Below are 230,686 nucleotides of genomic sequence, written 5' to 3' on the forward strand. Positions count from 1 at the left end.
TAAGAATTAGCGACATTTTCTTGCCAGAGGATGGAGACGGGCTTTAAGAAATGATGGTACAAAAAGGCTTGAATCTGATTGATGTCCAAAAGTCGTTCGATTCGTTCTAACACAACCGTTTTCGATACATAATCCGTTCGTGAGACCCCATTTTCATTTAAAAGGTAATCGACTTGATCATACAGTCGATTGATCACATAGATCACCGCAGCCTGTTGATTGTTTTCTGCAACGACCTGTTCTAAAAACCGCTGGAGACTTCGTTGCAATTCTTCATGATAGCCACTTTTCAGCGCTGTTAAAATCAAATTTTCTTGCGAAAGAGAATACTTCGGCAGCGGGCGCATGTTCTCTCCTTGAAGCACTTGATTTTCGGGAATCAACTGTTGCAGATGGATTTGCTTTTTGAGACGTTGGGCAACTTCAGGCAACTTGCGAATCTCAGTTTCTTGTTGCGAACTAACGATGGTGACATAACGGCAGACGATCAAATTGATTTGCTTGGTGACCATCGTGAAGTAATCTGTCAGTTGTTGCTCTTGATTGACCACAAAAACCAAAATCCGTCCTTCATTTGACGAAAAGATGGTTGATTCTGGGAAAAACATGGCTGTGACATCCGCTATAATGTTTTCTAACGCAAACAAAATGTGGGTTTCATCTTGTGAATTTGCTTGATTGCTTAATAGATCATTGAGTTGGAAATAAAACAAGCGATACCCTTGGTCACTTAAGCGCCAGTTTTTTTGCTGCAGTAATTGTTGCGATTCTTCCTCTGATAAATAGCCATAATACCCTTCCATCAAATGTTGGATCACTTGCCGCTTGAGCGAATCTTGAAAGCGTTCCGCCTGATTTTGTAGCAATCCTTTTTCCCGACTTAATTGTTCCCAACGGTCCACCAAAAACTCCAGATCGTTTTCTTTTTTCCATTGGGTATTACCAAAGAGCTGATCCATCGTTTTTTCAAAAGGTTGGTATTGTTTTTTTGCCAAAAAGAGACTCATGACTGCCACACAAGCAATAAAAAGAATACTTACGACGATCAGCACTCTAGCCAAATGAGTGACTGGCTCGGTAATCAATGCTAAGGGAACGACGGTATAAAACGTCCATATTTGGTTGAGTCGCGTACTGTTTACGGCGATCATGCTATAATCATTGCCATTGATCGATTCGACCCAGGTTCCTTGATGCTCCTCACTCAGCGGTTGGATAACATTCGCTAAGTTCTGATCGCCAATAAAACGAAAACTCTCATGATTAAAGGAAATCGCTGCGAGTCCATTTTCAATTTGGGTATCATAAAAATACTTTAACAATGATTGCTCGTCGATCGTTGCAACTAAAAAAATTTTAGGCTGATCTTCGCCTTGGCCATCAATGTTTTGTACAAAAATCAATTCATCCTCTTCTTCAATGATCTTCCACTGATACTGCCTACCATTATCGATCCGATAGCGTTCAAATGCTGTTTTGGTTTGCTCGAGCGTTAATTCATACGTGCCGCCACTTTCAATCCCAAAAGGCGTCTCGCCTAGTGAATAAATACCGATTCGATTGACATAATTGGAGCTATTTGTTAAGTAAAACAATTCTTCCGACAGCTGGATCAACGTCTGATAATTTGTCGTTTCCAGTAAATCTTCTTGGTAGCGCCTTTGAAACGATTGCCCCCAAACGCTTAAAGTCACTTCCAGCTGCGAGAACTGTTGGTTGATGTTACTAACGATTCCTTCGACTTGGCGATTATTTAGTTCTTGATACGATCGTTGTAATGGTCCGATCAAATAGGCATGCAAAAAGATTGCAACGGCTAATAGCGGCACGACGATCCATAGACTGGCTAGCTGCAGTTTTCGATGAAAACCGCCTGTTTTAAAGTACTTCATTCCCAAACACCCTTGTAATAGATTTTATGTAACAAATTGTCATGCGAAAAAACGCATGACAACCTATCCACAACTATTGAAGTGTATCATCCTTTGACGGATCCAATCAGCATTCCTTTGGCAAAATGTTTTTGCAAAAACGGATAGAAGATCAAAATTGGCAAAGTCGCCACAATGATGACTGCAAATTTGATTCCTTGTTCCGGCGGCACATAGTTGGGGTCCATACTTGCTAACGCATTGGCACCACTGGACGCCATCGTGATCTGTCTTAACAATAACTGAATCGGCCATTTTGCTGAATCGTTGATATAGAGCAATCCACTCATGAAGTCGTTCCAGATACCAACGGCGTAAAAAAGGGTGAAGGTCGCGATCACTGGTTTTGATAAAGGCAAAATGATTTTCCATAAGATCCCTAGTTCCGTACAGCCGTCCATCTTGGCGGATTCTTCCAATTCGATCGGCATTTCTTGGAAAAAGTTTTTGATGATCATTAAGTTGAAGGGATTGATCGCGATTGGCAAAATCAATGCCCAATAAGAATTGATCAGTCCTAAATTTTTAACCACGATAAACGTTGGGATCATCCCACCTGAAAAGAGCATTGCAAAAATCACGAGATTCAACAAGGTGTTCCGTCCTTTTAGGTGCTTGCGTGATAAAGGATAGGCAAAGGTGAAGGTACAGAAAAGCTGCACCAGCGTGCCAACGATGGTAACGCCGACCGTTACAAGCAAACTACGGATAAAGGTGTTGGTTGAAAAAATAAAGCGATAGGAGTCGAGACTGATCTCGCTTGGCCATAAGAAAAACGAGCGAGTGGTCAATTCTAACTCCGTAGCAAATGAACCGGCGATCACATAAATAAAAGGAATCACCATGAATAACCCAATTAATGCCAAAAATAGCGCATTAAAAATATCAAATATTTTCCCTGCTTTCGTATTGTGTAAAGTAGCCATCTTTTTCCTCCTTAGTATAAGCCGCTTTCGCCAAAGCGTTTCGCTAATTTATTGGTACAAAGTACGAGGATGATCCCAACGATCGATTTAAATAATCCGACGGCTGTTGAGTAACTGTAAGCGCCATTGGTAATCCCCATCATATACACATACGTATCAAAAACATCTGCTACTGTTCGGTTCAACTGATTGGTCATCAAGAAAATCTGATCAAACCCAGTAGACAAAATCGACCCGATCCGCATGATCAGCATAATGATGATCGTCGAACGAATCGCAGGTAAAGTAATGTGCCACACACGTCGGAAACGTCCTGCACCATCCATGATTGCGGCTTCGTATTGCTCCTGATCCACACCTGATAAGGCAGCTAAATAAATAATAGTCCCCCAACCGATCTCTTTCCAAATCGATTGCATCACGATCATGGGGCGGAACCATTGCGGGTCTGAGAGAAAGTCGATTTCAACGCCTGTCAACGAAGCGATAAATTGAGTGATCGCTCCATGATCGATGTTGAATAAGATATGCCAAAGACTAACGACGATCGTCCATGAAAGAAAATGTGGTACATAGACGAAGGTTTGAATGGTCCGCTGAAACAGCTTGTTGCGCAATTCATTCAGTAACAGTGCCAAAAAGATGGGTGCTGGAAACGAAAAGAAGATGTTTAAAAAGGCAATCATCAACGTGTTCCACAAGATCCGAAAGAAATCAGGATTATTGAAGAAATCCATAAAATTTTGTGTTCCGACCCATGGACTATCTGCGATTCCTAAAAAAGGCACATAATCTTTGAAAGCAATGATCAACCCATACATCGGTGCATAACGAAATACTGCAAAATAGATGATCCCGGGAATCGTCAAAATATAGAGCCATTTATTTTGTTTAAAATGGTTGAGAAAACTCCCCCATTGCTCTTTCGTTTTCGGCACTTTTTTTATTGTTGTTTCCATTCATTCTCCTCCTCTAATTCCGCTCCAATCAGTGCTAAACAACAAATCGTATTTAGTCCCCACTGTGACAACACATTGGTCGATACCCACGGCATTTCTTTTATTTTTTTCCACGTTGTCGCTGCTTCAATGGTCGCTTCGATCGGCAATGGAACACCCGATTTGTCATTATCAAGCAATAACTGCCAAGCCCTTTGACTGATTGCTCGATCGTTACGCACTCGCCCAGCAAAGGCCATCATCGTCGACGCAAACATTGGCCAGGCAAAATGAGGTTCCGTCAGTACCTCGTTTGACTCTTCTGCTTTTCTCTCAGGACTCAAGCTATAAAACCAGCCAAACTCCCCTAACATCTCTGTCCACTCGGGGTCTTCCAGCACTTGAGCAAGTTCTAACCAAACTTGCGGCGCCCCAAAGGAAATGACCATGTGATAGCCGCCAAAATTCCCTGTTCCCATATAAGACAAGGTTTTGTCTTGCGGATCAAATAACACTGTGGGACCAGACAAAAGGCGCTGGGGCATGGCTTTGATGCAGGTGATTCCTGTGCGAATTTTTTCAAGGTAAACAGGATCATTCGTCCGTTCCCATTGGGTAAACCAGTTCGAGACTAGCGCAGCCCAATCTGGTCCGATTCGGATCGGTATCCGCTTCGTTTCTCGTTCATAAAACTCGCGCATCGGTGGTAACGCATCAAAAGCATAGGTTTCATTGTCTTTGACTTGTTCCATGACCTCCCCAATACGTTCATCCGCTGTCAAATAGTAGTAGTAGCGATGCAGACCCGCCATTGAAATTCGAACTTCTTTGGCTTGGCAGCCCCAATGAACGACATTATGCCGAGACCCCAATCCTTTGTATTCACCAGCATGATACTGATCGACTTCTGAAGTATGTCTCGTCATGCTTTCAGCCAGATAGTAGACGCTTGGATCACCAGTCCGTAAAAAATCTAACCAAAGCCACATGTTAGGGACCAATTCAGTGTTTTGCCAAGCGTACCCACCAAGATCGTAGCGCCATTGGTGTCGAAACTGATCATAGGTATGCATGACATCACCATAGTTCCAATAGCCATACCAACCTCTTTGTTGGACTTCTGCTAAATAGAATTGCCGCATCTTAGCCAATTGTTGCTCCAGCAATTGTTTCGTTTTCGTTGATTCGTCTGGTAAACTGATCCTGCCAAAAACCTTCGTCTCTTGATAACGCTCTGGCAATGAAACGATCTGGGCAGGTTCTTGGTTTTCTTGAGCTAAGCCCAGCAACACTTCTTCTGACGGGGCTTCTTCATAAAGATCCAACCAACAACGCGTCGTATTTGCTACACCAACTGCCGTCGAACGAATCTCTTCCATTCCTTCGTATCCGCTAAGCATATGATCCCGTTTGGAATAGTGCTGAAAATCCATTGGCTTGGCATTCGGTGACCACTGCCACATCGTGATTTGGGTTGCTTTTTGGGTGATGCCTGCCACCTCGATCGCAGATGGTGCTTTTTCCCAAAATTTCTCCATGCTGCAAGCAACGCCGCCGGTTTCTCCCCCAGCGTAAAAGGTACCTGAATAATGCTCGCCATCCCCAATGGGCAACCAACAGTACCCAGCTTCGGTCTGTTTTTCTAATTCAAATGACCGATGATTGATTTGATTGACCCGAAAATTGTCCCAAATAGCATTTTCCACCGCATGAGACAGCATCGGCTCGTCCGCTGGGGTCAATGAAACGAGCTGTCCACTGGCTTGTTCTTGATAGGGAATGTTTTGCTGATAGTGTCGACGTGAAAGTAACAATTGCGCCGCTTCATGATACACAGCATCTGCAATAAATTTGACTTGTCGATTCCAATTTTCACCTGTCAACGCATAATCAAATGCTATCCCCATGCCTTCATAAGCAAGTGGTTTGATGATAATGACCGTATGAATGATTTCCAATTTGCTGATTTCGCGAAAGATGCGGAACCGTAAAATAAACTCTTGCACCACTTCTTGATCGATCTCGATGACGCCCGATACTTTGATAACGGCTTTCTCGGAACCATTTTCTTCCAACATCAAGTCCGTTACTTTGGACTGCACCTTTTTGTTTTGGTATTGCAGGATTGCGTGAAGATCTTGCAATTTTTTCTGCCCATTGACCGCTACCCAGTCCAATACATTTTTCCCTTCCCCATGTTTCGGGAAGAAGCCTTTGATCGTACCGTTGTCAAAATAAATACCGTTGTAAGCTTCCCTAGCAATCGCCTCTTTCTTCTGGACACGCTGTTTTCTTTGAAAAAGTAACTGCGTCGTTTCTGCCACCAGACCACTGTGTCCTGTCCATTTCACACTGCCATCTGGCCAGTAAGCCAGTACTTTCGTTTGCAGCGGCTCCTCACCCAGCAAAAACATTTCCTCACTTAGAACCTCAGGTTGTAAAGCCCCTTTTTCCCATGGATACCCAAAACTCAGCCCACGTTTTCCCTTAGGTTTATTTTTGAGCCATTTCAATGCCATGTTCGATTTCCTCCTCTTCCCTCTCTGCAGGTTGAACTGCATCGTTTTGTTGCTTTAGCTTTTGTTCATTTTCATCAAATAATTTCAAGTAAATCCCCATTGTGCCAATGATCCACATCCCAATACTTAAAAATGGCAGGAGACCGGGGAGAAAAAAGCTGATCGTACTACAAATCCCAAACCAAAGGACGCCTAAAAAGGTGCCAATAGGTTGAAAAAAAAGAAAGCGTAGCGAAGCGCCTAGGTACTTCTTCGTTGGGAGCACATAATATTCGTACATGCTAAGCAATGTATTGATCACAGCGATCGCGACGCATTGGCTAACGATTAATAGGATCAAGCCTGTTTGAGTCAATGCCGCTAAAAATCCTTGCTGGATCACCACCATGGGGCACAAATAAAAGAGAATGATCGGTAAGCCCAAGCGATTCGATCGCCAAAAGTTCCTGCGGTAATACCCAAAGAACGTTTGAAAAAAAGACGGCGATTCCTGTTTAAGGGTTTTCTTTGCTACGTGGAATCCTGCTTGTACGCTAGGCGCCAGTCCAAAGATGATCCCACCTACTAGTGCACCTATAATAACGGTTACATTTATCAGCAAACAATAAAAGACAAAATCTGCTGCTTGATATGCTTTCTGCCAATTCATCACCGTTCCTCCTCTAAGGAATATACCTTTAAGTCTTTATAGCGGGCCTTCATTGGCGCCATTTGCCGAAATCCGATCGCTCCTTTGGTTAATACGGGACCAAACTGTTCTTCATCAAGGTACCTTAACACCAATAATTCGTTGATCCAAAAGGAAATCGTTGCACCTACCTTATCGATTTTTAGGTGATAAAACCCTCGGGCATCTGCTACACTCGGAAGTGGGTCTGCGCCTTGGGCGACCAGATGAAACCCATGGCTTTTGCGCAAATTACACGTTTCAAACGCCCGTTCCTCCTCATACTTTCTTCGAAAATAAGAAAGGTGGTAAGCATTGATCCCACCAGAATGATACTCGGGATATGCCCCGGTTCGTTTGGGTACTCCAGAATCGAAGATCGAGCCACCCTTGCGATTGGCTGCTGCAAAAAAGAGCATACATAAACCTGGTTCAGCCAGTGGTTGAAACTGCCAGGTGATTCGTAGGTCCGCTGGAAATTGTTGAGGCAGCCATAAAACAAAATGTGGTTGTTTGTTTGATTCTTCAGAATACGTATTTGCCAGAATCATCCCGTCTTGGAAAGTAATTTTGGGCTCTCCTTCAGCAATAAAGTGTTGAATATCTGCTGCTTGATTCAGCGGATTTTCATAGATCAATTTCGCTACCATTTCTTCTTCTCCTTTTATGCGTATATGAGCTACTTTTCTCTTTTCATAGTAAACTTGACCTACATTTCTAACAATTGACTTTTTTTGAATTCCTTGATATCAAGCGTTATATTAGGTTTTTCACCTGTTTTTTTCCATTTTTTCTTTTCTGATTTCTTACTACCTGTCTCGTCTCACCTGAATAGTACTCCATTTTATTAGCTGAATAATTAGCTGAAAAAAATCATTGAAAAAGAAAAAGGTTGAGAGCAAGATCCACTCAACCTTCTTCGACTGTCGTTATTGTGCTTGATGAAGGGCATTCGTTTCTTCCATCAGCTGCGTGCCTCCTTGATTCTTCCAAAGTTCGATCGCAGCTTCCCATCCCGCTTCATCGATTTGTCCTGCAATAAATTGAACCCGTGCATCACTAATGATCTGATCAAGCTGTGCCCCTTTCGTTACATACGTATCTGTATTATAGGAGGCTGCTGGGTTAAAGACAGCGTGCTCTAAGTCAGCTTCCATCAGTGACAATCGTTTTTCATAGCTTTCAGTAGCCGCTTCTGTATCAGGTTTAGCAATATAGTACAGGGTATCTTCCGTTACATTCATCCCAATTTGTGAGTACCCTTTGACCGCATTGGCTAGCGCTTCAGCTTCTGATCCTTCTAGTGCGACGGACATTCCATCCACTACTTCGAAATTAATTCCTTCAATTCCGTTGTTCAGCAATACCTGTGCTTCTTTATCATTTAATTTATCAAGGAACGTCAACACCTCTTTTAGATGTTCCTCTGTCTGGACACTCGACTTAGGAATCGCCAAGAAACCAGAATAGCCATCTGTCGGTAACGCATTCATCGTACCGTTATTATCTTTTAAATTCCCTGTAAAGACGACGAGGTCTTCTTCTCCAGCTTGCAATAATTTATTACTGATTTGTGCTGCTCGTGAATACGTATCAATAATGATCCCACCACGTCCATTGATAAACGGCTCATCCCATTTATCTGCTGCCATAGTTGCAAAATCACGATTGACATAGCCTTGTTCCACCATATCTTTAACAAATTGCATTGATTCTAGGTATTCTGGTTGCATAAAGGATGGCTCTAAAGTGCCGTCTATTTCTTTCCAAGCATTTCCTGCCCCAAACCAAGTAGCTAACACATCGTAAGGACTATTTGAATTGATCGAGCCAGGCCATTGGGGAATAATCAAACCAAACGTATCATTTTCACCATTCCCATCGGGATCGTTCTCAGTAAATGCTTTGGCAACCTCATAGAGATCATCGATCGTTTCTGGTACCTCTAAGTTTAAGTTTTCTAACCAATCTTTCCGGATGATCACCGCCGTCCGCATCGCATCACGTTTCCGATAAATTCCGTACACTTTGCCATTCACAGAAGAATTACGCAAAACATCCTCGTTAGATTGAGAGAGATTAGGATAATCAGCTAAATAGTCGGTCAAATCCCAAAAAGCGCCATTTTCTGCTGACTTGATAAATCCTCCTGATTTTCCTTGAATGACCATCACTTCTGGAATATCATCTGAAGCTAACGTAATATTCATTTTATCCTCGTAGGATGTATTGGGTGCCCAGGTAATATCAATGTTTTTGCCAGTGTAAGCTTCTAATTGCTTCAAAATCTCGTTGTCACTTGCAGGTGGTTCAGTTTCAATGTACGGCGATAAAATCGAAATCGTATCATAATCTGTTGTGGAACCTGCTTCCTCCTTCCCACATGCCGACAAAAAGGCGACTGATAGTAACCCCAAACCAAGAATCGTACTTAATTTTTTCACTACTTTTCCTCCTTAGATTTTGTTGTTGAGCCCGATTAAATAAACCGCTTTCAATACCAAAAGCATAACGAAAAGCAGGATTTCCAGCAATTGACATTTTTTGTTAATCATTGATATATGGCTGGGTAGGGAGTTTTGCTCTACATTTGCAGGTATCGTAAATTATAGGAAAAAAGAATAGATAGTTCTTCGTGTTCTTAGTTCGCTCAATCAATTTAATTATCGCAGTTTTTCTGATTCCTATCATTCTTAAATTCTCATTGTAGAAAGGGTAGCCTAAGTACTGATGTTCTTATTCGTGAGAGATTTGGAAACACCTTATCATGAAAAAAAGACCAACTCATTGGTCTTCTTTGATAATTCATCAGTTTTGTAGTACTAAGCGGATCACCACTTATTCATATTTGACAGAAAGAGTACTACCGCTCATACACATCATTTTGATTCAAGGTCGGCGCTAACGCAGTGACGATCGTTTCCACCATCCTTAAGTTCTCAACCCCTGCAATCTTGCCGAACTCATCGGCATGGATGGAAAGATTTTTCAATGTTAGATTGCAGATCGGTTCTGCTGGGCTGGCCTCGATAAAGAAAGCTCGCACGCTTTGTTGTCCTATTTTAGTAGCTTGCACGTTTTCAATAGTAATGTCGCAGACCTTTGCTGAACCTACTGGAATAGCTGGTTGTGCCATCAATTTGTGCCAATAGTCGGGAATCTCTTCCGCATAATTAGCTGGCAGTTCTGGATAACTATAATCTGGGTACCAATTTGTTTGTAAGAGAAAAGGAAAGCCAACATCCTTCATCGTTAAATCCGAAGCAGTGACCTTGCGTATAAATCCACCTCGATTATTGGCGGATTTGATCCGAACCCCTGCGCCAGTTTGCTCAAAGACGACTTTTTGGATCGTGATATCTTCGATCCCACCAGAAGTTTCACTACCAATAGCAATTCCTGAACCATACCCTAATTGACAGTCTTTGATCGTGATTTTCCGACAGCTTCTTTGCTGGGCTAAGGCTTCTGCCCCCCGTCCCGCTTTAATCGAGATATTGTCATCGTTGCAGGAAATGTGAGCATTTTGAATGGTGACTTCTTCACAGGAATCAATATCGATGCCATCGGTACTAGGCCCTTTTCCATTGTCTATCGTGATGCCATCGATCAATATGTGGTGAGAATACGTGATTTGGGTATTCCAAAAACCCGACTGTACCGACGAAATATCTTTGATGGTTACTTGCTGACTTTCATAAACAAGGATATTTCGTGGCCGCTTGCAATCATAATCTGCTGCCCAGCGTAAGCCTCTCTTTGCGTAATCCGCCATCATCCCGCTGGCTTCATCTGTTCCCCAAAACGTTTGCCACCATGTTTCTCCACGACCATCAAGTTTTCCTTTTCCAGAGATCATGACATTTTCTGCGTGAAAAACATTGATCATCGCTGCAGGCCACTTCATATTGATCCCTGCGACCCGATTATCTACTTCGGGATAATCGGCCAGTTCTTGACTACCATACAGAATCGTATCCTCTGAGACAATCAAGTGCACATTGCTTTTTAAAAACAGTGCGCCGATTTGATAGGCGCCGGGTGGTGTAATCACTGTTCCCTGCACAGTTGATGCTTGGTCAATTTCTCGTTGCAATAATTGCGTGATGTCTTCCATTCTTGCTTACCTCCTACGTTTTTGTTTTAAGCTGTTGATAGGTTTGTCGATACCCATGATTGTAAAAATTGCGCATCGCCAACCTTTTTTCATCTATCATTTCGTTGGATAGAACTGAGTGCTTCTTACTGGCGCTGTCCATCAAATAAAGCGTTCCTCTTGGCACATCTCGTTGTCTTTTCCCATGTACTTTCTGGCGTCCTTTTTTCCTACATTCTTTACTATAGTCCCCTTAGCGGGAAAAGAAAGTCCTTTTTGATTTCTGGGGATCGTCTTTTTTTGCATCGTTCTTTCTTGTTAGAAAAATGCGCCTTTTTGTCTACAAAAGCAAAAAGGCGCAACCTGTCAAGGGAGGAAATAAGGTGCTTAACTAACTGTTTCTCATTGGGAAAACCAACGCAGATCATTTCCAAAAGATTGTTCTACGTGCGTTTCTTTTGCCCCATGATGGATAAGCTCGACTGTTTCTTGGCAACTTATTGCATCACTTATGGAGGCTCGATCAATGATCGCTGCTTCTTTAAAGCTGATCTCCTGACACTGTTCAAAAATCATTTTCTTTTGCCCTTTAGCTGATTCAAAGGCAACTGACTCAAAAGCAACGCGTTGGATCGGTGAAACCTGCTGTGCTTGTTCATCGACAAACCCTTTTAGCTCGACCAAAGGGTTCTGCCCTACGATACGGGTATTCTTGACCAAAATATCCGAAATGATCGGTAACTGTTGGGCTGCCTGACCATCGGCATTGTAAGCAACAGGATGAGCCATGAAACGATCCAATAGGCAATCAATGATTGTCACTTGACGAATATAGCCGCCACGATCATTCTGCGCTTTCAATTCTAGCCCATAAAGCGTATTGGTCAGTTGACAATCTCGAAAAGTGATATTTTCGACACCACCAGATTGCTCACTACCAATCGCGATGCCATGTCCCCCTCGAATAGCCAAATCAAACAGCCGAATATTTTTCGCTGGTCTATTGATTTGATTTCCTTCTGGATTTTTGCCAGATTTGATTGCGATACAATCATCACCCGTATCAAAAACGGTGTCAAAAATCAGCAAGTTTTGCGAAGAATCCGGATCCCATCCATCGCCATTGTCGATGCCTTTGGACTGAATAATCACCCCATGGGTCACAACGGTGTCACAGTAAATCATATGAACAGTCCAGCATGGTGGATCAATCAACGTCAGCTCTGTCAAATGGATGTTTTTGGCCTGCATCATACAGATCAAACGTCCCCTTACTCGTCTTCCAGGTTTTCCATCAGAAACATAGTCTGGATACTGTTCACGGTCTGCATAAGGTTTTCGCATCGCCAGTCCTAATGGATTCCCGCCACCAATGATCGTCCCTTTGCCACAAAGACGGACATTTTCACAAACGATACGCCCTCGATCGCCTTGATCGATATACCCAATGTTGATCAATGAACGAAAGCAAAACAATTCCCAGCCTTCATAACGGCTTAATGGTAAGCCCTCTTGATTCACGCTTCCTAAATACTCGTGAGGGGCAACCCGATACTTTTCTATGTCGAGGCTTGCTTGCAATGTGCCATCTACCTGAAAAATCATATTGCTTTTTAGCTCCAACGCACCAGAAAGGATCACCGCCCCTGTTGGGATCCAGACAGTGCCATTATTAGGGCAATCGTTGATCGCTTGCTGGAGAATGGTGGTACTATCTTCTTTGCCTTTGCTATCAGCATGGTAGGGTGCTTGCGTAACATCTATCACAACACTTTTTTTCTTTGTACGAAAGGTCGTCGTGACTGCGGTATTTGTAAGCAGGCACCCCTGATGATCGAGACAGATGATCGTTACTTGATACGTTTGATCGGCAGATAAGTTTGTCAACGTCCAATGCGTCTTGTTTGTTGGTCTTGTTTGGATCAAATCGTTTTCTAAAAACAATTGATAACCAAAAATAGCTTGGGCGTGCAGCGGCTTCTCCCAAATAAGGGTCGCTTGATGGGCACCGATCGTGCTTGGTACGACATGAAAATCAATTACTTGAAATGGTTCCATCGGTTTGTCCTTTCTTCAACGAATTCATTCAATAGAAAAAAGATATTCCAAAACAGCGAATATCTTTTTCCACACTTATTTAAGACCAGTCGTGCTGATGCCTTCAACAATGTATTTTTGGAAAATAAAGAAGATGATCAACACAGGTAGCAAGGAGACCACAGACATCGCGAACATCGCTCCCCAATTGGAGGTGCTGCTAGCATCCAGGAACTGCTTTAAGGCAATCGATACCGTGTAGTTTTGCGGACGTGTGAGGTACAGCATCGGTCCGATCAGTTCTTCCCATTTCCAATAGAAAGAGAAGATCGCAGCGTTTGCCAAGGAAGGCTTCATCAACGGTAGAATCACGCGGAAGAAAATACCGACCCGTCCACAGCCATCCATTTTTGCTGCTTCATCTAAATCTGTCGGGATCGCAGAGACGAATTGGACCATCATAAAAATAAAGAAGGCTTGTCCGAAGTATGAAGGAACGGTTACCGGACGAATCGAGTTAAGCCAGCCTAATTGATTAAACCAAAGATACTGAGGTACCATGATGATCTCTTGCGGCAGCATCATCGTGACCAAGATACAAGCAAACCAAAAGCCTTTTCCTTTGAAAGGAATTCGACCAAATCCATAAGAAATGACAGCCGAAGAGCAGACCGCCCCTACCATTGAAATCAACGCGATTTGCAACGAGTTGAAAATATAGCGAATGAAGGGAATCCCTGCGATTCCTTCAAAGCCTTTGGTAAAGTTTTCTAACGTCCAGCTTCGGGGGATCAACTCTGTTGCCGTTCGAAAAATGTCACTACTAGGTTTAAAGGCACTAAACAGCAGCCAGAAAATCGGATAAAGCATCAGTAATGCAGCAACTAAGATCACGGCATCAAAGAAATAATTTTGTTTTTGTTCACGCATCAATCAAACCTCCTCGTTTTCTTTAAACACCCAAAATTTCGATGTTGCGAATAACAGAATCGTAATCAACCCAACGATGACCAGTAAAATCCACGCTAAGGCTGAAGCATAGCCCATTTTGAAATCGGTAAAGGCTCGTTGATACATGTACAAGGAATAGACTAACGTGCCGTTACGGGGTGAACCCGTCCCATTCGAAATGATAAACGCAGGTGTAAACGTCAAAAAGGCCATGATCGTTTGATAGATCAGATTAAAAAAGATGATTGGCGTCAGGACTGGAACCGTGATATTGAAAAACTGTCTGATTTTTCCTGCCCCATCAATTTCCGCCGCTTCGTAATAATCTTTTGGAATATTTTTCAAACCGGATAAGAAAATCAACATCGACGAGCCAAATTGCCACGCTGCTAATAAAATCAAGGTCATCAACGCTAAGCCAGGACTTTTAAAGAAGTAGATCGGGTCTATGCCGATCGCCGCTAGCACGCCATTGATCAATCCTGAATCGCCAAAAAGATTCCGCCACATGATCGAGACCGCTACGCTCCCACCTAAAATCGAAGGGATATAAAATAATACCCGATAAGCGCCGCTTAATTTCGATGGGCGGTTGATCAGCATTGCCACTGCTAATGCGACGATCAACCGTAAAGGAACTGCCAACACAACATATTTCAGCGTAACAGTCAGTGACTGAACAAACTTGGGATCATTCGTAAAAATCGTTTTAAAGTTATTCCAGCCAACAAATTGCGCCTCTGTCAATAAATCATAGTCATGAAAAGACATAAAAAGAGAAATCCCCATCGGGACGATAATAAAAGCAAAAAAGCCAATGATGAAGGGTGAGATAAATAAGTAGCCTGTAACCATATTCTGTTTAGATTCTGGTAATCGATTAAACCAGCTTTTGAGTTTCCCAGGTTCTTTTGCCGTGGGTGATTTTGATTGTAGTTCCATAATTTTCACTTCCTACCTCCTATATTTGATTACGCTTACAAGTTGATTTTAACGAAGTGCTTCTTAAGAATGAATAGAAAAAAAAGCACAGAAATGTGAAAAACTAGAGGACCTATATTTTTTGCTTCCATTGTTTCTCCTAAAAAAACGCCTTTACTGAAAAAGTCAGTAAAGGCGCCGCAGCTATGCTTATTGATAGTTTTCTGCAAAAATTTCTTCGCAGCGTTGCGTAAAGGCATCATAGGTTTCTTCTGGTGTCATCGTGCCATAAGTGATCTCTGCGTACAGCTCTTTAAAGTACGTGTTGATTTCAGCAAACCCAATTGGTGGGATTGGGGATGGATCACCAACGATGTCTGCAATATCATCTAAGAAATCAGAGGACTCTTGCTCTTCTGGTGTCATGTCGGCATAAAGCAATTCTTTGATGGCATCATTAGAAGGAATTCCCCGCTCAGTACCGATGATCTTATTGGCTTCTTCACTATTCACTAAAAAGTCAACAAACTTCGCAGCTGCTTCTTTTGATTCAGAAGCATTCGCGATCGAATAAAAGAACCCTGGTCGATACGCCATCGCCCCGTTTTCTGAGTCGAATGGACGAGCCAAGTTGATTTCGACATCTTCTGCGGCGGAGGCCTTATAGGTCAAGTATTGATTGGACCAAGTCATCATATAGGCTGCTTTTCCTTGTGAAAACGGATATTGATCCATACTGTTGGCATTGCTAGTCACTTCTGCGGTTGGCATTGCTTTGGCTTCCGTAAGGTCCGCGATAGCCCCCATAAATTCAACCCAGTTTTCTTTGGTAAAACCGATCTCTGGTTTGCCGTCCGCATCGTATTGGTATAGATCTTCGCCTTTAGTACGTAAAAAGTATTGCAAAATCGTACTGTTGTCATTGTTATCATTCCAACCATAATCACCGGTTGCTTCAGCGATCGCTGCCGTACTTTCTACAAGGTCATCGAAGGTATAATTGCTAAAGTCGATCCCAGTGCCCCCTTGTTCTACCAATGATGGATTGTAGAGCATCGCCATCGTATTGACAGAAGTTGGTATGCCAAAAACTTTTCCATCTAACTCGCCAGTTGCTAAAATCGATTCTTTGATATCATCGGTTTGAATCTCATTGCCGATAAATTCCGACATATTTGCTAATTGATTTTTCGTTCCATATTGCGCAATGTACTGCACATCCATCTGGATCACATCAGGTAATTCTCCAGAAGCCGCTTTTGTTGCTAGTTTTTTCCAATGGTCATCCCAAGAACCATATTCATATTCAACTTTGATGTCAGGATTTTGTTTCTCAAATTCTTTGATCGATTCGATATACTTCTCGTGTCTGACTTCTGAGCCCCACCAGGTAAAGGAAATCGTCGTTTTCCCATCTGTATCAGCTTCTGAGCTTCCGCTACTATTTCCGTTGTTGCCACAAGCTGCTAAGGTCGCACCAAGAAACAACAAGCTCGCTGCTTTAAAAAAAGTTTTCTTCATTCTTCTACACTCCTTTTTGTTTGCGCTTACAAGGTGATTGTAATGGAAATCCTCGTTAATAAAAATGAAAAAACAAGAGCAAATATGTGAAAAACTAGACTGTCGTTTTTGCTGAAGGCTAAGCCTTCACGGGCAATAGCTAGAAAAAAATAGAAAAACAGATGAAAAATGTAAAAAAACAGACATGCTCTATTTTTTCCAATATACTATGCTATACTAGCGTTGAAAAGGCTTACTTTTCAAAAAACAAGGTAGGTGGAAACAATGAAAAAAATACAAACCGGACTGTTTCGTCTTTTTACGGTAACAGCTTATTTTGCTAAATTAAACCTTTTATGGCTTTTCTTTACCCTGTTAGGGTTGGGAATCTTTGGCTTCGGTCCTGCCACCGCTGTCACGATCAAATGTTTACATGATTTTCGTAAAACTGGCCATGACTATTCAGCTGTTGCCTTCTGGCAAGCCTACAAGCAAGCCTTTCGCACCTTTACCCTTTTTGGCATTGGACTATTAAGTACAGTACTCCTGTTATTGTTTAACTTACGGATCACTCATTTTTTCCCGACTGAAATGGCTTGGCTGCGTCCTGTCTATTTACTTTTAACGATTCTCCTCCTCTACACTGCATTCATCAGCTTTATGACCTATGCCAAAGCCGAACAACACGCTTGGAAACAGACCTTGTACGTTAGTATCTTTCTAGTCTTTCGCTACCCACTGCAAGGCCTTGCCTTGTTGTTTACCTGGTATTTATTGTTTCTCTTATTGACTGCCAAAACCTCTTTGTTACTCGTCTTTGGACTGGTGATTTTCTTGTTCTTCGCTGAATTTTTTCATGGTCAGATGATTGAAAAAACCAAACAATTGCAAGCAAAGCGAGGCAGTGTCCATGAAGTCCCAGAAGCTGATCAATCATTTTAAAAAGCAGCCTTTTGAGCGACAGTTACATTTTGTTTTTTTTGCGACGGTGGCAATTATCGTCTCATTGGCTGTTCTCCTGACCTTAGTTTGGCGACAAGTCTACATGGTGCAGCTGAAAGAAGCTGCGTATAAAGATGTCTCGATCATTTCAACAAATATCGCCAAACGTTTAACTGCCGTCGAAACCCTCTCTTTTCGCATTATCGATAGTGCACCGATCCAAAATGGCCTACAAAGGATCTTGGCACAAGATTCCTTACAATCCTTAGAGGCGATCGACCAAAAGAATGCCTTAAGTGCAGAAATCAACGCCCTCGTACGCAATGAATCAACGATTCAAAACGTCTATCTCTTTACCCCAACGAACGAAAACATGATCAACTTTCTAGCCGAGACCGACCATATCTTTAATGGCCAAACCATCAAAGATATGATCGAGACTTTGCCCGATAAGCCTGCCAAAGGGAGTTGGTTTTTTGCAAAAGACCTTTCTCAAGGTGTCTACCTGCGAAAAATCTATTCAACAGCCGATCTTTCTTTAACCTATATTGGTACGGTGATATTTCTAGTCAATACGTCCTTCTTTCGTAACGAGATCGAAAGTCTTCCTATTGTCTCTGAACAAAACCAATTTTTCATGGCGTATCAGAACCAATTTTATAGTACCGCAAATGACGAGCAAACCCTCGCTGCGGATCAAAATACCTTGCAGCAAAAAATGGAAACCTTCCAGCGATCGATCGGCTCCATGACGTTTGATAATCGCCAGTACTACTACGCAATGGATCGGAAGACGATGCCGAATATGACCTTCATTTATTTACTGCCTGAAAATCAAGTCTTAGCTGATCTTTATAAACTACAAGGCCTTTCCATCGCTGTGAGTTTGCCTTTTTTATGTTTGATTATTGTTGTGATTCGGAAAATAAGCAATCAGCTGACCCGCCCTTTAGCTGACTTGGCTTCGCAAATGGCAGTTCTGCGGAAAACGAAAAAACTGGCCTCTTTAAAGACCCTCGCTGTCCCAGAAAATAGTCAAGAAGAGATCATGGTCCTTTATGAAAGCTACAATACGATGATCGATGAATTAAATGCCTTGATCAAGGACAATTATGAAATGCGTATATTGTCCCAAGAAATCGAATTTAAAGGATTGCAAGCGCAATTAGATCCACATTTTCTCTACAATACGTTAGACTCGATCAACTGGATCGCCATTGAAAATCAGCAGTGGCAGATCTCAGAGATGGTCACCTCCCTTGCCTATTTGTTTCGAAAAAAAATCGATACCAAGTCTGACTTCACAACGCTACAAGATGAGTTAGATATCGTGCACGCCTATATCAATATTCAAAACGTTCGCTTCGGGAAACGGATCGAGTATATCGAAGTCATTTTGGTGAATGACTTGTCCTTTAAGATTCCTAAGTTACTGATTCAACCATTGATTGAAAATGTCTTTAAATACGCCGTCAATGATATGAAGGAAACGTGTCGCCTCGTCCTTACGATTGAACAACAAGCAACTTTTCTCCAAGTCAGTGTCTCTGACAATGGCCCTGGTTTTAAAGCCAACTTCTCGATTGAAAAAGAAGGCGGCATCGGATTGACCAATATTCAAAAACGATTGCAACTGCATTATGGTGATCAAGCGTCGTTAGCCATCGTCTCCTCGATTCCCTTCAAAAAGACGACGGTGCGCTTTGTGATCCCCTTTAAAAGGAGTGAGTAAAACATGAAAAACATCCTCGTTGTTGACGATGAACCCTTGATAGCAAATGGTGTGGCTAACCTCGTTGCTTCTTTTGATTTTCCATTAGTGGTCAAAGGAATTTATACAGACAGTGAAGAAGCCTTGGCATTTTGTCAGCAAAACACCATCGACATCGTGATTACCGACATCAATATGCCTAAAGTCAATGGACTTGCCTTGATCAAAAAATTAAAAGCCATCAATCCTGCGATTCAAATCATTATTTTGACAGGCTTTGGCAGCTTCTCCTTTGCCAAAGAAGCGATGGCTTTAGGAGTCAAATTTTTCCTTGAAAAACCTGTTTTTCCGAGCAAGCTTTCAGAAGCGTTGGCTGAGACGATCGAACGCTCTGAACGTCGCCAAATGGAATCTACCCTCTATTTAAAACAACAAATTGAGCAATACATCAATAGCTGCGGAGAAGAACCGCTGCCTGAATCATTCGTTTTTCCATTTTGTATGTACTTATTTGATTCGAAATTCTATCACGCCATCGCTAAGCGGATCGAAAGCTATGAGAACCATCACGAGTTGGTGATCGGTCATCAAAACAAAGTTGGCTATATCCTGAACTTCAGTACGGAAAATACCTTTAATCTCTTTTTTAAAACGAAGGTACAGGCTGCGCATCTAGGAAAAGGGATCGCTATCAATTGCTGGGTCGAAACTCCCGAAAAATTTTTACTCAGTTATCATTTAGGCAAGCGGAACTTGGATAAGGAGTTTTATTTTGATACATTTGAAGTCATCCAAGAAGCCCAAATCTCACAAGAAAATGTCTATGAAAATAGTCTCTACATGGAATACCGTGAAAAACTTTTGGCATTGATCGACAAAGGCGAACTGACTTTAGCCCAAGTTCTTACGGAAAACTTTTTTTCTACCTGCCGCATGGAGCTTTACCCTGTCCAACTATTGCGGCTGCAGGTCAACGATTTGTTATCGGCAATTTTTGAAAACCATCGCATCAAAAAAGACATTTACTTTGATGACTATTCCCCAAAGATCATGCTCTTGAATAATTGGCACGAACTCCAGTTTATGCTGCTTCACTGTATCGATTTGATGCGGGGCAGCTTAGATGATAGCGAGAACATGCAGCTGTCCCAAAAAGTCAACCTGATCATCGAAGAATATTATGACCATGAAGCATTGTCATTGAAATGGATCGCCGCCCATCTTTTGTACTTAAATCCTGAATACTTAGGAAAAACCTATTACAAAGAAACCGGGATTCGCTTCAATCAAAAATTAGCCGAATACCGCATCAAAAAAGCACAAGAACTGCTGAAGAAAAACTACAAAGTCTACGAAGTGGCAGCGATGACGGGCTTTAGCAATGCGCCTGAATATTTTGTTCAAACATTCAAAAAGATTACTGGTATGACACCAAAGAAATTTTTGAAGCAGCAAGAAAAAGCACTTCTCTCTTAACGTTTCTTCTATACGAAAGCATTGTTTTGCTATTTCAACAAAAGAGGTAGTCCGCTCACATTCGTGAGCGAACTACCTCTTTGACTAACCAGTGATTGATTTCAAACAACTGATGCGACCGTGTTCGTTTTAAGGAATGAACGTTTTTAACTAGCTTACAGCGTAAAGACTTCCCTTAACTCCTGTGTCACTGGCGAATCATCCGAATTTGTTTCCATGAGTTCTGCCATGTAATGCCACCATTTTTGGTTGATCTCGGTTGCCGCTAACTGCTGCCAGCGGGTTTCATCTTCAATCTCAAGGTAGCCAAACAACGCAAGGGTTTCTGGATCTAAGAAAATCTGGTAGCTTTTCGCCCCATGTGCTATGAGCTGCTCTTTTAGTTCTGGCCATAGTTCGCGATGCCGTTTTTCATATTCTGCTTCATAACCAGGATGTAACTTCATCCGAATCGCTTTTTTGATCATCTTTGTCTGCTCCTCTCTTTATTACGTAAGGTGTTCAAATTAACAAAATGAAACCAATAGTTCAGTAAATGCTAAGACTGTCAGTGATTGTCCGTAAGGCATCGCCGTAATCGCAATGTTTTTGTAGTACTCCAAGTCTTCTCCCATTCCAGTACCGATGGAAACATTTTGGACTTCTCCATCTTCTGCGACTTGTTCGATCAAACCGGCTAACGCTTTATAGGCAACATCTTCCCAAGCTTTGTCAATGTAACGCTTATGAACGGCTTTTAAAATCCCATAGGCAAAACCAGCCGTCGCAGAAGCCTCCACATACGAGCTAGGATCGTCTAACAAGGTGTGCCACAGGCCACTTTCATCTTGCATTTCTTGCAAGGCAGTTAGTTGGTCTAAGAGGGTATTGATCAAGAAGCTACGTAACGCATCTCCTTCTTGCAAGTCGAGAATGTCAATGATCTCAGGAATCGCAATGGTGATCCAGCAGTTGCCTCTTGCCCAAAGCGCTTGTGCATAATTGTGGCGTTCTTCAAAGGTCCAGCCGTGGAACCAAAGCCCAGTTTTTTTATCCACTAAGTATTTGATATGGATCATAAATTGTTGTTTTGCTTCTTCGATATAAGCCGGACGATTCAGCAACATGCCAATTTTCGCCAAAGGCAAAGCAGTCATCATCAAGGTATCGTCCCAAAGCTGGTTGCGATTTTCTGGTCCATAGGTCGCATGCTGCAGACCATTTTCGTCGGTTCGCGGCATATCATGCATGACCCATTCCGCCCATTGTTCAAGGTAAGGCAAGTAACGAGAATCTTTGGTGTCTTCATAAAGATACGCCATTGCCAAAAGCGGCGCCATCGTGTTGACATTTTTAGGTGGCGCGCCTTCTAACATCCGTTGCTCAAACCATTCTTCCACAACTTGGAGCGCTTTAGGATTTTTGGTGATTTGGTAGTTTTTATAAATACCGTATAGTCCCACCCCTTGCGGCCAGTTCCAAATCTCCCAGCTTTTATCATCAACGATCAAGCCGTCAAAGTCTATTAGAAATTCACCATTGTCATCCTTGATCGTCGTTAAATTTTCGATCATGCGATCAATTTTTTCTTCTACGACACGTTTTTCCACAAATAACTGTTCTAAAATCACCATTGGGTTCATCCTCTCATTTCTCTTTGATAGATTGATCGTAACACGCTTACATTTGCATAAAAATAGCAGTTATTGACACTTTACTATCTATTCTTGTATGATAAAATCAAACAAGCACGAAAGGAGCCAATCATGGAGAAGCAAAGTGCGGACACGATGATCAACGATCGTTTTGAGGCCTTTCATATCAAAGACATCGTAGAAGAAAACAATACCCTTTATCATTACCATAGTTTTTATGAGATTCACTGTACCTTAAAAGGATCAGCGGTCTTCTTTATCGATGGCGGAGAATTCCCTCTAGAACCTGGTACGATCATCTTGATTCCTCCAAACGTCTTGCATCGAATCGTCCATCAAACTTCTGATTTTTTCGAGCGAACCTACCTGTATATCAATCCTAGTTATCTCACTGCCCTCTCCACTACCCAAACAGATCTCACTGCCTGTTTTCGTAGCAACGGCGGCATCAATAGTCGTATTTTATCGATCGATGCCGACCAACTAGACCAGCTGTTGCGTCCTTTGCGCAAAAAAACGGATAGCAATTATGGCACCGACTTACTTTATCAAAATCATTTGATCGCGTTTTTGATTTCCATCAATACGATTGCCTATCAGGAAAAAGAACCGCTGTTTTTATCCGACTCACTCTATAAAAATAAAGACATTTTGGCTGCCATTACCTATATCAATCAGCATTTGACCACTGATCTCTCCTTAGAGACCGTCGCCAAAGCCCTTTTCATGAGTCCATACTCGCTTTCTCGGACCTTCAAAAAAGAAACTGGCGTCGCCTTTCATGCCTATGTCGTCAAGAAACGACTCTTAAAGAGCAAAGAAATTTTACGTAAAACCAGAAGCGCCACCGCCACCTTCGAAGCTTGCGGCTTCAACTCCTATACCCATTTTTTACGCTGCTTCAAACAAGAATTTCAGCTGACACCTAAAGAGTTTTTACAAGAAGAAGCCCAAAATCAGTTTGTCCGTTTTACACATTTTGCAGGAAAAAAATAGCAAGCAGATAAAAAGCGTCCACCATTGGCTCGTGTAAAAAAAGAGTTCCTGCTTCTCTATCCTGAAATTACATGACACAATACAAAAAGAATGACACATTTTCTCGTGTCATTCTTTTTGTATATTATAAAACTTCCCCATTTGAAGCGATCACTTTTTTATACCACTCAAAGGATTTTTTCTTGGTTCGTTTCAAGGTGCCATTGCCTTGATCGTCTCGATCCACGTAGATAAAGCCGTAGCGTTTACTCATTTGACCGGTGCTGGCTGCTACAAGATCAATACACCCCCAAGTAGTATAACCAAGTAGTTCCACGCCATCGATCGTCACTGCATCTTTGAAGGCTTGAATATGTTTTTTTAAATAGTCGATCCGATAATCGTCTGCGACAAACCCATTCTCATCAGGGGTATCGATCGCCCCTAACCCATTTTCTACGATAAACAACGGTTTTTGATAGCGATCATACAATTGATTCAATGAATTTCTCAGTCCTAACGGATCAATTTGCCACCCCCACTCAGTCGATGATAGATGTTCATTTTTAATTGATGGAAAGAGATTCCCTGTCGCTTGCGCATAGTCTTCTGGGTGGGCACTGACCGTTCGCGAACAGTAATAAGAAAAACTGACAAAATCAACAGGAGAAGCCGCTAAAATCGCCTCGTCCTCAGGTGTTATTTTGATCGTTAAGCCTTCTCGCTCAAATTTTTTCAAGGCATAATTGGGGTATTTGCCTCGGGCTTGCACATCGATAAAGAAATACCCTTCGCGATCACGATTGATTGCTTCTTGGTAATCTTCAGGTCGGCAAGTATAAGGATAATGACTGCCGCCAGCCAGCATACAACCAACTTGATTGGTCGGATCGATTTCATGAGCCTTTTGGGTTGCTAAGGCACTGGCGACTAACTGATGATGCGCTGCTTGGTATTTGATTTCTTGACGATTGTCCCCTTCTTTAAAGACGATCCCGCCACCTACAAAGGGCTGATGCAGCAAGATATTGATTTCATTGATCGTCAGCCAATATTTGACCAACCCGCGATAGCGCTGGAAGACGGTTTCCGCATAGGTCACATAGAAATCAATGAGTCGGCGATTTTTCCAGCCACCAAATTCCTTGATCAAATGCAGCGGAACATCGAAGTGGGCAATCGTGACCAATGGCTCGATTTGGTGTTTTCTCAATTCTTTGAAGATTTTCTCATAAAAAAGCAGGCCTTCTTCGTTGGGCTCTTCGTCATTGCCATTTGGAAAAATCCTTGACCAAGAAAGTGACATCCGATACACGTTAAAACCCATTTCGGCAAAAAGGGCAATATCTTCCATATAATGGTGGTACATATCAATGGCTGTTTGGGCTGGATAAAAAGAATCTTCCTGCCATTCCAACATTTCCAGTTCACCCGCAGCGACCTTTGCGCGATCAGGACCAGTTGGTAAGAGGTCGACATTTGATAAACCACGTCCTCCTGCTAATACGCCACCTTCTGCTTGATTGGCAGCCGTTGCACCACCCCATAAAAAATCATCTGACAATCCCATGTTATTTCCTCCTAGACTTTGACTACAAGTACTTCCTCTTCTTTAGCTACCAATCCTTCTTTCACAAGTTCGACTGCGGTATATTGTGGTGTATTGGTAACGATGATCGGTACTTGTGTGAGATATCCTGCAGCTTTTATCTGCTGTACATCGAACGTCAGCAATCGCTGCCCTTTTGTAACTTTTTGCTCTGCTTCTACTAACGCATCAAAATACTGACCATTTAGTTCCACTGTGTCTAAACCGACATGGATCAACAATTCAATTCCGGTGTCTGAAACCAAGCCAATCGCGTGTTTGGTAGGAAAAACAGCAGCGACTTTTCCATCAAAAGGCGCAATGACTTCACCGATGGGTTCATCGACCGCAAATCCTTTTCCGAGTGCTTCAGAAGCAAATGCGTCATCTTTGACTTGATTCAGTGGCATCACAGTTCCTGGTACAGGATTGATCAATTGGGTATCTTCTAAGACTACTGCTTTCATCTCCGGAACATCAATTGTCACTTTTGTTTCATATTTGAAACTTAAGGCATAGGTAACGACCGCACTCACCACAGCTGCAATCACCAATGCGATAATGATGTTCCAAAAATAGCGCATCGTATCATCACCGATATATAGTAAGACTGCTGGGAGACCAGACGAACCGGTCGCAAAGCGATGCGTATTGGTCAAGCCAGCATACAAACCACCAGAAGCCCCACCAATCATTGCCGCAACTAACGGATATTTTTTGGGCAAATTGATGCCATATAAAGCGGGTTCAGTAATCCCCATGTAGGCAGTGATCGCCCCTGATACCGCCAACTGCTTAGTCTTTTTCTCTTTCGTACGCAATGCGACAACTGCTACTGCGGTTGCTTGAGCAATGTTTGAGACCAATGCCCCTGGACCAAAAATACTGTCATACCCAAGTTCTGCCATTTGCATCACCCCTAAAGGAGCAATCCCATTGTGCAATCCAAACATCACCATGATTGGTAAAAAGCCCCCAATCAAAACCGCTGGTACCCAGCTAGCATGGACACTTAAGAAGGTAAAGAAAGTTGCCAAATAGCCACCCAAGATACTACCGATCGGTCCAAATAGCGAGAAGGCTAATGTACCCATTATCAAGAATGTTAGCATTGGAACAAAAACCAGTTCTACTGATTTTGGAATCACTTTGTTCAAAAACTTTTCGACATACGATTGGAAAAAAATCACGATCAGGATCGGAATGACTGATCCCGTATAGTTTGCTAATGTAAAAGGAATAACCCCAAAAAAGTGAACGGGTTCGCCTGCTGTGACCAACGCCCCCCAATTAGGATGCATCATCATAGCAGCCACTGAAGCCGCTAATATTGGATTGCAACGCAATTTTTGTGCCACGGTGAAGGCCAGGATCATTGGTAAGAAGAAGAAAACACCATCTGCAAAAAGATTCAGCATGTAATAGGTCTGCGAATCAGCCGTGATCACATCAAAGACGATCAATAAAGCCAAAACTGCCTTAACCATTCCGGCACCGGACAGTGCGGGAATAATTGGTTGAAACGTTCCTGCCACAAAATCGATCACTGCAGCTGCTGGTCCTTTTTTCTCCCCAGGTTCCGACGCCCCTGATGATTGAAGCGAAACCAATTTTGTGACTTCTTCATAGACATCTTTGACATGTGTTCCGATCACGACTTGATGTACTCCTGCGTTATTGATGTATTTGGCAACCCCATCGAGTGCCTCTAGTTCTCCTTGATCTATCCGCTTTTCTTCTTTGACTTTAAAGCGCAATCGTGTTTGACAATGATAGGCATCCGTGATATTTTCTTGTCCCCCCAGATACTGGACGATTTTTTTTGCTAATGATTGATAATTTTCACTCATACATTCCACCCCTAGATAAATTTCAAAGAAAATCTATGTTGTATGTGCTTACCGGTATAACATACTGTTCTTTCTGCCAGCAATGTACCATTTTTAGAGAGCGGTTCCAATCTTTTTTCTTAAAGACGAAATGGATTTCATCTTTTCATTAAATACCGCTCTTTTTTCGAAATTTATTCCATTAAAAGACCAAACATCGCCTTGACGAAGCCACTAGAAACAATGATATAATTTACTAGATGATTGTGTTACTTTTGATTTACTGCGATCATAATAGGCCTTTAAACATAATGGATCTACCAACCCAAAAAGAACACCCCGATGATCCCGCAACAACGGATCAAACCACTGCTTCTTCCCCCAACCATTGAAGCAATCCTTATTGAATCACCGATTTGATCTAGCCGGTTATGAACGGCTATTTTACGTTGGCTTTATAAAAAACAGGCGAAGGGAACGACGGAAAATGACAAATGCGAAACAAGCAATGCCTCCAAAAACGATTTTTTTTCATGAAGACGCTTTTCAAAAAACGGATCAAACGATCATTCGCTGGTTAGGAAACTCCGGTATTCTTCTAAACAGCCGTGGTACTTGTATCATGGTCGATCCGGTCTTAGAAGGATTTGACCTGCCGTTACTGATCGATCTGCCAATCAAACCGGCGGCAGTCCCTCACTTAGATGCGGTATTGATCACCCATTCAGATAATGATCACTACGGCATTCCGACGATTGAAAAATTAGTCCCGGTTACCGATAGCTTCCATGGACCCAAATATGTTGCCGAACTTATGCAAGAGCACTTTCAAGTTGCTGCCCAAGGACACGAAATCTATGATTCATTCACCGTTAAAAATTTGGAGATTTCTTTAACAAAGGCGTATCACCTTTGGCAAAATGAGACGACAAAATTTGACCGTGTCTTTCAAATTGAGGACTATTGCGGCTTTTGGATCGATACCCCGGATGGTTCCTTATGGATTCCTGGCGATTCTCGTCTTTTACCAGAACAATTAGAGATGCCTCAACCAGATGCGATCTTGTTCGACTTTAACGACAATGCTTGGCATATCGGCTTTGAGAACGCCGTGAAAATGGCAAATACCTATCCTCATGCTGACTTGATCCTCTCCCACTGGGGTACAGTGGATGCTCCGCATATCGATGCCTTCAATGGGGATCCTGAAGCTTTGTACGATCGGATCGTCAATCCAAAGCGGATTCGTCTTGTCGCTGCCGGTGAGCCGATCGAATTGAAATCAACCACTTCCAACAATGTACAATAGGGAAAAAGGACCACACCGTTTTTGGTGTGGTCCTTTTATTCTTCTGCCATCTCTTTAAACGTCGTTTTTCGGCTCGTCTCTAAAAAACGAGCATTGGTGATTTTCATTTGGATATTTTCCTGATAATCGAGGGAAAAAATCTTAGCAAACAAAACTGTCAAAAGGAATTGAATCGATTCTTCTGTGGAAAAATTTCCGATTTTAGAATACAGTTTTTCTCGGCTAGCAATCGTCAAGACGATCGTCGAATAGTCCCGCAAATAGTTATCTCCACCACTCGTAATACTGATAATCGGCACACCATTTTTCAACAATGTTTTCACATTTTTCATAGGATACGTTTCTGAATTATTACCAGAATAAGAGATAAGAATGGCACAATCCTGTGGGGTCAGCGTATTAGAAATCAAGCCCGCTTCGTCCGTATCCGCAAGAAAGGCTTTTTTATGGATCGTGTTTAAGTTGCGTTTAAACAGCTGTCCGAAATACGAATTTGGACTGCGCCCATAGATGACGATGGTTTGAGCTCCATTGATGAGCCGAGCGGCTTGATTCAGGTCTTTCACTGTCATAAGTGAAGCTGTTTCTTTAATCGTCTGTATGCGCAAGTTCGCCAAGTTTTCAATGATTTCTAATGTATCTGCCGCCTCACCAAAAGGAATGTTCACATCGATCGTTGCTGAGCCATCATCAAAATGAGCCAATTCGTGCATGAAGGCATATACAAATTCTTTCCAACCAGAAAAGCCAAAATATTTTGCAAAACGGACCAGCGTCGGCTTGGAAGTATGGGTCAGTTTTGCGATTTCTTCCATGCTATACTCACTAACTTTTTCTCGATTGCTTAATAAAAAGTCACCGATCGTTCGTCTCGCGTCATTTTGTTTAAACGCTGCTTCTTCAATTTTTTGAAAAAGATACATCTGGTTCTCCCCTCTGATTGACGCCGGCAGTTTGTCTAGTGCGCTCAACTCATCATTGTTTCTTTTTATTATAAGCGATGAGAAGGATGAAATGAAGACGGAAAACGAGGATCAAGCTAGCTTTCGCCTATCCTCGTTCAAAATACAGAAAGTATTTATTTCCCAAAAAAGCTAGGACACCAATCAAGCACAACAAGCCCCCTGATAGAATCATCTGCATCCCTGCTGTTTCACTGCCGCTGACTAGTATCAGCAAGCGTGATGCATAAGGGGCTAACGTGACCCCTAAATTGTAAGCAACGATCGAGACGACCGTGCCAAACTTAGCTTCCGCTTCACCACCAGTCGTCAGTAAGTGGGTGAAAAAAGGCATGATGCTGCGAAAGGCAAAGCCTAATAATAAAGAACAACCCAAGAGTAGCCCCACCGTCTGCAAGGGATAGGTCAAATAGATGCTGCTTCCTGCAAGCAATGCCGCAATGGGCAGCAACCAGCGATGTAAGCGACTGTATATCAAGCCAAAGGCATTGCCGGCGATAAATGCCCCCGTCGCAATGGCGGCAATCATGTTACTGCCTTCGGTAGCGTCCCCGATTCCTTTTTCCAACAACAACGGTGTGATCTGTAAATTGTAATTGATAAACAAGACAACGATTAGAAACAAGAGCACACCCAAAACGAATGATCGCTGTTTCCGTTCTTTTGAAACCGTGACGTTCGCCAATAACGTCTCATTAGTCACAGCCTGTGTTTCGTTGGGAATAAATAGCTGGACAAAGAAGAGACTGATCAGGGCAAAGCCATAAACCAAGAAGGACATTTCCCAACTAATCTTCACTAGCTGTCCTACGAGCAAAGTCATAAAGATACCACCTAAACCACCGACGGCACTTTCTAATCCAAGAGCTTTGGCTTTCTTTTGCGGCTCATTTTGAAACAGCAAACTAATCATTTGAATCGCCAAACGATTGAATAAGCCGATCCCGAAGCCAAGAATCCCTCGAGAAAGAAACAAGACGGGAAAGCTCCCCTGATACCATGCCGGCAGCGTGCCAAAAATCGCCACAATGACCAATCCGGTGACCATCGTGTATTTTTTGCCGATCCTTTTTTCGATCATGCTGGTAGTAAAAATCCCCAGTAAAAGAAACAGTGATGGAATCGTGGTCAGTAACCCAATGTAGACCGCATCAACTTCTGGAAAGCTTGCCGCAATCGCTGGGACATTGGCAGAAATCGCCGGTGCCGAATAGACGACCATTGCCACCGACAACAGTGCCAACAACTTCATAGAAAAAAATTTCATAATTACCCCTTTCCTTAAAAACACCTTTTCTTCCTTGTCTCTGAACCCAATAGCCCAAGATGAAAAAGTGATCCTTTCACTATCTTATTATTCGCTAAATTGTCCTCGTTGACCAATGCTTAACGCGCTTGGGCTTCATGCTTGAAAAGCATTGGTCTTCTGTATTTTGCTAGGTTTCTATGGCGATTGCTGAAACTCATTTATGTTTGTCTAAAAAAAGAAACCTTGCAGCATGTTTTCTGCTAGGTTTCCTTCTTTTCATAAATTGACTGTAACTACTCAGAACGCTTTAGTGAATTGATTTCTGTAACTGTTCCATAACGTCTTTCGTAATTGCCTCAGCAGTGATACCAAGTTCAGATAAAACGTCCGCTGCCCGGTAATTATCATAAAATTTCTTTTCTAAGCCATAGTTTTTGACGGCAATCTCACGATCACCAAGATAGCTGGCAATCATTTGTCCATAGCCGCCCTCTCGTATGCCGTCTTCCAACGTGACAACGAGTTTGTGCGATCGTGCCACAGCATCCAACAACTCTTTGTCGACCCCTGAAATAAACTTAGGGTTGATCACTGTTGGGGTAATTCCATGTTGCATTTTCAATTGTTCTGCGATCTCTTCTGCTAGCGCATAAAAGTTTCCAACACCGACGATGGCTACCTGCGTGCCAGCTTGAGTCACCTCATTTTTTTGATCGCTATAGTCAGTAGAGACTGCCACTGCCGTTTCGTTGACAGGTCCAACCGGTACCCGGATCGCAACTGGTGCGTTGGCTTGTTCCAGCGACCAATCCAACATTGCCAGATATTCTTCTTTAGAGGTTGGCGCAAGATAAATAAGGTTGGGAATATGTGCCAAAAAGGGGATATCAAAAATTCCCAAATGGCTCTCGTCATTCATGCCGTGAATCGATGCACCATATACCAAAATCGTTCCAGGCAGATGATTTAAGGCCAAATCATGGGAAATTTGATCAAAACTACGTTGCATAAAAGTAGAAAAAACGGCCCAGATAGGTTTCGCGCCATTTTTTGCTAACCCAGCAACCATCGATACCGCATGTTCTTCTGCAATACCCACATCTACAAATTGTTTACCTGCTTTTTCTCGTTGTTCTGGAGAAAAAAGCAGCATCGGTGTACCAGCGTTTACTGCCACAACTTTAGGATCTGTCGCCATTTTTTCTAATAAATAATCCGTCGTTAAGCTATTGTACGTTACTTGATTGCCGCCAGCAGAAATATATTCGCCGTTTTCTAAACTAAAGGGACCGCCTGCATGAAACTTTTCACGATTTTCTTCCGCAAACTTGAAGCCTTTGCCTTTGATCGTATGAATGTGTAATAAAACAGGATGATCAATGTCTTTCACTTTTTCAAATAAAGCGATCAAGGCAGCGAGATCATTTCCTTCATCCAAATAGTGGTACTCAAAACCAATCGCTTTGAACAGATTGTCTGCTGCTTGCCCCTTGGTTTCCCGCAATGCCCGCAAATTCTGGTACATCCCCCCATGGTTTTCTGCAATCGATTGGTCATTGTCGTTGAGGATCACGATGGTATTGGTGCCTAATTCCACGATATTGTTCAAGCCTTCAAACGCTAAACCGCCTGATAGAGAACCATCACCAATCACGGCAACGACGTTATACGTTTCATTTTTTAGATCACGTGCTTTCGCCACACCATTTGCCAACGAAACTGAGGTGGAGGTATGACCGACCGTAAAGAGATCGTGCTCGCTTTCTTTCGGATTCGTGTAACCAGAAACCGCATCATACTGCGCAGCATCAAGAAAGGCATGAGCGCGTCCCGTCAGCATTTTATGGATATAAGTCTGATGAGACACATCAAAAATCAGCTTATCGGTGGGGGAATCAAAGACTTTATGCAACGCGATCGTCATCTCAACCATCCCCAGATTGGGGCCATTATGCCCCCCATGGTGACTGATTTTTTCCAATAAAGCAGTTCGTGCTTCTACTACCAGTTCTTGAAGTTGCCCACTGGTCAATTCTTTTAACTCTTTGGGGCTTTTGATTTTTTCTAATAACATGTACGTACCTCCTGTAGAAATGTTTGAATGATTCGTGTGTTTACTCACAAGGAAAAAGACACGAAGTCGAAATGAGTAGATCGTTCTCTAGAATAAAAAAATGCGGCAATCGGAGCTAGACGCTCTTTTTAGAATTCCTGTTAAACCGAGAAATAGCAAGTTATCCTAAAGGGGAATCGTGATTTTTCTGAGTTTCAACAATCGCTGCTCATTTCTTCTATCTAAAAAGATACCACCTAGAGTTGACTTTAGGTCAAGCACTTTTTGTGAATTTATTCTATTTTGATCCTAACGTTACGGCACGCCGCCATAATGATACAAAAAAAGATAAAAAGCGCTTGCTTCTTATCTCGGGTTTTACTTGTTCAATGGTCATTCTTAAGAAACCTGAGTTTTTTCATTGACCGCTTATTCTTCTTTCTCTAAGCCAACAAGCACTCGCTGTTTACGGTTCGATTCTTCTGCAACAAAGTTTAAAACTGTTTTCAATTCGCTAGGCGTTGCCTTTTTCTGTAAGATCGAGAAGTTTCGATGATATTTTATCATGATTGTTTCTACTTTTTCTTTCTCAGTCATTGAGCTTCTCCTCCAATTCTTCCTTTGTGTATGTTACTGGCAAAGCGAACGATACATTGTCAACTGCCATCAACGTATGAGAATGGCGATTATGAAAATCTTTTATAAAAATATTACCGGTCACATTTTCTTTATACAATTCCTTGATTTTAATCAAGTTGTATCTTGATTGAAAAAAAGCATTTATAAAATGTGCTTTAGGAACAAAGCGTCCTTCTATTTTTTCACATTGCTTCGTATAATTCCAAGCAATAAAAGGATCTTGATAGATATAATAGATAAGCACATCATAATTCTTTTTTAAGCATCGCGCACTATTTTGATTAGCTTTTTTAGTGGGTAAAGCAAGAATCATTTATTGCGAGAAGTAAGATGGCAAAAATTTCTGTTAATGAACTATACGCAAAAAAAAAAGACTACATTCGTCATGCAGTCTATTTTCCAACTTTTTCTTTTTTTAGTGTTTTTCCCAGTGTTTTCCAAAAGATCGTTGTTGTGATTCGACATGTCCTCGATGGCCATATACAGGTATTTGATTCAATTGGTTTTCAATTGCTTGGAACTCGGTATCTGTAAGACGTACATCCCAAGCAGCTAGATTTTCCAAAATCCTACCTAGATTTTTGGATCCAGGAATCGGCACCGCATTCGGGTACTTGTGAAGCATCCACGCTAAAGAGATTTGGGCATTTGTTGCCTGCTTTTCTTTCGCGACTTCTGCTAGCATATTCAAAATCGGTTGATTGGCTATGAGGTTTTCTTTAGCCAGCTGAGGGACGAATTTGCGAACATCATCTCCTTCAAAAGGTGTATCTGGTGTGACTTTTCCTGATAAAAACCCACTAGCAATTGGTGAAAAAGGAACGACTGCAATCTCGTTTTCAAGACAATAAGGGAATATCTCTCGCTCACAATCACGCTCAACCATTGAATAGAGATTTTGCACAGCACCAACGGGGGTAATCCCATGTGCTTTAGCAAGTGTCTCCACGGAAACTTGTGAGAGTCCCCATTCTCTGATCATACCTTCTTTGATCAATCGTCCCATCACTTCAGCTATTTCTTCTAAAGAAAGCTGTTCATTGATTCGATGAAGATAATAGAGGTCAACATAGTCGGTGCGCAATTTTTCCATTGAAGCAATCAAATGGTTACGGATGGCTGTGTAAAGAGTTGTGCTTTCATTCACTTCTTTTTCATCGAGATGATACTTGGTGGCAAGGACAACTTTGTTTCGAAAAGGCGACAGTGCTTTGCCCACCAGCTCCTCATTATGTCCGGGATAAAACATTTCTTTTCCATAAGCCTCTGCTGTATCAAAAAATGTACAGCCAAATTCGTAAGCTTTACGAATGGATGCAATACTCTCTTTTTCTTCTGGCACCTTTCCATACCCGTGAGAAAAACCCATACACCCCATTCCGATCGGTGAGACTGCCAAACTTCTGATTTTTCTATTCTTCATATTACAATTCCCTCCTTCATCGATACTTTGTGCACTCGTTAAGCTAGCTAAACTTTAGCATCTTCGAGTCACTCGAAGTCAAGGAGTTTCTAACAATCATTTTCTTCCACCTTTTGTCTTTTTAAGGCACTCAAACAGGAAGCTACTTTTCTCCACAAAATTATCTGTGCTATAATATGCGGTATAAAAAGAAAATGATTTATAACAATTTTTTGATCCTTTTGCATGACTCCTTTAACTACAGCAAATTATGAAAGGCGTGACCATCATTTACTCTATCAAAGAAGCAGCCACGATCACTGAATTGTCTGAACACACGATTCGCTATTATACCGATATGGGTTTGGTTCCTAGTTTGATTAGGGACAAAAACAATAGACGGGTTTTTAACCAGACTTCCATCAATTGGTTAACTGGTATCAAGAATTTGCGCGAAACAGGTATGTCTTTAGAAGCCATCAAGCATTATATTTCGCTTTGCCTCCTCGGCGATTCGTCGATCGAGGAAAGAGCCGAGATCATTCAAGCGCAAAAAGAAAAAGCGCTCGTTAAACTTGCAGAAGCGCAAAAACGAGTCGCTTATTTAGAAAAGAAAAGCTATACCTATCAAGAGCTCATCAACCAGAAAACAGCTTCTAACGATCCATTGAATCCGGCAACTTGGGAGGAGGAAGCAGTGGTTGGGGATTAGACTCTGAAGAAAAACACTTCTCTTAGATCAGTAGTCCCCTTTTTTAAAATATGATTCTATTCATCCAACCAAATGTATTAAGTTATGATACTACGAGAAAATATAGCGATTATCGACCGCTAAAAATCACGTCTTTTTGATCTTATAAGCTAAAGATTTTCATACAACAAGCAGTTCTGTATAGTATTCCATTGTATTTTATGAATCGTTTTTCATTGCTAGCTAACAAATCATTATTCTACTCCGATTGCTTCAATTCTTGAACCGCTGCCGCCACATGCATTTGCATTACTGCCATGGCTTTTTCAATCGAGTCATCTACTTTGAACAACCCACTAGACCCTAAAATTAGTATATCTGCTCCAGCTGCTATCATTTTATGATACGTATTTTTATTACAGGATCCGTCAATTTGAATTTCAAATATCAGATTATTCTCTTTACGATAATCTTTTAATTTACGTACTTTATCTAGACTTTCTGAAATAAATGACTGTCCTGCAAAACCAGGATCCACTGTCATTACTGTCACAATATCAATCAAATGGAGATAATCTGTTATTAGATTCAGCGGGGTTTCAGGATTTAAAACGACCCCCATCTTCTTACCATGTTGTTTGATCGTCTGACTTAATCGAAAAGCATGACCGTTCAAAAATTCTGCATGAATACTAATCACTTCTACTCCTAAATCCAGCAATTGATCCACATACTCAATTGGATTTGTCACCATCAAATGCGCATCCAGTGGGATCTCGGTGTGATCCTTAAGCTGTTCAATAAACCACGGAGATAAGGTCATGTTGCTAACGTAATGACCATCCATAATATCAATATGATAGTAATCAACGGTCTGGTTCAAACAATTGATTTGTTCTTCAAATTTGCTGATATCCATACACATCAGCGAAGGAGATATTTTTACCATGTTCTGATCCTCTTTCCTGTTAATTAACCGATTGTCCCCCATCAACGACCACTTCAGATCCGGTCATAAAGTGCGACGCATCTGATGCCAGAAAAATGACCACATCTGCTACTTCATCAGCAGTACTGATTCGCTGATACAAAGGAATTCGACTGCCCATTTCTTCCATCGTTCGCTCGGTAGCCTCTGCCGCATGTTCAGCCATCTGAGTTTTGATGTAGGCCGGATGAACAGAGTTTGCTCGAATACCGCGAGGCGCGAATTCGATAGCCACCGCTTTAGTCAAAGCAGAAACGGCCCCCTTTGAAGCTGCATAGGCAATTCGATTCTTCGATCCTAAAAATGACGCGATCGAACTGGTATTAATGATACTGCTACCTTCGCCCAGTAATGGCGACATCGCCTTGATTCCTAAGAAAATACTCAATGCATTGACATCCATCGTTTTCTTCCATAGCTCTACACTGGTTTCTTCAATCGTTTCGATTTTGAAAATGCCGGCATTATTAAATAGCACGTCTACTTTACCGAATTTCTCTTTGATTTCAGTAACTGCTTTTTCCCAAGCGGCTTCTTCTGTCGCATCAAAGCAGAAGGCATGTATTTCCTGTTCTTTGAATTGATCTAATAGGGCTTGAACATTCTCTTGATTGTTATCATTAACCAAAACGATGAAATTCATGTCTAGTAATTTTTTGACTACCGCTGTGCCTAAACCACCAGCGGCCCCTGTAATAAAAGCAACTTTCTTTCCATTACTCATCTCTTTAGCTCCTTTTGAATTACTCTAACTGTGAAAACTAGAACGCGTAGTTATTCTAAATTCGCATGACGACTTTTCAGATCATCCATGGTCATCTGCTTTTCATTCATCAAACGTAAAGCTAATACATCATGGAAAATCAGCAATCCTTGTTCAAACACCGTTGTCATCGGTTGAATCGAGGTAAAGGTTTGATTGCTTTTTGAAGGACTATCAAATTTGACAATGTGATCAGCCAATTTTGCAATCGAACTATCCGGATTGGAGGTCAAATGTACGACTGTTGCGCCATACGATTTCGCTTTTTTAGCAATTTCCAAAGGTATCACTGATTCCCCTGAGCCGCTGCCTACAACTAAAAGATCCTTATCAGTAATCGGAGGTTCATTTAGATCACCAACCATGTGACAGCTGATTTCCAGATGCGTCAGTCTCTTAACCGCCGCCTCTAATGACAAACGTACTCGGCCAACACCGATAAAAAAGACTTCTCGAGCTTCCAATAATGCTTTTACATATTGATCAATTTCTTCTCTGGAAATTTTTTCTAATAAATGATCCAATTCTTCCAATACTGCTTGACTGTTCTCATAATAATTTTTCATTGACCATCAACACCTTATTGTAAAATTCTTTTTTCTCATGAATCATGTCAAACGCTCCGATCAGCTCTTCGATTGGAACTTTATGGGTCACTAACGGTTTCAAATTTAACTGCTTATTAGCGATTGCTTGAGCAGTCACTTGCCATTCATTTTTAGGGAAATGTTCATAGATACTGTTGAACATCCCGACGATCGTGCCTTCTTTTCGCATAAATTGGTCATACGTTTTTTGCTTAAGGACCATATCTGAATGAGGGTTTCCCAACAAGACCACTCGTCCAAAGGTACGAATGGATTGCGCACATTGATCAAAAGCTGCGCTAGAACCGGTGGCCTCGATCGCAATATCCGCCAATTTTCCGCCTAAAGTTTCTAAAATAAAGGCTTCCGCATCATTTTCCTGACTATTGCAGACATGTTCAAAGCCTAATTCTCGTGCGAAAGCCACTTTCGTTGGATCAATATCAATCAATAAGACTATTCCGGCGCCATTAATTTGAGCCCATTGCGCAACCATGACACCAATCGGCCCCGCCCCATAAATCACCACGTTATCGCCAATAGTTAATTCAGCTTTATTAATGACGTGCTGAGCCACAGTAGCTGGTTCGACCATTGCCCCTTCCTCATAGCTCACTTGATCCTCTAAAAGAACCAGATTGAACAAGGGAACCGCTAAGTATTCTTCAAAACCGCCATCTGTTCTTGAACCAAAATAATTGTAATTTTTACATTGGGCGTAATAGCCCGATTGACAATACTCACACTCATTACAAGGTAGAAGCGGAAAAACAGCGGCTTTCTTGCCTAAATAATCTGAACTGACATCATCAGCGACTTGTACGATTTCTCCAGAAAATTCATGCCCCAATACAGTTGGAAAATGGTATGAGCCTGTTACGAAAACCCGTGGAATATCCGATCCGCAGATACCACAGGCCATAACATGAATCAATACTTCTCCATTTTTAGGTATCGGTTTCTCTTTTTCTACTAATTCTAATTGACCGACTGCTTTTAGATCGACTGCCTTCATGAAGCGATTCCTCCCTTTTATTTCGGAATTCCTAAGATACCTAAATAAGATAATGAGATTCCTAAAACAAAGATAATCAAAATGATTAAATTGATATTTACTTTTTTACGTACTAACCAGTAAACTAACATCGTAATTGCTAAAGGGACTAGTCCTGGCATCAATGCATCAATCACCTGTTCCTGAATCCCTAACTCGACGCCTTTAATATTCAAAATCATCGGAATTTCAACATTTACTCGTGAAGCAGTCATGCAACCAACGACCATCAAACCGACCATACTAAAAATTTCAGTTAAGCGAGCGATGGTGCCTTCACGCAACATCGATAAAATAAAAGATTTCCCCTTTTGATACCCCAAGCGGTACATATTCCAACCAAAACCGATCAAACAAATCTTGTAGGCGATTTCAAAAAAGAGTGGTCCAACATAGCTGCCATCAATTGCCAATGAACAAGCAATACCTGCCAAGATTGGATAGACGATCCCTTGACTGACAGTATCACCGATTCCTGCGATTGGTCCCATCAAACCTGTACGTAAAGAATTGATCGTCTCGTCTGTAATATCCTCTGCACCATTTGCTCGTTGTTCTTCCATCGCTGCGGCAACTCCCGGAATCATTGTTCCAATGAACGAAGGTTCGGTATTATAAAACACAAAATATTTCTTAAGTTCTTGTACTTGACGCTCTTTATCATCAGGATAAAGTTTTCTAATAACTGGAACCATTGCATTAGCCTGTCCCAAAGCTTGCAGACGTTCATAATTATACGATGCCTCACTTGAATAAGTTAATGCCCAGTTTTTCAACAATTCTTTTCTAGTTAATTTTGCCTCCATTACGCTTGCTCCTTTCCAGTAGGTTTCATATCCAGAAACCCAGTATTATAGAATACAAAACCCAGTATTGCTGCAACCGCAGTTACTGCCATAACATCTAGATTCAAATAAACAGCTAAAATGAAGCCAAAGAAAAAGAATGGCATAATTTTTTTATTCCCCATAAAACTTATCAGCATTGCAATCCCTAGTGCTGGCATAATTGCCCCAACTACCTGCATTGCATTCACAAAAGAGTCTGGAATCATGTCTAACAGATTCCTCATAGGCTCTGCTCCATAGTAAACTAGTATAAAAGCTGGAACTCCTGTAACAAGTAAATTTAAAATTCCTGAAGGAACATAATTCATCATCCGCATTGCACGAATATTTCCATTATCCAAGAATTTTTCCGCCCTGTGGACCCAAAGTGCATTAATGGACATAGTTAATTGGAAGGTCAAAATTCCAAACAAACTAAATGGCACTGCAAAAGTTACCGCTAGACTTGGATCCGCTCCTGACAAAATAGTCATTGCTGTACCGAATACTGCTGCAACAGGCAAATTCCCTGGCATAGTTCCTCCAGCAGTAATCCATCCAAGATACGCCAAATTGATGTACGCTGCCGCTTGCATCCCTATCATAGGTTCTCCCATCGCTAATGCCACTAGAAAACCCGACCAAATTGGATAGAGCCATGATCTAGTGATTAGATGATTAGGCCACCAGTTACAAACCGTTGATATAATAGCAACTAATATTGCAGATAAAAGCATTTTTCTTCCTCCTTTTTCATAAAAAAATGTGTAAAAACAATTTATAGATACTTGGAAAGATCAGTTTCTTTTTGATCGGGAATAATATGAATCACCACAGGAATACCGCGATCAATTAATTTTTTGAAAGTTGTACGCTCTTCATCCGAAGCGGAAATATTCTTATACAGTACTCGTCGGTTTGCTTTGGCACCCATTCCGCCAACTACTAACTTATCAATCTCGATCCCTTTTTCTACAATTGCAGCAATAGTAGCTGGAGCTTTAACTAAAATAATCAATCGTTTCTTTTCTTTATCTTGTGCCTTTAAAAAAGATACAGCGTCCACTTGCCCTTTAACTACGATATCGATTCCCGCAGGTGCTGACATTTTTAAAATCTCACTCATAAAATCATCTTTGGCGACTTCATCATCAATAATCAGAATTTGATTTGCTCGTGTTTTTTTTACCCAGGCGGTCATTACTTGACCGTGAATCAAACGATCGTCAATTCTAGTCAATACGATTTCACTCATTTTTATTCTTCCTTCCCGTAATTTTCAAAAAGCTCCTTGATTCCCTGTTTTCCAACTATTTGAATATATTTAGCTAATTCAGCCAACGCCATTGTTTCTCTGCTGCATACCGCTTCAATTACCATCGGAAGATTTACGCCAGTAATTGATCGATAGTTCACCTTGTTTTTTAATACTTGATAATTTTGAGCGGTCACATTGTAGGGACTTGCACCAAAGATATCGCAAAATACGATAACTCCTTTTCCTTGATCCATTTTCAGCATTTTGGCAGCAACCTCTTCCTTGTACCCTTCGATACTTGTTTCGTGATATAAACCTAACGTATCGATATTTTCTGCCTCTCCTGTAATTAATTTCAATGCTGAAAGATAACCAGCGGCAAGTTCTCCATGAGTTAGTATCAATACACCGATCATTCTTTCACCTCCTTACCCACTTTTAAAGCAATAAGCGTGCCAATTTTATGAACAAACAAAAAAAGTATCAAATCAACGTTTCGATAATAAAACGCAATTGATACTTCTCAATGAGCAAATTATTTTATTAGTGTGCTGTCCAACTAAAAAAGTGTGCTGCTATCCTTTCCTATAGTGTGTTGGTTAGTAAACTAAATCGGTATTCACTTCAATCAATTCCATTAAATAGCTAATCTCACTATCCTCAACAATGATTGCATATCGATTTTCTAACGGCATCAATAAATCCTTTAGATATTGATACAACTCACGATTACTTTCTAGAATAACATCAATATCTTCTCTTAGAAATTGTTCTTTGCGTATCGCACGTTCAATCATATTACTGGTATGAAAAAGGAACTTGATCCAAAAGTCCTCAAAATGTTTAATTTGAAAGACCTTAGCTATTTTTTTTGCTTCAACTTCTAACAGGTCGTAAATCGTAGTACCATCTAAAAAGATCAAACTTTCTTCAAGAATACAAATAATTTTACTGCGGCGATCATCCGTAAACATCGTGCCTTTTTCTTCCATTGTCTTTTCTTGAAAGTCTTCTACACTATTCCCAATATAGGCACTTTGCTCAACAATATCTTCCGAAAGCTCGGTGATCGACATTTTCGGCAACAATGATTTTCTAGTTGCTTCAATAACCATTGGCGTCGTCACCATTTTAATTGTCTTCGTTGGAATTCCGGTCTTTTTGGTGATGATATCGCCAAACATGTTCAGCGAACCCATATCACTCAGAATCACGACGCCTTTTCCTTGGTCAACTTGTTTGATTAACTCAGTTGCTTTTTCCAGTGTATCGCCGACCGATTGAGACAAAGGCATATTCAAACCGACTGCATGATCAACATTCAGTAGTTGATTGGCCGTATTGGCTAAATCAGTAGCTGCACTTGTTCCGTGCATCAAAATCAAAACTCCGATTTTTTTCTCAGTGTACTTTTCATTCATGGCCTTCAAATACAACGAGATAAAGTACTTTTCACTCTCGGGCAACTGAACTTCAAGTTGATTAGAAATTTCGCGGCAGATCTGTTCAGCTACACCAATTTCTTTTTCCATTGCCAACTCATTAGGTTGTTTATGTTCTAAAAAGGAATTATCTCTAAAAGAATAGCCTTCTGTAATCTTTTCAATCAAGGTATCTAAATGCAACGCTAGACTTTTGATGTTACTTTCTTCTAAGTGATAACGTTCTCTCGAAGCGATACTTTTTAAAATATTGACCGTGACTTCATAATTCTTACGAGAAACAATTTTAAAAATTGCCTGTTGCTGATTCCCTTGTTTTTCTGCCAATTCTCGTGCTTTTCCATGGATAATTGACTTTAACGGTGACAAAGAACTTTTGCCATCTAAATATTTGTGATAGGTTTCTAGAACCTCATAAGAAACACTTTCTTCCTCATCTACTAGGAGAAACGGATCATCACCTGATTCTTCTTCAGGAGCAAAAATAAATTCATCAATTTGCAGAAATTTTAGTTTTTCTCTCAATTCACTGTTGGTCTCAGAAGAATGAGCATAATAAAATTGATCAATCAAATACGTCGAAAGATGTGACAATTTAACTTGAATGAGTTCAGAATTAATAGAAATACTATCAACTAATGCATTTGCACACAATAGTTGAATATCATTTTTCATTTGTCCAATATTCCCTACAGGATTATATTGGATAAAGAAACGAATGACATCTTCATTGACCTGTAGTTTTCGCTCGATTTTTTGCGCCTCTTGTTTAAAACAAAAATAAATCAACTTTATCTTTTCTGCCAAACCACGCTCTTTTACACTCGGCATAGAAATTTTCAAAGGAATCCTTCTTAAGAAGGTGGTTAAAATATTCCCTTCAAACTCCTCGGTCGTCGCACCAATAATCAATACTCGAACCTTTCTAGGGTTGGATGATTCTCCTAAACGATAATACTCTCCTCTATCCATAATTGAAAATAACATTTCTTGGCCTTCAGGTGGCAAACGATGGATTTCATCTAAGAAAAGAATGCCATTATTAGCAGCAGAAATTAATCCATCTTTATCTGAGTCAGCTCCTGTGAATGCATGTTTTACATGCCCGAATAAATGATCCAACAATAAATGTTGGTTATTGGAATAATCGGCACAGTTAAATATTACATATGGCGCATCTATCTGCAGCTTTCCAGCATGTTTAGCGTATTGATACATAAAACGAGCAAACGTCGTCTTTCCCGAGCCAGATGGTCCTGTTAGTATCGAATGTAAACCAAATGGCGGATAAAGTAAGGCGGCTTTCGCTTGCCTAATAGCATTTTCCAAAGAGCCATTATACCCAATCAATTCGGTGAAAGGATAGTCATTTAAGTGATCACTCGAATACTTATTTAATAGCTTTCTCATTTCCTCTAGTGTCATTCCCGTACCGATTTCATCTTTTTTCCCCACGCACCGTTCAATCAATTCCTTAGCAAGAAAACATACTGGTCGTCCAGAAAACTTCAAAACCTGCCCTTCTTCTGCTAATTTATTCAGATCACGACTTACATTGTAACGTGCTAATTTGAGTTCATCAGCGATGCTCGTCGCATCTATACTCAAACAACACTCCCCAGAAATAAATGACTCTGTTTGCTCGCATAAGAAAGCAAAAATACTATCCTTTCTCCCCATCTCCCTCTTCCCCCTTTGTTAGTGTCATTGTACACAGTTTGTGAAACGCTTTCAATAATGAAAATATGATTGATTCTTCATCGATCATTCCTCACTAGAATTCCCTTGTTCTACTTTGTTTCTATTATATTGTGGCAAGAGAGTGATACATATACGCTTATCCCGATAATATTCAAAAAAAATAACGCCTTAAAGACGTTATTTTACATTTTTTATACAATTTGAGTAAAACATGAAACATTAATTTTTCTGTCATACTAAACACAATGCTTATTTCCGATACATCTTCAATTCCAAGAACAAATCATTATAGATGCCCAGATACTCAGCACCTAAGTTTTCATAGACTTCGAGGTGTTCCATCAATTCATCGGATGGGTAGAATTGTTCGTCTTCGGTGATCTCGTCTGGCAGTAATGCCATGGCTGCTTGGTTTGGTGTGGAATAGCCGATGTATTCTGCGTTTTGTGCAGCGTTCTCGGGTTCCAGCATAAAGTTCAAGAATGCATAAGCGCCGGCTTCGTTTTGTGAGGTCTTAGGAATGACCATGTTATCGAACCACAGGTTGGAGCCTTCCGAAGGGATCACGTAATGAATGTGCTCATTTTCGTACATCATGTCGGCTGCTTCCCCAGAAAATGTAACCGCAACCGATGCTTCTTCATTGGCCATGTACATCTTGATTTCATCTGCGACGATGGCTTTGATGTTTGGAGTCATTGTCCGCAGCTTATTGAATGCCTCTTGCAGCTGATCGTCGTCTTTGCTGTTTAGAGAATAGCCTAAGCTGTCCAAACCTAATCCCATTACTTCACGCGCGCCATCGATCAGCATGATGCTATTTGCTAATTCGGGTTTCCAAAGATCGTCCCATTGGGTGATCTCACCTTCATCAAAGAATTTATCGTTATAGACGATCCCCAGTGTTCCCCAGAAATAAGGGATCGAATATTGATTGCCAGGATCAAAACTCAAGTCTAAAAAGCGAGGGTCGATATTGTCTAACCCTTTGATTTTACTGTGATCCAATGGTTTTAAAAGATTTTGTTCCATCATTTTCTCAATCATGTATTCACTCGGTATGGCGATGTCATAAGACGTACCGCCTTGTTGGATCTTCGTGAACATCGCTTCATTTGAATCAAAGGTTTCATAATTGACTTTGTAGCCTGTCTCTTCTTCAAACTTACTGATCAAATCAGGGTCGATGTAGTCGCCCCAGTTGTAGATGTTGACGACCTCAGCGCCTGCCATACCAGAGGAGCGTTCCAATTGACGGACACCAAAGAGCAAGATCAGGACGATCGCAACAATACCGATAATCAGAGATTGTAGTCGTTTCATCGCAGATTTGCCACCTCCACACGGCGGTTTTTACGCAACTTTTTCGCGCCGTTTTCTTTACTGATAAAGTAATAGCCTACCACCAGGATCATGGAGAATAAGAAGACAAGTGTGCTTAATGCATTGATTTCTAAACTGATTCCTTGACGTGCTCTAGAATAGATCTCTACCGATAAGGTACTAAAGCCATTGCCTGTCACAAAGAATGTCACGGCAAAATCATCGAGTGAATAAGTAAATGCCATGAAATAGCCGGCGATGATGCCCGGCGTCAAGAAAGGCAAAATGATATTTTTAATGACTTGAAAATTATTCGCGCCTAAATCACGGGCAGCATCGATCATTGAATCGTTCATCTCTTGCAGTTTCGGCAAGACCATCAAGACCACGATCGGGATACTAAAAGCGATATGCGAAAGCAATACGCTGAAAAAGCCTAAGCTAAACCCACGGAACAAGTTGCCGATCATCGTAAAGAAAATCAAGAAGCTGGCACCAATGATGACATCTGGTGAAACCAGCAAAATATTATTCAAACTCAACAATGCCGTTCTCGTTCGGCGTTTGCGGGTATAGTAGATGCCCATCGCACCAAATGTGCCGATGATCGTTGCCAGTAATGCTGATAAAAATGCCAGCATAAAGGTGTTCAACACGATGATCATCAAGCGGGTATCTTGAAAGACGGATTGGTAATGCTCAAAAGTGAAACCCGTAAAAGCATTCATGGTGCCTCCTTCATTGAAGGAATAGAAAATCAAATAAAAGATCGGCACGTACAAAAGAATAAAGACGACGATCAGATAAAGATTCGACCAGCGAAATTTTTTCATTTACGTTGCCCTCCTTTTTTCTTTTCTCCCGTAAACAACATCACGAGGAACATGGCGATGATCAAAATGACGCCGATGGTCGAACCCATGCCCCAGTTTTGGGTAACGAGAAAATGCTGCTCGATCGCTGTACCAAGCGTGATCACGCGATTGCCCCCAATCAAACGGGTCAACATGAAGAGGGAGAGCGACGGAATGAAGACGGCTTGGACGCCGCTTTTCACACCGTTTAACGACAGAGGGAAAATCACTCGTCGGAAAGTATCATAGCTGTTTGCCCCTAAATCGCGACTGGCACTGATCAAAGAGGGATTCATTTCTTCTAAGGCATTAAAAATCGGCATGATCATAAAGGGCAGTTCGATATAGACGGCAACCGTCAAAAAGCTGAAGTCGGTAAACAAAATCTGCTTTGGTCCAACACCCATGATTTCTAGGAAGTTGTTGACACTGCCATGAATGCCGAAAATCCCAATAAACGCATAGGCTTTTAACAATAAGTTGACCCACGTCGGTAAGATGATCAGCAGCAGCCACAAATCTTTGTGACGCAGCTTAGTTAAGAAATAGGCTGTCGGGTAGCTGATCACTAAGGTAATCAAGGTGATCAAAAAGGCATACCAAACCGAGTTTAAGGTCATGATCAAATATTTGCCAGAACCTAAGTAGCTTTGATAGTTGACCAGCGAAAAGTTGCCGTTCATATCAAAAAAGGATTGGTAGATGATCAATAAGACTGGTGCAATAACAAATAGCAATAACCAAAAGACATAGGGTATCGCATAAAAACGACGCATTTTCGTCATTAGCTTTCCCTCCTAATCTTCGTAGCTCTCTAAACGAGCATCAAAATCTTCTTCGGACTCATTGAAACGCATGACGTGGATATCTTCTGGTTCAAAGGAAAGCCCGATCTTGCTTCCTTCAGTAGCTTTTCTTGTAGAGTGAACCATCCATTCGTTGCCTTGTTCGTCATAACAAATGATCTCGTAATGCACGCCTCGGAACAATTGCGTGTCTACTTCAACGACCAGCTTGCCATTTTCCGCCGTCGTCAAATTCAAATCTTCTGGACGAATCACGATCTCAACGGCTTCATTCGGCCGCATCCCGCCATCGACACATTCAAATTGCTTGCCGACAAACTCCACTAAGTTGTCTTCGATCATCGTGCCTGTGACGATGTTGCTTTCACCGACAAAATCCGCCACGAAATGGTTGATTGGTTCATCGTAGATATCCACTGGTGTGCCGCTTTGGACGATCTTCCCTTTGTTCATAACGAAAATCTCATCACTCATGGCCAACGCTTCTTCTTGGTCATGGGTGACAAAAATAAAGGTGATGCCTAGTCGCTGCTGCAATTCCCGCAGCTCGTATTGCATGTCAGTTCGCAATTTCAAGTCCAATGCGGACAATGGTTCATCAAGAAGCAATACTTTGGGTTCATTGACGATCGCTCGTGCGATTGCGACCCGTTGGCGTTGACCTCCTGACATTTCGCTGATTTCACGATTCTCGTAACCAGGAAGTTGTACTAACCGTAACGCTTCTAAGACTTTTCTATTCACTTCATCTTTTGGTAATTTTTTGATTCGCAGACCAAATGCCACATTTTCAAAAACGTTCATATGTGGGAATAAGGCATAATCTTGAAAGACAGTATTCACTTGCCGTTGATTGGCAGGAACGTCATTGATTCTTTGTCCATCAAAATAAACGTCGCCTTCTGTTGCGTCCGAAAAACCCGCAATGATACGTAAAATAGTTGTTTTTCCACAACCTGAAGGACCTAACAATGTATAAAAGCGACCTTCTTCAATATCAAAACTCACTTTTTTCAAAACTGTTTCATCATCATCAAATCGCTTCACCACATTGTTGAATGAAATTATTGTTTTTCCCACACTCTTTCCTCCTGTACTATAAATAAGAATCCGTCACGACTACGAGCACACGGCTTTTTTTGCCGGCGATATTTTTTAATTGATGCGGCTCAGTCGCCTGATAATAAATCGATTGGCCTTTACGAGCCTTGTACTGCGTTTCTCCAAGTGTCAACGCCACACTGCCCTCTAAGACATAGATAAATGTTTCTGCTAACGATGGTTCAAAGGTCTTGTATTCGCCCGCTTTATCAAAAGTCAGCAAGACGGGCTCCATTTCTTTTTCATTGGAATCGGGAATCAGCCACTTCAATTCATAGCCATTTTCTTCATCATAATAGAGCGTGCTGTCTTCTTCGCGATAAACCACTTGATGCTGCGCATTTTCTTCTCGGAAAAATTCCTCTGGTGTCACGCCTAAAACTTCTAAGATCGTAAAAAAAGTTTCCATAGAAGGCGAACTCAAATCACGTTCCAACTGTGAGATATAGCCTTTCGTCAAATCGGTCCGCTCGCCTAATTCTTCTTGGGTCAAATTCTTTTGAACGCGCAAATTGCGCAGCTTCTCGCCAATCTCCATGTTCATTCCCCCTTTTATTGACACAACTGCAAGTAAAAAAAGTTTGCTATAAGTAAACTTCATGTTTAATTTCACTTTTTCTAGTATACAAATAATTGCAAAAAACACAAGCCTTTTTTCTTCATTTCTTTGAATTCTTTTCTTACTGATCAAAAAAAGGAGTGTCGCTAAACGCTTATGCTATAAAGGAAAGGATTGGCGATCCCGTCATTTTCGCTTTTCACAGGTTTAAAAGAACAACTTCTATTTTAACGAAGAAAAGGTAGATTTAATAATGATCTGTTTTTACTGATTTTTTGATAAGAAGCCCTGCCTTTTCTTGCTTCACTGGTTAAAAAAATAAAACTTATGGTATTATGAGTACAAACCATCAAAGGAGTGTCTGAAATGACGAATTTCTCTACCTTTCGTGTCATGAATGAACCAAATTTTACTGCTTCACTCACAACTGCAACCCTTGACGAGCTGCCAGCAGGCGATGTGCTTGTCCGTGTTGATTACTCAGATGTCAATTACAAAGATGCCTTGGCAGCAAAAGAAAATGGCGGCGTGATCCGCACGTATCCGATGACGCCGGGAATCGATTTAGCAGGGGAAGTCGTGGACAGTCAGTCTGCTGATTTTGCCCCAGGCGACCAAGTCTTAGTGACTGGTTATGGCTTAGGGGTTTCTCACCCAGGCGGTTACAGTCAATTTCAACGGGTCCCAGCCGAGTGGCTCGTGAAACGTTCTGCTGGTTTTTCAGCAAAAGACAGTATGACCTATGGCACGGCTGGGTTCACAGCAGCTTTAGCGGTGCAAGAATTAGAGCAGCTGCACTTAGCAAAAGACGCTGCTATTTTGGTGACAGGTGCGAGCGGTGGCGTTGGCAGTGTCAGCATTGCTTTATTGAAAAAACTGGGCTATACAAATATAGTGGCGCTATCTCGGAAAACCGATGCGCAGTGGTTGTTAGACCTAGGCGCAGCGAAAATCGTCAGTCCTGATGAAGTGGTACCCGAAAAGGTCAAACCATTAGCAAAACAATCGTTTGCAGCGGTCATCGATACTGTTGGCGGGCCATTGCTTGCGGCAGTGCTTCCGCAAATCGCTTATGGGGGCGGTGCCTTCTTATGCGGCAATGCTGGTGGGATCAAAATCGAAACGACTGTCTTACCCTTTATTTTGCGTGGGATTCGCGTAATTGGGATCGATTCAGTCAATGTTTCTCATGAGATCCGCACGGCATTATGGGAGAAATTAGCGGGTGAGTGGAATGTGATCGATCAGCTTTACACGAAAGCCATCACTTTGGAAGACTTACCAGAAACGTTGGCAGCTTTATTAGCTGGCACGCACCAGGGACGAACGATCGTTGAGGTGTCACAAGGGCAATGAGAATTTTGATTACGGCTGGCGGTACTTCCGAAAAAATCGATGATGTCCGTGCAATCACGAATCATTCCACGGGTTCACTTGGTCAAGCCATTGCCAAGGAATGGCTGCAGTCCCCTGAGGTGACCATCGATTACGTTACGACGAAAACTGCCAAGCAACCGCCTACCGATCCACGCGTTACCTGTCATTTCATTGAAGGGACCACGGACTTGTTGGCGCAATTGACCGATTTATTGACGACCCATTCGTATGCTGCCGTGATCCACAGTATGGCAGTTAGTGATTTTACCCCTGCTGCTCATTTTTCAGAAGCAGCCTTTTATGAAGCAATCAACGATGCCCTACCGACTTATGACAACCAGGTCACTCCGGCATTGATGGCACACGTGCTCGCACAATCTGAAGCAACGGCAGGCAAAGTTTCTTCCAATACTGATCATTTGTTTTTAGTGTTGAAGAAAACCCCGAAAGTGATCCAAACCATCAAAGCATTACAGCCGACAACCTTATTAGTCGGATTCAAATTATTAGTAGACGTAGCGGAAACAGAACTGTTCGCGGTCGCACGAAAAAGTTTACTGGCTAGCCAAGCGGACTATGTGTTGGCCAACGACTTGACGCAAATTTCAGGAAACCAGCATGTTGGCCACCTTTTGACACAAGAAGGACAAATCGGGACTGGTCGCACAAAAGCTGAGATCGCAACCTTGATCGTTGACACATTACGCAATGACCTGCGTGCTTAGCTAGATGTTTTTTTAGAAAAGGAGAAAGAATCATGAAACAAAAACACGTTCTGCTTGGCGTCAGCGGCAGTATCTCTGCATACAAAGCAGCCGATCTGACCAATGAATTGACCAAAAAGGGCTATGCAGTGGATGTCTTAATGACCCAAAATAGCACACAATTTATTACGCCTTTGACTCTACAGTCATTATCCAAACGCCCAATCCATGTGGATGTTATGCAAGAGCGCCAACCAGATCGGATCAACCATATTGAACTAGCCAAACAAGCCGATCTTTTCTTGCTCGCCCCAGCCAGTGCCAACAGTATTGGCAAGCTGGCGCATGGTTTAGCCGATGATTTGATCTCAACAGTTGCCTTAGCGTTGCCGTTATCCGTGCCCCGTTTGATTGCACCAGCCATGAATACCGTCATGTACGAAAACCCGATTGTTCAAAGAAATTTGGGGATTTTGAAAGAAGTCGGCTTCCAAGAGATTGAACCCCGTGAAGCGTTACTGGCTTGCGGTGATTTCGGCAGAGGCGCATTAGCAGCAACAGAAACGATTCTTGAAAAAGCATTGACTGCTTTGGAAGTACGGAGTGTCTAACAATGAAAAAAATATCAACTTTTGAACTTGTCTTAACAGCTTTCTTTTTAGGAATCTTGATTCTTTTAGCATCGGTTCCCTTTCTTGGGTTTATTCCCTTAGGACCAATCAATGCGACAACGATGCACATTCCTGTCATCATTGCTTCCATTGTATTGGGCCCTCGGATCGGCGGCTTTTTAGGCGGCGCCTTTGGGATCATCAGTATGGTGCGTTCGACGTGGATCATCACCCCACTTTCTTTTGTCTTCTCTCCTTTCGTACCGATTTATGGGAGTGATCAAGGAAGTTGGAAAGCGATCCTCGTAGCGCTGATTCCCCGTATTTTGATTGGTGTCGTTCCTTACTTTGTGTACAAAGGCTGTCAAAAAATCTGGAAAAACAAACAGCAAAGTCTTTCGCTACTAATTGCTGGTGTTGCCGGAGGCTTGACGAATACGATCCTGGTAATGAACTTGATCTACTTCTTGTTCCAGCAAGAATATGCAGAGGTTGTGGGAAAAGCCGGCAATGCTGTCTATGCAGCGATTTTGGGTGTGATCTTCGCCCAAGGCGTGCCTGAAGCCATTGTAGCGGGAATCGCCACGATGGCAGTTGGAAGCGTCCTTTTGCGCTTAGTCATGAACCGCAAAAAAAATCGTATCTAAAAAAATAGCGACCGCCCAAAGTTAGCTTTTTGGCTAACTTTGGCGGTCGCTTCCCTTTTGAGTGACTCATAGACTTCGCACTTGGAGTGCTTCGACAAGCTCTTGATACTGCTCTTGGGTCAAATACTCTTCATAAAATGTCAGATAATCATCGATATCTGCTTGGGTCAAATAAGGCAGCTCTTGCTTGATTTGCAGCAGCAGTTCTTCAAACTCCTCATCACTCAGCATATAAGAAGACCAATCATCGGCTTCATCATAGCTATCCCAGTACTCATCATCATAATCATTTTCATCCCCATCGTCATAGCTGTCATCCCAGCCATAATCATAGGGAGAAAACAATTCTTCTGGGTCGATCAATTCTTCCGCTGTGGGAATCGCAACCGCAGTATCACTTTTCTTCCCTGTAAAAGTCACCGTGGCTCCGATAGTGGTTTGCAGCTCATCTGCTTGCACGAAGTGAAAAGCCATTTTCTGCTGATTTGTTTTCGTATTGACGGTCATAGCTAAGTCAAACTGCTCGACTTCTTCCAGCAGCGCTTCTAATTCGGCGACTTGATTTTGATCGGCGCCGTGTTCTTGAGCATAGGTTGCATAATCTGCCAATTCTTCTTTGGTAAACGTGTGGCTGATCGTATCTCCATCTCTTTTGAAAGCATCCGGTTCAAAGGTTTTCAAATAGTCTGCAAATGTCTCATTATGAAAAAGACTGTTCATGGTAAAGAGGTTTTCAGGCGCTTTTTCTGCTTCGGTCGTCCCCTCGTCGTCCTCTGCAAAAGTTCCTTCGCCAAAGTAAGAATCTAAGGTTTCTTGATCGATGCGCAGGTATTTGCCCTCATATTCCCCAGCGTCTGGTTTTGTTCCATAACTGTCATCACCAAATGCGCTGATATACCCTTGCAGTGTTTCATAGATTTCAGCTGACACATATGCTTCTTGTTTTTCTGGATCGACGATCAGCTTGATCGGCAGCTCCTGCCCCCCAAAAGCGACTGCCAGGTTGAGTAAAATCGCTTTGGTTTCTTTGTCTTGGACGAAGTCCCCTTTAAATGACGAGCCGACTAACTGTGACATCAACATAGAGGCGTACCTATCGGCTTCTTGACCGTATTCGCTGCTGCTGCCTATCTCAAAGGTATCGATCGTCGCTTGGAATTCACCAGCATTCGTTGCTTGCTGATTCGTCAACTGTTCGGCAAACTGTTCTTGCGGTAATTTCGTACAACCGCCGAAAAGAAAGGCGAACCCAACAAACAAAATGACGCGTCCCCACTTTTTCATCCTGCTCACTCCTTTTCGTTTATTGTACCGAAGACTGCGAAAGCTTACAATCCTAAGCTCTTTTTATTAGCTCTCATGAAAAAAAGATTGCCCCTCGGGACAATCTTTTCGCTAATCTATTCTTCGCCGATGATTCGGACTTCTGTTTCTAAGGTGACATCAAAGGTTTCTTTGATGACTTGTTGGATATGAGCGATCAGTTCAACGTAATCCGTGGCTGTTGCTTGATCGACATTCACGATAAAGCCCGCATGTTTTTCCGAAATTTGGGCTCCGCCCCATTTCAATCCTTGTAAGCCTGCATCTTGGATCAGCTTGCCGGTAAAATGACCGACTGGACGTTTGAAGACACTCCCACAAGAGGGATATTCTAGCGGTTGCTTCAATTGCCGTAATTCTGTCAGTTCATCCATCCGCTTTTTGATTTGCTCTTGATCGCCTTTTGCTAAATCAAAGCGACTACTCAAAATGATCATCTTTTGCTCTTGTAATTTGCTATGACGATAAGCAAATTCCATTTCTTCCTTGGTAAAAGTCACGATTTGACCATTAGCCAGCAAAACGTCGCAGGACGCAAAGACATCTTGGATCTCGCCATCATAGGCACCAGCATTCATAAAGACGGCACCGCCGACACTGCCAGGAATCCCGCAGGCAAATTCAAAACCAGTCAACGATTCATGCAAAGCGACATAGGTGGTATCGATCAACTTTGCTCCAGCATCGACGATCAAAGAAGTGCCGTCCACCACGATTTGGTTCATTTCTGATAGCATGATCACCACGCCACGAATACCACCATCACGGACGATCAAGTTGCTGGCATTTCCTAAGACGATCCAAGGAATCGCTTGTTCTCGGCAATAATCAAGCAGCTGTTTAGCCTCTTCCGCTGTTTTGGGAAAAGCCAAAATGTCTGCCGGTCCACCAGTTTTTGTATACGTATAGTTCAATAAGGGTTCATCTTTTAATAAGGCAATTTCAGGGAATTGCGCAATCATCAAGTCTTTATTCACGAGAAGGTTTCCTTTCACAATAAACATCTCACTTATTTTAGCATGTTCAAGGAAAAGTTGCTACCTCTGGTGAATCAAAGAAGAGCTTAATGATCGAATGACCCATAAGCTTCTCTTTTCGAATGATCCGATTAATAAAGAGTCATCTTCAAAAAAAGTGTTTTATTATTTCAGATAATCGTTCTTTCATCTCCGTAGTGACTTTATCGACTACTTCTAAGTTGCTGCGATGCAAGAGATCCACACTGCGAATATGCTGACAAAGAATCGTCCCTTGAACTTTACTCTTTTGTGTTTCGGTAACTGTTTGAAACGCATTCGATCGAGCAAATTTTTCTTCTACATATTTTTTTGAGCTACTGATTGGCATCACTAAGACGGTATTGAAACTCTTGTTATAATAATCATTACTAACCACCACACAAGGTCTTTTTTTTGCCATTTCATTTCCTCTGGTGGGATTTAAGTCAATAAAAAGAATATCTCCTTGTCTTACCATTCAATATTCTCCTCACCTAAATCTTCTCCAAAAAACATCTCACCTGTATCAAATTTTCCAGTCTCTTCTACGATCGCTAATTCTTGTTTCCAAAAATCTTCAAAAGAAGGTGCTGCTTTCTCGCCTGTTACCTTGATCTCACCTTCTGGGGTAAATTCAAAAATGACCCGCTGATTCTCTTTTAAGCCTAACTTTTGCCGCACACTTTTTGGAATAGTTATTTGATTTTTCGAAGTCATTTTCGCTGAAACTTGCGCTTTGATCGTCATGTGAACTGCCCCCTTTTCAAAACGATTGTACCATAAAACGTAAGGAAAAGTAAGGATTCATTAATCCTTTTCGTACCACAAATGAATTTTCTCTAGCATCCAAATTTAATCCTCATTCTTCCTCCTTGTTTTCCTTATTCCGCTCACTTGCTTTGCGCTTCTGGCTTTTTTAGGTAAAATGGGAGGCGTAGTGGAAAATAAGGAGGAGTCTTAATGAAATTTATTTCTTGGAATGTCAATGGTTTACGGGCCATCGTTAAAAAAAATTTTTCTGAAGTGTTTGAAGCCCTCGATGCTGATTTCTTTTGTTTACAAGAAACAAAGCTGCAAGAAGGTCAGATTGAATTGGATTTACCAGGCTATCATCAATACTGGAATTATGCGGAGAAGAAAGGCTATTCTGGCACGGCGATTTTCGCAAAAGAACCTGCACTATCCGTCCGTTATGGATTAGGGATCGAAGAACATGATACGGAAGGTCGCGTCATCACGCTGGAGTATCCTGAATTTTTCTTGATTACTTGCTACACACCAAATTCCCAAAATGAATTGCGCCGCTTGGATTATCGCATGACTTGGGAAGATGCCTTTTTGGCTTACTTGACTGAATTGAAACAACAAAAGCCAGTGATTCTCTGTGGTGATTTGAATGTTGCCCATAAGAATATCGACATCAAAAACTGGAAAACCAATCAAAAAAGCGCCGGCTTTACGCCAGAAGAACGGGAAAAGTTTTCGACTCTATTGGCTGCTGGCTTTACCGATACGTTCCGTTATTTCTATCCAGATGCAGAAGGCATTTATTCTTGGTGGAGCTACCGTTTCAACGCTCGCAAAAACAATGCCGGCTGGCGCATCGATTACTTTGTCGTTTCGGATGACTTAAATGAGCGCTTGCTAGACGCCAAGATCCATACAGATATCATCGGCAGTGACCATTGTCCGGTGGAACTGGATCTCAAATAACCGTAAGAAAACTTCAGTTTTTCTTAACGTTTGTTCGCTTTTCATTCTTTGATTTTGTGCTAGAATGGCAATGAGGTGAGTCTGATGAATTTTATCGCAATGGACTTTGAAACAGCAAATTATCAAAAGCATAGTGCCTGTTCCCTTGCACTAGTCATGGTACAAGATAGCAAAATCGTGGGCGAATATTACACATTGATCCAACCGGAAACGGAATTTTTTTGGAAAAACATTCAAATTCATGGCATCCGTCCAGAAGATGTAAAAGAAGCGCCTAAGTTTCCTGACGTATGGAAACAAATCCAACAATATTATCAACTGAACAGTTTGATCGTTGCGCATAACGCTGGTTTTGATACTGGGGTTTTGGCAGGATGTCTTGATTATTATGGGTTGTCACAACCAAATTATCTTTCCTTATGTACGGTGCGAACGAGCCGCAAACTGTATCCAGAATTTACGAACCACAAATTAAACACGGTTTGTGAGCAATTACAGATTCCTTTACTAAACCACCATGATGCCTTGGAAGATAGTCGGGCATGTGCCCAAATCTTATTGCGTCAAGAAGAAGAATTTGGCATCGATCCATTAAAAAAATTAGTATTAGTCAAGTAAATAAGAACGTGCGTCCTAAAGTCAGCATTGCGCTAGACTTTAGAACGCACGTTTTCATTTAAGGAAGGATTCATTTCAGGTCAGATCGATCCAATAATGACAGATTACAGCGCCATCTTCAGGATCAATGACTTTTTCGGTTAATTTACCGCCGTTGTTTTCAATGACTTTGGCGGAGGTGCGATTGGCTTCTTCACAGGTTACTAACACGTTGTTCAAGCCAAATTGTTTGGCCTTTACCAATGACTGTGCCAGCATTGCCGAGCCGATGCCTTGCTTTCGATGATCTGGGTGCACCGAATACCCGATGTGTCCGCCAATTTGGCGCAAATACGCATTAAGTGTCAGACGCAGATTCAAGAGACCGACCACTTTTTGATCTTGGATAGCCAGATAGGTACGGGCGGGAACGAATCCTTCTGGTACCGTTTCTGCTGTTTTAAAATCCGCCAATCCCTCTAGCCAGTCTTTGGCTGTCGGACTTTCTACAAGTCCTGCCCCACCATGGATGACTTCTTGATTCTTCTCAAACGCTTGCCGATACGCTTCGATCTGATCGCAGTCTGCGATCGTCGGTTCCCGAAACTCCATTTCCTTCACTCCTTTTTTATGATTCAAAAAGACGTGCCATCATCAAGACGTCAACTTTTTGCCCCTCGCGGGTTTGCACCGCTTCTTTCATACAGCCTTCTGTTAAAAAACCAAATTTTTTATACAGATGGATCGCCCGTAGATTTCTCGCTTGAACGGTCAACTCGATGCGGGTCAATTCGCCAACTTCTACTACCCAGTCCAGTAATTCTTCAATCAGGAGCGAACCTAAGCCCAAGCCCCAATAGTCTTTTAAAATCGAGATACCGATCTCCCCGACATGGGCTAATTGCCACTCTTCATTGCCTTTGACTGATGCCATGGCGATCAACTGTTCTTGATCAAATGCCAGCAACAGCAAATAGTCCTCCCGTTCATAGATAGCATCCAGCTGTTCTGCCAATAGAGCTTCTGGCAACGCCAAGCCGCTTTCGTCCATTAAAAGAAAATCCGTTTCTTCTCCTAGCTGTTGACTGACTGCTAACACAGCTTTGGCATCAGCACCCGTGGCTTCTTTGATCTGTAATTGGATCTCACTCATGGGCTGCCTGCCATTTTGTTGTGATCCGTTGCAAAAAGGCGGTTGCTTTGGTGCCATATGCATGACATTTCACAAGACGTTTTTGTTCATCTGTATCATCTTTTTCCAAAATCAGTTCTAAATAATCCTCTGGCAGGGAGGCTTCTAAGAGATTGCCCCACTCGATCACACACAAGCCATCCCCTTCGAAATAATCATCCAGTCCTAAATCATCTGCACCGTATTCCACCCGATAGACATCCATATGGTACAGGGGCATCCGCCCATTGGTATATTCACGAATGATCGTATAGGTCGGACTTTTGATCAGTTGCTCGATTCCTAGCCCCAAGGCGATGCCTTTCGTCATGGTTGTTTTGCCAGCACCTAAGTCGCCCGTCAATACCAGATTATCCCCTGGCTCGGCTACCTCTCCAATGATTTTTGCAAATGCTGCGGTTGCTTCTAAGTCGTTAATGGTAAACATAGTCCCCATCCTTTGATCAATCTAATTTACTAGTTGCTAGTATAGCCTGTTTTTCAAGGAATTGTAAAGAAGGAGCTTAGGGAAAATTTCCCGACGATCACTGGATCGTTGATTCATACGGACGCCCCCTGCTTTGCTGCCCTCAACTTTCCAAAAGCAAAACAAAAAACTGACCCTCAAGGGATCAGTTTTTCATCAGTGCAGCGATTGGCTGCTTATTTTTCCATTAATGTTTGTGCCGCAGTAATGATTGATAATTTGTAGACATCTTCTTCATTTGAACCACGAGACAAATCAGAGATTGGTTTGTTCAATCCTTGTAAGATTGGTCCAATCGCTTCAAAGTTACCGAAACGTTGGGCGATCTTGTAGCCAATGTTTCCTGATTGTAAATCTGGGAAAACAAAGACGGTTGCTTTACCAGCTACTTCAGATTCAGGAGCTTTCAATTGCGCAACTGCTGAGATATACGCCGCATCGAATTGCAATTCTCCATCGATTTGGTATTCTGGTGCCAATTCTTTGGCGATTTTTGTTGCTTCAACGACTTTATCTACTTCTGGTGCTTTCGCAGAACCTTTCGTTGAGAAGCTTAACATAGCAACTTTTGGATCGATTTCAAATAATTCAGCGGTTTTCGCTGAGTCAACAGCGATTTCTGCTAATTCTTGTGCATTTGGGTTTACATTGATGGCACAGTCTGAGAACAAGTATTTTTCTTGGTCACGACCACGAACCATTAAGAAAGCACCACTTGTACGGCTCACACCTGGTTTTGTTTTGATGATTTGTAAAGCGGGTCTTACTGTATCACCCGTAGAATGGATCGCTCCGGAAACCATTCCTTCAGTAATGCCCATGTAAGTCAACATTGTTCCGAAATAATTGACATCTTTTAAGATTTCTTCTGCTTGTTCTTTCGTTGCCTTGCCGTTGCGGCGTTCCACAAAAGCTTCAACCATTTCATCCCAACGATCATAATTTTCAGGATCTAAAATTTCAAAGTTTGATACGTTGATTCCGCGAGCTTCTGCTGCTTTTTCGATTTCAACCGGGTTACCGATCAAAACGGGTTCAATTAATTCTTCTGAACGTAAACGGCTAGCAGCCCCTAGGATACGAGGATCTGTTGCTTCTGGAAAAACGATTTTGATATGACGACGCACGATTTTAAATTTTAAACTTTCGAATAATTCCACGGGTAAAGACCTCCAGTTTTTTTATACCCTTCCATTGTACAATAACTGCGAAAAAAAGAACAGATAAAAATCCTGTATTAGTCGATTATTTTAAATATCGTTACCTTTTTCACAAATCCACTCATTCTAAATAACACAGTTTTACAACTGTGTTATTTTTTCTGGCAACGCCCAGGAAATTGGTTCTTCCCCTAATGCCAGCAATGCTTGATTGATCTTAGAAAAAGGCTTCGAACCAAAGAATCCTCGATGCGCTGATAACGGACTTGGATGAGGCGCTGTTATAATAATATGCTTGCTGGTATCAAGCAAAGCGGCTTTCTTTTGAGCGGGTTTGCCCCAAAGCACAAAAATGACCGGTTCTTCTCGTTGATTCAATTTTTCAATAATCGTATCTGTCAGCTGCTCCCAGCCACGTCCATGATGTGAATAGGCTTGCCCTTCACGTACCGTCAATACGGTATTCAACAATAAGACCCCTTGTTGCGCCCATGGCACAAGATAGCCATGGGACACAGGTGCAATCCCTAAGTCATCGGCTAATTCCTTGTAAATATTGCGTAAGGAAGGCGGTATTTTGACCCCCGGCTGCACGGAAAACGACAGTCCGTGGGCTTGGTGAGGGCCATGATAAGGATCTTGACCTAAGATGACGACTTTTACGTCATGGTATGGCGTCAGTTTAAGTGCTTCATAAATATGATCCATCGCTGGATGGATCTTTTGCTGGGCATATTCTTGTTTCAAGAAAGCCCGTAGTTGTTGGTAATAGGGTTGCTCAAATGATTCTTGCAATTGTTCTTGCCAATCATTGTCCAATAGTCGTTTCATGGCGAATCTCCTTTGTTTTCTTCTAGGATAACAAATCCCTCCCCTTAGAAACAAGAATTACTCTTCGAAAGAAAAAAAATCCGTGATTTATGGTACACTATTTGTAGAAACGATTAAGAAAGGACGCTGACAATGATCAAATTAATTGCTTCTGATATGGATGGTACGCTTTTAAATGCCAGTATGCAGATTTCAGAAGAAAATATCCAAGCAATCAAATATGCCCAATCCAAAGGAATCGAATTTATGGTCGCAACTGGCCGTAACCGTAAAGAGGCATTGCCGCCGCTGCAAGAAGCCGGGATCGACTGTGCCATGATCACCTTGAATGGGGCCCAAGTCTATGACGAAGCGGGTAATTCATTATTTACTGTGCCGATCAGCCATGAACAAACTCGTTCGTTGATCGACCTACTAAAAGAAAACGACATCTATTTTGAGATCTCAACGAGCAATGGGATCTACTCGGAAAGTCAGACACGTCGGATCGAAAATTTTGCGATCCATACGGCAGAAGCAATGCCCCATCTCACTCATAAGATGGCGATTGCTATGACAGCAGCCCGTTTAGAATTTTTACCGATCAATTATGTCGATGATTTCAGTGAGTTGTTTTCGATCGAAGAATTAGAATTTTTGAAAGTGATCTGCTTCCACCAAGACGGTGCCCGGGTATTGGGTCCTATCACGAAAATCATCGATGGGTACGGCGATCTAGTGGTGACTTCTTCTGGACAAAACAATATTGAGATCAACCACCGAAACGCGCAAAAAGGAATCGCAGTGGCACATGTCGCCAAAGATCGAATGATCTCACTGGCGGAAGTGATGACGATCGGTGACAACTTAAATGACGTAAGTATGCTGCAACTGGCAGGCGTTAGTTTTGCAATGGGAAATGGCGAGTTAGAGGTAAAAGAAGCCGCGAAGTATTTGACGGACACCAATATTGAGGCTGGTGTCGGCAAAGCAATCGTTCGGGCAATTGATGAAAATCTTTAAACCACGCAGCTTTTTGGGGATACATGAGGAGGCGTAAGTATGTCAGAATTTTTCATCCAAGATAGGCAACTTAGCAGAGTCACACGAACCATTGTCAAAGATGAAACAGGCAAATCACTATTTTTGATGGTGGGACGTTGGGGAACCAAGGGCGATGCCCTCTCCCTTTACCGTTTAAATGGGCAAATGGTCGCTAGTATCAAACAAATCAGTTTTACTTTTGGTACACGCTTTGAGATCTACAAAGACTTTGAGAAAGTCGGTACACTGCAAAAAATCTTTAACTGGCCAGGTGATTTCTACTATATCCAACAGCTTCACTGGGCAGTCCACGGCGATATCTACAATCATCGCTATGGGATCCATCATTTCAATAAAAAGATTATGGAGATGAACAAAGCGACCTTGTTGACGGGGGATTATTATGTACTGGATGTTGTCGATGACCGGGATGCGCCGGTCTGCATCTGTATTGCGGCCGTCATGGATTACTGGCTGTACAATCGGCACCGCAAAAAAGACCATCCTCTTGAGCTTCGACTAACAAATGGAACCAGCTGAAAAATCAGCTGGTTCTTTTTTGCATATGGTCGTAAAGGTGGCCACTGATTTCTCTTTGGGCCACGACTTCAAAGCCGTGCTTTTCATAGAGCCGCTTCGCATGGGGATTTGCTCGGTCAACACTCAAGCCGATCACCTCATAGCCATCTCTAGAAGCAATTTTTGGCAATGCTTCTAATAAGGCTGAGCCGACACCTTTGCCCCGAAATTTCTCAGCCACACAAATGGTATCTAAGTACCATTCATTTGGTAAAGTCTCTTCATCGATAAACAGCTTCATGTCTTTACTCAAACCGTACTGTTCCAGCACTTTATCTAGAGGCTGATCGATCGTCGCCTCTTCTTTGTCTGGGTATCCAAAGGCGACCCCAGCAACTTCCCCGTCGATCTCATTGACTAGTGCACGGCGAAAGCCGTAACGATAATCGGGTTCTAGCATGGCATCTGCCAAGATCTCTAAGGTCTTGGCTTCTCCGATCTCTTTGACAAACGGCAATTCCATGTCCTTTAAAATGACTAAAACGAGTTCAGCCATGACAAAACGATCTTCTTCTTTTGCAAATCTTATCACGTTTTTTCCTCCTTGCTTCTATACATAGAATAACAATTCTTTTAAGAAAAACCAAGTTGAATCAAAAAAATGTCCTACCTGAAGTTCCCTCTATTTATTCATGCAATTCCAAAGGCAAGCCGTCTGGATCTTGGAAAAAGGTCATTTTCTTATTCGTAAAGGTATCAAAACGAATCGGTTCGCACACAATTCCTTTGGCGGCTAACTTTGCCACGACTGCTTCAATATTTTCCACCGCAAAGGCCAAATGCCGCAAGCCAGCTGCTTCGGGGAAACTTGGTCTTGCTGGTGGGTTTTCCACCACAAACAGTTCTATTTCTGATTCCCCAAAGCGCAGGTCGATTTTTACATCTTTCTTTTCTGGGCGCGCATGTTCACGAATCACTTCAAAGCCTAATTTCTCTACATAAAATTCTTTGGTCTGCTGGTAATCACTGGCGATGATCGCCACATGATGCATTTTTGAAAACATTATTGCCACTCCTTTGTATTGGATTCCTCTCTCAGTTTAATGCCTTTGGCTGCATTTTACTAGAAAAGACTGCCGAAGTTCTCCTCTTTTCATAAATGGTTTCTGTTATACTAGAAAGCGGAAGGTGATGAAAAAAATGAAACTACTTTATATTTCAATCTCTGGAAATACCCGTGCATTCGTCAACCGCTTGTTGGCCTATGCGGATCAGCAAGATACCCCGAGTACTTGGGAAGCCAAAGAAATTCATGACAATAGTATCTTTGAACAAGAAGACGAACCTTATGTGGTTTTTGTCCCTACCTATTTAGAAGGTGGAAATGGCGTCGATAACGGCGATCAGGAGATCCTCACAGAAACCATGCGGGAATACATTGACTATGAAAACAACGCCGCTCTTTGCTTGGGCGTGATCGGCAGCGGCAACAAAAACTTCAATTATCAATATTGCTTGACCGCAAAGCAATATGCGGAACAGTTTTCGATCCCGTTCTTAGCAGATTTCGAGCTACGAGGCACGACCCAAGATATTGAACGGATCTATGCTTGTTTGAAAGAAATCGATCCTGCCCACAGCAACACTTAGCTTTAGCCAGCATTCATTAGCCATTAGGAGGACTTTTGCATATGGAACCACAAACGATGGTCATTTTGATCATACTCGCCAGCATTCTCATCTTGACCGCACTAGATATCTGGAATCGATACAAAGTACGCCGTTACGTTCGGCTTGCTTGGGGAAAGCTTCCCCGCCAGCCCCGCTTTGATAAAGAAGCGAGTTTGAAAAAGGCTTGGCTGACTGAGAAGAAGTTTCACGATTTTGATAGTGAGGTCGATGACATCACTTGGTATGACTTGGATGGCTTTTCGTTGTTTGAGTCCATTAATCTGACGTTTTCCAGTGTCGGTTCAGAAGCGTTGTATCAGCAATTACGCAATTTTCACTTCAAGCCGGACAAACAGCTGACCAAATTGATCGACTTTTTTGCTGCTGACAGTGCCGCACGCGAACAATCCCAATATACGTTTGCTCGTTTAGGAAAACAAGATGATAATTTTTCGAAAGCTTACTTAGCCAATGAAGCGGCGCAATCCATCGGTTCTCTGCCTTTCTTTGTCTTTTTAGGTGTGCTGCCATTAGTCGGCATCTTGCTGCTCCTGCTGGGGTTTGTCCAAGGCATCCTGTTGACGTTGGTTAGTGTCGTTTTCAATACGATCTATTACTCCATCAAAAAAGCCAAGCTGGAAACAGAATTGAACAGCATGCGCTATTTGGTTCAAACGATTGCCTGTGGCAGTCAGATCGCTAAAATCAACACGCCCCTCCAAGATGAGATCAAACGATCCTTGGCACCATTAAAAAAGATCACTCGTTTCGCTTTTTCGTTTCGTGCCAAAAACGGCAGCGAAGGAGACATGTTGTTTGAATACATCAATATCATTTTTATGCTGCCGTTTATTTCCTACCAAACGGTCACTACTGCTCTAGCCAAACACCAACAAGCAGCCATCGATCTGTGGAATTTGCTGGGAAAATTGGAAGTCGCAGCCGCCATTTTAAATTTTCGCACGTATATGCCCATCACTTGCCTACCGACCTTCCAAACAAGCGGAGGTGTAGAAGCAACGGGTACGTATCATCCCCTTCTGAGTGAAGCAGTCATGAATGATGTCACTTGGAACCACAATACCCTTGTAACTGGCTCCAATGCCTCAGGCAAATCGACATATGTCAAAAGTGTCGCCATCAACTGTATTTTGGCACAAACCATCCAGACAGCAGTAGCTGAAACCTTTACGATGGTTCCTGGTCACGTCATTACCTCGATGGCTGTCGAAGATGATCTATTTGAAGGCGACAGCTATTTCGTGGCGGAGATCAAATCCATCAAACGCCTGCTAGATACCGTTGCCACGAAACAGCGCTGCTACTGTTTTGTTGATGAGATTTTAAAAGGAACCAATACGGTGGAACGAATCGCTTCTTCTGCTAGCATCATCCATTGGTTGCGAGCCTACCCATCATTAGCCTTTGTCGCTACCCATGATATTGAGCTGACTGAAATTTTGAAAAATGATTGCCGCAACATTCATTTTTCTGAACAAGTCACGGAAGATGACGGCATCTCCTTTGATTATAAGGTCAAATCCGGTCCTGCCTTGAGCCGCAACGCGATCGCCCTCTTAAAAGTCATGGGCTACCCTGAAATGATCGTTCAAGACGCCTATGCCGCCGCCAATGATTTTGATCAAAACCGGAAATGGCAGGAATTATAACTTCACACACAAAAAAGCGCCTTATCCCAGTGTCAGTCACAGGATAGGGCGCTATTTTATGTTTCATTTAGTCAAACAAACCAGTCGTTAAACTGTATTGCTCTCCTTGTAGCACATCGTATTGGATCAAACTATAGGCATCATAGATTTCTTGGGCTTCTTGATCCAACGCAAGAGTCGTCTGCCATTGTCCCTCTTGATAATATTGACCCAGTTCAAAAGCCGGCAACTCATCTTGCAAGGCCAACAACAACTGGTAAAACCCGCTGGTTGGTTGATCACTGGCTTCTAATAGGTTCGGTGCAAAATAAAAAGGACTTGTTACTGGTACATCTTCTGGTGCAAAATTCCCTTGCGAATCAACCATCAAAAACTCGGTTTCATGCAGGGCAGCCGTTTCATTTTGATCCTTGATCTCATCGGCATAAATGCCTGGTAAATGATCGCCCCAAAAGACGACCAGCGTTCGCCGATCCAGCTGCTCTAATTCAGCCACAAAGTTTTTCAACGCTGTACTGCTATAAGAGATATCCTGTAGGTAGTTTTCCAAGGAAGCCATATTGCCCGGACCGCTCGCTTGGTAATTCAGCGTATCGTATTTGCCAGCATAGGGCATATGGGTCTGCATCGTCACTAAATGGACAAATTGCGGTTGCTGATCGTTTTCCAACAATGCCAGCACTTCTTTGTAGGCCGCCTCATCAGAGATGTAAGGATTATTTTCGATTTTGTCGGTATAGGTCATCGTATCTTGATCGATAAACTGTTCAAACCCCATCACCCCATAGACATCCTTGCGTTTGTACATTGATGTATCGTAAGGATGGATCGCCGTTGCCGTATACCCTGATTGTTCCAAGAAAGAAACGAGGGATGGCAGTTGCGTCAATTTCGGCACCAGCATCGTGTAAGGCGTTGTCATTTGCGGATTCAATAGGCCCATGGCAAAACCAGTCAACGCTTCAAATTCGATGTTTGCCGTACCGCCCCCATAATTTTGCGAAAGCATTTTTCCACTGATGGTTTGATCGGCGACGTGGTAATAGTCTTTCAACGGATCGCCGGTGATCGACAGGCCATTTAAATGGCTCGGGTCGGAAAAGCTCTCACTCATCACATAAACGATATTTGGTGCTTCACTTTCACGGTCTTGGTTTTTCTCCGCCGCCTGTGCATTGTAGGTATCCGCAATCGCTTGGATCGCTTCTTTTGAATACCCCTCAGGCTTCGTCATGGCATCTACCCGCAAGTTGTACAAAAACCCACCGATAAATCCCGTATTGTAATAGTTCATTTTTTGTGAATACGGAATCCAAAGTGCGGTCTGATTGTAGGCTTTGCGTAGAAGGTTGTTGCTGTCGTTGAAGTGTGAAACATAGACTAAGCCCAGCGAGCATACGACCAGCACTGCCCCTCGCATTACTTGTAAACGCCGGTTTAATTTGCGGCTGCGATAGATACTCCAGCCGATCGCCCCGATCGCCGCCAGAGCGAAGAGGATGGCTAAGAAAAAGGCGCCATTGCCGATCATGGTTCGTAGAAGGTCGAATTGAGTGACCATCTTTAAATCATCAGGATAGATTGGTTCTTGGCGATAGACCATCTTCGTATGGTTGGCATACCCTAAGATTCCGATGACGACACTATAAAAGATGCCCCCGATCAGTACTGAACCTGCCAAACTGGCAAACACCCCATACACCAGCAGTAGCACCCCACAAGCCAAGAAAAACTTTGCTGTATGCCACGAAAAGGCAAATTTCAAGGCTAATTCAACGGAAAGATTGTTTTGACACCATTGCAAATATAAATTACTGAAAATGATCAACAGGACGATGGCGATGCCTTTTAATGCGATCTTCAGATAAGGATGGCTATTTATTTTCACGAAGGAACATTCCTCCTTTTCTACACGTTCTAGGTACCCCCGTATTTTATGCTTTCAGGACAAGAAAGTAAAGCCAGGGCAAGAAGCTTTTGTTATTTTTAAAGAAAGCAATCCTCATATAAAAAGAGTCTAAGGTTTCTTGCCCCCTAGACTCTTCTTTCTATCCGAATGGAACTCAATCACTGGTTTCGTTTATTTCCAAAAATCATCAAAAATCGTGACTGGCAAGTGGCGTTTGTGTTGCGTTTTGTTCCACCAGTTTTCAATGGTTTGTTGGGCTTCAGCCGAAATTTCCTTGCCTTCTAAATAGTCATCGATGTCGTTGTAGGTCACTCCTAAAGCTGCTTCATCTGCCACTAAAGGTTTACCATCTTCCAAGTCCGCAGTTGGGACTTTTGTATACAACGCTTCTGGCGCGCCTAAGTATTGCAAGAGTTGACGGCCTTGGCGTTTATTCAAACGAAATAGTGGTAAGATATCGGCACCGCCATCGCCGTATTTCGTAAAGAAGCCGGTGATATTTTCCGCAGCGTGATCCGTACCCAGAACAGCCCCTGCTTTTTCACCCGCAATGGCATATTGTGTGATCATCCGTTGACGGGCTTTGATATTGCCTTTATTAAAGTCAGAAACCGCTAAGCCTGCTTCCTCCACCGCTTGCACTTGGGCATCGACGGCGGCTTTGATGTTTACCCGCAGCTCAATATCTGGTTTGATAAATTCAATGGCTTTTTTGGCATCTTCTTCATCTGCTTGTTCCCCATAAGGTAAGCGTACCCCTATGAACTGATAGTTGGGATTCCCGGTTTCGCTACGCATTTCCTCCATCGTCAATTGCGCGATTCGGCCGGCTAACGTCGAATCTTGTCCACCACTGATCCCCAAGACAAACGTATGCAAGAACGGATTCTTTTGCAGATACGCCTTTAAAAAATCAATACTCTTACGAACTTCTTCTTTCGGGTCGATGGTCGGTAAGACTCCTAATTCTTTGATAATTTCTTGTTGCATGGTCATAGAAACGCCTCCTCTTATTTTTTGAAGCAGCTGACTGATCTTAGGACCAGCGCAGTTGCGGATTACAAAATCGCGCCATTGGTCTGTTTGCGTACTTTTTCAATCGTCCGCATTTTATGATCCCAGCATTCTTGCGAGAGATCGACTGGGTATTTCTGTGGATTCAAATCACGTTTGTACTCATCCCAAAGGGAATCCAAGCAATTCGTCGCATAGGCTTTGACCTGTTCTAAGTCAGGCACTTGATACACTTGCTGGCCATCTACAAAGATGTCTTGCAACAATGGTCGCGCATCAAAGTTCGTCACTGTTTTGTTGATAAAAGTGTGAACAGGATGGAACATGAACAGTTCGTCTGCTGCTTGGGGATTTTCTTCCCATAACGTGACATAATCGCCTTCGGACTTGCCGTCCGATTTACGGGTGATCCGCCAGACTTGTTTTTTCCCAGGGGTCGAAACCTTTTCGGCATTGCTGGATAATTTGATGGTGTCGATCATTTCTCCCTGCTCATTTTCGATGGCAACCAGTTTATAAACCGCACCTAATGCCGGTTGATCGTAAGCGGTGATCAGCTTGGTGCCGACACCCCACACATCGATTTTCGCCTTTTGCATTTTCAAGCTTAGAATCGTATTTTCATCTAGATCATTGGAAGCATAGACTTTGGCTTCCGTGAATCCCGCTTCATCCAGCTGTTCACGGACTTTTTTCGAGATATACGCCATATCGCCGCTGTCGATCCGCACACCTAAGAAATTGATTTTATCCCCCATCTCTTTGGCCACACGAATCGCATTTGGCACACCTAAACGCAATGTATCATAGGTATCGACTAAGAATACGCAATCTTTGTGGGTTTGGGCATACGCCATAAATGCATCATAGTCATTGCCGTAGGATTGCACGAGGGAATGGGCATGGGTTCCGCTGGCTGGGATGCCAAAAATCTTCCCTGCTCGCACATTACTTGTCGCATCCGCTCCGCCAATATAGGCCGCTCGAGTCCCCCAAATGGCTGCATCCAATTCTTGTGCCCGCCGTGAACCAAATTCCAACAAGGGATCCGTGCCGATCACGGATTTGATGCGGGCAGCTTTCGTGGCGATCAAGGTTTGGAAATTGACCATATTTAGTAACGCCGTTTCGATCAGCTGCGCTTGTGCCAACGGCCCTTCTACTTGAATGATCGGTTCATTGTTGAAGACCAAATCGCCTTCTAACGCTGAACGAACGGTACAAGCAAACTTGAACTCTTTTAGATACTCTAAAAAGGCTTCTGGGTAGCCGCCGATTTCTCGCAAGTAGGCAATATCCGTTTCTGAAAAGGATAAATCGTTCAAATAATCGATCAATCGTTCCAGACCGGCAAAGATCGCATAGCCGTTTTCAAAAGGCATGTCACGGAAATAGCATTCAAACACCGCATTACGATCGGCTCTGCCTAACTCCCAATAGGTTTGCATCATGTTGATTTGGTAGAGATCGGTGTGTAGCGTCAAGCTGTCATCTTTAAATAATTTCTGCATGTTCTTACTCCCTCTAGCTTACTTCTTCTCATTATAGCAAAAAAAACACAAAAGACAGAAAAACTTGTTTTTTCAAAAAAAAGTTGGGTTTTTGCCAGTACAAGACAATCCACCTGAGAACAAATTGCTCAAAGCATGGGTCAACCTCCTACTTATTGCGCATTATTTACGCGCTCGTATAAGGTCGCCCCTTTGTTCAACGTTTGATTACTCTTGCAACGTGCATGTCCCAACTTCTTTCAACTAGTGTTCTTTCACAGGCAATTGAACAAGAATGACATCTTTTCTCGGTTTAGAAAAGGTGATGCCTCTTGCTTCCATTTCTTTACGAATATTAACATTGACGGTCACGTCTTTGCGATCGACCTTCAGCAAACGATGAATCGCTGTGTCGACTTCTTCCCGACTGATTTTCTTTTTATTGTTGATCAATACTAAAGAAATCGTATCAAAACTATCCACATAGAGAATCTGCGTCCGATCAAGCGAGTACAATTTATAGTATTTGATCGCTATTTTGTCGAATAGGTACTTGGAGATGTTCGGGTAAAAAGTTTCCATATTTAGATTTTGGTTTACTGGGGTTTCAATCAACTTCATGCACAACATCCTCTCTCGAAACTAATTCTGTTAAAATAAAGCGGCCAACACCGCCGTCTTCCGCGCGCTCAATGGTTCGATCACAAACTGCTTTGATCGCTGGGCTGGCATTTGCTACAGCCAAAGAAACATCCACCGCTTCAAACATCGCAAGGTCATTTTCACCATCACCGATCCCATAGCTTTTGGCAGCGGGAAAAGCTTCTAAAAAGGAACGGATCGCGGCACCTTTGGTCGCCAATGGATCAACGATCTCCAGTGTTTGGACAAAGGATTGAAAAATCGCAGCCGTTTCTGATTGGATCATCGCCCGCAGCCGTTCTCTTTTTTCGTCTGACGCTTCCATCAGTTCGATTTTGATGACCTTTATCTCTGGATTTTCCTTCATAAACTGCAGCACGTCGTCTTTATGAAGACATTCGTTGTAAAAGAACTCATATTTGTAGTCAGCGATGATTTGTCCTCGCTCCCCTAACTCCGCGAGTAACTGCTTGCGGCTTTCTTGAAACTGCGCTTCATACAAATGCGCTTGTGGGGAAATGATGCCATGGTCAGTATGTAAGAAATAAAAAACCTCTTCTGTTTCTAAGATACCAATCACTTGCGCCAATGTCTTATAGGGCAAGGTATGCGTCAAAACAGGCGCTTCTCCTTTTAACATCAGACCAGCGCCGTTTCCAAAAATCACATCGCAGGAAAGGCCTTCTTCCGCCATCATATCTTGAACAAGCTCAAATCCTCGCCCTGTGACAAACACAAAGTGATCCCCTTGGGCTTGCAAACAACGGATGGCTTCTTTATTGATCTCATGAATCGGGTGCCCCATTTCTTGGAACGTCCCATCAATATCAGAAAAAACTATTTGCATCTTATCTTCCTTTCTTTGTTATAATTATAGCACATTTTAAAAAACGCAAAAAAATTTTCTTGACTTTGTCGTTACGTCAACCTTTAGGATACAGGTGTAAGGAGGGAAAAGCCGATGGAATATACGATCAGTGCCTTAGCCAAACTGTCAGGAGTCAGCAGTCGTACCCTGCGGTATTATGATCAGATCAAGTTGTTACAACCGCAACGCACCAACTCAGCTGGTTACCGTATCTACGGGAGGCAGGAAGTCGATCGCCTGCAGCAGATTTTGTATTTTAAGTCTTTTGGGCTGTCATTAGAAACGATCCGCGGAATCTTGGATGAGCCGCAAGCATCGATCCAAACGGTCTTGTTGCAGCATTACCAACAGCTTTTACAAGAACGAGCAGCCCTGGACAGTCTTTTGACCACCTTAGCGCAAACAATTGATTATTATGAAGGAGAAAAGACCATGACCGATCAAGAGAAATTCAGTTATTTTAAGGAACAAAAAATTCGTGAAAACGAAGCGAACTACGGTGCCGAATTACGAGAAGCCTACGGTGAGGAAATCATCGAACAAAGCAACCAAAAGTGGCAGCAGATGACCCAAGTCGATTATCAAGCACTGACCGACAACGAAAACCGCTTATTGCAGCTGATAAAAGAGCTGTTGAATGAAAAGGAAGGGAAACGAATCCCTTCTGACAAAGCCCAAATGGCTTTTGCTGCGCATCAAGCATGGCTCAAACAAGCAGCGCCCTTTTACTCAGCAGAATATCACCGATCTTTAGGGGAAATGTACGTTCAAGACGAGCGTTTTACCGCCTATTACGATCAAAAAGCGGGTGTCGGCAGCGCCCAGCTGTTGAAACAGATCATTGACCATTACACCAAATCCCATTAAAAAAACGATGCGCAAGCACTGCCCGCTCAGGGGCTTTGTTTGCGCATCGTTTCGTCTATGCTATCGTTTGATGAACTCATAGGGCATGCGATAGTTGCCGCTTTTTTCCATTATCGCCAATTGGACGGCAGTCTCCCCGCAAGCTTGCAAGTGATGATCGATCGTTGAAAGCTGCAGCAGCTCGCTGATGTATAAATTGTCCCGTCCAATCACAAGCCATTCTCCCGGCGCCTGCGACTGGATCCCAGCTGCAACATGATCCCCATTGGTGAAGATCGCTTCGACCCCTTTATCTGCAAAATAAGCAGCTGCTTCTTTGCCATCTTCTTCCGTCAAACAATCCCAAAAGATCAAGTCTTCGGAAAAGGTCGGAAAATAGTCATGAGCCAAACGGACCGTGATTTTTGAATTGCTGCTTAGCTTACGGCTACGTCCCAATGTCACGCCGATTTTCTGGATACCTTGTTCCTTAAAATACGTAAAGACTTCTTTGATCGATTCCTCTCGATCGATATAGGTGCAGCCGTCAGTCAAATACGGGATATTCTCACAAAAGACGATGCGACCGTAAGAACGATAAGGCAATAAGGTTTCGATCGGATTCGCCCGCGAGGCAATGATCAAGGCATCAAAGCTTTTCGCCGCAAATTCTTGCAAATACGCTTCCTCTACTTGCGGATCATAGTTCGTGGCTAAAAGCGTCACCTTATAACCCCGGGCAAACGCTGCTGTCGTGATGCCGCTCAACAAGCGATCGAAGTACGGATGATTGACAAATGGCAGAATCACACCAATATTTTTGGTTTTGCCAACACTCAATGCCCGTGCCGTGTAATTCGGAATATAGTTGACCTCTTCCATGACAGCCAGGATCTTACGACGCTTTTCTTCACTGACATACGGATTGTTGTTAATGACTCGTGAAACTGTGGAGACCGAATAACCGGTCAAGCGTGCAATATCCCGAATGTTTGCCATGACTCACTGCTCCTTAAACGAATAATTGTTCTTTCATATAGTCTAACACACTTAACCCACATGTATAAAATTCATAGTAATCATTGTGATGAATAAAACCGATCCGCTGAGAACCGAAGTGTTCATCACATGTCAAATGACTGATCTCATCCACCGGAATTTCTACCAACCGTTCTTGAAAGAACCCTTTTGGTTTCGTCAATACCAATTGTTGTCCATCAAAAGCCAACGTTACATAACAACATTCCGCACCATTTTTCTTCATGTACGTATTCATTTTTCATCCCGCCTTCCTTTTTATGAATCAAGCATACTGTATGAAACGCGTCTCAGAGCAAGTCATTTGTTTCACTTTTTAACAAAAACCGATCGACCTTCATGTGAATTACTTCGCATATTTTGCTTTTGTTGGTACAATAAAAAGAGAACAGTGCGAAAGGAAGCGCGATTTTTTTAAGGAGGACCGCAAAGTGACATTAGAAGAAGCTTTTTTATTAGACACCTTGCGATGCCGCTTCAAATTTTTAAGAGAAGAACGCGGATTGAGCCCAAAAGAAGTATGCCAGCATCTCGATGTGCCTTACCCCGATTACACCTTATACGAAGCAGGCGATCGCTTACCCGATGTATTGACGCTGCTACACGCAGCTTCCCTCTATAATGTCTCTGTCGATTACTTACTAGGACAGACAGAACGACCAGAACGGTATTTATGCTAACAATCGACTTTATCGAAAAAACGATCAAACGGTCGTTTTTTCTTTTGTCTCTTTCCCACTTTTCATCAATTAGCAACAATCGTTATCTAATCGAATGAAAAAATCAAAACATGCGGTTCTTCTTGAAAAAAAATGATAGAATAAACCATCATACATAGAAGGAGTTCAAATAAACATGACCTATGCACTAGAACTAACCGATTTACGCAAAGTCTATGCTACCGGCGTTGAAGCGTTGCGGGGCATAAATTTGACGGTGGAAGAAGGCGACTTTTATGCCTTGTTAGGCCCTAACGGCGCTGGAAAATCCACCACCATCGGCATTATCACCTCTCTTGTCAATAAATCTTCCGGAAGCGTCAAAGTCTTCGGCTACGATTTAGACAAAGAATTGGTCCAAGTCAAACAACAGATTGGTCTGGTTCCCCAAGAATTCAATTTCAATCCCTTTGAAACGGTCCAACAGATAGTTGTCAATCAAGCCGGGTATTATGGTGTCCCCCGCAACGAAGCCATCAAGCGCAGCGAAAAATACTTGAAGCAGTCGAATTTGTGGGAAAAACGCAATGTTCGTGCGCGGATGCTGTCGGGCGGGATGAAACGCCGTTTGATGATTGCCCGTGCCCTGATGCATGAACCACGGCTATTGATTTTGGATGAACCGACGGCAGGTGTCGATATCGAATTGCGTCGGGAAATGTGGAGCTTTTTGCGGGAGCTGAACCAAAATGGCACAACGATCATTTTGACGACCCATTATTTAGAAGAGGCGGAAATGCTTTGCCGCAACATCGGGATCATTCAATCTGGTGAACTGATCGAAAACACCAGTATGAAATCTTTGTTAGCAAAACTGCAATTTGAAACCTTTCTTTTTGATATCGCACCGATCAAACAAGCCCCAACGATCACTGGATATCCGATCCAAATGGAAGATGAACAGACCATCGCCGTTGAAGTCGCTCGAGACCAAGGCGTCAACGATCTTTTTGCTCAATTCAGCCAGCAAGGGATCAATGTCCTCTCCATGCGCAACAAATCCAATCGCTTGGAAGAACTATTTTTGAAAATCACCGAAGAAGCACACGAAGCGGAGGAAAACCATGTTTAGTCTTTATTTTACAGCCTTAAAAAGTTTAGCGGTCAAAGAGACCAACCGCTATTTACGGATTTGGGTGCAGACCCTCGTCCCACCCGTCATCACTACTTCCTTATACTTTATTATCTTTGGGAAAATGATCGGCAGCCGTATCGGCGAAATGGGCGGCTTTTCTTATATGGAATTTATCGTTCCTGGGCTGATCATGATGTCGACGATCACCAGTTCATACTCTAATGTGTCTTCTTCCTTCTTTTCACAGAAGTTTCAAAAAAACATTGAGGAACTCTTAGTGGCGCCGGTTCCTACCCACGTCATCATTTGGGGCTTTGTCTTTGGCGGACTTGGCCGTAGTATCTTGGTGGGCACATTGGTGACCATCATTTCCCTTTTCTTCGTGCCATTACATGTGTATTCTTGGGTCATCGTTGTCTTAACCCTAGTCATGACCGCCATCTTATTTTCATTAGCAGGGTTGCTAAATGGGATCTTCGCCCAATCCTTTGACGATGTTTCCATCGTGCCAACCTTTGTTTTACAACCATTGACCTATCTTGGAGGCGTCTTTTACTCCATCAGCATGCTACCGCCGATTTGGCAAACGATCTCCAAAGTCAACCCGATCGTGTATATGATCTCTGGTTTCCGCTACGGCTTTTTAGGCACCATCGATGTCCCAATTTTCCTATCCATCGGTATTTTGGTCTTGTTCATTGTTGTCTTATACAGCGTATGCTGGTACTTGATCCAAAAAGGCCGCGGGCTGCGTAGTTAATTGAACTTAAAATCTTTCTTGCATTTTCAAGACGATTTCCAGCGGAAATCGTCTTTTTTTCATTATATTTAAAAATCTACGACTAGAGACTGATTTATTGACAACTATTTGTGATAACCTTAACTTAATAACTTTTTAAGAGGAGGAATGAAATGATTGTTTTAGAAGCACGAAACTTAACAAGGGTCTACGGAAAAGGCGAATCATCCTTCAATGCGTTAAAAGGAATTGATTTAAAAATCAGAGAAGGTGACTCAGTAGCAATCGTCGGAAAAAGTGGTTCCGGAAAATCCACATTGATGCACTTATTGGCGTTACTTGATCAACCCACTAGCGGAGAATTGTTCTTGATGGGTCAAAACGTCAAAGGAAAAAAAGCGTCGGAATTAAATCACTTACGAAATGAAACATTTGGCTTTGTTTTCCAACAATTCTTTATGAATGCTAAAGATACAGTCCATGAAAATGTCATGTTGCCATTAAAAATAAAAGGCATGCGCCGCAGTCAGCGAAAAAAATTGGTTGATGAAGCCTTACAAGCTGTGGAATTATCAGAAAAATCCAAAAATAAAGCAACCGATCTTTCTGGCGGTCAAAAACAACGGGTCTGTATTGCCCGCGCCATCGTTAACAAACCCAAGATCATTTTTGCCGACGAACCGACGGGAAACCTTGATTCAACGACTGGCCAAAAAGTCGCAGACCTATTGTTCGACCTTAATAAAAATGAAAAAATCACCTTAGTCATCGTCACTCACGATCCTGAGCTGGCTGATCGCTGTGATCGTCAGATCCATATCAAAGATGGTTTGGTGATTGAGGAGGTAGAAAAATGAACCTAATCGATTTAGTAAAATCTTCTGCAGGAAATCTACTACGCAACAAAGGTCGAACACTTCTAACGATCATCGCAATCTTTATTGGGTCTTTTACGATCTACTTAACACTAGGTATTAATACCGGCGTCAATAATTATATGGATCTGCAGTTAGAGACTGTTGGCAATGATCAGCTTTTAGCTGTCTATAAATCAGATGGGACTGTCAGCATGGTTCCGGGCAGCAATTTACAAGAATACGATCCAGAAAAAAATACCGCTGAGGCAAGTATGATCACTCCAAAGGATATCGAAAAAATAGGAACTATTGACAATATCTACCGAGTAGAACCAATCGCGGCTTTAACGATTGATTATATTCAAGGTCTGACTGATTCAAAATATCAACTAAACGCCATGGGCTCAGCTGGTGTTGATTTAGATTTAGAGGCGGGGCGTCAAATCAATAATGAGATAGACGAATATGAGATCGTCCTTGATCAAGAATATATCGAACCACTAGGTTTTAAAAATGCTCAAGATGCATTGGAAAAAGAAGTCGTTCTCGGAGTTTCTGCTCAAGCGACTGGCGAACAAGAAACTGTGACCGCCAAAGTCGTTGGAGTCCGTAACTTTAGTTTTATCCAAGCAGGCATGACCATTTTGAACCAAGCATTAAGCCAGCGCGTGCAAACAATCGCCGAAAAGGGATTACCAGAAAACTTAAAAAATCAATCCTTTGCAGCACAAGCCTATCTAGAGGATGGCCTGTCCAGCACAAAAATCGATACGATCAAAAAAGAATTGCGTGAACTCGGGTTTCAAGGTATGACGATCGAAGATGAAATCAATATGTTCCGACTAGTCATCAACGCTATCACTGGGGTTCTTACACTCTTTGGCGCTATCTCATTACTTGCCGCTAGCTTTGGTATCATCAATACACTTTATATGTCAGTTCAAGATCGTACCCGTGAGATTGGATTGATGAAAGCACTAGGCATGAGCCGCAGCAAGGTCTTTCTCACCTTCAGTTTCGAAGCGCTTTTGATTGGTTTCTTTGGCGCCCTCACCGGAATTCTCGCCGCTTATGGTTTAGGAAATGTCATCAACGATTACGCTGCGAACACCTTCCTAGAAGAATTGACTGGTTTTGAATTGATCGGCTTTTCTTGGTCGAACACGCTGACTGTTATGGGTGTCATCCTATTGATCGCCTTTTTAGCCGGCACATTGCCTGCTAACCGCGCAGGCAAACTAGATCCAATTCAAGCTTTGCGCTATGAGTAAAAAAATAGTTACTGGACAAACAAAAAAAGATGAACTTCCTTGAAGAAGCTCATCTTTTTTCTTTTATTAGGCATTCAAAACGACTTTTTCCAGTAATGCACCGGCTTGGTGTCTGCCTTCTAAATCAGTACTTCCAGAAAATTGCTGCACGCGATCCATGTTGGTGATCAAAACGATCACCATGGTTTCTTTGCCTTGCTGCTTGATATAAGGCAGATCCATTTGTGCCAGTTTGGTTTGCGGAGTGACTTGCTCCCCAGCTTTGACAAAGACTTCAAAGCCTTGACCGCCAAGGGAAACTGTATCGATCCCCATATGCACAAGAACTTCCACGCCGTTTTGGGTTTTGATCCCAACGGCATGTTTTGAAGGGAACACAGTGGTCACTTCGCCACTGACTGGTGCAAAGATTTGGCCATCTTGTGACTCGATGGCATAGCCTTCTCCCATCATTTTCGTTGAAAAAACTTCATCTGGTACATCTTCTAATGGGACATATTCTCCATGAGTCACGGCATGCAGATCCACTTCGTTGGTGTAACGATCGCCTTCTGCTGCTTGAGTTGGTACTAAGAACCAGCTCATTGCGAAGGATAAGCCGATCGCCAAGATGATCCCTAAAACGGCATAGATAAAGTATTCCCCAATATAGGCTGGCAAACTAAAGATACTTGAAAGAATGTACCCATAAATACGAACACCGAAGAAACTGATGAAAGCAGAAGCCACAGAACTACCAACTGTTGCTGCGATAAAGGCTTTTTTATACTTCGACAAAATCCCGAATAACGCAGGTTCTGTAATCCCTAACAAGCCAGAAACAGCCGAAGATAGAATGACCGATTTTTCTTCTTTGGTTTTGACTTTGAAATAGATAGCTGCTGTTGCGCCGGTGATTGCCATATTTGCCATAAACATCATTGGCATCAGCATGTCATACCCTTGATTGGCGAAGTTTTGCAAAGCGATCGGGGTCATGGCATGGTGCAGTCCCGTGAAGATTGCAATTGGTCGAATCGCCCCTACCACGATTCCTGCTAAGACAGGCGAGATAGTGAATAATCCAGCCACGCCAGCAGCCAATAAGTTTCCTAGATGGATACTGATTGGACCAATGACCGTTAATGTCAAGATACCAGCGACAAACAACGAAATCGTCGGTGTAAACACGGTACGTAGCACTTGTGGTAAGAGTTTATCGACCCAACGGTAAATATAACTGAGCGCCAGCACGGCAAAGATAATGGGAATCACTGTCCCTGCATAGTTAAAGACGGGTACTGGCAATACGCCGAACAAACGAAAGGCGGAAATGCTTCCTTCGGCTACCGCATTGGTCATCGTTGGAAATTGCAGCGTTGCCGCGATTGCGATCGCTAAATATTGATTGGTTTTAAAAATCCGAGCGGCAGAGGCAGCAACAAAAAATGGCAAGAATGTGAATACGCCGCTCGCGATCATGTCGATCACTAAATAGGTATCTGTTTGATTAGAGATGACATTCAATGCCACCAATCCAGCCATCAATCCTTTGATCATTCCTGCGCCAGCGATAGCTGGAACGATCGGACCAAAAACGCCAGAAACGGTATCCATAAATAAGGAAACGGCTCCTTTTTTCTCTGATGTTTCCCCTTGGTTCGCTTCATCAAGACCTAATTCTTTGGCTAAAGGTGCATAATAATCAGCAACATCCGTTCCTATCACTACTTGCAGCTGATTGCTTTGATATTTTGTTCCTACGACTTTGGGTGTTTTTTCTAACGCCGCATAGTCGACTTTTTTCTCATCCTTTAAATCAAAACGCAAGCGAGTCATACAGTGCCATGCATTGTTGATATTGTCTGATCCGCCAACATCTTTAATGATCTGTTTTACGATGTCTTCTTTGGTCATCTTTTTTTCCCCCTGTTGTTTGCTAACGGTCCTGATCCTTTTGACGGGCGCCCTTTCAGGTGTTTCCGTTTTCACACACATAGTAGCATGCTCACACAGACTTGTAAAACCAGTCCTTTTTTGATAAAACCAGAATAAAAACGCTATATATCAACGTTTTATTATAAAATAAGTAAAAATTGGACTGGTTTTATGGTGTATATCCAGTTTTTATTAGACCAAATTGACAGCGGTTGCCAAGCATGTTTCAATGGCTATAGCAACTAGAGACAAAAATTGGAGTGAATGAAATGACACCAACGATCATCACCGACGTCAAAGCCTTTGCGATCAAACCTGATCGTCATAACCTTGTTGTCGTTAAAGTAGAAACGAACAAAGGCGTATCTGGGTTAGGTTGTGCAACCTTCCAGTTTCGCCCACTAGCCGTAAAAACCGTCGTTGACGAGTATTTGCGCCCTCTCTTACTTGGCCGCGATGCCAATCAAATCGAAGACCTTTGGCAAGTGATGAATGTCAATTCTTACTGGCGGAATGGTCCGATCACCAACAATGCCCTCTCAGGAGTCGATATGGCTTTGTGGGACATCAAGGGACAATTAGCCGATATGCCATTGTATCAACTGTTAGGTGGAAAAGCGCGTACGGCGATTCCCGCCTATACCCATGCCGTGGCAGATAATCTCGAAGACCTTTACCAAGAAATCGATCGCTTCTTGGCTGAGGGGTATCGCTATATCCGTTGCCAATTAGGCTTTTATGGTGGAAATCCTAGCCAACTGCAAACACCCGATCAGCCCATCGCTGGTTCCTATTTTGATCAAACAGACTACATGGACACAACACTAAAGATGTTTGCTGCGATCCAAGAACGATACGGCAATCAATTCCAAATGCTGCATGACGTGCATGAACGGCTGCATCCAAACCAAGCGATTCAATTTGCAAAAGCTGCGGAACCTTTTAATCTCTTTTTCCTCGAAGATATTTTGTCGCCGGATCAAAACAAGTGGTTGCAGCAACTCCGCAGCCAGTCGGCGACCCCGATCGCGACCGGCGAATTGTTCAATAATCCGATGGAATGGCAAGAGCTGGTCAAAAATCAACAGATCGACTTTATGCGTGCCCATGTCTCACAAATCGGTGGGATCACGCCAGCATTGAAATTGGCTCACTTCTGCGATGCGATGGGCATTCGGATCGCTTGGCACACGCCGTCTGATATCAGCCCTGTCGGCTTAGCCGTCAACACCCATCTAAATATCCATCTCCACAATGCCGCGATCCAAGAAACGATTGCGATCCCAGCAAATACCCAATCGGTCTTTGGTGGCAGTCCCCAACCAAAAAATGGCTATTTTTATCCCATCGAGAAAAGTGGGATCGGGATCACGTTTGATGAAGCAGCAGCTGCGGAATTTCCCGTGGTTTACCGTCCTCATGAATGGACCCAGAGCCGTACACCAGACGGCACTTTGATCACTCCTTAAACACAACAAAAGACATCTCCTGTCCACCGACAGGGGATGTCTTTTGTTCTCTGTGGGTAAAGACGACGCAACTGGCACATTTGCTTTCCCAAAATCAATCGATGCGTGAGCGATGGATCTCGCGGTCAAAGGGACGGATGTAGGTCACGGCATAATCAATGGCAACGATATTGCTGAACTCATACACGCGGCCGTCTTCTAAAATCGCCCGATTGCTGATCTGCATTGCCGGCGTCCCCCGCTTGCACAATAAAATGCCCGATTGCGCGGTCGATGTGGTGATGGGGGTATAGCTGGTGATGTAGTGGGAAATACGGTATCCGCAGCTTTCGACATAGCGTTGGATCGAGTGCTCTACGATTTCTTGTGTCAATTCGGGAAATAGACTGACAGGCAATTTAGAGGTTTCCAGCTGCTCGATTTTGTAATTGACGATCCGCACTCGTTCAAAGGTCCAGACTTCCTCGTCTGGGCCTATTTGGAAAATCTGCTGCTCATCCAACGTTGCTTCCGCCCTATTCAAGGAAATCATTTTGGAACGGATTCGGTCATAAGGGGTGCGGGTCAAGGAATTAAAGATCATTGGGTTTTTGACCCATTTTTCATGGATAAAAATCCCTGAGCCTTGAACCACTTTGACGATCCCGATCTCTTCAAGGTTTTTGATTGCTTGCTGGATCGTAAACCGAGAAACGCCATAGGTTTGCGCAAGGGTTCTTTGGTTGGGTAGTTTGCCGGCAGAAAATTCTTCCTGATAGATTTTACTCAACAGATCTTGCACGATAAATTCACGTTTTTTCATAATGGCTCCTTCATTTGAGCGGGAGCGATCTCGCTCATGGACCAACTGCAAGCCTTCATATCGATACGACCACTGGCTTTGAAGACCACCCCTTCATCGACGAGTGCTGCTTTTCGCACATTGGCGGTAGGACCAACTAAGACGCCATCTGCCCGCACGACTCGATGGGCAGGGACATCCTGAGGGCTCAAGCGCATCGCTCGACCGACTGCTCGCGCGCCGTTGATTTGTCCCAATTTCCACGCAATCTGACTATAGGAGACGACTTTACCAAAAGGGATCTGCCGCGCCAGCGCATAGACTTCTTCATAGAATGGATTCATACTGTTCGCTCCTTCTTTGATCTTTCTATCATAGTACTGGATTCCCTGCCAATAGTAAATGAACAGACGCAACTTTAGCAATAGCCATACAAACACTCGATTCCTTCTCTAGCAAGCCAAGAACGAATCGAGTAGTCATTAGTTTGGAAAATCAAAGTAGGTTTTCGCATTGTGATAAGAGATATCTGCGACGATCTGCCCTAAATACATTTCATCTGCTGGCAGTTGACCGTCTTCCACCCATTCACTGATCACCTGACACAAAATCCGCCGGAAATACTCGTGGCGTGGATAAGACAAAAAGCTGCGGGAATCCGTCAGCATGCCGACGAAGTTTCCAAGAATCCCGCCTTCTGCTAAGGTCGTCAACTGATGTCGCATACCAGAATACGTATCATTGAACCACCAAGCAGAGCCTAATTGCAGCTTGCCTTTGCTCTCTTCTTGGAACGCCCCCATCAGCGCAGTCAACACTGGATAATCTTTGGGGTTCAGTGAATACAAAATCGTCTTCGGCAATAAACTTTCCGCCTGAAGCTGCGCCAATGTCCGACTTAAGCCCCTCGCTAGACGGTCGTCTCCCATCGCATCACCGCCGCTATCAGGCCCTAGTTGTTGGAAAAGCTTTTGACTGTTGTTGCGAGTCGCCATCAGATGCAATTGCGCGGTCCAGCCTTGCTTTGCGTATTGGCGCATCAAGTCAATCAACAAGCCGGTCTGAAACTGTCTGATTTCTTCATTAGTCAGTGTCTCAGTGGTCAAACGCTTTTGAAAAATCGCTTCAAGTGCAGCGACATCATAAGCTTCCTCTCCAAGACGTGACAGACTGTGATCTGCTAAACGACAGCCCTGTTGCTGGAAGTAAGAAATACGTACGGTCAATGCTTCAACTAGCGTTTGATAGCTAGTGATCTCTTTGCTCGCAGCTGCAGCCAATTGCTTAAGGTATGCTGAAAATTCTGGATTCTGCAGATTGATTGCTTTGTCAGGACGAAAGGTAGGATACACGGCAAAGGATTCTTCTGCCAGCTTTTGATGATACGTCAACGAATCAATGGGATCATCCGTCGTACAGATCACCTCAACGGCCATCTTTTTGATCAGTCCTCGTGGTGAAAATTCCTTCGTCTGCAGCTGTTGATTGGCTTTTTCCCAAATACTTGCTGCATTGGCTAGTGTCAACCGCTCATCAATACCAAAGATTCGTTTCAATTCCAAATTGGTCCAGACATATAAGGGATTGCCAATGCAAGCCTCCAAGGTCTGCGCCCAAGCACAGAATTTTTCGTAGTCGTCAGCATCGCCAGTGATCAATGATTCCGCAACACCATTGGCTCGCATCAAGCGCCATTTGTAATGGTCTTCCGCCAGCCACGCTTGGGTGAGATTGGTGAAGTTTTGGTTTTCGAAAATCTCTTTCGGCTCTAAATGGCAATGGTAATCAATGATCGGCTGCTTTTTTGCATACTCATGGTATAACTGTTTGGCAAAGCTGTTTTTCAAAATAAAATCATCAGTTAAAAACATTTCTTCGCTCCTTTTCTTAACGCCCCACGCTCTTGTCGATGGCTTCCCACAACCCTAATAAGTAAGAAGCGCCGATCGCCCGATCATACAAGCCATAGCCTGGACGTCCCGTCTCTCCCCAGATCATTCGCCCATGATCTGGTCGGATATAGCCGTCAAAGCCATTTTTGTACATCGCTTCTAGGATTTGATACATGTCTAACGAACCTTCAGAGGAGAGATGCGGTGCTTCATAAAAGTCTTTGTCATTACCCAAGTATTGAATGTTACGAACATGAGCAAAAGGAATCCGGTCCCGGCGACAAAACTCAGCCAAAATCTCATAGACATTATTGGCTGGGTCTTCGGCGATACTGCCAGTACAAAGTGTGATCCCATTTGACGGACTGTCGACCACGTTGCAGACCCAATCCAAATCATCGCGGTTTTTAACGATACGCGGCAGACCAAAAATCGAATAGGGAGGATCATCTGGATGAACAGCCATCTTGATGCCGACCTCTTCACAGGTGGGAATGATGGCTTTTAGGAAGTAAGCAAAGTTTTCTCTTAATTTGTCATCATCGACATCCTTATACGCAGCAAACAATTCTTTGACATGTGCCAAACGTTCTGGTTCCCAGCCTGGCAAGGTATAGCCAGAGCTTGACTCCTCAACTTCTTTGACGATCTCTTCTGGGTCTTTGTCGATTCCTGCTTTTTCAAATGCCATCGTAGAAGAACCGTCGGCTAAGCGATAATCAAGATCCGTTTTGATCCAATCGAAAATCGGCATAAAATTATAGCAGATCACTTCGATCCCATATGCTGCCAAATTTCGAATTGTCTCTTTGTAGTTTTCGATATACAGGTCTCTCGAAGGCAAGCCAATCTTGATGTCATCATGAATATTGACACTTTCGATCACCTTGAGGGAAAGTCCAGCTGCTTCGACTTCTTCCACGAGCGCCTTGATCCTTTCTTTCGGCCAGACTGCCCCAGCAGGCAAATCAAAGAGTGTGCCGACAATGCCTTTCATCCCTGGAATTTGACGGATATCTGCTAACTTGATTTTATCGTAGTCTTTTCCATACCAGCGAAATGTCATTTCCATTTTTTATTCGATCCCTTCTACTGTTTCATGTAATGTTTTACGGACTGCGCCGGTTCCTGCCAGCATCTTAGCGAACAAGTGACCCACGTTTTCAGCGATTCCTGCTTGATAGAGATCCAAACCAAAAATCTGCGGATTTTCTAGGATTGGTCGAATGATCCCTTGAACATCGGCGGCTGTCCCCAACTGACACTCACATAAAATCTCTTGTAATTCTGCTAAGAGGGGATCAGGACTTGGGCCAAATGGATGGCCTTCATCATCAATCGCTAATAGATAACGCAACCAGCCTGCAATCGCTAAGGGAATGAAAGTCAGCTCAGAAGCCGAGCCTTCTTTTTCCACATACTTTTTGATGGTTTCGCCAAAACGGATGGCGATTTTCTGTGAGGTATCTGCGGCGATCCGCTGTGGGGTATCAGGAATCAGCGGATTCGGTAAACGAAGACCAACCACCTCATCGATAAATTTCTTTGGCTGAATGATCTCAGGATCTTCCACTACCGGTAAGCCTTCACGATAGCCGATTCCTTTGATCAAAGCGATAATATCAGGATCGGACATTTCCGCAGCAATGGATGTATAACCGAGTAAACAGCCGAACAAACTCATTGCGGTATGCAGTGGATTCAAACAAGTTGTGACTTTCATACTATCGGTTTTGTCGACGATCTCTCGACTCGTCAAGATCACCCCCGCTTTATCTAAATTCGGGCGACCGTTCGGGAAATCATCTTCAATCACCAAGTAATGAGTCGCCTCTGTGTTAGCAAACGGAGCGATATTCGTTCCTTTATCGGTCCGGATGACTGGCAGCTGCTCGATCCCAGCTGCTGCTAAATCTTCTGCAACTGCTGTTGAAGGATTTGGTGTAATCCGATCGATCATTGACCACGGAAACGTCACCTGCGCGTTGTTTTCTAAGTATCGGACAAACGCTTCTGAAACATGCCCTAGCTTTTGCCATTCTTTTGCGATGGTGACAATCGCCGTTTGGAAACGGAGCCCATTTTGCGAAAAATTATCGGTGGAGACCATAGCGATCGGAAGTGCCCCTGATTGAAAACGATCCCATAAAAAGCTAGCCAAAATGCTCATTGTATGGTTGACCTGATGGGGACCCGCAGCAAGATCCGCTTGGACAACAGGTAAAAAATTCCCCTGACTGTCTTTTAAGCCATAGCCTTTTTCTGTGATCGTTACGGTAACCAACTGCACAGAAGGATCGCTAAACAGCTGACGTACCTTTTGATAACTATCGGTGCAAGAAGGATGACAATAATAACTGGCAACTGTCGATTGCAAAAGATTTTTCGTTAATTGACCATCCTCATGCATGATCACTTCTAGAATATCATTCTCATAAGGTGTATATACTTGATCGATTATCTGTTCATCAAATGTTTCGCAGACAACGATGCCGCTCGATAATTCGTTCTGATCAATCAAGGATTGTGCGATTTCTGCATGAAACGCTCGGTATAAATTTCCTCCGCCAAAATGAAGCCATCTCGGCTGTATTTCTGTTTGAGCATCAATCGCTGCTTTTTTTTCAGCAGGAAAAATGACGCGCGCCTTTTTCAAGACATTGTGATCAAACATGAATATCCTCCTTAAATTATTTAAACTGATATATTAGTATTCTAATCTACACAAAAGAAAAATGCAAGCATTTTCAAGAGAGAAACCTACAATTCCTTTTTTGTTCCCAAGAATGATTCTTCCCTGCGAACAAAGGCTAGTATTTTCTCTAGACTGTTCCATTTCTGGTTTGACCTTACTGCGTTAAATGGACAAGACAAAAAAACACAGTGAAGTGGCGTTCACTTCGCTGTGTTTTGTAATAGGCATAGTAGAATTTGACTGTGTTTCTCATCATTCAATGGGATGATAACTAAAACCTTGCCCTAGTACTTCTGAGACATTATTGACGATCACAAACGCTTTGGGGTCAATGGTCTCAATGATTTGTCTGATCTGCATAAACTCTTGGTCACTGGCCACGATCAGCAACACTTGCTTGTCGGCTTGCTGGTAACCGCCTTGGGCAGCCAATAGAGTGGCACCACGAGCTGTTTTATCAAAGACCGCTTCTCGAATCTCATTCACGTGATTCTCACTTAAGATCATGATGGATTTCTTCCGGTTAAAGCCCGTTTCAATGTAGGTCATCACACCAGAGGTGATCACGATCGATAAGATCGCAAACAAGAACTCTTCAAACCCGAAAACGAACAAGTTCATGGAAACAACGATCGCATCGGTCGCCAGCAAGCCAATCGCTGGATTCAAATTAAAGTATTTCTTGAAAATCAGCGGTGGAATCGTTGTGCCGCCGCTGGAAGACTGATTTTTGTACAAAATCGCTACACCTAAAGCAAAAATCGCACTGCCAAATATCACGGAAAGCAGCCGGTCTTCAGCAACCATATATTCTGGTACTAAGGCAATTGCTACTGGAAAAGCAAAACTACCATAAAGGACTTTCAAAAAAGGCCCCTTCCCTAAAAAGGCATAGGCCAGAATAAGCATGAGAATATTCAAGACCATGATCACAGCTGCTCGATCCCAACCGAGTGCTGACTCTAATAAAATACCGATTCCACTGACACCGCCAGCTGCCACATGATGCGGGCCTAAAAATAAATTGATGCTTGCCGCTAGTAAAAAAAGTGCTGCGGTAATTTTTCCATAAGTTTTCAGAATTGTCATTTGTTTCCTCTTTTCTTTGTCATTTTCACAAGTTGATTCCGTCAGTGACCGCCTAGCAGCCATTCTTACTCCTCACTATACGCCCATTTGATGTCTCCGACAAAATTTATGTTTAGCCAGAGGGAATAACCGGAAATCTGTTGGCTGATTGCCTGATTCAATCGTTCTCGCAAGGGATCTTGCTGACCTACTGTATCGAGAGGAGTTGCCGGTAAAATCACTACATCTAATTCCACAATGACTTGATTACCGACTTTGGCGGTACGTAACACAAAGTCCACCACTTCTTCTGCGCGCAATTCTTTTTCAACGATCGTCATGATGGTCTCCCGCAGTTCTTCTTTTGGAGTAGAAGAAGTCAATTCTAAAATCGCTGCTTTCAACTCTTTTATCGAAAGCTGGATAAAGAACAAGGTGATCCCGATGGAGATGATTGGGTCGACATACATCGCAAAATTCCCATAGGGACTGGCTTGGATCAGCCAGGACACAAGAAATGAACCGACGACACCCAGACTAAAGAAAAAGCCGAAACGCCATTGTTCTAGTTCCACCCAATAAAAGGGATGGGTCAGTGGTTTCTTTTTTAAGTACAGGTAAAAGGAAAAGCAGTAGATCGTTCCAACCAGTGAGAAATACAAACCGATTGGATCAATCATGCCGTCACTAACGTGTAACAAACTAAAGGCAGACTCAATAATCCCATAAATTGAGATCAGCAGGATGATACTATATTGAATAAATACCACTAATGGCATCAATGCCTCTTTACCGAATGGGAAACGTTCAAAATCTTGGGCTTGGATATACTTTGCTACATATAAAGCAATTAGCGACATCACTGCACCAATCAATGTATAAACTCCATCTAACAAGAGAACGTTATAACTGACCAGTAACCCAAAAAGCAAGGCACCGCCGCCATAGATACTCCCAGCGACAATCGAGGCCAGCAAGAGCTTGCGTATTTTTTTCTTTTCACTCATGATATTCCTCTTTCTTTTTTTCAAAAAAACTATCAATTTGATTGCATTCTTCTATCTATAAGCCTATCTTCCCATATAAATAACATAAAAAACAGTCATTTTTTTCATACAAAGCGGAAAAAAATAGTGTTGCTGTCACTCACTCTTCCTAGTCCTCGTTACAGATCCTCGATTTCCCTGGCCTATTCTTTTTACATTCTGGTGTAAATCCCCTTGACTACGCAGATTGATTCCCTTATCATCAAGGGTAACCATATTCAATCAGAATCTTCAGAATATTCCGTTATATTTTTCATAACGGCGATTCATTGGAAGACAGGGAGGATGAAGAGAGTGAATGAAGCAAAACAAGTCCCATGGACAGGAGAACCCAACCAACGAGCGATCAACTATTTGTATGAAGAAGGCAAAGTGATCGTCTGCCCCACCAAAGTCGGCTATATTATTGCCGTCTCTGATAAAAAAGGGCTGGAACGCAAGTTTTCGGCAAAGAATCGCAAACGTAATAAACCAGGTGTCGTTCTTTGCAGCTCATTGGAGCAGCTACACGAACTAGCTGAATTAAATGCGGAAACCGCCGCTGTTTATGAAACGTGTTGGAACAATGACGTGTTATTCGGCGCGATTTTGCCTTGGAAAGAATCAGGAAAAGCCTATATCCCAAACGATGGCTCAGAGGAATTGATGACTGACGTTCGGGGAACTAGCTGCTTCGTGATTAAATTTGGAGTTCCTGGCGAGCAGATTTCTAAAGAGCTTTGGGAGCAGAATAAGAAGTTGCTTTTCGCCAGCTCAGCGAACCCTTCAGGCAAAGGAAATCGCGGGCTTGTTGAAGGGATCGGCGAACAAATCGCGCAAGAAGCCGATCTGATCATCGAAGGCAACGACTATGTTGCATCGATCCAACCAGACAAAACGCTGGAAACCCGCTATGAGCAAGGAGTCATGGTTTCTTTCGTTGACCAAGACGGCAACTTGATTCCAGAGCAAGGAGACCAACGCTCCATCACGCCAGCACCTGTCTTGATCCGTAAAGGACTCGATGTTGAAAAAATCCAAATGTACCTTTCTGATCACTTCAACTCATGGGACTATCGCCACGGGGAGTACTATTAAGTCTTTTGGTAATAGACAAACGCTCGTTGATCCTCTATTCTAAATCAGTAAAGCTATATTTCGTCAAATTCAACAGCAGTTGGAAATTGCGATCGAAACAAACGAAAGAGAGTGAAGGCCGCCTTGCGGGTCTTCACTCTCTTTTTTGTCAGCAATTTCATTGTTTCTTTTGCTTGATTTTTCGAACCTCTAGCAACCATATGTTTAAGAAATCAGACATCGTTCAGTCTATCTGCTGTATAGATTGATGTTTGAGTCATCCGCTGGGTAAAGGAATGTTTTCTTATCGTGCTTCCCAGCGTTTTTTGATTTCAAAGGCAATCGATTTTGGTCTGCGGTCGCGGGTAAAAATCCCCTTTTTATTGCCATCGATCCGACGAATATTCGCAGCTGTTGCAAAATCAGCGAAATTCCACAAGTGTTCCCCAACAACGTAATCTAAAGCATCCAGCACTTCAAAATTGGCTTTGTAAAAATCAATTTGGAATTCTTCTGAATAAGGTGTCCGATAGAGTGAATGCAAGCCTGAAATCGTGTCCGCTCCGAATTCAGAAAACATGATCGGTTTATCAGGATACTTTTCGTGCCATTTTTCAATTTCTTGTCGAAGCCCAATCATTGCAGAGTCAAGATCCCCGTGCTCTATATACCAGCCATAATAGCGATTCAAACAAAGAATATCAACGAGTTCTGCTGCTTGATCCAAATCTGGCGACGCATTGACGATGTTTGGTATCACAATAGGCCGTTTTTGATGGTCCAATGCTTTAGTCAATTCAACCAACGGTTTAAAATATGCTCCGGCACCTTCTTGATGACTCGCTGGTTCATTCGCGATCGCCCAAACAACTACGCATGCATGGTTCTTATCACGTTCAATCAACTCTTGAATCACCTTGTGATGGTTCTCATGTGTTCTCAGCGTCTCCCAAGTATTCTTCTTGTTATTGTTCAAATTGACATCTACGTGAAAATTAGTAAACAGTCCAACACCGGGAACCTCGTCAATAACAACGATTCCTTCACGATCAGCAAGCCGCATTTCTTCTTCTGAATAAGGATAGTGCGATGTTCGAAAAGAATTCGCACCCAGCCATTTCATAAGGTTTTTATCCAGATTCGCAACAGCGCCGTTGTATCCCTTACCTAATACAGGGAAATCTTCGTGTTTTCCGAAGCCTTTAAAATAAAACTCTTTATCATTGATATAGACTTTATTCTGTTTTATTTGAATCGTTCGAACACCGAATTCTTCAGTATAGGTATCGATCAAAAGTTCTTTATCAAAGAGCGATACCTCCAATCGATAAAGATAAGCATCCAGCGGGTGCCAGAGTCGAGTTTCAGAGATTAATAACGGTTGTTCAACATCACTGCTTTGGGCGATCAACTGATTGTCTTCATCCCAAATTTTCAGCTTGATGGTATCATAGTTCCCAGTAATAGACACTTCTGGCCGAACCGTTGTTACCCCACCGTGATACTCATAATGGATCACGATATCATCAATATATGTTTTTTTCGTTGTGTATAGTTTCACAGGACGATGGATACCACAATAATTGTAAAAATCAAAACGAGGTGTTACCGATGGTCGGCCATTTTTTTCTTGATAAAATCCACATGGTAGTGTACTTTCATCCAAGATATTTGAAACACACACTTTTAAATCGTTTTTCCCAGCATGAACCAAAGAATCAATGTCTATTTCAAAGGGGGTAAAACCGCCAATATGATGAGCTGCTTTTATACCATTGATATAAACAACAGCTTCATGAGTCACGGAGGCAAAACGCAACACTTTTCTTTCATCCATTAGAGAAATCGGGATCATCATTTCTGTTTCATACCAGAAGTTTCCAACATGTTTCCTAATTGTTTCATCAATTACTTGGTCATCAATAGATCCTGGTACCGCGATCAAGAAAGGATTTTTCAAAGGTTTCGCAGGATCAATTGATTCATTCTGTTTTTCAACTTGAACACGCCAGATGCCACTTAAATCGATCAGCGAACGTGTTTCATTCATCACGGGATACAACATTTTATCTACCTGCCTTCTGCATGTTTTTGTTCTTCTAAATAGGCATCTTTATCGATCAATTTGAACCACGGATACCAAAGGATCGGCGACAAGATCAACTGCAAAAGAAGCTGCAGAATAATGATCGATACACTTCCACCAATACTAGCATGAAACCCTACTGGCAACCCAAAGATCGCTTGTGCACCAATCGTTCGTTCGATGAATCCGATATTGGTTAAGAAGTACGCGATTCCTAAACAAATCGAATTATTGAAAATAAAAGGTACAGCCATTTTAAAGTTTAGAACTAATGGAGTTCCAAAAATTACTGGTTCAGTGATACCAAATAATGCAGGGATGATCGAAATTTTTCCCATCTCTTTATAGCGTTGGCTTTTGCTTACAAACAGCATCAGCAAGACCAGTCCCAATGCGGATCCTCCCCAGCATACGATGTTGATAAATGCATGAGTAACAATATTCGGTAATGGCTGCCCAGCTTCATAGGCAGTCAGATTCTCAACATTTAAAGCCATCCAGATCGGCGTGACGATCGGTCCAATAACATTCGTTCCATGAATACCCAAGAACCACAAAAATTGTTGAAAAGCAATAATCAGCATGACCGCCCAGATAGAACTTCCGACTCCTTGCAACGGCGTTTGAACGATCGTAAAAATCAGCTGATGCAGATTGCCAAAGGAAGTAAGACTAAACAAGTACGCGACAAAACCGGAAAGTGTACCCAATAAAATAGTTGGGATCAGTGCTTCAAATGAACGCGATACCATTGGTGGGACACTCGCAGGCATTTTGATTGTCCACTTCCGTTCCTTAATAAATACATAACCTCGACCAACTAAAAGGCCTATTATAATTGCAGAAAACATACCGCTCGTTCCAATCCAAGTAAGTGGAATCGCAGTGATATTGGCCTCATCGACGGTATAACTGCCTAATGGTGTAAAGATCAAGAAACTCATGATAGCAATCAACCCGACAGTTGTACCATCTTCTCCCAAGTTAAATTTGGCCGTCAAGTTTTTTGCTATCAAAAAGACAAGATAAATTGAAATTGCACCAATCGTCAAATTGTTGATTGCGCCAAAAAACACATCAAGTCCGATAGTGACGAAAAATTCCGCAACACTTGGTATTGGGAATGCACGAAAAATAACTGCAAATGAACCAAAAATCATAATACCGATCAGTGCCATCATTGCATCAGAAATCGATTTTATATACTTATTATTACTGAATTTCGTGACTCCTGCCAAGACCCCATCAAAAGTAGCCATTATTTTTTCCATCTGTTTCTCCTTCTCTCTATAAATAAACTTCTTCCTTTGCTATTAATTAAAATGTGCACTTGTTAACTAATATATTAGAATATTAGCATGCGCTTTCAAAGGTTGCAATAGTTTTTTTTATCTTTATTGGTTATACTGAAAAGACAAACTAATATATTAATAAAAATAGGAGACGCCAAATGACTATAGCAAGCTATAAAGACGAAGCTTATCACATCATCAAAGAAAAGATTATTCGATTGGAACTATTGCCTGGGGAAAAAATCTCAAGAAAACAATTTGTGTCTATGCTGGATATCGGTGATACTCCCGTTAGAGAGGCTATTCTTCAACTGAAAAGAGAAGGGTTGTTAGTCATAAGACCTCAAAGCGGAACTTTTATCTCCAAAATCAACATGCAGCAAGTTCGGGAAGCAAAATTTGTACGAGAAAAATTAGAATCTGCTATTGTTGTTGAAGCTATTGGGATTATTGATGATGCACAAATTGAGTCCCTTCGGCAAATCGTCGAAATGCAAGAGATTTACCTAAAAAACGGCAACTCGGAAAAATTCTTTGAATTGGACGAAGAGTTTCACCAATTTTTCTACCTGGTGACCGATAAAACACATGTTTATACTTGGTTGCTGGATTTAAATGTTCATTTGAATCGCTACCGCCATTTGACCTTAAAAGTAAAAGACTTTGATTGGATGAATATCCTGCAACAGCATTGGGATATTTATGAAGCGCTGAAAGCCAAAGATGCAGACCTTATCGCAAAATTAGTTTCTCGTCATTTAGACCTCGTTGATGAAAATTATGAAGCTGTTTATGGCGAGTTTCATGAGTACTTTGATTAATTCTATACGTTGGAAGTTGCAGATTAAGGGTTGCTTGTTTGATTTCGAACCAAGATAAAAAGACCAGTTCGGAAACTTTCCGACTGGTTTTTATTGGCATAAAGATGGCTTGTTACATTCATTCGAAAACTGGGAGTTATCACTTATCAATAAATAATTGTTCCTGCTGTTTTGAGCAGAGACTTAATGACCAAGCTTATTCTATCAATAGCTTAATGAGCTTTAGCTGTTTTTTGGTTTTAGTCCCCTTTAGACTCTTCCTGATCCAGCTCTTTATTTACTAGCTATTGTCTGTTTTTATCTTACTAAAATATCCGTTTTCTTCACTTTATCAGTCACTATTTTCATAAAATATTACTTAGTGAGCTATTTATAGATATTTTGCGAAAACCAGCATTTTTCAGCTTAATTAGAGAAACATCCTATTTTTGATAGAAAAAGAGAAATAGTTACCTATTTTTAGTGAACTTTTAAATTAATTAAGTTCTTTTAAAAGATTGGAGAAATATGACATCTACTAAAAAAAACGAGAGTATCAGTAAAGCTGCACTGATAAAATACGCAAATCTCGCTGTACAAATTGGCGTAAATGTGCAAAAAAATCAATTAGTAATCGTTCACAGTGATCTTGAACATGCCGAATTCGCCCGTTTTGTTCAAAAAGCTGCTTACAAAGCAGGTGCTTCTAATGTGGTGATGGATTGGACAGATGAAGAAACCACCAAGCAGCAGTTAGTGTATGCAACCGTTGAGACGATTGCTGATTTTCAGAATGGAAAATCCTCCGTCATAAAGCATGGATCAATCAAGGAGCAGCTTTCATCCGCATTATTTCAGAAACACCCGGCATCTATAACACGGTGCCCTCATATCGTATGAGCTTACTTCAGAAAACCACCCGTAAATATTTGAACTTCTATTATGAAAAGACCAGATCCTATCAAATTCGTTGGAATCTTGTAGTGGTGCCTTCTTTTACTTGGGCAACCACACTTTTTCCTACTTTAAATAAAGAAGAAGCTGTCAGCAAGTTATGGGGAATGATATTAAAAGGTGCCCGTGCTGATGGCGAACACCCTTTTAACGACTGGCAAATTCATGATAAAAACTTGGAAGCTAGGAAAAACTTTTTAAATTATCAACAATTTACCCAGCTATATTTTTCCAATAAACATGGCACTGAATTAGCAATTGGTTTACCAGAAGATCATCAGTTTCTTGGTGGTAGTGTCCAAGATAGACAAGGAACTCGCTTTTTCCCTAACATACCAACTGAAGAGGTTTTTACCGTTCCTCATAAATACAAAATCAATGGAAAATTGACGGCCTCTAAGCCGCTTATATATGGTGGGAATATTATCGATGATTTTTATTTGGTTTTTGAAAAAGGTAAAATTATTGATTTTCATGCCTCTGTAGGACAAGAAATACTGCAAAATATCATAGAAGCTGAAGAGGGAACTCACTATTTAGGCGAAATTGCTTTAGTCTTTAATGATTCTCCCCTAGCTCAGATGAATAGTCTTTTTTACAATACTTTACTTGATGAAAATACAGCTTGCCATATCGGAATCGGGAATGCCTCGCCAGCGGGTCTAAAAAAAGGAATTCACTTGTCTGAGAGTGCCTTGAAGGAAGCTGGTCTGAATCGGTCATCTCAATTGATCAATGTGTCCTTTGGTACCAAAGACTTGGAAGTGATTGGCTTAAAAAAGATGGCACAAAAATTCCACTTATGCTTTCGGAGAAAATACAATTTTAGCTTTTTTGCACATCCCCTCCAGGAATTTTAGAAAAATAGACAGAAATGTTTCATCAGATAGAACCCTTTAGCAAAAAATTGTATCTTTTAAAGCGAAACCCATCTCTGCTATAATATCCTCATAAACATATAGGAGGGACTCTATGAAAAAGCATTCCTCAATTGCTTTCTAGGGGACGACGCCAATGACAGTGACTTTGGACTACACTTACTGCTGGGTTGTGGGCTGCCGCAACACAGTGCTTAGCACAAAACAAAAAAACTAAGCGTGGTACGGATTGCGAAATCGCATGAAGCTGGAAGCAGAAGTAATCGTTACGGACGGTGAATGTGTCCCTAGCCAAAGAAGCCTGATGAAGAACGAACGGAACCCTTTTCTCTCAAAAGAAATCATTCTTTTGGAGGAAAGCAAAATGAGAAAAGAAGAAAACACGACCTTTGTTTGTAAAAACTGCAGTACGCCTGTTGCCCCCTTGACCAATGGTTCTTACCGCAACCATTGTCCCCAGTGTCTCTACTCGTTACACGTGGATATTCGCCCAGGTGATCGTCAAAATACTTGCCATGGCCTGATGCGTCCCATCGACTATCGCCAACATTCCCAAAAAGGCTATCAGCTGCTGCATGAATGCACCCGCTGCAAAAACCAGCAGTGGAATATCGTGGCGCAGGATACGCAACAACCAGACCATTTTATTGAGTGGTTGACTCAAACCGCTGCGTATCACTAAAAAACCAAAGAAGACCATGCTTCAGGCTGGTCTTTTTTTGTTATCAGATCAACGGATCTCTTATACCACTAACTGCTCATAGACATTGTCGTCATAAGAAGCGCTTGCTTTAACCTAAAAAACAGCCCGCTGTTTCGTCGATTGGCTGACGAAATTGCGGGCTGTCCTGCTAGTGTCTTCTTAATGAGTTTACGTTGGTTTGCGCTTATTCAAAAACGAATTGATTGTGATACAGTTCCGCATAAAAGCCGTCGGCAGCCACCAACTGATGGTGATTGCCTTCTTCAATGACTTCGCCGTCCTTCAAGACAACAATACGATCGGCATTCAAAATTGTCTTCAAACGATGGGCGATCACAAAACTGGTTCGTCCTTTGATTGCTTCATCCATTGCTCGTTGAATTTTCGCTTCAGTCACGGTATCAACGTTACTGGTGGCTTCATCCAAAATCAACAATTCTGGATTGGTCAAAATCGTTCGGGCAATACTCATCAATTGTTTTTGACCAGTACTGAAAAGATTGTTCTCTTCGGTGATCTCCGTGTCATAGCCTTTTTCCAACGTCATAACAAACTCATGGATATTGGCTTGTTTCGCTGCTGCAATGACTTCGGCTTCAGTCGCTTCTGGTTTCCCAAAAGCAATGTTTTCACGAATCGTCCCTGAGAACAACACGGATTCTTGCAAAACGATCCCCACTTGAGAACGCAGCAGATCCAAGTCTAGTTCCCGGATGTCGATGCCGTCAAAGGTCACAGAACCACCATTCACATCATAGAACCGATTCAACAAGTTCATGATGGTCGTTTTTCCAGAACCAGTCGGCCCGACCAATGCGACCATTTCCCCTTTGTTGACCGTGATCGAGACATCTTTTAGGACTAATTCTTGACTGTCATACCCAAAGTCCACGTGATTCAAAGCAACCGCCTCTTTGATGCCCTTCACTTTGATCCCGTCTTTTGGTTTGACCTCATCGGGTTCATCAAACATTTCATTGATTCTGCGCGCACCGGTGATCGCCAACTGAATCATGCTGTAACCAGAAGAGATCTGCATCAATGGTTGGTAATACTGCTGCGAATACTGGACGAAGGTCACAACTAATCCTAAGGCAACGGAACGTTCTAAGTCACCGTTCAATGCTAACCAGCCACCAAAGAAAATCACGATTGCCGTGTTCAACAAGGACATCCCTTGCATCAAGGGGAAAAGCAGCCCAGAGTAGACTTGCCCTTTGTAGGTAGCTTCGCGGACTTGTTGGTTGTGGACCAAGAAACCGTCGATGGTTTCTTCTTGCAGTCCATTGGTGATGATGATTCGTTGACCACTGATTTTTTCATCGATATAGCCGTTTAATTTTCCGACTTCATCTTGCTGTAGATCGACATATTTGCGGGCTTTTTGGATCACGATCACCGCGATCAACACCGCAATCGGGGTGGAAGCGATCGTTGCCCATGCCAATTCAACGTTTTGACGGAACATCATAATCAAGATTCCCACCATTAAGACTACATTGGTCAGCACTTGCAACAATGCTTGATTCAGACTGTTTTGGATGTTATCCAAGTCACTGGTGAAACGGCTCAAAATATCACCGTCTTGATGGGAATCAAAGAATTTGATTGTCAATTTTTCCAGTTTATTGAATAAGCCGATCCGCATTCTGTTGGTTGATTTTCCCACCACTTGCGTGAACAAGATACTATAAACAAAATTGGCTGCACTGGCTAAGACATAAAAAATCAACAATTTCCAAATGATTGATAGAAAAGCCGATTTATCATCGACCCCTTGCATCAAACCACCAACATAATTCGCCAACTCTTGGAACGCTTCTCCGACAAAAACTGGTGCTTGCACTTGCAGATACGTTGCCAGAATCACCGTTACAAAAATGAATAGAAACGACCACTTGTATTGTTTTAAGTAATGATAGAAAAATTTACTCGCTTTGAACAAATCTGTCATGGTTACTCCTCTCCTTTCTGTGTTGCGAAGATTTCTTGATAGATGGCATTGTTATTGGCTAAAAATTCATGGCTTCCTTCACCAACCAGACGTCCATTATCTAAAACGAAGATACGGTCGGCTTTCACAACAGAGGCAATCTTTTGCGCGATAATGATTGTTGTCGTGTCTTTTAATTGTTTTTCAAATGCTTCGCGAACCAATTTCTCCGAACGCGCATCTAATGCACTCGTACTATCATCCAAAATCAAAATTTTCGGTTCACCGATCACGCCTCGAGAAATCGATAAGCGTTGCTTTTGTCCTCCAGAAAAATTGCTGCTGCGCTCGGAGACCGGCGCTTCAAAACCCGCTGTCAATTTTTGAATAAATTCACTGGCTTGGGCGATTTCTGTTGCCCGAGACATCTCAGACTCTGAAGCATCTTTTTTCCCTTGCCGCAAGTTTTGGGCAATCGTTCCTGAAAAGAGGATCGCTTTTTGCAAGACAAAGGCGACCGTTTTTCGCAAACTTTGTTCATTGACTTCTTTTAGGTCAACGCCGCCAACCCGCACGACACCTTCCGTTGGGTCAAACAAACGGGGAATCAGCTGCGCCAGTGTTGATTTGCCGGCACCAGTCGCCCCTACGATCCCAATCATTTCGCCAGGTTTGATGGTAAAACTGATATCCGTTAGGGCATTTTTTTCATCCCCAGGGTAACGGAAGCTGACGTTTTCAAAAGCGACACTTCCAGACAATTCTTGTTCTGGGACATCTTGGTATTGCAGATCTGGTTCGGTATCTAGAATCTCTTTGATCCGTTTTAGCGAAACTGCAGCCCGTGATGTCATCATCATCATCATGCCGCCGATAATGATCGCCATCATAATTTGCATCAAATAGTTCATGAATGAGGCAATTCCCCCAATCAAGGTTGGGTCATCTTTCGCTAGATCACTGACAAAGAAAATCGCGCCGACCACTGCTAAGTTGGCCGCCAGCATAAAGGAGGGGATCATTACAGAGAACAGGGTTCCTACAATAATATTGTGCTTCGTTAACGTTTCACTGACTTTGGAAAAGCCTTGCAGTTGGTTGTCTTCTTGGACAAAGGATTTCACCACACGAATCCCCATCAAATTTTCTTTGGCGATCCCGTTGATTTTATCGATCAAGTTCTGGATGATCATAAAGTGTTTCCCCATCCGTGTAAAGGAGAGTGCCGTAATCACTAGAACAGCGATAATCAGTAAGACGATGATCCACCACAGTTGTGGCATGGTTGCCATCGCCAAAATGAAGGCACCGATAAATAAGAACGGGATGCGAAACAACGATTGTAGAGAGATCATCACTAAGTTTTGAATTTGCGTGATGTCATTGGTCAAACGCACCACTAAGTTTCCTGCCGAGAAGGTTTCGATATTACCAAATGAGAAGGTCTGGATTTTCCGAAACATTTCTTCTCGAATATCGGCACTAACGCCTTGCGCCACTTTCGCAGAAAAAACCGTATTGATGATCCCTGCAACAAGGCCTAGCAAAGCTAGCCCAATCAACTGCACACCAATTTTTTTCATTTCATCATTGTTTTCGGTAATAATTGACTCTAGCACTTGCTGCAAGAGCTTCGGCTGCCATAATGCAGCAACGACCATTAAAATGACCGATAATAAGGCAATGCTGGTTGCCGCTTTGTACTTTTTGACATGGCGTAAGACCAGATCCATATACGTACCACTCCTTTGTGTTTAGCAGAAAAGACTGCCAAAAAATTTCGGTTGCACAACAATTTACCATGGATCACGACTAGAAACAAGCGAACAAATAAAACAAAAAGAGCTTTCATGAAAGCTCTTTGAAAATATTGCATAAACGTTGGCGAAAATAACGAATAATAAAGGGATTATGATGATCCTCGATACTGGTTTGATTATTTTTTGTCGCTAAATCTTTGACTTACGATTCGCTGTTTTCCAGCTCACTTTTTTGTTTTTTTGTCAGTTTTTGTTTGACTAGATCGTAGGAAACCAAAATCATTTGTTCGATGTTTTCTTCCATCAAGGCATCAGATGCCAACTTGATGGTATTCCAATGGGTCTTATTGGCATAATACCCCGGAATGATGACGTCAGGAAATTGCTCTCGCAGCGTTTCGTTGACCTCGGGCAGATTTTTCAAAGTCAAAAACGCTGTTTCTTCTGCTTGCGGACTCATGATCCCAAACTGTTTTCCTACTAAATCAAAGTAGATTGCATCCCAATCTTCGCGGTAATAGACTTTGGCTCCCGGCAAACCTTCCCCAAATGCTTGAAATCGCTGCATTTTTTGTGCAATTTTATCTTCAATCGATGTACTCATTGTGTTTCCCCCACTTTCTGCTATCAAAACCGCCATTTTCTGTCTCAATTTTGACAGATTGAATCGCTTTCTGCTCTATTTCCTACTATTATACATGGTTGTCGTGGAAAAAGGGATTTTTTATCAATGGCATGTCGCCTGAAAATGACTCTTGAGAGTGGCATGCGGCGTTACATTCATTCATCTCTCTCAGAAGATACAAAAAAGCCCTCATCAGCGAGTAAGATGTACTCGCCAATAAGGGCAATTGATTACTAGATGTCATGGACAAGATTCATTTTAGAATCTTAGTACCAACCATTTGCTTCCCAGAATGCTTTGGCAGCAGACCAAGAACCATAACGTGATGCAACATATTCATCGGCAACCTTTTCTTGGTTAGCAGCTGAATAGTCACCATTTAAGTAAGAGTTGGTTAATTGGTAACGACCGTAGTATTGTCCGTTTGTCGCTGTGTAAGAACCACCAGATTCTTTGTTTGCGATCCATTCTTTTGCTGAAGCTTCTGAGCCGCTAGCTGAAGAGCTATAGCTTGAGCTGCTTTGAGTGCTTGCAGCAGCAGATTGTGTGTTGCTTGATTGTGAAGCTGCTGGTTCACTTGGTTGTTGGACACTTGCTGCAGCAGTCGTGTTTGCAGATTCTGTATAAGTTGCAGTGCCATCTGTAGGGATGATCAATGCTTCCCCAACAAAAATCAAGTTTTTATCAGCAATCTCGTTTGCTTCAACGATCGCATTGATCGTATCATCAGAGCTATAACCATAAAAGTTAGTAGCGATTGTTGATAATGTATCACCAGATTGAACAGTGTATTGTTCGTCTGCAAAGGCGTCTTTCCCACCTAAGAAAAGGCCGAAACCGGCAAGGACAGCTGTACTAAGTAAAACAGTTTTTAAAGACTTCATATAATTAAATCTCCTTCTTTGAAACTCATTTTGCGTCATTTGAGATGACTCAAGCGCATAAACAAGTCTAACACCGAAGAATATTTCATAGGTAAAGAAATCATTACAGATGATTACGAAAACGACAGTTGCCTTACGTTTCGTAAGAATCGGAAAAGACTATCATATCAAGCTTTTCTCTGCTGTAATTTTTAACATTACAGTTATTTTGTTTTTAGGTAAACCAGTTAACCTTAGAAAACCTTTCCTATATTACAAAAAACCCTCTTTTTACACAGGATTGTAACAAAAGAAGGAACGAGACAAGGTCTCATTCCTCATTTACTTCCTATTTTTTCTTCACTGGGATCAATTTATTCATGACGATCGCCGCAATAGCGCTTAAAGCAATCGGTGAATCTAATAAATATTGTAAGAATTGAGGCGCAGATTCTTTGATTTCTGCTGGCAGAAACAACAAGCCGATGGCAATAATCAACGGTACCCCGATAATATACAACTCCCGCTCGGAAAACTCTTCATTCTTAATGACCCGAAAGCCGCTCAACAAAATAATGACGCAGACGACCGCGAACACGCCGCCGATGACAGCAGAAGGTACTGCGTGAATCAAGGCTGAAAGTTTTCCCATGAAGGACAATAGGATAAACCAGACAGATGCCATCACAAAGACTTTTTTACTAGCAACCCCTGTGATCGAAATGATCCCTGCATTGGTAGAATAACCAGTCACAGGGGTCGTTCCTACTAAGGCGGCAACCAAGCAGCCTAATCCTTCGCCGATCACGCCTTTATTGATCTGTTCATCCGTAACAGGTTCTTCTGTCACAGAACTGACCGCATACCAAGTTCCTGTTGTTTCTGCTAGGAGCACCATATAGATCACTAGCATCGTTAAGATTGCTGAAACATCAAAGTGCAGGCCATAGTTTAGAAATACCAGTTTTGGCAGACTAAAGAAAGAAGCATCCGCCACCGACTGAAAATCAACGCCCCCCATAAAGGAAGCAATCACGGTACCGATAACCAATGCAATAATGACTGAACTGATTCGGAAGTATTTTCCCATTCCCGGAAAATAATCACCTAACATAGAAAACAAGATCAAAATCGCCGCAGTAATCGCAGCTAACAACATGTTTTGATTGGCACTTAGTGTTTCAGTGGCAGGATAGATATTGCTGGTAAATGCCGTTGGCAGCAGCGTCAAACCAACGATCATAATGATCGTCCCACTCACGATCGTAGGAATAAAATGACGAACGATATACTTATAAATGCCCGTAAAACCTAGTAAAATGACTGCTGCAGCACCAACAATGCTAGCTCCTAACACCGTGTCCATACCGTTGGCACCAAAATAAATACCGATGATCGCTCCAACGGGTACAAAGGATGGTCCTTGACATACGGGTAATTTCAAGAAAAAGAGGACTTGGATCAAAGAAGCGATCCCTGCTCCTAAAAAGGTCGATTGGATCAAACCTGATGCGTCTGAAGAGGACATCGCCACCGCCGTTGCGATAATAAATGGCGGCACATACACGTCCATTGCCAACACATGCTGCAACCCTAAAAGTACTGCTTGACCAAAGGGAATGTCTTCATTCATTCCGATCGTTAAATGTTTGTTTTTCGTTGATTCCACTGTCTCATTCTCCTCGTTTTTCGTGTACTTTTTTTCCTTGGACCCAGACTTGGCGAATATTTTGCATCGTTGCTAAGTACAGGATTTTTTGTAATCTTGCTTCGGGTGAGGTGAACACACCGAAGTCAGGCAAAGGATTTTCTTTTTGTCGCGTATCGATCACTTGCACATCAAACGCATAACCTTCTTTGATGACACCTACAGGTAATTTCAGTGCCTCACCGCCGCCTTTTGTCGCCAATGAGAACGCATCGATCACGGATATACGAGAATCAGCTACTCCTCGTGTGTTTTGGGGAAGCGTGACGTCTACACCATCTTCTAACATTCTCGAAGACATCACAGCTTGTTTGATGTTGTCATACAAACTCGGTGAAAAACCACCGGAGATATCCGTCCCTAACCCAATCGTGACCCCTTGCTCTTTCAAGCGCTTGATTGGGATCACACCATTGGCAAAGTAGGCATTTGAGATGGGACAGTGCGCAACTGCGGCGCCGCTTTCGACAAAACGGGCGCCGTCAGCTGGGCTGATGAAATTGCCATGAGCCATCACTGCTTTTTCTCGCAACAAGCCGAAATCTTGCAGCACTTCGGTATCCGTTTTGCCAAATCGTTCTTGAACAAAGTCATGTTCCCATTGCCCTTCACTGCAGTGGGTCTGAACATGGACATCATACTTTTCAGCCAATGCGCCTAACCCTGCCAAGCCTTTATCGGTACAGCTGGGGACAAATCGCGGAGTAACCACAGGATAAACGCCTTGAGGTGCAGTCTTTGCGATTGCTTGTACTTCTTGAATAAAACGTTCTGTATCCGCTAATGCCTCTTCTGTTGACGCGTCCCGATAAAAAGCAGGATTGGCTTGGGGATCGTCCATAACGACTTTTCCGACTAATCCCCGTTGACCAAGAGCGGCACAAGTCTTCGCCAATTGAAGGCTCGCTTCTAGATGGATCGTTGCAAAATAAAGAACCGTTGTCGTTCCTCTAGCTAACAGCTGTGCCACCAAATCCTGATAGACAGCTTTGGCAAATGCTGGATCGGCATATTTTGCCTCCAGCGGAAACGTGCATTCATCTAACCAGACATTTAACGGTTCATCTAACGCGATCCCTGCTTGCGGCCATTGTGGTGCATGGACATGCAGATCGACAAACCCTGGTAAAAAACACTGGCCTGCAGATAAAGCCTGCAGATTCTCTGATGCTTTCGCCAGCTCTGACTCATACCCTTGATCTGTTTTAGCAGTGACTTTTGTGATGATCCCTGCGTCATCGACTTGAATCAAAGCTTCTTCTATATACTCCAATTTTCCATCACTTGGCGTATGGAAAACATCTCCTTTAAAATAGCGAATGGTTGCCATTTGTTTGATTTCCCCCGTTCTCTAAGACATTGTCAGGAAAAAGCCGTTCATTTAATGTTCCTTTTTCACTAACACGATGTTCTTATTTTAACGCTATTCGAAAATAGTGCAATAAAATTCACTATCATAAAGGAAGATAAAACGCTGAACGTTCGGTTTTTATGCGATTTCAAAAAAAGACACCGTCTAGAAATAAGACAGTGTCTGCTTTTTGAGAATATTCGCTTGGTTTATCTATAACTAAGGCGTTACCTAAACTAGACTAACGGTCAGGGTTTTTCCGAGGGCGGAAGCAAGTTTGGATAATGTTTCGAAACTTGTATTATCCCCTCTCTCAATACGTGCAATGGTTGACTGAGGAACAGCGGCGAGCTCTGCAAGTTCTCTTTGTGTGAGTCCTGCACTTTCTCGCGCTTTCATCAATGCTACAGCACTAGCAAGTTTCGCTTTTTCAGCTTCATATTCAGCTTTGAATTCAGTGTCTTTCATTTTTTCTTTTAAAAAATCATTGAATTTAACTGTTGGCATCTTTGATCTCCTCCTCAAATTCTTTTCGGATCTCTATCGCTTTTGCTATTTCTTGAATTGGCGTCTTCTGCGTTTTCTTGGTGAAACCATGGGTAATAATGAATTTAGAACCTAGCCAATGAAAATATAAAGCTCTTTGAATGTTTCCTCCAATTCCTGATCTCAGCTCAAATAGGTTATCTCCCAGTTTTTTCACCCATTTCATTTTTTGAGCGATCAGTATTCCATGTTCTTCCACATTCGCAATGACTGCTAACATTTTTTTCTGGTCTTTCTCAGGTAACTGTTCAAAAAACTCAATAAATTCATTGTGTCCATTTGGTCGCTCATAAAACTCAAACTTAGGTTTGTCCATATACAAATGATAGCATATATGCCATCATTTGTCGATTCAAGTTACCGTTCATTATTCTTTCTTAGACTTTATTCCCTATAATTGGTTTCATCTTTTTTTCTAGTTGATACAAAACTACTTAACATTCTCTTTGTCGATGAAACCGAATCAACTCCAAATCATTTCTCCATCATTTTTCTTTACGATTCCTACGAAAAACCACCAGTCCACCTACTAGCAAACACAGTAATCCTGCAATCGAGCCCCATTTTGCTGGCTCTAAAAAGCTTTGGATCCTTGAGGTTTGATTCGTTGCCGTCGTTCCTGATAGCTGAAACAAGAAAGCCAGCGGCTGATGTTCAAAACGAAGAATGACAAATAGGAGTGTCATCAAAAGAAATTGATGTACCAGACTTCCTTTGCTTTGTGTGGCATACTTGGCTAAGCTCTGCTGTTCAATTGCTTCCGGTTTTGCCGCCAAATACTGTTTCGTGAGCCATTGATTCAATCCCGCATTAAAGAAACTAATGACAAATAAACTTATTGGGATCAAAAGATCGCTGCTAAATAGAAGAACACCAACCATCAATCCAAGCAAATACGCCGGTACTAACTGTTTTTCTAGCAAGCGTGCGAGTTTTCCTCCGAGAAACATTGCGCCAAAGAGGCCCAGTGCATAAGGCAAGTAAACGTGAGTACTGAGCGCTTGTGCCCCAAATCGACCGGTAACATAGACCGAGCCGAAAAGAAAAAGAAAGTTACCGATCACTCCCCGAATAAAGGTGAGGATGTTCAAGTGAAGCGGCTGTCTCCACGACTTACTGCGTTTCGTTAAAGTGATCAGCAGCAAAGCAAAGAGAAACAAGAAACCAGTGATCGCCCACTCAAAGAGGGCATTCGACTTGATCAGCCTGGCTGCTCGCAAGCCAAACAGTAAGAGAAAGAAAAAGAAATACAACAAAAATTGCTTGTTGAATAACTGGTTGCGCTGCATCAGCGGTCTTTTCGGTAGGTTTTTGAAGGTTTGACTACTCTTAGCCGCAAGCACAAAGAGTGCAAGATAACTGCCAAATAGACCAATGCCTTGAAGGTCATCAGGCAACCGTAAGGCAAACAATAAAACGAAAAGAAAGAACAGCGCCTCCTTCCAATCATTTTTCAGCGGCTGTTCAGTGAGCTTGGCTTTTTGGCGTACCATCAGGTCAGCTGGCGGCAACCAAGAAGCACTGATCCCCAACAAACCAGCAGCTGGCAAGAGTGCAGCGCTCCACCAAGTGCTCAAGATACCTACCAATGCGCCGGCGCCGCCGATCAAGACACTGGCTGCTAAGAGCGATGGTGCGAAAAGCGCCGTAAGCGTCTGTAAGAAAAAGACCCCTGTCATGCGAAAGGTATAAAAGAGCGCAAAGGCTAATGCTGCACTTAGCGACTGCTCTTTGCTCAAAGATAAGAAATAAAGATACGGGATGATCGTGATCGTATTGCTGATGATCAAAAGTGCGGTATGGGATTTTAAAGCTTTCATCGTCCGACTCCTTGCCTTGATTTAAAGTTCCATCTTTCTTCTATCCTACACTTTCAAGCAATCCTGTCAACTTGCGTGTCAAATTTAAGCAAAAAGAAACCAAGTGTGTTGTCAAAGGACTGACACTTCGTTTCTTTTTCTTATTGCGATTTTCGGTTAGGAGCCAGTAGACTGAATCGTTTGCTTAATTGCCTGAATTTCTTCATACAACCCTTGAAACTCTTTTGCAAGCTCACTCATGATGTCTGCGCTCATCAAAAGATCTTCCGCATGACTTAATAGTAAGGACATCCAAACTTTGTCCCCTTGTGCTTCTTGTTGAACTAACTTCCGATGTGCCAAATGGGCTTCATGATAGTGTTCTTTTCCTTTTTCGATTGCTTGCAGTGCAGCCAGATTCTGGGCTTCTCTTCCTTTTTGAATACTTTCAAAAAAGCAACTTCTTGCCATACCCGCTTGCGAGATAATCTGAAAACAAATTTGTTCTTTTTCTTCCATTCTACTCTCCTATTAGTTCAAGTGCTTGTTCCAATGCTTTTTTTCCATCCATCATGCCATAGGTGCGCATGTCGATACTGGCTGCTGGACAAGCAACTAAACCTTGGACTTCATTTAATCGGTATGAAACTTGCGGTCCTAACAGTACGCAATCAGCATCTTTGGCTGCAGTCGTGACCGATTCAATAGAGAACGCATCGATCGCCACCGTTTCTCCTTTTTCTTGCGCTGCTTTTTTCATATTATTTACTAAGACGCCAGTAGACATGCCGCCAGCGCAAACTAATACTATTTTTTTCATCATTGTTCCTCCATTTTCTCGTTATTTGTTACTCAACGACTGCCGCTTGGGTTTGCAGATTCTTTTCTTCAGCGAGTGCTGCTTTGTCTTGCAGACGCATAAAAGGGATGTAGATGATGACACATAAGACAAATTGAATCAATTGTGCAATGATCCCTTGCCAGCCATTCACTAAGAAGCCACCGAAAATAATCGGAAATCCAGTTGGGATATTGACTCCATTGTGATAAGGCAAAAAGCCGACAATTGTTAAGAGATATGCTGACAATACGGAAACAGCCGGTGTTACCATCAAGGGAAGCAGCATTCTGATATTCATCACCTGAGGAATCCCAAATTTGATTGGCTCAGAAATACCAAACATAGAAGGGATCAAACCAATTTTACCAACAGCTTTTAGTTGCTCTGATTTGCAACCAAAAATAGCCAGTAAAGCGACTGCAAATGAACGAGCCCCGCGATTGTTCAAAATAAACCCAATCGTAAACAAATGTGGTAATGCTTGGCCGGCACTGTACGCCGCCAGATTATCAAGCCCTGGTTGGTAAAAGACCAACATCAAGATCGGATAAACAGCCAACACTCCGTGAATGCCAAAGAACCAAAGAAATTCGATAAACGCCACAATGATCATACAAGCAAAAATATTCGCTCCTAGCAAGGTCAATGGAGCTTGTACCCAAGTATAGATCATATCTGTCAGTGTGCCGTAAGGAGTTGCCGCCATGCCCACATAAATGATGCCCATAATGGCTGAAACAATAATTGCTGGCACGATCGCTGCAAAGGATTTGTTGACGATCGGCGGTACCGAATCCGGCATTTTGATCATCAAATTCTTCTGTACACATAAAATGTAAATTCTGGCACCCAACAATCCGCCAAACATGGCGACAAACATCCCACCGGAGCCAAGGGTCGACAACTCCATCGTACGGGTTTCTTCTAAAGTCGAAATCGGACTCAAGATCAAAAATGATACCAAACTCATGATACCGGCATTTAGTTGATCCGCATTTAAATGCTCGGCTAATTTATAGCCGACTAGAAAGGCGACATAAACGGAAACGACATCGATTGTCATCGCGTTGACTTGGGTTAATAATGCTTTCAAACCAATTTGTTCCATTATCTGTTGCGTTGCCCCAATGTCGATCGCATTGATCAAGGAAGCAATGGAACTGATCATCATGACGGGCATTAAGCCCATCATTGCATTGGCAATGGCTTTCATATAAATATTGTTTTGTACTTGAACGGCTGCAGCTAGTATTTTATCTTTCAGTGTATTCATAAGGTCCTCCTTCACTTAATCCCGCAAGTATTTATCTTTAAGCAGCTGGATTTTCTGCTGTGAAAAACCCAGTTCTTCTTTTACATACGTTTCAATCCCCCCATGAGCCTCAATCAAATCCAAAGCGGTTTGTAAAAAGCACCGATCAGCTTCTTTGAAGTATCGCATTGCTGCCACAAAATCGGGGTTGTTCGTTTCTTCTTGTATCAGCTTGAGACTCTTGGTATTTTTCTCCCTTTTGTACTCGTTGGTCAGCAGGTAATCTTCCATGACCTCTTCATAACTGACACCCAACAGTAACTGAATCAGGGCAACCCCATACCCGGTGCGGTCTTTGCCACCACGGCAGTGCTGAACCACTGCACCTTCAGCTTCCAAATGAATGTCCAATACTTCTTTAAAAACGGTCTTGCATTGACTGTTTTCAACAAATTCATAATTTTGCCGAATCATCAATTCTTTTGCAACTTCGGCGGTGATTTTTTCTGCAGAAAGCGCCATTGGCTCCCCTTCTTCTGAAGAAGCTAAAGCAGCAATATCAGCAATTGGCGTCAAATAAAGGATCTGAGCATTCCCAATGGGTTTGTCTTCATTGTCTGCTCTTTCTTGGGCATTACGGTAGTCAATAATTTTCTCAATTCCCAGAGCTGCTAATTTTTTCTGATCGGCTTCTGTCAATTTGCTCAACTCGTCTGAGCGGTATAGTTTTCCAGTCACTACGTATTTGCCCTCTTTGGTCCGATAGCCGCCAAAATCGCGAAAATTATACGCACCCTCTAAGGTTACTTTTTCATTTGTCATATACTACTCCTTTAAAAAATTAATGAACGTCATAAAGTCCGTTGTCGCAGCTAGTTTGTTTACTTTATCCAACGAAGAACATTGTTTGATCAAATGATCATTCAGCGGTTTCACTTTTAAATGATCTTGTTCCGCAATCACTAATAAAAAAACGAGACGAACCGTCTGTTTGTACCAGAACACTGGCTTTTTCAAGTTTGCAACGGCAATCACGGTTTCTGAACCAATCAGTGCATTGGGATGAGGGAAAGCGACTGACGGTAAGAAATCGGTTCCAAAAAAGGCTTCTCGTTCAAAAACCAATGTTTCAAAATTCTCAGGCATTGAATACTGTTCTTTGATTTGTTGGCATAAAAAATGCAATACCGCTTCTTTTGTTTCAAATTCTTGTTCACAGATGAATAACGATTCCCTAAAGTAGTTCAAAAGCACTTCTTCTGTGAAGACAGCGGCCAATGCGGCTTCGATCTTTTTGATCATATCCGGTTGCATAAAATAATCAACATTCATAACAGGAATCGTTCCTTCGTAAGGAAGTGGAATCGAAGAAAAGATAAAATCGAACTCCTGCTCTTCGATCATTTGTAAAAATTCATATTGATTGCATACCGTGACTTTCTTGATATAATTGCGAAAATAAAACTCAAATTTCTCTTTAAGGAAGGTATTGGTCGCTCGGCCGAGGTCATTGACCACTAAAATATACTTGCGCTGTGTTTGCGAATCTTTCTTATTTAAAGCCACATCAAAGTGCATCGCCAAATAGCTGAGTTCATGATCACTGATGGTCTTTTCAAATTGCTTTGCAATGACTTGACCGGCAATAATGGCTAAATCATAAGCGACATTACAGTGTACCTTCACCTCATTCAACAAAGGATTTTTCAGCTCGATCCCCAATTCGATCCGATCGATCAGCGGAGCAAAGTGCAACATCAACATCGTTTGCAGATCCAAGTCCTTACTGAAATCGATTTGGCGGCTTTCCTTGATCGCTTTTAAAATTTTGCTGACCAATTCTGCTGCTTCATCTGAAACAGTCATCTTTTCATTTCTAGGGACTACTCGTTTGCCAACGATTTGCCCTAAAACATAATTTCGCTCGTATTCGGTAAAATGTACAGTACACTCTTTTTCAATTCTGGCGATGATTCGCTCTCCTAGTAATGTCTGTTCATCATTGGTCCTGCCGCTGATCGGTAGGTTTCGATCTAAGTAGCGGCCGCTTTGCATGCGTAAGACAGCGATCGCTAAATGATTCACCAGATTGTTCAAAATAGCCTCCGACATGGGGTAGGCTTTTTGCGAAAACTCCGACGAAACGATCGCTTTTATCTGCTGGTGAAGAAGCGACGGTGTATCTTCGCTGATTGTGCCCTCTTCTAACTGCTTGATATGGGTTCTTTGCAAATAATTACTAGCCATAAATCGTCTCAAGTCAAATTCGCTGCCGCTAAGTTTCATTCCGTAATACGGCTTCGTTTGAATGGAGAGCTGGTAATGGCTTAGTATCCGTCGCAGCTTTTTCAATTCTTGAGATAGCTTGCTTTGAGAAATGAATAAGCGTTCGCAAAGCATTTCGGACTTAATATACGTTTCTTCTTGAATAAAGAATTCAATAATTCTAGAAACAAAGTCGTCATTGTGGGACGCTTGTTCTTTCCTTCGCTGAAAAGCTTCTTCGTTCGTTATTTGTAAATACAACCCACTCCCTTTTTTCGCTTGAATCATACAACCGTATCGTTCATGATGCTGGTTGATTTCTTCTGCATAACGGCGAACGGTTTTCCTGCTAACACCCAACTCGGCAGCAGCCGCTTTACTCGTCATAAAACCGTCATGCTCCGAAAGTGTTCTTAACAACAATAGGCTTAATTTTTCCATCTCTCTCTCCCTCGCTTACTAGTTTAGAGTCAAACCCAAACAACCTCCATAGGTATATCTTCCCTTTCATTAAGGGAAATTTCTACAAGAAGTTTTATGAAATAAGTCAAAAAAAAACGCCGCAAGCGAAAATCCTTGCGACGGGACTGGTTCTATTTAATGGAACAAGCTTCTTATAACTAAACAGCGATAATCGAGGTGTATTACTGGATCCAAAGTCCATGCTTCTCTTTGACAATGTGCAGCTTGCTATCAGGCAGCAGCCAGCATTCGATTTCTCCTCCTTGAAGCTTCACTTTGATTGCTTCTTGCTGATAAGTGATCGTAAACGTCAATGATTCGATTTTCTGCGGCAAATGATTCGCCAGATGAAGTCCGCGATCATAGGTCAGACCAGCAAAACCATAAATCAAACTCAACCAGCTGCCACCCATATTGGCTGCATGAACACCATCTACAACATTCTTTTGCAAATCGTTGAGATCCATCAGTGCAGTATCCATGAAGTAGCGATACGCTTTTTCAGTGTCGCCGATTCGGCTAGCCATCACACTAAAGATGGAACGAGACAACGAGGAGTCATGGGTCGTCACCTGCTCGTAATAGTCATAGTCTCTTGTTAATTGATCTGCTGAAAATTCATGGGTAAACAGCATCTCTGCTAAAACCGTATCTGCTTGCTTGCATACTTGATACTTATAAATAATCATTGGATGATAATGAAGCAGAAGCGGATAATTCTCAGATGGTGTTTCCTCAAATGGCCACAGCGCTTGATCTAAGAACGAATCATCTTGTTTCGTTAACTGCCGCTCTTCGTCATAGCCGAAGTACATAAAGTCAGCCGCTTTTTCCCAATCGGCAATCATTTCTTGATAGACATTGTAGCGTTTTGCCAGTTCGACCGCATAGCGTAAGTTATTTTGTACCATTTTGTTTGTATAAAAATTGTTGTTTACCAAAGCGCTGTATTCGTCTGGTCCTGTCACTCCATGAATACAAAATCGCTCTTGTCCTTCTTTTATAGCAAACGTGCCATAATGAAACCAGAATTTCGCTGTTTCAAAAACGACTTCTTGACCAATTTCTTCAATAAAGGTTTGATCACCCGTGATACGTTCATATAATTGAAAGCCATACACGATATCGGCATTGATATGCAGCTGTGCTGTACCTGCTGGATAATAGGCACTCGTTTCATTCCCGTCAATCGTGCGCCAAGCAAACAAGGCCCCTGCTTGATTCAATTCTTGTGCTCGTTTTTTGGCTTGCGGCAAAATACTTGCACGATAGGAAAGCAAGCTTTTGGCTATCTCGGGGTTCGTATAAATGAAGAACGGCAGCAGATACATTTCTGTATCCCAAAAATAATGGCCTTCATATCCTTCACCCGTCAGCCCTTTTGCGGCAAAATTCGTTTTCCCATCACGCCCAGCACCTTGATTCAAATGAAACAAATTGAATCGAATCCCTTTTTGCAAATAGTCATCACCCACAATTTGAATATCGCTGGCTTGCCAGAAAGATTGATAGTAATCCGCTTGTTCTTTTAATAAGACAGAAAACTTGTCGACGCTCTGCTGAAATGGTGTCTCACCAATCCTTTGCAACAATTTGACCTGAAAAATCGAAGTTGACGGTTCTCCAACAGTCAAATGCTGCTTTTCTTGATGTAGCTGAATAGCGATTTTCTTTTGACTATTTGGTGCTGTCCATACTTGGTATGCGCCCATTTGTTCTTTTTCCAATTGATGATTCTTACTGGCAACTCGAGGATCATCTGTTTTATTGACAGAGAATTGCTGATTTAATGTGTGGGAGAGTTCGATCGGTTCTGAAAAATCGGCTGTTATCACTTCATAGCGACAAACATAGAGTTCACTGCGCGTCATTGACGCAAACGAAGTTAACCTCAACTCAAAAGACTTTCCAGTCGGAGTAGTGATCTGGTAACTCTCCGTTAGAACCCCATCAGCTAATTTAAGACTCATTTGGGTTCGTTCGACTTGCCATTCCTCAACCGAAGAATCCTCCTCGCCGATTTTCAAAATAACTCCACGCAAGTTGGGCAGTTTGCAAATCGTTTGATGTTCTTTTGCATACCCGTAAGCCCATTCGCCATACTGAATCGGCTCGCTGTCAAAAAAGCCGTTGACAAACGCCCCAGGATTTCCTGGATACAGTTGATTGACCTTCAAAGGATGCCCTGCACGGACGCCGATTTGCCCATTTCCTAAAGCGAACAATGTTTCTAGATACTCCATTTTCTGATGGGACAGCTCATCAGCTGTCAATAGAAAGTCGTTTTTCTTCATCCTTTATCCTCCAAGTCTTTTGGTTTATTCCTCGTTATCTTCACTTAGTTTCTATCCTACACTTCTAGCCAATGATTGCAAGGCTCAGCACTTCGTCCTTTTGCCACAAGCATCTCTTTAGAGCCGAGCAGCGAATGTATGATACCATGAAGCAAACACGAAAGAAGGCGATTTCTTGGATTTATGGCTTACAAACGTACAACTTGAGACGAGTTATTTAAAAGAAGGCGATTGGTCTTATGGAACCAAAACAGAAAATAAAGCAATCGGGATCAATGATGGAAAAATAGCGGAGATCGTGCCGATGACCGAATGGCAGGCATCAAGCGAAGCGACGATCATTGATGGGGAAAATCAGTTATTGTTGCCAGGATTGATCGAAAAACATTGTCATTTGGACAAAAGTAAATTAGGTACTCCTTGGCGTCCAGTAACGCCGGCAGCTAGCTTGGTGGAACGATTTGAAACTGAGATTCCCCAATTAGATGCCTTGCCGTTATCGATCAAAGAACGCGGACAAGCGCTGATCGATTTAGAACTGCCTCATGGTGCGGTGATGTTCCGCTCACATATTGATATTGAACCAATGACTCAGCTGCGTTATTTTGATACGATTACCGAATTAGTTGCCGAACAACCTTTTGGCTCGGAGTTGGTCTTATTCCCACAACATGGCTTATTGCGCTCAAATGCTGCTTCTTTGATTGAAGAAGCCTTAGCAACGGGCAAAGCTTCTTTTCTTGGCGGTGTTGATCCGTATACACTCGATCAAGACTATAAAACTTCCTTACGGACAACTTTTGAACTTGCTCAAAAAGGGCATGTCGGGATTGACCTCCATCTTCATGATCGGCAAGAAGCTGGCAGAGCGACCGTCAAAGAAATGATTCGTTTGACGAAGGAATTCAATATGCAAGGAAAAGTGGCGATCAGTCACGCCTTTGGTCTAAATGACTTTGAAGGCGCAGAACGCAAAGAAGTCTTTCAAGCCTTAGCAGATTTAGAGATCCATATCATTTCAAGTATTCCCATCAGCCCTGGCACGATTCCACCGCTTAAAGAATTGCAAAGCTATGGCGTTGCTGTTCATATTGGTTGCGACAACGTCTATGATTCCTGGTCTTCTCTAGGAGATGGTTCTTTACAAGAAAAACTGGCCCGCTATTTAGAGATTTTTGCCGTCAAAAGTCAGGAAGACTTGACGCAAGCATTAGGTTTAGTCACGGATGGCAAAGTGCCATTGGATAAAAACGGTGCGCAGCAATGGCCTAAGGTTGGTGATTCGGCTGATTTCTTACTGACACCAGCTGCTTGTACGGCAGAATTCGTTGCCCGCAAAGGCTTCGTTAGCAAAAGCTTTTATCAAGGAACAGTTGTTTTCACCGCATAAATCTTACCTATATAAAAGGCATCTGCGCTTCTTTTTAGAGCTGCAGATGCCTTTTTTCAGGAATAGTCGTTTGTTAATTGTACATAGTCTTTAAGGTAAATGAATCAACCTGCTGCTTCATAAACTCTTCTATTTCACTTTTCAGTGGCATCCCTGTTTGAGCCCCCAGCTTTTGAACGGACAGACTAGCTCCATTATTCGCCATAGAAACGGCTTTATAAAAATCCGCTCCTTCCCCTAAAGCGGCTGCCAAGATGCCATTAAAGGTATCCCCCGCACCGGTAGTGTCTACAACTGAAACTTTGTTCGATGGAATCGTCACAACTTGTGACTTTTCTACAAATGTTACCCCTTTGCTTCCTCGTGTGACAACGATTCGCGTAGCGTAGTTTTTTTGCCAATCAGCAATGATCTGCTCAATTTCGTCTTCCAAAATGGCCTCTTTACCGATCAAAGCGGCAAATTCCGTTTCATTTGGTGTCAAAATATCAATATATGGCAGGAGTTCCGGTACGATTTCATTGTAAGGAGCAGGATTCAAAATCGTTAGAACTCCTTTTTTCTTGGCAAGAATCAATGCTTTTTTGATTGTTTCCACAGGAATTTCCAGTTGAGTAAGTAAGATATCCCCTTGTGAAAGTTCACTGATTGTTTGCTGAACGTAGGCTTCATCGATCAGTCCATTCGCACCGGGGACGACAGTGATACAATTATCCTCTGCTAATTTAAAAATACTCGCAATTCCTGTGAACATATTTTTTTCACGGGAAACAGCCGATAAATCGAGAGCTTCTCTGCTGAGGTGCTGAAGAACCTTTTCCCCAAAAGTATCTTCCCCGATTTTCCCTAAAAATTTTGTTGATGCACCGTAACGAGAAGCTGCCACTGCTTGATTTGCTCCTTTGCCCCCGACAAAATAATCAATTTGCTCCCCAATGATCGTTTCGCCGATCCTCGGCATTCGTGTTGTCGTGATCACGATATCCATGTTCACACTACCTAAAATCGTTATCTTACTCAAAAAATCACCTATTTCTCTTGAATATATAAAAAGGACCAAAGGCTTCCCGACCCTCAATGGTCGTTTCACCAACCTTTAAAAACCCTGTTTTTACAAATAATCGCTGCATGGGCAGATTGGTATGATTTGTGATTGAAAGAAGTGTTTCCCCTTCATCACACTGTTGTTCCAAACAGCTTCTGATCCACTGGCGGCCAAAGCCTTGCCCCGCTTGAGATGGTCTCGCAACGAGTCGCTGAATCGTTCTTATCCCATGATATTCTTTGCTACAATTTGACAATGAGTCAACTGACAAAACACCGACACTTACAATGTTTTTATTTTCATCCTTCAACACCAACAGTTCCTTTTTCTCGATATCCTTCGCTAAGATTTCTAGGGAGGGATAAGTATCAGTCCACTGGTAGATTTTCCTTCTATTCATCTGCTGCTTTGCTTCGATGAACAGTTGAAAAATCTCTGCTAATTCTTGCCTTGACGCCCTTTTAAGTTCATTCATGACTCTAGTAAGGGAGCAATACCAACGACAAAATGACCACTGCTATAATCCCAACGATCGTTGGAACGCTGGTTCGTTTCAGTAACCGAACAGGGCTGACGTCGATTGAAGAAGACACAATCATAATTACAGCGGCAACTGGTGAGATCGTTCTGCCAAGATTGGCGATCATCTGCATTGGCAAGGCGATTAAAATCCCGTCAATACCCGCTTTAGCGGCAATATCGGGAATCAGTTCAATCACAGCGTAAAACATCGCCAATCCTCCGCCACTCAAAATACCGAACAATGCGGTTGCGCCGCTGAATATCAATGCCGTTAACACGCCAGCAGATTGAGAATTTTCTACCGCACTCATTAGTGAATCAATCACTCCTAAGCTTTGGATAGCTGTGGTAAATAATGATCCACCCACAACCAACATGACTACTTGACTAAACCCTTGTCCCATTCCTTTGAATAGTTCCACTGCACTTTCTTGCGCGATTTTGAAAGATTTCTTTCTCAAACATTCAATCAGTAATGCGACAAAAAAGGAAATCATCGTTAGGACGAAAATATCCATTGTTACACCTTCTTTGAATATACCGATTATACCAACGATAATGATCAACACCAAAGGAAGGAGTGGTAAAATTGCATAAAATCCAGGAACAGCCGTTTCTTCTGACTTACTTTCAATTTCTTTTAGTTCTACAAAGGCATCTTTGCCTTCTTTTTTGTCACAATACGTTTGCCAAAAGTAATGAACAATGGCCATGATCAGCAATGTTGGGATGGAAATTTTCGCATGGTACAGAACATAAGTTAAGATGTTGTAATTCAATGTCTGAGCCGCAATCACATTATCCGCACCTAATGGCGTCGGCATGATCGTGGCAGTCATTGCGATAACTCCGGCTGCTGTTAAGGAAGAGATACCAATCCCTTGAAGCAGTGGATAAAGGATTGCCATCAAAATTATTGCCAAACTAGATGCACTTGGGACGACTAACGACATCAAATTCCCTAATAAGAAAACGATCGGAATAAATAATGCCTTAGACTTGATTTTGGTCATTGGCTGAACCAGGATATTGACAGCTTTTTGATTGGCACCAATGAGATTCATATAACCTGAATATCCGAATAAGATCATGATCACTAGACCAGCAGAACTTACTTGAGAGATGATCGTATCTTTAAGCTTTAAAAAAATATCGAATAAGGCCAAGCCAGTCCCTTCGCCTTCTGGGTAAAGCGGATTTCCTAAAGCAACGGATGCACAAAGCAAGACAAGTGCCCCAATAATCAAAATCAATGCTGGATTATAACTCTTAATAATAAAATATCCGACGATCCCCAAAACAACGAGTACTAAAATCGCTTCTATCATTTCTTTCCCCTCCTATTTACACTTGCTGATTGCCTGTAAAAACCATTCTTTAAAGAGCGCTTCATCGATATCGACACAAACACGGCAATTGTTTTTCTGCTTCAGACGATTGTTGAGATCGACAATTGTCGCACCTGCTGTGTAGGCTCCTTGTGTTTCGATCGCAACAAAAGTCTCTTGAACAGTGAACATCTCTGGACACAAAAGATAAGCGATCGCGCAACTGTCATACATTTTCAGCCCCGTGCCAAAACTGCCACCACGATATTTTTTGAATAATTGAACCATCATATCTCCGGTTTGATTCATTTCTTTGATTTTTGCGCTGTCTTCTGGGTAAACAAGCGCTTTGGCGCCCACATCTAATGGTGCTACAGAAAGTGGTAAGCCGCTCTCAAAAACAATCGTTGCAGCCTCGGGGTCAATCGCAATATTGAACTCTGACAATACACCAAAGTTTCCTCTACCTAAGGCTCCGCCCATTAAAACGATCTCATCGATTTTTTCTTTGACTTCTGGATAAATCTTAAGCAAAAGAGCAATATTCGTTAGAGGACCTAATGCGACAATTGTGATTTTTTCTTTATTCTTTTTGATCGTTTGATACATCGCTTCCACAGCTGAAGTTTCCAGCAGCAATGAACGATCTGGTTCTGGAAATGAATAGCCGGCCATTCCTGTGACCCCATGAACATCGCTGGCATCTTTGACTGCTCGCGTTAGTGGCTGAGATGCACCTTGTGCTGCTGGAATCGACAAATTCCAAAAGGAAAGCAGTTTCAGTAAATTATTGGTGACATGTTCAATACCGACATTTCCGGCCACTGTCGTGATCAACTTGACCTCCAAGACTTCACTAAATAGAGCAATTCCCAACGCAACTGCATCATCGATCCCCGGATCCGTATCAATAATGACTTCTTTTTTTGACATACGTATTCTCCTCTCACCTTTGATAAAACGTTTTATCATTTTTCTAAAAAAAGCGAACATCTGATAAAGCGTTTTATCTAATGTTCACACAAAGAATAACATCGTTTTAAAGCGCTGTCAATAATAAAAAAAGAGTTTCGCTAGGAAACTCTTTCAGTCACACTGTTCTTTTTTATCAATCTAGGTGTCAATTGGACGTAACGTGGCTTCTGTCCGCTGATTGCATTCATCAAGGCAAGAACCGTTTTTTCACCTAAATCATTTACATCTTGTTCCACAGACGTTAGAGATACTTCTAAAAGATCATTCAAAACAAGATTGTCGTATCCTACGATCGAAACATCCTCTGGAACCTTGATTCCTAGTTCTTTGGCACGCTTCATAATTCCCAATGCAATCAAGTCGTTGCCAGCAACAATGCCGGTTACATCTCGGTTTTTTAAGAGAATGTCTGCTTTTTCATAGGCGTCTTCAAATTGGAACTTTGTTACCACATGCCAACTGTCTTTTCGTTGGAGATTGAATTCCTTCAGCGCATCTAAATAGCCTTGGTATCGATACACACAATTGATATTTTTATCAGGGTTCATCATCGTGCCGATCTTTTTGTGTCCTTTTTTTATTAGCTCACTGGTAGCAATATATCCCCCATGCCGATTATTATAAAAGACTTGATCGACCTCAAAGTTATCTATTCCTCTATCAACCAAAACGATTGGAACCGAAAGATTCTTCAATCGTTCTTTGGTTTGTACCTCATCCGCGTAGGATTCGGTTGAAAGGGCGATGATCAACGCATCAACGTTGCGGTCAATCAGGAGCTGAATCAATTCCTTCTCAACGTCAACTTTATCATCTGAGTTGACCAAAATCAGCAGATACCCCTGTTTTCGCAGCAAATCTTCTAAGACCTTGGCCAAGTTGGCAAAAAAAGGATTGTTGATATCTGGGATGATCAGTCCGATCGTATTGGTTTTTTTCAAAACCAGGCTTTTAGCCGCAGCATTCGGCGTATAATTATTTTCTGCTGCCAAGCGCTTGATTTGCTGTTTTTTTTCTTCTGTGATCCGAATCGGTTTGTCATTTAACACTTGAGAAACGGCTGCGATCGATACACCTACTTCTTTTGCAATGTCTTTTAATCTGACTTTCACTGAATACCCCTTTCGCTTTCCTAATTTTGTAAATGAACCAAGCACTCAATCTTATGTTTTCAGTAAATCCTTTTTATACTGCTGAAAAAACGGATTTGAGAATTCGACAAAGATGATTGATTAAAGATTATACTGTTTTCTTGCATTCCTCTTAGAGGTTCCACTTCACCCAATCAGCAAACAATTCTGGCCAACGGACAACCGATGCTTCGATCCCGTGTTGATTGCCGTTGGCGGTTTCCGGTGTTCCTAAACTTAGTCCATGACCACCGCGAGGGAAAATGTGCAGCTCATAAGGTATATTAAATTTGCGCAGCTGTTCGGCAAAAAGGAGGCTGTTTTCCGCCAAGACTAATCCATCTTCTAACGTATGCCAAAGAAACGTCGGCGGTGTCTGTTCATTGACTAAAGTCTCTAAAGACAAAGCGGCTTTTTCTGTTTCATAGCGATCTGCTAATAATGAACGGAAGGAATCTTGGTGTCCAAGTTCACCACTAGATAAGACCGGATAACTCAACAGTAAGCCGTTAGGTCGCCATTCTTCATTGGCTCCTTGTAAAGCCTCTGCTAGAAAAGGTTGCTGCCAAGACACACCCAGATTAGCAGCTAAGTGACCACCAGCTGAAAAACCGGCAACAATGATTCTTTCAGGATCGACGTGCCAGACCTCATGATTGGTGCGCACAAGACGAACGGCAGCCGCCAATTCCTTTAAGGCTAACGGATAGACAGCCGGTTTGATACTATAATGCAACACAAAGGCTTGGAAACCAAAGCTCATCATTTTGATGGCGATTGGTTCCGCTTCGCGATTAGACAACATTTCATAGCCGCCGCCAGGACAGATGATGACCGCTGGTCGAACACGATCTGGTTCCATTTCAGGAGAATTTTCCATGACATACGTGGTTAAACTGGCTTGGCTTTCTGGTAAAAGTGCGGTTCTTTTTTCATGTATCACGGATTGCGCCTCATTTCATTGTAATTTTATAGACAATTGGTTGGTCGGTTTCAATTGGTTCAAAAGTTAGTTGCAAGCCTTCATCGGTCACTTGCCAATCAATAGGCTGTTCTTCGTGTCCTAGAATCGTCACGGTTTGGATGATGCCGTGAAATTCTGGCAAATTTTGATCTTTAGACTGGGCCAGTGCTTGGATCCTTGCGTGTCCATTCTCAGGACTTGCCATGCCAATAGCATACAACGAATCCCCCTGAACCGTAAAGCGGAAATCCTGGCTCGTGTATGTCGTCGCCTGTGCCTCTTGAAATTGACCTGAGACAACGGTCGTGGGTCCTTCCCCAGCTTTGCGCCATGGTTTCGCTTCATAAATGGCTTCACCGTTTACATCCAGCCACGCACCGATTTCTTTTAAGATCGTTTGATCTTTTTCTGGGATCGAACCATCCCCTTTCGGCCCGATATTCAAAAGGAGATTGCCATTTTTACTGACGACTTCGATCAAATCCTGTAAAATCTCACGCGTTGTTTTGTAATCCAACGTTGTGGTATAGCACCATGAATTACGAGCGATCGCTGTATCTGTTTGCCAGTAAAAAGGTTGTGGTTCGGCAAATTTTCCCCGTTCGATCTCCACAATACCACTACCAAACATCATGGCATCATGTTTGTAACAGATACCAACTTTTTTGCCCCATTCAGCCCCACGATTGTAATAGTAAGCAGCGAAAAGTTGCAGGTGCTCCTTGAAGGCTTCGTGTTGGATCCACCAATCAAAATAGAGCAGCTCTGGTTGATAGTTATCGACTAATTCACAAGTTCGCAGTAGCCAATCATCTAAAAACTCTTTTGATGGATATGGCTCGCTATACAAATCTTGATTATCAGGTTCTGGCATAGCAGGCCAATAAAAGTCGCCTTTTTCTAATGGTTCCTTGATGTCGCTGTCGAATTCCTTACCGTGTCCCATAAAAAACCAATGTTCGGCACGATGAGATGATGTGCAAAAATGCAGGCCTTGTTCCTCAGCTGCTTCTTTTAATTCCGCAAGAATATCTTTTTTCGGTCCCATAACTGCCGCATTCCATTCAGACAGCTCGCTTTTGTACATCTGAAACCCATCGTGATGTTCTGCAACGGGAAAAAGATAATTGGCACCGGCATGTTTGATCAGTCGAATCCACTCATTTGCATCGAATTTTTCTGCAGTAAACATGGGAATAAAGTCTTTGTAGCCGAAGTTTTTTTGCGGACCGTAGGTGTTGATATGGTGATCGTATTCCGGATGGTCTTTGAGGTACATATTTCTGGAGTACCACTCGTTATTAAATGCAGGAACACTATACAATCCCCAATGAATGAAGACCCCGAATTTTGCTTTGGGGAACCATTCTGGTAGAACAAAAGCGCCCAATGACTGCCAATTTGGGAAAAAGGGGCCTTGGTGCGCGACTTGGCGGATCGTTTCTACTGTGATCATGGTCTTTCCTCCAAAATACCGACTGTTTCCAGCCATGTTTTTGCAATCAACACATGTCCTGCAGTCGACGGATGCACACGATCACTGCTTAAGACATAGGATGACTGATAAAGCAAAAAATCATCAAACTTTTCCTGCGTATCTCCTAAAAGGATACCATACTCTTGCGCTACTTTAGCAAGCACGTGTTGGTAGTTGGTAAGCATTTTTCTTAGTGGATCTTCTTTGTTGGCTTCAACCATAAATGGGGTCAAGAGAATCATTCCCTTGACACTCGGTAATGTCTGAGCGATCAAATCACGCAACTCTGATTCAAATCTTTCAATCCCCACCAATTCCGTTTGAGCAAATGTGCCATCAAAATGCCGCCACACATCATTTACACCGATCATGATCGTTACCCAATCTGGTTGAAATGCTAATACATCATCATTCCAACGCTTCTTCAAATCGACGACTGTATCTCCACTGATGCCTCGGTTAACGATCATTAATTCCATTTGTGGGAGTAATGCTGTGGTATAGGCGTTGATCAGATGAACATAGCCGTCCCCCCATGACGACCATCCCGCAGGTATCGCTTGATAATTTCGATTACTATCTGTGATCGAATCCCCCATAAAAAGCAGACGATCTTTTTTATCCACTATCATTGTTTTCCTCCTTAAAGAAAGAAGACTGATCCGCTGGTGCTGGATCAATCTTCTTAAGTGATTGCTTAACCAAACGCTGTTTACTCACTTTTGTCAAGGAACCATTGACCAACCATTTTTATGATTCTTTGTTTTTGATTAGTCCCCAAATTCTTTTGCTACTTCTACCCGTTTTTCGTTTTGATCTTTCGCATTATTCATGTCAAATTCTAGCACTGTTTGATAGCCTAAGCCGTCTGCTGTTTCTTGCATTTCTTTTAGCAATTGGTCAAATTCTGCTTCATCTTTGGCAAAAACCATTCGCCAAGAGTACTCGATGATCGTCGCTTTGGCTTGATTCCGCAACGTAGAGATCTCTGAACTATCTTCTGGCGCTACATAGCTGGCACCAGGGGCAACTAACAATTGGTCGTTCTCCTCTAAATAGCCAATGGTCGATTCTGCACCACCCATATTTTTTGACCAATCTTCTTTTACAGGATCGGTTGTTTCATTTTGATAGCTTTCCCACATTGTGTAAGCATATGGGAAGCCGGTATCAGGATTAATATCGATCGGTAATACCGTATTGACGTTTAGTGCGGATACACCATCTTTGTAACTTCCGCCACCATATTCTTCTGGCACATCCCCATCGCCATCTAGCAACGCTTGTTTTCCGAACTCAGTTAAGACAGGCTCGCCATCTTTCATTTCCCAAGTTAAGCCTTCAGGGCCACTACTACCGCTTGTTTGAGAAGAATTTGCTAACACGCCTTCTGAAGAGTAGAGCCAGTCAATAAAGGCTGCGATTCGCTCTGGGTCTTCGGCATTTGAACCGATCCCGATAAATTGTTTGCCACCGTAAACTTCCGCACCATAAGAGAAGATTTTTTGGTCTTGAATCGGTGCCAACATAAAGCCTTTTCCTTCAGTCAAGTTCGTGGTCGTATTAAAGGCCGCTTGACCTAACCAAGGCCACCATGAGAATAAGACTTGTCCTTCTTGGAATTTGGCAAAAAGTGTATCGTAATTTTGCGTCGTTGATTCTGGATCCACTAAGCCCATTTGATTGGCTTGGAAATAAAACTTAAGTGCGCGAATATATTCAGAATCACTATCGAGAATGCTTTGATAATCAGAACCATCCGCTTTTGCCAAGACAAATCCTGATTCATCGTACCCATAATAGGTGACCAGCTGTTTGCCTGCATTCATCATGTTGCCGTCCCAATCGCTGAATAGAGAAAACCCATAAACTTTTTTCCCAGAATCTGTTGTTGGATTGTCTTCTTGCATTTTTTGAATCACAGGAAGTAGGTCTTCCAATGTACCGATTTCTGGATATCCTTGCTCCCCATAAAGATCCCAACGCACATAAGCACCAAATGTAGGATCTAATCCTTCTGAAGGATCGGTGGCTTTTAATGTAGAAACGGAAGTTGGAAAGCCATATAGACCATCGGCATCTTTGTTTAGATTTTGAACAGCCGCATCAAAGCGCTGAACATTTTCCATAGTTTCATAATACTCGCTCGCATCGGTCAACAAGCCAGCTTCAACCAATTCGTTGTATTGTTGGCCATTATCAACAATGATCAAATCGCCCAAATCACCTGCTGCCGTCCTCGTTTGATAAAGAGTGTCTCCGTTTCCAGCAACGTTTGGTGCGATGATGTTCAATTCCATATTGAATTTATCTCGCACGATTTTGGCAAACCAACCTTCTTGCATCCCCATATAGTTGGCTAACCCATTATAGACATCGATCGTGATCGTCTCATCGTAACCACTTTCGCTAGAAGCAGCGTCTGTGTCAGATTCAGCCGCTCCTCCACAGCCGGCTAAACTACCTAGCAATGTCATGCCTAACAAACCTGTTGTTACATATTTCGACATTTTTTTCATTTTCTTCCCTCTTTCTTTTTATTAACCTTTCACCGCACCCAACATAATTCCTTTGACAAAATATTTCTGGAATAGCGGATAAATGAACATGATTGGTAAAACAACAATGACTGAAACGGTCATGCGAATCGAAGTCGGCGTCTGTGTTGTCGCTGCTGAAGCGATGCTGGAAAGTGATCCCGATGTATTTTTGACCATTTGTGCCAACGAATTGGCTTGATTGATATACGTATAAAGAAGGTATTGCAAGGAGTAGAGACTTTGATCCGTAATGTAAATCAGTGTATCTTGGAAAGAATTCCATTGACCAACTGCCGAGAAGATCGCAACTGTTGCTAAAATCGGCGTACAGTTGGGTAAAATTACCCGAAAGAATACTTGAATGATGCCAGCTCCATCCATTTCAGCTGCTTCTTGCAACGATTTGGGGATTGACTCAATATAGGTTTTCACTAAGATGATGTTAAAAGGCTGAACGACAGCCGGCAAAATATAGACCCAAAAATTATTCGTTAAACCTAATGTCTTCATGGTGATGAATAATGGAATCAGCCCTGCATTGAAATACATTGTAATCACGACAAAGCGATACCAAAATTTTCGTTTCCACATTTTTTCTTGGGTAAACATAAAGCCTAAGAAGGCTGAAGCTAAGACGGTTGCTGCTGTTCCGATCACCGTTCTAGCCACCGAAACGGTTGCGGCTAATGGCAACCCTTTTAGTTGTAACACTTGACTGTAGTTTTCAAAATGGATCTCTTGTGGAAAAAAGCGAATTTGTCCTAACGCACTCAACTCATTATTACTGATTGAATTAATAATCAAGTAATAAAAAGGATACGCGCAAATCAACGTAATCAGAAAGAAAAAGGTATAATTGAGGATACTAAACGTCAGGTTTTCACGTTTGGGTACTTTTTTCGCCTTTTTCTTTTCACTAATCGATAGTTCCATAGATATCCTCCTCTCCTAAATAATGGAAGTCCCCCGAATTTTTTTCGAAGCAATATTGACGATGGCCAACAAGGCAACAGAAATGACACTTTTTAGCATACTGATCGCGGTAGCCAGAGATAGACTATTTCCGCCCATCCCCAAATTGTAGACATACAAATCGAGGACTTGGATCGTATTTCGATTGAATGCATTTTGGAAAACAAAGTACTGATCCATCCCGTTGTTCAGCAAGTTGGCGATAGACAGCATCAGCATCACAAGGAACGTCGGCATCAAGGCAGGTAGTGTGATATGACGCATCAGATGGAAACGATTCGCCCCATCGATTCGTGCCGATTCATACAATTCGGGGTCAATTCCTGAAATGCCTGCCAGATACATGATGGCACCCCAGCCCAAGCCTTTCCAAATATTCCAAAGACACATCATCAGCCATGTATGATTGCCGCTATCCAAAAATTTGACTGGATCGGTAACGAAGCCCCATTCTTGCAGCAACGTGTTTACCAGCCCTGTTGAAGAAAACAAGCTAAAGGCGATCGTATACACCAAAACCCAACTGATAAAATTTGGCAGCGTGGTCAGCGTTTGGACCAAGTTTTTAAACCATTTGCACTTGATTTCGTTCAGTAAAATGGCGAAGCCTACTGGTAGGATCGAAGTAGCGATCCCTAAAAAACTCATGGCAAAGGTGTTTTTCATTACTTGTACGATCTGATCCACTTGTGTTGGACTAGAGACAAGAAGTCGAAACCATTTGAAGCCTACAAACTCGCTGCGCGCTAAACCTAATGCTGGTTTGTAATCATAAAGTGAATAAATCCATCCGTGCAAAGGAAAATAAGAGAACAAAAACACGAGAATCAGGAAGGGAACGATACATAAAAACAAAATCTTCCCTTCTCGTGTCACCCGCTTATTTTTTCTTGGGACACTGCTTAATTTACTTTCCATTTTCCTCCCCCTTTTTTGTAACCGCTTTTACATTTTTAATACTAGCACCTGAAATCTTATTTGCCACCTGTTAAAAATAGAGGTCAATCCGTACATTTTAGACTTTATTTTTCTTTTATTTATAAAGAATGCTGATATATCAAGGTTTCAGATAAAAGACACCTAAATGGTAAGGCTTTCAATATTTGTTTTTTGCGAGTACTATAGGAATATATCAATTTTGGAGGGATAAAAATGAAGTACAATCCTGATGGTCAACTGTACAAAATAACCACCGTTTTTTCACAATTCACATTGTTAAATTTACTATATATCGTTAGCTGTTTGCCAATTATTACGATTGGAGCTGCGACAGCTGCCCTTTATGAAGTGACGATTCGTTATGCGGATGAAGAGCGTGGTGAATTGATCGTGGGCTATGTCCGAGCGCTACGAGCAAACTTCATGAAAGCAACCGGTAGTTTTCTCCTTCTTGGGTTGCCTATGGTAGCACTACTGTATAGTAGCTTGTTTTGGTTTTCCTCAAAAACCATTCTTGCCAGTATTTTTGCCTTCGTTCTAATAGTTACAGCTATTTATCTGTTTATTGTGTTAGTCTATTGCCTCGCGTTAATTGGACGTTATGAAAACAGCTTTAGGCAAACATTAAAAAACGCGTTTCTGTTACCGATCGCGGACCCTATCCGTTCGTTAGCCCTCGCGCTTATTCCTATCGCTGCGTTTTGTTTTGTTGTTTTATTTCCGTTGTTTAAATTCCTCTTGTTGATTTTTGGTTTTTCTTTTGTTATTTATTGTAGCTCGTTCCTGTTGCTTTCTATCTTTCGTAATCAACAAGCATGAAAAGAATCAGTCATCTCTCACTTTTTCGTCGTCTGAGTCAGTTTTCCATTCGGCGACAATTGTTCATTCTTTATCTACCTGTTGTTTTTTTATCCACAGTGACTATTGGTCTCTTATTGGTCTACGATTCAACCAAACAGCTGACAGGCAATTACCAACACTTGGCTGAGTTAAATGCTCAGCGTGTCAAATCTGTTCTTTTTGATACAACAAACACGCTGACCAACACGGCGAGTTCCTTATCAAACGATACTCATCTACGTCAGCTTTTAACTGCCAATTACCTTGACGACCAAGAAGCGATCGTGGACATCAATAGCTATGATCAGCTAGATGAGATCAGAAATCTTCAAACCTCGATTGCGAAATTAACCATCTATACGACGAATCAAACCATTCCGAACTATAAATATTTTCAACAGGCAGATGACACGATTCAAGCGACCGCCTGGTACCAAAGAGCTCTCAAGCAACCCGATGCTTTTTTGATGACGATGCCAGAGGATTACAAAGCAAATCGTTTGAGTCTTTATAAAACGTTGCCTTTGCCTTTATCAAAAGAAACTGCCGTTTTGGAGATCCAAGTCGATTACAATTATCTCAGTAACCGACTTCGTAATTCATCCTATGAATTGGAATTACAGTTAAATGATGATGTCATCTTTTATAGCGACAAAATCAATCAAGTTGGGGAACCGGGACAGCTGACAGCTCTTTCTGAGCCGCAAACGAGTGCTGCCTTTTTAAAAAATGATGGTACCAAGGTGATGCTGACCAAAAGCACCTTACCCATGAGTAACAAAGAAGACATCATCACGATTTATAGTGCGGATACCAATGCCTATCGCAATCTACGCGCCAATCTGATCCGGTGGAGCACGATCGTTTTGGTGATTTTGATCACTACTTTCATCATCGTCTTTCTCTTTGCTCGATTCTTTACCAAACGAATTTCTCAACTGCAGCAGGCGGTCTACTTTGCCTCGATCGAGGATTATGATTTCTTTCAAAATATTAGCGGCGAAGACGAGATTTCACAGATCTCTCTTGATTTCCACAAGATCATTCAACGAATCAAGAAAAAAGAAGAAGAGATCTACCGTTCACGTTTGGCACAGCAAGAGCTGTTGACTCAGCAGCAGCAAATGGAATTTAATATCTTAGCGGGGCAGATCAATCCCCACTTCTTGTTCAATACATTAGAAACGATTCGTATGATGGCGCTGACTTCCGGCAATTCTGACGTCGTTTATGCCATCAAATTACTGGCAAAATCGATGCGCTATACGCTAGAAGCCCACGGAACCAAGCGAACGAGTTTAGAAGAGTCCTTAGATGCCGTTCACGTATATGTCAAGATCCAGCGGATGCGCTTTGGCGATCGAGTCAACTTTTCCTATTCAGTCTCCAATGAGATCGACCAAAAAGAGGTCCAAATATTGCCCCTCCTGATTCAACCATTGGTGGAAAACGCCATCTCCCATGGCTTGGAAGGCATCACCTATCCAGGATTTGTCCGTTTGACGATCACCAAAGACGGCCATGATCTGGTGATCGTGGTACAAGACAACGGCAGCGGGATACCGCCAGAAAAACTCGAACACTTGCAGCAAAAAATCAAGACGCCCTCCACCCATGCCAAAAAGAACATTGGGCTAGCCAATGTCAATCATCGGGTCAAAATGTTTTATGGACCTGAATACGGCTTAACGATCGAGAGTGTGTTGGGCAGCGGCACACAAGTCACCTTGCGGATCCACGATCTAAGCCAAGATTCATTTTCTCCTCGCTAAAACAGTAAAGCCCCCCTTCGATTTCTGAAACAGAAATCGAAGGGGGGCTTTTGATTGATTAGAAATCCCGCACACGAACGGTTTGTTGTGGTGAAGAAGCACTGGCGTAACAGCCCACCATGATTCCAGTAAAGACACCACCGACCTCAGTGGTCAGATATTTTGTTTCTCCACTGCCTAAAGGCTGTGCTTGTCCTTGTTCATCAAGAACAGAAAAACGATAGGTTTCATTATCGGCGCTCAGCCGAAAGGTGACCGTATCCGCTGCATAAGACAGTTTCTTTTCCACTTTCCATAAGGAACCGATTTGTCGGCGGAAAACCAGCTGCTGACTGGTTGCTGTTTTTTCCAGGTATCCCTCATAGTGATGGGTGGCATTTAAGAAAACCGTCAATCCCACTTGTCCATCCGTTAGTTGCCGACAATCAAAGGTTGCCTGAAATTGTTGCTCAAAGGCGGTTTGTCGTTGGAACACAGCCGCGAGTTTGCCTTGATCAGACAGACCCGTCTGATTAGGATGCAGCAAGAAGCCATGTGGCTCTTCTTCAATCAATGTTGGGTCCCATTCGAATAAAGTCACGTAATCAGGCTTGCTGCTCTCCTTTCGTGTTTCCTTTGATGCTGCCGCTGTGTCTACCTGAATGGTTTCTGGCAAATGACCTTTTTCGCCAAACACCGGCCATGAGTTTGACCAGTCTACTGACAGCAAACATGTTTCCCGCCCTAACAAATGCCTCAAAGGATAGCTGATGGGGCGTACTGCTAGACAGACTGCCCACCAGTTGCCTTTAGTATCTTGCACGAGATCCGCATGCCCTGCGGCTTGCAGTGGCAAATTCGTACTGCGATTGGTCATCACTGGATTGTTGGGGCATGCTTCGTAGGGTCCCGTCAAGGAACGGCTGCGGGCCATGGTCAGCATATGCCCATAGGACGTTCCGCCTTCGGAGATCAACAGGTAGTAATAGCCGTCTTTTTTATACAAGTGGGGGCCTTCTGGATCAGCCGCTCCGCTGCCCGTCCAAATGTTTTGGCGCGGGCCTAGTTCTCCAGAAACCAAATCGATCGTCCGCAGATAGATCTCCTTATGGGTGCCTAAGTAATAGGTCTGTCCATCGTCATCTGCGAAAATCGTCGGGTCGATCCCAGGAGTGTCCAGCCAAATCGGGGCAGACCATTCACCGGCGATGTCATCCGTCCAGATCAGAAAGTTGCCTTCTCCTCCTTCGTTTGCGCCAACGTTGGTGCAAACGATGTAAAAGCGGTCCTTGATAAAACGCAAGGTTGGGGCATACAGACCAAAAGCATTGGGATTTTCAGTCGATAACTGCAGCTGCTCAGGTCGCGAAAGTCCATGGCCAATCAGCTGCCAGTCTGCCAAGTTTTTACTGTGATAGATTGGTAATCCAGGAAAATATTCAAAGGTACTCGTCACCAGATAAAAGTCTTCACCGACACGGCAAATACTGGGATCTGGATGAAATCCAGGCAAAATTGGATTCGTGATGGTTCGCATGGGCATCTAGAACTCCTTTATCGTGGTTTGGTCAGCGGTCAGCTCATGGCTCGTTTTTCCAGCAGTCGTGTGAATCTGCAAGGATGCTTGCTGGATGCCAGTCAGCTTGACGATCAGTTCTTGAGCGACTCTTTCGACAGCTACCTCGCCAAGCCATTCACCGTGGTGATCATAGATAGCGGCAGCGGTCTTGTCTTGCGGATCAAAGAGATGGATCGTTGGATGTTCAGCATAGTCATAGACTGCTTTGGTTTGTTCATGGCCTTCGACAATCAGTTGATTTGGTCGGACTAACAGTGGCAAGTGGAAATAGTCATAGGTTTCTTGGTACCAGTGTCCGCCCTCGTAGGCTTTGCCAGATAAGTAGTCGATCCAATGCCCCTTCGTCTTCGGTACGTAAAAGGAGACCGTTCCTTGATCATTAAAAATGGGTGCAACTAAAAGGTGTTCCCCCAGCATGTATTGGCGATCCAAATGATGGGTCATCTCGTCTTCAGGAAACTCTAAGACCATCGCCCGCATCATCGGAATCCCCGTTTGAGCAGTTAGCACCGATTGGGCTTGCAAGTAAGGCATCAAGGACAATTTTAACTTGGTAAAGGCTTTGGCTACCGCCACGGCTTCGTCGTCATAGACCCAAGGCACTTTGTATTCCCAGCTGCCATGGTAACGGCTATGGGAAGACAGCAGACCAAATTGTGTCCAGCGCTTGTAAAGGTCTGGGGTTGAGCCAGCTTCAAACCCTGAGATATCGTGGCTCCAATACCCAAAGCCGCCTAACCCAAAGGACAGACCTGCTCGCAGTGACTCTGCCATTGATGGATAATCTGAGGTACTGTCGCCACCCCAGTGTACAGGCAAGCGTTGCGAACCAACCGAAGCTGCCCGCGCAAAAACGATGGCTTCTTCTGCTCCCTTGACTTCTTTCAGCAAGTCAAAGACGACTTTATTGTATAGGTAGGCGTAATAATTGTGCATTTTTTCTGGATCAGAGCCGTCATAGTACACCGCATCGGTGGGAATCCGTTCCCCAAAATCCGTTTTGAAGCAATCCACACCCATGTCTAATAAGGCACGCAGCTTGCTATTGTACCAAGCGACCGCTTCAGGGTTGGTGAAGTCGACGATCGCCAAACCTGCTTGCCATTTGTCCCATTGCCAGACATCTCCATTGGCGCGTTTCAAAAAGTAGCCATTGGCCATCCCTTCATCAAACAAGGGTGATTTTTGCCCAATGTAAGGATTGATCCAGACACAGATTTTCAATCCTTTGGCTTTCAAGCGCTGCAGCATTTTTTCAGGTTCTGGGAAAGTTCGTTCGTCCCACGTGAAGTTGCACCACTCATATTCTTTCATCCATAAGCAGTCAAAATGAAAGACCTCAAGAGGGATATCACGTTCTGCCATACCGTCTACAAAAGACGTCACGGTTTGTTCATCATAATCCGTCAAGAACGAGGTACTTAGCCACAAACCAAAGGACCACGCAGGCGGCAACGACGGTTTCCCCGTCAAATCAGTGTAGCGCTGAATCACTTGTTTTAACTCATCGCCGGCAATCACAAAGTACTGCAGCGATTGTCCTGGATTGCTGAATTGAACACGAGAAACTTTTTCACTCCCCACTTCAAATTGCACCCGGTCTGGTGAATTGACGAAGACGCCATACCCTTTATTACTTACATAAAACGGAATATTTTTGTAAGCTTGCTCCGTACCAGTGCCCCCGTCGGCATTCCAAATATCAACACTTTGGCCGTTCTTCACGAAATTTGTAAAGCGTTCCCCTAAACCATAGATCGTTTCTCCCACATCCAGGGTCAACTGTTCGCTGATATGGGTATTTGCTTGCGGATCGATCACTAAGGCTTTACTGCGAGGTTTGCTTTGGGTAATCAGCTGTTCTTTGTAATAAAACGAAGCTGTCACATTTTCCTCTTTGCTAATCACGACTTGCAAGTCTCCCGAGCGAAAAACATACGATTGCTCATCTTCTGAAATATCAGGAGTGATCTCTTCTGTCATCAATTCAAAATCGGGGGCTTTGGCTTGGACTCCCTTATAATTATAGAGGGTGATCCCAATGATATTGGTTCTAGGGGTAGTGACTTCCATCGTTAACAATCCGCCATCCAAGGTTGCCCCTTTATGCCCGACATAGCTATAAGGCAGATATAAGACCAATTTGTTTTCTTCTTTACGGGCATCGTAGACATGCACCGCAAATTTCACATCAAATCCTTCACGAAATAACCAACCGCCATCTGAAAATTTCATTTTTTTCCTCCTTGTTGGATCAATGTCAACGCCCCTAACAGACCAGAATCATTATAGTAACGACAAGTCTCGATCGGCACTTGGAAATCCGGCCAATGGGGGTTCTCATTGATTGCTTGTTTGATTATAGCTAATAGATCAGGGTTTTGGCTGATGCCGCCGCCGATCAGTATTTTTTCGGGATTCATCGTGACAGCTAGGTTGTAAATCGCAAGTGCGACATAACGTGCCCACTGTTTCAGAATCTCCTGCGTTTCAGGATCACTCGACCGCTGCTGCATGATGGTTTCGCCTAAAATCTCCTCTGATTCAGGAATCGCTTTTGCCCGTCGATAGGCAGCAATCAGTCCTCTCGTTGAAGCTAGATCATGGAGGGTCGCAAAAGAAGATGCTTGAAAATCAGTGATCATCATCCCGAATTCTCCTGCCCGAAACCCATTCCCGTGAATCAACTGGCGCTGATGAACGAGCGCGCCACCAATACCGGTACCTAATGTGATCATGACAAAATCTTGTACGTCAGTAGCATTGCCGGTCGAAAGTTCTGCTAAAGCAGCACATTTCGCATCATTTTCGATCCAGATCGGATAGGGCTTGGTTAAACGCTGCTGCAGCTCTTGTACGACAGCACAGCCGTGTAAAGGAGCCAACGCCCCCGCCATGATCGCCCGGCCATTGACTGAATCAATGAAACCAGGAAAACTCAGCCCAATTCCTTCGATGACATGCGCTTGCTCGACTTCTTGTATTTTGGCAGCTAAGGCAGCAAAAAATTCATCCCGGGTATTACTCGGGGTTTTGATTTTGCCTCGGTCCAGCCATTGATTCTTCTCGGTAAAAACCCCGAATTTGATATAGGTCCCGCCTACATCAAAGCACAGGCGTACATCTGTCATTTCTCCTCCTCCGTTCAAAAAGCGCTTACAGTTTCATCTAAATTATATAAAAGAAAAAAAAGAAAGCCTACCAAGCAATTTAGTCATCGTTACCCTAAAAAATAGATGTCCGTAGAAAATCACGGACATCTTTGTGGTTATTCATTTTTCCGAAACTCATTTGGTGAAACCTGATGGTATTGTTTGAACTTTTTGTAGAAATAATCAACATTGCTGTAGCCTACCAATTCAGCGACTTCGTAGACCATTAGATTGGAATGACGTAAGATTTCCACCGCCTTTTCCATTCGCACTTCATCCAAGAACGCCAAATAATTTTTACCGGTTTCTTTGCGAAACTTCTTGCCTAGATAGGCACTATTGTAATTGAAACGTTCCCCGATTTTTTTCAAGGTCAAATCTTCTTGATAATGCTTTTTTGTGTATTGGATTAATTCTGCAATGATATCGATTTGGTTCAAACTGCTGGCGACTGTTGCTTGCAAGGCTGCTAGTTTTTCGGCGATGACCTTTTGCAGCATCGGAAACGTTTGGGCGAGAAAAATCTGCTGATGCACTTCGTCTGTCGACCATTCGATTGCTAAGGCTACTTTTTCACTGATTTGATGCTGCAACCATTCGATGTCACCATTGATTTGCCATTTGATCTCTTCTTCCAATGCCAATGAATGATAAAAGGTTTGATAATAGCGGAATAACGGCTGTTCCAACGGATCGTTTGCCAAAATCGCTTTTACTAATTCTTCACGCAAATCGCTTCGTTCTTCTGCTTCTTGGGTCGTATCCAAAACATGGTGAGAAATGACTTGATTGGGAAATAAGAAAATCAATTTACTCAATGTTTGGATATCGATCATCAATGGCTTCAAGTTATCTTGCGCCGCAAACCAGCGAGAGATCAAGATCTCTTGATGAGCCATTTTTTTGCGGCACCACGCATCGATCGCCTCGTCGGGAAAGCGTTCCTCGTTTAACAAAACCAAATACCGATGATGCCGATGGATCAAGGTGATGACTTGCGCCACTTGCTCCTGCAATTTCTCAACCAGCTTTTGGGCATCTGCCTCCTCGGGAAGTCGCAATAGCTTGATGGCTTGTGCGTCTTTGATCCCCGTTGGATCCCCGCCAAACAATTTCTCCATCAACTGACTCTTCTGATTTTTCTGCTGATCGGTCTTGGCTTTTTGATCGATTTTCGTCAAAATACCGATCAGCTCTTCTTCATCAACTGGTTTCAGCAAATAGGTCACAGCGCCCAGTTGCAACGCTTGTTTGGCATAATCAAAATCTGAGTAGCCGGACAAAATAATGGCAAAAAACAAAAGCCCTTCCTCCGATGCTGCTTGCACCATCTCAAGACCATTTTTTCCCGGCATACGGATATCAGCGATCACAACATCTGGCTTCAATTCGCGGATCATTGCCAAGCCAGCTTCGCCGTTTTCCGCCGACCCGACGATTTGATACCCCAGACGTTCCCAATCGATGATCAGAGGCAGTCCATTTCGGATCGATGCTTCATCGTCAACGATCAACACTTTACGCATTTTCCAACCTCCATTTTCAGCTACTCCTTCGTTACATCATGTTTCACTTGTCAAACTTGCCCCGTTGGTGCGAATCACCTCTTGATACCAATAAAAACTATCTTTCGGGATGCGCGCCAACTGACGTTCGCTTTGATTGTCGCGATCGACATAAACAAACCCATAGCGTTTTTTGTATCCATTCAACCAACTCAGTAGATCTGTAAAGGACCAAGCACAATAGCCGATCAGCTCAACCCCATCCGTGATGGCCTTTTGCAGTTCCACCAGATGTTCCTGCAAATAGGTGATGCGGTAGGGGTCATGGATCTGTTTGTCTTCTGTCAATTGATCGATAGCGCCTAACCCATTTTCAGTAATAAAAATCGGCAAGTCATAATTGGCTTGGATGCGTCGCAAGGCTACGCGGAAACCAACGGGATCGATCTCCCAGCCCCAATCCGTTTTTTTCAAGTGAGGATTTTCTGCTGTCGCAAACATGGTTTCTTCGGGTGAGAACTCACCAGCTGCCGCTTGCATCAAATACGGATCGACTTTAGAAAATTCTTTCTTTTCAGCTGACTGCTTTTGCAAATTGTTTTGCTGGGCCGTCCCACCGTGATAGTAATTGATTCCTAAGAAATCAGGTTTTGCCTGTTTTAATAGTGCTTGATCTTCTGGAGTGACTTCAGGAGCCAAGCCAACTTTGGCTAATTGCTTGTAGACAAATTTCGGGTATTCGCCTTTGCAATAGACATCTAAAAACCACGCGTTGTTGAAGGCTTCGCCATTTTCTGCAGCCAGCACATCTTCTGGGTCACAGCTAAACGGATACATCGGACCATAGCCAAAACTTGGACCAATCTTGCCCTGTGGAACCAGCTCATGGAACAAATTGATCGCCTTTGCATTGGCAAGGTTGATGATATGATTGGCTGCATACATCCGTTTTAAGTCCTTCAAGCCCGGTGGATGTGCCGCCCAACGGTACCCTAAGGAAGTGAAGACATTTTGTTCATTCATGGTGACCCAATAGGTGACTTTCTTTCCTAGGCGTTCAAAAAGGATCCGACAATACCGTTCAAATGCTTCTGCTGTTTCTCGGCCTTCCCATCCTAAGTATTTGTCTTGCAAAGCCTGAGGAAGGTCCCAATGATACAGCGTCAAAATCGGCTCTACTCCTTGCCGAAGCAATTCGTCCACCAGCTTTTCGTAAAACGCCACACCCGCTTCGTTGACCGCGCCTTCGCCATCAGGTAAGATTCGCGACCACGCCACGCTGAAGCGATAGGCTTTCAAGCCCATTTGCTTCATCAAAGCAACATCTTCTTTGTATCGATGGTAGTGATCGATCGCCACTTTGCCGTTGGTTTCCTCAAAGGTATTGCCGGGAATTTGGGCATAGGTATCCCAAATCGACGGACCTTTGCCGTCTTCTGCCCACGCACCTTCAATTTGATAGGCCGCCGAAGCCGCCCCCCATAAGAAGTTTTCTGGGAAAGGATCTAAGTTTGTGTGAAACATCAAGTTGCCTCCTTCAATTCCTAAACCGAGTTAAATCGGTTACATTTTATCGTATCATAATTTGGTTGATTCGTAACAATTACCAAAAGATATTTTTTAGGTGAAAAAACTGTCGCTCCTCAGAACGACAGTCGTTTCTTATTAAAACAGGTAATCATTCAAACGAGATTTCACATATTCAATGTGGCTGGATTCTAATTCGATTTGATCATGCGCCAATGCGTAATCTGTCAGTGTTTCTAAGTTTTCCTCATCAGCAACGATCTTCGCTCCGATGCCTTCTTGGAAAGAGGCGTACCGTTTTTTCTTCAACTCGTCTAAGAAGCGGTCTTCTTTTAGTTTCGCTGCTGCTTTCAACGCTCTGGCATACGTATCCATACCAGCGATGTGGGCTAACAACAGATCTTCCATTTCAAATGACGAACGACGGACTTTAGAATCGAAATTGATTCCTCCCGGCGCGATGCCGCCGTTTTCTAAGACTTCGTATAAAGCGAGTGTTGAGTCAAAGACGTTGGTTGGGAATTCATCCGTATCCCATCCTAACAGCATATCTCCTTGGTTGGCATCCAGTGAGCCTAATGCGTTATAGCTACGGGCGACGGCGATTTCATGTTCAAAGGTATGCCCAGCTAATGTTGCATGATTGGCTTCTAGATTTAATTTGAAATCTCCTTCTAAGCCGTAGTGCTGAATGAAGGCCATCGTTGTCGCTGCATCAAAATCATATTGGTGTTTTGATGGTTCTTTTGGTTTCGGCTCTAATAAGAACTGCGGTTTATGACCGATTTTTTCGCCATAAGCGATCGCCATTTTGAATAGACGGGCGATGTTGTCTTGTTCAAATTTCATGTCTGTATTCAACAAGGTTTCATAGCCTTCACGGCCGCCCCAGAAGACATAGTTTTCCCCGCCTAATTTTTTCGAGATATCTAAGCCTTTTTTAACTTGGGCTGCTGCATACGCGTAAACTTCCGCATTATTGGTGGAAGCAGCGCCGTTGTTGAAACGAGGGTGTGAGAACATATTTGCTGTATTCCATAATAGTTTGATTCCCGTTTGTTCCATTTTTTCTTTGATCAAATCGGTGATTTCGTCTAAGTTTTGGAAAAATTCTTCTAACGTTTCTCCCGCAGGTGCCACGTCAACATCATGGAAACAGAAGAACTCTGCCCCTAATTTTTCGCAAATCTCAAAGAAGGCTTCTACTCGATTTTTCGCCGTTTCCATTTCGGTGTCACCAATCCACGTCCGTTTGTTGACAGGTGCGCCGAAAGGATCAGAGCCGTCTTGCGTCATCGTATGCCAATAGGCGATTGCAAAACGTAGATGATCTTTCATTTTCTTGCCCAAAACAACTTCTTCGGCATCGTAATGGCGAAATGCAAACATATTGTCTGTTTTAGGACCTTCGTAGCGGATTTTTTCGATCTCTGGGAAATAAGTCATTGTTGTTGCCTCCATTTTATGTTTTTTAGTGTAATAAACTAACTTACTTGTTTCCAATCATTTAGAACTAAAAACGATTCCTCGCTTTGATCAAGCAGATTGCCTGCGGCCATTACGCTATTCGATTTGCGCCAACGCATGGCAGATAGGCGCGGTTTGCTGGTAGACGGTCCGGTAGATCGCATAGATTTCTTGGTATTTGGCGACATTTTCAGGAATCGGTGCAATGGCTTTGCCATATTTGACAAAGGCGTTAACACAAGCACCTGCATCTGGATAAATGCCACTGCCGATTGCTGCCAGCATTGCTGCGCCCATACCTGGACCTTGCTCAGTAGACAAAGTCAGCATTTCTGCATTAAAAATATCGGCTTGCATTTGCAGCCATTCGGCATTTTTCGCACCGCCCCCCACAGAAACGATCTGGGTGAATTTCCGCTGTGCTCGTTCTTCCATGATCATTTGGGAATCTTTCAAAGAGAAGGTGATCCCTTCTAAGACGGCACGACTGAAATGCTTTTCGCGATGCCGTGTGTCAATGCCAATAAAACTTCCTCTGATTTGGCTGTCGGTATGTGGGGTGCGTTCGCCCACGATATAAGGCGTAAACAGCAGGCCTTCTGCCCCCGGTTTTACCTCACTGATCGCTGAAAGCAATTCCTGAAACGATTGGTTTGGGGCAAACGTATCACGATACCAGCTTAAGGAATTTCCAGCGGCTAACGTGACCCCCATTGAATACAACTTGTCTTTGATCGCATGACGGAAAAGGTGTAGATCGCCTTGATAATCAACCTCTTGCGCTTCTTCAAAGGATAAGAACACACCGCTAGTGCCAATCGACACCATGCCGACACCTTCGGCGATGATCCCTGACCCTAATGCAGCACAGGCATTGTCTGCGCCACCTGCATAGATCGTCACCTCTTGTTCAAAGCCAAAGGCTTCTTGCAGCTCTTTTCGCATTTGCCCTACAGGCGCTGCTGATTCAAAAAGCGGCGGCAGTAAATCCGATGCGATGGCGAATTTTTCTAGAATGGCTTCAGACCAGCACTTCTTTTCGATATCCAGCAGCAACGTACCCGCTGCATCAGAATAATCCATCGAATAGTTACCAGTCAGCCAAAAAGCCAAGTAGTCTTTTGGCAGCATCATGTGACGAACTTGTTGCCAATGTTCAGGCTCATGTTCTTGAACCCATAAAACTTTTGGTAAGGTGAACCCTTCCAAAGCAACATTCTTGGTGATTGCTTTTATTTCCTCTCCAAAGGATGCCATGATCTCTTGGCATTGTTTGGTGGTTCGAACGTCATTCCATAATATTGCCGGACGAATGACTCGGTTATCTTCATCCAATAAAACAAGACTATGCATTTGCCCAGAAAAGCTGATGCCGATCAATTCTTTCTGCAGCGTTGGAAGCTGCTGGATCAAGGTTTTGATTACCTTATCTGCCGCCTCTTGCCAATGCACCGGCTCTTGCTCACTGAACCCCGGTCTAGGGGATGACAATGGATAGTCAGCACTTGCTGTTCCTTGGAGTTCCCCGGTTTGATCAAAAACTAAGCCTTTTAACGCACTTGTTCCTAGATCCACCCCTAAAAAATAAGCCATCTCTTCTCTCCTTCCTCTGTTTGAAGCAGTTAACCATTGATCCTCAATCGGTTAATTAGCATTCAAAACTAACTAATTGGATAGTAAACGATTCTTGCATTCCTGTCAAGCGCTTTCAACGATTCTTTTATGGTTTTTCGTTCTCAAACTACTGTTCCTACATTCTTCGTTTTTTCTTTATTCTTCAGCTTGCACAATATTAATTTGCACGGTAAACTAACACTAATCACATCTACGAAGAGGAGAACACATGATTATCAATAAAATGGGCATACGCGAACAAAATGAAGCGGCTGTATTGAAGACAATCATTGACAATGAAAATGTGTCAAGAGCGGAAGTGTCAAATTTGACCCATCTCAATAAAGCGTCTGTTTCTCAAATAACCAAAAAACTGATCGACACGGACTTCGTGCGCGAAGTCGGCATTGGGGATTCCACTTCGATCGGTGGTCGCAAGCCGATTCAATTGCAATTCAATCACCGCAGCAGCTTAGCTGTTACCTTTGACATCGGCTATAACTATGTTCGTGGAATGCTTTCTTATATCAATGGCGAGATGATCGCCTCCGCCGATCATTCCCATGAATTGATCACCAAAGAAAATGTACTGGCGACGATCGATTCTATGATGAAAGAATTTTGGCCGCAAATGCCGCAAACCACTCATGGATTAGTAGGAATCTGTTTGGCGATCCACGGCATCGTTCACAATCAGACGATCACCTTTGCCCCCTACTACGACTTGGAACACTTTGATTTGATCGCCCCTTTGAGCCAAAAATACAATACGGCGGTCTATATAGAAAACGAAGCCAATCTGACGGCTTTAGGCGAGTACTGTTTTTCTTCTGATTCCACGAATTTACTGAGCGTCAGCGTCCATAGCGGGATCGGTGTCGGAATCATCGTTGATGGGCAGCTACAAACCGGTACTCACGGTATGGCGGGGGAAGTTGGCCATTCTACGCTCTTTCCTCACGGCAACTTGTGTCCTTGCGGCAATCGAGGCTGCTTAGAGCAATATGCCTCGAACAAAGTCTTGTTTGACACCTACAGTCACTATACAAAAACTGCCTTCGTAAATTCGGATACCTTCGCACAAGCCTACCATGCCGGAGAAAAATCAGCAGTCGAATTGGCGCAACAAAATGTTGAGTTTCTTAGCATTGGGCTAAACAATGTCATCACTTTTTCTGATCCCGAAGAAGTCTATATCAACAGCTCGGTCTATCGCAAAATTCCTGATTTATTACTGGTGCTGCAGCAAAAATTGACCAGTCAGTTCACCAAAAACACGAAGATCAAAAACAGTCGATTGGGCGATCAAGCCCCGCTGTTTGGCGGTAACGTTCTAGTGGCAAAACATTTCTTGAATATCAACGATTTACGCTTTGCAGCACTTGATCTCTCCCATGCGATCCGTTAAATGAACGCTGGACTGAAAACTCAGTCCAGCGTTTTCTTTTGGTAAAAAGGTCTCGCTATCCTTTGATTCCGCCAGCCGTCACACCGCCCACGATGTATTTCGAGAGAAACAGGTAAATCAGCAGTAAAGGAATAATACTTAATGAGATCCCTAGATACATACTGCCAAATTCAGTACGGTAAACATCGGTTTTCAGCAATTGGACCAGCATCGGTAACGTATACTTTTCCGTATCGTTGATCAAGATCAAGGGCATCAAGAAATTATTCCACGAGGTCACGAACGAGAAAATCGCCATGGTGGCTAGGCCCGGTTTCATCAAAGGCAACATGATGCGATGGAAAATTTTGATTTCGCCGGCTCCGTCTAAACGAGCAGAATCTGCCAAATCAGGATGATAGATCGTTTCTAAATATTGCTTTAAGAAAAAAACGGTCGCGGGTGATGCGATCGCTGGTAAAATCAATGGCAGAAAATTATTTAAGAGCCCTAAGCGATTCATAAATTGATAAAAACCGATCATGCTAATTTGCTGAGGAATCATGATCAGCCCAAGAATGACAGCAAACAGGACTTTCTTGCCACGAAATTCATAGGCGATCACGCCATAAGCCGTCAGCGCTGAAAAATACACATTGAGAACGGTAGCACCAGCAGCAATCAGGAAACTATTTTTAAACCCATTGAAAACATTAAAGCCTCTGCCCATTAAGACGGACCAGTTGTATTGGAGATTACCGCCGGGCCACAAGGACAGCCCTTGCTGGATCTGTTCCGCTGAACGAGTCGCATTGACTAAGACGACCCAAAACGGCAGTATACTTAGGATGGTCAGCAACACCAAAAAGACATAGATCAACAATCGTTTTGCTCGATAGCTATTTTCCATTTATTTTCGCCCCACTTTGCTGTTTTCTTTGAAAAATTGAAACAATAACGTGCTTAATACGATTGAAAGTACCAATAATAGTACCGACGCGGTTGCGGCAACGTTGAAATTCCGACTCCCGGTAAAGGCTTGGTTGTAGATAAACATCGTGATCGTTAAGACGCTATTGTTGGGATTGCCATTTGTCAGCAAAAAAGGAATATCGAACATTTGCAAGCCGCCAATCAAGGACGTCACCAATGTATAAAGCAAGATTGGTTTTAACAAAGGCAGCGTAATCTTGCGGAAAATTTGACCATCATTGGCTCCATCGACCATTGCTGATTCAAAAAGAGCATCATCAATGCTCAAAATGCCCGAAACCAAAACGATCGTTGTCTGACCATACCACATCCAAAATTGGATAAAGGAAACGATCAGCCGAGTGCCCGTTTCACTACGGAAAAAGTCATAGGGCTGGTCCAAAACACCGAAATGCTGCAAGACTAGGTTGATCGGACCTAACGGAAAACTGAACAAAACAAAAAATAAGATTGCTACTGAAGCGGCAGTAATGATGTTGGGTAAGTAAAAAGCGACTTTGAAGAAGCCTTTCCCCCGCAAGCGCAGCTTGATATTGGTAAACCATGCCGCCAGCAACAAAGCCAAGCCAATTTGAGGAACAAAGTTTACGCCCCACAAAATAAAGGTATTGCTGATCGATTTTAAAAATAACGGGTTGCGAAAAATCGCAAGATAGTTATCCAGTCCGACAAGATTGGCAGTCGGATTCCACCCTTTTAGATCTGTAAAGCTCAGGTAAATCGTATAGAGAATTGGATAAAGCTGAAAAACCAAGAATGCTAGAAAAAATGGTGCGATAAATAATAGCCCATAGCGATGATACTGTTCAAATCTTCTCTTATTCTGCATCGTAATCCCCCTGATATTTTTTTCTTCCACTGTCAACTTCTGCCTATAAAGACAAGCCATTTAAGCAGCGCCTAGTACCTAGAAAAGGTTGAAACCGACCCCGTCTTCGGTGCCGATTTCAACAACGCCTAATCTACTTGAACATCTGGATAAGCATTGACGACCGCATCTTTAAAGTTTTGGATCGCCGTTTCCTGATCCACTTCACCTTTTGAATATGGTGTCAAACAACTATCCGTAAAGAGGGTTTCAATCGTCTGGTCATACTCGGTCAGAATTTTCGCGTTGATGTCTTGAACCATATCGGCAAATTCTGCATAGTGGTTTTGACCGCCTAAAAATTCCTCTTGGTATTCGCTTTTAATTTCTTCAACGACTCGCTCATTCGATACAAAATCACCAGTATCTTCGGCCCATTGTTTTAAAAATGCTTGATCTGTGGTCAAGTAAGCCACCAATTGCGCCGCTTCTTCTTGCATCTCAGAATTTGCCGTAGCACCGATCCATGTGCCGCCCCAGAACCACGACGACGGTCCTTGGATCATGCGCCAGTCCCCTTCTGTTGAGCTGGAGTTATCGGCAGCTGTCGCATTTGGTTTTAACCAATAGTGCAGCCCCCATGTCGGCAAACTATAACCGAATACATTGTCGCTATTCATTCCAGCAAACCAAGCTTCTGATTGTCCTTCTGTATCTTGTGTCAGGCCTTCTTCTACAAATTTTCGTGATATATCCAACAAATCATACAAACTGTCGTCGATCACTAATTTACCGTCTTCAACCCAGCCATGTTCGCGTTGACCATAAAAAGGCTTCGCCAAATCTTGGACACTAGAGATCATATAGGTGGTTCCACCACTTTTTTCTTTGACTGCTTTGGCTTCCTCATAGAACTTGTCGTAGTCTGACAAGGCCGCTTGCGCAGCCGCTGGATCATCGATCCCTAGCAGCTCTTCTGCCATCGATGCCCGGTAATAAAACCCGCCAGGAGCGGCTTGCCAAGCCAAGGCATGAAGAACCCCGTCTTTTGAAGTCCCTACGTCTTTGACATATTGATACGTATCTGCCGCGGCTTCATCAAGTCCCAGTGAACCAAGGTCTGCCATCATGCCTGATTCCACATATTTTTTGACAAAGGCAGATTCTAAAGCAATCACATCTGGTGCATCTTTGGAACCGAGAATCGGATCGAGCTTGGTCTCGAATTGGTCAGAAGGAATCTCCACGATCCGAATGTCATAGGCCAAATCGTCATGCGCCGGCAAATAGTAATCATTGATCATCGTTGATAATTCTGAAGTAAAGGTCCAAACCACGAGTTCATCCTTGCCACTACTTCCTGATGCGCTGTTATCCGAGCCGCTGTTTCCTGAACCATTCCCGCAGCCACTAAGCATAAAAGCCGCTAAGCCCGCCACTGACGCTGTTTGTAAGACCCGTTTCCAATTTTTCATCTTTCTTCCTCCTCGATTTTTTGATAGTCAAATGAATCAAAATCAGCCGCCAAACGATTGCCGGTCGTATCGATCGCAAACATCCCTACAAAAGCCCCTGTAAAGAACCCACCGTAATGTTCTGCTACATAGTCGTCAGACAATTGCAAGCTGTCAAATAGCTGATCGATGACCTGCCACTCTTTTTGATCAAAGGAGTACGCGTATTGATAGTGGGCATAATTAACGATCGTTTTGAAGTAGACTGTTTGTACATCGGCTGGTATCATAACTTCTGGTGCTTTTTGACTCTTCAGTTGGCCCTTTTCGCTTGCCAATACAGTAATGATTCTGCCTTTCGTCTCATCATGAGTGATGTAGATCGCCGACCAGTTTTGTGTATTGTAGTAATTCGTCATGCCTGCCAACTGTAGAAACGAGGTCGGTGAAAATTCGACGGCAGTCGTTGCTTCGAAACGAAAATCGCTCCATCTTCTTGCCACCAGTGCTTGATGGAACAAGGAATTGAACGACTCTCGCCCATACAAGCGCAAGTATCCAGGTCGTGCGGTCAAACTACCGATCTCCTCAGAAAAAGGAATCCGCAAGGTTTGAAACACTGGTGCCAAAGACTTCTCTTCAAAATCATCAAAGCCTGATTCTGTCTCCCACGGATGTTCGGGCAGCTGTGGCTGTGGGACTTCCTCTTTTGGAAAGTTTCCGCCTGTGATATACGGCCAATCATTTTCCCAATAAACAGACTGGATCGCTGTTTCCCGTCCGAGCGGGCAATAGCCGCGATTTTCTAAGAGGGGCGTTTCTGGATACTTCAGCGCTCGCCCTGTTAAGTGAACAAAATACCATTCATCGGTCTGCGTTTTCACAAATGAACCATGGCCAGCTTTTTGTAGCGGGATCTCTGGCTGTCCCCATGAACTGATCAGAGGGTTTTGAGGATGAACTTCATAAGGCCCGTCGATGTGCGTCCCACGAGCGATGGTACTTGCATGTTCAAACTTGGTGCCGCCTTCTGCCGTCAATAAATAATAATAGCCGTTCACTTTATACATAACCGGTGCTTCAGTCAATTTGCGCTCTGTTCCTTTGAAGATAATTTTGGGCTGCCCCACCAATTTCTTGGCTTGCCAATCAAACTCTTGAAGAGCGATCCCATAAAAGGAATGGTTTGTCGGGCGATAATCCCATACCATGTTCAGAAAATATTTTTTGCCGTCGTCGTCATGAAATAACGAGGGATCGAAACCAGAAGAGTTCATATAGATTGGTTCTGACCACTCCCCATCAATGGTTTCACAGGTGATCAAATAGTTGTTCACATCTTTCCAGCTATTGGATTGTGTTTTGACATCTGAATAAATCAACCAAAAACGACCATCACTGTAACTTAAGTTTGGCGCCCAAACGCCCCCAGAATCAGGGTTTCCCAGCATATTCAACTGACTGACACGATTGACTGGTGTACTGATCAAGCGCCAGTTCTTCAAATCCTTCGAATGGAAGATGCGCACACCTGGAAACCATTCAAAGGTCGATGTAGCAATGTAATAATCTTCTCCTGCACGACAAATACTCGGGTCTGGATGAAAGCCTGTTAGTATCGGATTGGTAATCAAAAAAATTTCCTCCTCTTTCCCTTTTTGGCATTTTGTGATTCAACTGAGTGTCAATAGGAATAAGCAGCTTTCAGTTAGTAAGTTTTCTTTACTAATATACCTAACTAAAAAAAGAGACTTGCTGCTGTAGTTCATTTTAAAAATATTCACTAATCATTGTTCTATTTACTTTCTTCAGCTGAACTGTCATAATTATAAAATGAAATCGCTATCATTCACAGGACGATTTCCACACATCGATAGACAAAAAATGGAGGAAAGATTGCGTGACCATTTTAGAAGAATACCATTTTGGCGAATATCTAGGCGTTTCCAGTTACCATCCCTACTCGCTTAATTACATGGAACATTTTCATCGTTCCTTTGAATTGCTTTTTTGTAGTGACGGCGAAGCGGTTGTCAAAATCGAAGAAAGTCCCTATGTCCTTACAACTGGCCAAGTGTTATTAGTCATGCCTTACCAGACCCATGCCATCGAAACCCCTAAGGAATCACAACTACATATTCTGGTTTTTTCGCCGGAGTTTATTCCAGATTTTTATGCCAAAACCAAAGATTTTGCTTTGTCAGATCCCGTTATCACCATTGATCCGTCTGTCGCAAATCAGCTGTATTATCCTTTATTTGAAACGGATTCCCTCTATTTACGAAAATCGGCACTGTATCAAGTCCTTTACCTTTTTGAGCACCAAACGACTTTACTACCAGCCAAAAACCAAGAGGATATCCTGATCCAGCTGCTTGCCTATATCGAGTCACACTTCAAAGAAGAGCTGACGCTCGAAAAACTAAGCAGCAGTATCGGTTATAGTAGCGTCTACGTTTCCAGAATGATCACTGAGAAATTGAAAAGCACCTTTCCTCGGCTTTTGAATCAAGCAAGAATTCGCCATGCCTCTTTTTTGCTGACCCATAGTCTCTTGCCGATTACGGAAGTAGCAGAACAAGCTGGCTTTCAAAACGTGCGAACCTTCAATCGAAATTTCAAAGCATTGACCTCACTGACTCCGAAAGAATACCGCTTAACACACAATGCTCATTTTTCGTTGCTGAAGGAATAGCGTAAAAAAGCAGCTTCACTTACCTATAAAGTGAGCTGCTACAATCTTACTCGTTATTCTAGTCAACCTTTTGCCACGTTCCCAGAAAGTAGTGAAAAACGTTCTAACGCTCCCCTTCTTCATAGAGAAATGAGCAGGAAAAAACCAATTGCCAAAATCAACCTTTGTTGTTTTATCGATTCCGCAACACTATCCCTGATTTACAGCACTGTATGTTCTTGCTTAATGCCCGTTTGCTTGATCGAAGCTTCTTTAAATATCGATCAAGCCCAAGAAAAATGATTCACGACTAGCCAGTCTCTGACTTCTGTTAGATCAGAAAAAGTTTTCACCTGTGTAGCTACTTCTTGCTCAAGTTTTGGCTGTTTAAGCAAAGGATACTTCCCATTTTTTTTGACTGGCAAAGCACTCAAATCATCCGCAATCAGAAAAGCTGGGATCTCGGCTTGTTTTGCGGCTTTTATGCCGGCTAGAGAATCTTCTAATACCAAGGCTGCTTCAGGCTTTACGCCTAATTGTTGGCAAGCTGTTAGAAAGATTTCTGGATCAGGTTTGCCGTTTCGCACTTGATCCCCAGAAACCACCGTGTCAAACCAATCTGGCATCTGTTCCATTTCAAAATACGCCTTGATTTTTTCTTTCGACGAAGAGGACGCCACGGCTATCAAGCAATCTTGTTTTTTTAATGCTTCCAACAGTTCAAGAAGGCCGGGCTTTTTGAACACCCGTTTTTCTTCAGCTAAAATCACTTCTTTCTGACGATTCATCGCTTCTCGCCACCGATCCGTTGGTACCGTACTGCCATAAAGTTCCTGCATCCCTCTACGAATATCGGCTTCCGTTTTGCCAGTCAGGTAATAATAAACATCTTGGCAAACTTCAAAATCATACTCCTCCGCGGCGCTTAAATAGGCGCGGTAAGCTAGACGACCTGTTTCAAACATCAAACCGTCCATATCAAAAATCACCAGTTTTATCTTCTCCATCCTATGGCCTCCTTTGCTTTTCTGCGAATAAAAAAGCAATGGTACCAAAATCCTTTGGCACCCATTGCTTCATCTTGTTTATTTACAGCTGACTGCTCAACTTAGCAATGATTTTACATGCGCCAAATGGCTGTCAGCCTTTTCCCGACCTTCTTTTACTAATGATTCTGAAAGAATGAAAGAGCCGCCAACTGCTAGCACCTGCGGATCAGATAAATAGTCTTGCATATTTTCGAGAGTGATGCCACCAGTTGGGACAAATCGAATATCATAAAACGGACCGCTGAGGGCTTTGATCGCCGGCAAGCCCCCGTAGATATCCGCGGGGAAAAATTTCACAACTGATAAGCCATATGCCGCTGCTCGTTGAATGTCATTTGGCGTAGCTGTCCCCGGAAATACTGGAATGTTTTCGGCAAGACAAAATTCCACCACATCAGGTACAAGAGCAGGGGAAACAATAAAGCGCGCCCCTTTCTCAACTGCTGCTTTCGCTTGTTCTAAGGTGCGTACCGTGCCTGCGCCTACGATCAATTTGCCCGATCGAGAGAGTTCTTCAATCGCTGCTAAAGCAAGGTCACTGCGGAAGGTCACTTCAATAAAATACAGTTCATGCTCAATCAGCAGTGATTCTACTACTGGCAAATAGGTAAGGTCTGTTGCCGTGTAAAGAGGCAACACCCTTGTTTTTGCCAATTGTTCATAGAGTGTCATACACTCTTTCCTCCCTTCGATTGCATTTGCTCTTTCAAGACGGCTTCATGAAGCCCTTGAAGATAACTGATTCCAATCGCGCGATCATACAGACCATAGCCTGGCATCGCCACTTCCCCCCAGATCGTCCGTCCGTGATCAGGACGGATGACGCCATCAAAACCGACCTCAACCAAGGCTTTCATGATGGCATACATGTCTAACGATCCTTCAGTGGAAAGATGGGCAGATTCTTTAAATTTGCGTTCCCCCATAAACAACACATTGCGGAAATGAACAAAGTTGATGCGGCCTTTTAAGGCATGAACGATCTCCACCATGTCGTTTTCTGGATCGGCACCTAACGAACCGGTGCACAACGTCACCCCATTATAAGGTGAATCCACGATGGCCATGATTTTTTTCAAGTCCTCTAAATTTTTGGTGATCCGTGGCAAGCCAAAAATTTCCCAAGGTGGGTCGTCGGGATGGATCGCCATTTTCACATCTACTTCTTCACACACAGGAATGATCCGCTTTAAGAAATAGCTTAAGTTATCAAAGAGGATCTCTTGAGTGACCCCTTCATAAGTTGCCATCAAACGCTGGAACTTTTTCAGTCGTTCTTCTTCCCAGCCTGGCAATTTAAAGCCTTTTGATTGGCTATGGATCAACGTATACATCTCACTAGGTTCCATATCATCTACAACGGCTTGATCATAGAGCAAGGAGAAACTGCCATCCTTGTTTTGATAAAATAGGTTTGTTTTTGCCCAGCCGAAGATCGGTTTGAAGCTATAGCAGATCATATGTACATCACAAGCTGCTAAATTCCGAATCGTTTGAATATATTGATCGATGTAGTGATCCCGTTCCTCTGTTCCAGCTTTGATCGCATCGTGGATCGCCACACTCTCAATCCCTAATAGCGAAAGATGCTCTTTTTCAATTGATGCTTTTAGTGCGTTGATTTCGGAAATCTCCCAGACATCTCCGGGCATTTTATTCAGAAGTGTTCCTACAATGCCGTGCATTCCTGGAATTTGTCGAATATTCGTTAACGGGATCGTATCCCCTTCCCCGTACCATCGAAACCCCCATTGCATTTGCTGTCATCCTTTCGTTTTTAAAAATCATCGTCCTCATCAGTTTCTTTGCTACTATCACCTGCCGAAGAATTGTGCCAAAGCGCCACACTGTTTTCTCCTTGCTGGATCACTGCTGCCACCGCCTGTTCAATCGGTGTCGCCAAAAATTGGTGATTGATTGCTTCTAATACCATCGGCAGATTCACTCCGCCGATCACATACGTCTTTTCCTGAAGAGGTTCTTCTAATTGATTGATCGTTACAACCGACTGATTGTAGGGACTCGCACTCAATAGATCAGCAAACACCAATACACCGTCCCCTTGATCTGTTTCATGGATTGCTTCATGGATTTTGTTTCCCAGAAGTTGAATATCCTCTCCGTGGTTCAAATTAACGACCGCAATATTTTCGACACTGCCCATGATCACCTCTGCGGCATCTTTAAAACCAGTACTCAGCTGTCCGTGAGTTGCCAATACGATTCCTAACAAATGTTGTTCCTCCTTTTTCGCTTCCTAACCAAATAATGCAAGGACTTTTTGCATATTCCTACTATTCAGCTCTTTTTGCTTTAATTGTTTTCTAGGCAACACATACGTCTGATCCTGTTGCTTTTCTGCACAAAACAGATAGTTGATGCTGCCCATTGCTTCACTGCTGTGTTCGATCGCCAGCTGCTGCAGTTGCCCTTCATTGAATTGCTTGCCGATAGCTCGAATCGGCGCATCGGCACCAATAGAATCTAAATAATAAATCTTCGCATTCGGCCTTGCTGAATCACGTAACACTTCCAACCCGCGTTCTCCGTAACTTCCTTCATCAAGAAATGCGAAGGCAGTCGCTGTTTGACTGTTTTGACTGATCAGTGACAGCAGCGCTAAGATAGAGGAGGTATTGCGGGTCAAATTTTGCTCAAATCCTGCCCCGCGGCTTACGCGATTTAATAGCAGAAAATAAATACCGACTCCTAAAGCAAAAAGCGCTGTTTGCCATGAGAGCAAGGGAAATCTCCCTGAGGCAAAGTGGATATAAAGCCAGGTACCCAACAACCCTAAAAGAATCATCACTGCTGAAGCAGTCAGAATAAATTGATTTGTTTTGCGCCCTTGCTCCTGCCGATCAAAAAAATGGTAATCACCGAAATGCTGTGGCGGTGTATCATAATATGTGCAGATGATCCGTTTTGCTTTGGTCAGATCGCCAACATACAAATTGCGTGAGGCGTTTTTTTTCGTGTGATCATACTCGATCACCTGAAGGTCTTTGCGAAATGGAATGATATCCGCGATGAGTGCCTTCAAAAATCTTTGTTTGCTTTTATCCGTGGATCGCGACCGATAGACATACCGATAACGAAACAGCCAATCACGAAATGCTTCTGTTTGATTCATGGCGAATTCTCCTATTCACAGATTACCGACAAGGAAGGAGGAACTCTTTTTTTATAAGATCCTCCGCCTTCCTCTTCAACAGATGACGAACTCGCTCAATGATTACAAATTGAACTGCTTCAACACATCTTTAAGGGTTGATTTCGGTGCAGAAGGTGTTGCTTGAAAATAGATTGATTCCACACCGTACGCTTCGTTCATTTCTTTGAGTTTTTGCGCATCCGCTTGATTTAAATAAACAGATTTTGTAACGAGAAGGTCCTTTTCAGGATCTTTTTGGGCGATACCGCCTATGTTTAATTCTTTCATCGGCACGCCGTGTTTGACTAAGTCGTACATCACACTGACAGTTTTGGCGATCAAAATACAGTTGTAATCTTTGAAGTTGTATTCATCCCAGTAAAATTTGGCTTTTTCTGGTGTAACGACGATCGTTTTTTGCCCTGTGCGGCTACCGGCATTTTTGTATAATTCCCGCATGAACTTATCCTTAGCTACTACCTCATCCACTACAAAAATCGAATTGACTCCGCTTTTTTGTGACAAGGTCATCATGACCTGCCCATGGATCAATCGTTCGTCGACTCGTGCTAAATTTACTACACCCATTTTTGACACTTCCTTTTCTTATAAAATACCGACACCGGCTAAAATAATCAGAATCAAAGTCAGCCATAGCAATGCTTGCGTGACTTTTAATCCTTTCTTTGTATAGAACCAGTAGACGCCCATCACAACTGCTAACGGCAAGATCCCTGGTACAATCTGATCAAGGATATCTTGGATAATAAATTCTCGTCCAGAAATATCAAACTGCAGCGAAGAACTGACTTTGACATAGTTTCCAGCCAGAACCCCCATCATAAACAAACCGAGAACCGACAGTGTTTCAATTGCGGTTTGGACGCCTGTACTTTGCATCAATCCAGTTGCATTGCGCCCCATCGAAAATGCTTGACGGGCGAAAAACATTCCTAGAGAAACTTGATACAGTGCAAAGCAAATGAATGGGAACAACGCACCTAGCGGACTTCCTTGCTGTGCCCAAGGGACGGCAATCGCAATAAAGATATATTGAACGGTTCCTGAGTCGATGGCATCCCCAATTCCTGCTAAAGCCCCCATCAAACCAGCTTTCGTGTTGTACATTAGATCATCTTGCATCAAGATCTCTTTTTTCTCATGCTCTTCCTCGGCCCGCTGTTGTTCCATTGATGACATCAGCCCAGTGATGACTCCGCCACCCCAACTCAGCTGGGTATTGAAAAACAGCAGTTGGCGTTTGTAGGCAGCTTTCAGTGCCTCATCGTCTTTGTAAAGTTTGCGCAAAATCGGCATCATGGCGTATAAAAGCGAGGGTGATAAATACCGTTCAAATGAATGCGGGATCTCATTGGCGAAATGCCATCTTAGGTATGCTTTTGTGACATCTTTCTTCGTGATTTCTTCCGGTGCGCCTTGCGCTTTTTGAATTATTTCGGTCATTACTGCTCCTCCTTATCGATTAGAACCCGTCATCATAGTCATCGTCATCGTCATCATCAAAGGATGGTGATGCTGTATTCGTTTCTGGGGCTGGGGCCAATTTTCCTTTTTGTGACTGAACAAAAATCAACGCGATCAAAATACCAAAAATCGCATAGGTGACCATGGTAATTTCCAGCGAACTGAAAACTACACTCATGAAATAGGCCAAGAAGAAAAAGACCATATAATCTTTTCGACCGATCACATAGACGGTAGTTGCAATCCCGATCGCTGCCAATCCTCCGCCGACTACTTCTAAAATATGAATAACGACTGTCCCCTCAAGAGCATTGATGACATCAGCAATCAGTGGAGCGCCTAAATAAAGTGCAATAAATACCAGCGGAACAAATAAAATAAATGAAGCCAACGTTGGGTATAAAATAATTGAACGAGTCATTGCTTTGACATTCAGATCTTCCACTGCTTTATCCGTATATTTTCCTAAGAAGGTATTGATAAAGAAACGGAACTGATACAAATAACTCCCTAGCAACCCAACAGGAACGGCAACAGCAATCGCTGCTTCTGGTTGCAGATTTCCTAGCAAAGCTACCGGTACGGCAATCGCCGCAGCAATCGAAGGTTCCGCTGGCATGGATCCGCCAGGAGAAAATACCCCCATGTAAATCATTTGTAAAGCGGCAGTAACGATCATGGCTTGAGCCACATTTCCCATCACCAGTCCGACAACTAATCCCGTCATCAATGGTGAAAAACGTAAAGTCAGTGTGGCGCCTCCGCCGAGCCAACGAGACATGACTGCTGCAACCCATAGCGCAATCAGTAAACTTTGTGTAACACTTAATGTATCCATTTTTCCTCCTCCTAAACTTCTTTCAAATAGTTTTCTAAATCAAGAACAGCTTCTTTCAAGCGTTCTTTGGTGATTAAGACTGGAATCAAGTGTACTTTTTCTTTCGAATCTATGAACTGCACCAACTGATCGATGACTTGTGCATCTTCAGGAAAAATACCCATTTGATGTAAACTCATTGGTAAGTGCAATTCTTGATAAAAGGGGATCAACTGATCGATGACCGTCCATTTTTCTTCAAGGGCTAATTGATAAAACATCCCATAGGCAACCTTTTCCCCGTGAAGAAAACGATGACTTTCAAGCAGATATTTACTGATGGCATCATGCATCGCATGCGCCGCTGCATTGCGGGCATATTTATCGCCTAGCCCGCCTACCATTCCAGCAACTGCAATAACGATCTCCGACAAGTGACAAAAGGCGTCTGTCACTTCCTGCCGCTTCATATCTTCAATCGCTTGTTTCGATTGTGTCAAAATAGCTGTTTCGCATAATTTTGCTGTATAGCCTGCCATTTGCAAGAAGGGCTCATTTTTCAAATGTGGTTGGGCTAAGATTGCTTCCGATTCAATCCACTTTGCCAACGTATCTGCTAAACCGGCGATGAAGTAGGAGACTGGTGCATCAATCACTAACGTCGGATCGGTAATCAAAAAAGCAGCCTGTCTTAAATAGTGTTCCGACTTTCCTTCAGATTCTCCTGACTCTTTATACATGACAGACAAGGGTGTCCATGGTGCACAATTACTGGCCAATGTTGGGATCAGTCCAAAGGGTCGATTGACTACATGTGCTGCATATCCCACTAAGTCGGCTAACTTCCCGCCGCCAACCCCCAGAATAAAATCTATCGCCAGTTCTTCAACAAGATCAGCAATCAGCCCAGCGCCATAATAGCTGCATTCTCCCGTGTAGCGCTGATAAAAAATTTCCAAATGCGCATCTTCTAAAAAGAGTAATTTTGGTTTTGCTTTTTCCCATGAAACCGTTCCATGTACGAGCAGCAGTCGTTTTACTTTGTACTCTTTTAATACTTCCGGCACATAGTCGATCGCGCCTTCATGGTAACGATAAACTTGCGGTCCAACCTTTACTTTTAAATCCGTTAGCACGAGTTTCACTCTCCTTTATACAGCCAAAAACCGACTTTCCGCTTGAACAGCACGGTCTGGCAGCAGCCCCTTAACGATTCGTTCAATATCCGTTACACATTTGTTTCCCATCTCTTCTAAGCATTCCATAGTATAAGCCGATGTATGTGGTGTCATCACTACATTTTCAAAAGCTAAATACGGATGGTCTTTATGACCAGGCTCTTCCTCTAAGACATCAGTGGCAAGACCAGCGATTTTCCCACTTTTTAATCCGCTTACAATTGCCTCTTCATTCAAAAGTGCGCCACGGGCACTATTGGAGAGATATACTTGATCTTTCATTTTTGAAATTTCTTCAAAGGAAATCATATGATAATTTTCCTCCGTCAAGTTAGCACATAGACAAATAATATCTGATTTTGCTAGCAGCTCGTCTAGCTCGACTTTTTTTCCGCCATAGCTTTGAATATGCAAAGCGGACTTATATGGATCGTATGCCAAAACCTCGCAGCGGAAACCATTTCTCAATATTTCTACTACACAACTTCCAGTATTGCCGACACCGATCACCCCTACCGTCTTGTTAAATAATGCGCGTCCGACAAAGTTCGCTCGTTTTTCCCATTGATCTTCGCGGACCTTTGTATTCGATTCAACTGTACAGCGCAGAAGCGCCAATAGATTGGTCACATTATTTTCTGCTACTGCATCTCGCTCGACCAAAGCTGGAATGATCGAAACAATCGTTTGGTGGTCCTTCGCTGCTTCTAAATCAATATTGTTATAGCCGATCCCGTGGCGTGTGATCAGTAGCAATTCATCTTTATACTCAAAAAACTCTTTGGTAAAAAATGGGGTAACACTTGCTATAATGATGTTGTATCCCTTAAGCTTTTCTGCCAATTCTTTCCCATTGATTTCGCTATCGAACGTGAAATGACTGACAGTTCCGATTGCTTTCAACCGCTCGATATGTTGCGGAAAGATTTTTCCAAAGCTGCTGGAATTCACTATAGCGATCTTAAACTGTTCCATATTCTTCCTCCTTACTCTTTTGCAACAATCTCGTGACCACCAAAACCATTCCTTAGCGCAGAGACGACTTTTGCTGAGAAACTGTCTTCTTCTTGGGACAAATTTCTCATAAACAAACTCATAGCGATCGTCGGTACAGCAACATTCATCTCCAAAGCCGTTTCCACTGTCCACCTAGCTTCACCAGAAGCTGCAACAACCCCGCGATATTCCTCCAACTTAGGGCTCTCATTAAATTGGGCCGCTGCGATTTCCATCAGCCAGCTGCGAATAACCGATCCATGATTCCATACCTCTGCGACGGAAGCCAAATCAAAGTCATAGGCACTTTGTTCAATCAATTGAAAGCCTTCACCGATGGCTTGCATCATTCCGTATTCGATACCGTTATGGACCATCTTTAGAAAATGACCGCTTCCTGATTCCCCTGCATAAAGGTAGCCTCCTAAAACAGCCACATCTGCAAACAAAGATTCCACCTCTGAAAAAGCGATTTCATTCCCGCCAATCATCAAACATGCATCTTTTCTAGCTCCGGAAACCCCACCAGAAGTCCCACAATCAAAGTAATGCACCTCTTTTTCTTTAAACCAGGCTGCTCGGCGAATCGAATCTTTGTAATTAGAATTTCCGCCTTCAATCACGATGTCTTTCGCTGATACAAGGGGCCATAGTTCTTCAAGAATCCCCTCAGTCACAGTTCCCGCAGGAAGCATCAACCATAAAACCCGTCGGCCGCTAAAAGAATTCGTCAAATCAGCTAGCGTTTGATAGAGTGTAATTCCAGCTTCTTGCGCTGTTTTCTGCGCATGTATCGAAAGATCCAGCCCTTTTACTTGATAACCTTGATCTTTTAAATTGAGGGCCAAGTTCAATCCCATTTTTCCAAGTCCGATAATTCCTATCTCCATGATAGCGCCTCCATTTCATACTTTCATTATACAAAAAAATATTTTTTTGTAAACATAAAAAATAAAAATAATTTTTATTTGCTTTTTTTCTTTAAAAGAGGTAACGTAACAATACAAAGATAATAATGTTCATATAAAGGAGGTAACCGTCTTTGACTGTTTCGATTCGCCTGCAAATAAAAACGCTTTATAAAGACTTAAGTCTCAAAGAACAAGCGATTGCCGACTACATTTTGGAAAATCCTAGTAAAGTCAGCCACAGTTCAATCAGTGATTTATCCAATGAATTAGGCATCGCTGATTCGACCTTTTTTCAATTCACAAAAAAACTCGGTTACAACGGATTTAAAGACTTCAAAATGGCAATGCTTATGCAGGAAAATGATTTTTCTGCCATTTCGATCCATGAAAATATCCAGAAGTCTGATAATGAATTGACTATGGCTCAAAAAGTATTTGATTCCAATATGACCACATTGACTGATACCAAAAATCTTTTGAAAGAAGAAGATTTAAAGCTTGCTGCTGCAATGATCAATCAATCTAAACGACTTTTTTTCTTCGGCGTTGGTGGTTCAGAGATCGTGGCAACCGATGCCTATCACAAATTTTTGCGCTCGCCGATCACTGTTTTTCACAGCAGTGATTATCACATCCAACTGATGGAGGCTTCATTGTTGACGCCAGATGATTGCGGTATTTTTATCTCTCATACTGGAAAATCAAGAGAAACCATTGAACTAGCTCAAGTTGCCAAAAACAATGGTGCCAAAATTATCGTCATTACTAGCCATGCTGCTTCCCCTTTAGCCAAACTCGGCGACGTGGTTTTCATCTCTATTTCCGAAGAAACTGAGTTTCGCTCAGAGGCATTGGCATCCAGAATCGCTCAACTGAGCATCATGGATTCCCTCTATGTCATCTTAATGTTTATTAATCGAGACAAAGCGCAACAATCGATTGCCAAAATTCGGCGCTCCATTTCAAAAATCAAAGAACCCTGAGAAGGGAAGAAAAAAACTTAACATTTTTCTGTGTTTCGCTAAATCTTTTGTGAATCACAGTTGATATGCAAAAAAACTTGTGCTTTTTTCTGTACTCTTCTTTGGTTTCTTATCAACTTTTTCAGTTCTGAAATTCAACTGCGGTGAGCCTGCCAAAAATCTTGTCCCTTACTCTTGCTGATGGTCGCAAAAAAACCACATCACAAAGCTATCCGCTCTGTAATGTGGTTTTTTAAGACTATCTTTTTTTAGGTAAATCAATAACGACTAGACACAATCTCTGCTCCAAAGGGCATCAACGCTAAGCGCGCCATTTTCAATGATTGCGCCGCAAATGGAATGCCGATGATGGTGATACACCATAAACACCCAGCCAAAAACCATGAGATCGCACCGATCAAGCCGCCAAAGACAAACCAAATCACGTTGCCTAAAAAATTCATCTGATTGCCCTCCTTCTTTTTTTAATAAAGACTGCTCCTGTTTTAGCAAAGAAAGCAGAGGACATCGAAAGCCCTCAGACGTGCGCTATCGTCTGATGCTCCTTCCCCTGCGCGCTTCTCTTTTTTCTTAATACAAGCAAAATGTGTTATTTTGTAAAATGCTTATTGCCCAGAATCAACGGTTGATTCGCTGCTATTGTTGGACTCATTTGAGTCATTGCCGAAGACACCGGTGATCGAAGACCAGATGCCGCTAAAAAAGCTCTTGATATTTTCCCAAAGGCCCTTAGAGGTTTCTTCGATTTGCTTGCGGGCTTCTGATAGATCCAATTCTTTGATGAAGTCATCGAAGATATTGTTGTCTCGCATGTCGCTCATTAAAGAGGTCAATTCAGAAATTTGATTTTCCGTAACGATTCCTTCAAGTCCGTTGTCCTTCAAGGCTTTTTCTACTGTCTCTTGAATGTCTGCTTGGGTTAATTCCGTACCATCTGCGGTTTGAGCAGCCAAATCGGTTTTCGCTTGTTCTTGCGCTGCATTCAATGCTTCATCGGAATAGCCTTCTTTGTCTTTGTTCTCTTCGGTGATCGTAGAAAGCACATCCATCTCATCTTGAGCTACAGCTACTCGATTCTGATTGATGACGCCGCCTGATTCTTCAACGATTTTGTATACCCCAGCTAAAGCACCGGAACCGTCGATCGGTACAGCAGAAGCTACCGTTAGCTTCGCATCAGTGATCCCTGCCGTCAGCGCTGCATTTTGATATTGGGCTGCGGTGATGCGGGTAATGTTATCTGGTGTCGCGATATCGACAGTGATTCCTGCTCCGCTTTCTAGCGTCTGCATTCTGACCGAGCTATAGACCGCCCAATCTGCGGTAAAGCCACCATCGGGAATGTATTTCATCAAGTCAGTACCGTTTGTCGTATAAATCGGTGTTTCGCCTTGAATGCCCAGGCGTTCAAGTGTGTAGTCTTCTTGTGCTTTCGTCAAGGCATTTCCGATCGCCACGGCATTGACTTGCAAACGATCTGAACTGCTGTCAGAGGTACTCGTCTGACTGTCGGTAGTGGCTGTCGTTGCAGTAGAACTGCTTGTTGCAGTGGAACTGCTGGTCGTTGAATTGGTTTCGTCAGCAAAAACTTGTGGTGCTGCTAATAAAACTTGGCTAGATACCAAGAGAGTCGCTAAAATCATCGCTGGTTTTCGAGTCTGTTTTTTCATCACTATATCCTCCAAGTGTTGATCTCTTTTTCAGGGATTTTTCCCACTTACTGCTGTTATTGTACTATAGGTTTTCTTGCAAAGCCTACGTCTAGGGTCTGAAATGAAGAAAAACTTAGAACTCTGCTGCTATTTAAAAAAGGCACAATTTGGTATTATCCTTGGTACAGCAATACTTTAGACGCTTTTCTTTTCATCAACTGTTTTTTTAGCAAAACCAACCGCATAGGATTTCAAACGGCTGCCCACTTTCCTCAAGCCGAGAAAGACTCCCGTTAAAACTATCGTATAAAAGAACAACGGAAACCCTCCTAGTGAAAAAAAGACTTTCCCGGATTCCAGAAACAGCGGGTGACTCAGAAAGATCAATCGACTAGCCTCAGCTGCTTGTTTTGCTTGCCAAGTCCGCTTTTGTGGTTGCTGCTTGATCAGCCAAGCAAGGAAAAAAAGAGTCGTCGGCACAAAGAACAGCATGAAATTCTTATCGTCCCCCTGATTGAGATACACCAGTCGACCTTCAATGCCTAATAAACAAAGAGAGACCGCGAATTTTCTGCCAAGATGCTTCGTGAAAAAAGGACGTTTCTGGTGTTCACCTAAACAAAACCCGCACAGCAAAAAAAGAAACCCATAAAAAAGACCGTTTCTCGTTGTAAAAAATAGGGTCCGATAATTTTGATAAAATACCAATAAAGGTCCACTTAAATAACTGCTGTACGTTTCAAGACAGCCAATCACATACAAACTGATCGCCAGTAAAAACTGCCGCCGATAGCCAAGAAGGCGGGTTTTCCGTACTAACCACATGCCAAAGAGCAACGCTGGAAAATACCAGAGATGATACCAAATGCCTACAGTAAAAAAGCCAACAACCAAACCGATGACCCGTAATGGATCGGCAAGATTTTGCTCTCCTAAATAAAACCAGCCTAAGGGAAGATACACGATCGACCAACGCAAATATAACTTAAGTTGTCGTTTGCACCATTGCTGCCATGAACAGGTGCTCTTTTGAAAAAAATAGCCATTCAGCAGCAGAAAAAAAGGAACCGCCAAACGACATAAGAGACTCTTTAACAAAAAATGAAGCCCGTTGTTTTCCGCCAGTCGACCACAGTGAACGAGAATCACCAGTAAGGAAGCGATGAATTGGATGTAGCCAATTGGAACCATAGGTTGTTTTGTCTTCATTCAATCGTTTCTCCTTTCTCCGTCAAATTTGATCAAACATCCTTCACTTTACTGACCCTTTCTTTTTATGACCAGCACTGAAAGCTTCCAGGATAGAAAGACAGTGCAACAAGTAGAAACATTAATAAATAAAGGATGTTACCCTTTGTTGCATCGCTAATTTCATAGATCCTCGTTCGCATAGAAAAGAGTTTGCTATAATATAGAAAGAATGATGGAGGCAAAACAGACACATGGATATTGGGAAAATTATTAAAGAAGAACGCACCAAACGAAATCTCACACAAGAACAATTGGCGCAGGAATTTTTTGTCACTCGGCAACTGATTTCAAAATGGGAAAACGGCAAGAGCTATCCTGATCTAGATCAAGTAGTCAAGCTGAGCAACTATTTTGAATTGACCTTGGACTATTTATTAAAAGAAGATCAGCAGATGGTGCAAGAACTCAATCTGACCACCCACCGCAAACGAATTGGCCTCGTATTGATCGCCCTTTTGACTGTTCTCAGTATTAGCTTAAGTACGATTTTGCTGGCAGGATTTTGGATCGATCCAGTCTTTTTCACAAAAGAAGACCTAACGATCACTTCTATTAAAAAGTACCACTTGCCTGCCACTGAGATAACGAATCAGGAAACCGGACAAGTGATTCAGCTGCCTGAAGATACGGAATACTTGATCACTTATACGATCGATCGGCCATTGGTAAAAACGGGCCGTCTGTCGGGTTATAAAGAATACAGCAGCGAAAATGCCAGCCAATTAATGGCTTTTGGTCATCGCGGTTTTCATTTTGGCGCGCAAACAAGTAAAATCGTCATTCGCAGCAATCGCCAAGACAATTTAGCTGCACCAGAATTAAATGCAGGCAAGGATCTTTATCTTCGTAATATGAATAAAGCACGCGCCTATCAAAAATCTGCAGCAGGTGACACATTTTCTATCGAAGACGAAGGCGATCTCCTCTTTACTGCAGAAGAACTGGAACAATTACCCTTTGAACAAGGACAACTGCCAGAGTAAACAAAAACCACCGAATCGTTTTGATCGGTGGTTTTTTGCTGACTTCTTATCCTAACAAGATCATTGCGATCGCTGCCAAGGCGTTATTGAGAAAATGCATGGCGATGGCTGTTTCTAAGCGCTTAGTTTTTACATAAATCAGCGCCATGATCAATCCCATAGCACCGTAAATTAGAAACTCGACCAGATTGGTGACGGAATGGATGATACTAAAAGCCGCCACACTTGAGATGATCCCAACTATCGGGTATTTCTTGAATAAAAGGCCGATGAATCCACCCCGGAAAACGATCTCTTCCATGATTGGCGCCGCCACGGCGATCAATAGAAAGATCAAAAGCGGATTTTCGCCTGTAAACAGTTCCCCTAACACTGCATCATTGGCGGTCGCTTCTTGATCGGAAATATGCTGCAGATACATGGTACCACCAACAGCAATAACTCGTCCTAAAACAAAGCCACCGATGATCCATAACCAGTTGCGCTTCGTTGACCAGCCAAAGTCAAAGGTGGCAAGTCCTAGCTTCCAAGCCAAATACATCATCAGGCCAATGTTTGCCAAAAGCAAGGCAATCAATCCGTAGCTCATCATCGCAGGAATCCTCGGCTCTCCGGCTTCCAAATAATAGATTTTTACCACACTGAATACGGTCATCCCTACTTGACTAAGTAAGAATAAGCCAATCAAAATAAATAAGTTCTTTACTGCTTTCATGCTCTCCTCCTTTTTTCTCATTGCATTTTGCAGGATTGGGTTACGACAAATCATGACACAGCTCATCACTTGGTTCCCCATATATCCAGAAGCAAGCCGCTATCGGCTTGTTTCTAATGATACTGAGTTTCTTCAGTATTTACAACAAATAAAAAATAAAAACAGTTATTTTGCGTATTTTATCCAATAAACCACGTTTTTTCTTTTGCTGCTCTCAAAAAAATATAAGTAATGTTTGAAAAAAGCGCTCTCTTATGCTACACTGTTCCTACTTTTGTTTGGCTGACGAACCGCTGCCCCAACCATGTTCGTTTGGACCAACTCGTTGCGAGTATTCGATTTCGAATGCTCTTTTTGTCGCGTTTGTCAAAAGAAAGTGAGTGAATCCAAATGATCCAAGTAGAACACCTCAGCAAGACCTTCCAAGTATCCAAGCGAAAAAGCGGCTTTCGCCAAGCAGCCAAAGCCTTTCTTTCTCGTGAAACCACCACCGTCCATGCGTTGCAAGACATCAGCTTTACCATCAATGAGGGCGAAATGGTTGGCTACATCGGGCCTAATGGTGCTGGAAAAAGTACCACCATCAAAATCATGTGTGGGATTTTGACCCCTGATCAAGGCGTTTGTCACATCAATGGTCGTACCCCTTGGCAAGAACGTATCCAACATGTCAAAGACATCGGCGTCGTCTTCGGTCAGCGCAGTCAACTTTGGTGGGATGTCCCCGTCAATGACAGCTTTGATTTGATCCGTGATATCTACAAAGTTGACGCTGCTAGTTATCAGCGCAACCTAGAAGAATTAGTCACCTTACTAGATTTAGGTGAGATCTTAAAAACCCCGGCTCGTTCCTTGAGTCTCGGTCAGCGTATGCGCTGTGAGATCGCCGCCTCCTTACTCCATGACCCCAAAATCTTATTTCTTGATGAACCCACCATCGGTTTAGATGCTGTATCAAAAATTGCTGTGCGTCAGTTCATCAAAAAAAGAAACCAAGAAAAAGGTACCACAGTCATCCTGACGACCCACGATATGCAAGATATCGAGGCGCTGACACAACGAATTCTGTTGATCGGCAAAGGGCAAATTTTGCTGGATGGTCGCCTCGATGAACTAAAGCATCGTTTTTCTGATGTCAAAACGCTGGAGATCGACTATCAAGGGAAGGAGCCCCATCTGCCAGAAAATGTCCAGCTGCTTCAAAAAGACGTTGGTCGCTTGGTTCTGAAGCTTAATCCCAAAGAAGTGTCAGTCGCTCAGCTCCTCAGTCTGCTCAGCAATCAAGTCGAGATCACCGATTTGGCCGTTGCCAGTATCACCGCCGAAGAAATGGTCGCCAAGCTGTATCAGGAGTATCAAATATGAGGAAGTATCAGGCATTTTTCCGCATTCGCTTTATCAATACCTTGCAATACCGCTCGGCGGCGATTGCCGGGATGGCTACACAACTAGCTTGGGGCTTGATGGAAATTCTGGCATTCCACGCCTTTTACCAAGCAGATCCTAGTTCCTTTCCCATGACCTTTCAACAAACCGTCTCCTATGTTTGGCTCCAGCAAGCCTTCTTATCCTTATTTATGTTGTGGTTCTTTGAGTCAGAAATTTTCGATACCATCACCACAGGGTCGATCGCCTACGAACTTGTGCGGCCGATGGATCTATACAATCGCTGGTTTTGCCAGTCGGCTGCCAATCGCTTAGCAAAAGCCCTCTTGCGTTGCGGACCAATTTTTGTGATTGCCTTTTTACTGCCAGCCCCTTATCGCTTGATTCTGCCAACAAACGTCGCTGCCCTGTTCTTGTTTCTTTTGTCGATGGTGCTGAGTTTAGGTGTAGTGATCGCTATGTCGCAGCTGGTCTACATCTCAACTTTTTATACATTATCCTCCATCGGGGTGCGGATCGTCATCAGCTCCATCGGTGAATTTTTAGCTGGCGGGGTCATTCCTCTGCCTTTCTTTCCGCAGTCTTTTCGCCAATTCGTGGAACTATTGCCTTTTGCTTCCATGCAAAACGTCCCGCTGCGAATTTACAACGGGGATCTGACTGGCTTTGCGCTTGTTTCCGCATTGCTCTTACAAGCGTTTTGGCTCGTACTTTTGATCGTGATCGGAAAAATTTGGCTGCAGCAGGCACTCAAGCGTGTCGTTGTGCAAGGAGGTTAAGGAATATGGTTTATTGGCATTATTTTTGTATCCATCTCAAAAGTCAGATGCAGTATAAAGTTTCCTTTATGTTAACTGCTTTGGGACAATTTCTAGGTTCCTTTACTGCTTTTTTAGGCATTTGGTTTATGTTTACCCGTTTTCATCAAGTGGATGGCTTTACCTTTGAGGAAGTCCTGCTTTCCTTTGCGACGGTTTTGTTTGCCTTTTCGATTGCGGAATGCTTCTTTCGCGGGTTCGATCTTTTTCCACAAATGATCAGTAATGGCGAGTTCGATCGGGCACTCGTGCGTCCCCGCTCCTTGATCTTTCAAGTCTTAGCTTCCAAAATGGAGTTCTCGCGTCTCGGTCGTTTTATTCAAGCCTTGCTGTTGTTTGCTTATGCGATTCCCAATAGTGGAATTGCTTGGCATTTTGGAAATGTCCTGACTCTTTTTCTAATGATCGTCTGCGGCGCCCTCTTTTTCGCCCTATTGTTCTTAGTGTATGCTGCCATTTCCTTCTTTACGATCCAAGGACTTGAATTTATGAATATTTTTACCGATGGTGCCCGAGAATTTGGTCGCTACCCATTTAGTATCTACGGAAAACACGTCTTGCGTTTATTGACCTACATCGTGCCGATGGCTTGGTTTCAGTATTATCCGTTTTTGTATGTCATTGGTCGCGTAACTAATCCTTGGTGGATCTTATCGCCCTTGGTTTGTCTGCTCTTTGCCTTTCCCGCCTTCTTCTTTTGGCGAGTAGGTTTGAAGAACTATATTTCAACGGGTTCATAGAACAAGCAAGAAGCCCTTTTAGACATCAATCATTGAAGACGCATCCTCTAATGATTGATGCTCTTTTTCTTTTCGATAATTGTAAAATTGCTCAGTCGCTTTTTTATTTGAGCAATCACGTCCCTGATACACTGTAAATATTTATCCCCTTAAAGACAAAAACTGGCTAGGAAAAGCAAGCAATCTCTGGTAAGATAAATAAAAACGTAAAAGAGGACCAGTTATGGAATATTTAGCGATTTTACTTGTTTTCTTTCTATTGAATGTAGTGATACTTGTACTAGGATTGAAGAAGAAACGGATCATGCTGCTTTTTCTGTCACTCTCTGGTTTATTGTTGGTTTGTTTGATTGCCATTTCTTACGTTTTCTTCTATTCAAATACACTTTAAGTCGTCAAAAACACGGGGAGCTGGCTTCAAAATAACCGTAGCTAATTTACTCATTATCCCCTGTTTAGAAGCAGTAGGACATACCAAAATTGCGTCCTGCTTCAAAAAATCGCTGCTTTTTCGATCACTTAATCTGCCGAAAGTATCATATACGCGTTCGTTACCGCCTCGTCTTTCCAAAACATTTTGCAACCCATAGAGTTAGGCACTCAGTCTTCCGACTGCATGATGGAACATTCGTATGGAACGAGTTTGTTTAAATTACACCTAAATAAAGAGGCTTTGACATAAGTCCATAAAAGAAAACCGCAAGAAATGAAGAGAAAGCGTTCATTTCTTGCGATTTTTTTCGGTAAAATAAAAAGGAGCACCGGTTGCCGCCAATGCCCCATCATTTAATCCTGAAGGACTAAACAGAACGCAGTTTTCTATTTATAGCAAATTTGTTATCTTTAGGGCGAAGATTTTGATCAAAAACAGCCATCGAAATCTTGTTTATAGTGTACTTAGCAAGAGATTTTGGCATAGTAATTTTAATCATGTAATTCTATTTGCCTTATAAAAAAATATCTCTTACTTACTAACATTTGTAAATACCATTTCATTAGACATTCAAGGTGTTTATTTCTTTTGTGCACAATCCCACTATAGTTAATTATTTGCGAAAAAGTACAGAAGCTAAAAAGGTAGAGAGAATGAACTATTTGACATTAGGTTATGATTAGAATCTTTTTGTTACACATAAAAATTTTCCGACAATCAAAATATAAATATTCATTGTCGTGAATAGTGCTAGAATAAGAAAACTGAAGAGTATCAGGTACACTTCCCCAAGCATTCCGGCCTAATACTCCTCAGCTTCTTTTGCATGCACTTACTAATTTAAATCCTAAACTTAGCTACTGCAAGCAATTAAAAAAAAATCCCCCTCGTTTGAGGAGGACAGAAAAAAGGATGTAATAATAGTAAGGTTATGACTATTATTCATAAATACATTATATAAGAAGAATAATTTTTTTCAATAACATCCATTATCTTATTTTTGCGAAATTTTGCTAAATCGGGAAATTCCAAGAAAGCATTTTGATACTTCCAATACAAAATCATGGTTGAATTTGGAATAAAAAGTCTTGGGACATAACACAAAACCCCCTCATAATGAGGGGGCCAAAGTAAGGAGATTGTGACTAGCACTAATCTATGTTCTATCCGTGACTTAATTATATAACATATTTCCACGAGTTCCTACACTTTCAATTATCCTGTTTTTGCAAGATTATACTTATCCAAGAAAGAGTCTACCATGGAAGCTTATTATCGTTCATCGCTCGTTCCAATTCCTTAACTATATCAGAAACCTGACTGACAATACCGTCAACCATTGTTCCCAATACTTTTTGCATCGGTTTGATTGTTGCTTCGCCACATAAACCATCCATTACACTAGAATAATATCCTCCTCTAGATTTAAGCCCCATTTGGATTGTACGAATAATGTCAGATCCAATTATCATCTAGCAAAACTCTTAATCTTGCAGCTTGAGTAATTAGTTCTTCAACCATACTAAGTTTGTCACGAGGAATTGTATTGAACATTTGTTGAAGACGATCCTTTTCTTCTGTCACACGCTTTTCCATGTCATCCATGTAATAGGTAAGCGACATCCAAGTACTTTTGCTATTGAACTTAGTTTCTCAATAGCAGGTGTATTTTTACCATTTTCAATGCTTCCATAATACTTACTAGAAATTCCTAGTTGCTACATCAACCTGTGTCACCCTATTTTCAAGCTTCTTCTGCTTCATTCTCGATTCAATTAGCTTAGAATCTAAAATAATCGCATTCTTTCTATTTTCAATGTGTAGGTCTAGAAAGATAATTTTAGATTTCATCGGCCGGCTCCAATAGTTCTGGATTCTCGTATATGTTGCCGATTTTCTCTGCATCATCACTCACATTAATTAAAGGTTTGTAGTAACCATGTCTAATTAACTCAGTAATAAATTGGCCATTCACAAATATTACTAGGCAATTGTTTGCATTCTTTTCAAAATAAGTATAGAAGATAATATCCCCTTCGAAAATCTCCACGCCGTTGTTGTCTTTCAACCCTGGTGATTGCATGTGTTCAATTTCTTCGAACCACCGCCAAGCGGCATTTACATTTATCATTCCGTATTCAAAGTCGATACTTTCAATCGGCATCATAGATTCTAGCCCTTTATCCCAACCTCTAAATTTTGGTACACCTTATCCCTCATCTTCGATTGCATCATCCTCCACTTCAAAATATTCGGTTTCACCAACGCCTGACCAAGTCGTTTCAATATCAATTCTTATTTTTATTACCATGATATCGCTCCTCCTCTTCAATTTCTTTTGTTTGCTGTCGATGATAACAAGCTATCAAAATCTAAAATTAGTAAATACGCTCTTTTTTTTCATTACCCTTCAACTTTTTATTATAAAATCCACATTTCTATCTATACAAAACCTACGTATGATAAAATCAGAATCGAACTAGAATTAATTCGAGGAGGTAGATCAACAATGTGTACAAGCTTAACTTATGAAGCAAAAAACCATACATTTTTTCTTGCAAGAACAATGGATTTTGGGGTTAAGTTAGAAGGTAGACCTGTCGCAATCCCTAGAAACTATGTGTGGGAAAGACAAAATGGCAAAGAAATTAAAACAAGATACGGTTTCGTCGGAACTGGACGTAAATTAGATGGGTACTTTTTTGCTGATGGTGTGAATGAATTTGGATTGTCGGTGGCCGAACTATATCATCCAAATGAAGCAACCTATCATGATTCTAAAAAACCAGGCAAGCTTAACTTAGCTCCACATGAATTCATAATGTGGGTGATGGGAGAAAATAAATCCATTGCCGAAATAAAAGAAAATATCGGCGGTGTCCGATTAATCAATAAAAAAGTCTCACTGTTGGATGATGTTCCTCCACTACACTACATCATTACCGATTCCACTGGAGAGTCGATTGTAATCGAGACCGAAGATAAAGAGCTAGTCATCAAAGAGAACCCAGTAGGAGTAATGACAAATAGCCCAAAATTCGAATGGCATTTAACAAATTTAAATAATTTTCTCTCGTTAAAACCAACAAATGTAAAAAATAGACAAGTAGGCGAACTCACCCTACATCCTTTCGGACAAGGTTCAGGAACATTCGGATTGCCAGGCGGCTTTACTTCTCCTGAAAGATTTGTTCGAACAGTCTATATGAAACACTTGATCAAACAAGCTGCTAATTCCACTGAAGCCGTAAATACGATATTGAAAATTTTAAACGGTGTGACTATTCCAAAAGGAGTAAATATCAAGGACGATGGACTAGATGATTACACACAATACCGAGCAGTAATGGATGCTTCAAACAAAATCTATTACTTTAACCCATATGATACAAATAGCATTTTTGCAGTTAAACTAACGGAAGAACTATTGAATGCAGTAGAACCTACTGAATTCCTTTTTGAAGAAGAACTTCAGATCCAATTTATGAACTGCTAAAAAGGTGGCTTTTCTAAACTAGAATCCTTTATAGGGTTCTTTTTTTCTATTTCGTCGGATAGCTGACTTACTTCATAAAATATTAACCAATGATTTTTTTCCTATTATTACCAAACAAGGGGTAATTCATTAACTTGTTAAGTTAAACTATCTAATATGGTATCCTTTAATAAATATGTGTAAGAAAGGATAGCTAATGAAATTTTTCCTAATTCTACTTTTAATAGCACTGGTTTTGTACATTATTTTTACCCATCTTTTAAAACAATCAAAAAATCCGTCCGGTCGGATAGGTAATATAATGATGAAATTATGGAACAAGGTTTATTTGCCTATGGCCAAATGGTGTTTGTCGTTTTTAGAAGAGAAAAGATTTAATAATATATTAGACATAGGTATTGGTAATGGGGCAACAACAAAATACATCAGTCAAACATTTACTTCTGCCTCTATTATAGGAATAGACATTTCAAAAAAAGCCATTGAGCAAGCAAAAAACATGAACTCTGAGCAAAATATCACTTTTGAAATTAAAGACATAAATAATACTGAGTTTCCCTCAAATTATTTTGATTTGATTTGTGCTTTTCAAAATCATTTCCATTGGAATAATCTTCAAAGCAGTTTTTTAGAAATTAAAAGATTACTTTCGGATAAAGGTATCGTCGTAATTGGATGTGAATACTCCAAAGTAAAATATTTTTTACCAGATCTTACAGAACCCCAAGCTTTTGAAGTCTTTCTTAATGGGATAGAATTACGCTTAGTACAAGTAGAGAAAAAAAATGATTGGATTTTTTACAAAATAGCTGCTCAATCTATTTAACTACTCTGTTGCCACTTGGATAACATATAAGGCAACCCCATATTGGGAATCGCTCATACTCCCCCTCAATAACTCTATTATTTTGGTAGATTACTGATTAATTATAGTTAAAAAGGTCTTCGACAATGGTATTGGAAAAACCAATATCAATAACTTTTTGTTGAAAAACCTTCATTGACTCTTCAGGATAGCTCCAGTGTCGGCAATACATACCGCCGTAACCGTTTGTACCGTTAGCGGAAGTTCCTAGCTGTATGTACTCATGCAAGTCCTTCACCAAGGCTTGTAACGTACCGTCTTCTGAGAACCAACGCTTGAAGTTTAGATATCGATAAACGTAAATGTAGCCATTCTTGATAACAAAGTGGGTAGTCTCCGTAACTTCATCGTGACACTTAAAATATTCAAAAAGTTGCTATAGACAAACACATTCTCCCTTTATTTGGTCATATCCGAATGAGTAAGATTACTATTCAATTTTGCCAAAAATAGGTAAATCATTGGTTTAGTTGCTATAAAAAGTACTCCAACTTAATCGGTATCACGGCATCAGTATTCAATTATGCTATCAATATCCAGTTACTCAACAATAATCCAATGGACGGGGTAATTCGACCAAAAAACCAGAAAGAAATAGATGAAGCGGACTACATCGTGCCTTTCTAAGAACGTGAACAGCAGCTTACTTTTTTGTCGGTGGTAAAAGAAGTAAAAGAAAACTATTCAGAATTAGGAGTTAGTTTTTCAGCCGCCGAAGACAAGAAAAAGTATTCGTACTATCTTTTTGGATGATGAGACGCTGGGTCTGATAAAAAAATGGAAGTTACACCAACAAAAATTTCTTTTTCAGTTTGGCATAAACTCATGATCTCAAGAGCAATTGCTCTTCCCTTCTACTGAAAACAAACCGCTTTATCTAGATTACCTGAACCATAATCTTTCAAAAATCCTGAAAGAAAACATTTTACCTAAAATGACTGTCCACGGATTTAGACATACTCATTGTAGTTTACTTTTTGAAGCAGGTGTTTCAATAAAAGACGTGCAGGAACGAATGGGCCATACTGATATTAAAACTACTATGAACATATACGCTCACGTAACTGAACAAAGAAAAGAAAAAAATGCTCATGACTTTGCAAACTTCATGGCAAACGGCAGCCCAGATCCAGATAAAAATACTAGCGGTAGTCAAAGGTAAAAAAAGAGGTTTCCCTATAAATAGGAAAACCTCTAGAAAGCTGATAAGACAGCCCTTGGACAATGTTTGTCTTATTCTGCAGCGTTTGTGTCTTTGAGACCATATTTTTTGTTGAAACGGTCCACACGTCCGTCTGCTTGTGTGAATTTTTGACGTCCAGTGTAGAATGGATGTGAATCAGAAGTTACTTCGACACGGATCAATGGATACGTGTTGCCGTCTTCCCACTCAACAGTTTCTTGAGAATTCTTTGTAGAACCTGATAAGAATTTGAAACCAGTAGTTGAGTCCATGAATACAACTGGATGATAATCTGGATGGATATCTTGTTTCATTTCTTCTTCTCTCCTTTGCCCTGGCTCATTTGCTTCACCAGAGTTGATTTGTCGATTTTACAACATGACTATCTTACCATGTTTGGTTTTTAGATGCAATTATCTTTTTATATTTCTTTTTTGCCGCTTGTCTCCGAAATGGACATCATGAAAAGCCGCTAAAAACTCTTCATTGTTCTTCGTTTTGCGCAAGAATTGAATGAATTGTTCTGTGAACTCCAAGGAATCCCCTAACATGTTGTTGCGCAAGCGCCAAGTTTCTTCCAATTGTTCACTGCTCATCAGCAATTCCTCTTTACGGGTACCAGATTTCTTGATGTCGATCGCAGGGAAGATCCGACGTTCTGCTAAGCTGCGAGAAAGCTGCAGCTCCATATTGCCGGTTCCTTTAAACTCTTCATAGATGACATCATCCATGCGGCTGCCGGTATCCACCAGTGCTGTGGCAAGAATCGTCAAACTGCCGCCTTCTTCAATATTACGGGCAGCACCAAAAAATTTCTTTGGTTTGTACAAAGCAGCTGGATCGATCCCGCCGCTTAGTGTACGTCCGCTTGGAGGTACCACTAAGTTGTAGGCTCTTGCCAAACGAGTGATACTATCCATCAGAATCACGACATCACGCTTGTCTTCTACCAAACGCATCGCCCGTTCTAGTACCAATTCAGAGACACGGGTATGATTGCTAGGCTGCAGGTCAAAGGTTGAAGAAACAACATCCCCTTTGACACTGCGTTCCAGATCAGTCACTTCTTCTGGGCGCTCGTCGATCAAAAGAACGATCAATTCCACCTCAGGATAGTTGTCAGTGATCCCATTGGCAATTTCTTTCAATATACTGGTTTTCCCAGCTTTAGGCGGAGCAACGATCAGTCCCCGTTGTCCAAAACCCACTGGCGACAGCATGTCGATCATCCGCGTAGAAAGGCGTCCTGACGTTGTTTCTAATTTTAAATGACGATTCGGATAAAGCGGCGTCAGCGCTGGAAAATGCGGACGCTCTTTGGCATCTTCTGGATCTTTACCATTAACAGACTCAACGTGCATCAATCCATAATAGCGCTCAGATTCCTTGGGCGGGCGTGCCTTACCGGCGACTTTATCACCATTACGCAAACTAAACCGACGAATCTGTGACGAAGAAATATAGATATCTTCTGCACTCGGTCCGTAGTTGATTGGGCGTAAAAAACCGTAGCCTTCTTGGCCTACGATATCCAAGATTCCTTCCATATAAAAGAAGCCTTGTTTTTCCGCCTGCGCCCGTATCACAGCCAATGACAATTCTTTTTTATTCATTTGGCTGTAATAAGGAATTCGAAACTCTTTGGCAAAGGTGTAGATTTCTTTTAAGGTTTTGTTTTCCAACTCTGCCATCGTAAGATAATCGCTCATAATTACTCCTCTATCATTTGAATATCAGCTCCAAGAGCCGTTAGTTTTTCGATGATATGATCATAGCCGCGCAAAATGTACTCGACATTAAAGACGCTGGTCGTGCCAGTCGCCATCAATCCGGCAATGACAAGACAAGCTCCTGCTCGCAAATCAGAAGCGACAACTTCTGCTCCGTGCAATTGGCTCGGTCCGCTAACAAAAATCATGTTGCCTTCTGTCGTTGCTTGTGCGCCCATCCGTGCTAATTCAGGAATATGGTTGACCCGTTTGGCGTAAATCGTGTCCATAATCTCCGATGTTCCCTTTGCTTTTAGCAATAATGGTGTGATCGGCTGTTGCAGGTCTGTGGCAAATCCCGGATAAGGATAGGTTTTCACAGTCGCTGGTTTCAAGTCTTTTGAGGGATGCACATAGATTTCATCTTCACTGATATCCATTCGCACGCCGATTTCTTCCAATTTCGCAATGTAGCTTTCTAGATGCTCATAAATCACATTTTTGACAGTAATGCCTTCCCCCGCTGCTGCGGCTAAAGAAAGGTAGGTTCCTGCTTCGATCCGGTCTGGAATGATGGAATGGCGACAACCGTGCAATTCTTCCACACCTTCGATACGAATTTCATTGGTACCTGCACCTCTGATTTTCGCCCCCATATTATTTAAAAGGGTCGCAACATCAATGATCTCAGGTTCCCGTGCGGCATTTTCAATGATCGTTTTGCCTTTGGCTCTTACTGCTGCCAGCATTACATTGATGGTTGCTCCGATGGAGACCATATCTAAGAAAATCCGTTCGCCAGTCAAGCCTTCTTCTTCGGTACGCAAATACATAGCACCATGTTCGTTGGTGACTTTTGCGCCAAGTGCTTCAAAGCCTTTAATATGCAGATCGATGGGTCGCGGGCCTAAGAAGCAGCCGCCAGGCAATCCAACGACGCCTTCACCAAACTTCGCCAACAATGCCCCCATGAAATAGTAAGAAGCTCGTAGACTATTGATTTTTCCGTTAGGCATCGGGATCGAAACGATGTTTGTCGGATCGATCTCAAGCGTATTGTTTTCAAAATGGGTCTTCACACCCATGATTTCGATAATCTCAATTAATGAGTGCACATCTTGGATGTCAGGCACTCCTTCTAAAATGACCGGTGAATCAGCTAAGATCGCTGCCGGGATCAATGCGACTGCACTGTTTTTTGCGCCGCTAATGGTGACTTCACCTTTTAAGGGACGATTGCCGTTGATGACAATTTTTTTCATGGAATTCCACCTATACTCTTTTTTAATTTATGTGTATCATTCCAATTTTAGCACAGATCCCTCAAAGAAAAAAGATGCAGTATATTTTTGATCCCCGCATCAAGAATATTTTCTTGGAAAACAAAAAAACTCTTAGAATCAGTGATTCTAAGAGTTTTGATCTTTGATTAAGATTAAGCTTTACCAGCTGAACCGAACCAGTCGATGTGTTCTTCTGCATCTTTAACGATTGCAGCAACACCTGGTGCTAATAATTTACGAGGGTCGAATCCTTTACCTTCTTTATCTTTGCCAGCTTCGATGTATTCACGAGTTGCTTTAGCAAATGATAATTGGAATTCAGTATTTACGTTTACTTTAGAAACACCCATTGAGATTGCTTTTTCGATTTGGTCTTGAGGAATACCAGAACCACCGTGTAATACTAATGGTACATCAGAACCTACTGCATCAGCGATTGCTTGTAAGTGGTCAAAAGCAAGGCCTTTCCAGTTTTCAGGGTATTGACCGTGAATGTTACCAATTCCGCAAGCTAGGTAATCAATACCAGTTGCAACCATTTGTTTACATTCTTCGATGTCAGCTAATTCGCCAGAACCGATGATTCCATCTTCTTCTCCGCCGATTGAACCAACTTCACACTCAACAGAAACGCCTTTTGCGTGTGCTTTTTCGACAACTTCTTTAGCCAATTTCAAGTTTTCTTCAAATGGTAAGTGAGAGCCATCAAACATAACAGAAGTGTAACCAACTTCGATACATTCCATTGCTGCATCATAATCACCATGGTCTAAGTGGATTGCAACTGGAACAGTGATGTTCATTGAATCAACCAAGTTTGTAACGATGTCTTTAGCAACTTTGTATCCGCCCATATATTTGGCAGCACCCATTGAAGTTTGGATTAGAACTGGCGCTTTTTTCGCTTCAGCAGCTTTTAAAATCGCTTGTGTCCATTCTAAGTTGTTTGTGTTGAATCCGCCGACTGCATATCCGCCTTGACGAGCAGCTTTTAAGAATTCAGCTCCTGATACTACTGGCATAAAAAATTCCTCCTAAGTTTTGAAAAACTTTATTTGTTAAGCAATGCTTAACCGACAATGCTATTTTAGCAAAGATTTGCGGTATTTGCTACTAAAAAGAGGAATTTCTCTTTTCAAAAAAAGATTGCACAAATATAAAAATCCAGCATTTTCATCATCTTTTCTGAAAGTCTACGATTCTGTAAGGTTTTGCTCTCCTATATGCGGTCGTTAGATAACAAATCAGCGTGTGAAAATTCGAGAAAAATTTCACATATTTTTTCGTCGTTTTATCATAATTTTCCAGTAAATCCTTCCTTCTTCTCCTCTGAGCATAAGAATAGCCTTGTGAAAGCGGCTATATTATTATGTAAAAAAGGAGGGATAAAATGAAAAAAGCGCTTATTGGATTTTTGGCAGTCATCGGAGTTCTTTTCTTGGCAAGTTGCAGCTCGGGGGCCAAAGAAGAAACCAAAACATTCACAATGGATCAAAATGGGGTTTCGATGGAACTGGTCTTCACTTATGAAGGCGATAAAGTAAAAACTCAGACTGCAAACAATGTCATGCCTTATTCAGCAATTGGGGTAACGACTAAAGAAGAAGCACAGACGGTACTTGATCCGATCGCAGAACAGTATCAGCAAGTCAAAGGGTTGGACTATTCCCTCGACTATACAGATAGTGAAGCGACTGAATCCTTGAAGATCAATTACGACGAGTTGGATTATGATTCAGCAAAACAATTGCCTGGGGTTAGTTTTGAAGGAAATACCGAAAATGGGATCAGCATGGAACGTACAGAGGAAATGCTCTTGGATCAAGGGTATAAATTAAAAGAATAATCCTCTCTAGGCACCAGCAAATCAACACGCGTTTCCGCTGGCGGATTTCATTCGAACTGTTAGCGAAAATAATAATGCATCAGCCAGAAACTTCCGGTCGTTTTGACGGAAGTTTTTTGTATGCAGAAACAGATGATTTCCACCAACGCTCACGCAAGTGTCAACCTTTTACGGATTACTGGGATCGCGCAACTCAAAAAACTCCCCATCTTGAGATGAGGAGTTTCGCACATTCATTTTTTGGTTTGCCACTAACGATTATTATGCTTGACGATTGTCTAATGAAGCTCCAACAAATGCTTTGATCAAGCGTTGTGGGCGTGTTGGACGAGAAATCAATTCTGGGTGGAATTGGCAACCCACGAAGAATTTGTTTTCTGGAATCTCAACGATCTCAACCAAACGATTGTCTGGCGACACACCTGAGAAGACCATACCATTTGCTTCAAAGATTTCACGATATTTGTTATTAAATTCATAACGATGACGGTGACGTTCTTGAACAACTTCCTCCCCATCATAAGCTGCAGCTGTTTTGGTGCCTTTTTTCACTTTACATGGATACAAGCCTAAACGCAATGTTCCACCTAAGTTTTCGATGTTTTCTTGGTCAGCCATCAAGTCAATGATGTTGTTGGCTGTTTCAGGATCCGTTTCTGCGGAATTGGCATTTTCCAAGCCAACGACATTGCGGGCATACTCCACACAAGCCATTTGCATCCCTAGACAAATCCCTAAGAATGGCACATCGTTTTCCCGAGCATATCGGATCGCTTCGATTTTCCCTTCAATCCCACGATCCCCAAATCCACCAGGAACAAGGATCCCGTCTACTTCACCTAAGTAAGACTCCACATTTTCCCGTGTGATTTCTTGGGCTTTGATCCAATCGATCTCGATGTCTGCATCAAAGGCAAAACCAGAATGTTTCAAGGCTTCGACAACTGATAGATAAGCATCTGGCAATTCCACATATTTTCCGACTAATGCGATGCGTACTTTTTTCTTCAAATTCAGCACCTTTTCTTCCAATGCTTGCCATTCAGTCATGTCAGCAACTGGTGCAGTCAGTTTCAAATGATCACACACGATTTGATCCATGCCTTGCGCTTGCAGTGCCAATGGGATCGAATACAGGGTCTCAACGTCACGAGATTCGATCACGGCTTCTGGTGCCACGTCACAGAATTGTGCCAATTTGTTTTTTGTTGATTGTCCTACAGGTTGTTCTGTCCGAACGACCAAGATATTTGGTTGAATCCCTAAGCCGCGCAGTTCCTTCACACTGTGTTGGGTCGGTTTGGTTTTCATTTCGCCTGCTGCTTTCAAATAAGGAATCAGCGTCGTATGGATGTACATCACGTTGTCCGCACCTACGTCTGCCTTCATTTGACGCAAAGCTTCTAGAAACGGCAATGATTCAATATCCCCTACTGTTCCGCCGACTTCTGTGATGATCACATCTGAATCAGTCATTTTGGCTGCCCGCATGATTTTTTCTTTGATCTCGTTGGTGATGTGCGGGATCACTTGAACAGTCGCGCCTAAGTATTCTCCTTTACGCTCTTTCCGCAAAACTTCTGAATAGATTTTTCCAGTTGTTACATTTGAGTATTTGTTCAAATTGATATCGATAAAGCGTTCATAGTGACCTAAGTCTAAGTCGGTCTCTGCTCCATCATCGGTTACGAATACTTCACCATGTTGATATGGGCTCATCGTTCCTGGATCGACGTTGATGTACGGATCGAATTTTTGAATGGTTACTTTCAAGCCGCGATTTTTCAACAAACGTCCTAATGATGCTGCTACGATCCCTTTACCAATAGAAGAAACCACACCGCCGGTTACAAAAATATATTTTGTCATAAACTGAAAAACTCCTTTAATCTATTTTACAGGAAAAGCATTTAGAAAATAATAAAAGCTCCCTATCCATAAATGAATAGGGAGCGAAAATTCTAAATCACTTTCTGACTCTTGTAAAGAGTGCCCAAACAGAATGATACATTCTCACCTCACAAATGTCAAGAAAACTTTATCTGATTTTTTCAGAAAAAACGGAGGTTTCCAAACGAAGCGCTTTACGCTTCGATGCAGCTGGTTCCTCCTTTTTCACGCTGGCATTCTAAGGTTACTCTTTCTTAAACAACCTTCATGTTTTCTGCACAACTTTTTGCAATTTTTTCATTGCTTCTTACGAAATCGTTGAACTCTCTTTGGCATAATACAAAGTGTAGATGAAGTCTGGCGCTTTACTCGTTTTGGTAAAAATGATCGGAACGTATTTCTGGTTATTTTTGGCAAAGACGAGGTGCAGGTTCGATTCCTGCCTTCTACGCTAGTGATGCGGTTGAAAGAGGGCTCTGAGGATCAATCGCAGTAATCCTTAGATTATTGTTTCACCAATGAAACAAAATCAACGTTCGTCCAAGCATTTCCTGAAGCCTTGCTGTAAACCCCGATTTCACAAGCACCTGTTGTAATTGGAATGTCTTTGATTGTAATTTTTGTCCATTCACTTGTTTTAACAACCGCAGTATTTAGTTCCGCTCCACCATAATTTTTGACATATAACTGATTGGTATCAAACTCTCCCCCAGACATTACATAGGCACTCAATGTGTAAGTTCCATCGCTGATGCCACTAACATTTTGATAAGCTGATGCCTCGTAAGCTTGGTCCTGCCAAAAAGTTAATTTGTAGTCTCCAAAAAAAGTCCCAGCTTCCGTTTTGATCGTACCTTCAGCTGTTCCTTGTTGAAACCACGTTTGCCAATCGGAAGGACTGGTCGTTGGTCCATCGCTCTCGAAACTTGCATTTTTAACCAGATTTGTTTGCGCCCCTGCTTGTTTAAACGCACGCAAGCTTGGCAAGGCGTTTCCAGCAAAATCAAACATCGCCTGGTTGTCCCATTCGTTTCCCATAGTAGATTGAACACCGAGATAATTCATACCTGCTTGTGTTGCCCAACTCACGTTTCCGTTGTACCAAAGAGGTTCCCAATAAAAGAAGCCCGCCCCGCGATCATTCGGCACCGCTTGAATACGATCGGCTAGATCCAGCAAATACTCTGCTTGTCCTGACGGTGTTGGTTCATATCCCCCCGCCGCTGCTTCGGCTTCGCCAAAGGCATTTGGCATAGTATCTGCATTCGCTGTTGTATGCCCATAAGCTGTTTCAACTACGATCACTTCTTTGCCATACCGTTGACTGATCGTATTCATATTGGTTTGAAGTTCATTCATTGAACCGTGCCAATACGGATAATACGATACTCCAATTAAATCAAATGACACACCCCGACTGGTGATTTCATCAAACCACCAAGTAAATGCTCCTGTATCGCCACCATCAGCTAAGTGGAGCATTACTGGAGTTGTTTTAGGTTGAGTGTCTCGAACAGCTTGGACACCGGACTTCAAAAAAGTAGTCAATCGATCAAACTCACCCCCGTCTTCTCCCCAAGACTTGCCATAAGGCCAGAGCATGCCACTATTCAGTTCATTGCCGATCTGAACCATATCAGGATAAACGTCTAGCTGCTTCATTTCCGACAGAACGTTCTTTGTATAGTCATACAATGCCGTGTTCATTTCTTCAAAGGTCAGATCTTGCCACGCTTTAGGAACATTCTGTTTCCCAGGATCAACCCAAAAATCACTGTAATGGAAATCTAGCAACACTTTGAGTCCAAGATTTTTTGCTCGTTTTGCAAGGGCAACCGTCGTTTCCAGATCATTTGTCCCTGCCCCATAACTTTCTCCGTTACTATTATAAGGATCCTGCCACAAACGCAGTCGCACATAGTTGACACCATTGTTTTTTAGAATCTCTAAGGCATCTTTTGAAATACCATCTTCATAATATTTTGCACCAGATTTTTCCATATCTGACAAAATTGAAATATCTGCTCCGCGAATAAATTCGCTGGCAGATGCTTCAACTGTTTTTGAAACAGCCCCCAAAGTCCCTATCACAGCTGCAAATAAAGCGGCTTTACGCAACCAAGCTCCCTTTTTCATTCATTTGCTCCTCCTTTATTGAAATTGGTTCAGAATAAATTGAACGGCTTTTTCAGGATCTCTCGTTAATCCGATATATTCTGCTCCTTTTGTCGCAACCAACTTGATTCCTAAGCGATCGGTATCTTCTTTGATATCATCATAGTAAGAATTGACTTGCGGTGCTAAGACCACCATATCAAAATCCTGCAGCATTTCGTAATGAGAACCATAAGCACCCGCCATTGCACTGATCGGTGCTTTCGATTCAGATGCGCCTTCTTTTAAAGCATTAGCTAACATCGCACTTGTCCCTGCTCCAGCACAAAGTACCAACACATTGATTTCTTTATTTGCATCGTTGATGACTTGGCTCGCTGCCACAGGTACTTCCTCAGGTATAGCGGCAGAAGTACCTTCCTCGGTTGCGATCACTTCTGCTTTTTGTGCTTCTTGCTCTACTAAGACAGCATCGTATGCTTTACAAAATGGCAGATAGATCAGGAAGTCAACGACGATTAGAACCGCTGCTAAAACAAAGGCTAACACCCCCATGCCCGTTCCTAGAACCAAACCGATTGGTGCCGGAGTTGCCCAAGGTAAAACGTACATAAAACTGTTCATGCCTAGCACATCGACAAAAAACTTAAACAAACAAACGTTTACAACAGGTGTTAATAAAAACGGAATGAAAAAATAGGGATTCAAAATCATGGGTGCTGCAAACAACAATGGTTCATTGACAGCAAAACTTACTGGAATAAAGGAAGCTTTCCCGACTGCCTTCAATTGTTTAGACTTAGCAAAGAGTAAGAAGATAAAAGGAACGACCAATGTGGCCCCAGTTCCTCCCATAGTTCCTACAAAATTTCCTAAACCGACTGTCAGTACTTTTGAAGCTTGCTCACCGGAATTGAACAATTGCAGATTGGTTTCCACATTGGCATAGATAATTGCTGCAATTGCTGGTTCCACGATTGACGGTCCATGAACACCGACAAACCAAAATAGCGCCATCGCTCCCCAGATGATAGCGATTCCTAAATAACCGTCGGCTGCTGTGAATAATGGCTGCAGCACAGTAATGATTGCTTCTGCAAATGAGATTTGGAAAATTTGCCGAATACCTAAATCAATTAAAACGGCCGCAAATACTGAAAAAGAGAAAGGAAAAATATCTCGGAAGGTTTGCGAAATCGTACCAGGAACTTCTTTAGGCATCTTAATGGTAATATCTTTCAGCACACAAAACTTATATAAATTAACTGTTAAAAATGCAGCGACAAAGGACGCCAATAGCCCCTTTGTCCCCATGTATTCCGTTGAAAATCCGCCTTCGATCGGAGAGACGCTTAACAACAGGAAACTTACCACAGAAGCCAGCATCACAGAAGTCGTGTTGATCACTTTGTTTTTCGGTAAGCGGCGATTCATCGAATCAGCCAAGCAGCGAGCAGTGGTTGCTGAAACAAGTAACCCTACAACCCCCATCGAATAATTATAGACTTTCCACAACCAAGTGGAGACAGCTTCAGGCCATTGGTAACCAAAAATCTCAGGAACCGCAGCAATCAAAATGAATATGCTTGAGAATAAAATAGCCGGCATCGCTGTTAAAAATCCGTCACGAACGGCTCCCAGATAACTATTGCGTGAGATTTTTTCAAAAAACGGTTTCCCTTTTTCGATTTGTTTAATGATTCCATCCATAGCGTTCTTCTCCTATCCTTGATTCTGCTTGTACAGTGCAATAAAGTCTTGAATCAGATCCCTCAGCAACAAAGTGGTCATTAAATGGTCCTGTCCATGGATAAAAATGAATCCCATCTCCATCTCTTTTCCCGATGCTTCTTCCGCTAAAATTTTTGTTTGCGAATTGTGTGCAAGGGTTAAATTTTCGTCGGCTTCTTTCAGTGCTGAATCAACATGCTCAAAGTTCCCTTGTCTTACTTCTTTCAATAATTTTAATAATGTACTGCGAGCGTCCCCTGAATAAGCAACGATCTCAAAACCAAGCATTTGTAATTCCTCTTTATTCATCTTTTCTTCCTCCATTATTACTTATTAAATAATCGTTTTGGTTTCACTAACTAATTTGTACCAGTATGCTGACTCTTTCGGGTAACGCTTCTGGGTTTCAAAATCAACATAAAACAAGCCATACCTTTTGTTATACCCATTTGTCCATGAGAAAAGATCCATAAGCGACCACAAAAAATATCCCTTCACATTTACCCCAGCTGTTATCGCCTTGCTTAAGGATTCCAAATAGACTCTCAAATAGTCGATTCTCGGCTGATCCATAATGATGCCATCTTCAAACTGGTCTTTATACCCCATGCCGTTTTCAGTGATATAGATTTTGTTATAATGCGGGTAATCGCTTTTAATTCGCAGTAACAAATCATAAAGACCTTCTGGATAAATTAGCCAGTCCCAATCCGTTCGAGGAATCCCTTCTTTATAAATGCGTTCTCCGATCCCCTTCACTTTATAAACAGAGGTTCCTTTTTCACCCGTGCCATTATGATGGATCGCGTTTTCTCCATCGTAAGCTCTGACGAAGTGGCATTGGTAGTGATTGATTCCTAAATAGTCATTACGCGTGGAGGCTTTTTTCAATTCAACAAAATCTTCTTCTGGAAAATGATAGCTCGCCTGATTTGCTTCACATATCTCATCAAGAGCATTTAAGGTTTCAGTCGAATAACTGCCTAAATAAGTAGCATCTAATAAGAAACGGATCGATAATGCATCGTCTAAAAAGGCTGCATGCTTGTCTTCTGGCGCGTCTGTTGCCGCATATTTCGTCTCTAATGAGTGAACGACACCGATTTCGCCTGGAAGTTCGTTTTCTTTGAAATAGTTCACTACACGTGCATGGGCAACCATCATATTATGAAGACAGGCGATGATTTTTGTAAAATCATATTTGATTCCTGGTGGGAAAACGCCTAACAAATATTGATTGGTCGCAACAGGATAGATTTCATTAAAGGTACTCCACACTTTCACTTCTTTGAATTCATGAAAACAAAAAATGGCATAGGAAACGAATGCTTCTATTGTTTCTCGATTCAAAAAATCTCCCTGGTCAAACAAACGTTTAGGGGTATCAAAATGATGCAGTGTCACAAACGGCGTTACGTTTCTTTTCGCACATTCTTCGAACACACGATGATAAAAAGCGATTCCTTCTGGGTTCGGTTCCCCTGTTCCATCAGGAAAAATTCGACTCCATGCAATGGATAATCTTAGCCCATTCACACCAAATCGTTCACACAATTCAATATCCCTTGCATATTGATGATAAAAATCACTTGCCGGATCAGGACTGAATCTACCCTGTTCCTCTAAAAAATCATCCCAAGCAACAGCGCCTTTACCGCCCTCCTTAGTGGCTCCTTCAACCTGATAGGCTGCTGTGGCTCCACCAAAAATAAAATCTTCTGGTAATTTAAGCATGTACATCTCTCCTCAAATCTATAATCAGTTTCCGCATTTTCTAACTGATTGAATTGTAATCGCATCCAAAACATTTGTCAACAAAAACAAACATAAATAATCACAAAAATCGGAAAATAATGATGGTTTTTATTGAAACAAACATAGAATATGTTTAAAATGTTTGTTTTTGTTCGAATTAGATTGACTGCTAGCCGATTATATGATAGATTATCTTTAAATTAGAGGTGAAGACGATGCTGAAAAAAGAAAGATTGTTTACTATCGTAGAAATGGTCAATAAAAAAGGAATTCTTACTGTTAACGAGATCATCAATCAATTAGATGTTTCTGATATGACCGTTCGCAGAGATTTAGATGAATTAGAAAAATCGGGCAAGCTGCTACGTATCCATGGAGGGGCTCAAAGTCTTTCCTATACTTTAGATCAAGAACTTTCTCACACCGAAAAAGCCACTCTACAGATTCAAGAAAAAAAAGAAATTGCTGCCGCAGCAGCCTCATTGATTCACGAAGGGGAAACGATTTTCTTAGGACCAGGTACAACAATCGAACTATTGGCGACACATTTACTGAACAAGAAAATCCGGATCATTACTAATAATTACCCAGTTTTTGATATTCTTGCGCAAGCAGATGGACCGGAAATTTTACTAATTGGCGGCGATTTTCGTAAAAATACCGGTGCATTTGTTGGACCGATTACTAACGACAATTTAAGAAGATTAAAGTTTACAAAAGCATTTATCAGTTCAAACGGGGTACACAACGAAGCCATTTCTACTTATAGTACAGAAGAAGGAGAAGCCCAGCAGATCGCATTAAATAATTCCCGTAAGAAATATCTGCTCGTTGATAACAAAAAGTTCAACCGTGATGATTTTTATGTATTTTATAATTTGCATGACTTCGACCTACTCATTACGGATCGTCAAATATCACCTGAGCTACAAGAGCACTATGCACAATATGTCGATCTGCAAATTGCTGATTCAACCGAAAATACCACTATAGGAGTGTAACTATGAAAGGGATTATTTTTGATTTTAACGGAACAATGTTTTTGGACTCTCATCTACATGAAGCTGCTTGGCTGCACATGATTCATGATCATACAAAAGATGGTTTATCAGATGAGGATATTTTAAAAAATATCCATGGTCGAACGAATACGGAGATTTTAAAACATTTCATTTCAGAACATTTGACTGTCTCTGAGATCGCCGTCTTGTCAGAAGAAAAAGAAAGCTATTATCGTATGCTTTGCTTGCAAAATGAGAACGATCTCCAATTGACAAAGGGGCTTGAAGCGACTCTTGATCAGCTGACTGACCAGCAGATTCCATTAACGATTGCCACGGCTACTGTTAAAGAGAATGTTGCTTTTTATTTTGATACTTTCGATTTAGCACGCTGGTTTGATTGGGATAAGATCGTCTATGACGATGGCTCTTTTCCTGGAAAACCGCAACCGGATATTTTTCTTAAAGCGGCTGGCAAATTGGGCTTAGCTCCTGCTGATTGTCTTGTTATCGAAGATGCTTATTCAGGTTTGCTTGCTGCCAAGCGTGCTGGGATTGGAACAATTATCGCAATTGATCCATTCGGAAAAAATAATGCAGTATTTGAACAGGCACAGCTAAATAAAGATGGAACAATCAAAGATTTTACTGATTTTTGGACAGAGTACCTATCTGTCATATCCGTTAATTCTTAAGCGATTCTATTAAAAACAACTGAGATGCATATCTCCTTTTATAAAAAACTGCAGTGAAATGACACGTGTCTTCATGTCATTTCACTTCAGTTTTTTTCATTTTCGTTTAGTTCTTACTCATTCTGCTAAAAATTTCTAGATTTTCTCCAACCAATCATTGTCATTCTTTTTGTTCTTTGAGAAAATAAGCACAACTCAATCGATTAATTTAACATTTTATCGATTTTTTTCGATTTTTTCAGTTGAAAGATGTCCACTTTTTTATTTTCAGTTGTTGTATTGTTAAGGAGGGAGAAAAATGCGTTTGAATGCTTACGAACATTATTTACTGCAGTTAACGAATGACTTGGTTCATTACCTGCAGTCCCTCGGCGCTTCTCAACAGGATGCCGAAGATATTGCTCAAGAAGCAGTTGTTAAAATCCTTGAAATCGATTCGGTCTTAACCGCAGAAGCGATTCGTCCGTGGCTGTTTCGTGTGGGGATCAATGGTTACTTTACGTTGTATAAACAAACAAAGCGACGGCGAGAAATCGTCAGGCAGTATTTGCCAGTGACTGCTTCTGGTATCAACTGGCAAGAAACTGATGATGATCTTTATGAGACACTTCAAGAATTACCCGTTTCTACCTCCACCCTTTTGATCATGAAGTACGCAGAAAATTTGAGTTTAAAAGAAATAAGCTTTTTACTGAATCGCCCGGAAGATAGCATCAAAACAGCATTATACCGAGGAAGAAAACAACTGAAAAAACGAATGGAGGAAAAGAATCATGACTATTAAAGATCAAGAATTTAAAAAAATCGTGAAAAAAGCTCGGCTAAAAAACACACATAGGACAATTGTTATTGCTGTACTGTCTTTGATAGTATTGATTGGTCTACCAGGGGGGCTTTATTTAAACTATTACAATTACGGTCCTTTTCGAGGAGAAAAAATAGCGGGTGTTCCAGATAATCATCTAGTTCAAGTCGAAAATCAAATGGATCTTTCCAGATTATTATTTGATTTTGGCTCACAGCTAAAATTTAATACCCAAGCTCGAGCGATGACGGTTTATTTTGATCACTATCAAAAAGGCGAGAAAACAACCCACAAGCTGATTGCTTCCTTAATGACAGATACCAAAAGCAATTATAACGGTTATTTAACAATTGGTATTTCTAAAGGGGAAAAAAAGCTGCTCGTAAACTTATCTTCCAATGGCGGAGCATCAGAAACAACGACAGATCTTACGGCATTTCAGTATATTTCTCTTGGAGAAGACAATGATCTTCCCGGGGGAGCAATCTACCACATTGAAGAAGATCCCCTAGAAATCCAAAAAAATGTTGAGATTCCTTTGATTTATATTGCACAAGGTGGCGACCTAAAATTATATGATGTGATGGAAAATAACTTGTCCGAAGAAAATTTAAAAAGCGTTGAAAACGTCTATTACATTTACTTAATAGTAGAATAACGAAAAAAGACCAGTTCAGGATGCCTGAGCTGGTCTTTTTTCTGTCATACTGTCGATTAATTCCGACGGTTGTTATTACCGAATAAAATAATCAAACGTAAGAGCTGCAATAAGGTTGCTACGGCAGCTGCGACATACGTCAACGCTGCGGCAAAGAGCACTCTTCTTGCTTGTGGTACTTCATCTTCTGTTAACAAGCCACCATCTGCCAAAATACGGATCGCCCGTTTTGAGGCATCGAACTCGACTGGCAAGGTCACTAATTGGAAAATAAACGCCAATGAGAAAGCCAACAAACCTAAGTTGATCAGAAACGAGCCTCGTAACAGGACCCCGATCAAAATCAACGGGATCGAGATGCTAGTTCCGATATTGGCGATCGGCACGATCGCATGACGCAAACGCAAAGGAAAATAACCTTTGGCATCTTGGACTGCGTGACCACACTCATGGGCCGCAACACCGATTGCTGCTACCGAAGTTGATTGTGCGGTGGATTGTGATAAACTCAGCATTTTGTTGCCAGAATTGTAATTATCCGTCAAATCACCAGCGATCGCTTGCACACCAACATTATTGATTCCTTGGCTTTGCAAGATGTACTGCGCCGCTTTTGTGCCGGTAATATTATTTTTACTTCTGACTTTGTCATATTTGTTAAAGGTACTTTTGACATACGCTGACGCTGCTAGCGAAATCACCATACCGATAATTACGAGAATGAAAGTCGGGTCATAAAAAAAGCCGAACCCGTATCCGCCCATACCATACACGATAAAATTCCCCCTTTTAATCTTTGACCTTATTTTACCATTAAAGTGGTGAAAAAATTATGAAGATGACTGGAAGATTTTGTTTTTAACCTTTTTTTACAAATTCTGATTTTAGTTTCATCGCGCCGAAGCCATCGATCTTGCAATCAATGTTGTGGTCGCCTTCGACTAATTTGATGTTTTTCACTTTCGTTCCTTGTTTGATGGCGCCAGATGCGCCTTTGACTTTCAAGTCTTTGATGACTGTCACTGTATCACCATCTACTAAAATATTACCATTGGCATCTTTGTATACGGGTGCTTCTTCCGCCGCTTGTTGCTCTTGCCATTCGTTTCCGCATTCAGGACAAACAAACAGCCCGCGATCTTCATAAGCGTATTCAGATTGACAATTGGGACAGTTAGGAATTTGAGTCATAGTGTTGCTCCTTTAAAATATAATTTTCGCTGTAAAAAACAACTCACCATCAGCATACCGAAAAACCACTAGTGGCGCAACCAAAAATCAGTGACCGATAAGCAAAAAAATCGCTTCTGTAGAGTGATAACAGAAGCGAAAATTCACGTGTATCCGAAAAGGAACTACACAGAATTCATTTTTATTTCGAGAAATAATTTGCACAAGCATCGCCGATCCACTGGATGAGTTGTACCAAAAGGATCAACAAGAGAATCACCACAATCAAAATCGCCGTTTCATAGCGATAATAACCATACTGAATCGCTAAATCGCCAATACCGCCTGCGCCAATCGTTCCCACCATCGCCGAGTAGCCTAAAAGACTGATCAAAGTTAACACAAATCCGCGAATCAAGGCTGGCAAGCTTTCTGGTAAAATCACTTCGCGAATAATTTGCCCCGTCGATGCTCCGGAAGCGACACTAGCTTCAAGGACGCCATAGTCGATTTCGGCAAATGCGGATTCAGCGATTCGGGCGTAAAAAGGAATCGCGGCAATCGATAAAGCAATCGCTCCGCCGGCCGGGGTATAAGGATCACCGATCAGCATCGCTGATAACGGAATCAACGTAATCAATAAGATCAAAAATGGTAGCGAACGGATTGCATTGACGACAAAATCGGCCAGATGATGCAAGAAAACATTTTTATGAAAAAGTTTACTGCCGACTAAAAACAGGACTAATCCAATCAATAAGCCGAAAACTACTCCTATAATTGCTGAAGTTCCCACCATGAAGAATGTTTCCCATAGTGCTTGGGGCAGGTTTGTTTTTAAAATCTCAAGCGTATCAGCCATTTTTCTCACCTATCTTTCTTAGAGAAAAGACGTTCGCAGCTAGGTGTGCTCGGGCTTTTGCTGCTTCTTCGGCGGGGCCAGTCAAATAGATATACAAAATACCGATCACATCTTTTTTGATATACTCAATTTTTCCGTGGATAATATTGATCGACACATCATAGGCTTTGGCTACAGTCGAAATCAGTGGTTCTAACGTATACTCCCCTTGATAGCGCAATTCCAGCAAGTCGCCTTCCGTGAAGGATACTAGAATCTCCTCGGGAAGCGTCAGATCCAAGTAGCGACCTACCAGTTTTTTCGTCATAGGCTGTTTAGGCTGACTGAACAAGCCATAGGTCGTTTGTTCTTCAACGATCCGCCCCTTTTCCATAACTGCCACCCGATCAAAAAACTTTCGGGCAACATCCAATTCATGGGTGATAAAGACGATGGTGATGCCTGTCTGTTCCTTGATTCGGATCAATAATTTCAAAATTTCTTCAGTCGTTTCAACATCTAACGCACTTGTAGCTTCGTCACACAACAAAATCTCAGGTTCGTTGGCAATCGCTCGCGCAATACCGATCCGTTGCTTTTCTCCCCCAGACAAATTATTCGGATACTCGTGAATTTTGTGAGGCAGATCCACCATTTCCAACAGTTCCTTGATCCTCGCTTCTTGCTTTTCTTGCGGATAATGTCCAGCACGCAAAGCAAAGGCTAAATTTTCCTTGATGGTTCGATTATGGATCAGATTGAAATGCTGAAAGATCATCCCGATTTTTTGTCGTACTTCACGCAAGTGTTTGCCTTTAGCTTGCGTGATGTCTTGACCATCAATCAGAATTTGACCACTAGATGGCACCTGCAGTAGATTCAACGTACGAACCAAAGTACTTTTCCCGGCCCCGCTCAATCCGACGATCCCATATACTTCTCCAGCTTGAACGGAAAAATCAACGGAATCCACTGCTTTTTTGATTTCTTTTTTATGAGTGAAGGCCACTGATACTTGTTTCACTTCTATTTTTGCCATAGGATCCCCTTCTTACTCAGTCCAAAATTTCGGTTGATCAAAGTTGCTGAACGGTGATTCGGCAATCGCTTCTTTAAATGCGTCACTTTCTAATACTTCCGTAACTGCCTTAGCAAAATCACTGTCTTCTTCTTCGGAGGACACCACAAAGACATTTTTATATTCTTCTTTCAATGACTCCAACGCCAAAGCATCTGCAGGATCAAGAGAAGCCGCCCAAGCGAAGTTTCCTGGTACTAAAGCTAAATCGACGGTATCTAACGAACGAGCCAATTGAGCTGCGTCTAATTCTTTAAAAGTCAGATTCTTCGGATTTTCTTCGATGTCATTCACTGTTGCTTTCGTTTCGTCGATATTGTCTGCGATGGTGATCAACTCATTGGCAGCTAACAGTTGCAAGGTCCGCGCTAAATTTGAGGCATCATTGGCAATCGAAACAGTCGCCCCGTCTGCTAACTCATCCAAGCTGGACAGTTGCTTCGAATAGATGCCCATTCCCAGTGTGGGCACTTTTTGTAATGCCGTAAGGGATAACTGGTTATCTGCCGAAAATTTTTCTAGATAGGCCGTATGTTGAAACAAATTGGCATCGATTTGTCCATTCGCCAAGGCATTGTTCGGCTGAATATAATCATTAAACACTTTGGTCGTGAGTTGATACCCTTTTTCTTCCAGTAATGGCGAGATCACCTCTGTCACCATGTCCCCGTATGGTCCCGGCGCCACTCCAACGACTTTTTCTTCCACTGCATTTACACTGTTTTCACCAGACTGCGTATCCTCTGTGCTGCTAGTATTGCCACAAGCTGCCAATGTAATTAAGACAGCAGCAGCAACTAATCCAACGATTCCCTTTTTCAACTGTTTCATTTCTTTGTTCCCCCTTTTTATAATAAAAAAACGTCCTTTCTCCATCATAGAGAAAGGACGAAACAACCTTGTTCGTGGTACCACCTTTAATTTATTGGCTGAACCAGCCAACCTTATCAGTTTATTAACTGCTTTGCTGTATCGGGCAATCCCGCTGCACGCTTGCTTTTGCTCACGTCCAAACGCTCCAAGGCCATCTTCAGTCAAACGGCTGTGCTCTTTCTCACCAATCCGAGCTCTCTGATCCAATCGAAACTGACTTACTCTTCTTATCATCGCGTGTTTTTTAATTTGTGTTTAACTATACGATAGCCTCAAATGAATGTCAATTCTTTTTTTCACGAAAATATCATCTTTTTGCAATAATTTTCACAGTGTTTACAGAGCCAAATTCTCATCTAGAATCAAGCCTTCAGAGACCATAACCGCATCGCCGATCAATTCTAATGCGCCCTGATCGACATCAACTTCGACCGTTAACTCGCCACCTAACACGTGCAGCAAGACATTCGCTGCCGCTTGCTGGTGACGTTTGGTCACGACATACGCAGTGGCACCAGATCCTGTGCCGCACGCATAGGTAAAACCTTCTACCCCTCGTTCATATGTGCGAACGATCAGCTCACCCTTCTCGTCTTCTTCATAGAAATTGACATTGGCCCCTTTGGGGAAAACCTCCCAATAGCGTATCTCTTTGGCAAGTTCAGCCAGCTGTTCCAACTCAGTTTCTGCTAGACCAGGATAGTGAACCACCGCATGAGGGATTCCTGGATCACCCAATTCCACATAGTCCACGAAAGAAACCATTGGATTCGGGTACGCTTGATCAAATGTAGTCACGGTGGGTGGATTCAAGGTTACTTTGTAGTGTTTTGCCGACAAACGCCATGCGGGGACATCGCCAGCAACTGTTTCGATGGTCATCTGCTCGCCAGCAATTCCCTTCTCAAAGGCATAACGGGCAATACAGCGAGCGCCGTTGCCGCACATTTCTGCTTCGGTCCCATCAGCATTGTAAAACCGCATCCGAAAATCAGCGGTTCCTGTGGGAAAATCCACTGCCATGACTGCATCCGCGCCAACAGAAAATTTCCGATGGCAAACCTGAGCAGCAAATTGCGACAGTTGTTCATGGGAGAATTTCAATGTGCGGTTATCGATTACGATAAAATCATTTCCTGCACCTTGCATTTTTGTATAAGGAATCATCATGTTGTCACCTGCTTTTCAAAATTTTACTTGCTGGAAGCTCCCTCTTTTAGAAACGAAGGAACCACTTCATTTTGCAGCATTTGCTCGTAGGACTGTCGTTTAACGGCTAATTCCGCTTGGCCGTTTTCCACAAAGACGACTGCAGGAATCTGTAAATTATTGTAGCTGCTGGCCATCGAATAGCCATAAGCTCCTGTTGCGAACGTAGCAAACAGATCCCCAGTTTCAACGGGCGGTAATGCAAGGTCTTTTACTAAGATGTCCGTGCTCTCACAAGCTTTACCAGAAATGGTGATCTTTTGTGTCGCAGCTTCGGAAGCGCGGTTGGCTAAGATCCCAGTGTAAGTTGCCTGATAAAGACCAGGACGAATATTGTCTGTCATGCCACCGTCAATGCTGGCGTATGTTCTGATTCCCGGCAATGTCTTGATACTGCCGATGGTGTGCAAACTGATACCTGCTTCTGCGACGATACTGCGCCCAGGTTCAATAACGATGGTCGGGCGTTCGCTCTGGTGCTGCGCATAAAAGGCGTCGATTTTTTCCATCACAGGATCTAAAAAGTAGCTGTAGGGTTGGCGAATATCTGCATCTGTGTATCGAACGCCAAAGCCGCCGCCAACATTTAGTTCTTTGATCCAATAATCAAAGCGTTCATGAATGGTTTGGACAAGGGCCAAAGCCGCATCAACTGCCGCTAGATGTGAGCGATTGTCCGACAATTGACTGCCGACATGAAAATGCAGGCCATAGAAATCCAATTCAGGTGCTTGAATCACTTCTTCCACTAACGGAAATAAGATTTCTTCATCTAAAGGAATCCCGAATTTCGAATCTTTTTGTCCGGTCGAGATAAATTGATGGGTGCTGACCGAAACCTCGGGTGTGATGCGCAACAAAATTTTAGCAACGACTTGCTTTTCTTGACATAACGCGCGGATCAAGCCGACTTCTTGAATGCCATCAACGATGATCCGTCCCACGCCATAATCAAGGGCGGCTGTTAATTCTTCAATCGATTTATTATTCCCGTTAAACTCGATGTGTTCTGCTGGAAAATCAGCTTGGATTGCTGTATACAGCTCTCCACCGCTAACCACGTCTAATGAGAGTCCTTCTGACTTGATCACTTGCAGCATTGCTGTGGTGCAGAAAGCTTTAGCGGCATAGGCTGCCCGTGTCTTGCTGTAGCGCGTCAAAAACTGCGCCTGAATCTTTTGGCATTCTTCGCGAATCTCCGAAACGGAATACACGTAAAGGGGGGTTCCGAAGGTTTTTGCCAACTCAACGGTATCACAACCGTCAATGTATAAGTGATTGTTCTTGATTTCTTTTGCCATCGCTTTACTCCTTGTCTGTTGGCTCGTTCAACGCCTCGATCAAACGAACGTAGCATTCGATGCCTTGCAATAGATTTTTTTCGTCAAAATTCATTTTGCTGCTGTGTAAAGGGTGGACATAGCCTTTTTCTTCATTTCGGGTACCCACAAAGAAAAAGACACCTGGGATCTCCTTTTGGTACATCGAAAAATCCTCTGCCAACATATATGGTGGTGTTTCTCGGTAGCTCTCCCCGACCACTTTTTCCAACACTTCCACCATCTCAGGATCATTGTCCACGACACGATAAAGATGTTCGAATTCGACATCCGCCGTGCAATCATATCCTTTGGCGATTTCTTGTGCGACAGTGGTGATTCTGCGCGTCATCGTTTCATAGACTTCATCTTCAAACGCCCGCATCGTTCCTTTTAAAACGACCTTACCGGGAATGATATTTTCCGCATCTCCCCCATGGATCTTCCCAAAAGTGATGACCCCAGCAGAAAGCGGGCTGATATTGCGTGAAATGATCGAATGCAATCCTTGAATAATCGCAGCCGCGGCTAAAATGGCATCATGTCCTTGATGAGGCTGGGCACCATGGGCACTCGTGCCGTTGATCGTTAGATTGATCTCGCCGTTACGGGCCATCATCGGACCTTTCCGGCTCGCAATGACTCCTTCGGGAAAGTCTGGGAAGACATGCAGCCCCACGATTTTTTCCACACCAAAATCTCGTAAGATGCCTTCATCGATCATCAATTGAGCGCCACCAGGGCTTTCCTCGGCTGGTTGGAAAATCAAAACGATCGTTCCACGAATCACTTCAGGATGTGTTGCCAAATATTTAGCAAACCCTAGCATCGTTGCCATATGGCCGTCATGACCGCAGGCATGCATTTTCCCTTCATGTTTGGAAACAAAGGAAACACCTGTCTCTTCTTTGATCGGTAGTGCATCGATATCCGTTCGAAAGGCCAGCGTCTTTCCTGGGCGATCGCTGCGAAAGACCGCAATCAAGCCGGTTTCAATCACTGGATAGATTTCTTTGATCCCAAAGGATTGCAACTGACGCAGCAAGTATTCCTTTGTTTTGAACTCAGTTAACCCTAATTCAGGGATTGTATGTAATTCACGACGAAAACGAACCACGTCTTCGGTTAATTCTTTGACTGCTTGCGATACTTGCATGTTAAAACACCTTTCTATTCATTCCTTTTAAAAATATCCATAAAAACCAACGAATATTCAGTTTTTCATTGATATTGTTTAATATTATAGTATATAATTCGAATAATCTATAGTATAAATTGTCGAAATGTTTCGATTTTTATTGAAAATTTTACCCCTCGTTTTGGTACACTTATACGTAGAGTTACGAAAAATAAATTGGTTGAAAGGATGTGTCGTAGTTTGACAATATTCAAAGGTTCTGGCGTTGCGTTGATCACCCCTATGCTTCAAGATGGTTCGGTGGATTTCGATAAGCTGAAGGAGTTAGCGGAGTGGCATGTGCAGCAAGGAACGAATGCAATCATTGCATGCGGTACGACCGGTGAAGCATCCACGTTAGACGATGAAGAACATATCGCGGTGATCGAAGCGGTGGTAAAACAAGTTGCTGGTCGAATCCCAGTCATCGGCGGAACAGGCTCCAACAACACCCAACATGGGATCCATCTTTCAAAAGAAGCACAGCGCGTTGGTGCTGACGCATTATTGGTTGTAACACCCTACTACAACAAAGCGACCAAGAAAAGTTTAGTCGCTCACTATGAAGCAATCTGTCAAAGCGTTGAGCTGCCAGTGATCTTATACTCCGTCAGCTCAAGAACCGGCCTAAATTTAACACCTGAAGCTGTGGCAGAACTGAAAAAAATCCCTAATATCAAAGGCATCAAAGAAGCCAGCGGCGACATTTCGCAAATCGCAGAAATCGCTCGTCTTGCGGATGATGACTTTGCGATCTACTCAGGAAATGACGATCAAGTAACCCCAATTCTAGCTTTAGGTGGCTCTGGCGTGATTTCAACGATCGGCAATATCGCTCCGAAACAAACGGCACAACTCGTTGCTGATTTCTTAAATGGTGATGTAAAAGCCGCCATCAAAGAGCAATTGCGACAAAAACCGTTGATCGATGCGATTTTCAGTGAAGTAAATCCTGTGCCGATCAAAGCAGCGGTCTCCTTGCTAGGCAAATGCGAATTGCATTATCGTTTGCCTTTGGGTGTCCCAGAAGATGCGACCCTCGTTCATTTAGAAGAAGAAATGACCAATTACGGATTGCTGTAAGGAGGAGTTTTTGGTGAAACAGATTTTATTAAGCGGTGCAAACGGTCGTATGGGCAAAGTGTTGCAAAGCCTAATCGCAAAGCACCCTCAGTTAGAAGTGGCCGCCGGCTTGGATCGTACCGAGCAATTAGATGGTCCCTTTCCGATCTATGATCGTCCAGAAAAAATCACGCAGCCGATCGATTTGGTGATTGATTTTTCTCATTATAGCAATGTCCCTGCCTTATTGAACTATTGTGTCGAACAGCAGCTGCCTATCGTGGTTGCTACAACTGGTTTGACGGAAGACACGCAGATGATGCTGCCGTTGGCTGCTAAAGTGATCCCAGTTTTCTATTCTGCCAATATGTCGTTGGGGATCAATGTACTGATCAAAGCACTACAAAGTATCACCCCCGCATTAGAAGCTGACTTTGACATTGAGATCATCGAAAAGCATCATAATCAAAAACTCGATGCACCAAGTGGTACAGCTTTGCTGTTGGCAGATAGTATCAATGACAGCTGCGAAACGAAAAAAGAGTATCTCTACGGGCGTGAAGGCAGTGATCTAGTAAATGACCGCAAGCAGATGGGCATCCATGCCGTTCGCGGCGGAACGATTCCTGGAGAACACATTGTCATCTACGCTGGGCAGGATGAAATCATTGAATTAAAACACACAGCGCTCTCCCGCGAAATCTTCGCCAATGGTGCGCTAAAAGCAGCGGAATTTTTAGCCAACCAACCAGCTGGTTTTTATTCCATGCAAAATCTAATCGACAAGTAAAGGTGGTCTCTCATGACAGAATTACAATTTTCCGATCCTTATCAATTAGCAAAATACATCAAAGAAGCAAATAAACAAACACCTGTAAAAGTCTATATCAATGGAGATCTTAGTAACGTCCAAGCAGATGGCATCCAATTGTTTGGTAACGGCACTTTCTATTTCGTGGTTGGTGACAGTCAAAAAGTGGCTGAGTTTTTAACCGCGCACCAAGACAAAATCACCGATCACTATCTGGAAAATGATCGCCGCAACTCAGCAATCCCTTTATTGGACTTGACGAAAGTCGATGCCCGTATCGAACCAGGTGCCTTTATCCGTGACCAAGCCATCATTGAAAAAAATGCCGTTATCATGATGGGGGCCGTGATCAACATTGGTGCCGTCGTTGGTGAAGAAACCATGATCGACATGGGTGCGATTTTAGGCGCCCGAGCAACCGTTGGGAAAAAAGCCCATATTGGCGCTGGTGCTGTCTTGGCTGGCGTTCTTGAGCCACCTTCAGCAAGCCCAGTCATCATTGAAGACAATGTTTTGATCGGTGCAAATGCCGTTGTCCTTGAAGGTGTCCGTGTCGGCGAAGGTGCAGTCGTCGCTGCCGGTTCTGTGGTAACTGAAGATGTCCCTGCTGGCGCAGTCGTTGCTGGATCACCAGCCAAAGTCATCAAAATGAAAGACGAGAAAACGAAAAGCAAAACCGAATTTTTAGACGATCTACGGGGCTAACCGCGCTTTTCTCAAAAATAAACAAAAAAACGCAGTGCGGGTTCAGTGATGAGCCTGCGCTGCGTTTTGTCTAAAAAAGGGCGTGCCGAAAGCTTTTGGCACGCCCTTTTTTATTGGCAAATGTTCTTGTGAAAGTGTTTATTCTGCTTGAAATTCTTTGATCGCTGCTTGGATCTCTTGATAGATCACGGCAACTTCTTCAAGGTCTTTTGCGTTTGCTCCACTGGCAAGGGGATGTCCGCCGCCATGATGACGTTTGGCGATCTCATTGATCACTGGACCTTTCGAACGCATCCGCACTCGGTAATAGCCTTCTGGTTGTTCGACAAAGATCGCCCAAGCCAGCACCTCATCGATTTTCCCTGGTAAGGAAACGACTGCTGAGGTTTCCGAATCCACTACGCCAAAACGCTGCTGCAATTCTTGTGATAGGATCACTTTGCCAGCACCAATCTCATCGATTTCGATGTTTTCGTAGACATACCCTGAAAGGCGAGCAACACTGCGAGAGACTTGATCCAATTGCCGATTGATCTTCGGTGCATCAAAACCGTAATCCAATAGTTCAGCCGCTAAGCGCAGCGTTGTCGCTGTCGTTGCCGGATATAAAAACCGTCCAGTATCACCAACGATGCCTGCATATAGCAGACGAGCCGCTTCTTGCGTCATCGTCAGCTCGTTTTGAAACATTTGCCAAAACGAAACGATCATCTCACTACAGCTGCTGGCTTTTGTATTGACCCAGACCAGCTCTCCGTAAGGCTCATCATTAGGGTGATGATCGATTTTGATCAATTTCGCCCCTTGATCATAGCGTTGGTCACTGACCCGTGGTGCATTGGCCGTATCTGTAACGATCACTAGTGCCCCTTTATACAAATCATCAGGGATCGTCTGCATCAGCGCCAAGTAATCCAATCCTTCAACAGGTCCGCCGACTTGATAGATTTCTTTTTTGGGAAAACTAGCTCGTAAAATTTCTGCCAAGCCCACTTGTGATCCTAATGCATCTGGATCAGGGCGTTGGTGCCGATGGATAATGATTCGGTCGAATGCTTTGATTGTTGCAAGTATTTCTTCTTGTACCTTCATGAATGGTCTCAACTTTCTCTCTAAAATTTTTCCATAAGTGCCGTTTTCGATGATTTATGGGCGTTCCATTACTTGGCATACCACGATCGCTTTTGCCACTAAGGAATTTTCGATCGATACTTCAATATCGATTTTCGCCGAACGTCGCCCCAGTTCTAGAATCTTCGGTTGAATGATGATCTCGCTTTCTAATTGGATCAAACGGAAGTAATGCAGATTGACTTGTTCGATCCAACTATTGCGCCGTTGATTCAACTGCATGGTACGTTTTGCCGTATTAGCGATCACTTCACTCAAGACACCAAAAGAGATCGTTCCGACTTCATTGACCATTTGAGGCGTCACCGCAAAGCTGAAATGCGGCTGCGGCAATTTGTTCCCTTCAAAATCTTGTTCGATGACTTGCATCTGTCCCGAGATTTGGTCTGAAATCGTATCTGAAATTTGTGTTTGTCGTTGGACCATCTGCATCGCTTTCATGATGTCTTGGCGTGTAACGATCCCGATCAAAGAAAGGTCATCTGCTACGACGGGCATCACTTCTAAGCCATCCCAAATCATCTGATGGCTGGCAGAGGCCACACTCATCTCTTTTTTTACGACCCGTGGTTCCCGGGTCATGATTCGTTCGATGATCTGCGTGTCAGGCTTTTCTAGGACATCTTTGGCTGTGATGATCCCAACGACCCGCATATTCTTGTTGACGACTGGATAGCGGGAGTGGTTGGTAGACTCCGAAAGCAGTTTGTAATCCTTGACCGTATCGAAGGTGTGCAGATACTTGGTTTTTTCCAATGGCATATAAATGTCACTCACCAGCATGATGTCCTTTTTGATCAGCTGGTCGCTCAAGGCACGGTTGATCATCGTTGCCACGGTAAAGGTGTCATAGGTCGTTTGTAAAATCGGCAGCTCCAATTCGTCTGCTAAGCGACAGATTTCCTCTGAGGTTTCAAAGCCCCCCGTGATCAAGACGGCTGCGCCATCTTCCAGTGCCAACTTGTGGACTTCGTTACGGTTTCCGACGATCACTAAAGAACCAGGCGTGATGTAGCGTTCCATTGCCGATTCCTTCATGGCGCCGATAACAAATTTGTTCAAGTCTTTGTCTAAACCGGCAGCGCCGCCTAAAACATCGCCTTCAATGATTTGGACGACTTCGCCGAAAGTTAGTTTTTCAATGTGTTTCTTTAGTTTCCGTTCGATACGGATGGTTCCCACACGCTGGATCGTTGAAACCAAGCCGATATTTTCCGCATCTTTGATCGCCCGATAGGCTGTTCCTTCACTGACATTCAAGTCTTTTGCGATTCCCCGCACCGAGATGCGATCGCCTACAGGCAGATTCTCGATATGCGCTAAAATCAAGTCGTGTTTTGTCGCCATAATTATCCCCTATTCCTACTACGAATCTTCCTGTTGCTTAAACTTCTAATGTCTCACCGACTGCAAGGATCTGGCCCACACCTGCCGGCAATAAATTCACGAAGGTTTGCGGATCTTGCTTGATCATTGGAAACGTATTGTAATGGATCGGTACTACTTTGCTCGCGTTTAAAAGCGCCGCTGCTGTTGCAGCATCTTGAACGCCCATCGTAAAATTATCCCCGATCGGTAAAAACGCCACATCGATGTCGAAACGTTCACCGATCATCGCCATATCGCTAAAGAGGGCAGTATCGCCAGCGTGGTAGATGGTTTTGCCTTCTGCTTCTAAAATGATCCCCACTGGATTGCCCATATAGATCATCGTTCCGTCTTCTTCAAGACCAGAGCTGTGTTTCGCTTCCACCATTGAGATTTTGCCAAACGGAAACTCAAAAGAGCCTCCCATATTCATGCCATGCGTCTCAGCAACGCCTTTGCGGGCTGCATAGCGGCAAATTTCAACGACACTGATCACTGGTGCTTCATTTCTTTTGGCGATCGGCACCATGTCCCCAATATGATCGCTATGACCATGCGTGATCAAAAGCCAATCGGTTTCCACTGTGTCTGCATCCAAATCAGTCAGAGCATTTCCAGTAATAAAAGGGTCAAACAACAATTTTTGGCCATCCGCTAATTGGATAGCAAGCACCGAGTGTCCGTGATACGTAAGTTTCATACAACATTCCCCTTTCCATCTAAGTAATACAGTCTAATATTTTTCATTATAACAGATAACGCCAGAAATCCAAAAGCACAAATTCTGGCAGCTTTATTACATCCGTCCTTTTTCTGGTTCTTGTCAAGAAAAATAAAAAAACTGTTCTACCCTTTCTGAATAAGGAATAGAACAGTTCGACCTGATGACTTCAAGCGATCATAGCGTTTTCTTACGTCCGCCTTGTTTATAGATGCGCCAGACTGTTAAGAATAACGCCGTGATACAAAGAAGGAACGCCCCAAAGAAGGTGATTTTCATGCCATAGGCAAAAATATCTGCCCGACCTGCGATATAGGTCGTCACATGCTTCCCATAGGCTTGACTCATTGCGGCATAAAGAATCGTCGTTGCTAAGGATATCCCTAAGACCATGCCCAAGTTACGGGCAAAGGAATTTAGACTACCTGCCACCCCAAGATTTTCTTTGGTGACGCTGCTCATCACCATCGTATTGTTGGGGGATTGGAACAACGAATTGCCTAACCCCATGATGGCAGTAGCGACGACATAGTACCAAATCGGCGTATGCTGATTCATAAACATATACATCAGCTGAGTGATGGACAGCAACGCTAAGCCAGCTAAGACCAAGATCTCCGGTCCTACACGGTCCGTCAAATAGCCGCTAAGTGGTGAACCAATGACCATCATCAAAGGAAAGACCATCATCAGCATTCCTGCCACGCTCGGCGTTAAGCCTCGGGCACTTTGCAAGTAAAAGGGAATCACGACATTGACAAAAAAGTTTGCAGAAAAGATCAGCAACGCCGTGATCAGGCTCATGGTGAAAATTTTATTACGAAAGATCCCAAAGGTAATCAGCGGTTTGCTCACACGCGCTTCTACTCGCAAAAAGACGATGAATGCCACTAAGGCGATCCCCACCAACAGCAGCGGCAGCCACGTTAGAAAGCCACGCTCTTGTCCAAGAAAAATGCCGCCAAAGAAGCTAATAATTGCAATTGAAAACAGCACAAACCCGGTTTTATCGATGGAATCATGACTCATGGTGATATCTTTTGGCAACACCTTTTCTCCAGCAATCATCGTCAGAATACCGACAGGAACATTGATCCAAAAAATAAACGGCCAAGAAAAATGCGCCAAAATCACTCCGCCTAACCCAGGACCGGCGATGGAGCCTAACGAAACAAAGGCACCGATCATCCCTAAGGCGCGTCCTCGTTCACTCATAGGAAAGACTTCGGTAATAATTCCGGTATTCGTCGCCATCGTCATGCTGGCACCGATCGCTTGCACCACTCGGGCAAATAGCAGAAATGCTAAGGAGTGATTAAACCCGCATAACAGTGAACCGATAATAAAGATCAGCATCCCCAAGCGGAATACTTTGATTTTGCCCCAACTATCCCCTACTTTACCGAATAACAAAAGGCAGGCACAAACGATCATCAAGTAGACGGATACGACCCATTCCGCTTGATTCATAGGTACACCCATATCTGCTGAGATCGTCGGCAATGCGATATTTACGATACTCCCATCCAATGTTGACATAAAGGTAAACATCGAAACAGCAATGAGAATCCACCACTTTCTCTGTTGTACTACGGGATTTTCTTGATAACTATTCACAAATCGACCATCCTCTCTTTGCTTGTTTTGTTCCTCTAGTCTTAGGGGGACAACTTTGTATTATTGATCGAAATCCATTCGCCGTCAATCCTTATCTGCTCATCACGACCAAAATAAAGGTCATTTTGTAAAAAAACCGCCGCTTGTTTTCTTGCACAAAAAAAGACAAAAGCTTCGGTGAAAAGAAATCGGCCGTCAAACGGCTATTCTTTCACCTGCTTTTGTCAGTAGGTCAAAACGAATTATTTACGGTTGCGATTTCTTTGGCTTGATTCCATGATGACCGGCAAGATGACGGGACGGCGTTTGGTTTGTTCAAACAAGAAACGACTCAAACGATCACGGATATCTTGTTTCAATTTGCTCCATTCAAACTCTTCATCATGAAGGTGTTTTTCTACGATTTCTTCTACGATCTCGCCACTTTCACGAATCAGGTCACGGCTGGCTTTCACGTAGACAAACCCGCGAGAAGTGATTTGAGGGGCAGAAATAATTTTCTTTTCACGACGATTGATCGTCACTACCGCAACGAAGATTCCGTCTTCAGATAAGACTTTGCGGTCTCGCAGGACGATATTCCCAATGTCACCGACACCGATCCCATCGATCATGACGTTTTCAGCTGGAACCGCACCTGCGGCAAGCATTTCGCCTTTTTTGTATTCTAACACATCTCCACGTGCAGTAATGAAGATATTTTTCATCGGAATCCCGACTTCTTGCGCCAAGTCCACATGGGCGGCTAATTGGCGGTACTCGCCTTGAATAGGGATAAAGTACTTCGGCTTCATCATATTCAACATCAGCTGCAGATCATTCGGGTTGGCATGACCAGAAACACGGAAATTATCCGAGATCTGTTTTACGGTACCGCCAGCGCGATAGATGATATCTTCCGTTTTCGCAACCACCGTTTCCATTGCCGTTGTCGGCGTCGTTGTGATGTAAACAAGATCTCCTTCTTTGATGCGCAGCGTCCGGTGAGAGCCGTTGGCCATTTTTTGCAACGCTTTGATTGGTTCCCCCATGCGACCTGTTTCTAAAATCAACAACTGTTCGTCTGAGTATTTTTTCATTTCTTTTTGGGTGATCAGCAAGTCTTCGGCAGGTAATTTTAATTTCCCTAACTTCATGGCCGTTTTGATGATCCGACCAAAATCTTGCCCGGTCAAAACGACTTTGCGATCAGAACGAAATGCCGCATCTAGTACTTGTTGCACCCGTTGTAAATTGCTAGCAACGCTAGCGACGATGATCCGACCTTCCCAGTAACGGATATTGTCATAAACTTCATCTTGGATCGTCAATTCAGAAGCAATCGGCGTTGGATTTTCGGCATTTGAAGACGTACTTAGCAATGCTAAGACTCCTTCTTTTCCAATTTCCGCTAAGCGGCCAAAATCGGTTTGATACATAGGGATCGCTGTTTGGTCAAACTTGAAATCTCCTGTATAAACGATATTGCCAGCTTCTGTTTTTACGCTGATTCCAACAGAATCAGGGATAGAGTGGGTCGTACGGAAAAAGCTGATGGTCGCATGGCCAAAGTCGATCTCCGAATGTTCATCGATCACATGAAAATCTTTGAAGCGCTTGGTAGCTTCATTTTTATTCACGGTCAATTTTGCTAGTTCGATCGTTAACTCGGTCCCAAAGACCGGTACTTGGATATTCTCCAAGAAATAAGGCAATGCACCAATCGCATCTGCATGCCCATGGGTCAAGAAGACACCCGCCACACGGTCGGCATTTTCTTCTAAATATGTGAAGTCTGGAATCACTGTATCGATCCCTAATAATTCATTTTCTGGATAACGGACACCGCAATCCAGCACAAATATATCCTCGCCAACTTCAGCAATGTACATGTTCTTTCCGTTTTCGCGTACACCGCCAAGAGGAATGATTTTTATCGTTTCCACTTTTATTCACCTCTTAATTTTTTTCTACTGTATTATTTCCCAAGCATAAGCCGTCCCTATTATTATACAACAAAAAAAAGAAAAGCGTGGCATTCACCACACTTTTCTGAAAAACTTATGGTTTACACATGAACTAATCCTTGCTGATGCAGGCTTTCGGCGATTTGAACGGAGTTCCATGCCGCACCTTTCAGTAAATTATCAGAAACGACCCATAAATGCAAGCCGTTTTCGACATCCAAGTCTTTGCGAATCCGACCAACAAAGGTTTCCGTTTTGTCCACACTGGTCAAAGCTTGCGGATATACTTGTTGACTCGGATCATCTTGTAAGACAGCTCCTGGCGCTTCGCTGATCCACTGCCTAACTTCCTCAACACTGGCATGGTCTTTGGTCTCGATATAAATCGACTCCGAATGACCGCTAAACACAGGGATTCTCACACACGTAGCTGCTACTTTGATCTGCGTATCTTCCATGATCTTCTTCGTTTCATTGATCATTTTCCACTCTTCGTAAGTATAATCCTCTTCGGAAAAAACATCGATTTGCGGCAAAGCGTTAAACGCGATTGGGTAGTGCTTTTTATCGCTGCCTGCTGGTAAAATCTCAGGGTTTAGTTCATCAGCGGCTTTGCCGGCTAATAGTTCTTGAGATTCACGAGTCAATTCAGCCAAGGCTTGTGCGCCAGCACCGGAAACTGCTTGATACGTTGAAACCAAGACCCTCGATAAACCGACTTTTTGACGAATCGGTTCTAATGCCACCATCATTTGAATCGTTGAACAATTCGGATTGGCAATGATTCCTTTATGTTGCGCTAATGCATGAGGATTCACCTCAGGAACGACTAGAGGAACATTCGGATCCATCCGAAAATGACTGGTATTGTCGATCACGACTGCACCGTGTTTGACTGCTTCTGGAGCAAATTGTTTTGAAATGCCACCACCGGCACTGAACAATGCAATATCGACTCCCGCAAAGGAATCTGCGGTCAGCTCTTGAATAACGAGCGGTTCATTTTTGAACACAAGGGTCTTCCCAGCAGAACGTTTGGATGCCAACAACGTTATTTTTTTGATCGGCAACGTGGTCTTCTCCAACATCTCAATCATTTTTGTTCCTACTGCGCCGGTAGCTCCGACAACTGCTATGTGATACCCTGTACTCATCAAATCACTCCTCGAATAAAAATACATTTTTACTAGTTTATCATATCTTGTAAAAAAGAAAAGACCTTTCGTGGAAAGAAGCGCAAAAAGAAGGCAGAACTATCTAAATTTTCAATCGTTTTCCCCGTTTTTGGAAAAAACTACCTATATTTAAGGGTTATCATTTGTCACATTTAGGTGTTATAGGATATAATACCGACAGAAGGAATTTTGGGGAAGATTCTTTCCAACGTGCATGGGGAAATTAAAAATACCCAAAACATTGAATGAGGCAAGAATTGCATATGCAATTCTTGCCTCATTTTTATGCTTCATTCGATTCTTCGTTATTTACTTTCACGATAGCAAAGCCTTTGTTATCAATGATCATCGTCTCATCTTCCAGTTGGACAAACTGTTCCATCAAAATTGAATCAGGACGAGAGAGTGTAAGTTGGTCCTCGCCAGTGTTGAAAATACCGATGATCCGCTGTGCCCCCAACTCTCGTTCGAAAATGATCAGGCCATCTTCTTCCGAAACCCAGTTCCAACTCAAGGAACCTTCAGATAAGACTTTTTGGTTGTCTTTGCGTAGTTTGATCAATGACTGGGTGAAATGCAGCAAATCACGATCTTGCTTTTCCTCATCCCAAATCATACATTTACGACAATCCGGATCCATATCACCGGTCAAACCAATCTCATCGCCGTAATACAGGCAAGGAACGCCTTGTTGCAGATACGTAAAGGCCATCACTTGGCGCATCAAGTCTTTGTCTCCCCGAGCCAAAGTTAACAAACGCGGGGTATCATGAGAATCCAAAATATTGAACTGCACTTGGTTGGTTTGCTCCCGATACAACATCAGCTGGTTATTTAATTCCGAGACCATTTTCGTCATGGAGATCTCGTCTTTGACAAAATATTCAATAATTGCATCTGTAAAGGCGTAGTTCATCACTGCATGAAACTCGTCGCCTTGTAACCAGCGTTGAGAAGAATGCCAAATTTCCCCAAGGATATAAAAATCATCTTTGGCCTCATCACACACTTGGCGGAATTTTTTCCAGAAGAAGTGACTAACTTCATTCGCCACGTCCAAGCGCCAAGCATCGATATCAAATTCTTCGATCCAATAACGAGCGATCTTCAACAAATAATCTTGCACATCGGGATTTTCCGTATTGAGTTTCGGCATATGCGGCGTAAAGGCAAAAACATCATAGGTGATGTCATAAGCGTCTTCAAAGTTTTCCCCTTCTTTGTAGTTGACAGGAAACTCATTGATGTGGAACCAATCAGCAAACGGCGAATCTTTGCCGTTTTTAATGACATCTAGCCATTGATGCGAAGTATCCCCCATATGGTTGAAAACAGCATCCAACATAACTTTGATGCCGCGTTTGTGGCATTCCTCCACTAATCGTTTAAAGGTATCGTTATCACCAAAAGCAGGATCGATGGCCAAATAATCGATGGTATCATACTTGTGATTCGAATAGGCCTCAAAAATCGGACAGAAATAGATCCCATTGATCCCTAGATCGACAAGATAATCCAAATGATCGATGACCCCTTGTAGATCCCCACCGAAAAAGTCTTGGCGATCGGGATTTTTTGAACCCCATGGCAATACACCTTCTGGATCATTTGATGGATCCCCGTTCGCAAAGCGCTCAGGGAAAATTTGATACCAAACCGTTTCTTTCGCCCACTCGGGAATTTTGAAACGATCGGCTTCTTGGAAGTAAGGCATCCGAAAATAATTGTTGTTCATTTCTAAATATTGCTGTTCAAAGGGGTAGACCCCGTGATCCCCATAGAAGACATGCAACCCATCGTAACTTTCGATGGAAAAGCCGTAAGACAAACGGCGGAATTCTGCTCCGACCGATACTTGCCAATAATCATGCAAGTCCGTGGAAAGAATTTTTTGCATTTCAATTCTTTGTTGGTACCACGCTTCTTTATACAGTGTGTAAGGATCACCGCAAAGCAGCTGGACATGGCGGACGTCTTGACGGGCGGTACGCAAACGGATATGCATTTTATCCTTCTCGTACAAATACGCAAATTCACTTTCGGGACGATGATAGATGGCAGTAGTATTCATAGCAGACTCCTTTGACTTGTTTGATATACTCATTGTCGCACAAATCAGAAGTCAAAACAAGAGAAAAACGCAATCGGTTGCTTTATCTAAAAAATCGATAATATAAGTTAATATGAAATTAATTCAGTAATTAAAAAGCAAACGATTGCTTCACCCATTTTTAATCAAACGGTGTCTTCTTCTCACATTGATTGCCAGTCCGTAAAATGTCATATTTCCGCAAGATCCCCACTGCCTCCGTCAACGACTGACTCAACTGCTGGATATCGTCCACAGCCATTTGAGCGGTTTTGGCATTCAAGCGGTCTTCCACTTGTTTTTTCTTTTGGACAAACAACTGCTTCCCAGCTTCTTCCAAATAAACATTGACGTTGCGACGATTGACGCCGTTGGTTTTGCGTACCACAAAGCCAGCCTTTTCCAACCCCGAGATCGAACGACTGATTTGGACTTTTGACGTACCGATTTGCTGGGCCAACTCGGACATCGTGATTCCTTCATTACTAGAGATCACCACGAGTTCCAAGATTTCCATTTTGGTCAATTTTAAATCTTCCAGACCGATTTCTTCAAACAATATGTTTCCCATCAGCGAAAAGATCTCCGCAAATACCGCCATATTGAATGTTCCTAACGCTTTTTCCATACTCTCCCTCTTTTCTGTTTTTAGTTTAGTATAAATTATTTGTTTAAACAATGATAATCGTTGATTTTTGTTAACCATTATGATAGCGTGGTTACATAATGAAAATAATCGTGAAAACGGCAAGAAAAGAGTGACCCCATGTTAGAATTAAAAGATATCAAGAAGTATTATACAGTTGGCTCCAGTACTACGAAAGCCCTCGACGGCGTCACCGTCGCCTTTCGTAAACAAGAGTTTGTTGCCATTTTAGGGCCAAGCGGCTCTGGGAAAACAACCATGTTGAACGTGATCGGCGGGTTAGATAATTACGACTCTGGTGATATGATCATCAATGGCAAATCAACGAAATCCTTTAAAGATCGTGACTGGGATGCCTATCGGAACAATTCGATCGGCTTTGTCTTCCAAAGCTACAATTTGATCAGTCATTTAGGCATCATCGACAACGTCGAGCTTGGGATGACCTTGAGCGGTGTGTCAAAAGAAGAAAAACGCGCAAAAGCAACCGATGCTTTGACGCGTGTGGGCTTAGCTGAGCATATGCACAAAAAACCAAATCAGCTTTCTGGTGGTCAAATGCAGCGGGTAGCGATCGCTCGTGCCTTAGCAAATGATCCTGATATCCTCCTTTGTGATGAACCTACAGGTGCCTTGGATTCAGAGACAAGTGTCCAAATCATGGAACTGATCCAAGAACTATCAAAAGAAAAATTGGTCATCATGGTTACCCATAATCCTGAATTGGCCCACAAATACGCTGGACGGATCATTGAATTCAAAGACGGACGAATCATTAAAGATTCGAACCCCCATGTCGAAGGACAAAAGAAAGACCAATTCGAATTAAAGCACACAAAAATGAGTTTCATGACGGCCTTACGTTTGTCGTTTAACAATATCCGCACAAAAAAAGGGCGCACCTTCTTGACAGCCTTTGCTTCTAGTATCGGAATCATCGGAATCGCCATTGTTTTGTCACTGTCAACGGGATTCCAAAAACAAATCGACAATACCCAGTCAGAAACATTAGCTCGTTTTCCGATCACGATCTCACAAGTGGCCACTGAACAAGATCCATCAGCGATGGGTACGCGGGAGAAATCTGAAGATTTCCCTTCAGATAAAGAGGTCACTGCCAAATTAAGTGATACGGATCGTGCAACTCATATCAACAAAATCGATCAAGAGTTTCTCGATTACATCAACGACATTGATCCTGAGTTAAGTAACAATATCGGCTACACTCGTTCCACTTCATTGAATCTTTTCCGCAAGATCGATGACAATGTGGAACAAGTCAGCTTCTCCAACGCGTCGCCTGACAATGAACAAACCAATGCCATGATGTCTGCCATGAGTGCCTCAACCGGTATTGGGGTTTCGACTTTCCCTGAGCAGTTATCAGAGGATAACGGCAATTTCTTAAAAGACAACTATGACCTTTTAGAAGGCAGCTACCCAAGTGCCAGCACAGATGTCGTTTTGATCGTCGATGAAAACAACGTAACGAATGTCAATGCATTGATCAATCTCGGTTTTGATATTGAAGATGGTGACACGGTTTCCTTCGACGATATCGTGGGAACAAAAATCACATTGGCGTCTAATGATGCCTTTTACACCGAATTGCCGACTGGAAACTTCATTCCAAACCAAGATATAAATGAAGTTTTCGATAACAGCAACAACAAAGAATTAACGATCAGCGGAATCTTACGTATCAAGCAAAACTCTACGATGAACTTGCTTTCAACCGGCATTGCCTACAGTGATGCCCTCGCGCAAGAAGTCATCAAAGAAAACCAAGACTCAGCGATCGTCCAAGCACAAAAAGATAGCGACACCAACGTGATGACGAATGAACCCGTTGACGAAAGTGCCAAAGATTCATTGATCGCTTATCTTGGCGGTAGTGATTTACCAAACAGCATTATGATCTATCCGAATGATTTCAGTGCCAAAGAAAAAATCCTTGATTACTTGGATGACTTCAACAAAGGCAAAGACAAAGAAGACCAAATCGTTTATTCCGATTTAGCCGGTACGATGACTCAATTGACTGGTGGCTTGATGGATGCGATCACCTATGTCTTGATCGCTTTTGCAGGCATCTCCTTGGTAACCAGCATGATTATGATCGGTATCATCACTTATACCTCTGTACTAGAACGTACGAAAGAAATTGGGGTCTTAAAAGCATTAGGTGCTCGTAAAAAAGACATCACCCGCGTCTTTGATGCCGAAACCTGTATTTTAGGGATCGCTTCAGGGGCTTTAGGTGTCCTAATTGCTTGGTTAGCTACATTCCCGATCAACTCGATCTTATATAGCATGACTGATCTCGAAAATGTTGCTCAATTAAATCCGGTCCACGGCCTGATCTTGATTGCCGTCAGCACCGTCCTAACGATGATTGGCGGCCACATTCCAGCTCGAATGGCAGCGAAGAAAGATGCAGCGATCGCTTTACGCGCCGACTAATTTTATAAGAAAACCCAGCAGACAGTAGCCATTCCTTTGGCTGCTGTTTTTTTGTCCTTCCTTCTGACTTCCAAAAGGTTTCTCTTGAAAAATTCATAAATGAGGAATACAATAGATTTGTTTTTAGGTATACCTAAAAAGATAGGACGTGAAACGATGAATGATGAAAAAAAATTGATCCAAGCGGCCAACGGTCCTAGCTTGGAAGAAATAAATAATACAGTTGCCATTCCAAAAAACGGCAGCTTTTGGCGCAATCTCTTAGCGTTTTCTGGTCCTGGGGCATTGGTAGCCGTGGGCTATATGGACCCAGGAAACTGGATCACCTCGATCGGTGGCGGTGCTGAATATGGCTATCTCTTACTTTCTGTGATCTTGATTTCCAGTTTGATCGCTATGCTGCTGCAATACATGGCAGCCAAGCTAGGGATCGTGACCCAGATGGACCTTGCGCAAGCAACTCGTAAACACACCAGCAAAGGCTTAGGCTTTGTCTTGTGGATCGTCACCGAATTGGCTATCATGGCAACGGATATCGCGGAAGTGATCGGAGGAGCGATCGCTCTCAATCTACTATTTGGCTTACCTTTATTAGTTGGGGTCATCTTAACGATTTTCGATGTACTGCTTCTGCTCTTTTTAATGAAATTGGGTTTCCGAAAAATCGAAGCGATCGTCATGACACTGATTTTGGTCATTATGCTGGTCTTTTGTTACGAAGTCATTATTGCTCAACCAAATTTGCCTGCTGTCTTGCAAGGCTTTATTCCCCAAAAGCAAGTCTTGAACCATGGGCAGCTGACAATGGCGTTGGGGATCGTTGGTGCGACTGTGATGCCGCATAATCTCTATCTGCATTCTTCGATCTCCCAATCACGAAAAATCGATCGCAGCGATACCCAAGAAGTGGCAACGGCCGTGCGGTTCGCTACTTGGGATTCCAATATCCAATTATCCGCTGCGTTTTTGGTCAATTGCCTGCTTTTGATCTTAGGAAGCGCCTTGTTCTTTGGTCATAGTGAAGAAGTCGGCACCTTCTCCGCGCTGTTTGATGCTTTGCAAGATTCCTCCATTGCTGGTGCTGTCGCCAGTCCAGTCTTGAGCGTTCTGTTTGCCGTGGCGCTCTTGGCATCTGGTCAAAATTCAACGATCACTGGGACACTGACGGGGCAAGTCGTGATGGAAGGATTTATCCATATGAAGATCCCTACTTGGGCGCGACGTCTGATCACCCGTGGCTTATCGGTGATCCCCGTCTTGCTTTGTACGATTTACTTTGGCGGCAACGAACAAGCCTTGGACGATCTGCTGATTTATTCGCAAGTCTTTTTAAGCATCGCCTTACCCGTTTCGATGATTCCGTTGGTTCTTTTTACCAGCTCAAAAAAAATCATGGGGGAACGCTTCAAGAATCCGCTATGGGTCTCTACCTTAGGCTGGATCTGTGCCATTGCACTGACGGTCTTGAATGTCCGCTTGATCATCGAAACACTCGGCAACTTCTAATAGAAAAAAAGCTTACGAGCTAGCCTCGTAAGCTTTTTTTGGTTAATTCGTTTCTAAATCATGTAAAAACAGACCGCTCAACAGTTTTGGTTCAAACCAAGTTGATTTTGGCGGCATAATTTCTCCCGCATCGGCTACTGCCAAAAGATCGGCCATTTGCGTTGGATACATGGAAAAGGCCAATGTCCATTCTCCGCTATCTACCAAACGTTCCAATTCTTCTGGACCACGAATTCCGCCGACAAAATCAATGCGTTTGTCTGTCCGCACATCTTGGATCGCGAAAATATCAGCCAGCACGTATTGTTGTAAAAGCGACACATCCAGCTGTCCTACCGCATCTTGCGGCACAGCTTCCGGTTTGATGGTCAACTCCCACCACGCATGGTTTAGGTACAGATGAATCGAACCACGTTGCGCTGGTTTCTTCCTTGTAGTTTCTCGAATCGTAAAATGCTGGGCTGCCTGCTCAAAAAAGGTATCTGGCACTGGTACCCGCAAAACCCGATTGTATTCCCAAATCGCCAATTCATTTTCTGGGAATAAAATCGCTAAAAAGCGGTCGCTTTCTTGACTGCTTTGGCCATCGGCTCGCTTTTGCAAGCCGACTTTGACTGCTGACTCTGTGCGGTGATGCCCATCCGCAATATAAAGGGCATCTACAGCTTGAAACTGCTGGGCAAAAGAGGCGACTAGCGCTGGATCATCGATTAGCCAAACACGATGTTGCACCTCATGATAGCTGACAAAATCATAGATTGGCGCATGCTCTTCTTGCCACGCATCGATCGCTTCTTTGACTGCTGCTGGTTGGCGATAGCTCAAGAAAATCGGACTTGTATTGGCATCACATGCCAGAATATGGTTGATCCGATCGATTTCTTTTTCTGGACGGGTAAACTCGTGTTTCTTGATTTTCCCAGCGACGTAATCATCGATCGAGGTACAGGCGACAAGCCCAGTTTGCCTTCTGCCAGCCATCGTCAATTCATACAAATAATATGCGGGCGCCGTTTCTTGGATCAACCAGCCTGCTTCTTGAAAAGATGCAAGATTTTCTGCCGCTTTTTGATACACCTGTGGATCATAAGGATCGATTCCTGGCAAGTCGATCTCCGAACGGTCAATGTGGAAATAGCTGTAAGGATTGCCTTGCGCAAACGCTGCGGCTTCTTGTGAATTGACCACGTCATACGGTAGCTCGGCCACTTTTTCTGCCATTGAAGCGTCTGGACGAATGGCTTTAAACGGAAATACTTGAACCATTAATACCCGACCTCCTGATTCTTGATGACCCGCACACGAACGATATTTTCGTTCTCCCGCAGTTTATCGGCTAATTGATTCAACAATGCTTCATCTTCAGAAGCGACATCGGCTAGGGTGTAAGCAAAGTCTTCCCGTCCACGATTCAGCATATTGTCGATATTGATCCCAGATTCAGCAATGATCGACGAAATCTGACCTAACATATTCGGTACATTGCGATTGATGATCGTCAGACGATAAGGCGAATGAAAGGCCATCTCAACGGTTGGAAAATTCACCGAGCGCTTGATGGTCCCGAATTCCAAGAATTTTTTCAATGTTCGGGCTGCCATCTTGGCACAGTTGACTTCAGCTTCTTCTGTTGATGCACCTAAATGCGGCAAGACGAGGACTTTTTCATTGTGCAGCAATTGTTCATCCGCAAAATCAGTCGTATAGCCCGCTAAACGGTCGGCTTTTAACGCACGTAAAACGGCATCTGTATCGACGATTTCTTTACGAGAAAAGTTGAATAGCTTCGTTGTTGGTTTCATTTTCGCAAGTTCGGCTTCCCCGACGAGATGATGGGTGTTTTCCATTAGCGGCACATGAACCGTAATAAAATCACAGGTTGAAAAGACTTCCGCAATATCATTGGCACGCTTGACCCGACGAGAGATCGTCCAAGCAGTATCCACTGACACGTAAGGATCATAACCGACTACTTCCATCCCTAGACGATAAGCATCGTTGGCGACCATCGCTCCAATAGAACCAAGGCCGATGATTCCTAACTTTTTGCCTTCTAACTCTGTTCCAGCAAATTGACTTTTTTGTGCTTCTGCTTGTTCTTCCACATTATCACCGCTCAAGGTTTGCACCCATTGGGCACCTCGTAAAATCGGACGGACGCTTAAGAGCAGACTAGCGATCACTAATTCTTTGACCGCATTGGCATTGGCACCTGGCGTATTAAAGACGACGATCCCTTTTTCAGTACATGCTTTGACGGGAATGTTGTTGGTCCCAGCCCCTGCACGGGCAACACCTAAGACACTTTCAGGAAAAGCGTAATCGTGCAATTTCTGGCTGCGCAGCAAAATCCCTTGCGGTTGGTCGCTTTCGTTGATGGCATACTTTTCTTTTTCTAAACGCTGTAATCCTTCTGGTGCGATCGCATTGAATGTTTTGATTTGGAACATTTATTTGACCTCCGCTTCAAATGATTTCATAAAGTCGACTAACGCTTGAACGCCAGCTAATGGAAAGGCATTGTACAAGCTTGCTCGCATTCCTCCGACGGAACGATGCCCTTTCAAGTTCTCAAAACCGGCTTTGACAGCTTCTTCATTGAAGCGCTGATCTAATGCTTTATCCCCTGTTACAAAAGGAATATTCGTTAGTGAACGGCTATCAACAGCCACAGGACTACTGTAAAGAGCAGAGGCTTCGATCGTTTCGTATAAAAGCGCCGCTTTTTGGCGGTCTTGTTCTAAAATTGCAGGAATGCCGCCTAATTCTTCCAACCATTCAAACACCAATTTAGCAATATAGATAGCATACGTTGGTGGTGTATTGTACAATGAGTCATTTTTAGCCTGTAAACGATAATCCAGCATTGGAGCGAAAACAGCATCATCATTGAGTAAATCTTCTCGGATGATCACTACCGTCAACCCTGCAGGACCAATATTCTTTTGGGCCCCAGCATAAATCACACCGAAGTCTTCTACGCGATAGTCATTGGCTAAAATATTTGAGGACATGTCTGCTACGATCGGCACATTGCCAGCCTGCGGAATCGTTTGAAAGGCCGTCCCTTCAATGGTATTGTTCGTGGTGATATGCAAATAAGCCGCTTCTTGATCGATCGCATCTTCTGAGATTTCTGGAATATAGGTAAAGTTTTGATCCTCACTAGAGGCAACGACTTCCACCGTCACGTTTCCAAGCGCTTTTGCTGCTTCAATAGCTTTCTTCGACCAAGAACCGGTATTTACGTATAAGGCTTTTTTGTTTTGTGCAAGATTCAAAGGGATCATACTGAATTGGAGACTCGCGCCGCCTTGTAAAAACAGTACCTGATAGTTTTCAGGAATTCCCATTAATTTTCGTAAAAGTGCTTCTGCATCTTTAATGATCGCTTCAAACAAGGAGGATCGATGACTCAGCTCCATAACGGACATCCCACTTCCGCGGTAATTCAAAAGTTCGGATTGTGCTTTCTCCAATACGGGACGGGGCAATACGGCAGGACCAGCTGAAAAGTTATAAACTGTCATACAAAAAATCTCTCCTTTATGTTAGATGTGAAAATCATTATAACAGATAGCCGAAAATGAAAAAAGCCTTAAAAGAGAAAATAATTTTGAATTTTCAGAAAAGACTACCAATTTCTTAACGTTCGTCATTTCGGCATTTTTTCAAATAGCCAGCGAGAAATTTCATTGTAAACGATCTCGCGGTTGCGCTCATTCAAAATCTCATGACGTCCCTGCTCAAGCAAATACATCGTCACGTCAGCATTTTGCTTCAGTTGCTGAGCCAATTGGCGGACGCTTTTGCCATAGTGCCCAACAGGATCGTCTGCACCTGAAATCAGCAGCAGCGGCAATTCTGGATCAATCTTGCGCAGTTGGTCCGGATCACTGGCAGCTTGTGTCAATGTAAAGAGATCCTTGTAAGCTGCTAAAGAAAAATGAAATTGGGTGTAAGGGTCCTTCAAATAGCGATCCACTTGCTGCGGATCACTGGTCAACCAGTCCTTGGCGGTTCGATTGGGACGAAAACGCCGGTTGTGCTGACCAAAAACTAGCTGTTCCATTACGTGATAAGGCCATTTCTGAGCGGCAAACGGGCGCAACAAGTTCGTGACAAGTTTGCCTCCTTGCATCAGCACGGCTTTTTCCATCGTGGTGCCCATGATGATCGCTCCTGACAATGGATGTGGCTGACTAAACAAATAATTCCGCAAAACCAGCGACCCCATACTGTGCCCTAAGATAAAGTATGGTCGGTCTGGGTAGCAAGCAGCGGCGTACTGATGGACCACTCCCACATCTGCCACTAAATATTTGGCGCCCTCTTTTTCACCAAAATGACCATAGGCCTGTGTTTCTTTCACGGATTGCCCATGCCCTAAGTGATCATGACCGACCACCGCATAGCCTTGCGCAGTTAAACATTCCGCAAACTCGTGGTAACGTTCAATGTGTTCGATCATTCCGTGGACGATTTGCACGACTGCTTTTGGCTGTTCTTCTGGCAGCCACGTTTTGACAAAAAGCTGATCCTTCCCATTTGATGAAGTCAGCTTTTCTTGATTCATCCTCATAGTTTGCACCTCTTTTGCTTTTTCTTTTCCCTCCGCCAAATAAAACGGTTGTTTTCTTTATTATACATGGAAATCATCGGTTCGTAGATACACCTTCGAAAAAAGCAAGCTAATAAAGACAAATGCAGCGCTTTGTCCAAGAAAAAATCTTGAACAAAGCGGCACTTGCCTTCTCTCAGAGCAAAAGCTCTGTTGACGCGTTTTCTTATCAAACCAGTCCGTAGAATGACTGTGAGTTTTTCAATTCCTAAAATTAATCGATCTGGGGAACATGAAATTGATCGTTGATAGCTTTGATCTCCTCCAAAGAAGCTTTGGGTTTTCGCTCATAGGTCAGCAGTCCATTGATTTCCTGCTCGACATCTGTTAATTGAGTATAACAGAATCCCCATAAACCAACTGATTCATATACCGCATCCATAATCCGCTGGTAGTCTTTTAAAAATGCGACCTCATTGCTGACAGAAGTATAGCCCCAACCTGGTCTTCCCGAGACATCAAATCCGATGCCGCCAAACTCTGTCAGCAAAATGGGTTGTCCCGCATAACTGAAACCTTTAGCAAAAATCGGCCATGCATTTGAGATTCGGTGAAGCAGATCTTCTCGCGTTCGCAAACTTTGCTTGAAATAGGCATACTTTTTCGTTTCATGCTCATTGCCATGAGCATAGTTATGGATGCCACAGATGTCAGTTTCCGTCATCGCCCAACCATCATTAGAAATCACCAAACGCGTCTCATCCAATGAATGGATATAATGATATATGGCTTGTGAAAAATGCTGTTGCTGTCGGTTCCAAGCAATAGACGGCACTCCCCAGCTTTCATTGATGGGAACCCAAGTTACGATCGAAGGATGATTAAAATCACGAGCAATGATCTCCGTCCACTCCTGCATCAATCGCGATACTGAATGCTCATTGTAAATTGTCGGAGCAGCACATTCCCCCCAAACTAGAAAACCCAATCTATCTGCCCAATATAAGAAGCGCGGATCCTCGGTTTTTTGATGCTTCCGACAACCGTTGAACCCCATTTCTTTAGCGAGTACAATATCTTTCTTTAACGCCTCGTCCGTTGGCGCTGTAAGCAACCCATTAGGCCAGTACCCTTGATCTAAAACTAGCTTTTGATAGTAAGGACGATTATTCAAATAAATCATGCCGTTTTCCGTATGAATCTTACGCATCCCAAAGTAACTTTCAACGATATCTGCTGGGGCATTTTTGCCAGTTAGAATCAGCTTTACAGAAAAAAGATTCGGTGTTTCTGGTGTCCATGACCAGCCATTATTATGAAAGTTCGTGCGAAAAATATACTCTTGGATCAATTCCGACTCAAACACAACTTTGCGTTCATTCATTTCAATAGTCCCTGCGACAACACGTGTTTCGCCAAAGGTAATCTCATAAGACAAATTCAAGTTATCCAAGAGTTGGCTAGCGTTGGCGGTTATTTCCACTTTTCCTTCATCAAATTTTGGCATAAATTTTACCGACTCCAAATGGAGGAGTGGAACAACCTCCAACCATACAGTCTGCCAGATACCGGTTGAATTCGTGTACCAGATTGCCTGAGACTCTTCTTCCCAAAACTGCTTGCCACGGGGAATACTCTCATCATTGTGAGGATCATAGGCCCGAACCGTCACGTTTTGGTAAGTGTCAGCGTGTAATTGATCGGTAATATCTACATGAAAAGAAGTGTGTCCGCCGATGTGATGTTTGACATGCTGCCCATTGATATAGATATCTGATTCATAATCGATGGCCCCAAAATGCAGGAGCACTCGTTCTTCCGGCTGCCAGTTTACTTCAAATTTACGAGAATACCAAACGATGTCATGTACCTTCCGTTCACCTATGCCACTCTCTTGGCTTTGATAGACAAAGGGGACCGTAATTTTTTTTTGAAAAGCCGTTTGATTCTCGAACCAACGGGCCTGGATCCCTACATTGTCATCATCATACATAAACAGCCATTCCCCATTCAAGTTTGTCCACTCTTTACGCACAAATTGCGGACGAGGATATTCATTTCGTTTCATACCTTTCACTCCTTGTTTGCTTTTTTATAACAGAAGCAGTTGCGGTTGACCGAAGACAGCGCAGACAGCAATATGCTGATAAAAAAACGCTTGCTTCTTTTTGTAGTTTTTTTAGTAGGTACCAGTCACTGTTCATCAATTGGTACTAGGATATTTAACCCACCAACTATTTAACTAATTAGTTAAATTAATTCAATTGTTGTTATCCTGTAAATTTAACGTAACACCCGTTGCAAACGCTGTCAACACCATGCTATACTACTTTTGTAAAAACAACCATGTAGTTAACCCTTAAGTAGGTATAAGGAGAATTTTCCGCAGTTAAATTAACTGAACAGTTAAAGAGGTGTCAAATGGAACTTGATTTAAGTAAAGAAGCTCTGCCGATTTATGAAGCGTTGGCTAGTCAAACAAGATTAAGCATGCTCCGTTATATCGGCAATGAGAAAAAAAGCATCAGTGAAATTGCTCAAGCATTGCAGATCAGCAATGCAATTACCACAAGGCATGTACAGCAGATGGAGGATGCTGGTCTACTCGATTCCGAACGGGGAACAGGAACCAACCGCAACAAGAAGCTTGTTTTTTTGAAAACTGATGATATCTACATTCGTTTTCCGGCTAGGATCAATCAACCATATAAAGCACATTCTATCGATTTGAATATCGGTCATTTTACAGATTTTTCGGTAAAGCCAACTTGCGGCCTTGCAACTGTCAGAGACGTTGTCGGCAAACCGGATGACCCCAAATATTTTCTGGATTCTGAACGAGTAAATGCTGGTTTGCTCTGGTTCAGCAAAGGATTTGTTGAATACAAAATTCCTAATCTTTTGCAAGAATCTGAGACTCCGGAATTGTTGGAGATCAGTCTGGAACTCGCATCCGAATTTCCCCTCTCAAACAATCTGTGGCCCAGCGATATTTCGATTTTCATTAATGATGTAAAAGTCGCTGTTTATACTGTTCCAGGAAACTTTTCTGATACAAGGGGACGCTACACACCGCTATGGTGGAACGACCGCTTTAGTCAGTATGGTTTACTGAAACACCTGCGGATCAATAAACAAGCTGCGACAATCGATGGCGAAGTTTGTTCAAACGTCACTATTGACGCACTTCATTTGTCCGACTCCCCATTTATCAAACTGCGTTTAGCCATCGAAAAAGACGCAAAAAATCAAGGAGGGTTAACTTTATTCGGCAAAGGGTTCGGCAACCATAATCAAAACATTCAAGTCGATCTGTATTATTCAGAATAATGATTCACAAAAAAAGACCAAGCACCTCGATCAGCAGGTACTTGGTCTTTAAATAGGATTACGCTATGGCAAAAATGCGTTCGATCAACTGCATCACTGCTCGGACTTCTTCGTTTTTAACGATAGGTTCGGCACCGTTGCGTACAACGTTGTAAAAATTCTTGTAGAAAGGTTCAAAATCCGCTTCGGCTTTCGGGAAAGGAATTTCTTTGGCTGCCAATTCCGATGGGGGTGCCATCGTTTTCGTCAAGCCGACGCCTGCTTGGACTGGTTTTGGTGCGGCCACGTCTTCGCGACCTGTTGCTTGCACCATTTCCCCATTTAGATCCCAATCGGTGATGGTGGCTGTTCCTTCTGTTCCTTTGATGTACCAGCGAGGCAATTGCGTGTAATTGGAGGTTCCAACTTCCACGATTGCTTTGACCCCATTTTCAAAGGTAATCAAAGCGAAGAACCCATCATCGACTTCTTCCCCCAACACAAAGCTAAGATCCGCTTTAACATCTTTCACTGGACTGTCGATCAGCCATAGCATTTGATCCAGCAAGTGAACGCCCCAGTCTAAAAGCATTCCTCCACCTTGTTTTTTCACATGGCGCCAGTCTCCTGGGATGCCGTTCGCCCCTTGGACCCGTGACTCTAATTGGAACAAATCACCGATCTGTCCATTACGGTACAGTTCGCGTACAAGTAGAAAATCAGGATCCCAACGGCGGTTTTGGTGAACCATAAAGGTATTGCCGGTTTCTTGGGCAACCGCCACGATCTCATCTAGTTCCGCAGTATTCAGCGCAACAGGCTTCTCGCAAACAACATGTTTGCCGGCTTTCAACGCAGCGATCGATAACTCTTTGTGCAAGTCATTAGGTGTGGCGATCAATACTGCTTCGATCGTCTCATCGGCTAAGACTTCATCATAGCTTTTAAAGATCTTATGGCCTTTTTCTTGGGAGATCGCTTGACGTTCTTCATTGATATCGTAAGTTCCTACGATGTGGATTCGTTCGTTTTCATTTGGTAAGATATTGTGGACATGGTACGCACCCATGCCGCCATATCCGATTACTGCAAAATTGATTGCACTCATGTCTGACACTCCTCGGTTTTCTTCTTATGCCCACCACATGGATGAAGCTTCTTCACGGATCATAATCGTCTTCAAGTTACTGATGGCACGAGTCAGTCCTTCATCAATGGACATGATTGGATCTTCATGTTCAATACTCAAGACATAATCATACCCATAAATTCTAAGCGCAGAAATAATATCTGACCAGACTTGTAAGCTGTGGCCGCAACCGACTGAACGGAAGGTCCAAGCTCGGGTTTTGACATTGCTATATGGCTGCATGTCCGTCAAGCCATGCATGTTGATATTGTCTTGGTCCAAATACGTATCTTTGGCATGGAAGTGATGGATCGCATCGGCTTCCCCTAAGATTTTGACCGCTGCCACTGGGTCGATCCCTTGCCACCATAAATGACTTGGATCCAAGTTACAGCCGATGGCTTTCCCCGCAGCATCCCGCAGTTTCAACATCGTATAAGGAGTATGTGCCAAAAAGCCGCCATGAAGTTCGATCCCGATTTTAACACCAGCCGCTTCCGCTTCCGTGTTGATGCCTTTCCAATAAGGAATCAGTTTTTGTTCCCATTGATAATTATAATTGTCATCGTATTCCGTTGGCCATGGCAATACTGGCCAGTTGACTTGCGTATCTGTTGCATTTCCTCCTGAAATGCCTGAAAATCCATTCACAACAGGTACATTCATTAAGCTGGCTAATTTGATGGTTTTGCGCAAAAGTTCATCGGCTTCTTGCGCTTCTGCTTTTAGTGGAGAGATTGGGTTGTTGTGACAGCTCAAAGCTGAGATTTCCAATCCTTTATCAGCTAATTTCGCTAAGTATTCTTTTCGCTCTGCTTCACTTGCTAGTAAACGGTCAATGTCTAAGTGAGCATTGCCGGGAGAACCACCGGTACCGATTTCAACGGTTTGGAGCCCTTTTTTCGCTACTTCATCAATCATCTCTTCAAAGCTAAGTTGATTGAATAACGGGGTAAAAACACCTAATTTCATTTTCTTTCCTCCTCAATTGCTTGAAAATGCCCATACGTTGGGTAACGATTTTCTGTTGGTGCACACCAACGAGCCGCATTTTGGATCACTTTTTGCACTTTGGGATTGTAATAGCTTGGGAATGTCTCATGACCAGGCTGGAAATAGAAGATCTTGCCATTCCCACGGCGGAATGTACAGCCGCTGCGGAAAACTTCACCCCCAGGGAACCAGCTGACAAAAATCAATTCATCCGGCGCTGGAATATCAAAGTGCTCGCCATACATTTCCTCTTGCTCTAGTTCGATCCATTCGCCGACTCCTTCAACGATTGGGTGGCTTGGATTGATATTCCAGATCCGCGCATGCTGATCGTCTACCCGCCATTTCAAATCGCACGACGTTCCCATCAAGGTTTTAAAGATTTTCGAAAAATGGCCGGAATGCAAGACGATCAGTCCCATTCCTTCCCATACACGCTGCTGCACACGAGCAACGATAGCATCATCGACTTCTTCATGCGCCATATGGCCCCACCAAACCAACACATCCGTGTCAGCCAATACTTGCTCCGTCAACCCATGTTCTGGTTCATCAAGGGTCGCCGTTCGCACTTGGAAATCATCCTCTTCTAAAAACTTGGCAATTTGACCATGGATTCCTTCTGGATACATTTTTTGGACGGTCTCATTCGTTTTTTCATGACGAAACTCGTTCCATACCGTAACATGGATCATTGGTAGACCTCCTCTACGATGTCTTTTAATTGCAGATAATCAATCCCGCTAGCTTCTAAAGGAGCGAATTTTTGAAAAGCTTCCTGCTCGACGATCAGCCATGGTAGTTCTAATGCTTTAGCTGCTTCTACATACGACTTAATTGGTAAAATCCCATTGCCGATCTCGGTGCTTTCCTGCGGCTGCTCTTGCATATCTTTGATATGAACCAAGCCGACCTTCGTTTCGCGTTCCTTTAGCCAAGGTAAAATAGCCACGTTTGCAAAGGCTAACCAGTAAAGGTCGGCTTCCAAACGCAGTTGCGGATTGTCTTTGATCAGTTCATCGATCATAGATTCTCCAGCAACTTCAGTAAATTCATGGGCATGGTTGTGGTAGTAGCAAGTCAGCCCTTCGGCTTGCAATTTTTGGGTGATCTGGGTCAGCTCCGCAGCAAAGGCTTGCCATTTTTCGAAAGAATCAAAGCTGGCATACGGAATTACGATCCGTTGATTGCCAATCGTTTTTTCAAAAGCGACGGTTTCTTCAAAACGATCTTGCAATGCTTCAAACGGGATATGGGAAGCCGCGACCGCCAAATCCAACTGCTCCAGCATTTCTTTGATCTGTGCAGCACTATGTCCATGATAACCAGCAAATTCAACACCGTCATAGCCGTTTTGTTTTACTGTTTTCAACGCTTCAAAAAGGTCTGTCTTGCAGTCCTCTTGAATACTCCAAAGCTGTAAAGCGATTTTCGGTTTTGTCATTTATGCTCGCTCCTTTTCTTCCAGCAGTTCTTATAGGTAGACTGGCTCACCGGTTTGCGATGATTTGTAGATCGCTTCTAAAATCTCCGTCACGACCATTGCTTCTTCAGGTTTGACCACTGGTTCGGTATCGTTGATGATCGCATGGATCCACGATTGTGCTTCTAAAATTTCTGGCGTCTCCCCGTTTCCTTCATAAAAATCAACGCCACCTGTTTCAAGTTCGATATTTTTTTCATACAGCAAGCTGTGGTCTTCCCCATTGATGGTCAAACCGTTGTTCATATCCGCACCGGCTTTGCTACCCATCAGTGTCGTTTTGGCTTCTTTCACATCCAAGCTGTTGAGCGCCCAGCTGGCTTCTAAGAAAATCGTTGCGCCATCTTCCATGACCACAAAACCAAAGGCCGAATCTTCTACTGAGAATTTCTCTGGGTCCCAAGGGCCCCAAGCATTTGCGGCATTTTTGGTTTGTGACAACTCATGATACGCTTTTCCGACAACAAATTTTGGTTTGTAATTGTTCATCATCCATAAGGTCAGATCCAATGCGTGGGTACCAATATCGATCAACGGACCGCCGCCTTGCGCTTCTTCATCAAGGAAAACACCCCAAGTTGGCACAGCCCGACGACGGATCGCATGAGCTTTCCCAAAATAAATGTTTCCTAATTGTCCTTCGGCGCACACTTCATGAAGATAACGAGAATCTTTTCTAAAACGGTTTTGGTAGCCGATCGTGAGTTTTTTCCCTGTTCTATTGGCTGCTTCGATCATTGCTTTGGCTTCTGCCGCTGTCTTTGCCATTGGTTTTTCACACATGACATGACAATCCGCTTCTAGTGCGGCAATCGTCAACTCAGCATGCGAGGCGTTTGGTGTACACACATGGATCACATCTAGATCAGCTTGTGCCAACATTTCTTGATAATCGCTGAATACTTGGGCATCTTCGGTCCCAAATGCTGATTTCGCTTCAACTGCACGTTCAACCAGCAGATCACAAAAGGCAACCATTTCTACTTCTTCTACTTGAGACAAGGCAGGCATGTGCTTGCCGTTTGCGATCCCACCGCACCCAATGATTCCAACTTTTACTGTCATATCTTTCCTCCTGAAAACGCTTATTATTTTCTACCCCCTCATTATAGCGAAACATCGAAAGCAGTTCTTCCCAGTTTCCATTGAAAAAATTCCCGAAAATTATCTTATGAAACTTTAACAAAAAGAACCACTCCACAATTTGTGCAGAGCGCTTTAAAAAACACTATCGAGAAAAAAATAGTGCCAAATTGACAAAAAAACAGTCGACAAGCAAAGGCTCATCGGCTGTTTCTATCAATTTTGATTCAGTTGTTTCTGGTACTGCAACGGTGATTGACCAACGGCTTCCTTAAAGACATGGTGAAATGTTTTGACACTAGCAAAGCCTGCTTTTTCGGCGACTTCTGCCATTGGGATCTTTTCATTGGCCAAGATAAATTTGGCTTGATTGATGCGGTATTCCGTCAAAAACTGCATGAAGGTCTTGCCAGTATTGGTTTTAAAGAAACGCGTGAAATAATGGGGACTAAACCCTACATGTCTTGCGGTGTCCTCCATCGTCAAGACTTCTTGGTAATGAGATTCGATGTACTCAAAGACATCATTCAGGCGCTGCAAGGTTTCTTTGTATTGTGCGGCCGTTCGTTTTAGCGGATTGACGGCTTGTTTGCGCTTTGGCAAACCTTGATAGCACTCCCCAATCAACTGGTAAAGCAGCCCGAGAGTCAAATAACGCTTACCAACAACATTTTCTTCTTCCAACTGATACAACTCGATCAAGAGACCTGTTATTTTTTCCGTAAAACTCGTTGGCCAATTTTTACTGTGGGGCTCCCCTTCTTCAAAGAGTGTCATCAAGGATACTTCATTTTCTCGCAGCAGCGGCTCTTCAAAAAGCTTCACATCAAATTGATAGACATAGCGTTCACTCTCAGGCGATGCTAGAAAATAGTGGGGTTGCCCGCTGGAAAAAAGGTACAGATCCCCTTCCTCCAACTCAATGATCGTATCGTCAACACCAATATTGACCGTGCCGCGCTTAGCGTAAATGATCTCGATTTCTTTATGGACATGGGGGTAAACGATGGTCAACCCATCATTTAGAAACGTTCGAAAACGAAATTCACTTTCAAATTCAGGAATTTCAAGGTACATACTCATGGCTGACCGACTCCTTCGCTCTATTCTTATTTATTATAAGCGAAAAATTGTCCAAGAGAAAACCTTTTCTCAGCCAATCATAGTTTCTTCTGCTTTTTTGTGGTATCGTATTCAAGAAAAGGAGTCTTGTTTATGAATTATTATGATCAACATCTGCATACATTTTTGTCTTTTGATTCAGATGAACAGTTTGAGAATTATCTTGCTTACCAGCCTGCCTACTTCGTTGCGACAGATCATTTCGATTTGAAGAACCCCTATTCGGGATTCCGTGATGATATTCCTGACTATGAATTACTAGTAAATACCCACCAGAAGCTGCAAGAGACCACAACGACGAAACTCTTAAAAGGCATCGAGATTGGTGTCGTGCCTGGTCAAGAACAAGAAATCTTGCGCTATCTTGAAAGCCATCCCTATGACTTGAAATTGATCAGTATCCATCAAAACGGTACCTTTGATTATATGGACGATGCCGTGTTGAACAAAGACAAATTTGCAGTCGCCAAACAATACTTTGACCAAATGGCCCACGTGTTGGACTCGTTTTCTGACGGACACATCGTGACCCACTTTGATTATGGCTTGCGACGTTTCCAATTTACAGCTGAGGAATTGGCCACCCATTTTGAAACAGAGTTAACGACGATCTTCAAAAAAATCGTTGCCCGCGACTTAGCGATGGAAATCAACGCTAAGAGCTTTGGCCCCTATCAAAATGCTCACCTTTATCAATATGCAATCCCGCTGTATCAAAGTGTCGGTGGTAAATTGTTCACCCTCGGATCTGATGCCCATAAAGCCAGTGACTATCGGTTAGATTTTGCAGCGATGAGCGATCTGTTGCGTTCCTTTGGTGTCAATCAATTAGCGCTCTTTCAAGGTAGCGAACGGTTTATGGCGGATTTACCGACAGAATAAGCTTATTCTTTGACTATCATGCAAAAAAATTAAAAATGACCAGCCAAGGAAAGGAGGATTCCAGCTTCATTAGCAGTCATCCTTTCCTAGGTTGGTCATTTTAGTTGTGCGTATTATTTGATGGTTTTCAATTCTTGCACATTCAGGTCACGAAAATCAATGATCGTTTGATCCGCTGGCAGACCTTGCACAGGGAATGCTGGATTCGCAAAGCCAATACAGTACATACCCGCAGCTTTGGCAGCTTTACAGCCATTGATCGTATCTTCAATGACGATACATTGCTGAGGGTTCGTGCCCAACAAAGACGCTGCTTTCAAGAATACGTCGGGAAAGGGTTTCGAGCGTGCTACTTCTTCACTACTGACGATCTCAGTAAAATAGTTTCGCAACTGCAATTGATCCAGGTTCTCCTCAATCTCTTTTTTGGGAGAAGAGGAAGCAACACCAAGCTGAAAGTTCGCTTCTGCTAACTGCCGAATCAATGTTTGCACATGAGGAATCGCTTTGACGCCATCACGTGTGATCAACGCTTTTCTTCTGCGATTCATTTCTTCAATGTACGCTGAAACAGATTTTTGTAACTGTAATTCTTCCTTCATTTTTTCCCACATAAATTCTGCAGTGGTCCCCATGAACTGATAGTGATACGACTCATCTACAAGGTGCCCTTCACTATGAAGCATCGCTGTTTTTGATTCTAAAAACGTATACTCAGAATCTACAATAACCCCATCCATATCAAAAATTACCGTTGTCGTCATTGGCATAACCCCTGAATCGATGGCGACTCAAACGTCTCGACCCAGTCATTGTGAAAGTCCGTTACTGCTTTTTGAATGGAAGGCATGGCTAATCCTTGTCGATAGATGTCTGGATCAGCAGTGAGCGCATGTGCCCCTGCACGAATCGCGCGATTCATTTGCGCAGTGTTCTTAAAGCTTGCGGCAAGGATCTTACTTTGTGCTTGAGTGGTACGAATCGCTTGTGCCAATGATTCGATGACTGTTGGTGCATCAACATTAATATTTTCCATACGGTTATAGTATGGCGCCAAATAATCGACTCCAGCACCAATCGCTAAGAACCCCTGCAATTCGGTATAAATGGCTGTAGCTGTTAAGTTGAATTCACGCTCTTTTAAGCGTTTGATGGCTTCTAACCCATTTTCATTGACAGGGATTTTGATATAGACGTCGTTTCCCAGCTTATTGATAATCGTTTCTGCATCTAGGATCATCTCATCGACGGTTTCCCCAACCACTTGAACATGTAAGGATGCTTCTCCGATTCGTTCTTTCACTGCTTGCAAATGAGTAAAAAAGTCGATGTTCCCCGCAGCTTTCAAAATCGTGGGGTTCGAGGTTACTCCTGCCAGCGGGAGTACCTTTTGATAGTGGGTGATTTCCTCAAGATTTACTGTATCCAAAAAGAATTCCATTGCTTACACTCCTTCAATCTTACGTTTTACTAGACAGTTTCCTTACTTAATGCTGATTTTCGTTCCTTTATCAATCACAGGGATCGTTTTTGCTTCTACATAAAGTGTGCCTGGTAATTCAGAGGTCGAACTGCCATCAAATTTAATCGTGATGTGTCCTAATTCTTGTAAATTTCTTGATACCACATCGCCTACCGAGGTAATTTGATAGCTTTGATCATCGATCCATAATTTTTGTTCAGATGTAATCGTGCCATTCATTGGCTGTACTTCAATATTGTAACAATAGTCAGCTAACGCTGCCGGTGCATCTTTGCCAAAAAGAATGATCATATTTTCTTCGCGAAATAATTCCGCCTCCACACCGATTGAAAGAACTGTCGTAGTAAAAACTGCCATTTCTGCTTCCTCCTATACTGATTTAACTATAAAGTCCAAAACTTGCAAGCCATGCTATGAAGACCCGTGGTACACCATTTAAGAAACGAGAATAAAGAACAGAAGGTACCCCAACCTCAACCGTTTCCGCTTCTGCCTCTTCTAATCCTAACCCAACTGGAATAAAATCACAGGCATTTTGAGTATTGATCGCAAATAAAGCAGGTAGAGCAAGTTGTGGTGGAATCGTTCCTTTGCCAATCTCGACCCCAATCAGTGTCCCGATCACTTGACTGATCACAGCCCCTGGTCCAAGTAACGGGGAGAGAAATGGCAAGGAACAAATAAAGCCGATGATCATCAATCCCCAAATATTGCCAGCCAATGGCGCCATCACATTCGCAAAGAAATTTCCAACCCCAGACCCTTGAATGATTCCAATCAACAGGGAAACAAATGCCATGAAGGGAATGACGGTATTGATCATCGTCTGAACCCCGTCTCGTGCAGATTGGTTAAAGGTCGCAACGACTTTCCCGGCGCCCATCCCGATCTTGGCAATAAAATTTTGCTGCTCGGCTTTTTGCTCTGTGATTTTTTTCGAAGTATCGTAGGTGAATTCCCGCTTAGGATCTGTTGCTTCATTGGCGACGGTGGTTGCTTCTTGCTCGTCACTTAATGAAATTTGGTCGACCCCAACCGCCGAAACATAGATCTGTTCATTGATATATTGTGCTAATGGCCCACTTTTCCCCGTTGCGACGACATTGATCGTCGGAATCCCTTTTTTGGGATAAATACCGCAACGTAGTGTGCCACCACAGTCAATGATCGCCAATGCAATTTCATCATCGGGAATCGATGTTTTAAAGCCATTGACTGCTTCCATTCCCGTTAATTCAACAATTTTATCAACGATTGCAGGTCGCTCACCACCACCAGTAATGTAAATAAATTTATGTCTTTCTTCTGTCGGCGTGATCACTAAGGGACCGCCATAACCGCCGCTGCCTTTGACTACTCGTATACTTTTGTACGTCATCTTGATTCCTCCTTATTCTGCCGCTAGTTTGACTGTTTTGCTCAAAGTGATGCCTTGCTGCTTACACACATAAGCAGTCGTAAAGTCGGTGACCCAACCGCCAATAAAGTTCATGATCATACCGACCAATAGGTAACGAATCGCCAGCTCCATCGAGTTTAAGCCTAATGTTGTGATTCCTTGGGCAATACCCAACCATACAAAGAGTTCTCCCGGATTGATATGAGGAAATACCCCATTACTGGTGTGACAAAATTGCGCTTGTGAAGCATAATAGCTAGGCTTATAATATTCAGGTAAAAAGCGAGCCATAGTAAACGACATTGGGTTTCCTAACATAAAGGCAGATAGGAAAGGTAAAAGCAAATAGCGAGTGAAAGGATTTTTTGAAGATAAACGTGCCACTTTGGTCACGCGTTCTTCTCCTAAGAAAGCAATCAACGTATTCATGGCGACCATCAGCATTAGCACCACTGGAACGATACCTGTCATCCATGAGATAAAGGTCTCTGCTCCGGTTTGAAAAAGGCTCATAAAACCTTCAGCAAATTTTGTAATATACTCCATTATTTTGCACTCCTTTTTTCTTTCATAAATATTTTTTCTTTCCATGTTTGTATTTGTATTTTCATCAGTGTTACAGGCGACACTCCCTGACTTTCGGTATAGTTTCCGGCTTCTGTGCGCAAATAGATTTCTCTGGCATTTTCCATCGCTTGAATCGTCAACTTGTTTTCTTTCTGCACTTTGGGATGGTACTTATCGATATAATGAATATCTTCTCCTAGATAGACCGGCAGCTCTTTAAACTTCGCCAACACGGTTACCCCTTGCATCTTTCTGGCATCAAGAATGATTCCTGCTGGATCGACCGCAAGTAAAACGATCGTTCCTGCTTTTATTTTTCCAGCTCTGCGTCCAATCGCTACCTTGCCTTTTTTGCGCAGTTGCTGATAGTTTTGATTAAAGTGTTTGATCTGTTTCAACCCAAAAAGAATTTGTAACAAATAGGCGCCTAAGGAAAAAATACCAAATAGATAAACAAAACTCATATAATCAACTCCTTCTGATAAAGCCATTCTTTCAATGCCAATAGATTTTCTTGGGCACTGATTTCTTCTCTGAAATCCGCATTGCCAGCAATCGCAAATAATTCATCATAAATGCGCAACAAGTCTTGTTCGTTTTTCCCTGTCAATTCACTTGGAATACCTAACAAAAAAAT

General features: G+C 42.7%; 215 protein-coding genes, 3 pseudogenes and 1 other annotated feature (2 of these 219 only partly in view). Of the genes and pseudogenes, 54 read left to right on the plus strand and 164 right to left on the minus strand.

Annotation, left to right across the window (positions count from 1 at the left end; translation table 11 throughout):
* The 12 genes from IGI78_RS12495 to IGI78_RS12550 form a co-directional block, all read right to left on the minus strand.
* Nucleotides 1-1,892: the 5' portion of a helix-turn-helix transcriptional regulator gene (locus IGI78_RS12495; RefSeq protein ID WP_288362788.1), read on the minus strand. It extends 319 nt beyond the left edge of the window; the window shows 1,892 of its 2,211 coding nt (coding positions 1-1,892); its start codon is at nucleotides 1,890-1,892; its stop codon lies off the left edge, out of view.
* A gap of 86 nt (nucleotides 1,893-1,978) precedes the next feature.
* On the minus strand, nucleotides 1,979-2,857 hold the full coding sequence (locus IGI78_RS12500; protein WP_195266568.1) for a carbohydrate ABC transporter permease: 879 nt from the start codon (nucleotides 2,855-2,857) through the stop codon (nucleotides 1,979-1,981).
* Nucleotides 2,858-2,868: 11 nt separating this feature from the next.
* On the minus strand, nucleotides 2,869-3,816 hold the full coding sequence (locus IGI78_RS12505) for an ABC transporter permease (RefSeq protein WP_005234199.1): 948 nt from the start codon (nucleotides 3,814-3,816) through the stop codon (nucleotides 2,869-2,871).
* Nucleotides 3,801-6,314 carry a hypothetical protein gene (locus IGI78_RS12510; RefSeq protein WP_195266567.1) on the minus strand — a complete coding sequence of 838 codons (2,514 nt, stop codon included), beginning with the start codon at nucleotides 6,312-6,314 and terminating at the stop codon, nucleotides 3,801-3,803. The genes IGI78_RS12505 and IGI78_RS12510 overlap by 16 nt, the downstream gene beginning before the upstream one ends.
* Nucleotides 6,289-6,963 carry a YesL family protein gene (locus IGI78_RS12515; RefSeq protein WP_195266566.1) on the minus strand — a complete coding sequence of 225 codons (675 nt, stop codon included), beginning with the start codon at nucleotides 6,961-6,963 and terminating at the stop codon, nucleotides 6,289-6,291. The genes IGI78_RS12510 and IGI78_RS12515 overlap by 26 nt, the downstream gene beginning before the upstream one ends.
* Entirely contained in the window at nucleotides 6,963-7,631 is a 669-nt protein-coding gene (locus tag IGI78_RS12520) for a DUF1961 family protein (RefSeq protein WP_195266565.1), read from the minus strand. The genes IGI78_RS12515 and IGI78_RS12520 overlap by 1 nt, the downstream gene beginning before the upstream one ends.
* A gap of 279 nt (nucleotides 7,632-7,910) precedes the next feature.
* On the minus strand, nucleotides 7,911-9,425 hold the full coding sequence (locus IGI78_RS12525; RefSeq protein ID WP_195266564.1) for an extracellular solute-binding protein: 1,515 nt from the start codon (nucleotides 9,423-9,425) through the stop codon (nucleotides 7,911-7,913).
* Nucleotides 9,426-9,844: 419 nt separating this feature from the next.
* Nucleotides 9,845-11,098, minus strand: coding sequence for a glycoside hydrolase family 28 protein (locus IGI78_RS12530; RefSeq protein ID WP_195266563.1), 1,254 nt, complete (start codon nucleotides 11,096-11,098; stop codon nucleotides 9,845-9,847).
* Nucleotides 11,099-11,479: 381 nt separating this feature from the next.
* Entirely contained in the window at nucleotides 11,480-13,135 is a 1,656-nt protein-coding gene (locus IGI78_RS12535) for a glycosyl hydrolase family 28 protein (protein ID WP_229045677.1), read from the minus strand.
* A 75-nt stretch (nucleotides 13,136-13,210) separates the two neighbouring features.
* The gene (locus IGI78_RS12540; protein WP_005234188.1) at nucleotides 13,211-14,044 is read right to left on the minus strand and encodes a carbohydrate ABC transporter permease; all 834 of its coding nucleotides are present in this window, start codon (nucleotides 14,042-14,044) and stop codon (nucleotides 13,211-13,213) included.
* Between the two features lie 3 nt (nucleotides 14,045-14,047).
* Entirely contained in the window at nucleotides 14,048-15,007 is a 960-nt protein-coding gene (locus IGI78_RS12545) for a carbohydrate ABC transporter permease (RefSeq protein ID WP_430618585.1), read from the minus strand.
* A gap of 189 nt (nucleotides 15,008-15,196) precedes the next feature.
* A complete protein-coding gene (locus IGI78_RS12550; protein WP_195266562.1) occupies nucleotides 15,197-16,507 on the minus strand; it encodes an ABC transporter substrate-binding protein in 1,311 nt (436 codons plus the stop codon).
* A 264-nt stretch (nucleotides 16,508-16,771) separates the two neighbouring features.
* Between IGI78_RS12550 and IGI78_RS12555 the strand changes: the two genes are divergently transcribed.
* From IGI78_RS12555 to IGI78_RS12565, 3 genes are read left to right on the plus strand one after another with little or no spacing between them, the layout of a single operon-like run.
* A complete protein-coding gene (locus tag IGI78_RS12555) occupies nucleotides 16,772-17,428 on the plus strand; it encodes a DUF624 domain-containing protein (RefSeq protein WP_195266559.1) in 657 nt (218 codons plus the stop codon).
* Nucleotides 17,429-17,474: 46 nt separating this feature from the next.
* On the plus strand, nucleotides 17,475-19,160 hold the full coding sequence (locus IGI78_RS12560) for a sensor histidine kinase (protein ID WP_430618053.1): 1,686 nt from the start codon (nucleotides 17,475-17,477) through the stop codon (nucleotides 19,158-19,160).
* Between the two features lie 3 nt (nucleotides 19,161-19,163).
* On the plus strand, nucleotides 19,164-20,615 hold the full coding sequence (locus tag IGI78_RS12565) for a response regulator (protein ID WP_195266556.1): 1,452 nt from the start codon (nucleotides 19,164-19,166) through the stop codon (nucleotides 20,613-20,615).
* Nucleotides 20,616-20,770: 155 nt separating this feature from the next.
* Here IGI78_RS12565 and rhaM read toward each other — a convergent pair whose 3' ends face one another.
* Both rhaM and IGI78_RS12575 read right to left on the minus strand, forming a co-directional pair.
* Nucleotides 20,771-21,082, minus strand: a complete 312-nt coding sequence (rhaM, locus tag IGI78_RS12570) for an L-rhamnose mutarotase (RefSeq protein ID WP_096741599.1) — start codon at nucleotides 21,080-21,082, stop codon at nucleotides 20,771-20,773.
* Between the two features lie 39 nt (nucleotides 21,083-21,121).
* Nucleotides 21,122-22,228 carry a glycoside hydrolase family 88/105 protein gene (locus IGI78_RS12575; protein ID WP_096741600.1) on the minus strand — a complete coding sequence of 369 codons (1,107 nt, stop codon included), beginning with the start codon at nucleotides 22,226-22,228 and terminating at the stop codon, nucleotides 21,122-21,124.
* A 132-nt stretch (nucleotides 22,229-22,360) separates the two neighbouring features.
* Here IGI78_RS12575 and IGI78_RS12580 point away from each other — a divergent pair, with 132 nt between their 5' ends.
* Entirely contained in the window at nucleotides 22,361-23,245 is an 885-nt protein-coding gene (locus tag IGI78_RS12580; protein ID WP_195266554.1) for a helix-turn-helix domain-containing protein, read from the plus strand.
* A gap of 124 nt (nucleotides 23,246-23,369) precedes the next feature.
* Here IGI78_RS12580 and IGI78_RS12585 read toward each other — a convergent pair whose 3' ends face one another.
* Entirely contained in the window at nucleotides 23,370-24,794 is a 1,425-nt protein-coding gene (locus IGI78_RS12585) for a 6-phospho-beta-glucosidase (RefSeq protein WP_074933330.1), read from the minus strand.
* Nucleotides 24,795-24,805: 11 nt separating this feature from the next.
* On the minus strand, nucleotides 24,806-26,662 hold the full coding sequence (locus tag IGI78_RS12590) for a beta-glucoside-specific PTS transporter subunit IIABC (protein WP_195266552.1): 1,857 nt from the start codon (nucleotides 26,660-26,662) through the stop codon (nucleotides 24,806-24,808).
* A 466-nt stretch (nucleotides 26,663-27,128) separates the two neighbouring features.
* On the opposite strand from IGI78_RS12590, the gene IGI78_RS12595 reads away from it, so the two are divergent.
* On the plus strand, nucleotides 27,129-27,950 hold the full coding sequence (locus IGI78_RS12595) for an MBL fold metallo-hydrolase (protein ID WP_195266550.1): 822 nt from the start codon (nucleotides 27,129-27,131) through the stop codon (nucleotides 27,948-27,950).
* 35 nt (nucleotides 27,951-27,985) lie between these two features.
* Here IGI78_RS12595 and IGI78_RS12600 read toward each other — a convergent pair whose 3' ends face one another.
* The 6 genes from IGI78_RS12600 to IGI78_RS12625 form a co-directional block, all read right to left on the minus strand.
* Complete coding sequence (locus tag IGI78_RS12600; protein ID WP_195266548.1) at nucleotides 27,986-28,873, minus strand: MurR/RpiR family transcriptional regulator; 888 nt, start codon at nucleotides 28,871-28,873, stop codon at nucleotides 27,986-27,988.
* 127 nt (nucleotides 28,874-29,000) lie between these two features.
* Nucleotides 29,001-30,179 (minus strand): MFS transporter, encoded by a 1,179-nt coding sequence (locus IGI78_RS12605; protein WP_096741606.1) that lies wholly within the window; start codon nucleotides 30,177-30,179, stop codon nucleotides 29,001-29,003.
* 289 nt (nucleotides 30,180-30,468) lie between these two features.
* Complete coding sequence (locus IGI78_RS12610) at nucleotides 30,469-32,235, minus strand: 1-deoxy-D-xylulose-5-phosphate synthase (RefSeq protein WP_195266546.1); 1,767 nt, start codon at nucleotides 32,233-32,235, stop codon at nucleotides 30,469-30,471.
* A gap of 408 nt (nucleotides 32,236-32,643) precedes the next feature.
* Entirely contained in the window at nucleotides 32,644-32,811 is a 168-nt protein-coding gene (locus IGI78_RS12615) for a hypothetical protein (protein WP_005234163.1), read from the minus strand.
* Complete coding sequence (locus IGI78_RS12620) at nucleotides 32,804-33,166, minus strand: zeta toxin family protein (RefSeq protein WP_195266544.1); 363 nt, start codon at nucleotides 33,164-33,166, stop codon at nucleotides 32,804-32,806. Before IGI78_RS12620 ends, IGI78_RS12615 begins: the two co-directional genes overlap by 8 nt.
* A 102-nt stretch (nucleotides 33,167-33,268) precedes the next feature.
* Complete coding sequence (locus IGI78_RS12625; RefSeq protein WP_195266543.1) at nucleotides 33,269-34,276, minus strand: aldo/keto reductase; 1,008 nt, start codon at nucleotides 34,274-34,276, stop codon at nucleotides 33,269-33,271.
* Between the two features lie 250 nt (nucleotides 34,277-34,526).
* Here IGI78_RS12625 and IGI78_RS12630 point away from each other — a divergent pair, with 250 nt between their 5' ends.
* Nucleotides 34,527-34,967, plus strand: coding sequence for a MerR family transcriptional regulator (locus IGI78_RS12630; RefSeq protein ID WP_195266542.1), 441 nt, complete (start codon nucleotides 34,527-34,529; stop codon nucleotides 34,965-34,967).
* A 238-nt stretch (nucleotides 34,968-35,205) separates the two neighbouring features.
* Here IGI78_RS12630 and alsE read toward each other — a convergent pair whose 3' ends face one another.
* From alsE to IGI78_RS12700, 14 genes are all read right to left on the minus strand, one after another.
* Complete coding sequence (alsE, locus tag IGI78_RS12635; protein ID WP_195266541.1) at nucleotides 35,206-35,895, minus strand: D-allulose 6-phosphate 3-epimerase; 690 nt, start codon at nucleotides 35,893-35,895, stop codon at nucleotides 35,206-35,208.
* A 19-nt stretch (nucleotides 35,896-35,914) separates the two neighbouring features.
* Nucleotides 35,915-36,658 carry an SDR family NAD(P)-dependent oxidoreductase gene (locus IGI78_RS12640; RefSeq protein WP_195266540.1) on the minus strand — a complete coding sequence of 248 codons (744 nt, stop codon included), beginning with the start codon at nucleotides 36,656-36,658 and terminating at the stop codon, nucleotides 35,915-35,917.
* A gap of 50 nt (nucleotides 36,659-36,708) precedes the next feature.
* Nucleotides 36,709-37,263, minus strand: a complete 555-nt coding sequence (gene hxlB, locus IGI78_RS12645) for a 6-phospho-3-hexuloisomerase (RefSeq protein ID WP_195266539.1) — start codon at nucleotides 37,261-37,263, stop codon at nucleotides 36,709-36,711.
* Nucleotides 37,247-38,299 (minus strand): galactitol-1-phosphate 5-dehydrogenase, encoded by a 1,053-nt coding sequence (locus tag IGI78_RS12650; RefSeq protein WP_195266538.1) that lies wholly within the window; start codon nucleotides 38,297-38,299, stop codon nucleotides 37,247-37,249. Before IGI78_RS12650 ends, hxlB begins: the two co-directional genes overlap by 17 nt.
* Before the next feature lie 17 nt (nucleotides 38,300-38,316).
* On the minus strand, nucleotides 38,317-39,144 hold the full coding sequence (locus IGI78_RS12655) for a PTS system mannose/fructose/sorbose family transporter subunit IID (RefSeq protein WP_159160773.1): 828 nt from the start codon (nucleotides 39,142-39,144) through the stop codon (nucleotides 38,317-38,319).
* Nucleotides 39,144-39,902 carry a PTS mannose/fructose/sorbose/N-acetylgalactosamine transporter subunit IIC gene (locus tag IGI78_RS12660; protein ID WP_159160772.1) on the minus strand — a complete coding sequence of 253 codons (759 nt, stop codon included), beginning with the start codon at nucleotides 39,900-39,902 and terminating at the stop codon, nucleotides 39,144-39,146. The genes IGI78_RS12655 and IGI78_RS12660 overlap by 1 nt, the downstream gene beginning before the upstream one ends.
* A 41-nt stretch (nucleotides 39,903-39,943) precedes the next feature.
* The gene (locus IGI78_RS12665) at nucleotides 39,944-40,420 is read right to left on the minus strand and encodes a PTS system mannose/fructose/N-acetylgalactosamine-transporter subunit IIB (RefSeq protein WP_016608866.1); all 477 of its coding nucleotides are present in this window, start codon (nucleotides 40,418-40,420) and stop codon (nucleotides 39,944-39,946) included.
* A 2-nt stretch (nucleotides 40,421-40,422) separates the two neighbouring features.
* Entirely contained in the window at nucleotides 40,423-40,839 is a 417-nt protein-coding gene (locus IGI78_RS12670; protein ID WP_430618057.1) for a PTS sugar transporter subunit IIA, read from the minus strand.
* Nucleotides 40,840-41,022: 183 nt separating this feature from the next.
* Nucleotides 41,023-43,545, minus strand: a complete 2,523-nt coding sequence (locus IGI78_RS12675; protein WP_195266536.1) for a sigma-54-dependent transcriptional regulator — start codon at nucleotides 43,543-43,545, stop codon at nucleotides 41,023-41,025.
* A 270-nt stretch (nucleotides 43,546-43,815) separates the two neighbouring features.
* On the minus strand, nucleotides 43,816-44,889 hold the full coding sequence (locus IGI78_RS12680) for an ABC transporter substrate-binding protein (protein ID WP_195266534.1): 1,074 nt from the start codon (nucleotides 44,887-44,889) through the stop codon (nucleotides 43,816-43,818).
* Nucleotides 44,886-45,722: an ABC transporter permease gene (locus IGI78_RS12685; RefSeq protein WP_005228535.1), complete on the minus strand. Its 837-nt coding sequence runs from the start codon at nucleotides 45,720-45,722 to the stop codon at nucleotides 44,886-44,888. Before IGI78_RS12685 ends, IGI78_RS12680 begins: the two co-directional genes overlap by 4 nt.
* Complete coding sequence (locus IGI78_RS12690; protein ID WP_005234157.1) at nucleotides 45,719-46,528, minus strand: ABC transporter permease; 810 nt, start codon at nucleotides 46,526-46,528, stop codon at nucleotides 45,719-45,721. The genes IGI78_RS12685 and IGI78_RS12690 overlap by 4 nt, the downstream gene beginning before the upstream one ends.
* 12 nt (nucleotides 46,529-46,540) lie before the next feature.
* A complete protein-coding gene (locus IGI78_RS12695; protein WP_077451918.1) occupies nucleotides 46,541-47,629 on the minus strand; it encodes an ABC transporter ATP-binding protein in 1,089 nt (362 codons plus the stop codon).
* A 16-nt stretch (nucleotides 47,630-47,645) separates the two neighbouring features.
* A complete protein-coding gene (locus tag IGI78_RS12700; protein WP_015510239.1) occupies nucleotides 47,646-48,188 on the minus strand; it encodes a helix-turn-helix domain-containing protein in 543 nt (180 codons plus the stop codon).
* Nucleotides 48,189-48,575: 387 nt separating this feature from the next.
* Between IGI78_RS12700 and IGI78_RS12705 the strand changes: the two genes are divergently transcribed.
* The 4 genes from IGI78_RS12705 to IGI78_RS12720 are packed head-to-tail and all read left to right on the plus strand — an operon-like array spanning nucleotide 48,576 to nucleotide 51,548.
* Nucleotides 48,576-49,565: an acryloyl-CoA reductase gene (locus IGI78_RS12705; protein ID WP_077451920.1), complete on the plus strand. Its 990-nt coding sequence runs from the start codon at nucleotides 48,576-48,578 to the stop codon at nucleotides 49,563-49,565.
* A complete protein-coding gene (gene coaB, locus IGI78_RS12710) occupies nucleotides 49,562-50,311 on the plus strand; it encodes a phosphopantothenate--cysteine ligase (protein ID WP_077451922.1) in 750 nt (249 codons plus the stop codon). The genes IGI78_RS12705 and coaB overlap by 4 nt, the downstream gene beginning before the upstream one ends.
* A gap of 32 nt (nucleotides 50,312-50,343) precedes the next feature.
* Entirely contained in the window at nucleotides 50,344-50,901 is a 558-nt protein-coding gene (gene coaC, locus IGI78_RS12715; RefSeq protein WP_008380717.1) for a phosphopantothenoylcysteine decarboxylase, read from the plus strand.
* A 2-nt stretch (nucleotides 50,902-50,903) separates the two neighbouring features.
* A complete protein-coding gene (locus tag IGI78_RS12720; protein WP_077451927.1) occupies nucleotides 50,904-51,548 on the plus strand; it encodes an ECF transporter S component in 645 nt (214 codons plus the stop codon).
* Between the two features lie 66 nt (nucleotides 51,549-51,614).
* On the opposite strand, the gene IGI78_RS12725 is transcribed toward IGI78_RS12720, so the two are convergent.
* The 4 genes from IGI78_RS12725 to IGI78_RS12740 form a co-directional block, all read right to left on the minus strand.
* A complete protein-coding gene (locus IGI78_RS12725) occupies nucleotides 51,615-52,832 on the minus strand; it encodes a hypothetical protein (RefSeq protein WP_195266531.1) in 1,218 nt (405 codons plus the stop codon).
* A gap of 116 nt (nucleotides 52,833-52,948) precedes the next feature.
* Complete coding sequence (murB, locus tag IGI78_RS12730) at nucleotides 52,949-53,833, minus strand: UDP-N-acetylmuramate dehydrogenase (protein ID WP_369907699.1); 885 nt, start codon at nucleotides 53,831-53,833, stop codon at nucleotides 52,949-52,951.
* A 163-nt stretch (nucleotides 53,834-53,996) separates the two neighbouring features.
* Nucleotides 53,997-54,347, minus strand: a complete 351-nt coding sequence (locus IGI78_RS12735; RefSeq protein WP_195266528.1) for a type II toxin-antitoxin system PemK/MazF family toxin — start codon at nucleotides 54,345-54,347, stop codon at nucleotides 53,997-53,999.
* Nucleotides 54,341-54,616, minus strand: coding sequence for an AbrB/MazE/SpoVT family DNA-binding domain-containing protein (locus tag IGI78_RS12740; RefSeq protein ID WP_005234145.1), 276 nt, complete (start codon nucleotides 54,614-54,616; stop codon nucleotides 54,341-54,343). Before IGI78_RS12740 ends, IGI78_RS12735 begins: the two co-directional genes overlap by 7 nt.
* Before the next feature lie 213 nt (nucleotides 54,617-54,829).
* On the opposite strand from IGI78_RS12740, the gene IGI78_RS12745 reads away from it, so the two are divergent.
* Together IGI78_RS12745 and IGI78_RS12750 are read left to right on the plus strand one after the other, a co-directional pair.
* Nucleotides 54,830-55,582, plus strand: coding sequence for an exodeoxyribonuclease III (locus IGI78_RS12745; RefSeq protein ID WP_195266527.1), 753 nt, complete (start codon nucleotides 54,830-54,832; stop codon nucleotides 55,580-55,582).
* Nucleotides 55,583-55,666: 84 nt separating this feature from the next.
* Nucleotides 55,667-56,200, plus strand: a complete 534-nt coding sequence (locus IGI78_RS12750) for a 3'-5' exonuclease (protein WP_086291842.1) — start codon at nucleotides 55,667-55,669, stop codon at nucleotides 56,198-56,200.
* Between the two features lie 75 nt (nucleotides 56,201-56,275).
* On the opposite strand, the gene IGI78_RS12755 is transcribed toward IGI78_RS12750, so the two are convergent.
* From IGI78_RS12755 to IGI78_RS12775, 5 genes are all read right to left on the minus strand, one after another.
* Nucleotides 56,276-56,791, minus strand: a complete 516-nt coding sequence (locus tag IGI78_RS12755; RefSeq protein WP_195266526.1) for a GNAT family N-acetyltransferase — start codon at nucleotides 56,789-56,791, stop codon at nucleotides 56,276-56,278.
* 16 nt (nucleotides 56,792-56,807) lie between these two features.
* On the minus strand, nucleotides 56,808-57,332 hold the full coding sequence (locus IGI78_RS12760; protein WP_195266525.1) for a GNAT family N-acetyltransferase: 525 nt from the start codon (nucleotides 57,330-57,332) through the stop codon (nucleotides 56,808-56,810).
* Entirely contained in the window at nucleotides 57,325-57,798 is a 474-nt protein-coding gene (gene tsaE, locus IGI78_RS12765) for a tRNA (adenosine(37)-N6)-threonylcarbamoyltransferase complex ATPase subunit type 1 TsaE (protein ID WP_195266524.1), read from the minus strand. The genes IGI78_RS12760 and tsaE overlap by 8 nt, the downstream gene beginning before the upstream one ends.
* A gap of 215 nt (nucleotides 57,799-58,013) precedes the next feature.
* The gene (gene pta, locus IGI78_RS12770; protein ID WP_008380699.1) at nucleotides 58,014-58,997 is read right to left on the minus strand and encodes a phosphate acetyltransferase; all 984 of its coding nucleotides are present in this window, start codon (nucleotides 58,995-58,997) and stop codon (nucleotides 58,014-58,016) included.
* 141 nt (nucleotides 58,998-59,138) lie between these two features.
* Nucleotides 59,139-59,828, minus strand: a complete 690-nt coding sequence (locus IGI78_RS12775; protein ID WP_195266523.1) for a uracil-DNA glycosylase — start codon at nucleotides 59,826-59,828, stop codon at nucleotides 59,139-59,141.
* Nucleotides 59,829-59,960: 132 nt separating this feature from the next.
* Here IGI78_RS12775 and IGI78_RS12780 point away from each other — a divergent pair, with 132 nt between their 5' ends.
* Nucleotides 59,961-60,830, plus strand: a complete 870-nt coding sequence (locus tag IGI78_RS12780; RefSeq protein WP_077451942.1) for a Cof-type HAD-IIB family hydrolase — start codon at nucleotides 59,961-59,963, stop codon at nucleotides 60,828-60,830.
* A 39-nt stretch (nucleotides 60,831-60,869) separates the two neighbouring features.
* On the plus strand, nucleotides 60,870-61,391 hold the full coding sequence (locus tag IGI78_RS12785; protein ID WP_077451944.1) for an LURP-one-related/scramblase family protein: 522 nt from the start codon (nucleotides 60,870-60,872) through the stop codon (nucleotides 61,389-61,391).
* 4 nt (nucleotides 61,392-61,395) lie between these two features.
* On the opposite strand, the gene IGI78_RS12790 is transcribed toward IGI78_RS12785, so the two are convergent.
* Nucleotides 61,396-61,962, minus strand: coding sequence for a GNAT family N-acetyltransferase (locus IGI78_RS12790; RefSeq protein WP_005234129.1), 567 nt, complete (start codon nucleotides 61,960-61,962; stop codon nucleotides 61,396-61,398).
* A 94-nt stretch (nucleotides 61,963-62,056) separates the two neighbouring features.
* The gene (gloA2, locus tag IGI78_RS12795) at nucleotides 62,057-62,434 is read right to left on the minus strand and encodes an SMU1112c/YaeR family gloxylase I-like metalloprotein (RefSeq protein WP_081117951.1); all 378 of its coding nucleotides are present in this window, start codon (nucleotides 62,432-62,434) and stop codon (nucleotides 62,057-62,059) included.
* 136 nt (nucleotides 62,435-62,570) lie between these two features.
* Between gloA2 and nrdI the strand changes: the two genes are divergently transcribed.
* Together nrdI and IGI78_RS12805 are read left to right on the plus strand one after the other, a co-directional pair.
* Nucleotides 62,571-63,020, plus strand: a complete 450-nt coding sequence (nrdI, locus tag IGI78_RS12800) for a class Ib ribonucleoside-diphosphate reductase assembly flavoprotein NrdI (RefSeq protein WP_077452247.1) — start codon at nucleotides 62,571-62,573, stop codon at nucleotides 63,018-63,020.
* A gap of 41 nt (nucleotides 63,021-63,061) precedes the next feature.
* Nucleotides 63,062-64,711 (plus strand): MutS-related protein, encoded by a 1,650-nt coding sequence (locus IGI78_RS12805; RefSeq protein ID WP_194195114.1) that lies wholly within the window; start codon nucleotides 63,062-63,064, stop codon nucleotides 64,709-64,711.
* A gap of 67 nt (nucleotides 64,712-64,778) precedes the next feature.
* Here IGI78_RS12805 and IGI78_RS12810 read toward each other — a convergent pair whose 3' ends face one another.
* The 5 genes from IGI78_RS12810 to IGI78_RS12830 all read right to left on the minus strand — a co-directional run bounded on the left by IGI78_RS12810 (nucleotide 64,779) and on the right by IGI78_RS12830 (nucleotide 70,613).
* A complete protein-coding gene (locus tag IGI78_RS12810) occupies nucleotides 64,779-66,599 on the minus strand; it encodes an LTA synthase family protein (protein ID WP_077451950.1) in 1,821 nt (606 codons plus the stop codon).
* A gap of 192 nt (nucleotides 66,600-66,791) precedes the next feature.
* On the minus strand, nucleotides 66,792-67,616 hold the full coding sequence (nadE, locus tag IGI78_RS12815) for an ammonia-dependent NAD(+) synthetase (protein ID WP_195266520.1): 825 nt from the start codon (nucleotides 67,614-67,616) through the stop codon (nucleotides 66,792-66,794).
* A 62-nt stretch (nucleotides 67,617-67,678) separates the two neighbouring features.
* The gene (locus tag IGI78_RS12820; protein WP_096741617.1) at nucleotides 67,679-69,145 is read right to left on the minus strand and encodes a nicotinate phosphoribosyltransferase; all 1,467 of its coding nucleotides are present in this window, start codon (nucleotides 69,143-69,145) and stop codon (nucleotides 67,679-67,681) included.
* A 243-nt stretch (nucleotides 69,146-69,388) separates the two neighbouring features.
* Nucleotides 69,389-69,745: a DUF1827 family protein gene (locus IGI78_RS12825; RefSeq protein ID WP_077451954.1), complete on the minus strand. Its 357-nt coding sequence runs from the start codon at nucleotides 69,743-69,745 to the stop codon at nucleotides 69,389-69,391.
* Nucleotides 69,732-70,613 carry an HAD-IIB family hydrolase gene (locus IGI78_RS12830; RefSeq protein ID WP_195266519.1) on the minus strand — a complete coding sequence of 294 codons (882 nt, stop codon included), beginning with the start codon at nucleotides 70,611-70,613 and terminating at the stop codon, nucleotides 69,732-69,734. The genes IGI78_RS12825 and IGI78_RS12830 overlap by 14 nt, the downstream gene beginning before the upstream one ends.
* Before the next feature lie 114 nt (nucleotides 70,614-70,727).
* Here IGI78_RS12830 and IGI78_RS12835 point away from each other — a divergent pair, with 114 nt between their 5' ends.
* Nucleotides 70,728-71,501, plus strand: a complete 774-nt coding sequence (locus tag IGI78_RS12835) for a MerR family transcriptional regulator (RefSeq protein WP_096741619.1) — start codon at nucleotides 70,728-70,730, stop codon at nucleotides 71,499-71,501.
* A 60-nt stretch (nucleotides 71,502-71,561) separates the two neighbouring features.
* Here the strand turns inward: IGI78_RS12835 and IGI78_RS12840 are convergent, their stop codons facing one another.
* Complete coding sequence (locus tag IGI78_RS12840) at nucleotides 71,562-72,479, minus strand: LacI family DNA-binding transcriptional regulator (protein ID WP_081117944.1); 918 nt, start codon at nucleotides 72,477-72,479, stop codon at nucleotides 71,562-71,564.
* Nucleotides 72,480-72,492: 13 nt separating this feature from the next.
* Nucleotides 72,493-72,756 (minus strand): hypothetical protein, encoded by a 264-nt coding sequence (locus IGI78_RS12845; RefSeq protein ID WP_195266517.1) that lies wholly within the window; start codon nucleotides 72,754-72,756, stop codon nucleotides 72,493-72,495.
* Between the two features lie 193 nt (nucleotides 72,757-72,949).
* Between IGI78_RS12845 and IGI78_RS12850 the strand changes: the two genes are divergently transcribed.
* The 5 genes from IGI78_RS12850 to IGI78_RS12870 all read left to right on the plus strand — a co-directional run bounded on the left by IGI78_RS12850 (nucleotide 72,950) and on the right by IGI78_RS12870 (nucleotide 77,179).
* Entirely contained in the window at nucleotides 72,950-73,198 is a 249-nt protein-coding gene (locus IGI78_RS12850; protein WP_077451962.1) for a helix-turn-helix domain-containing protein, read from the plus strand.
* 175 nt (nucleotides 73,199-73,373) lie between these two features.
* Nucleotides 73,374-74,309 carry an ABC transporter ATP-binding protein gene (locus IGI78_RS12855; RefSeq protein ID WP_005234114.1) on the plus strand — a complete coding sequence of 312 codons (936 nt, stop codon included), beginning with the start codon at nucleotides 73,374-73,376 and terminating at the stop codon, nucleotides 74,307-74,309.
* Entirely contained in the window at nucleotides 74,302-75,072 is a 771-nt protein-coding gene (locus IGI78_RS12860; RefSeq protein WP_005228499.1) for an ABC transporter permease, read from the plus strand. The genes IGI78_RS12855 and IGI78_RS12860 overlap by 8 nt, the downstream gene beginning before the upstream one ends.
* A 152-nt stretch (nucleotides 75,073-75,224) precedes the next feature.
* Complete coding sequence (locus tag IGI78_RS12865) at nucleotides 75,225-75,908, plus strand: ABC transporter ATP-binding protein (RefSeq protein WP_195266515.1); 684 nt, start codon at nucleotides 75,225-75,227, stop codon at nucleotides 75,906-75,908.
* Complete coding sequence (locus tag IGI78_RS12870; RefSeq protein ID WP_195266513.1) at nucleotides 75,905-77,179, plus strand: ABC transporter permease; 1,275 nt, start codon at nucleotides 75,905-75,907, stop codon at nucleotides 77,177-77,179. Before IGI78_RS12865 ends, IGI78_RS12870 begins: the two co-directional genes overlap by 4 nt.
* Before the next feature lie 66 nt (nucleotides 77,180-77,245).
* Here IGI78_RS12870 and IGI78_RS12875 read toward each other — a convergent pair whose 3' ends face one another.
* The gene (locus IGI78_RS12875; RefSeq protein ID WP_430618063.1) at nucleotides 77,246-79,075 is read right to left on the minus strand and encodes a glucose PTS transporter subunit IIA; all 1,830 of its coding nucleotides are present in this window, start codon (nucleotides 79,073-79,075) and stop codon (nucleotides 77,246-77,248) included.
* Nucleotides 79,076-79,365: 290 nt separating this feature from the next.
* On the opposite strand from IGI78_RS12875, the gene IGI78_RS12880 reads away from it, so the two are divergent.
* Nucleotides 79,366-80,565, plus strand: coding sequence for an enolase C-terminal domain-like protein (locus tag IGI78_RS12880; protein WP_194195121.1), 1,200 nt, complete (start codon nucleotides 79,366-79,368; stop codon nucleotides 80,563-80,565).
* A gap of 94 nt (nucleotides 80,566-80,659) precedes the next feature.
* On the opposite strand, the gene IGI78_RS12885 is transcribed toward IGI78_RS12880, so the two are convergent.
* The 7 genes from IGI78_RS12885 to IGI78_RS12915 all read right to left on the minus strand — a co-directional run bounded on the left by IGI78_RS12885 (nucleotide 80,660) and on the right by IGI78_RS12915 (nucleotide 88,008).
* Nucleotides 80,660-81,367 carry a GntR family transcriptional regulator gene (locus IGI78_RS12885; protein WP_195266511.1) on the minus strand — a complete coding sequence of 236 codons (708 nt, stop codon included), beginning with the start codon at nucleotides 81,365-81,367 and terminating at the stop codon, nucleotides 80,660-80,662.
* Nucleotides 81,364-81,690: an MGMT family protein gene (locus IGI78_RS12890; protein WP_008380664.1), complete on the minus strand. Its 327-nt coding sequence runs from the start codon at nucleotides 81,688-81,690 to the stop codon at nucleotides 81,364-81,366. Before IGI78_RS12890 ends, IGI78_RS12885 begins: the two co-directional genes overlap by 4 nt.
* A 138-nt stretch (nucleotides 81,691-81,828) precedes the next feature.
* Complete coding sequence (gene uxaC / locus IGI78_RS12895; protein WP_195266509.1) at nucleotides 81,829-83,217, minus strand: glucuronate isomerase; 1,389 nt, start codon at nucleotides 83,215-83,217, stop codon at nucleotides 81,829-81,831.
* 16 nt (nucleotides 83,218-83,233) lie between these two features.
* Nucleotides 83,234-84,310 (minus strand): mannonate dehydratase, encoded by a 1,077-nt coding sequence (gene uxuA, locus IGI78_RS12900; protein ID WP_288362840.1) that lies wholly within the window; start codon nucleotides 84,308-84,310, stop codon nucleotides 83,234-83,236.
* A gap of 3 nt (nucleotides 84,311-84,313) precedes the next feature.
* Nucleotides 84,314-85,912, minus strand: a complete 1,599-nt coding sequence (locus IGI78_RS12905) for a mannitol dehydrogenase family protein (RefSeq protein WP_195266505.1) — start codon at nucleotides 85,910-85,912, stop codon at nucleotides 84,314-84,316.
* A gap of 273 nt (nucleotides 85,913-86,185) precedes the next feature.
* A complete protein-coding gene (locus tag IGI78_RS12910) occupies nucleotides 86,186-87,022 on the minus strand; it encodes a YitT family protein (protein ID WP_005234105.1) in 837 nt (278 codons plus the stop codon).
* A gap of 65 nt (nucleotides 87,023-87,087) precedes the next feature.
* A complete protein-coding gene (locus IGI78_RS12915) occupies nucleotides 87,088-88,008 on the minus strand; it encodes a cation transporter (RefSeq protein WP_015510258.1) in 921 nt (306 codons plus the stop codon).
* A 324-nt stretch (nucleotides 88,009-88,332) separates the two neighbouring features.
* On the opposite strand from IGI78_RS12915, the gene IGI78_RS12920 reads away from it, so the two are divergent.
* Nucleotides 88,333-89,124 (plus strand): L-threonylcarbamoyladenylate synthase, encoded by a 792-nt coding sequence (locus IGI78_RS12920; protein ID WP_195266503.1) that lies wholly within the window; start codon nucleotides 88,333-88,335, stop codon nucleotides 89,122-89,124.
* A 283-nt stretch (nucleotides 89,125-89,407) separates the two neighbouring features.
* On the opposite strand, the gene uidA is transcribed toward IGI78_RS12920, so the two are convergent.
* Both uidA and IGI78_RS12930 read right to left on the minus strand, forming a co-directional pair.
* On the minus strand, nucleotides 89,408-91,168 hold the full coding sequence (gene uidA, locus IGI78_RS12925; RefSeq protein WP_195266501.1) for a beta-glucuronidase: 1,761 nt from the start codon (nucleotides 91,166-91,168) through the stop codon (nucleotides 89,408-89,410).
* A gap of 5 nt (nucleotides 91,169-91,173) precedes the next feature.
* Nucleotides 91,174-92,460 (minus strand): PTS sugar transporter subunit IIC, encoded by a 1,287-nt coding sequence (locus tag IGI78_RS12930; RefSeq protein WP_288362844.1) that lies wholly within the window; start codon nucleotides 92,458-92,460, stop codon nucleotides 91,174-91,176.
* A gap of 179 nt (nucleotides 92,461-92,639) precedes the next feature.
* Here IGI78_RS12930 and IGI78_RS12935 point away from each other — a divergent pair, with 179 nt between their 5' ends.
* The 3 genes and pseudogenes from IGI78_RS12935 (at nucleotide 92,640) to IGI78_RS12945 (ending at nucleotide 95,795) form a co-directional block, all read left to right on the plus strand.
* On the plus strand, nucleotides 92,640-93,302 hold the full coding sequence (locus tag IGI78_RS12935; protein WP_195266497.1) for a GntR family transcriptional regulator: 663 nt from the start codon (nucleotides 92,640-92,642) through the stop codon (nucleotides 93,300-93,302).
* 507 nt (nucleotides 93,303-93,809) lie between these two features.
* Nucleotides 93,810-95,095, plus strand: a pseudogene (locus IGI78_RS12940) (aminopeptidase).
* A gap of 382 nt (nucleotides 95,096-95,477) precedes the next feature.
* Nucleotides 95,478-95,795: an RNHCP domain-containing protein gene (locus IGI78_RS12945; protein WP_185938614.1), complete on the plus strand. Its 318-nt coding sequence runs from the start codon at nucleotides 95,478-95,480 to the stop codon at nucleotides 95,793-95,795.
* Nucleotides 95,796-96,000: 205 nt separating this feature from the next.
* On the opposite strand, the gene IGI78_RS12950 is transcribed toward IGI78_RS12945, so the two are convergent.
* The 15 genes from IGI78_RS12950 to IGI78_RS13020 all read right to left on the minus strand — a co-directional run bounded on the left by IGI78_RS12950 (nucleotide 96,001) and on the right by IGI78_RS13020 (nucleotide 113,515).
* Complete coding sequence (locus IGI78_RS12950; protein ID WP_195266495.1) at nucleotides 96,001-97,770, minus strand: ABC transporter ATP-binding protein; 1,770 nt, start codon at nucleotides 97,768-97,770, stop codon at nucleotides 96,001-96,003.
* A 2-nt stretch (nucleotides 97,771-97,772) separates the two neighbouring features.
* Nucleotides 97,773-99,482 carry an ABC transporter ATP-binding protein gene (locus IGI78_RS12955; protein ID WP_195266493.1) on the minus strand — a complete coding sequence of 570 codons (1,710 nt, stop codon included), beginning with the start codon at nucleotides 99,480-99,482 and terminating at the stop codon, nucleotides 97,773-97,775.
* Between the two features lie 229 nt (nucleotides 99,483-99,711).
* Nucleotides 99,712-100,113: an MmcQ/YjbR family DNA-binding protein gene (locus IGI78_RS12960; RefSeq protein ID WP_140965271.1), complete on the minus strand. Its 402-nt coding sequence runs from the start codon at nucleotides 100,111-100,113 to the stop codon at nucleotides 99,712-99,714.
* 287 nt (nucleotides 100,114-100,400) lie between these two features.
* On the minus strand, nucleotides 100,401-101,018 hold the full coding sequence (locus tag IGI78_RS12965; RefSeq protein ID WP_008380639.1) for a LysM peptidoglycan-binding domain-containing protein: 618 nt from the start codon (nucleotides 101,016-101,018) through the stop codon (nucleotides 100,401-100,403).
* A 328-nt stretch (nucleotides 101,019-101,346) separates the two neighbouring features.
* Nucleotides 101,347-102,630, minus strand: a complete 1,284-nt coding sequence (locus IGI78_RS12970) for a uracil-xanthine permease family protein (RefSeq protein WP_077452248.1) — start codon at nucleotides 102,628-102,630, stop codon at nucleotides 101,347-101,349.
* A gap of 40 nt (nucleotides 102,631-102,670) precedes the next feature.
* Nucleotides 102,671-104,035, minus strand: coding sequence for a guanine deaminase (gene guaD, locus IGI78_RS12975; protein ID WP_195266491.1), 1,365 nt, complete (start codon nucleotides 104,033-104,035; stop codon nucleotides 102,671-102,673).
* Nucleotides 104,036-104,287: 252 nt separating this feature from the next.
* Entirely contained in the window at nucleotides 104,288-104,563 is a 276-nt protein-coding gene (locus IGI78_RS12980) for a helix-turn-helix domain-containing protein (RefSeq protein WP_005228477.1), read from the minus strand.
* Nucleotides 104,550-104,918: a type II toxin-antitoxin system RelE/ParE family toxin gene (locus tag IGI78_RS12985; protein ID WP_060791427.1), complete on the minus strand. Its 369-nt coding sequence runs from the start codon at nucleotides 104,916-104,918 to the stop codon at nucleotides 104,550-104,552. The genes IGI78_RS12980 and IGI78_RS12985 overlap by 14 nt, the downstream gene beginning before the upstream one ends.
* A 169-nt stretch (nucleotides 104,919-105,087) precedes the next feature.
* Complete coding sequence (locus IGI78_RS12990; protein WP_195266489.1) at nucleotides 105,088-106,422, minus strand: hypothetical protein; 1,335 nt, start codon at nucleotides 106,420-106,422, stop codon at nucleotides 105,088-105,090.
* A gap of 156 nt (nucleotides 106,423-106,578) precedes the next feature.
* A complete protein-coding gene (locus tag IGI78_RS12995) occupies nucleotides 106,579-106,920 on the minus strand; it encodes a PTS lactose/cellobiose transporter subunit IIA (RefSeq protein WP_061053195.1) in 342 nt (113 codons plus the stop codon).
* Between the two features lies 1 nt (nucleotide 106,921).
* On the minus strand, nucleotides 106,922-107,221 hold the full coding sequence (locus IGI78_RS13000; RefSeq protein WP_010749922.1) for a PTS sugar transporter subunit IIB: 300 nt from the start codon (nucleotides 107,219-107,221) through the stop codon (nucleotides 106,922-106,924).
* Between the two features lie 28 nt (nucleotides 107,222-107,249).
* A complete protein-coding gene (locus IGI78_RS13005) occupies nucleotides 107,250-108,515 on the minus strand; it encodes a PTS sugar transporter subunit IIC (RefSeq protein WP_008380631.1) in 1,266 nt (421 codons plus the stop codon).
* 15 nt (nucleotides 108,516-108,530) lie between these two features.
* Complete coding sequence (locus tag IGI78_RS13010; RefSeq protein ID WP_077452002.1) at nucleotides 108,531-109,316, minus strand: tyrosine-protein phosphatase; 786 nt, start codon at nucleotides 109,314-109,316, stop codon at nucleotides 108,531-108,533.
* A gap of 3 nt (nucleotides 109,317-109,319) precedes the next feature.
* The gene (locus IGI78_RS13015; protein ID WP_195266487.1) at nucleotides 109,320-111,200 is read right to left on the minus strand and encodes a BglG family transcription antiterminator; all 1,881 of its coding nucleotides are present in this window, start codon (nucleotides 111,198-111,200) and stop codon (nucleotides 109,320-109,322) included.
* A 203-nt stretch (nucleotides 111,201-111,403) separates the two neighbouring features.
* A complete protein-coding gene (locus tag IGI78_RS13020) occupies nucleotides 111,404-113,515 on the minus strand; it encodes a glycoside hydrolase family 65 protein (RefSeq protein WP_430618067.1) in 2,112 nt (703 codons plus the stop codon).
* Nucleotides 113,516-113,690: 175 nt separating this feature from the next.
* Between IGI78_RS13020 and IGI78_RS13025 the strand changes: the two genes are divergently transcribed.
* Nucleotides 113,691-114,905, plus strand: a complete 1,215-nt coding sequence (locus IGI78_RS13025) for an amidohydrolase family protein (RefSeq protein ID WP_195266485.1) — start codon at nucleotides 113,691-113,693, stop codon at nucleotides 114,903-114,905.
* A 73-nt stretch (nucleotides 114,906-114,978) separates the two neighbouring features.
* Here the strand turns inward: IGI78_RS13025 and rbsK are convergent, their stop codons facing one another.
* From rbsK to IGI78_RS13080, 11 genes are all read right to left on the minus strand, one after another.
* Nucleotides 114,979-115,926 (minus strand): ribokinase, encoded by a 948-nt coding sequence (rbsK, locus tag IGI78_RS13030; protein WP_081117923.1) that lies wholly within the window; start codon nucleotides 115,924-115,926, stop codon nucleotides 114,979-114,981.
* A gap of 4 nt (nucleotides 115,927-115,930) precedes the next feature.
* Nucleotides 115,931-116,425 (minus strand): GNAT family N-acetyltransferase, encoded by a 495-nt coding sequence (locus IGI78_RS13035; RefSeq protein WP_081117922.1) that lies wholly within the window; start codon nucleotides 116,423-116,425, stop codon nucleotides 115,931-115,933.
* Nucleotides 116,426-116,429: 4 nt separating this feature from the next.
* On the minus strand, nucleotides 116,430-117,800 hold the full coding sequence (gene dcuC, locus IGI78_RS13040; protein ID WP_005234077.1) for a C4-dicarboxylate transporter DcuC: 1,371 nt from the start codon (nucleotides 117,798-117,800) through the stop codon (nucleotides 116,430-116,432).
* Between the two features lie 12 nt (nucleotides 117,801-117,812).
* Nucleotides 117,813-118,733, minus strand: a complete 921-nt coding sequence (gene rihC / locus IGI78_RS13045; protein ID WP_081117921.1) for a ribonucleoside hydrolase RihC — start codon at nucleotides 118,731-118,733, stop codon at nucleotides 117,813-117,815.
* Nucleotides 118,734-118,873: 140 nt separating this feature from the next.
* A complete protein-coding gene (locus IGI78_RS13050; RefSeq protein WP_008380606.1) occupies nucleotides 118,874-119,887 on the minus strand; it encodes a LacI family DNA-binding transcriptional regulator in 1,014 nt (337 codons plus the stop codon).
* 151 nt (nucleotides 119,888-120,038) lie between these two features.
* Nucleotides 120,039-120,848 carry an alpha/beta hydrolase gene (locus tag IGI78_RS13055; protein ID WP_430618068.1) on the minus strand — a complete coding sequence of 270 codons (810 nt, stop codon included), beginning with the start codon at nucleotides 120,846-120,848 and terminating at the stop codon, nucleotides 120,039-120,041.
* A 10-nt stretch (nucleotides 120,849-120,858) separates the two neighbouring features.
* Nucleotides 120,859-122,325, minus strand: coding sequence for an alpha-L-fucosidase (locus IGI78_RS13060; protein ID WP_195266483.1), 1,467 nt, complete (start codon nucleotides 122,323-122,325; stop codon nucleotides 120,859-120,861).
* Nucleotides 122,322-122,978 carry an SGNH/GDSL hydrolase family protein gene (locus tag IGI78_RS13065; protein WP_195266482.1) on the minus strand — a complete coding sequence of 219 codons (657 nt, stop codon included), beginning with the start codon at nucleotides 122,976-122,978 and terminating at the stop codon, nucleotides 122,322-122,324. Before IGI78_RS13065 ends, IGI78_RS13060 begins: the two co-directional genes overlap by 4 nt.
* Nucleotides 122,979-123,116: 138 nt before the next feature.
* Complete coding sequence (locus IGI78_RS13070) at nucleotides 123,117-124,865, minus strand: ABC transporter substrate-binding protein (RefSeq protein WP_077452014.1); 1,749 nt, start codon at nucleotides 124,863-124,865, stop codon at nucleotides 123,117-123,119.
* A gap of 21 nt (nucleotides 124,866-124,886) precedes the next feature.
* Nucleotides 124,887-125,819: a carbohydrate ABC transporter permease gene (locus tag IGI78_RS13075; protein ID WP_005234069.1), complete on the minus strand. Its 933-nt coding sequence runs from the start codon at nucleotides 125,817-125,819 to the stop codon at nucleotides 124,887-124,889.
* 15 nt (nucleotides 125,820-125,834) lie between these two features.
* Nucleotides 125,835-126,776: an ABC transporter permease gene (locus IGI78_RS13080; RefSeq protein WP_005228459.1), complete on the minus strand. Its 942-nt coding sequence runs from the start codon at nucleotides 126,774-126,776 to the stop codon at nucleotides 125,835-125,837.
* Nucleotides 126,777-127,010: 234 nt separating this feature from the next.
* Between IGI78_RS13080 and IGI78_RS13085 the strand changes: the two genes are divergently transcribed.
* Both IGI78_RS13085 and IGI78_RS13090 read left to right on the plus strand, forming a co-directional pair.
* Nucleotides 127,011-127,616, plus strand: a complete 606-nt coding sequence (locus IGI78_RS13085; protein WP_077452020.1) for a YesL family protein — start codon at nucleotides 127,011-127,013, stop codon at nucleotides 127,614-127,616.
* Nucleotides 127,613-129,409 (plus strand): sensor histidine kinase, encoded by a 1,797-nt coding sequence (locus tag IGI78_RS13090; protein ID WP_086298007.1) that lies wholly within the window; start codon nucleotides 127,613-127,615, stop codon nucleotides 129,407-129,409. Before IGI78_RS13085 ends, IGI78_RS13090 begins: the two co-directional genes overlap by 4 nt.
* Before the next feature lie 58 nt (nucleotides 129,410-129,467).
* Here the strand turns inward: IGI78_RS13090 and IGI78_RS13095 are convergent, their stop codons facing one another.
* The 7 genes from IGI78_RS13095 to xylB all read right to left on the minus strand — a co-directional run bounded on the left by IGI78_RS13095 (nucleotide 129,468) and on the right by xylB (nucleotide 140,211).
* Nucleotides 129,468-130,931: a glycoside hydrolase family 43 protein gene (locus tag IGI78_RS13095; protein WP_195266480.1), complete on the minus strand. Its 1,464-nt coding sequence runs from the start codon at nucleotides 130,929-130,931 to the stop codon at nucleotides 129,468-129,470.
* Nucleotides 130,932-133,202 carry an alpha-xylosidase gene (gene yicI / locus IGI78_RS13100; RefSeq protein ID WP_195266479.1) on the minus strand — a complete coding sequence of 757 codons (2,271 nt, stop codon included), beginning with the start codon at nucleotides 133,200-133,202 and terminating at the stop codon, nucleotides 130,932-130,934.
* A complete protein-coding gene (locus IGI78_RS13105; RefSeq protein WP_077452028.1) occupies nucleotides 133,199-134,098 on the minus strand; it encodes an ROK family protein in 900 nt (299 codons plus the stop codon). Before IGI78_RS13105 ends, yicI begins: the two co-directional genes overlap by 4 nt.
* 137 nt (nucleotides 134,099-134,235) lie before the next feature.
* On the minus strand, nucleotides 134,236-135,645 hold the full coding sequence (locus IGI78_RS13110) for a response regulator (protein WP_096741645.1): 1,410 nt from the start codon (nucleotides 135,643-135,645) through the stop codon (nucleotides 134,236-134,238).
* A gap of 36 nt (nucleotides 135,646-135,681) precedes the next feature.
* The gene (locus tag IGI78_RS13115; protein ID WP_074535428.1) at nucleotides 135,682-137,148 is read right to left on the minus strand and encodes a glycoside hydrolase family 1 protein; all 1,467 of its coding nucleotides are present in this window, start codon (nucleotides 137,146-137,148) and stop codon (nucleotides 135,682-135,684) included.
* A gap of 141 nt (nucleotides 137,149-137,289) precedes the next feature.
* A complete protein-coding gene (xylA, locus tag IGI78_RS13120; protein ID WP_195266477.1) occupies nucleotides 137,290-138,597 on the minus strand; it encodes a xylose isomerase in 1,308 nt (435 codons plus the stop codon).
* 117 nt (nucleotides 138,598-138,714) lie between these two features.
* Nucleotides 138,715-140,211 (minus strand): xylulokinase, encoded by a 1,497-nt coding sequence (gene xylB, locus IGI78_RS13125; protein ID WP_195266475.1) that lies wholly within the window; start codon nucleotides 140,209-140,211, stop codon nucleotides 138,715-138,717.
* 250 nt (nucleotides 140,212-140,461) lie between these two features.
* Here xylB and IGI78_RS13130 point away from each other — a divergent pair, with 250 nt between their 5' ends.
* Nucleotides 140,462-141,640, plus strand: a complete 1,179-nt coding sequence (locus IGI78_RS13130) for an ROK family protein (RefSeq protein WP_195266473.1) — start codon at nucleotides 140,462-140,464, stop codon at nucleotides 141,638-141,640.
* Between the two features lie 55 nt (nucleotides 141,641-141,695).
* Here the strand turns inward: IGI78_RS13130 and IGI78_RS13135 are convergent, their stop codons facing one another.
* The 4 genes from IGI78_RS13135 to IGI78_RS13150 form a co-directional block, all read right to left on the minus strand.
* Complete coding sequence (locus tag IGI78_RS13135) at nucleotides 141,696-142,529, minus strand: carbohydrate ABC transporter permease (RefSeq protein ID WP_005228444.1); 834 nt, start codon at nucleotides 142,527-142,529, stop codon at nucleotides 141,696-141,698.
* Nucleotides 142,530-143,441, minus strand: coding sequence for a carbohydrate ABC transporter permease (locus IGI78_RS13140; protein WP_042890501.1), 912 nt, complete (start codon nucleotides 143,439-143,441; stop codon nucleotides 142,530-142,532).
* Between the two features lie 128 nt (nucleotides 143,442-143,569).
* Complete coding sequence (locus tag IGI78_RS13145) at nucleotides 143,570-144,895, minus strand: ABC transporter substrate-binding protein (RefSeq protein WP_086298028.1); 1,326 nt, start codon at nucleotides 144,893-144,895, stop codon at nucleotides 143,570-143,572.
* Nucleotides 144,892-146,508: a glycoside hydrolase family 43 protein gene (locus IGI78_RS13150; protein ID WP_195266471.1), complete on the minus strand. Its 1,617-nt coding sequence runs from the start codon at nucleotides 146,506-146,508 to the stop codon at nucleotides 144,892-144,894. Before IGI78_RS13150 ends, IGI78_RS13145 begins: the two co-directional genes overlap by 4 nt.
* Nucleotides 146,509-146,774: 266 nt before the next feature.
* Here IGI78_RS13150 and IGI78_RS13155 point away from each other — a divergent pair, with 266 nt between their 5' ends.
* Nucleotides 146,775-147,569, plus strand: a complete 795-nt coding sequence (locus IGI78_RS13155; protein ID WP_172634710.1) for an AraC family transcriptional regulator — start codon at nucleotides 146,775-146,777, stop codon at nucleotides 147,567-147,569.
* Nucleotides 147,570-147,832: 263 nt separating this feature from the next.
* On the opposite strand, the gene IGI78_RS13160 is transcribed toward IGI78_RS13155, so the two are convergent.
* The 11 genes from IGI78_RS13160 to gnd form a co-directional block, all read right to left on the minus strand.
* The gene (locus IGI78_RS13160; protein WP_096741651.1) at nucleotides 147,833-148,555 is read right to left on the minus strand and encodes an HAD family hydrolase; all 723 of its coding nucleotides are present in this window, start codon (nucleotides 148,553-148,555) and stop codon (nucleotides 147,833-147,835) included.
* Nucleotides 148,556-148,651: 96 nt separating this feature from the next.
* Nucleotides 148,652-149,269, minus strand: a complete 618-nt coding sequence (locus IGI78_RS13165) for a bifunctional 4-hydroxy-2-oxoglutarate aldolase/2-dehydro-3-deoxy-phosphogluconate aldolase (RefSeq protein ID WP_096741652.1) — start codon at nucleotides 149,267-149,269, stop codon at nucleotides 148,652-148,654.
* On the minus strand, nucleotides 149,266-150,354 hold the full coding sequence (gene uxuA, locus IGI78_RS13170) for a mannonate dehydratase (protein ID WP_195266470.1): 1,089 nt from the start codon (nucleotides 150,352-150,354) through the stop codon (nucleotides 149,266-149,268). The genes IGI78_RS13165 and uxuA (IGI78_RS13170) overlap by 4 nt, the downstream gene beginning before the upstream one ends.
* A gap of 20 nt (nucleotides 150,355-150,374) precedes the next feature.
* A complete protein-coding gene (locus IGI78_RS13175) occupies nucleotides 150,375-150,830 on the minus strand; it encodes a PTS sugar transporter subunit IIA (RefSeq protein WP_081117905.1) in 456 nt (151 codons plus the stop codon).
* A 24-nt stretch (nucleotides 150,831-150,854) separates the two neighbouring features.
* Complete coding sequence (locus tag IGI78_RS13180) at nucleotides 150,855-151,730, minus strand: hypothetical protein (RefSeq protein ID WP_195266468.1); 876 nt, start codon at nucleotides 151,728-151,730, stop codon at nucleotides 150,855-150,857.
* A gap of 102 nt (nucleotides 151,731-151,832) precedes the next feature.
* The gene (locus tag IGI78_RS13185; protein ID WP_005228434.1) at nucleotides 151,833-152,339 is read right to left on the minus strand and encodes a PTS system mannose/fructose/N-acetylgalactosamine-transporter subunit IIB; all 507 of its coding nucleotides are present in this window, start codon (nucleotides 152,337-152,339) and stop codon (nucleotides 151,833-151,835) included.
* 18 nt (nucleotides 152,340-152,357) lie between these two features.
* On the minus strand, nucleotides 152,358-153,215 hold the full coding sequence (locus IGI78_RS13190) for a PTS system mannose/fructose/sorbose family transporter subunit IID (RefSeq protein ID WP_008380577.1): 858 nt from the start codon (nucleotides 153,213-153,215) through the stop codon (nucleotides 152,358-152,360).
* Between the two features lie 19 nt (nucleotides 153,216-153,234).
* Nucleotides 153,235-154,074 (minus strand): PTS mannose/fructose/sorbose/N-acetylgalactosamine transporter subunit IIC, encoded by an 840-nt coding sequence (locus IGI78_RS13195; RefSeq protein ID WP_195266466.1) that lies wholly within the window; start codon nucleotides 154,072-154,074, stop codon nucleotides 153,235-153,237.
* A gap of 11 nt (nucleotides 154,075-154,085) precedes the next feature.
* A complete protein-coding gene (locus IGI78_RS13200) occupies nucleotides 154,086-155,189 on the minus strand; it encodes an iron-containing alcohol dehydrogenase family protein (protein ID WP_195266464.1) in 1,104 nt (367 codons plus the stop codon).
* A 15-nt stretch (nucleotides 155,190-155,204) separates the two neighbouring features.
* The gene (locus IGI78_RS13205) at nucleotides 155,205-156,206 is read right to left on the minus strand and encodes a D-isomer specific 2-hydroxyacid dehydrogenase family protein (RefSeq protein ID WP_010749950.1); all 1,002 of its coding nucleotides are present in this window, start codon (nucleotides 156,204-156,206) and stop codon (nucleotides 155,205-155,207) included.
* Nucleotides 156,207-156,217: 11 nt separating this feature from the next.
* Entirely contained in the window at nucleotides 156,218-157,117 is a 900-nt protein-coding gene (gnd, locus tag IGI78_RS13210; protein WP_005228429.1) for a phosphogluconate dehydrogenase (NAD(+)-dependent, decarboxylating), read from the minus strand.
* A 152-nt stretch (nucleotides 157,118-157,269) separates the two neighbouring features.
* On the opposite strand from gnd, the gene IGI78_RS13215 reads away from it, so the two are divergent.
* On the plus strand, nucleotides 157,270-158,121 hold the full coding sequence (locus IGI78_RS13215; protein ID WP_005228428.1) for a MurR/RpiR family transcriptional regulator: 852 nt from the start codon (nucleotides 157,270-157,272) through the stop codon (nucleotides 158,119-158,121).
* 272 nt (nucleotides 158,122-158,393) lie between these two features.
* Here the strand turns inward: IGI78_RS13215 and IGI78_RS13220 are convergent.
* From IGI78_RS13220 to IGI78_RS13230, 3 genes and pseudogenes are all read right to left on the minus strand, one after another.
* Nucleotides 158,394-158,564, minus strand: a pseudogene (locus IGI78_RS13220) (YccF domain-containing protein); the annotation flags it as partial.
* A gap of 162 nt (nucleotides 158,565-158,726) precedes the next feature.
* Entirely contained in the window at nucleotides 158,727-159,791 is a 1,065-nt protein-coding gene (locus IGI78_RS13225) for a DUF1002 domain-containing protein (protein ID WP_081117899.1), read from the minus strand.
* A gap of 177 nt (nucleotides 159,792-159,968) precedes the next feature.
* The gene (locus IGI78_RS13230) at nucleotides 159,969-160,982 is read right to left on the minus strand and encodes an acyltransferase family protein (RefSeq protein ID WP_195266462.1); all 1,014 of its coding nucleotides are present in this window, start codon (nucleotides 160,980-160,982) and stop codon (nucleotides 159,969-159,971) included.
* A 233-nt stretch (nucleotides 160,983-161,215) separates the two neighbouring features.
* Between IGI78_RS13230 and IGI78_RS13235 the strand changes: the two genes are divergently transcribed.
* Nucleotides 161,216-162,007: a helix-turn-helix domain-containing protein gene (locus IGI78_RS13235; RefSeq protein WP_195266460.1), complete on the plus strand. Its 792-nt coding sequence runs from the start codon at nucleotides 161,216-161,218 to the stop codon at nucleotides 162,005-162,007.
* A gap of 46 nt (nucleotides 162,008-162,053) precedes the next feature.
* Here the strand turns inward: IGI78_RS13235 and IGI78_RS13240 are convergent, their stop codons facing one another.
* A complete protein-coding gene (locus IGI78_RS13240; RefSeq protein WP_096741662.1) occupies nucleotides 162,054-162,722 on the minus strand; it encodes a CPBP family intramembrane glutamic endopeptidase in 669 nt (222 codons plus the stop codon).
* 390 nt (nucleotides 162,723-163,112) lie between these two features.
* On the opposite strand from IGI78_RS13240, the gene IGI78_RS13245 reads away from it, so the two are divergent.
* From IGI78_RS13245 to IGI78_RS13260, 4 genes are all read left to right on the plus strand, one after another.
* The gene (locus IGI78_RS13245; protein WP_140965290.1) at nucleotides 163,113-164,087 is read left to right on the plus strand and encodes an ABC transporter ATP-binding protein; all 975 of its coding nucleotides are present in this window, start codon (nucleotides 163,113-163,115) and stop codon (nucleotides 164,085-164,087) included.
* Nucleotides 164,084-164,887 carry an ABC transporter permease gene (locus tag IGI78_RS13250; RefSeq protein WP_195266458.1) on the plus strand — a complete coding sequence of 268 codons (804 nt, stop codon included), beginning with the start codon at nucleotides 164,084-164,086 and terminating at the stop codon, nucleotides 164,885-164,887. The genes IGI78_RS13245 and IGI78_RS13250 overlap by 4 nt, the downstream gene beginning before the upstream one ends.
* A 5-nt stretch (nucleotides 164,888-164,892) precedes the next feature.
* Nucleotides 164,893-165,666: an ABC transporter permease gene (locus IGI78_RS13255; RefSeq protein ID WP_081117893.1), complete on the plus strand. Its 774-nt coding sequence runs from the start codon at nucleotides 164,893-164,895 to the stop codon at nucleotides 165,664-165,666.
* Nucleotides 165,667-165,889: 223 nt separating this feature from the next.
* Entirely contained in the window at nucleotides 165,890-166,057 is a 168-nt protein-coding gene (locus tag IGI78_RS13260; RefSeq protein ID WP_005234033.1) for a hypothetical protein, read from the plus strand.
* Nucleotides 166,058-166,466: 409 nt separating this feature from the next.
* Here IGI78_RS13260 and IGI78_RS13265 read toward each other — a convergent pair whose 3' ends face one another.
* The 5 genes and pseudogenes from IGI78_RS13265 to IGI78_RS13285 form a co-directional block, all read right to left on the minus strand.
* The gene (locus tag IGI78_RS13265) at nucleotides 166,467-166,598 is read right to left on the minus strand and encodes a hypothetical protein (RefSeq protein ID WP_430618075.1); all 132 of its coding nucleotides are present in this window, start codon (nucleotides 166,596-166,598) and stop codon (nucleotides 166,467-166,469) included.
* A 757-nt stretch (nucleotides 166,599-167,355) separates the two neighbouring features.
* Nucleotides 167,356-167,571, minus strand: a complete 216-nt coding sequence (locus IGI78_RS13270; protein ID WP_140965293.1) for a hypothetical protein — start codon at nucleotides 167,569-167,571, stop codon at nucleotides 167,356-167,358.
* Nucleotides 167,555-167,704 carry a hypothetical protein gene (locus IGI78_RS13275; protein ID WP_189372243.1) on the minus strand — a complete coding sequence of 50 codons (150 nt, stop codon included), beginning with the start codon at nucleotides 167,702-167,704 and terminating at the stop codon, nucleotides 167,555-167,557. The genes IGI78_RS13270 and IGI78_RS13275 overlap by 17 nt, the downstream gene beginning before the upstream one ends.
* A complete protein-coding gene (locus tag IGI78_RS13280; RefSeq protein ID WP_349702187.1) occupies nucleotides 167,680-167,808 on the minus strand; it encodes a helix-turn-helix transcriptional regulator in 129 nt (42 codons plus the stop codon). The genes IGI78_RS13275 and IGI78_RS13280 overlap by 25 nt, the downstream gene beginning before the upstream one ends.
* A gap of 131 nt (nucleotides 167,809-167,939) precedes the next feature.
* A pseudogene (locus IGI78_RS13285) lies at nucleotides 167,940-168,293 on the minus strand (YopX family protein); the annotation flags it as partial.
* A 315-nt stretch (nucleotides 168,294-168,608) separates the two neighbouring features.
* Between IGI78_RS13285 and IGI78_RS13290 the strand changes: the two are divergent.
* The 4 genes from IGI78_RS13290 (at nucleotide 168,609) to IGI78_RS13305 (ending at nucleotide 171,622) form a co-directional block, all read left to right on the plus strand.
* A complete protein-coding gene (locus IGI78_RS13290) occupies nucleotides 168,609-169,595 on the plus strand; it encodes a choloylglycine hydrolase family protein (RefSeq protein ID WP_194195167.1) in 987 nt (328 codons plus the stop codon).
* A 304-nt stretch (nucleotides 169,596-169,899) separates the two neighbouring features.
* On the plus strand, nucleotides 169,900-170,421 hold the full coding sequence (locus IGI78_RS13295; RefSeq protein ID WP_349702181.1) for a class I SAM-dependent methyltransferase: 522 nt from the start codon (nucleotides 169,900-169,902) through the stop codon (nucleotides 170,419-170,421).
* A gap of 429 nt (nucleotides 170,422-170,850) precedes the next feature.
* A complete protein-coding gene (locus IGI78_RS13300) occupies nucleotides 170,851-170,913 on the plus strand; it encodes a hypothetical protein (protein ID WP_241508708.1) in 63 nt (20 codons plus the stop codon).
* Between the two features lie 388 nt (nucleotides 170,914-171,301).
* Nucleotides 171,302-171,622, plus strand: coding sequence for a tyrosine-type recombinase/integrase (locus IGI78_RS13305; protein ID WP_229045637.1), 321 nt, complete (start codon nucleotides 171,302-171,304; stop codon nucleotides 171,620-171,622).
* 71 nt (nucleotides 171,623-171,693) lie between these two features.
* On the opposite strand, the gene IGI78_RS13310 is transcribed toward IGI78_RS13305, so the two are convergent.
* The 4 genes from IGI78_RS13310 to IGI78_RS13325 all read right to left on the minus strand — a co-directional run bounded on the left by IGI78_RS13310 (nucleotide 171,694) and on the right by IGI78_RS13325 (nucleotide 175,657).
* Nucleotides 171,694-171,957 carry a type B 50S ribosomal protein L31 gene (locus tag IGI78_RS13310; RefSeq protein WP_005233979.1) on the minus strand — a complete coding sequence of 88 codons (264 nt, stop codon included), beginning with the start codon at nucleotides 171,955-171,957 and terminating at the stop codon, nucleotides 171,694-171,696.
* A 99-nt stretch (nucleotides 171,958-172,056) separates the two neighbouring features.
* On the minus strand, nucleotides 172,057-173,352 hold the full coding sequence (gene rho / locus IGI78_RS13315; protein WP_005228301.1) for a transcription termination factor Rho: 1,296 nt from the start codon (nucleotides 173,350-173,352) through the stop codon (nucleotides 172,057-172,059).
* Nucleotides 173,353-173,354: 2 nt separating this feature from the next.
* Nucleotides 173,355-174,614, minus strand: coding sequence for a UDP-N-acetylglucosamine 1-carboxyvinyltransferase (locus IGI78_RS13320; RefSeq protein WP_244353070.1), 1,260 nt, complete (start codon nucleotides 174,612-174,614; stop codon nucleotides 173,355-173,357).
* Nucleotides 174,615-174,787: 173 nt separating this feature from the next.
* The gene (locus IGI78_RS13325) at nucleotides 174,788-175,657 is read right to left on the minus strand and encodes a class II fructose-bisphosphate aldolase (RefSeq protein ID WP_005228297.1); all 870 of its coding nucleotides are present in this window, start codon (nucleotides 175,655-175,657) and stop codon (nucleotides 174,788-174,790) included.
* A 368-nt stretch (nucleotides 175,658-176,025) separates the two neighbouring features.
* On the opposite strand from IGI78_RS13325, the gene IGI78_RS13330 reads away from it, so the two are divergent.
* On the plus strand, nucleotides 176,026-176,481 hold the full coding sequence (locus tag IGI78_RS13330; RefSeq protein WP_142425536.1) for a YehR family lipoprotein: 456 nt from the start codon (nucleotides 176,026-176,028) through the stop codon (nucleotides 176,479-176,481).
* Nucleotides 176,482-176,742: 261 nt separating this feature from the next.
* Here IGI78_RS13330 and IGI78_RS13335 read toward each other — a convergent pair whose 3' ends face one another.
* The 5 genes from IGI78_RS13335 to lacG all read right to left on the minus strand — a co-directional run bounded on the left by IGI78_RS13335 (nucleotide 176,743) and on the right by lacG (nucleotide 183,951).
* Nucleotides 176,743-178,350: a CTP synthase gene (locus IGI78_RS13335; RefSeq protein ID WP_005233972.1), complete on the minus strand. Its 1,608-nt coding sequence runs from the start codon at nucleotides 178,348-178,350 to the stop codon at nucleotides 176,743-176,745.
* 525 nt (nucleotides 178,351-178,875) lie between these two features.
* On the minus strand, nucleotides 178,876-180,507 hold the full coding sequence (locus IGI78_RS13340) for a glycoside hydrolase family 53 protein (RefSeq protein WP_195266129.1): 1,632 nt from the start codon (nucleotides 180,505-180,507) through the stop codon (nucleotides 178,876-178,878).
* A 15-nt stretch (nucleotides 180,508-180,522) separates the two neighbouring features.
* Nucleotides 180,523-182,196 carry a PTS lactose transporter subunit IIBC gene (locus IGI78_RS13345; protein WP_195266130.1) on the minus strand — a complete coding sequence of 558 codons (1,674 nt, stop codon included), beginning with the start codon at nucleotides 182,194-182,196 and terminating at the stop codon, nucleotides 180,523-180,525.
* Between the two features lie 12 nt (nucleotides 182,197-182,208).
* Entirely contained in the window at nucleotides 182,209-182,526 is a 318-nt protein-coding gene (locus IGI78_RS13350; RefSeq protein ID WP_010749967.1) for a PTS lactose/cellobiose transporter subunit IIA, read from the minus strand.
* A gap of 24 nt (nucleotides 182,527-182,550) precedes the next feature.
* Nucleotides 182,551-183,951, minus strand: a complete 1,401-nt coding sequence (gene lacG / locus IGI78_RS13355) for a 6-phospho-beta-galactosidase (protein WP_140965303.1) — start codon at nucleotides 183,949-183,951, stop codon at nucleotides 182,551-182,553.
* Between the two features lie 236 nt (nucleotides 183,952-184,187).
* On the opposite strand from lacG, the gene IGI78_RS13360 reads away from it, so the two are divergent.
* The 4 genes from IGI78_RS13360 to IGI78_RS13375 all read left to right on the plus strand — a co-directional run bounded on the left by IGI78_RS13360 (nucleotide 184,188) and on the right by IGI78_RS13375 (nucleotide 187,131).
* Entirely contained in the window at nucleotides 184,188-184,973 is a 786-nt protein-coding gene (locus IGI78_RS13360; protein ID WP_016621693.1) for a DeoR/GlpR family DNA-binding transcription regulator, read from the plus strand.
* Between the two features lie 2 nt (nucleotides 184,974-184,975).
* Nucleotides 184,976-185,668 (plus strand): HAD family hydrolase, encoded by a 693-nt coding sequence (locus IGI78_RS13365; protein WP_081117874.1) that lies wholly within the window; start codon nucleotides 184,976-184,978, stop codon nucleotides 185,666-185,668.
* 298 nt (nucleotides 185,669-185,966) lie between these two features.
* Nucleotides 185,967-186,452, plus strand: a complete 486-nt coding sequence (locus IGI78_RS13370; protein WP_081117873.1) for an RNA polymerase sigma factor — start codon at nucleotides 185,967-185,969, stop codon at nucleotides 186,450-186,452.
* Nucleotides 186,442-187,131: a hypothetical protein gene (locus IGI78_RS13375; RefSeq protein WP_081117872.1), complete on the plus strand. Its 690-nt coding sequence runs from the start codon at nucleotides 186,442-186,444 to the stop codon at nucleotides 187,129-187,131. The genes IGI78_RS13370 and IGI78_RS13375 overlap by 11 nt, the downstream gene beginning before the upstream one ends.
* A 56-nt stretch (nucleotides 187,132-187,187) precedes the next feature.
* Here the strand turns inward: IGI78_RS13375 and IGI78_RS13380 are convergent, their stop codons facing one another.
* The 8 genes from IGI78_RS13380 to IGI78_RS13415 form a co-directional block, all read right to left on the minus strand.
* A complete protein-coding gene (locus IGI78_RS13380; protein ID WP_005228270.1) occupies nucleotides 187,188-187,895 on the minus strand; it encodes a zinc metallopeptidase in 708 nt (235 codons plus the stop codon).
* A gap of 94 nt (nucleotides 187,896-187,989) precedes the next feature.
* Nucleotides 187,990-188,322, minus strand: coding sequence for a zinc ribbon domain-containing protein YjdM (locus tag IGI78_RS13385; protein WP_005228268.1), 333 nt, complete (start codon nucleotides 188,320-188,322; stop codon nucleotides 187,990-187,992).
* A 181-nt stretch (nucleotides 188,323-188,503) separates the two neighbouring features.
* On the minus strand, nucleotides 188,504-189,163 hold the full coding sequence (locus IGI78_RS13390) for a methionine ABC transporter permease (protein ID WP_081117871.1): 660 nt from the start codon (nucleotides 189,161-189,163) through the stop codon (nucleotides 188,504-188,506).
* The gene (locus IGI78_RS13395; RefSeq protein ID WP_195266132.1) at nucleotides 189,156-190,181 is read right to left on the minus strand and encodes a methionine ABC transporter ATP-binding protein; all 1,026 of its coding nucleotides are present in this window, start codon (nucleotides 190,179-190,181) and stop codon (nucleotides 189,156-189,158) included. The genes IGI78_RS13390 and IGI78_RS13395 overlap by 8 nt, the downstream gene beginning before the upstream one ends.
* Nucleotides 190,182-190,193: 12 nt before the next feature.
* The gene (locus IGI78_RS13400) at nucleotides 190,194-191,051 is read right to left on the minus strand and encodes a MetQ/NlpA family ABC transporter substrate-binding protein (protein ID WP_042890512.1); all 858 of its coding nucleotides are present in this window, start codon (nucleotides 191,049-191,051) and stop codon (nucleotides 190,194-190,196) included.
* Nucleotides 191,052-191,101: 50 nt separating this feature from the next.
* Nucleotides 191,102-191,336: a binding site (T-box leader), on the minus strand.
* Nucleotides 191,337-191,429: 93 nt separating this feature from the next.
* A complete protein-coding gene (gene dapF, locus IGI78_RS13405; protein WP_195266134.1) occupies nucleotides 191,430-192,263 on the minus strand; it encodes a diaminopimelate epimerase in 834 nt (277 codons plus the stop codon).
* A 23-nt stretch (nucleotides 192,264-192,286) separates the two neighbouring features.
* Nucleotides 192,287-193,603 (minus strand): diaminopimelate decarboxylase, encoded by a 1,317-nt coding sequence (gene lysA, locus IGI78_RS13410; RefSeq protein ID WP_081117868.1) that lies wholly within the window; start codon nucleotides 193,601-193,603, stop codon nucleotides 192,287-192,289.
* Nucleotides 193,604-193,607: 4 nt separating this feature from the next.
* Nucleotides 193,608-194,777, minus strand: coding sequence for a M20 metallopeptidase family protein (locus IGI78_RS13415; RefSeq protein WP_005228259.1), 1,170 nt, complete (start codon nucleotides 194,775-194,777; stop codon nucleotides 193,608-193,610).
* A gap of 222 nt (nucleotides 194,778-194,999) precedes the next feature.
* On the opposite strand from IGI78_RS13415, the gene dapA reads away from it, so the two are divergent.
* Genes dapA through dapD form a run of 3 tightly spaced genes read left to right on the plus strand, consistent with a single transcriptional unit; the run spans nucleotide 195,000 to nucleotide 197,376 of the window.
* Nucleotides 195,000-195,881 (plus strand): 4-hydroxy-tetrahydrodipicolinate synthase, encoded by an 882-nt coding sequence (gene dapA, locus IGI78_RS13420; protein ID WP_008380503.1) that lies wholly within the window; start codon nucleotides 195,000-195,002, stop codon nucleotides 195,879-195,881.
* Between the two features lie 13 nt (nucleotides 195,882-195,894).
* A complete protein-coding gene (gene dapB, locus IGI78_RS13425; protein WP_015510324.1) occupies nucleotides 195,895-196,650 on the plus strand; it encodes a 4-hydroxy-tetrahydrodipicolinate reductase in 756 nt (251 codons plus the stop codon).
* Nucleotides 196,651-196,662: 12 nt separating this feature from the next.
* Entirely contained in the window at nucleotides 196,663-197,376 is a 714-nt protein-coding gene (gene dapD, locus IGI78_RS13430) for a 2,3,4,5-tetrahydropyridine-2,6-dicarboxylate N-acetyltransferase (protein WP_005228253.1), read from the plus strand.
* A 138-nt stretch (nucleotides 197,377-197,514) separates the two neighbouring features.
* On the opposite strand, the gene IGI78_RS13435 is transcribed toward dapD, so the two are convergent.
* From IGI78_RS13435 to IGI78_RS13470, 8 genes are all read right to left on the minus strand, one after another.
* Entirely contained in the window at nucleotides 197,515-198,468 is a 954-nt protein-coding gene (locus IGI78_RS13435; RefSeq protein WP_195266136.1) for a DHH family phosphoesterase, read from the minus strand.
* Nucleotides 198,469-198,522: 54 nt separating this feature from the next.
* Entirely contained in the window at nucleotides 198,523-199,854 is a 1,332-nt protein-coding gene (locus IGI78_RS13440; protein ID WP_005228249.1) for a DRTGG domain-containing protein, read from the minus strand.
* A 37-nt stretch (nucleotides 199,855-199,891) separates the two neighbouring features.
* A complete protein-coding gene (locus tag IGI78_RS13445) occupies nucleotides 199,892-200,575 on the minus strand; it encodes a metal-dependent hydrolase (protein WP_005228247.1) in 684 nt (227 codons plus the stop codon).
* 198 nt (nucleotides 200,576-200,773) lie between these two features.
* Nucleotides 200,774-202,213: an MFS transporter gene (locus tag IGI78_RS13450; RefSeq protein WP_015510327.1), complete on the minus strand. Its 1,440-nt coding sequence runs from the start codon at nucleotides 202,211-202,213 to the stop codon at nucleotides 200,774-200,776.
* A gap of 242 nt (nucleotides 202,214-202,455) precedes the next feature.
* Nucleotides 202,456-204,138 carry a ribonuclease J gene (locus tag IGI78_RS13455; protein ID WP_010749981.1) on the minus strand — a complete coding sequence of 561 codons (1,683 nt, stop codon included), beginning with the start codon at nucleotides 204,136-204,138 and terminating at the stop codon, nucleotides 202,456-202,458.
* Nucleotides 204,139-204,260: 122 nt separating this feature from the next.
* Nucleotides 204,261-205,313: an aspartate-semialdehyde dehydrogenase gene (locus IGI78_RS13460; protein WP_195266138.1), complete on the minus strand. Its 1,053-nt coding sequence runs from the start codon at nucleotides 205,311-205,313 to the stop codon at nucleotides 204,261-204,263.
* A 304-nt stretch (nucleotides 205,314-205,617) separates the two neighbouring features.
* Complete coding sequence (locus tag IGI78_RS13465; RefSeq protein ID WP_034872136.1) at nucleotides 205,618-207,405, minus strand: glycoside hydrolase family 13 protein; 1,788 nt, start codon at nucleotides 207,403-207,405, stop codon at nucleotides 205,618-205,620.
* A 160-nt stretch (nucleotides 207,406-207,565) separates the two neighbouring features.
* Nucleotides 207,566-208,051, minus strand: coding sequence for a MarR family winged helix-turn-helix transcriptional regulator (locus tag IGI78_RS13470; RefSeq protein ID WP_195266140.1), 486 nt, complete (start codon nucleotides 208,049-208,051; stop codon nucleotides 207,566-207,568).
* Nucleotides 208,052-208,189: 138 nt separating this feature from the next.
* On the opposite strand from IGI78_RS13470, the gene IGI78_RS13475 reads away from it, so the two are divergent.
* Both IGI78_RS13475 and IGI78_RS13480 read left to right on the plus strand, forming a co-directional pair.
* Nucleotides 208,190-210,532 (plus strand): ATP-binding cassette domain-containing protein, encoded by a 2,343-nt coding sequence (locus tag IGI78_RS13475; protein WP_430618079.1) that lies wholly within the window; start codon nucleotides 208,190-208,192, stop codon nucleotides 210,530-210,532.
* Nucleotides 210,533-210,688: 156 nt separating this feature from the next.
* Nucleotides 210,689-212,038 carry an Nramp family divalent metal transporter gene (locus tag IGI78_RS13480; protein WP_005231816.1) on the plus strand — a complete coding sequence of 450 codons (1,350 nt, stop codon included), beginning with the start codon at nucleotides 210,689-210,691 and terminating at the stop codon, nucleotides 212,036-212,038.
* Between the two features lie 42 nt (nucleotides 212,039-212,080).
* Here the strand turns inward: IGI78_RS13480 and IGI78_RS13485 are convergent, their stop codons facing one another.
* From IGI78_RS13485 to IGI78_RS13505, 5 genes are all read right to left on the minus strand, one after another.
* Complete coding sequence (locus IGI78_RS13485; RefSeq protein WP_195266144.1) at nucleotides 212,081-213,304, minus strand: DUF1015 domain-containing protein; 1,224 nt, start codon at nucleotides 213,302-213,304, stop codon at nucleotides 212,081-212,083.
* Entirely contained in the window at nucleotides 213,304-214,488 is a 1,185-nt protein-coding gene (locus IGI78_RS13490) for a phosphoglycerate dehydrogenase (RefSeq protein ID WP_081117859.1), read from the minus strand. Before IGI78_RS13490 ends, IGI78_RS13485 begins: the two co-directional genes overlap by 1 nt.
* Entirely contained in the window at nucleotides 214,489-215,568 is a 1,080-nt protein-coding gene (gene serC, locus IGI78_RS13495; protein WP_005228215.1) for a 3-phosphoserine/phosphohydroxythreonine transaminase, read from the minus strand. It abuts the gene before it with no gap.
* Between the two features lie 125 nt (nucleotides 215,569-215,693).
* Nucleotides 215,694-216,620: an alpha/beta fold hydrolase gene (locus IGI78_RS13500; protein ID WP_195266146.1), complete on the minus strand. Its 927-nt coding sequence runs from the start codon at nucleotides 216,618-216,620 to the stop codon at nucleotides 215,694-215,696.
* Nucleotides 216,621-216,873: 253 nt separating this feature from the next.
* Nucleotides 216,874-218,667, minus strand: coding sequence for a glycoside hydrolase family 2 protein (locus IGI78_RS13505; protein WP_195266147.1), 1,794 nt, complete (start codon nucleotides 218,665-218,667; stop codon nucleotides 216,874-216,876).
* Nucleotides 218,668-219,020: 353 nt separating this feature from the next.
* On the opposite strand from IGI78_RS13505, the gene IGI78_RS13510 reads away from it, so the two are divergent.
* The gene (locus IGI78_RS13510; protein ID WP_195266148.1) at nucleotides 219,021-219,929 is read left to right on the plus strand and encodes an ArsR/SmtB family transcription factor; all 909 of its coding nucleotides are present in this window, start codon (nucleotides 219,021-219,023) and stop codon (nucleotides 219,927-219,929) included.
* A gap of 58 nt (nucleotides 219,930-219,987) precedes the next feature.
* Here the strand turns inward: IGI78_RS13510 and IGI78_RS13515 are convergent, their stop codons facing one another.
* The 6 genes from IGI78_RS13515 to IGI78_RS13540 all read right to left on the minus strand — a co-directional run bounded on the left by IGI78_RS13515 (nucleotide 219,988) and on the right by IGI78_RS13540 (nucleotide 225,679).
* Nucleotides 219,988-221,016: a Gfo/Idh/MocA family protein gene (locus tag IGI78_RS13515; RefSeq protein WP_086291698.1), complete on the minus strand. Its 1,029-nt coding sequence runs from the start codon at nucleotides 221,014-221,016 to the stop codon at nucleotides 219,988-219,990.
* Between the two features lie 24 nt (nucleotides 221,017-221,040).
* Complete coding sequence (locus IGI78_RS13520) at nucleotides 221,041-222,009, minus strand: sugar phosphate isomerase/epimerase family protein (protein ID WP_195266149.1); 969 nt, start codon at nucleotides 222,007-222,009, stop codon at nucleotides 221,041-221,043.
* Entirely contained in the window at nucleotides 222,006-222,725 is a 720-nt protein-coding gene (locus IGI78_RS13525; protein WP_077452142.1) for a ThuA domain-containing protein, read from the minus strand. Before IGI78_RS13525 ends, IGI78_RS13520 begins: the two co-directional genes overlap by 4 nt.
* On the minus strand, nucleotides 222,722-223,474 hold the full coding sequence (locus IGI78_RS13530) for a sugar phosphate isomerase/epimerase family protein (RefSeq protein ID WP_288362298.1): 753 nt from the start codon (nucleotides 223,472-223,474) through the stop codon (nucleotides 222,722-222,724). The genes IGI78_RS13525 and IGI78_RS13530 overlap by 4 nt, the downstream gene beginning before the upstream one ends.
* A 30-nt stretch (nucleotides 223,475-223,504) precedes the next feature.
* On the minus strand, nucleotides 223,505-224,578 hold the full coding sequence (locus IGI78_RS13535) for a Gfo/Idh/MocA family protein (protein ID WP_005228203.1): 1,074 nt from the start codon (nucleotides 224,576-224,578) through the stop codon (nucleotides 223,505-223,507).
* A 234-nt stretch (nucleotides 224,579-224,812) separates the two neighbouring features.
* Nucleotides 224,813-225,679 (minus strand): AraC family transcriptional regulator, encoded by an 867-nt coding sequence (locus tag IGI78_RS13540; protein WP_195266151.1) that lies wholly within the window; start codon nucleotides 225,677-225,679, stop codon nucleotides 224,813-224,815.
* Nucleotides 225,680-225,811: 132 nt separating this feature from the next.
* Between IGI78_RS13540 and IGI78_RS13545 the strand changes: the two genes are divergently transcribed.
* Nucleotides 225,812-226,600: a PHP domain-containing protein gene (locus IGI78_RS13545; protein ID WP_195266152.1), complete on the plus strand. Its 789-nt coding sequence runs from the start codon at nucleotides 225,812-225,814 to the stop codon at nucleotides 226,598-226,600.
* A gap of 113 nt (nucleotides 226,601-226,713) precedes the next feature.
* Here the strand turns inward: IGI78_RS13545 and IGI78_RS13550 are convergent, their stop codons facing one another.
* The 7 genes in view from IGI78_RS13550 to IGI78_RS13580 are tightly spaced (at most 42 nt apart) and all read right to left on the minus strand, a layout consistent with a single transcriptional unit that may run on beyond the window.
* On the minus strand, nucleotides 226,714-227,364 hold the full coding sequence (locus IGI78_RS13550) for an HAD family hydrolase (RefSeq protein WP_195266153.1): 651 nt from the start codon (nucleotides 227,362-227,364) through the stop codon (nucleotides 226,714-226,716).
* Nucleotides 227,361-228,041, minus strand: a complete 681-nt coding sequence (locus IGI78_RS13555) for a fructose-6-phosphate aldolase (protein WP_195266154.1) — start codon at nucleotides 228,039-228,041, stop codon at nucleotides 227,361-227,363. The genes IGI78_RS13550 and IGI78_RS13555 overlap by 4 nt, the downstream gene beginning before the upstream one ends.
* A gap of 42 nt (nucleotides 228,042-228,083) precedes the next feature.
* On the minus strand, nucleotides 228,084-228,440 hold the full coding sequence (locus IGI78_RS13560) for a PTS glucitol/sorbitol transporter subunit IIA (protein WP_195266155.1): 357 nt from the start codon (nucleotides 228,438-228,440) through the stop codon (nucleotides 228,084-228,086).
* A gap of 22 nt (nucleotides 228,441-228,462) precedes the next feature.
* The gene (srlE, locus tag IGI78_RS13565) at nucleotides 228,463-229,461 is read right to left on the minus strand and encodes a PTS glucitol/sorbitol transporter subunit IIB (RefSeq protein WP_288362303.1); all 999 of its coding nucleotides are present in this window, start codon (nucleotides 229,459-229,461) and stop codon (nucleotides 228,463-228,465) included.
* A 12-nt stretch (nucleotides 229,462-229,473) separates the two neighbouring features.
* Nucleotides 229,474-230,028, minus strand: a complete 555-nt coding sequence (srlA, locus tag IGI78_RS13570; RefSeq protein ID WP_074934132.1) for a PTS glucitol/sorbitol transporter subunit IIC — start codon at nucleotides 230,026-230,028, stop codon at nucleotides 229,474-229,476.
* Nucleotides 230,028-230,513 carry a transcriptional regulator GutM gene (locus IGI78_RS13575; RefSeq protein ID WP_195266159.1) on the minus strand — a complete coding sequence of 162 codons (486 nt, stop codon included), beginning with the start codon at nucleotides 230,511-230,513 and terminating at the stop codon, nucleotides 230,028-230,030. Before IGI78_RS13575 ends, srlA begins: the two co-directional genes overlap by 1 nt.
* Nucleotides 230,510-230,686 carry the 3' end of a BglG family transcription antiterminator gene (locus IGI78_RS13580; protein ID WP_195266160.1) on the minus strand. 1,686 nt of this gene lie beyond the right edge of the window, so 177 of the gene's 1,863 nt are visible here — the last part of the coding sequence; its start codon lies beyond the right edge, outside the window; the stop codon is at nucleotides 230,510-230,512. Before IGI78_RS13580 ends, IGI78_RS13575 begins: the two co-directional genes overlap by 4 nt.

Source organism: Enterococcus sp. DIV1767, assembly GCF_050542585.1.
Taxonomy (GTDB): Bacteria; Bacillota; Bacilli; order Lactobacillales; family Enterococcaceae; genus Enterococcus_D; species Enterococcus_D innesii.

Coding starts and splice junctions, on each gene's coding strand:
- IGI78_RS12870 (WP_195266513.1), top strand. CDS start 75,905: ATGAACCTAATCGATTTAGTAAAATCTTCTGCAGGAAATCTACTACGC.
- IGI78_RS12505 (WP_005234199.1), bottom strand. CDS start 3,816: ATGGAAACAACAATAAAAAAAGTGCCGAAAACGAAAGAGCAATGGGGG.
- IGI78_RS12960 (WP_140965271.1), bottom strand. CDS start 100,113: ATGAGTACATCGATTGAAGATAAAATTGCACAAAAAATGCAGCGATTT.
- IGI78_RS13065 (WP_195266482.1), bottom strand. CDS start 122,978: ATGATAGTGGATAAAAAAGATCGTCTGCTTTTTATGGGGGATTCGATC.
- IGI78_RS13265 (WP_430618075.1), bottom strand. CDS start 166,598: ATGATTAAAATTACTATGCCAAAATCTCTTGCTAAGTACACTATAAAC.
- IGI78_RS12915 (WP_015510258.1), bottom strand. CDS start 88,008: ATGAGTGAAAAGAAAAAAATACGCAAGCTCTTGCTGGCCTCGATTGTC.
- IGI78_RS13290 (WP_194195167.1), top strand. CDS start 168,609: ATGTGTACAAGCTTAACTTATGAAGCAAAAAACCATACATTTTTTCTT.
- nadE (WP_195266520.1), bottom strand. CDS start 67,616: ATGACCATGCAACAAGAAATTATCAAAGAATTAGGAGTCTTACCGACC.
- IGI78_RS12550 (WP_195266562.1), bottom strand. CDS start 16,507: ATGAAGAAAACTTTTTTTAAAGCAGCGAGCTTGTTGTTTCTTGGTGCG.
- IGI78_RS13260 (WP_005234033.1), top strand. CDS start 165,890: ATGGAATATTTAGCGATTTTACTTGTTTTCTTTCTATTGAATGTAGTG.
- IGI78_RS12540 (WP_005234188.1), bottom strand. CDS start 14,044: ATGCGTGAACAAAAACAAAATTATTTCTTTGATGCCGTGATCTTAGTT.
- alsE (WP_195266541.1), bottom strand. CDS start 35,895: ATGGTAAAAATATCTCCTTCGCTGATGTGTATGGATATCAGCAAATTT.
- IGI78_RS12610 (WP_195266546.1), bottom strand. CDS start 32,235: ATGTTATTAGAAAAAATCAAAAGCCCCAAAGAGTTAAAAGAATTGACC.
- dcuC (WP_005234077.1), bottom strand. CDS start 117,800: ATGATAGAAGCGATTTTAGTACTCGTTGTTTTGGGGATCGTCGGATAT.
- IGI78_RS12565 (WP_195266556.1), top strand. CDS start 19,164: ATGAAAAACATCCTCGTTGTTGACGATGAACCCTTGATAGCAAATGGT.
- IGI78_RS13505 (WP_195266147.1), bottom strand. CDS start 218,667: ATGAAACGAAATGAATATCCTCGTCCGCAATTTGTGCGTAAAGAGTGG.
- IGI78_RS12830 (WP_195266519.1), bottom strand. CDS start 70,613: ATGCAAATAGTTTTTTCTGATATTGATGGGACGTTCCAAGAAATGGGG.
- IGI78_RS12615 (WP_005234163.1), bottom strand. CDS start 32,811: ATGACTGAGAAAGAAAAAGTAGAAACAATCATGATAAAATATCATCGA.
- IGI78_RS13320 (WP_244353070.1), bottom strand. CDS start 174,614: ATGAAAAAAATTGTCATCAACGGCAATCGTCCCTTAAAAGGTGAAGTC.
- IGI78_RS12690 (WP_005234157.1), bottom strand. CDS start 46,528: ATGACGAAAATGCGTCGTTTTTATGCGATACCCTATGTCTTTTGGTTA.
- IGI78_RS13345 (WP_195266130.1), bottom strand. CDS start 182,196: ATGGATGGAATCATTAAACAAATCGAAAAAGGGAAACCGTTTTTTGAA.
- IGI78_RS12820 (WP_096741617.1), bottom strand. CDS start 69,145: ATGCAGAAATTATTTAAAGATGACAGCTTGACGCTACACACCGATCTC.
- IGI78_RS13190 (WP_008380577.1), bottom strand. CDS start 153,215: ATGACCGAAATAATTCAAAAAGCGCAAGGCGCACCGGAAGAAATCACG.
- IGI78_RS12625 (WP_195266543.1), bottom strand. CDS start 34,276: ATGAAGAATAGAAAAATCAGAAGTTTGGCAGTCTCACCGATCGGAATG.
- coaB (WP_077451922.1), top strand. CDS start 49,562: ATGAGAATTTTGATTACGGCTGGCGGTACTTCCGAAAAAATCGATGAT.
- IGI78_RS12740 (WP_005234145.1), bottom strand. CDS start 54,616: ATGACGATCAAAGCGCAAGTTTCAGCGAAAATGACTTCGAAAAATCAA.
- IGI78_RS13550 (WP_195266153.1), bottom strand. CDS start 227,364: ATGACGACAACGGTAATTTTTGATATGGATGGGGTTATTGTAGATTCT.
- IGI78_RS12545 (WP_430618585.1), bottom strand. CDS start 15,007: ATGGAACTACAATCAAAATCACCCACGGCAAAAGAACCTGGGAAACTC.
- IGI78_RS12720 (WP_077451927.1), top strand. CDS start 50,904: ATGAAAAAAATATCAACTTTTGAACTTGTCTTAACAGCTTTCTTTTTA.
- IGI78_RS13510 (WP_195266148.1), top strand. CDS start 219,021: ATGGAACTTGATTTAAGTAAAGAAGCTCTGCCGATTTATGAAGCGTTG.
- IGI78_RS12825 (WP_077451954.1), bottom strand. CDS start 69,745: ATGAAGTTGATTGAAACCCCAGTAAACCAAAATCTAAATATGGAAACT.
- IGI78_RS13110 (WP_096741645.1), bottom strand. CDS start 135,645: ATGCGTAAAGTGTTGATCGTTGACGATGAAGCATCGATCCGAAATGGA.
- IGI78_RS13245 (WP_140965290.1), top strand. CDS start 163,113: ATGATCCAAGTAGAACACCTCAGCAAGACCTTCCAAGTATCCAAGCGA.
- rihC (WP_081117921.1), bottom strand. CDS start 118,733: ATGTCAAAAAAAGAAGTCATTATTGATACGGATCCGGGGATCGATGAT.
- IGI78_RS12515 (WP_195266566.1), bottom strand. CDS start 6,963: ATGAATTGGCAGAAAGCATATCAAGCAGCAGATTTTGTCTTTTATTGT.
- IGI78_RS12845 (WP_195266517.1), bottom strand. CDS start 72,756: ATGAATACGTACATGAAGAAAAATGGTGCGGAATGTTGTTATGTAACG.
- IGI78_RS13575 (WP_195266159.1), bottom strand. CDS start 230,513: ATGAGTTTTGTTTATCTATTTGGTATTTTTTCCTTAGGCGCCTATTTG.
- yicI (WP_195266479.1), bottom strand. CDS start 133,202: ATGAAATTTTCAGATGGCGGTTGGTTATTTCGTGAAGGATTTGATGTG.
- IGI78_RS13385 (WP_005228268.1), bottom strand. CDS start 188,322: ATGACTCAAATTCCTAACTGTCCCAATTGTCAATCTGAATACGCTTAT.
- IGI78_RS12630 (WP_195266542.1), top strand. CDS start 34,527: ATGAAAGGCGTGACCATCATTTACTCTATCAAAGAAGCAGCCACGATC.
- uidA (WP_195266501.1), bottom strand. CDS start 91,168: ATGTTGTATCCCGTGATGAATGAAACACGTTCGCTGATCGATTTAAGT.
- murB (WP_369907699.1), bottom strand. CDS start 53,833: ATGATTGCGCAATTCCCTGAAATTGCCTTATTAAAAGATGAACCCTTA.
- IGI78_RS12865 (WP_195266515.1), top strand. CDS start 75,225: ATGATTGTTTTAGAAGCACGAAACTTAACAAGGGTCTACGGAAAAGGC.
- IGI78_RS13225 (WP_081117899.1), bottom strand. CDS start 159,791: ATGAAAAAACAGACTCGAAAACCAGCGATGATTTTAGCGACTCTCTTG.
- IGI78_RS12595 (WP_195266550.1), top strand. CDS start 27,129: ATGACAAATGCGAAACAAGCAATGCCTCCAAAAACGATTTTTTTTCAT.
- IGI78_RS13105 (WP_077452028.1), bottom strand. CDS start 134,098: ATGACAGATGTACGCCTGTGCTTTGATGTAGGCGGGACCTATATCAAA.
- IGI78_RS13520 (WP_195266149.1), bottom strand. CDS start 222,009: ATGAAATTAGGTGTTTTTACCCCGTTATTCAATCAACTTAGCTTTGAA.
- IGI78_RS13545 (WP_195266152.1), top strand. CDS start 225,812: ATGAATTATTATGATCAACATCTGCATACATTTTTGTCTTTTGATTCA.
- IGI78_RS13195 (WP_195266466.1), bottom strand. CDS start 154,074: ATGGATACATTAAGTGTTACACAAAGTTTACTGATTGCGCTATGGGTT.
- IGI78_RS13020 (WP_430618067.1), bottom strand. CDS start 113,515: ATGAAGAAAAACGACTTTCTATTGACAGCTGATGAGCTGTCCCATCAG.
- IGI78_RS12905 (WP_195266505.1), bottom strand. CDS start 85,912: ATGTTTGATCACAATGTCTTGAAAAAGGCGCGCGTCATTTTTCCTGCT.
- IGI78_RS12985 (WP_060791427.1), bottom strand. CDS start 104,918: ATGGACAAACCTAAGTTTGAGTTTTATGAGCGACCAAATGGACACAAT.
- IGI78_RS13070 (WP_077452014.1), bottom strand. CDS start 124,865: ATGAAAAAAATGTCGAAATATGTAACAACAGGTTTGTTAGGCATGACA.
- IGI78_RS13435 (WP_195266136.1), bottom strand. CDS start 198,468: ATGAAGGTACAAGAAGAAATACTTGCAACAATCAAAGCATTCGACCGA.
- IGI78_RS13330 (WP_142425536.1), top strand. CDS start 176,026: ATGAAAAAAGCGCTTATTGGATTTTTGGCAGTCATCGGAGTTCTTTTC.
- IGI78_RS13035 (WP_081117922.1), bottom strand. CDS start 116,425: ATGAATGAACTTAAAAGGGCGTCAAGGCAAGAATTAGCAGAGATTTTT.
- IGI78_RS12655 (WP_159160773.1), bottom strand. CDS start 39,144: ATGGAGGCAAAATTAACTAGAAAAGAATTGTTGAAAAACTGGGCATTA.
- IGI78_RS12980 (WP_005228477.1), bottom strand. CDS start 104,563: ATGCCAACAGTTAAATTCAATGATTTTTTAAAAGAAAAAATGAAAGAC.
- IGI78_RS12680 (WP_195266534.1), bottom strand. CDS start 44,889: ATGAAACGACTACAATCTCTGATTATCGGTATTGTTGCGATCGTCCTG.
- lysA (WP_081117868.1), bottom strand. CDS start 193,603: ATGGCAAAAGAAATCAAGAACAATCACTTATACATTGACGGTTGTGAT.
- IGI78_RS13295 (WP_349702181.1), top strand. CDS start 169,900: ATGAAATTATGGAACAAGGTTTATTTGCCTATGGCCAAATGGTGTTTG.
- IGI78_RS12935 (WP_195266497.1), top strand. CDS start 92,640: ATGACTATAGCAAGCTATAAAGACGAAGCTTATCACATCATCAAAGAA.
- uxaC (WP_195266509.1), bottom strand. CDS start 83,217: ATGTTTTTAACTGATGATTTTATTTTGAAAAACAGCTTTGCCAAACAG.
- IGI78_RS13075 (WP_005234069.1), bottom strand. CDS start 125,819: ATGGAACTATCGATTAGTGAAAAGAAAAAGGCGAAAAAAGTACCCAAA.
- IGI78_RS12510 (WP_195266567.1), bottom strand. CDS start 6,314: ATGGCATTGAAATGGCTCAAAAATAAACCTAAGGGAAAACGTGGGCTG.
- rhaM (WP_096741599.1), bottom strand. CDS start 21,082: ATGATCAAAAAAGCGATTCGGATGAAGTTACATCCTGGTTATGAAGCA.
- IGI78_RS13015 (WP_195266487.1), bottom strand. CDS start 111,200: ATGGAAAAATTAAGCCTATTGTTGTTAAGAACACTTTCGGAGCATGAC.
- IGI78_RS13250 (WP_195266458.1), top strand. CDS start 164,084: ATGAGGAAGTATCAGGCATTTTTCCGCATTCGCTTTATCAATACCTTG.
- IGI78_RS13530 (WP_288362298.1), bottom strand. CDS start 223,474: ATGACAAAACCGAAAATCGCTTTACAGCTTTGGAGTATTCAAGAGGAC.
- IGI78_RS12945 (WP_185938614.1), top strand. CDS start 95,478: ATGAGAAAAGAAGAAAACACGACCTTTGTTTGTAAAAACTGCAGTACG.
- IGI78_RS12755 (WP_195266526.1), bottom strand. CDS start 56,791: ATGGAGTTTCGGGAACCGACGATCGCAGACTGCGATCAGATCGAAGCG.
- IGI78_RS12580 (WP_195266554.1), top strand. CDS start 22,361: ATGGAGAAGCAAAGTGCGGACACGATGATCAACGATCGTTTTGAGGCC.
- IGI78_RS13165 (WP_096741652.1), bottom strand. CDS start 149,269: ATGACACTCTATGAACAATTGGCAAAAACAAGGGTGTTGCCTCTTTAC.
- IGI78_RS12650 (WP_195266538.1), bottom strand. CDS start 38,299: ATGAAGGCAGTCGATCTAAAAGCAGTCGGTCAATTAGAATTAGTAGAA.
- IGI78_RS12520 (WP_195266565.1), bottom strand. CDS start 7,631: ATGGTAGCGAAATTGATCTATGAAAATCCGCTGAATCAAGCAGCAGAT.
- IGI78_RS13095 (WP_195266480.1), bottom strand. CDS start 130,931: ATGCCCATGCGAACCATCACGAATCCAATTTTGCCTGGATTTCATCCA.
- dapF (WP_195266134.1), bottom strand. CDS start 192,263: ATGATGATTCCTTATACAAAAATGCAAGGTGCAGGAAATGATTTTATC.
- uxuA (WP_195266470.1), bottom strand. CDS start 150,354: ATGCAATGGGGGTTTCGATGGTACGGGGAAGGGGATACGATCCCGTTA.
- IGI78_RS13470 (WP_195266140.1), bottom strand. CDS start 208,051: ATGGAAAAAGCGTTAGGAACATTCAATATGGCGGTATTTGCGGAGATC.
- IGI78_RS12665 (WP_016608866.1), bottom strand. CDS start 40,420: ATGAGTGAAATCGTATTGACTAGAATTGACGATCGTTTGATTCACGGT.
- IGI78_RS13490 (WP_081117859.1), bottom strand. CDS start 214,488: ATGTTCCAAATCAAAACATTCAATGCGATCGCACCAGAAGGATTACAG.
- IGI78_RS13005 (WP_008380631.1), bottom strand. CDS start 108,515: ATGAATACACTGAAAGATAAAATACTAGCTGCAGCCGTTCAAGTACAA.
- dapD (WP_005228253.1), top strand. CDS start 196,663: ATGACAGAATTACAATTTTCCGATCCTTATCAATTAGCAAAATACATC.
- IGI78_RS13415 (WP_005228259.1), bottom strand. CDS start 194,777: ATGCAAGTATCGCAAGCAGTCAAAGAATTAACCGAAGACGTGGTTCGT.
- IGI78_RS13000 (WP_010749922.1), bottom strand. CDS start 107,221: ATGAAAAAAATAGTATTAGTTTGCGCTGGCGGCATGTCTACTGGCGTC.
- serC (WP_005228215.1), bottom strand. CDS start 215,568: ATGACAGTTTATAACTTTTCAGCTGGTCCTGCCGTATTGCCCCGTCCC.
- IGI78_RS12910 (WP_005234105.1), bottom strand. CDS start 87,022: ATGACAATTCTGAAAACTTATGGAAAAATTACCGCAGCACTTTTTTTA.
- IGI78_RS12840 (WP_081117944.1), bottom strand. CDS start 72,479: ATGGCAAACATTCGGGATATTGCACGCTTGACCGGTTATTCGGTCTCC.
- IGI78_RS12600 (WP_195266548.1), bottom strand. CDS start 28,873: ATGTATCTTTTTCAAAAAATTGAAGAAGCAGCGTTTAAACAAAATGAC.
- IGI78_RS12535 (WP_229045677.1), bottom strand. CDS start 13,135: ATGGAACCATTTCAAGTAATTGATTTTCATGTCGTACCAAGCACGATC.
- rho (WP_005228301.1), bottom strand. CDS start 173,352: ATGAGCGATTATCTTACGATGGCAGAGTTGGAAAACAAAACCTTAAAA.
- IGI78_RS12745 (WP_195266527.1), top strand. CDS start 54,830: ATGAAATTTATTTCTTGGAATGTCAATGGTTTACGGGCCATCGTTAAA.
- IGI78_RS12965 (WP_008380639.1), bottom strand. CDS start 101,018: ATGAAGTCTTTAAAAACTGTTTTACTTAGTACAGCTGTCCTTGCCGGT.
- IGI78_RS13205 (WP_010749950.1), bottom strand. CDS start 156,206: ATGGAACAGTTTAAGATCGCTATAGTGAATTCCAGCAGCTTTGGAAAA.
- IGI78_RS13515 (WP_086291698.1), bottom strand. CDS start 221,016: ATGAGTGCAATCAATTTTGCAGTAATCGGATATGGCGGCATGGGTGCG.
- IGI78_RS12775 (WP_195266523.1), bottom strand. CDS start 59,828: ATGAAACGACTATTGGACAATGATTGGCAAGAACAATTGCAAGAATCA.
- IGI78_RS13060 (WP_195266483.1), bottom strand. CDS start 122,325: ATGATCACAGTAGAAACGATCCGCCAAGTCGCGCACCAAGGCCCCTTT.
- IGI78_RS12575 (WP_096741600.1), bottom strand. CDS start 22,228: ATGGTGATTTTAGAACAGTTATTTGTGGAAAAACGTGTCGTAGAAGAA.
- IGI78_RS12835 (WP_096741619.1), top strand. CDS start 70,728: ATGGAATATACGATCAGTGCCTTAGCCAAACTGTCAGGAGTCAGCAGT.
- IGI78_RS13310 (WP_005233979.1), bottom strand. CDS start 171,957: ATGAAACAAGATATCCATCCAGATTATCATCCAGTTGTATTCATGGAC.
- IGI78_RS12805 (WP_194195114.1), top strand. CDS start 63,062: ATGGAACCACAAACGATGGTCATTTTGATCATACTCGCCAGCATTCTC.
- IGI78_RS13365 (WP_081117874.1), top strand. CDS start 184,976: ATGAAAGGGATTATTTTTGATTTTAACGGAACAATGTTTTTGGACTCT.
- IGI78_RS12585 (WP_074933330.1), bottom strand. CDS start 24,794: ATGGGATTGTCAGATGATTTTTTATGGGGTGGTGCAACGGCTGCCAAT.
- IGI78_RS13085 (WP_077452020.1), top strand. CDS start 127,011: ATGAAGTACAATCCTGATGGTCAACTGTACAAAATAACCACCGTTTTT.
- IGI78_RS12930 (WP_288362844.1), bottom strand. CDS start 92,460: ATGGAAAAAATAATGGCTACTTTTGATGGGGTCTTGGCAGGAGTCACG.
- IGI78_RS12700 (WP_015510239.1), bottom strand. CDS start 48,188: ATGGAGATTGGCGAGAAGCTGCGCAATTTGCGCGTTCAAAAGAATTTG.
- xylA (WP_195266477.1), bottom strand. CDS start 138,597: ATGACTTATTTCCCAGAGATCGAAAAAATCCGCTACGAAGGTCCTAAA.
- IGI78_RS13135 (WP_005228444.1), bottom strand. CDS start 142,529: ATGGAAAATAGCTATCGAGCAAAACGATTGTTGATCTATGTCTTTTTG.
- IGI78_RS12500 (WP_195266568.1), bottom strand. CDS start 2,857: ATGGCTACTTTACACAATACGAAAGCAGGGAAAATATTTGATATTTTT.
- IGI78_RS13475 (WP_430618079.1), top strand. CDS start 208,190: ATGTTAGAATTAAAAGATATCAAGAAGTATTATACAGTTGGCTCCAGT.
- IGI78_RS13380 (WP_005228270.1), bottom strand. CDS start 187,895: ATGGGCGGATACGGGTTCGGCTTTTTTTATGACCCGACTTTCATTCTC.
- IGI78_RS12760 (WP_195266525.1), bottom strand. CDS start 57,332: ATGAGTGAGATCCAATTACAGATCAAAGAAGCCACGGGTGCTGATGCC.
- IGI78_RS13325 (WP_005228297.1), bottom strand. CDS start 175,657: ATGCCAGTAGTATCAGGAGCTGAATTCTTAAAAGCTGCTCGTCAAGGC.
- gnd (WP_005228429.1), bottom strand. CDS start 157,117: ATGGAGATAGGAATTATCGGACTTGGAAAAATGGGATTGAACTTGGCC.
- uxuA (WP_288362840.1), bottom strand. CDS start 84,310: ATGGAAATGACATTTCGCTGGTATGGAAAAGACTACGATAAAATCAAG.
- IGI78_RS13255 (WP_081117893.1), top strand. CDS start 164,893: ATGGTTTATTGGCATTATTTTTGTATCCATCTCAAAAGTCAGATGCAG.
- tsaE (WP_195266524.1), bottom strand. CDS start 57,798: ATGTTTACCATTAACGACTTAGAAGCAACCGCAGCATTTGCAAAAATC.
- IGI78_RS12875 (WP_430618063.1), bottom strand. CDS start 79,075: ATGACCAAAGAAGACATCGTAAAACAGATCATTAAAGATGTTGGCGGA.
- IGI78_RS13370 (WP_081117873.1), top strand. CDS start 185,967: ATGCGTTTGAATGCTTACGAACATTATTTACTGCAGTTAACGAATGAC.
- IGI78_RS13540 (WP_195266151.1), bottom strand. CDS start 225,679: ATGAGTATGTACCTTGAAATTCCTGAATTTGAAAGTGAATTTCGTTTT.
- IGI78_RS13140 (WP_042890501.1), bottom strand. CDS start 143,441: ATGCAGAATAAGAGAAGATTTGAACAGTATCATCGCTATGGGCTATTA.
- IGI78_RS12890 (WP_008380664.1), bottom strand. CDS start 81,690: ATGAATCCATTCTATGAAGAAGTCTATGCGCTGGCGCGGCAGATCCCT.
- IGI78_RS12605 (WP_096741606.1), bottom strand. CDS start 30,179: ATGAAATTTTTTTCTATGAAGTTGTTGGCACTGTTGTCGGTGGCAATG.
- IGI78_RS13230 (WP_195266462.1), bottom strand. CDS start 160,982: ATGAAGACAAAACAACCTATGGTTCCAATTGGCTACATCCAATTCATC.
- xylB (WP_195266475.1), bottom strand. CDS start 140,211: ATGGCTTATTTTTTAGGGGTGGATCTAGGAACAAGTGCGTTAAAAGGC.
- IGI78_RS13525 (WP_077452142.1), bottom strand. CDS start 222,725: ATGATCCATGTTACGGTATGGAACGAGTTTCGTCATGAAAAAACGAAT.
- IGI78_RS12860 (WP_005228499.1), top strand. CDS start 74,302: ATGTTTAGTCTTTATTTTACAGCCTTAAAAAGTTTAGCGGTCAAAGAG.
- IGI78_RS13115 (WP_074535428.1), bottom strand. CDS start 137,148: ATGTTTCACACAAACTTAGATCCTTTCCCAGAAAACTTCTTATGGGGG.
- IGI78_RS12675 (WP_195266536.1), bottom strand. CDS start 43,545: ATGGGGAGAAAGGATAGTATTTTTGCTTTCTTATGCGAGCAAACAGAG.
- IGI78_RS13130 (WP_195266473.1), top strand. CDS start 140,462: ATGATTATCAATAAAATGGGCATACGCGAACAAAATGAAGCGGCTGTA.
- IGI78_RS12725 (WP_195266531.1), bottom strand. CDS start 52,832: ATGAAAAAGTGGGGACGCGTCATTTTGTTTGTTGGGTTCGCCTTTCTT.
- IGI78_RS13395 (WP_195266132.1), bottom strand. CDS start 190,181: ATGGCAAAAATAGAAGTGAAACAAGTATCAGTGGCCTTCACTCATAAA.
- IGI78_RS13180 (WP_195266468.1), bottom strand. CDS start 151,730: ATGAATCAAACAGAAGCATTTCGTGATTGGCTGTTTCGTTATCGGTAT.
- gloA2 (WP_081117951.1), bottom strand. CDS start 62,434: ATGTTTTCAAAAATGCATCATGTGGCGATCATCGCCAGTGATTACCAG.
- coaC (WP_008380717.1), top strand. CDS start 50,344: ATGAAACAAAAACACGTTCTGCTTGGCGTCAGCGGCAGTATCTCTGCA.
- IGI78_RS12685 (WP_005228535.1), bottom strand. CDS start 45,722: ATGAAAAAATTTCGCTGGTCGAATCTTTATCTGATCGTCGTCTTTATT.
- IGI78_RS13145 (WP_086298028.1), bottom strand. CDS start 144,895: ATGAAAAATTGGAAACGGGTCTTACAAACAGCGTCAGTGGCGGGCTTA.
- IGI78_RS13360 (WP_016621693.1), top strand. CDS start 184,188: ATGCTGAAAAAAGAAAGATTGTTTACTATCGTAGAAATGGTCAATAAA.
- IGI78_RS12660 (WP_159160772.1), bottom strand. CDS start 39,902: ATGCTTTTATCTGCAATATTAGTTGCTATTATATCAACGGTTTGTAAC.
- IGI78_RS12955 (WP_195266493.1), bottom strand. CDS start 99,482: ATGGATCTGGTCTTACGCCATGTCAAAAAGTACAAAGCGGCAACCAGC.
- IGI78_RS12970 (WP_077452248.1), bottom strand. CDS start 102,630: ATGAATGAAGACATTCCCTTTGGTCAAGCAGTACTTTTAGGGTTGCAG.
- IGI78_RS12530 (WP_195266563.1), bottom strand. CDS start 11,098: ATGGAAGACATCACGCAATTATTGCAACGAGAAATTGACCAAGCATCA.
- IGI78_RS12750 (WP_086291842.1), top strand. CDS start 55,667: ATGAATTTTATCGCAATGGACTTTGAAACAGCAAATTATCAAAAGCAT.
- IGI78_RS13275 (WP_189372243.1), bottom strand. CDS start 167,704: ATGGATGACATGGAAAAGCGTGTGACAGAAGAAAAGGATCGTCTTCAA.
- IGI78_RS13270 (WP_140965293.1), bottom strand. CDS start 167,571: ATGATAATTGGATCTGACATTATTCGTACAATCCAAATGGGGCTTAAA.
- IGI78_RS13350 (WP_010749967.1), bottom strand. CDS start 182,526: ATGAATAAAGAGGAATTACAAATGCTTGGTTTTGAGATCGTTGCTTAT.
- IGI78_RS12670 (WP_430618057.1), bottom strand. CDS start 40,839: ATGATCGGTGTATTGATACTAACTCATGGAGAACTTGCCGCTGGTTAT.
- IGI78_RS12705 (WP_077451920.1), top strand. CDS start 48,576: ATGACGAATTTCTCTACCTTTCGTGTCATGAATGAACCAAATTTTACT.
- IGI78_RS13440 (WP_005228249.1), bottom strand. CDS start 199,854: ATGGCGACAAAACACGACTTGATTTTAGCGCATATCGAGAATCTGCCT.
- IGI78_RS13400 (WP_042890512.1), bottom strand. CDS start 191,051: ATGAAACAGTTGAAAAAGGGAATCGTTGGATTAGTTGCTGCTGCTGTC.
- IGI78_RS13480 (WP_005231816.1), top strand. CDS start 210,689: ATGAATGATGAAAAAAAATTGATCCAAGCGGCCAACGGTCCTAGCTTG.
- IGI78_RS13390 (WP_081117871.1), bottom strand. CDS start 189,163: ATGGCTGATACGCTTGAGATTTTAAAAACAAACCTGCCCCAAGCACTA.
- srlE (WP_288362303.1), bottom strand. CDS start 229,461: ATGACGTACAAAAGTATACGAGTAGTCAAAGGCAGCGGCGGTTATGGC.
- IGI78_RS13340 (WP_195266129.1), bottom strand. CDS start 180,507: ATGAAAAAGGGAGCTTGGTTGCGTAAAGCCGCTTTATTTGCAGCTGTG.
- nrdI (WP_077452247.1), top strand. CDS start 62,571: ATGAAACTACTTTATATTTCAATCTCTGGAAATACCCGTGCATTCGTC.
- IGI78_RS13500 (WP_195266146.1), bottom strand. CDS start 216,620: ATGAGGATGAATCAAGAAAAGCTGACTTCATCAAATGGGAAGGATCAG.
- IGI78_RS13185 (WP_005228434.1), bottom strand. CDS start 152,339: ATGGGTGTAGTAAATTTAGCACGAGTCGACGAACGATTGATCCATGGG.
- IGI78_RS12855 (WP_005234114.1), top strand. CDS start 73,374: ATGACCTATGCACTAGAACTAACCGATTTACGCAAAGTCTATGCTACC.
- IGI78_RS12785 (WP_077451944.1), top strand. CDS start 60,870: ATGTCAGAATTTTTCATCCAAGATAGGCAACTTAGCAGAGTCACACGA.
- IGI78_RS12995 (WP_061053195.1), bottom strand. CDS start 106,920: ATGGAAGAAAAAGAACAAATTTGTTTTCAGATTATCTCGCAAGCGGGT.
- IGI78_RS13080 (WP_005228459.1), bottom strand. CDS start 126,776: ATGGAAAGTAAATTAAGCAGTGTCCCAAGAAAAAATAAGCGGGTGACA.
- IGI78_RS13465 (WP_034872136.1), bottom strand. CDS start 207,405: ATGAATACTACTGCCATCTATCATCGTCCCGAAAGTGAATTTGCGTAT.
- IGI78_RS12950 (WP_195266495.1), bottom strand. CDS start 97,770: ATGACAGATTTGTTCAAAGCGAGTAAATTTTTCTATCATTACTTAAAA.
- IGI78_RS13235 (WP_195266460.1), top strand. CDS start 161,216: ATGGATATTGGGAAAATTATTAAAGAAGAACGCACCAAACGAAATCTC.
- IGI78_RS12620 (WP_195266544.1), bottom strand. CDS start 33,166: ATGATTCTTGCTTTACCCACTAAAAAAGCTAATCAAAATAGTGCGCGA.
- IGI78_RS12735 (WP_195266528.1), bottom strand. CDS start 54,347: ATGGTAAGACAAGGAGATATTCTTTTTATTGACTTAAATCCCACCAGA.
- IGI78_RS13090 (WP_086298007.1), top strand. CDS start 127,613: ATGAAAAGAATCAGTCATCTCTCACTTTTTCGTCGTCTGAGTCAGTTT.
- IGI78_RS13555 (WP_195266154.1), bottom strand. CDS start 228,041: ATGGAATTCTTTTTGGATACAGTAAATCTTGAGGAAATCACCCACTAT.
- srlA (WP_074934132.1), bottom strand. CDS start 230,028: ATGGAGTATATTACAAAATTTGCTGAAGGTTTTATGAGCCTTTTTCAA.
- IGI78_RS12590 (WP_195266552.1), bottom strand. CDS start 26,662: ATGAGTGAAAATTATCAATCATTAGCAAAAAAAATCGTCCAGTATCTG.
- IGI78_RS13445 (WP_005228247.1), bottom strand. CDS start 200,575: ATGAAACTTACGTATCACGGACACTCGGTGCTTGCTATCCAATTAGCG.
- IGI78_RS13335 (WP_005233972.1), bottom strand. CDS start 178,350: ATGACAAAATATATTTTTGTAACCGGCGGTGTGGTTTCTTCTATTGGT.
- lacG (WP_140965303.1), bottom strand. CDS start 183,951: ATGCTTAAATTACCAGAAGATTTTATTTTTGGTGGAGCCACAGCAGCC.
- guaD (WP_195266491.1), bottom strand. CDS start 104,035: ATGGCAACCATTCGCTATTTTAAAGGAGATGTTTTCCATACGCCAAGT.
- IGI78_RS13460 (WP_195266138.1), bottom strand. CDS start 205,313: ATGAGTACAGGGTATCACATAGCAGTTGTCGGAGCTACCGGCGCAGTA.
- IGI78_RS13375 (WP_081117872.1), top strand. CDS start 186,442: ATGACTATTAAAGATCAAGAATTTAAAAAAATCGTGAAAAAAGCTCGG.
- hxlB (WP_195266539.1), bottom strand. CDS start 37,263: ATGAAAAATTATTATGAGAACAGTCAAGCAGTATTGGAAGAATTGGAT.
- IGI78_RS12990 (WP_195266489.1), bottom strand. CDS start 106,422: ATGAAAGCTTTAAAATCCCATACCGCACTTTTGATCATCAGCAATACG.
- IGI78_RS12640 (WP_195266540.1), bottom strand. CDS start 36,658: ATGAGTAATGGAAAGAAAGTTGCTTTTATTACAGGGGCCGCTGGTGGT.
- IGI78_RS13535 (WP_005228203.1), bottom strand. CDS start 224,578: ATGACAGTAAAAGTTGGAATCATTGGGTGCGGTGGGATCGCAAACGGC.
- IGI78_RS13160 (WP_096741651.1), bottom strand. CDS start 148,555: ATGGAGAAGATAAAACTGGTGATTTTTGATATGGACGGTTTGATGTTT.
- IGI78_RS12920 (WP_195266503.1), top strand. CDS start 88,333: ATGAAGAGAGTGAATGAAGCAAAACAAGTCCCATGGACAGGAGAACCC.
- IGI78_RS13560 (WP_195266155.1), bottom strand. CDS start 228,440: ATGGCAGTTTTTACTACGACAGTTCTTTCAATCGGTGTGGAGGCGGAA.
- IGI78_RS12880 (WP_194195121.1), top strand. CDS start 79,366: ATGACACCAACGATCATCACCGACGTCAAAGCCTTTGCGATCAAACCT.
- IGI78_RS12885 (WP_195266511.1), bottom strand. CDS start 81,367: ATGAAAAAACGTGAATTTATCGTGCAAGATCTGTTGAGTAAAATCTAT.
- IGI78_RS13010 (WP_077452002.1), bottom strand. CDS start 109,316: ATGACAAATGAAAAAGTAACCTTAGAGGGTGCGTATAATTTTCGCGAT.
- IGI78_RS12555 (WP_195266559.1), top strand. CDS start 16,772: ATGAAAAAAATACAAACCGGACTGTTTCGTCTTTTTACGGTAACAGCT.
- IGI78_RS12780 (WP_077451942.1), top strand. CDS start 59,961: ATGATCAAATTAATTGCTTCTGATATGGATGGTACGCTTTTAAATGCC.
- IGI78_RS13485 (WP_195266144.1), bottom strand. CDS start 213,304: ATGGTTCAAGTATTTCCGTTTAAAGCCATTCGTCCAGACGCTTCAATG.
- IGI78_RS13240 (WP_096741662.1), bottom strand. CDS start 162,722: ATGAAAGCAGTAAAGAACTTATTTATTTTGATTGGCTTATTCTTACTT.